A 230,686-nucleotide genomic window follows, 5' to 3' on the forward strand; every position below is an offset into this window, starting at 1 on the left:
GGATTGGCTGCCCTGTGCGTAACAAAGACAGGTGCTGCTGCATAATATCTAGATGATTGCAGTCAGGATGAAGAGCCGTAATTCCAATTTCTGCTCTTTGCTGACGATCATAACGATGGTAATCATCTGTGCAAATGAGCGTGACATTTTCTGGCCCTAATACCTGAGCAATTCCTTTAGTCAATGTTGTTTTTCCGGCGGCGCTGTCACCGACAATACCTAGAATTATTGGACGGCTCATCATCCCCCCTCTAATACGAGCAAGACTAGTGATAAATTTTGCAGATAATATTTCTCATTCTAGAAGGGAATGAGCTAAGTGAATCAAACAAAAACATTGTATGCAACATCTCTATACATATATTTTCTCTATATTTTGCTTACTACAAACATTTTTTGGTAATTGCTTTATCTTGACAAAATCGCTCTTTGGGATAATAGGCAATATATTACACAAATACTTACTATGACAGTTATCAGTTACTAGTGAACAGTCACAAAACATTTGATAACTGTTGACTGTTAACTGTTCACTGATTTAATGTCCACAGTCAAAGAAGTATTGCATATTAGCAATATTTGGCTGGCTTTGAGATATACCAGAGTAATAGAGCCGTATTTGGGATCACGACAGGGCAGGGTTATGGTGACGTTAAATATTTCCGATTTGGAACAAGTTGATAAGTTTCGTCATCTTCAGTTAACTTTGCGCGATCGCTGGAAAACTATCGAGCTATTTGACAATAGTGAGGCGGATATTATTATCATTCCCTCCTTGAGTATCGACCAGCGCGAACTCCGCAAAATAGAAGGCTGTGAACATTATGAAGAAAGATTGCTATTTTCTTTGATGCGTCTGCGAAATCCTCGCACTAGGCTAATTTATGTTACATCAATGCCTTTGCATCCCAGCATTATTGATTATTATCTACAACTGTTACCCGGAATCCCCTTTTCTCATGCCCGTAATCGCTTATTGCTCCTTTCTACTTACGATTCTTCCTTAAAACCTTTGAGCGAAAAGATTTTAGAACGTCCTCGCTTACTAGAACGGATTCGTCAAGCTGTAAGGCTAGAAAAATCATTTATGGCGTGTTACAACGCGACATTTTTGGAAGCAGAATTATCTTTAAAATTAAATGTCCCTTTGTATGCAGCCGCACCAGATTTACAAATTTTAGGGACAAAAAGTGGTAGTCGGCAAATATTTGCTGAAAGTGGAGTTCCTTATCCAGATGGTAGTGAAAGAATTTGGAATACCCCAGATTTAGCCCAAGCGGCTTGTGATTTGTGGGAACGTCAACCGACATTAAAACGCATGGTGGTGAAACTCAACGAAGGTATTTCTGGAGAAGGAAATGCCCTACTTGATCTTAGACCCATTATGAACGTAGCACCAAATCAAGCTTCTCATGCCGAAAGAATTACAGCAATAAGCGATCGCCTCTCCAGTTTGCGCTTTCAAGCTAAAAAAGAAACTTGGGAAAACTTTTCAGGGCGGATTCCTGAATTGGGGGCGATTGTAGAAGCATTTGTCGAAGGAGAAGTCAAGCGATCGCCCAGTGTCCAAGGACGCATTACACCGAATGGCGAAGTAGAAATTCTCTCAACCCATGACCAAATTCTCGGTGGCCCAGACGGTCAGATTTATCTGGGTTGCCGATTTCCCGCCGATGAAAGTTATCGATTGCAATTACAACAACTGGGGTTACAAGTCGGCAGAACCCTGGCAGAAAAGGGCGCATTAGAACGCTTTGGAGTCGATTTTATCGCCGTTGATCAAGGTAACGGTGATTGGGATATTCAGGCGATCGAAATTAACCTGCGTAAAGGTGGCACTACCCATCCTTTTATGACCTTAAAATTATTAACAACTGGTCGCTATGACCTCTCTACAGGGTTATTTTACAGTCAGCAAGGTCGTCCAAAATACTATATTGCCACCGACAACCTGCAAAAAGACCGCTATCGAGGATTACTGCCTAACGATTTGATGGATATCATCGCTCATCACAGGCTGCACTTTGATACTGGTAATGAAACAGGCACAGTATTTCATCTCATGGGTTGTTTGTCTCAGTTTGGTAAATTAGGATTAACCAGTATTGGTGATTCCCCGCAACAAGCAGAGGACATTTATAACAAAGTCGTCAAAGTTTTAGATGAAGAAAGCCACAGCGACAATGATAATTTTCCTTTGTTCTCCGATTACGTCTTTCCTATTGCTGGGGATGGATATAGTTATTAATAATTTATTTTTGTGCCTTAGTGTCTTCGTGGTAAGTAAAACTTCAACCACAAAGGCACTAAGACACCAAGTATTTATAGATTCCTACGATTATTTTTCTACTGGTAAAATATTTGGAGGAATTTCCCGAACTAGACGAAACGGGAATGCCGCAGTTGAAGCTAACTGAGCATAATCTGGTGTGAGAAAAACTGCATATTTTTCAGCTTCAGGAGTTAACTGTGCTGCCATTGCCAAAACTATCGCTTGAGTAAACTTACGAACATCAGCGGCTTGTTCGCCTACTATTTCACCACCACTAAAAGGTGTGTTGGGTTGTCCGGCCTGATCCAAAGTGGTACTAGGATCTTTGACACTCAAATGAGTACCCCCAACTATTCCAACTAGCCATTTGGGGGATGTAATTTTACTAAATGGTATAATTTGCTCAGTTAAGGCTGGGGTACTTTTATCTGCGGAAGCTGCCAATATTAAGGTAGGTACTTGCAACTTTGTCAAACCTGTTTCGCCAAAGATTAAAGAAGTTGTCGGACTAAAAGCGATCGCCTGTTTGATTCTATTATCTTGCAATTGATAACTGTTTTCTGGAAGTTCTTGGGCAACACACTGAATAGTTTCTCCCAGGCTTAAAACAGCCAAGTTACCTTGACAGCGCTGTTTGAGGTTTTTCAGTTGTAACTCGGCTCCCGCAACTGCTAAGGCTGTACCACCGCCAAAAGAATAGCCCAGAACCATCACATTGTTAGTTGCAAGTTTGCCTTGCAGTGGGTTGTTAGCCGTTTGATTGAGCTGTTCTAATTGATCAATCACAAAACTTACATCTTTGGGACGATCTAAAAACTCTTGGGGCTTCAAAAACCTAGTTTTACCTGCTGCTGCTAAGTTGATATTGGTTCCATCGCTGCCAGGATGTTCTAAAGCTACAAATATATAACCGTAAGATGCGAGATGTTCAGCTAAGTAGCGCAAATCAGTACGGTTTGATCCCAAGCCATGACTATATACAATTACAGGTTTGTCAATGGTTGCAGCAGTTGACCAATAAATATCAACAGGAATATTGCGATCGCGCTTTTGATCGTTCCATTGCAAGTTGAGTACTTGTACTGAAGCGGTTCCTGGCTGGGTAGGATCAAAAGGTAAAGAAATCTGCGGTTTTTTGGGGTCGAGTTGGGGTGAAATTGCTAACATAAACTGTTGAGTACGCCAAAAAGCCGTGTTCAAACTCTTGGCTACAGTCAACGCCTGTGGTAGATCAATTTTTAGGTATTGACTAGGATAGGCAGCAATAAAATTCAATACTGAAAGACCTTGTGGCGCAGTAGAACCTAATACCAATCCGGCTCTGAGTGCTTGTACTCCAGCTTGATCCTCTCTAACTACGGCACTAGAAAGATCGTTGAGAACCGTTGTGCCAATTTGGGTATTGAGTAACCGACTAATGGTAACAACATTAATTGGTAATTTCATTCTCAGTGCGTCCATGATGAAGCGGCGCTGTGGTTCAGATAATCTATTAGTGTAGGACGCTAAACTTGCAGGTAATTCTCCAGTTTCCGCCGCCTTTTGTAACTCAGTTAGGGAAATGGATTCTTCCAAAAGTCCAACACGCACAACAACCGTGTCGGCAGCTTGTACAGAGGTATTTGCCCCAAAAAACTGTGTCAGAGCGATCGCCCAAAATAGACCTGCAACTATTTTGAAACTTTTCCAGCTTTTTCCCATAAACTTTGTTATCAATTAATACTTCCGGGAATATAACTGATATTTGTATATTTAACCAATTACTCAAAACTTTTAAGCTCATCCCACCTCTAAAAGGGGATAGGATTTCGTGTCAGTGGTCAGTGGTTATTAGTCAGTGGTTATACCGTTTCACTTTAAAGTTGATACATTTGGGCAAGCAGAGGAGGCAGGGGGAGTAAGATGTGAAATAAAAAGGCGTGAAGAAAAAACTCACGCCTTTTTGTTATTACATTCCTTAAAGATAGATGTCATTTATTGCTATGTTATTCTTTACCAATTATCATCTTTATCTTTCTTGTGAGGCTCTCCTGTAAAAGGTTGTACGCCAGTATTAGGGTAAGCATCATCATTAGGCCCAAAAATCCGCATTGCAGCTTCAGAAATATACTGGGTGATGTTAGAAATGATTTTGGAAACAGCCATAATATTAGACTCCTTACTTTGAGCCACTATTAATCGTGATGTCTATACTTTAGTTCTAATCTTGATTGCATTGCTCAGATTCTCAACATATTGACAATCTATGCAAAGATTGTTTAGATATGTTTGCAATACTTTAGCTTGTCTATAAGTCAAACTTGCCTCTTCAATTGTAATTATAACTGAGCTATTGATTCAACATACACCCCTGCGGTAGGGCAGTCCGGTCTTAGAGTTTCCCCATAAGGAACTGCCATCATAGGTATTTGTATTTTTACCTACTACTTAGTGGTTTACCAACCCGATTTTGCGGTGTAGGTCGAGCTGGGGGATAGGGAAAGAATTTTCTCCCCCTGCTACCCCTGCTACCCCTGCTACCCCTGCTACCCCTGCCTCCCCTGCCTGCTTCCACCTGTCATTTTTGGGTTGACAGAGTACTAGTTAGTGCCTATCGGGACTAATTACGATGCCATCTAGTGCCATCACGGCTATCTATTAAAGTAATTCCTTGTGCTAGTAGTTCATCACGAATGCGATCGCCTTCGGCAAAATTCTTGGCTTGACGTGCTTGTTGCCTTTGTTGAATTTTTGTCTCAATTTCGGCATCGCTTAAACCTCCACTGGGAGAGGTTTCTAATTCTAGCTTGGCTTCTAAACCTAAGACTTCAGCCAAAGTGACAAGTGTTTGCCACTGTTTTTTTAATTCCTCTGCTGGTGTTGCAGTTTTTCCTTGATGAACTATAATGTTTCCTTCGCGGCGGAGTTCTTTGGCTAATTCAAACAACACAGTTAAACCACCAGGAAAATTAAAGTCATCATTTACAGATGCTTGAAAACGTTCTACGATTTCCGGGATTAGGGAAGCAGTTTCCATTTGCCAACCAAGTTTTTCACCGTATTCGTAACCAAAAAGTAAACCTTCCTTGAGAGTGTGCCAAGCATTTGTTTTATCAGCGATCGCTTCATCTGTAAAATCAATTGGTGTGCGATATTGTGCCATTAACACAAGTAACCGCACCGCCATTGGCTCAACTCCTCGATTTAGCAAGTCGCGAATGGTAGTAAAGTTGCCTAGAGATTTAGACATTTTTTCACCATCAACTTTGACCATGCCGTTATGCATCCAGTAAAGCGCTAGAGGTTTGCCGGTGACAGCTTCTGACTGAGCAATTTCATTTTCATGATGAGGGAAAATTAAGTCTTCACCGCCAGCATGGATATCAATAGTTTCGCCTAAGCGATCGCGCACCATCGCGGAGCATTCAATATGCCAACCTGGACGACCTTCACCCCAAGGTGATTTCCAAGCGGGTTCTCCCGGTCTGGCGGCTTTCCATAAAGCAAAATCAAAGGGGTCTTTCTTTTTTTGATATTCTGGATCTTTGACTTGTACGCGATCGCTTGCGCCGACTTGCAAATCTTCTAACTTACGTCTTGATAGCTTGCCGTACTCAGAAAATTGCCGCACTGCATAATAAACATCGCCGTCAGCAGGGTAAGCATAACCTTTGTGTTCCAACTCATGAATTAACCGCTGAATGCCGTTCATGGTGTGGGTAGCGCGGGGATATTCATCGGCTTCTTTGATTCCCAACCGTGCCATATCCTCAAAATATGCTTTGATAAAGCGATCGGCTACTTCTTCCATTGAAGAATGTTCTTGCCGCGATCGGTTGAGAATTTTGTCATCAATATCAGTAAAATTTTGGACATAACGAACTTCATAGCCGATAAATTGAAGATATCGACGCACTACATCCCAAACAATACAAGCTCTAGCATGACCCAAATGGCAAAAATCATATACCGTCACGCCGCAGTAATACATCTTAACCTTGCCTGGTTCGACTGTTGTAAACGGTTCCTGACGACGAGTGAGGGTATTGTAAAGAGTTAAGGTCATAACAGAGTAATTCTGAAATATAGAGAGATACGCAATAATAAAGTAAAGCAGCTGTGAAGACAGTCCAACATCCCTATGCTAGTACAGTATGGCGTAAATAAAGCCATCACTATCAACAGTTCAAAAGCCCAAATTATCATAAGTCTTTTGACTTCCAACGACCTGTGCTAGTGTTTTCTGGACTATCTGCGCTACCTTTTTACAGTGAACAGGTATCAAGTATCTTTGAACTGATAACTGATAACTGATTTCCCCCAACAGTGTCTACAAAATTGTTTCCTTTGATTTTTTGATAATAGCGCTATGCAATCAGCCATTACTCCCGAATCTCAAGCAATGGATGCGCCCAAACAAGGAATGCCAGTAACGATTATTACTGGATTTCTCGGTAGTGGCAAGACTACTTTACTTAATCATATTCTTAGTAACCAGCAAGGGCTAAAAACTGCTGTTTTAGTCAACGAATTTGGCGAAATAGGTATTGACAACGAGTTAATTGTTTCCACTGAAGAAAATATGGTGGAACTTAATAACGGTTGTATTTGTTGCACTATTAATACTGATTTAGTAGATGCTGTTTACAAAGTTTTAGAACGCCAAGAAAATCTCGATTATTTAGTCGTAGAAACCACAGGATTAGCTGATCCTTTACCTGTTGCCTTGACATTTCTCGGTACAGAATTACGAGATTTAACTCGTCTCGATTCAATTATCACTGTAGTAGACGCAGCCAATTACAGCTTAGATTTATTCAATTCCCAGGCAGCTCACAGCCAAATTTCCTACGGTGATATCATTTTGCTAAACAAGGCAGATTTAGTTGATGAAGCCGCTTTGACTGAGTTAGAAAGAAAAATTAGCGAAGTCAAAGAAGATGCGAGAATCATTCGCACCACGCGATCGCAAGTGCCATTGCCATTAATTCTCAGTGTAGGTCTGTTCGAGTCTGACAAGTATTTTGACACTGTTGATGAGCATGACCACCATGATCACGATCATCATGATCATGATCATGATCATTCAACATGCGGTCACGACCATCACGATCATGATCACCATGAACATCACCACCATTCTGATCACTTAGAAAATGATGGTTTTACCTCCATATCCTTCGAGAGTGACAAGCCTTTAGCCATCAGGAAGTTTCAATTTTTCTTAGATAATCAGCTGCCCTCCAATATTTTCCGCGCCAAGGGGATTATGTGGTTTGATGAAAGTCCCAAGCGTCATATTTTCCACTTGTGCGGTAAACGCTTTACCTTAGACGATGATGAGTGGAAAGGTAAACCAAAAAACCAGCTAGTGCTGATTGGTCAAAATCTAGATCGTGAAACTTTAATAACTCAGCTAGAAAATTGTGTTTGTCTACCTTCTACCAATCGAGGCAAAGGCTTTGGTAAATAATTGACATTCTCCATACACTTTAGAGGCTCAGATCCCCGACTTCTCAAAGAAGTCGGGGATCTTGTTGCTATTTCTTTGTGTTCTTAGTGCCTTTGTGGTTTAATTTTCCATTACTTCTGCGTAAGTCCTAAGTGCGATCGCTATCTAACTTTTCCAGCAACCATGCCAAAGCACCATCAACAGTTGTGACTTGCTCTCCTGGTGGTGTAGCTGGACGATTTACCATAACAACTTGTAATCCCAGTTCTCTAGCTGCAATAATTTTGGCGTAGGTGGCATTACCACCACTATTTTTGCTGACTATAGTATCAATGTTGTGGTGAATCAGAATTTCTCTTTCATTATCCAAAGCAAAGGGACCGCGATCGCACAATATCATTCCTGGCGGAATTACAGCATCAGCACTGGGAGGGTCAATCATCCGCATTAAAAACCAAATTTTTTCTAAGTCAGCAAAAGCACTAAGTTCTTGTCTACCGACTGTTAAAAATACGCGCTGTGCTTGGTTTTCTAAAGTAGCAGCAGCAACTTCACTATTTTCCACTTCAATCCAGCGATCGCCATTAACTTGTTGCCAAGGCGGGCGGATTAACATCAAATGAGGTATTCTCACTTCTCTAGCCGCTGCTATTGCATTCTCAGAAATTTGACTAGCAAAGGGATGAGTAGCGTCGATTAATAAGTCGATCTGCATCTGACGCAGATAGTTAACTAATCCAGTCACACCGCCAAAACCCCCAATACGGACATTACCGACCGGGATTGAGGGGTTATGGGTGCGTCCTGCAAGAGAAGCGATCGCCTCAATTCCGGGAATATTCACAACTTTGGCAGTCAATTCTGCGGCATCTTTAATACCACCAAGAATCAAAACGCGCATGACCATGTTTTCTCTGCGTTATCTGCTCGTAGATAGCTTTTTACCTTCTGCCTACTGGTCACTGAGCGTCTTGTACTGACTTGTGCTGAGCTAGCAGAAGTCAGTCAAAACACTTCCCCCTGCTCCCTGCTCCCCTGCCTTTTTCTACAAGGGTGGAATCTTTGCTAAAATTCCCTTTTTCAGCGGTTCAGGCCGCTCTGACCAAGGTAGCAAACCATCAGATTTAGCGTAGTATTGACCGGCACATTCGAGTACAGCAGCTGCACTGTCATCAACAGTTAAATCACCAAAAAGATAAGTTAATTTACCTTTAGCAGCAAAAGCAACAACGCAAGAACGGTTACAAGCACTCATGCATTCTACTTCTTGGATCGGAAATTGATCTTGCAAGTCCCAATTTTGTGCTAGGTGCTGAAGATGCTGTAATAGTTTTTGACCTCCACTTTCACCCAGACGTTTTCCATCTTGCCAAGTACTGGCACAGGTTTTGCACACAAATAAAGTGTGAGAGGCGACACCTAAAGAATTACTAAGGGAAATGTCAGCAGTAGCAGTCATTTATCTGTACCTCGCAGATGTATAGGACTGAGTAGTATATTTCGGCGGGCGTTCTGACTCAACTTAATTTAGGATTTTGAGTTAGCTAAAAATCTCAAATTAGTTCACAGTTGCGGGACAGTGCCGGATTTACACCGAACTTTCCCCCTTACCTCTGGTAGCTCAATACCACCAGAACCGAAACGTCCATCATAACACCAATATTTAGTGGTTCACGTTGTTCTAATCCGTCGCAGAAACTCGATGTTCAACTCTAGCTTCTCTCCTAGCCACAAAGAATTTTTTGTATGATCTGCGACATCATCACCCGTCTCAGGATGAACTAAGATATCTAATCCTTCCCGATTAAGCATTAACCACGGGACAATCTGACCAAATTGATCCAATGAAAATATAACTTGATACATTCCTTTGGGATGTGGACCAATTGGGTTGTCATGCCAGCGCCCAAGCTGTACGTCAAATTTAGCGTTCAGTTCTGATCGTACACGCGCAGCCTGTTCACGGCTAGCATTATCGTAGTAAATATGAGCGTGAAAAATAGTGATTGTAATAGTACTTTCTGCCATAACTCTCAGCTTTACGTGATTTTTTTAAACCGTTCTTTGGCTTCTTGAAATGCTTCTTGCATCACTAACTGAATTTTTTGAGGATCGGGTCTCTTACCACCCATTAAATCACCAAAGTAAACACAAGCCCCTTCACCTAAAGCCCAGGTGTAAGCAGCTGCCCAAGAAGCTGCTATAACACTGCCAAAACCAGGAATAAATTTAATTAATTCTCGTGCTACAGCTTGTGCTACAAATCCCCCTGCGATCGCACTGACAACTCCCCCAGCCTGAGATGGTGTTAATATTTGCCCGTACAGTTTTCCCAACAGTCCCACCATTGAGACTTGTAAGGCAGTTAGAACGGGCATTGTAGTAAAAGGTAATGGTACAGCGGCCAGTGTGGCTGCCATGATTGCAAATGGTAAAATATAACGCCGTCCGGCATCTCGGTAGAGGTTGCCTAATTGTTCACCTGCTGTTTCATCTAATAATTGATAAATTGCCCGTGCTTCTGCTTCTGGTAGTAGTTCAGCGAGAGTATCTCTCAATGCCTCTAAACCATAAAATACCGGATTATAGCCATCTTCTTCTAAAGTGAAGTCAATTAGGACAGAGCGATCGCATAGGTTTGAAAAAGCTTGCTTAATTGCTGTAAAAGCTCTATTTACTTCCTCATATTCTGGCGGATAGGCAGGATGATCAGCTGTACCTGGAGGATAAATTTCATGCAAGCAAGTCACTACCAAAAGACAGGGGATTTCGGGATATTTTTGACGTAATTCCTGGGTAATTTGCCGCAGCGTATCAGTGGCAAAATCATTAATTTTAACCGTCAGAATCAGGACTCTGGCACGGCGACTCGACTTTTGTAAATCGCCAACTAATTCTTGAATGATTGCTTGAGTATTTTGTTTAACATCTCCTAACCCCACCGTATCTGTAAAAATGAACAACGGCAGATCATCTGAAGGATAAGCATAACGCTGGGTGTGTTGTGTGTGGGGGCGAAATCCCTGACCGACAATTTCAGCAGAAACTCCGGTTAATCCCCGTACAATTGAACTTTTTCCCGCTTGGGGTTTGCCAATCAGCAGCGCCTCTGTGGTTGGTAGTTCGGCGCGGACTGTTGCTAAAATCTCTGCAACCTCAGTTTCGCTGACGCTAAACCATTGCACAACTGTCTGTGCTACTTGTTCAACGGGTAGCACTTGGATCAAATTTACCTTTGCTTGATTCCAAACACCAGCAATGCGGTTTTTCCAGGAATCATTAACTGATTTGGTTGCACCATCAGTTGGTTCACCGAACTGCTGAGAATCAGCTGATGGCAAGTCAGCATCATGTTGTTCAGTCATTGGCAACAGAAAGATTGTAACTACACCCTATCTGTCATTGTAGAGTGGTTCAGTCATCAGTAAACAGTGATGACTGGTAACTGTTCACTGTTAAAGCGATCGCCAAACCCTGACTAATCATTAATCTCCTACACTAGAGTAGAAGTAGTGGTTCTTAAGATCTGTGGAAGATTACTTAGTGAATGTTAATAAATGCCGAACTTCTGCTGCAATATCAACGCTGTAAGCGCCGATCTTTTTTAGATATTCATGATGACAAAAGTCAGCACGATGCCCCAAATGAGTTGTTGCTCAAACTACAACAAGATAAAAAGGCTCATCGTCAGGGAATTTTGGCAAATTTAACCTGTCAAAAACCAGATTATCCACGGGGGAACTGGGAAGCAGGGCAAGCAGCGACTTTGAAATTGATGCAGCAGGGAGTCGAGTACATCCATCAGGGAGTGCTGTTAGTTAGCAACGAGTTAGTAAATGAGGCCAGTGAATCCCTTAACTATAAAAAATATACTTTTCTTAGCCGTCCAGATTTACTTGTAAAACAGCCAGGAAAGTCTTGCTTTGGTGATTGGATGTACGTTCCGGCAAATATCGAAATGGGTAAGCGTCCCAAGCAAGAATATCAAGTCGTCATTGCATTTCACGCCCAAGTTTTGGCAACAGTACAAGGAGTAATACCCCAAACAGCTTGGTTGTTATTGCGTAATAAAAATCCTAACTATGCCGTGGATCTAACAAAATGGATACCACAGATGCAACATATTTTAAAGGAGTTTATTCAAGTTGTAGATTCACCAGCTGCACCAGAGGTATTTATCGCTCGGCAAAAGTGTAATCTTTGTCATTGGTACAATCAATGTTATGCGATCGCTCAATCGCAAGAACATCTCTCTTTATTACCAGGAGTCACACCAATCCGCTACACTCAACTCCAAGCTATATCCGTAAATACACTAGAATCTCTAGCTCATACCAATCCAATTATTCTAGAAAATCTCCTTGGTTTCGATGCCCAAGTAGCACCCAAGTTGGTAGTACAGGCTCAATCTGCATTGCAAAGACAGCCTTTGATCTTACCCAGTCCACCACCAATAGAAAATATTACATTTACGGCTCCAGTGGAGCTTTATTTTGATATTGAGGCACAGCCAGACTTAGATTTAAATTATCTTTTAGGCGTGTTGGTTGTCGATAAGCAAAATAACACTGAACAGTTTTACTCGTTTTTAGCAGAAAATTTAGCAGAAGAAGAGTTAGTATGGCAGCAATTTTTAGATTTGGTTTGGCAATATCCCCAAGCGCCAATTTACCATTTTTGCGTCTACGAATTTGATACAGTCAAACGATTAGCGAAACTTTATCACACTCCATATTCTTCAGTGCATCCGGTACTAAATCGGTTTGTTGACGTGTATGAACAATTAACCCAGAGTGTAGCATTACCTGTAGAAAGTTATGCCCTGAAAGCGATCGCCCGTTGGTTGGGTTTTGAATGGCATGATCAAGAAGCGAATGGTGCTAAGTGTATTTATTGGTATGACCAATGGTTAACAACAGGCGATCGCACTTTGCTAGAGTTAATCCAACGCTACAACGAAGACGACTGCCGCGCTACTCGCCACGTCAAAGATTGGCTTGTCAACTTTATTGAAAATGAATATAATTTGCGACTGGCTTAAGTAATTTCACAACTAAGATAGTGGCAAAAATGAAGCGATTAGTATAAAAATTTAACTAAGAAATGTTACCCAGCAAGAAAACTTAGGAAAGGACAGATGAAAAATCCCCGCGTTGTGATTGTCGGCGCTGGATTTGGTGGATTGCAAGCTGCCCAATCTTTAGCTAATTCTAAAGCAGATGTATTATTAATTGATCGCAATAACTATCACACTTTTGTACCACTGTTGTATCAAATTGCTACAGGACAATTGGAACCTGAGCATATTGCTTACCCCATTCGGAAGATTTTACGACGATGCTCTTGGAAACAGTCTAACCAAAAGCCTCAACTGCGGTTTTTGATGGCTGAAGTAGAACGAGTTGATTTTTCAGCGCAAATCGTTGAGACTGATTCTTGTGCCATTCCTTATGACTTTTTAGTGCTAGCGACTGGCAGCCAAACCCAATTTTGGGGGGTTCCCGGAGCAGCCGAACATGCTTTTGCAATGAAAACCTTAGAAGAGGCGGTAACATTACGCAACCAAATTATCTCTTGTTTAGAAAAAGCTGTGCAGATATCTGATCCATTACAACGCCAACAATTGCTGACATTTACCGTTGTCGGCGGTGGCCCGACGGGTATAGAAATGGCGGGTGCTTTGGTGGAAATGCTGCGCGGAAAATTGCGTCGGGATTATCCCACATTAGATTTAAGAGAAGTAAAACTAATTTTAGTGCAATCTGGCGATCGCTTATTAACTAATCTCCCTAAAAAATTAGGAATTTACACCCATAAGCGGTTACGTCAATTGGGAGTACAAATTTACTTGCAAACCAAAGTCAGCCAAGTTACTCCAAAATCTGTACATTTTCCAGATCAAATAATTCCCAGTGCAACCGTCATCTGGACAGCCGGATTAACAGCCAATTCTCCCGAAACATCTGAGGATTTATCCAGCGCCAAGAAAGGAAAATTAATTGTTCAGCCCACTCTACAATTACTAGAGCAACACAATGTTTATGCCATTGGGGATCTTGCCTATGTGGAAAACAACGGTAAACCATTAAATGGAGTTGCCCCAGAAGCATTACAGCAAGGTGTGGCTGTAGCAAGTAATATTAAACAGCAACTTCGAGGACAAGCGCCGCAGCCCTTTGATTATTTCAACAAAGGTAGATTAGCAATTATTGGCTGCTATTCTGGTGTTGGCAAAATTGGCGTATTGGCCTTTACAGGCTTTTTAGCTTGGCTGATGTGGCTAGGAGTCCACTTAGTTTATCTTCCTGGTTGGCGTAATCGCTTGCTAGTATTACTTACTTGGCTTTATACCTATTTATTAGGCGATCGCGCTGTGCGTTTGATTCTACCCCGTTAAAGGTGTTATAGCAGTTCCCACCCAATTACATAAGGTTGAAGTACATAACCTAGCCCCTAGCCCCTAGCCCCTAATCCCTAGCCCCTAGCCCCTAGCCCCTAATCCCTACTAACCCCAGCAATTACATATTTGGAGTTATAGTAATGAGTGATAATAGAAACTACATTGGTCTTAAACAGAAAGATATTGCGATCGCTTATTTGTTGCTGCGAATTTTAATTGGTGTCAACTATTTTAATCATGGATTTACTCGCATCTTCAACATCCCAGGATTTGTAGAAAATACAGTCAAGCAGTTAGAAAACTCTTATTTTCCAGAATTTCTAGTCAGAATTAACTCCTACTTAGTTCCCCCTGTAGAATTAATTGTGGGTGTATTAATTACAGTAGGGTTAGCAACTCGCAGCGCTCTGATTGCCACATTTATCTTGATGATCATTTTGAAGATGGGTGTGACATCAATACAAAACTGGGGCGCAGCTACTTCTATGCTGAGTTACGGTATTGTACTGTTTATTTTACTTGCTGCCAACAGCTTCAATATTTACTCACTTGATCATTTAAGAAACAACAGACAAAACTCTACAAATTCCACCACAAATCATGAACAAAGTATAAACAACTTTTTTGCCAACAAATTTTGGAGAAAACGTCGACGACAGCATCGTTTACCCACACATATTAATGGTGTAGCAAGACTAAAATAGCGCATGATGTGTAGGTTGGGTTGACGTAAGGAAACCCAACATTGATAAAAGTGTTGAGTCTCATTCTTCAACCCAACCTACATTTTTTTGCAACATTTTAGCTGAAATAAGTAGGTCGATGTCAATAATCAATCATCGTTGGGATAAAGCAGGGGGGAGAAAGAGTTTGAACCTTATTTACTTTTATTCACATAGTTTGATTTCACCGACTTACTTAGACATGAATGCAATGCGCCTTTGTCTAAACAAAGGCACTGATCATAATTTCCTTTTTCGGAATGTAATTAATGAAGCTAATTAAAAAAAACCTAAAATTTCCTAAAATTATTTATTTAGGTATTTTTATAATTGTAATTATCAGTCTATTTTTGATTAACTTATCTACAAGTGCTGTAGAAATCAGTGGAATAGAGTTCATCGGACAAGCCACCTTACCAAAAGGGTTATCTTTCCAAAAAACAGAAGTTGGGGGATTATCTGGAATTACCTACGATGCTAGAAATGATCTTTATTATGCTATCTCCGATGATCGAGGACAAAAAGCTAATGCTCGTTTTTATACCCTAAAAATTGACTTGAGCAAAGGTTCACTGAGAAATGGTGGTGTTGTACTTGTTGGTGTGACTACACTTTTAAACGATAATAGTCAAACTTTTACTGCTGGTAGCAGTGATACAGAAGGTATTACTTTAACTAAAAAAGATACTGTGTTTATTTCTTCTGAAGGTGACGTTGGACAATCAGTTAATCCTTTTATTAAAGAGTTTTCCCTCGCTTCTGGTAGGGTAATAACAACGCTACCCATCCCCAACAAGTTTTTGCCCAATCAAAATGGTCAACAGGGTGTTCGCAATAACTTAGCATTTGAAAGCTTAACTATTACACCAGATAATAAGCATCTATTTACGGCTACCGAAAATGCTTTAATTCAAGATGGCCTAGCAGCTAAAGCTAATCTTGGCAGTCCTTGCCGGATTTTACAATACAATCTACTCACCAATCAGCCTGAAAAAGAATTTCTGTACCAAACCGAACCAGTCGCACCACTGTTAAATTTAACTGGTAGGTTCGCTAGTGGATTACCGGATTTACTCGCTTTGGATAATCTAGGACACTTGCTTAGTATTGAGCGATCTTTTACTGGCTTGGGATTTGCTGTTTCTCTGTTTCAGGTTTCTTTAGAAGGATCTGATGATATCCAAGATATCAAGAGCCTTTTAGCAGTTGACTTTCAGAATATCAAACCAGTCAAGAAAAAACTGCTGCTAAATCTGAGAACCTTAGACGTTGCCTTAGATAATATTGAAGGTTTGACCTTTGGCTCTAAGTTACCTAATGGACAACGCTCATTAATCCTGATTAGTGATGATAATTTCAATTCCCTACAACGCACTCAGATTCTAGCTTTTAAACTTCAAATTGAAGCCCCAATCATCAAGTTTTTACGTAGTTTAATTCCTCATTTTTAGCACTTGTATATTTATTTATAAAAATCGTTTAAAAGCTCAGATACCCGACTTCTTTGAGAAGTCGGGTATCTTATTGTTCAGTGGATTTACTGCTCTATTCGATTAAGTAAATTCAGTCTATTGATGGATTCAGTGAATTTTCTCATACATTTGGCTTAAGTAATATGTTACATAATACTTAAGAAGTTTTTCATCATGTTTTGAAGTAATTTGATTAACAGCTGACAGCTTTTTATATTTTATGACTTGATAGATTTTTATTGGATAATAATTAAAAGTTACAAAAAAGTATCAAACCATTTTTTTTAATGTTTATAAAATATTTAATAGCGTAAAATTTCCAAGTATGTTAAAGCCAAAAACAGAAGTAGATATTTATATTGGAAAATTTTTAAACAATCGCTATTTAATCAAAGATTTGATTGGCAAAGGGGGAATGGGTAGGGTTTACCTAGCAGAAGATGCAGCTAAAGGTGGTACATTAGTTGCAGTGAAAATTCTGATGTTGAGTTTAGGAACTCAGCAAATATCCCAACGCTTTGCGAGAGAAGTTTTTATTGGCGCTCAATTGGGACGCAAAAGCAAAAATATTGTTCGGGTGTTAAGTTACGGCGTGGATGATAAAACTCCATTTTATGTTATGGAGTATCTTCTAGGAAAAAACCTTAAACAAATTCTTAAAATTCAGCCTTTAACAACAGCAAAGTTTTTGGATATTTGTCAACAAATTTGTTTAGGTTTACAGTGCGCCCATCAAGGAATTAGTCTCAAAGGAGAGATTTATCCCATTGTGCATCGGGATATTAAACCAGAAAATATATTCATGATTGAAGATGCCAACCAAGGCGAGATTGTCAAGATTCTCGATTTTGGTATTGCTAAATTTTTAACAGAACGCAGTGGCATGACACTGACTGATTCTTTTATCGGTAGTTTACCTTATTGTTCTCCCGAACACATGGAAGGACGTAAACTACTAGATGTGCGCTCTGATATTTACAGTTTAGGAGTGCTGATGTTTGAAATGCTTACAGGAAAACATCCATTTCAGACACAAAGTAACTCTTTTGGTACTTGGTATCAAGCTCATCGTTTTCAAATTCCACCGACATTTGAGGAAGTTAATTCTCAAATTCAAGTACCGCAAGAATTACAAAAGTTAGTGATGAAGTGTCTAGCGAAAGAAGTCAGCGATCGCCCGCAAAACATCAGCCAAATTTTAGAAAAATTAGAGCAGGTTAAACATCAATTTAATGATCATAGTTGGCAAGCTGCATCTTTGGTGCAACTAGTACCTGTAACTTCTGTATCCGAAAAAGAGTGTTTGCAGAAAACTTGGCCTAAAAATAAACCAATTGCTCCTATAGGTTTTCCCCATTTATTACATACCACTCAAGGCACTGTCGCAACTATTTGGGCAATGTTACCCCAAGAAGAGATTAGCAAATTTTTAAATAAAACTCATGGCACTGAATTTATTGCCAAAATGAATATCTACCCAATGCTATTGTGGGTAACAGTACTATGTGATGCCCAACTTTCACTGACACGTTGGCTATCTTATTTCTTAGATCTTAAAGATCAGAAAGGACAAAAAATAGTTCGTGTTTTAGCAGATACAGGTTATTATCATTTACTATTTTTTGCCTTAGAAGAACCGACTCGTTGTACCCATGTCATGACTTTAACATTCACAGCCAGCCAGCGCCAACAACTTGCAGATTACTTAACTATAAATCAAAAATCTAATGAATTAATTTCACCTGAACAAGCTAAAAATATTCTTAAAGCAGAGTACGAAAAAGTAAAATTAGAAATTCGGCAAAATTTAGCAATCGATTCCCAGAGCGAAAAGGCTGGCTTTAAAGAGTGGATGTCTAAAATATTTGAGAGATTTCTACAACTTTTAATACGTAATTAAAATAAAAATTATTTAATTAACTGTGTTGAAGTTTATTATTTTTGAAATGCGGCGAAAATAGAGGTTGTAAAAGTGAATCAAAGTGCATTTGTGTCACCACACAAAAAAGAATTGCTAGCTAATCGTTATCAACTTAAGCAGTTGATTGGGAGGGGTGGCATGGGTGAAGTTTTTTTAGCAGAGGATATTTTATTAGGAGGTACACCAGTTGCGATAAAATTTCTTTCCCAAACTTTTGTCAACCCCAAAATACAAAAAGATTTTGCCCGTGAAGCACGTACTAGTGCAGCTTTGAGTCAAAAAAGCCTACATATTGTGCGAGCGTATGATTACGGTGTAAGCGCAGAAGGTAAACCATTCTATGTAATGGAATATCTCAACGGCAGGAGTTTAAAAGATTTAATTCCCATACCTTTGCCTAGGTTTCTAACTCTCGCACGCCAGATTTGTTTAGGTTTGCAGTGCGCCCACCAAGGTATTAATATTGATGGCAAAATTTATCCTTTAGTTCATCGAGATATTAAACCAGCTAATATATTAGTTGTTCCTGATCAAATATTAGGTCAATTAGTCAAAATTCTTGATTTTGGGATTGCTAAATTTCTCAATTATGCAGTTACAGCTAGTACTAATAAAGGATTTAATGGAACTTTACCTTACTCTTCACCTGAACAACTAGAAGGAGAAGAATTAGATAGTCGATCTGATATTTATAGCTTAGGTGTAATGATGTTTGAGATGCTTACAGGTGTCAAACCCTGGAAACCAGAAACCGATTTATTTGGTGCTTGGTATAAAGCACATCACTTTGAAGTACCGAAAGCGATCGCAGAGGTTAATCCTCAACTCCAACTTCCTCAGCAAATCAATGATTTAATTATGAGTTGTTTGGCAAAAGCACCTAGCGATCGCCCCCAAAGCATGACCGCAATCTTACAAGTATTAAACAGTTTAGAAAAGCCAAGTTATGCCATTTTGCCTAATAGTTTATCCTCCAAAACTGCGCCGAATATTCCTTTAGGATCTGAATTACTTTTAGCAATAGAAAAAAAATGCGGCCAATTCGTATGGCCTCGAAATAAACCCATCCAAGAAATTGTTTTTCCTCAACTAATAGATACTCCCCAAGGTAATATAGCAGCACTATGGCTGATGTTGCCTAAACAAGAAATTCAAAAACGTGTCCTTTCTAAGCGTCACAACCAATTTATCTTTATTACATCCCCCTACCCAATGCTGTTATGGGTGACACTCCTCTACAATCGGGAACTAGAGCCTAGATGGTTACCTTGTTATCTAGATATGCAAAATCCTCAAAATCATCAATTGGTGTCTTCATTAGCAGAAAATGAACGCTATCCCTTGATTTGCTTTACTCTAGAAACACCTAATTCCTGCACCAATGTGATTAGCAGTTATGTTGATCCAACTCAGCGGCAAATGTTGAAAGTCTGGGTAGAACAAAGTAAGCAACTACCGCCTTCTTCTCAACTTCAGTTGAGCAAACAATTATTAAAACAGCAGTATCAACAAATGCAATCTCGTATACTGCGGCACTTGGCATCAATACCCGACAGAACATTGCAGGGCATAGGGGAGGCAGTGCGGTCTTGGGGTCTCCCCAAGTAGAGCAACTGCCGTCATGGGGCATAGGGCATGGGGCAGAATTATTAATGTTTAAAAAGTCTGTTTCTTTGTGGATGGAGTTTTTAATGATTTACTAGAAAACACTTGACAAAGAAGAAAAAAATAGGCATAATAACAAAGTTGCCAATTAAGGGACTGTAGTTCAATTGGTTAGAGCACCGCCCTGTCACGGCGGAAGTTGCGGGTTCGAGCCCCGTCAGTCCCGTTTAAAATACAAATAGCAATCAATAAGTATTGAGTTTTAGGCACTCTAATCATCTGACCATTTATTAGAGTCCGTAGTTTTTTAACTCTATATTTAATGCTTGTTATAAGCTACATTTATCATGCTTTGCGAAAGAGAGAATCAACTGTGACTGTTAGAGTCCGTATTGCACCTAGCCCGACTGGGAATTTACATATTGGTACAGCTAGAACTGCTGTATTTAACTGGTTATTTGCCCGCCACCACGGCGGGACATTTATTGTGCGAGTTGAAGACACAGACCTAGAGCGATCGCGTCCTGAATATACTGAAAATATCCTCACAGGTTTACGCTGGCTAGGCTTGAATTGGGATGAAGGGCCATTTTTCCAATCTCAACGCCTAGATTTATATCGAGCAGCCGTCGAAAAACTCTTAGAGCAAAAATTAGCTTATCGTTGTTACACTACTTCTGAAGAATTAGAAGTACTGCGAGAAACTCAAAAAGCCAAAGGGGAAGCTCCTCGCTACGATAACCGTCACCGTAACCTGACCCCAGAAGAAGAAGCAGCTTATCAAGCCGCAGGTCGTAGTTTCGTAATTCGCTTCAAAATTGCCGATGACCGAGAAATCGTCTGGAATGATTTAGTGCGGGGTAGTATGAGTTGGCAAGGCGGTGATTTGGGTGGTGATATGGTCATCGCTCGCGCCTCAGAAGATGGTATTGGTCAACCGCTATACAACTTTGTGGTTGTAGTGGATGACATAGATATGCAAATCACCCATGTTATCCGGGGAGAAGACCACATAGCCAATACTGCCAAGCAAATTTTGTTATATGAAGCTTTAGGAGCAAAAATACCAGATTTTGCTCATACACCGTTGATTTTGAATATGGAGGGACGCAAACTTTCTAAGCGGGATGGAGTCACTTCCATTTCTGAGTTTCAGCAAATGGGCTTTACTGCTGAAGGTTTGGTAAATTATATGACTTTACTGGGTTGGTCGCCTCCAGACTCCACTCAAGAAATATTTACTTTAGAAACAGCAGCAAAAGAGTTTACTTTTGAGCGTGTTAATAAAGCAGGGGCAAAATTTGACTGGGCAAAGCTGGATTGGTTAAATAGTCAGTATCTCCACAACATGCCGACGGATAAACTGACAGATTTACTTATACCTTATTGGCAGGCAGCTGGATATCAATTTGACAAAGGGCGAGAACGTCCTTGGTTAGAAGAGTTAGTAACTTTAATTAGCCAGAGTTTGACTCGTTTAGTAGATGCTGTAGCGATGAGCCAACTGTTTTTCACTGAGACAGTGGAATTTAGTGAAGAAGCTAGCCAACAACTAAAACAGGAAGGTTCTAGTGTTGTTCTGCAAGCAATTCTCACGGCTTTAGAAAATCAACCGCAACTATCAGAAGCGATCGCACAAGATATAATTAAGCAAGTGGTAAAAGAGCAAAAAGTTAAAAAGGGCTTAGCGATGCGATCGCTTAGAGCCGCTTTAACGGGAGATGTTCACGGCCCAGACCTCATCCAATCTTGGTTACTCCTCAATCAAATTAATTTAGACAACTTGCGTTTGACTAAAGCAATCACACTTAGCGGCGGGGATTGAAGGCAATAGTTCAATACAGTTCAGTTAAGAAAAAAACTAGGTTGGGGAGCCACTGCGTTGATGAGGCAGCGCGGTCTTGGGGGTTTCCCCCGTGAGCGACTGCCGAAAGGGTTTCCCACGTTGTAGCAAGTGGCGTTTAAGCACAGCGCAACCCAACCAGTCCATCAACAATGTTGGGTTTCCTAATGTCAACCCAACCTGCTATAGTCTTAGTTAAAGGTGACTCTGTAATGAATATTAATTAGCAACAGTTGTTGTTCAAATACTACATATTTCAGAATCATTTATAGATGAAGACCTTTTTGCCTGCAATTGTTGCCGAATATTTTTGTAGGCGGATGGATTTACTGGCATCATCACTTCTACAAGTTTCTGCCAACCTCTGCTGTGACTTTTTATCCCCATATCTTGTATAAGTTGTTCGAGGTGATGAAAGTTAAATGGGGATATGCATCCTCCACTACCCCGACCTTGCGACCAGTGAGTTTGCCACCAGTGAAATTCTGTCTCCATATCCTCGATTATTTCAGAGCGTGGAGGTAGAGCTAGATTGCCTTTAGCATATTCTGCTAACCACCAAGCTCCGACTTCAGAAGTTAATGGAGAAAAAAAACTAGAATTATAGCCGACAAAACCTAGCTGAGGAATATCAGGGTGAATAAGATTGCGGTAGAGATGAAAGTAGCCTTTGTCATCGATTAGCATTTGACGATACTTTTCTTCCAGAAAAGGAACGTCTTGGCGAAATCCTATACCGAAAACGACTATATCTGCTTGTAATCGCTCACCATTTGCTAATTCCACTCCGTTATTGCAAAACTTGGCAATTGTTGTCTTTCTAGATTGTAGTTTGCCAGTATTCAAATATTGATAAAAATTATCGGGTGCGATCGCTGTAGAACAATTTACCGATTGGGACATGGATTGATCAGGCAACATCCCACAATCATCAAGACCAAATTGCAAGCGTAAGATAATTTGGTTCATCTGCCAGAAAGCCCACACTAAGGGCTTGCCGATAGTATGTAACTTTAATTCTATGCCTTGAAGATTACGGTAAGGCAACCAAGCTTCTGTAAAGCGGGTTAAAAGAATGTACTTTAGATTGATTAAACCGAAGAAAAACTTCGGAACTTTCCACAAGGTATGACGGAAAACAAGGGTGCATTCTTTAGCTAAAGTAGCAGCAGAGGTGGCTATGTCAGTTGCAGATCTGCCAAAACCAACAACGATTACCCGCTTACCCTGGAGTTGGGAAATGTCGTTCAATTCGGTGGAATGTAATATCTGCCCTCCAGATGCGATAAAATCTTCCTTGCCAGGTAATGTATGCACTTTTGGGATATTAAACAGACCGTTACATACAAGGACGAAATCAAACTCGTATTGCTTTGGTTTATTATCATCCTGGGAGTTGATGCTAACTACCCATTTTGGTTGGATGTCAGTCTTCCTTTCAACCTGAATGACTTCTGTTTGGAATTGAATCTTCTCTAAAATGCCAAAGTTCTGCGCGTAAGATTCCAAGTAATTTCTTACCTGCTCTGCTGTAGGCCACTCTGGATAGGACGCAGGCATAGGATAATCAGAAAAAGCATAAGTATCACGGGGATTTTGAGTAGTTAGCCCTGTATAAGTCCGGGACTTTTCCCATACACCACCAAGTCCTTTCTGTTTCTCAAATACAGTTACTTCGTAACCTTCTTCAGTAAAGGTCTTAGCTCCGACTAAACCACTAATACCAGCCCCAATGATACAAATATGCTGAATCGTCATATAAATATGTAAAGGTTTATTACACTACTATTTGCAGAGATTCTTTTGAACCAGCCAAGTTATTTTCATTGGAATACGAGGAAACCAAGTTATTTGCATCGAGATACTCTGACTGTTCTTGAGACTTGATCACATGAGTCAAGTATTCATAATGTGAGGGCAAAGTAGCACTTAGATAATTAGCTCTTTCTTGAATTGCCATAAATGTGGCTTTGGCATTTTGGTCTTCAACATGCTCTAGAACAGGTAAGCTGCTTTCTGGCATGTAATTTAACCCCAGCAACATAACTGAATAAGAGTAAGATTCAAAACCGTGAAATTTCGGATTGATGTTTTTATTATTTGGCAGCCTATTTTTCCATAACTTGAATTTTTCACGTAGTTCTTCTGGAACTTTAATATTGTGCTTTGTTGCCTTCCAAAACTCTGTGTCTACTCTGTCACTGGCATAGTAATGGAGGATCAAGAAGTCCCGGACACCATCTATGCAATCGGCAATAACTTTGTTGTAACTGTTAATTATCTCTTCATTGGATGATTTATTGGGAAAATGATTAACTAATTCTTCGATCGCATGTTGAATGAAGAAGATTCCACTAGACTCTAGCGGTTCTACAAATCCACTAGAAAGACCAATTGCTACGCAGTTTTTCACCCATGAGTTGCGGTTACGTCCAACTTTCATCTTGATATGAGATGCTTTGCAATTATCACAAGCTTCTCCCAAATGCTCTCTAAATTCTTTTTCAGCCTCCTCTGGAGAAATAAATGCACTGGAGTAAACGTACCCTGAGCCACTTCTGCTATACAATGGCGTATTCCACACCCAACCATTGTTTAGTGCAGTTGCTGTTGTATAGGGTTTAATACCGTTTTTTTGCATATCGGTTGGTAACTGCATGGCGATCGCGCTGTCGCAAAGTAACGACTCTGCATAAGAAATAAATGGCTCACCCAAAACTTTATTAATCAACAGACCACGAAAACCAGTACAGTCTATAAAAATGTCGCCATTAATACTACCATGTTCTTTAGTATTGATGTGATCTATGTTTCCGTCTTCTGTTAGCTTTACATCTATCACATCATCAACAATTTGTTTTACACCCCTACACATTGCAAAATCTTTCATAAATTTTGCCAGCAGATTAGCATCAAAATGATAGGCATAAGGGTACTGAATCTTTAAATTATTAAGGATATTTTTCTTAGCAATATGTTGAGAGGAAAATTCATTTTGAACTTTCTCATCAAAAACCTGCCCATCCAGATATCTGGGAGATTTTTGATTGTCACATAGCCAGGGTATTAAAAAACAGGCATAATCGAATGGTTCTTGATTTTTCTTGATTTTCAGCCACCATTCAGAGATATCAAAACCATCTATTACTTCATATCTCTGAAAGGGATGATAAAAATGTTGTCTTTTAGCATTCCAGTCAACAAATTTAATCCCCATTTTATAGGTAGCATGACATTTGGGCATCCATTCATATTCTTGTAAACCCAGAAAATCAAAGAATAACTTGATAGTACTAAAAGTTGCCTCGCCAACTCCAATTGTTGTGATATTAGATGATTCAATCAAAGTAATATGAACATTTTTATCTAAAGCTTTGCTTAGATAAGCAGCAGTCATCCAACCAGCAGAACCACCACCAACGATTACAATATTCTTAATATATTCGTCGGACATATTATAAATTACTCCTATTTTTTAAAAGACGTGTTTTCTCAGTTGAATAAGTTAATTATCCAATTTTTAATGGATAATTAACTTTATGAGTATTGGCATAAACCAAAAGGTCATCTGTAAACTTTGTAAATACTGTAAATAGTTTGTCGACCAATTTAAAGGCTTCTTGTCGAGTTTGTTCTGGCAATGTAATGTCTTTGATAAATTGACCAATATCTGTTGATGAACCTGCCATGTGTCCAGTTTCCACAGCTAGATGAAAATCCGCAAAATATCTACATTCTTTTTGAGTAATTTCTTTAATTTCTTTACCAACTTTGGCAGCAGTTGAAAACATAACATTGCCAGTAGCTTCAGTGACTTCAATTACTATCAACTTCTGGATAGGAGTAGCTTGCAATGTATATCGATAAAGTTGATAGTTTAACCAACGAGCATTTTTGGTTTCTTCACTCCACAAAAATCTTAATGCATCACTAAATTTCATGGATTTGTCAACTTCTAAGTTTTTCAAATCTTCTAAAAACCATAACCAATGATGGTCATCTTCATAAGTATGTTTATTAATAAGTTTTTGAATAGGATCATCCGTTGGTTCTGCTCGTAAAAAATACTTATTTAGTTCCCCAAAACCCATCACGAAGGGAGCCGCGCAAGGTGACCAAGCTAATCTCTGCCTGGGATCTATGCTTTTGTTTTGCATAAAATCGAATAATGGCAATTGAGAAAACTCTTGTTTTTTGTTTTCAATTTGTATAAGTACATCTTTCATGTTTAGTAAGCCTATTTCAAAGGTTAGGTTTTGTCTGTAAATGTAGATAAAATCAGCAACAAAATTACTAAATAGTGCAAAGACTTCAGATAGTAAGAAATAAAATATTAGTTGCTGTCAAAATAGAGATCGCAAGATTTAAAGATAAATTAGATGTAATTTATCTGTTTTACTCATCAAGAGTTATTATCTACACTAATTCTTGTGAGAGCTTAAAACAAGCTGTTGGGGAAAGTTATTCTCTGCTCAATACAAAAAATAGATCATCATAGTAATGATTATTGGATGCGTTAAACAAATTTTCACAGCGATTTACTATCTAAATGCATAAATTTAAAAATCAGTTTTAAACTATTCAATCTAGAAAAAATTAGTTACTTCATCAAGAACATATAGGTTAAAAAGAACACAAAGCTCATAAATTAAAGGAGAACTAACTTTAATTAATTAAAGTTGTCAGTAGATTATCTTGAAAAACAATTTACTATTACATCACATTGAATACAGCACATATTTTCTACTTACCCTACTGTTAATGTGTTGCAAAATATAGTTAATTGTTTAAAGCTTGAAACTATACCATCATTGTTGTATTTTTTTCTTAAAAAAGATAACAGTAATTATCCGTGTTTATAAAACTTTAATTAATACACTTAAACTAATACTGAGTGACGAAAATTACATTTTTCACAGCATATTAAGTAGTTTATGCTATATTTTGTGAAGTAAATTATACCATTAAATATTTTTATTCTGACAAGCTTCTAGTTTTCGAGAAGGCTTCGCCAATGTGTCTACGCTGAGATTGATTAAGAGTCGGCAAAAAAGTCACAGAAAAACGCCTAGTAACACTAGTAGTTCACCAACCCAATATTGCCGTGTAGACCTAGCAGGGGGGCAGGGCGCAAGGGAGAGAATCTTTCCCCTCTGCTCCCTGCTAATAGCCCCGAAGCCTACCTCCACCTGTCATTTTTGATTTGACAGACCACTAGCTCCTAGTCCCTGAACTCAACAAGATGTACCTCACTAAAACGATAAGTGCTGTATCTTGCTTTTAACTTTTGATCAAAGGTAGTGTGACAGTAAATGTTGTACCGAAGCTAACTTCACTATTAACTGTAATCTTACCTCCGTATGCATCAACACACTTTTTGACTATTGCTAATCCCAAGCCAGTGCCTGGGGTTGTACCGACGTTTTCTGCCCGATGGAAAGGCTGAAAGAGTTGTTTTTGGTCGTTTTGAGGAATGCCAATGCCCCAATCTTGAATCTGAAATATGACTGAGTGTTCTTGAGCAATTAGCTGAAACTGAACTTGACCGCCAGGTAATGAATACTTAATCGCATTGCCGAGTAAATTACCTAATATGTGACGCAACAAACTTTCGTCCCATACAGCCTCGGTTAGTTCTCCAAAACTAGCGAAAACTAAAGTAAGATGCTTCTCTTTAACATTGAGTTGAGCTTCTTCAACCAATTGACGGCAGAATGCTTCTAAGTTTAAGGGACTAAATTGACACGAAAGTTTACCTGAATCAGCTCTACCAATCAGTGACACCTCATCTAACATTTGTGCCATATTTTTGATTGCCGAACGAATCATCTGTAAATGAGTATGTTTTTTCTCTTTAGTTAATTTATCGTCGTTGTTTTGTAGCAACCCAGCAGCCAAGAGAATAGTATTTAAAGGATTGCGGATGTCATGAGAGAGCATCGAAACAAATTCCGATTTAAATTGGTTAAGTTCATTGGCTTTTACCAGTTCCGCAGTTCGTTCATCAACTCGGCTTTGTAATGACTGATTAACAGTGCGTAATGTTTCTAAAACTTGCTTACGTTCAATTGCATAATGTACAGAACGAACTAAAACATCTGTATTCACCTGTCGTTTTACTAGATAATCTTGCGCCCCCTGTCGAACTGCTTCAATTGCCAGTTCTTCATCGTTGGTATTTGTAAGTACAACAATGGGGATGCTGGGAGCATTAATCATCAAAGGAGGCAAAGATGACAATCCTTGACTGTCAGGCAGAGTAAGATCTAACAGAATTACATCATAAGTATCTTTACGTATTTCTTGAAGAGCTTCTTGTAATCTTTTGACATGAACCAGTGTAAACTCTTTGGACTGGGCTTGCTTCAGAAACTCTTGCAACAGCCTAGCTTCAGCCAGATTGTCCTCAATTAACAAGATTTTTACTAAGTAGCTCGCAGTCATAATCTTCTGGTTTCACCTTTTGGTGTCCCTCTATCTTGAAAGTTAATAATTGGGCATGGGGCAGCACTTCGACTACGCCCTTCGGCTGCGCTCAGGCTAAACTCAGTAACCGGGGCAGAGTACAGGGTGCAGAGGGGAGTTAAGAAAATACCCTGAATTTGTACCTCATTTTCAATATTTCTCCCTGCTCCCTGCTCCCTGCTCCCCTGCTTCCCCTGCCTCCCCTACTTCATTGCGATGGTAATGTAACGATAGAAAGCCAGAAATCCTCAATTCCCTTGACAATTTGGAATAGCTGATTGAGGTTGCGAGATTTAGTGATGTAGCAGTTTACATGCAAGTCGTAGCTATGGAAAATGTCATCCTCGTTTTTTGAGGTTGTCAATACTACTACTGGAATGCGTTTGAGTACAGGGTCAGCTTTGATCTCGGCCAGCACCTCTCGACCATCCTTTTTGGGCAAGTTTAAGTCTAGCAAAATCAAGTCGGGGCGGGGTGCATCAGCATACTCGCCTTCTTGACGTAAAAAAGCCATAGCGTCTACGCCATCTCTAACTATCACCACTTGGTGAGGCACTAAGCTATTTTTTAAGGCTTCTTGAATTAAGCGGATATCGGCTTTATTATCCTCAACCAAAAATATTGTTTTGTGTTTTTCTTCCGTTTCTACGCTCACGCTCACGTCCTCCGACTGGAATCGTAAAGTAGAAGGTTGCGCCTTCATCTAGTTGTGACTCAACCCATATCCGACCCCGGTGACATTCAATAATCTTCTTGCATATCGCTAAGCCCATACCTGTACCGGGATACTCATCCCGTGTATGCAGACGTTGAAAGATGACGAAAATGCGATCGCTAAACTGGGGATCAATGCCAATACCATTATCTTTTACCCAGAACAACCATTCATCCTCTAGTCTTTCTGCTCCTATATGAATTTGTGGTGGTTGGTCACTACGGAACTTAATGGCGTTGGCAATTAGATTCTGAAATAGTTGCATTAGCTGTGTGCTACCAGCCATCACTGTCGGTAGAGCATCGTGGGTGATTGTAGCCCCAGTTTCTAAAATGCGTTGACGTAAATTACTGAGAGCGCGCTCTAAGGCTGTCTCTACTTCAGTTAGTTGAAAAGCGATCGCCTGAGTATCCACTTTTGAGTATACCAGTACGTCATCAATCAATGTCTGCATGAGGCTGACTCCCTCTACAGCATAAGTGATAAATTCATTAGCATCTTCATCAAGTTCTCCTTGATAGCGCATCTCCAATAACTGCACATAATTTGCTACTTGATTGAGTGGTTCTTGCAAATCATGGGAGGCGACGTAGGCAAACTTTTTCAGTTCGGCATTAGAACGTTCTAAATCTTGAGCTAACTGTGCCAATTCATCAGCTTGACGCAGCACAATATTCACAATAGCTTTGCGTAGTTCTAAGGCTGCTTTTACTTCTACATATTGCCAAGGTAAAGATGTGAGACGAACGGTTTCTTTCCACAGTTCAAATGATTTGCGCGGACACAAACGCACATTTCCTTCTGTTTGGCTTACTTCAAACGCTTTATGAGGATCACCACCCCAATTAACAGTTTGAATTACTTCCGGTCGAAACCACAAAACATAATTACGCCGAGAAATCGGAATCGCTAATAAACCGCTGGCAACATTCTTAAATCTTTCGGCATCCGGATAAACTTGTGGCAGAGAATCTGTGTAGAAAACTTCTTCATCAACGTTATTCTTGAGCCACTGAACTAAATAATTGAGGTCTTCTTCTTGAGGAGTTTCACCAATCACTGTACAATGGTCGCCAAAACATACAGCTGCTCCTTGAGCGCTGGTTAAATTGAGGAGATTTGGCTGGTGTTTAACTAAACCATCAATAAAGTTTTCTTCTTGAGACATATATTCAACCAAAAGTGATTGAATGTGTGTCAAACTCATGCGATAATCGTAGTTTTCTGTTTCTTCTCTGGCTGAGATTTCTGAAAATATGACTCGTCCCAAAAATTCACATGCTTTGCGTAACTCGTAGGAAACATATTTGGGTGATTGATGATGGCAAGCAATTAATCCCCAAAGTTTTTGGTCTTTAATTAACGAGATAGTCAACGAAGCACCTACACCCATATTGTGTAAGTATTCTGTATGACAAGAAGCAGCACTTCTAAGAATTGAGTTAGTTAAATCAACAGGGCGATCGCTAACCGGATTATTCGCAGGTAAAATTTGTACAGGTTCGGCGTAAGCATCCGGGATTAATCTAATCGAATTAGAAGCAAATAATTTTCTAGCTGGTTTGGGAATATCTGATTCGGGATAATGTAGTCCTAGATAGGGTTCTAGACTTGCTAGTTTTTCTTCTGCAACTACAGAACCATGCCCATCATCATCAAATTTATACAGCATCACCCGATCAAATCCCGTGACTTTTCGCACTTCTTGGACAATAATTTGACAAAAGTCACGCAGATTTGAGGTTTTTTCTAACTGATTAATGGAAGCTCTCGCTAGATGATAAAAGCTTAAAAAGGGAATATTTTCCCGTGAAATAGCTGGTTCTAATTCTAAAATCAAAAATCCTTCTGCATTCCGGTGAAAAACTGCGTCGAATACTACGTAATCATCACCTTTCTTTCTCACCCAAATTTTTGTAGGATTGATAAATTCCAGATTATCTTCTGATAATCCAACTTTAATTCTTTCAATTTGGAAGGGATCAAGTAAATCTTCAAGCTTTTTGTGCAACATATTTTCGGGATTGATACCGAAAACATTCCAGGTATTACTACTAATTTGTAAGATTTTTAATTCCGGCTCTTCTAAAACTAAAAGCACCCCGTGAGGCTGAATTTGTCTAAAAAGATGAATTGGAGCTTCTTTTAAGCTATTTACATTAATATCTGGCAATTGTAAATCTATTCTCATCATGATCCTCCATTATTTGGGAGCATCCAAAGTAGAGTATACGTCAGGTAGAAACACTACTTAGATGTTAAGTATATAAGAAGTATTTGCTTTTTGGGAATTGAGTCAAATGAAATGATGAAGGCTAAAAACTTACTTATTCTGTGTTTTTTAGCATTATGGCTCATTTATTATCTGCCATTTCTGTCAAATTCAGAATTATTTATAATTGGTAACTTTTAGTCCCTCAGTTAAATTTTGCAGTGTTGATCTTTAAGTTACTTGCGATTTACAGTTTAGCAGGCAGTAAAGCTGAATACAGACAAGAAATATAAAAAAATAAATGATTGAACAATGTATCGTACATGTACTTATGTGAAAAATAAATAATTTTTTTATCCAAGTTAGTATTTTGATGTAAAACTCAAGATTTTTTGTAAAAATACAGCATTTTGCAAGTAAATGAAGTACACCTCCAATACTGTTCGGTTAAGCATTTTTAACTTGAAATTGCGCTTTGGGTAAAGGGTAAAGGATGAAGAAATAAACCCTTTCCCCCATGCCCCATGCCCATTTTCATCTGGTATACGTAGTTGATGATGGCTACTTATGCAAATCAAATCCAAGAGTTAAACCACATCCGCAAAGGTTTATAACCTTCAGGAGTAAGGGGTAGACCTAAATAAACAGGCATCCAAAAAATAAACGCAGCCAAAATAATAAAAGTAATAGTGACACCTACTACCCGAACCTGCTGATAATAACTACGAAGACATTGATCAACAAACCAAGCGATCGCTAAAAATGCAAATATTACAGCCGTCATGTAATGGTAAATAAAAACGCACCTTGTTACCTTCATCCAAGGTACTAAATTAACGGCATAGTTGGACACTAAATATAAGGCAATCCATGTATCAATACCTAGCGTTTTATTGACGAATATACGCTTGTGCCGCATCGCATATATAATAATTTGTCCGATTAACAAACTCAATAAAAATATAATAGCTGTCAGACCAAACCACCACAAAAAAGGGTTGCCCATTGCATGGATATCATAAATCACTTTTCCAGCACCAGCAGGCAAAGGAGGCCCCAACACAGGTAGGGGATCGCTAAAACTTTGAGCCGTTTGATAATAATAAGCTATTGGTCGAGTCATCAAAGGCCATTTATACCAAGCAGCACAGTAAGGATGAACTTTGGCAGTATTACCACCTAGATTTTCGTGAAACGCCAATATTTGCTTATGTATTTCTATCAATCCATATTTAGGATTTAATTGTAAATGAGGAATCCAAATTAAACTGTAAACTGCAAGGGGAACAATTCCTAGAAAAAAGATAATTTGGATAATATTTAATTGGGTTAAATTTTGCAGCAAAGATGGCTGAGGAATTGGCATATTAGCAGGAAAATCATCTATAACATCTGTTGACTGCTTTATTATTTTAGCTATTCGTTGCCATATCAAACTGATACTCCAAACTAGATATATACCTAACAGAAAAAATAAACCATTCCACTTCGTAGCAACTGATGCCCCAAAAGCTATGCCAGCAAATATTAAGTAAAATGTTCTTTTTTGTCTGCGATTTGCCAATGCTAATAAGAACAATAACTGCCCTAATAAACCAAACAAAACTATATAAATATTAATCAAGGCATAGCGAGACTCGACAAGAAAGATGCCATCACAGGCTGTGAATAAGCCAGCAAGTAAAGCAAAACTGCGACGATAACTTAACTGATAAGCAATACCCGTCACAATTACAGGAATAAATGACCCACAAAAGGCATTCATCCAGCGATAACTCCAAGGCGATCGCAGCGAACCTGTTAGCCCATTTACCGTCTCATGCCAAAATGGAACATGACTACCTAGCCATATTCCGATTGCTATCATATATTTACCTAATGGTGGATGACCATCAAAAAATGGCACATGGGTAAGATAGTTATTACCAAATTTGGCATAATAAACTTCATCAAATACCAAAGTGTTAAATCTGTCTATTCCCCAAAACCGCAAGGCAAGTGAGAGTAGAAATATACCCGTAAGTCCAACTCGGAACCACTTTTTAGTCATCAGTCACTCTAAACCCTGTTAACACAAAAATTAGACCTATTACTCACGTTAATATGCATGTCGCCCACATTGATTGTGAAAATTTTGGGGTAAGAGCCAAATGTATAGTATGATAGCTGACTTCTGATTTCAAACATTTAAATAATATGACTTGGTTTTGTTTATCTATGAGACGGTGGAATAGGATTACACAATTCTTATCTTTATTTTGTTTATGTTTATTTTTAGTGATTAGCTGTGCGCCTCGTCCCCAAACAACTACCCCATCTAATTCTGGGAGTGGCACTACAGGCGATGGTCGTATTACTATCGGGACAACCCTGAAGCCGAGAACCCTTGATCCTGCTGATGCTTATGAATTAGCATCTTTGGGTTTAGTAATTAATTTAAGCGATCGCCTCTATTATTACGAACCAGGCAGTACGGAAATTAAGCCTCAATTAGCTACAGCATTACCTCAAGTCAGTGCGGATGGTTTAACTTATACAATTCCCTTACGCCAAGGAGTGGTTTTTCACGATGGAACTCCTTTCAACGCTGAAGCCATGACATTTAGCATCCAGCGTTTTATAGAAAATAAGGGTAAGCCTTCCTTCCTGCTGGCAGATACAGTGGCATCAGTGAAAGCCACAGGTGAAAACGAACTCACAATCAAGCTGAAAAAGCCCTTTGCAGCATTTCCCTCACTGTTAGCATTTTCTGGAGTGTGTGCAGTTTCACCTAAAGTTTACGAAATTGCACCGGGTAAATTTAAACCGAATACTTTTGTCGGGACTGGCCCATACAAGTTAGCCCAGTATGGTACAGATTCACTGCGATTTGATGTCTTTGACAAATACTGGGGAAACAAACCAGCCAACAAAGGTATTAACATCCAAATTCAAACTAGTCCGGTGAATTTATTTAATGCCTTTCGCACAGGTGCAGTAGATGTCGCTTACTTATCTTTGCAACCAGATCAAGTCCGTAGCTTAGAAGAAAGTGCGAAAAAAGGAAATTGGCAAGCCATTACTGCCCAAAGTAGCGTAGTTAGTTATTTGGTGTTGAACCGCAATCAGCAACCTTTAGATAAACCAGAAGTTAGACAAGCTGTTGCAGCCATAATTGACCGTCCATTAATTAATCAACGAGTTTTATATAATCAAGCTGATCCGCTTTACAGCATGATTCCCACTACCTTTGATGTTTCCCAGCCATTATTTAAGGATAAATATGGCGATGCTAAATTTGATCAAGCTAAACAATTATTAACTAGTGCTGGTTTCTCCAAAACAAACCCCGCAAAAGTTCAAGTTTGGTATCCTTCTAGTTCACCAACTCGCAGTTTAGCAGCACAGACACTTAAATCATTAGCTGATACCAAAATGGACGGGATACTGCAATTTGAAGTCATTACTGTAGAAGGGCCTACCTTTTTTAAAGACATCTCCAAGGGTTTATATCCAGCAGCTTTACTCGATTGGTATCCAGATTTTTTAGATCCAGATAACTATATTCAGCCGTTTTTAGCTTGTCAAAAAGGTTCAGCAGCTAAAGGATGCGAAGATGGTGGCAGTCAAACTCAAGGTTCGTTTTACTATAGCGAAACCATGAATCAGTTGATTGATCAAGAACGTAAAGAACAAAACCCCCAAGCGCGTCAAAAGATTTTCGCAGAAATTCAAACACAAGTTACTAATGATGTGCCTTACGTTCCCCTCTGGCAAAACAAAGATTATGTATTTGCTCAAAAAGGCATTAGCGATGTAAAACTTGATCCTACTCAAAACCTGATTTACAAAACAATCAAAAAGTAGTCAACTAAAAAGGGTAAGGCTGCGAGTGCGAGAAAGAAAATAAAGCCTTACCTATTTAACGCAATATGGATATTTGGATATTAATCACTAAAAGGAACAATTTAGCATCACTTGTATTAGAGCGATCGCTGCTGTTGCGGGTTATTCTTGATATAGGCTAGAAATTGATAACGACAGCGTAGATTTAGGCAATGAAAACTATCTTAAGTATCTCCTAAATCTCAAAAACTATAAAGACAAAAAATAATGGCATTACCAATTGCTACGTTATCACTGCTTGCGGCTTTAACAGTTGCGCCTGTACAAGAACCTACTGAGAAGCCACCATCTTCAATACCCATGATTGCCAATGTTTTACCAACCGACACACCATTAGTAGGTTTAGTGAATACAAAAAAAGCAACTTGGGCTACTTTAAGTCGCTTTCAGTTATTTCAAACAGCTTTTACAGCAGCAGCGCAATTTTTACCGCCCACTTTGCAGTTTGACTATGCCAAAGATATTGAATCTTGGTTAGGAGATCAAGTAGCAATTGTATTTATGCCAAAAGTGGAATCTACTACTGCTAGCATAGATGCTAATTTTCTCATGCTGGCTCCCGTCAAAAATGACACACGCTTGCAGTTATTGCTGGATCAACTTAAGAAAAATACACCACGGGTAAAAACACGGCAGTACAAGGGTATTACCATATTAGAACTGCCAGCCTCCCCAGTAGAATCACCTACAAACAAATTACCTACCACATCCCTAAAAAAACTGAAGTTGTCTGCTGCACCGGATTTGGTGAAGCCAAATTGGTTGACCAAAAAACGCGGGATTGCGATCGCTACTCTACCAGGATACGTTGTTACAGGCATCACAGCTCAACCAATTGAGCAGTTAATCGATGCCCAACAAAACAACGCCACTTTAGCTAAAAATTCTCAGTTTCAACAGACAATCCAGTATTCTCAATCAGGTCAGGTGCTGTTTACATTGTATGAAAATTTAGCTACATTTCTTCCCTTAATTAGTGACATCTCTAAAGATCCAAGTCTGCCGTTTCCTATATTGAGTGTTGACACTCTCAACCTGGAACAATTAAATAAATACGGCATTATCAATGGCTTTTTGACATTACAACCAGAAGGGCTGCGCTTTCAAATTAACGCTTACAACCAAACTTCCCAATCTAAACAAGGTAAAGTTAATCTCAAAAAAACTGAGACTATTTTAGATCGAATGCCTGGGGCTACTTACTCGGCTTTTACTGGTCAAAATCTCAGCTACCAATGGCAACAGATAGCTAAAGGGTTGGCCACAAAGGCACAACTTAAAGATATGCTCGAAACGTTGCGTAGTTTTGTTCGTAGCAGCACAGGACTAGATTTAGAACAAGATATCTTAGGTTGGATGGATGGGGAATATGGTTTTTTCTTATTTCCTACTAAAGGCGGATTGTTTAAATTAGTCGGCGCAAACTTTAATTTAGGGATCGGCTTGGCTGTACAAACAAGCGATCGCACTACCGCAGATACCACTTTTAAAAAGCTAGATCAGTTTGTCAAGTCGTTCTCCGGGGGAGGAGTGAAGGTCAATACTCACAATATCAAGGGTCACACTGTCACTAGTTGGGATGTGGGAGGAGATGCTTCACAAAGCTTATTGGCTTATAGTTGGGTAGATAATAATACTGCGATTGTGGCCACTGGATTCGGAGCGATCGCAGACTTAGTACCACAGCCATACATACTGCTACCTACAACTTATAATTTCACAACTGCTACTAATTCTTTACCTTATCCTAACCACGGATATTTCTATGTAAATATGGGGTCTTTATTGTCATGGGTTTATGGTTTCTTACCATCAATATTTAATGACCCTAGTTTTCAACCCTGGAAACAGACTATCGGCTCAGTGTACAGCATTAGTGCCACGACTTCTACAAGACCAGATCGAGAACAATTTGATATTTTGCTTGTTTTGGCTCCCACGAGAAAATAAGATCCAAGGTTAACTTAACCGTATCCAAATTTTTGGCATTGGTTTATCCCTGCGGGTTCCCCGTAAGGGGTGCGTTCCTGCCTTTTCTTTATTCTGTTGCTTGTTATTAAGTTCCGGGTGACATAAATAAGTCATCAAGCATAAGCCGGACAGTTTCTCTTGCTTCACGCTCAAGTTCGTCTTTTTCGTCCCACTGTTGATTGACAGTTAATGCCAATTTATCAAGATTAGCGTGATACCAATTCTATATGAAGATGCATATCTTTTAAGGGTAGGGGTTTAAAAATCAGGCAGTAGAGAGAGTGATTTGAGAAACATGGATTTGTAAAGTCAAGGTTAGCCAAGGCTGAGGTAAAAACCTACCATTCGGTAATGGCAGACGATTGAGAACAGCAGCCTTGATAACTAAAAATCCACGGGGAACCCCGCAACGGAATGACTTTTTTGTAACAAATTTTTCAAGAAAAAAAGCCAGTGTAATAAACTTTTTTTGACTGTTAATTTAAATTACTTGCTTTCTTAACTGCTTCCTTTAACTCTTCAAAGGTAATACTACCGTCTTGGTCTGAATCATACTGTACTAGTAACTCCTGGGGACTACTGGTATTTGTTTCTGATAAGATGACTGCACTTAAACCAGGACTTAAAAAAAGCTCATTAATGGAGACTTTGCCGTCTTGATCGCGATCTAAGTCATTAAAAAGAGATTGAAGCTCTTGCTCGGTTGCCATAAGTTTTGATCTGAATTAATCTTTCAAGTTAATATCTCAAAATCTTGACAAAGACGCAAGGACAGTTAAGTAAAATTTCATTACTTTTTTATACCTAGCAATGTTTTCTTCTTAAGAGGCTCTATCGCCCTGAATGGTTGCTTCAACATAAAGCGGAACTTCTCAAGTTTGTTCAATCTAAGCTTGGTTGTAGTGCTAAAAACATCAAGGTTATTACAACTGAATAAAAGTTAAATTTATGTCTGGTAATCCCTCTTCTGTTACTACGAGGAGAGAAAAATATTATTCCTAGCCTGAGTCTCAGATATCATCACAAATGTAGGCGATCGCATCCCAGCTTGATCATTTACATCCTTTTGTTGAAAAAAGACGTAAAAATAGGCGTTTCAGATTTTTTAATAGGTTTCATGGTTCGCAACAGTTGAGTGTTGAAAATCGCACAGAATAAATACGATACAGCAAATTTGCGGAAAATACGACTACTTTGGTAAGTTATGAATAAAAGTCCGGTTTTGGCAATTTCTCATTTAATGCCCAGTTACCGATATCTTTAACTTTATAATCTACTGGGTCATGCAGAGTGAAAGTGCGGAGATTGCGCCAGTAGCGGTCAAAGCCATATTTCGCACTCGTAGCGCGTGCGCCCATAACTTCAAAGATGCGATTGGTGACATCTAAACCGACTCTAGTCGCTGCAACTTTGGCAGTAGCGATATAAAGCGCACATTCCCCCCGTTGCTCGGCAGTGAGTGACCATTCTTTTTCCCAAGCCACTTGTAGTAATTCTCCCGCTTGGTCAGTCAAGCTCTTAGCTGCTTGGAGGTCAACCCACATATTACCATAGTGTTGGATAATATACGGGTCTTGGGTCGCATCCTCTACACCTGATGTCAGCCAGGGTTTTGTACTGGTTTTAGTATATAACTTAGCAGCCTCGAAAGCTCCCTCGGCAATTCCCAGGTAGATATTAGCAAGATTCAATTGAGTTAAACAGGCGCGGATAGTATCGAAAGGTTGACTTGGTTTGTCTCCAATACCTAGAATTTCATGACTATGTACCAATACATTATCAAAAGTAATGCTACCGCTGTCTGTTTGGCGTTGCCCCATATTATTCCAGTCATCATGAACGGTAATACCTTCTCTTAAGGTAGGAATTGCCAGAACGTTTAATTTACCAGTTGTTTGATTAGTGGCAGTGATTGGTAATATATCTGAGTCTTGAGAGCCTGAACAAAAACTTTTGCTCCCATTGAGACGGAAATGATTATTTTCTGGTGTAAGAGTTGTTCTGCGATCTAGGGGGTTGAGGGCATTGCACCAAAACCAATTATTACGGATGGTTTCTGAGTAATATCGCTGTTTCTGTTCTACTGAACCAAAAATATGAGGAATAACCACACCTAAATGGTGGTATGAGAAGATATGAGCAATGGAACTATCAACTTTGGCAAACTCGCGGGTAACTTTGAAAGTAACGATCCAAGTTTGCCCTAAACCGCCATACTCTTTAGGTATGATTAGTTTAAGTAAGTTGCTTTGGCGCAAGCGATCGCGTTCTTGTTTAGGTGTTCCGCCTTTGGTGTCGCGTGCTACCGCAGTCTGGGCAAATTCATCAGCTAAAGATTTAGCTAAAACAATGTAATCTTCAGATTCTCTGGTTTCGACTAATTGCATAAGTTTTTTCCTACTCAACCATGAGAATTATTATGCCAATCAGTTAGAGCAGTATTATCTGCTCCAACTTAGTCACTCAAATGCTTACAGCCAAGGATGACGCGGTGGATTAACACCATTCAAGTAGAAATTACCAACGGCATAGTATTTCCAGCGAACGGGGTCATGTAGAGTATGAGTCCGAGCATTGCGCCAGTGGCGGTCTAAGTTATATTGCCGTAAGGTAGACTTAGTACCAGCCAATTCAAACAGCTTGTTAGTTGTTAAAATCGCCGCTTCCGCAGCCAGTGCTTTTGCTTCTGCCACAGCAATAGAAGCTTCTGCCACACTACTATCAGTTGGCTTGGCGATCGCTCGATCAATATACTCACCCGAACGACGTAGCAGTGCTTCGGCTGCATGAACTTGGATAACTATGTTACCGACGTTGTAGATAGTTAGGGGATCTTCGTAACCATGTTCCAATTCAACATCAATCCAGGGACGAGTATAGTTGTGAACGTAGTGGATTGTCTCTCTCAAAGCTGCTTTCGCAATGCCGACATCTACTGCTGCTTGAATAATTTGGGCGATGGGGCCTTGGGTGGTTGGACGTTCAAAGGCTAAGAAGTGAGGAATCACACGCTCTTGGGACACTTGAACATTCTCAATAATAGTAGTGCCGCTAGCGGTGGTACGTTGCCCAAAACTGCTCCAATCGTCAATGACATTTAAGCCTGGTGTATCGCTTTCTACCAGAGCAATCACTGTTTTATCGTCATCATTACGAGCAATGACAGGAATCCAATCGGCTACCAATGCTCCGCTAGAATAGAATTTCCTGCCGTTGAGAACGTATCCATCTCCAGACTTTTCTAGGCGTGTCTGCACGTCGGTTACTGATTTAGTACCAATTTCAGAAAAGGCGTTACCAAATCGCTTACCTTGTAATACTAAGTCAAAGAAAAAACGTTTTTGTTCTTCCGTCCCATCCAACCGAATCGATTCCACAATATACCAATGATTTTGGGGAATTTGTCCCAAACTCGAATCAGCTTCGGAGATAATTTTAGTTACTTCTGCCAGGGTGGCATTCGATACAAAAGCACCGCCATACTCTTTGGGAACTGTAATTCCCCACAGCCCGCTTTGAGAATATTTATTCACCTCATCAACAGGTATCTTCCCTTCTCTGTCTCGTTCGGAATCTCCTTTGACAAATTCAGCAGCTAATTGATGGGCGATCGCGATCGCTTCAGTATCGTCAACAATTACATGAGCTTTTTGTTCGATACTAATTACAGATGTCATGTTTTACCTTCTTTTAATTGCAATTAAATTTCTAGTGATTGGTGCATTAACCAAATTAAGTAATATCCACATCCCAAATGATCTTGGAGAGTTTTGCCTGTATATTTTTGGCGGAATCAGCCGCGTTGTCGTAACTCAGGTTAAGGAAATATTGATGTTATGCAGTTACTAACTCTTCAGATGTGCGATGACGCGATTCAATCTCCCGCACCAAAGGAATTACCGTGCGACCAAAAGCTGGTAAATCATCGCTGTAATGTAAAAAGCCACCTAAAATCAAATCCACGCCAACTTCGTAGAATTGGCGAATGCGATCGGCAACTTGATCTGCTGTGCCAATCAAACCTGACTTAAAACCGTCGTTATATTGCACTAAGTCTTCAAAATTAGAGTTTGCCCACATTCCCTCTTTCTCACGAGTTGAAGTTCCGGCTTGTTTTACAGCTTCGCCAAAACCTGCAACAGCTTCTTTATCCGCTTGAGCAATAATCTCTCGCAGTACGTCATGAGCTTCTTTTTCAGTGTCTCGGACGATGATAAAGGCATTTAATCCAAACTTGACTTTACGCCCTTCCTCAGCCGCTAGAGCAGAAACTTCCTGAATTTGTTCGCGCACACCTTCGATGGTATTGCCATTCATGAAATACCAATCAGATACACGCGCTGCCATCCGTCGTGCAGCTTTAGAGTTACCACCTTGGAAGATTTCTGGATGGGGATTTTGATTAATTGGTTTGGGCTTCACCCAACCACCATTGATGCGGTAAAAGTCTCCCTTTAAGTGGAACTCTTCTTCTGTCCACATCCCTTTGAGTACGCGAATGAACTCCTCAGATCGGCGATAGCGTTCATCATGATCTAACCACGGTTCACCATAAATTGTGAATTCATTTTTAAACCATCCACTGACAACATTTAGAGCAAAGCGACCTTTAGAAATAAAATCAATTGTTGCACCCATCTTGGCAACTACACCTGGATGCCATAATCCTGGATGAACTGCGGCAATTAATTTCAGCCGTTCGGTTACAGGTGCCAAAGCTGCAACTGTAGTCAATGCCTCTAGTTGATACTCAGCACCGTAGCTGGCAATAAATCTAGCTTGTGCTAAGGCATAGTCAAAGCCTACCTGTTCGGCAGTTTGAGCGAGTTGGGCATTGTAATCGAATGTCCAATCTGTGCGTTGAGCAATTTTACTAACAACTAATCCACCACTGACATTGGGAATCCAATATGCAAACTTAATATCCACCACGATCTGCACCTCTTTTTATATTTATAGGACTTACGCAAAAATGACCAAAAAGCTTAATTTATCGAACCGCCAAGTCGCCAAGAGCGCCAAGAATTAGTAAAGAGTGCGTAAGTCCTATTAATGACTTAATTCGCATGAGCTAATTCTGGAGACTCTATCGGAGAATATTTCACCGCTTCGATCAATTCTTTGAGAGCATCGTTGAGCCTTTGCTCAATATCCTCATCAAGCTGCAAACTACCATCGGTTTCCAGTTGAATTTGTTTATCTACTCCATAAAAGCTGGCAAGTATGTGTCGTGCGCCTAACTCAGATAAGATCGGCTTCAGGGCATACTCAACCGCTAATAAATGAGCGATTGTCCCACCAGTGGCGATTGGTAGTATGACTTTTCCTGACAATGCTTTTTGCGGCAGCAAATCCAAAAAAGCTTTGAGTACGCCTGTGTAAGCAGCTTTGTAAATTGGGGTGGCAATTATTACACCATCAGCTTTTTCTAATAAGGCTTTTGGCTGTTCTAAAGCTGGGCTATCATATCGTCCAAAAACCAAGTCTTCAGCCGGAAAATCACGAACTGAAATAATGTCAACATCCAAGCCCTGTTGTTGTAAAAGCTTGGCGGCATATTCCAAAATGGCGTAGGTTCTAGATGGATGAGAAGGACTACCAGCGATCGCTAAAATATTAGTCATCTCAAAAACTCCTCGTATTAAGTGAAAGTAAATTTCTCTTGCTAGTAGCTCCCGGATTTAAAACTCGCTCATAAATGTGTTCGATAATGGCAGCACAGGCAGCATCGCCGCGATGACGAGGACGAGAAAGAGTAATTTCAAAATCCATTGCTACTTTTCCTGATTCAATCAGCACTACTCGATCTGCCAGGGCTACAGCTTCTTCTACATCGTGAGTAATCAGCAATGCCGTAAACTTTTGCTCCTGCCAAATATTAGAAATTAGCCGTTGCATTTCAATCCGGGTGAGAGCATCCAGCGCCCCTAATGGCTCGTCAAGCAAAAGTAAACGCGGCTGGCTTACCAAAGCTCTTGCTAAGGCTACTCGTTGGCGCTGTCCCCCTGAAAGAACAGCCGGCCATTCTTGGGCGCGGTCTGCCAACCCGACTTGCTCTAGCGCCCATTGCGCCTTTATTTGCCAGTTGTGACGCAAACCTAACCCAACATTTTCTAATACCCTTCGCCACATTAGTAATCGAGCATCTTGAAACATCACCCGTGCAGAGTGGTTAATCTGCCGCAAAGTTTCTCCGTTGATTAAAATACCCCCAGTAGTTGGAGGCTCCAAACCTGCCAACAAACGCAGTAAGGTACTTTTGCCACAACCGCTACGACCGACAACTGCGACAAATTCACCGGATGCAATCTCCAAATCTAAATTGTGTAAGACTTGCTGTTTGCCAAAGGTTTTACTCAAACCCCTTACCTGCAAACTTGCTCCTCTAATCTCTGGTCTCATTCTTTTTTACCTAAGCTATTTGATAGCTGGGATGCCATTGCAGTAACTTTTCTTCTAGCAATTTGGCACTTGTATCAGCAAGTTTACCTAGTAAGGCATAAACTAAAATGCTGAAAACGATGACATCTGTTTGCATAAATTCGCGGGCATTCATTGCCATGTAGCCAATCCCAGAATCCGCCGCGATCGTTTCTGCCACAATTAAAGTCAGCCACATAATTCCCAAAGCGTAGCGCAGACCAATTAAAATCGAGGGCATAGCTCCAGGTAAAATAATTTGCCAGAACTGTTCCCAAGGTTTTAGTCCGTAGACTTTGCCCATTTCTAACAATCCTTTGTCAACCGTATGGATGCCATGATAGGTATTCAAATAAATAGGAAACATTACCCCGATCGCAACTAAAAAGATTTTGGCTTCTTCCCCAATCCCAAACCAGACAATCACTAAAGGAATCATCGCTAAATGAGGAATATTCCGCAGCATTTGCATTGAGCTATCTAATAGCTTCTCTGCTACTGGAAAAATCCCATTTAGTAACCCCAAAATAAACCCAATTGAGCCACCAATTAGCAAACCTACAAAGGCGCGGATTGAACTGGTAATAATATGACGCAGCAGTTCGCCGGAACTTGCTAAAGTAATTGCAGCTTTAATTACTGCTGTTGGTGCTGGTAACACGCGCTCTGGAAGTAAACCAAACTGGACTAGTAACTGCCAAAGAATAATTAATAATGTTGGTACTATCCAAGGTATGGCTTGCTTCAGCCACAATTTAGGCAACTTTTTTCGCATAAAATTCAATCCACAGTTAATTGAGCTGTTTTTGATTTGGGGAAACTTTGATTTGCGACAATCTCACCAAAGGGACTGAGCATTACTTGCTGATTTGTTACAGGTAGATTCTGTAAAGGCAAACGCGGAAATAGGAGTTCGGCAACGCGATAGGCTTCTTCTAAGTGGGGATAGCCAGAGAGAATAAAAGTATCAATTCCGAGGTTGGTATATTCCAACATCCGCGCGACAACAGTGTCAGGATCTCCGACTAAAGCAGTTCCCGCACCGCCACGTACTAAACCAACTCCTGCCCACAGATTCGGACTAATTTCTAGTGCTTCTCGGCTGCCATTATGCAACTGCGTCATCCGCCGTTGTCCTTCAGAATCTAACCGGGCGTAAACCTTTTGAGCAGAAGAAATTGCCTCATCATCTACATAACTAATTAATTTTTCGGCAGCTTCCCAAGCTTGGCTTTGCGTCTCGCGGACAATTACGTGTAGGCGAATGCCAAACTTTAAAGTGCGTCCCTCGGCCGCGGCTAATCTGCGTACAGTGTCGATTTTCTCAGCTACTTGCTGCGGCGGTTCGCCCCAAGTTAGGTAAGAATCAACGTGCTTGGCAGCAATTTTTTGTGCGATCGCCGATGAACCCCCAAACCACAATGGCGGATAGGGCGCTTGTAGCGGAGGGAACAACAGTTTACCACCTTGAATATTGAAATATTTCCCATTAAAGTTAGTTTCTTCTCCAGATGCGATCGCCCGCCATACGGTTAAAAACTCATCTGTCAACTCATAGCGATTTTCATGACTCAGATGTACTCCATCTCCTGCTAACTCCACCGGATCGCCACCTGTAACTACATTTATCAATAAGCGTCCGTTAGATAAGCGATCGAAGGTTGCTGCCATTCGTGCCACTACTGTCGGCGACATTAAACCAGGACGAACTGCTACTAAAAAACGCATTTTTTGCGTAACTGAGGCAAGGGTCGAAGCTACCACCCAAGCATCCTCGCAAGAACGCCCTGTAGGTAACAAAGCCCCTGTATAACCAAGGTCATCTACCGCTTGGGCAATCTGCCGCAGATAAGGAAAATTCATCGCTCGTCCTCCGTTTGAAGTGCCGAGATAACGACTATCTCCATGAGTAGGAATAAACCAAAGTAGTTGCATTTATAATCTCCTGCTTGAATATCTTGCCTAAATCTACTTTTTCGGTACTTGTGCTACCTGTTTTACTTCTAATTGCTTAGGTAGCAGTCCTAATTTGAAGAACGTATCCGCTATTTGTTGCTGATATACCACAACTTCGCTCTGCATTGGTTGGACACCATAAGGACGACGCTGGGAAATTTCTACTAAACTCGGTACATCAATTCCTAACTGCGGCGACAGCAACTTTGCTACTTCTGTGGGATTCGCTTTAGCCCAATCATCTACCTTCTGGGTTTCTTCTAAAATTGCTTTAATGCGATCGCTATATTGATCGGCAAAGGGTTTAGCAGCTAAATAAAACTCCCGATTCGCCGCCAAATTCTCTGCATTCTTCAATACTCGCGCTCCTGTCGCCCGTTGCGCGGCGGTTAAAAATGGATCCCAAATTGCCCAAGCATCCACCCTTCCCTGTTCAAAAGCTGCTCGTGCCTCTGCTGGTGGCAGAAAAACTGGTTTAATATCGCTATACTTCAACCCGGCGGCGGCGATTGCCCGAACTAAAAAGAAATGCACGTTTGAAGCTTTATTGAGAGCGACCTTTTTGCCTTTCAACCCAGCTACGTCTTGAATTGGCGAATCTTTAGCGACTAAAATTGCTTCCCCTTTGGGATTGGGTGGCTCGTGAGCAATATATATCAAAGGTGCGCCCGCCGCTTGAGCAAAAATCGGTGGAGCTTCTCCTGTATGGCCGTAGTCAATACTACCTGCATTCAAAGCTTCTAGCAGTTGAGGCCCCGCAGGAAATTGAAGCCATTGTATGGTAATTCCTTCAGGTTTCAATCGTTGCTCTAAACTCCCCTGGGCTTTGAGAATGTTGAGTGTACCGTACTTTTGATAACCAATGCGAATTGTTTTGTTTTCAACGCTTTGATTAGAACTGATATTCGTAACCGGGCGATCGCTATGCAGATTTAGCGAATCCGTAGGTTTACAAGCACATACTACTACGCTCAAATATAGACTTGTAGTTAATAGCGTTGCCAATCTGGAAACAGATAAACAACGCGTCTTCGAGGTTTGTCTTTGCACAACAGGTTTGGTGCATCTTTGCTTTAGCCGATACTGGCGGTGGCTCAAACAATTTAGTAACCAGTGGTATCTATTTAACAAATTGGGCTTCCTCAAAAGAGCGTAATTTAAAGGCTAGTAAAAATGTATATGGCAATTTTAATCTACGGCAAACCAGTCGATTTACCGTATTTAGTAACATAACAGAGGAGTATGCCATAGATTTACTAAATAAAGCAAGACCTTCCCAAAAAAAACAACACTATTCCTAGCGATATAGTGTTGTTTTTAATTTGGATACCTTTGTGGGTCATTTTCGCTCCTACCCCCGGTGTATTTTTGACTGAGGTCAGATTTGCTCTTACCTGATTTTTTAGTCTTGATTTGCGATCGCAGGAGTTGAACTTGATCCGGTTTAACTCATTGAGTTGCTGGAGTTAAAGTATAAATATTGGTAGTTCCAGTACGTTCTTGTATTTGAATCATTCCTGTAGCCAGCAAAAGTTTGATGGCATTTTTGGCAGTTTTTTCTAGCCATGTAACAATGTTTAGACATCTTAGGAATGGATTCAAAACATCCGCTGACTTCTGCCCTTTTTTGTATGTGTGTATAAATTCTAAATTCTTCTGACTCAAGTGGATAATTATCTAAAAAAGCAGGAATGAAAGCCCCAAAATCTGAGCGTTTATTTAATTCATTCTCTGTTAAACTCATAGCGATAACACCCCCATTTAAATTTGCGTTTTTGCGGAAAATACGAGTAATTTAATAAGTAATGTATGAGGGAGCAGCCAAATTAGGTGATCGTCACAAAAATACCCCCAGAAAGTGGGGGCTTTTGATGTGGTTCATGTTCCTTAACGGACACAAAAAATAATTCTGGTTCGGTATAGGAATTTCTGTATATATTCCCATTTTACAATGAGCAAATCTTGATGTCTGAGGCGATAGCTAACTCTTCAAAATCGCTTCACTCAACTTGGACACCAAAGCGATTTATTGGTACAAATGTATTGTATGCAGAAAAAGTTGAAATATGTACCTTTTGTGGTTCCGTCGAGATTTGCGGCTAACTGATAACGAGATAGTCACACTAGCAACCGCTAACGGTGCAGCAGTCTTACCATTGTTCATTGTTGACCCTTGGTTTTATACCTGGGCTGATGTGGGAAAGGCAAGAGTCAGGTTTTTATTTGAGTCTTTAAAAAACTTGGACTACAACCTGCGAAATTTAGGTAGTCGGTTATACTTATTTGAAGGCAATTCCACAGACATTGTGCAACAGTTGACTAAACAGCTAATAGAGCAAGGATATCAGCCATCACTTTTGTTTAACCGCGACGTACAGGTAGAGTATGGAATTAGTCGAGACAAAAATGTAATCGATTTCTACAAAGAATTAAAACTTGATTACCACGTTGGATTAAATAACTTTCTACAATTATCAGAAAATCGCGTTCAATGGTATAACGAGTATTATAGTTACCAAAGACAACCCCAACATCAAACACCTCAAACTATCAATACACCGGATTTAAGCGTTAACCTACCGCAGTTAACTTTTGAAGAACTAAAACACAAATACCATAATTTTTGGGCAGTAGAAAAAGTTTACTTTCCAGGGGGAGAAACGCAAGCAATCTCCAAATTAGATTCATTTTTGAAGAGTAGATATCAAGGATATCACTGGAAACTGTCACGTCCAATGTTGTCACAAATGGGTGCAACATCACATTTGTCTTCTCATCTGACTTTTGGAACTATTTCTGTTCGTAATGTCTATCAAAAAATTAAAGCCAGAGCAGAAGAACTAAAAAATCAGCCCGCATCAGACTTCTCCTTAAAAGCATTTCGGGAGCGTTTGCGTTGGCATGATAGTTTTACACAGCGTCTTTACTTTCACCCAGAAATAGCTTACAAAAACCGTTACCCAGAATTTGATAGTTTGTACACACCAGAACCGCTATCATCTGCTAAACAAGAATTATTTCAGGCGTGGCAGCAAGGAATGACAGGTTTTCCACTAATTGATGCCAGTATGCGACAACTAAAAACAATGGGCTGGATGAATTTTCGGATGAGGGCGATGTGTGCCACATTCTTGACTATCAACTGTGGTATTTCGTGGCATCATGGAGCTAAACATTACATGAACTATTTAGTAGATGGCGACTTGGCAATTAATAATTGGCAGTGGCAAATGCAAGCAGGTGTAACTAATCCCTTGAGCGATACTTTTAGAATATATAATCCAAACAAAAATATTTCAGAGAAAGACCCAGACGGAAGTTTTATTTATCACTTTTAGAAAGCAACCTTGGACAACCTGTCCAAAATCTTTTTCAAGTCATATTAGCCATTATTCATAAATTTGAAGTACAGTAAAGCTAAGTCCAATATAGTATTTTTGCATTTGGAAAACGCTGCTGAATCTCTGCTTCAAAAAAGTGCTTCATGATTTTCATTGTGTTAGCATCATAAACATATTTAAATCCACCAAACTTATTACGCTTTAGTCGGCGTTTTTCCTCATCCATATCTAATTGGGAATATGGATACCAAGTCTGTAGAACTTCTTTTGACCCTGGTGTAAAGCGGTGGGAAATTAACTCAAAAGTGAGAGCGCAATTGAGATCAATGGCTTCGCTAATAGAGTCAAACAATCGACGATAATGTATTTGCCAATCATCTATAGGCATAATTGGCGCAATTACTAATCCAATTGGATAGCGGCTATCAGCTAATTGACGTAATGCCCCAAGACGTGAGATCACTGAGGCTGTACCGCCTTCAAATTTACCGGAAATCGGTGCAGCATTAACGCTCATCCGGCAACGAGTATGTCTATTGTGAGGTAAATCAAGTAAGCCATCTACTGCATCAAACTTGGATACCCAGCGCAAATGAGCATTGCTACGAGTAGCGAAGTAACGGATAGATTCAGCAAGGCTACCTGTTAAATGCTCAATCCCAAGTGGGTCAGTGTAACAACTAACCTCATAAGTTGTGAGTTGGTCAGGTCGCTCGTAATTGGTTAAGTTGTCTAAAATTTGCGGTAAATTAGCAAAAGTACGAATAACAGGTGGACCAGATAAACTACCTGCTAAGTAACAATATTGGCAATGGGCAGGACAACCCTCAGCAATATGAAATTGCCAATCAGCCGAGGGTCGTATAGGACTAAGTTTGAAGTGACTAGGCGGTGCAGTGACGACAGCAAGAGTACGTTTGGCAATATCATAAGTTTCGCGCTCATCTTCACCACGCAAGCTTCTTAAACGGTTACGTTGTAACTCAATAATCGGCAAGCCTAAAGCCTGAACGCGTTGCAAAATTTGTTGTCCCCAAGGCTCATCTAAAGCAGCCGGAGTAAACATGACTTGTTGAGGCATCCACAACTTTGTAGGGCGTGTTGTTAAGTCTGTTACTAGGAGATTGTCTTTGGTGATATGAGGCAAAATTTTTCTCCGTTAATTATCAAACTGATATCTGCAATTAATTTTTTAGTTTAGTGAATTAGTTGTGATAGCAAAATAAGTTGATTCTGCTGCTAAAATGATTGTTATTACTAACGGTATTAAATTCAAACTTATTTTGGCGCTTTTTATTTTCTCTAAAGTTCATTAAAAAGCTAATTTTTGCTAACTAATAACTATAGATTATTGATATAACTTTATTTTAAAACTATAGTTGAGAATTTTCTATTGGTTAATAGCGCGGATTTTACTAAATAGAAGGGTAGTGGTTTCCTGATACGTACATAAAGTAAAAGAAAAAATAAACAAGGTTAGAGTTGCTGAAAGGCGAAGTGATAAATACGATCATTGGTAAAGGATGTACAACACAGTTGGTAAAAACTGATTTCCTGGTTTTTTGTATTTTGCTTTGGTTTAATTTTCACTTTCCATGTGTAATTTAACTAAGTGTTTAATCAATCCCAAATTATTTAGTCTGCAATAATGGTTGCTCAAACCCTCATTCTTGCGTTCAAAAAATTTCACTTAGTCTGCAAACCCACACTTCACGCTTGATTTGCTTGTAGAACTCTGGACTGTTGGCTCGCTCTAAGAAATCTGTGATTGCGTATGATCGCAAAAACCAGATGATTATGCGATTACTTCATTGAGCTATCGCTGCACTCGTAATGACCAAGCCCCGTTGGGGCAGGGTGTGGGGTTGCGTGTCCGAGATAGCCCCAACCACCCTTGGGTCACAAGCCCCATCAGGGTAAGACGATTGCATTGGTCGGAGTCACAAGTCTTAACCAATACCGTCTTCACTACACCCCACACCCTTCTTTTTGACAAATTAAATGGTTTATGAGGGTTTCAAGCCTTATAGATAGTACTTGTGTGACACCGTAGTACTCACTGCTACTAGCTTACCGCGCTGCTTACAGCACCCTTGAGGGCTGCAATTCCCTGTTCAATGCTAGCCCAGATGCCCATGTCAGGTTCTTGACCGCCTATCTCTCGCGTTCCGACAAAGTAAAGAACGCCTTTAAGAATTTCTTGGTGAGCGCGATTTTCAAAATTCACTCGGTTGAGCGGTTCCATCAAATCTTGAAGGTCATCATTCAATGACTGGGCAACCTTGTGTAGAACCAGCCCGGTCATTGTCTGTTGATGCTTTAGCAACTCAAGCTGTAAGTACTTGTCATACAGAGTTAGCTCAGAGCCGCTCATCATTTGGCTTACCTTTTGGGCATGTTGTTGACTAATGTCGCGAGGTTCTGCTGCGTTGCCGTATCTAGAAATAGCAGCTTCAATGATGCCAAGATTTTCGCGATCACTGTTTATCATTCCTTCGAGCCGCTCGCAAATCGTATTGTCGTCCGTCTGTGCTATTAACTTTTGCTCACTTTCTAACAGAACGTTCTGAAACAGCTTTAGATCAGCAAGCTTAGTCGCTATATTTGTGACATCGGCCATATTATTAACTCCAGACTATAGGTTTTATCGGTTATGACAAGCTCTCCTCACTTTTTCCATATTCTCGTGAGGTTTTAGTAAGTCTGTCCCTCTTCAGAAAGATTTATTAGTCACTTGTTCTCTAGCTCCTGAATTAATACTTTAACCTTACGAACTGTATTGATTGCCACATCGGCTTTTTCAGCAGTCTAACGCAACGACAAACCCCCATTTAGTGCTGCAACTACTCGTTGAGATGAGGGCTTTGCTAAAAATTCCTCTACTGATTCACCAATTGAAGGTCGCCCAACGTGTTGCCCCCAGTTGTTAGCACGTTTCATACCTGTTTTGATTGCTTGCGATCGCATGAAGGCACGTTTATTTTCTGCAATAAGTTGTTCAATTTGGCTGGGTTCACCTGCTAGAACATCTACCTCAATTTTTGACAATCCCTTTGCTTGCATTCGGCGCAAATCACGCAGCACGGCGTTGTTGCATGAATAGGCAAAATGGTAAATTTTACCTATCGCCTATGTTCGCTCGCCGCTTAGCCCAACAATGAAGACGAAAGCCCAGTACAAAGTTAAGAATTGGAACGCCTATGATGCAGCACTAAAGCAACGAGGCAGTATAACATTCTGGGTGAATGAACAAGTCATCGAGCAGTGGCGCAATCAGCAAAAAACGGGGAGAAAGGGAGCATCAAATTACTATTGCGATGTGGCAATCGCGACAACGGGTACGATTCAAGCGGTGTTTCATTTACCTGGGCGGCAAGCAGAAGGATTTTTAGAATCGCTATTCATGCTTATGGAGGTTGAGCTAGCAGTGCCAGATCACTCTACCCTATGCCGTCGTTTAAGCAAGTTGTCGGTAGAACTGCCAGTCATTCCCAAAGAGAAAGCCATTCATGTAGTAGTGGATTCAACCGGGGTGAAAGTCTATGGTGAAGGGGAATGGAAAGTTCGTACACATGGGGTTGGTAAACGGCGGACATGGCGCAAATTACATTTAGGTGTTGATGAGAACAGTGGTGAAATTTTAGGTGCAGTGGTGACTACTAATGATGTGGCTGATTGTGAAGTGCTACCAGACATATGCTATTTTTTCAGTGTCGCGTTCTGCGGCGATCGCATTTTCTGCGGCTAAATCTATTTGCACTTTAACTGCATCGCTGATACGAATATATAAAGGGTCATTGGTGAATGGCACTAAAAAAAGCTATAAAGCTTACCATTGAAGGAGAACAAAAATTTCTGCACTGAAGTATGGATATTCGCGTACCAGAATGTGTTCGTCCACTGTTAGCTGATTATTTATTGTCAATCGCTCAAATTAATTCTCATCTTTTCAGCAGCTTTGATAACAAAAGGCTTTATCTGCTTGAATTACACCTCGTTGTCACCCCCTCACATCATGCGGTCTGCCAGCGATTTTGCAGCGATTGCGTTTAGGTCAGCTACTATTTGCTGCGGAAGTTGCAGCGCCGCAGCTTTGATATTCTCACGCAGATGTTCAACCGATGACGTGCCGGGAATCAGCAAGATGTTGGGGGAATGCTGAAGCAACCATGCCAGCGCTACTTGCATCGGTGTTGCGTCTAAAGATTTGGCGGTGCTTTCAAGCACAGAGGATTGTAGCGGCGTGAATCCACCCAGGGGGAAGAACGGCACATAAGCAATGCTCTGCTGTGCGAGATCGTCGATGAAAGCATCATCTTTGCGATGTGCTACGTTGTATTGGTTCTGCACACAGACAATTTCTGCGATTTTTTGCGCCTCTGCTAACTGTATAGGCGTGACATTGCTCAAACCGAGGTGACGAATTAATCCCTGCTTCTTAAGTTCGGCTAAGGTCGTTAGCGGCTCGACGAGAGAACCCTCAGATACTCCCTGAGTGTCACCCATCAAGCGGAGATTGACGACATCGATCGTATCGAGTCCAAGGTTACGCAGGTTATCGTGAATAGCCTCGGTCAGATCCTGCCGCGACATCGCCGGAATCCACGATCCATCTTCAGGACGACGCGCCCCGACCTTGGTTACAATCACTAAATCTTTCGGGTAAGGATGCAGTGCTTGTCGGATAATCTGATTCGTGATGTGAGGGCCGTAGAAGTCGCTGGTATCTATATGATTAATGCCGAGTGCGATCGCTTCGCGTAAAACAGCAATGGCTGCATCTACATCACATGGCGCACCCATTACATTTGAACCCGTCAGTTGCATAGCACCATAGCCTATGCGCTTTACTGTGATTGAGGTGTTCGGCAGCGTCAAAGAGCCGCCAAGGTTGGTTTGCTCAGACATATTGCGACTTTCTCTAAGAATTTTTTAGTGATTTACAGCGATTTTCAGGTAAATGAACCACACTATTTTTATCTCACGCAAAGACGCAAAGACGCAAAGGAAGAAAAGAAGAAACAAGACTGTGGTCTAAATACATGAAAACTGCTGTAATGAAGGTAATCCAGCATCATTATTCAATAGACTCTTATTCGCCGCTGACGCGCAACACGATTTTACCTAGATAATGCTGTTTCATCGCTGACTGCGCTTGCGCCGCTTCTTCCAGCGCAAACGTCTGCGCGATGTGAATTTGAAACTCACCCATGTCGATTAATCGGTTGAGTTCGTCTAACAACATCCGGTTAGCGAAGCCATTTGCCTGCTTGAGTTCCACACCTGAGGGTGCTTTAGGTTCGGGCATCACGCCATTAGGAAAGGAGACGATCCCGCCCTGACGCACTAAACTCAGCGTCGATTGAACGGTGTCGCCGCCCACTAGCACCAGTGCAGCATCAAAGCCATTAGGCGCAAAGGCACGGGCGCGTTGCACAACGTCGTCGCTGTGTCCGTCTACTGCTTCATCCGCCCCCAACTGTTTAACCAGAGCTACACCGTCTGCACCCGATGCGATCGCGAAAACGTTCGTGCCCATGCGTTTAGCTAGTTGTAGCGCAACGTGACCGACACCACCGCTTGCGCCCCACAGCATCAATTTAGTTTTGTCACTTATCTCCAGCGTCTGCAAATTACTGAGCGCCGTTATACCAGCAATGGGTAGCCCACCCGCCATCACCATATCGAGACTATCGGGCATCGGTGCAACCGTTTTTTCCGAGACAACGACGTACTGGGCATAGCTACCGCCTTTGTCGTTCATGAAGCTCTGAGCGTAAACGCGATCGCCAACACTAAAACGCTCAACGTCATCGCCAATCGCAATAATAGTGCCTGCACACTCGCCCCCTAATACACGCGGAAAGTAAACTTCGTTATACACCAGATTGCCTTCCCGCTCCATCTCATCCCAGATACCAACTCCGGCAATCTCGATGCGAATCAAAACTTCGCCTGTGTCCACCGTAGGCACAGGTAAGGTATGCAAAGTCAGCTTGTCAGCATGACCGAACTCGTCCACCGCCATTGCTTTCATTTGTTGGGGAGTATTTTGCATAAATAGGTTCTCCTGCTAATTGCTTGAGTTGTTATTGAGGGGTTCAAAAGCGTAAAACTGCTGACAAAGTTTGTTTGGACAGATTGCTATTTCCTCTAAGAAGTTTTTAATTGTTTCACAAAAGAAATAACGTTTTGCACCAGATGCTTTCATCCTACAAATTCGATCCAGCATTTCCAATGCCTAAAGCTCTTTAATTCTTGCCTAATTCTCTAGCATGGATAATTTGAAGACATTCTATAATCTTGTAGGGCATTGAATGAGTCGAGGCTTTACCATGACAGTCAAAATCCCCAATTCTGAGATAGTTGTAGATCGGTGCCAAGCGCTGGCGACATTAGTGGCGCGGCACACCGAACTCAATGGCAACCGGATCTATCCAACTGCGATCGCACCATTGAGCTTTTCGCGCTCGGATGCGTCCTCTGCCATCGTCTACCAGGATTATGAACCAGGTCTGGCCATTCTCGTTCAAGGCAAGAAAGACATGGTGTTAGGGAAGGAAATGTATGCCTATGAGGCAGGGCAATGTCTTGTTGTCTCAGTCGATCTTCCCCTCGGTAGATGTATTGTTGAGGCGACACCCAATCGACCGTATTTAGGATTAAAGCTGACCCTAGATCCAATGCAACTGTGTGAAATGGTTACTCAAATGAATCTCAGTTCAGCGAAGAAAGAGAACTCTGTCCGAGGCTTGTTTGTAAGTAACGCTGATGCCACGTTGCTTGACTGTGCCCTTCGCCTTACTAAGCTTTTAGATACACCACAAGATATTCCCATGCTGGCACCAATGATCGTTCGGGAACTTTACTACCGTCTACTGATGGGGGAACAAAGTGAAGCCGTGCGCCAAATTGCTACATCTGGTAGTAGTATGCAGCGAATCGCTTTAGCGATCAAACAGATCAAGTCTAAGTTTACTCAGCCTATGCGAGTTGAAGACTTAGCAAAGCAAGTGAGAATGTCTACTTCGTCGTTTCATCAGCACTTCAAGCAAGTGACCTCAATGAGTCCACTTCAATATCAAAAGCAGTTAAGACTCTCAGAAGCCCGTCGCCTGATGCTGACGGAAGGTTGCGATGCCACCTCTGCTGCCTATCAGGTCGGGTACGAAAGTCCCTCACAGTTCAGCCGGGAATATTCTCGTCTGTTTGGTGCGCCACCAATGCGAGACATCAAACGACTACAATCGGCTTGATGACCTTGCCCCATAAAGCATGACTGTTTCAGTCTAAATTTGATGCGCCATTGTCGGATTTCACCCAATCTCGATACCACTAGCTGCGTTACCTTTACCATTCCAGGAGTCTTTTGCAACTGAGCAAAAGTCACTTCGGCAGCACTTAAAAATTTAACTGCTGTATCCGTATTCCCATTGACCAATATATAATTTGCCAGATATCGTAAATCTTGCGTTGCCCGATCTTTGACAATTAATCGGTAGTTCATCTGTCACCTGAGCTACCCATGCTGTTCTGACCTAAAACAGTAGAACGCAAATTTTGCCAATATTCCGGCGTTACTTCCTGTCCTTCTCCATCAATACCTTCAAGCAAAAGTGCTTCTAACTCCGCTTGTGCTTTATTTTTTTGGTCTTGCTTTACCAAATCTAGAAAATATTCGCCAATGCTGCCATAAGCACCTGCTATCACTTGTGCTTCTACATAAACGCGCACCTCATCAGGTATATCAATACTGATATTCATCGGCGCTCCTGCATAACTACCCTCATCATTTTAGCTGACAGTTCTTATCCAACACCAGATTACAGCTAATCTCTTCTAATATTAGATGGGTTAACTCAAAATCGCTTGAATTTTTTGTGGAGAAAATCAATGACCATTTCAATGTACCAAGCTTCAATACCCGTATTTATTCGCGCACTGAATAACCTTGCAAATATTCTTGAAAAAGGTGCTGCTTATGCAGAAACTAAAAAAATAGATCCTTCTGTATTAATCAATAGTCGTCTATCCCCCGATATGCTTCCATTATCAAAACAAGTACAAATTGCCTCTGACATAGTAAATAGAGGTGCTGCACGACTAGCTATTGTAGAAGCACCCAAATTTGAGGACAATGAAACTACATTCGCTCAACTTATTGAACGTATTCACAAAACTATCTCTCAATTAAATACATTTAAACCTGAGCAAATTGACGGTTCAGAAGAAAAAGAAATTACCTTACAAATGCGTGACACTACTGCATCATTTCAAGGAATGCCATATCTTTTGTACTTTGTTTTACCAAACCTTTATTTCCATGTCACTACAGCTTATGACATTCTCAGACACTGCGGCGTAGAACTTGGTAAGCAAGACTTTCTTGGTCAGCCTTAACGAGAATATGTGACGAGGTGATGCTGAAGTTTGCTCAATTGGTGGCATCTGCGCCTGATTAGATGACGTGGATAGGGTGAAAATTTTGAGTTTTGAGAGCGAACGAATTTATCAATAATTCTTCTGTTGCTCATCTACAAAACACCACAGCCATTCTTCTCCTAATTCTGCGGAACTAATGACGGCATGTCCACTCTCTTCATAATGACGGCGTGCATGTTGATTTTTGGAAGAGTCGCAGCACAGCATCTGACCACAGGTTTGGCAAATACGCAGATGTACCCAGCGTTCGTTAAGCTGAATGCACTCCTGACACTGAAACACAGGATAGTTGGCTTTGTGAATCAAGTTTTCCAGAGTCACTTCATTGAGATGTTGACAAGTCATAAAATTTTGTTGTGAATGAATAGGTTATGAGTATAATACAAGTCTGTATCTTTACAGTTGTGGCGATAATCTACCCGCCCACCATAGGTGATCGCAGTCAGCGGTGTTTTCGCAAACAGTTTATCTGGGTTAATAACTGCCGTCTCAACCTGAATCACGGAATGATTTCGCGCAAGTCGGAACGAATTAACAATACTATGGTATCGAGCGCCGATTCATCCCACATTTATGCAACACCGACAATTTATATTATACCCAGCGACGCACTCGTGCCTTGTAGCACAGGTATTCATCGCCAAATTTGCGCTCCAAGTAAATCTCTTCGCGCTTAACGACTCCGATTTGCACAATGACTAAAAGGGGCAATAACAGCAGCAACGCCCAAAGCGCACTGAATAGCAAAGTGATACCCATATAAAGCAGCGTCAAAGACAAATAAATCGGGTTGCGGCTTAAACTGAAAACACCATCCGAAACAATCGCTGTTGTCGGTTGTGAAGGGTTAATTGCAGTACGCGCGCTATTCATCGCCCGAAAAGCTGAGATTGCGAACAATCCCGCGCAAATAATCGCCAACATTCCTAAAACTAATCCTACAGAGCGCGGCAGAAAATCGATAGGAAAAACAAAATCGAGTAATAATCCGATTAATAGCGTTCCAGTATAGAGTGCTGGTGGGAAAGCAATTATCCCAGGATTGTCCAATATCTGTTCCTTCATTGCGATTTACCTCTTTGTATTCCTTTTGAATTCGCGTTTAGACAAAGGCTGCTCGATGCTGTGATACAAAGTCCTCAGTTCAGTAAGGACTAATTAAGTGTATGTACATGTTCTTGAGAAAATTTTTAGGCTTGACGAAATAATGCAGTCGTTTGTATTAAATATTCGAGCGGAATGCTTAATCTTTGCTGTCCAAGGATTTCCTCAACCGTGCTTTGAGCCTGTTCCCACAGTAGAAAGGTTTTCGCAAGCACAACTTCTCCATCAGATGTCAAGCTAATCATACGAGTGCGCTGGTCTTTTCCTGGCTGAGATTTTAACTTTGAGGTTCCGGGTTAAAGTTGTGCGATCCATTACTAACATCTTTGCTAAGGAAGCTATCGTTCCCGATTTTGCCATCGCTACAGCCACAAGAATTGTGAATTGAGTAACAAGCAATCCACTAGGCTTGAGAATTTCATCAAAGTGTTGCGTGATCGCACGAGCAGCCCTTTGGAGATTGAAATAAGCACATATTGAAGCCACTTGATCTAATAGATCTGAGTTAATTAGCTTAATGTATTTATTCATCATTTAAGTGTATATGCACCTATCAATCATGTCAAGATTGTCTTAATCTTTACTGTGAGCCTGTTTTATCCCAATGTTGTCAGAGATAAATTTCCCTACATTATTCAAAAATCTAAAATAGAGATTCGCATTTTGTTTCTGCTTCTTAGCTTCTTAGTTACCTCCAAATAACGCTCTAAAGCCGCCAAAGTCGGCGAGGCTGTTGGTGTTGTTGATGGGGAGGGGAACCTTACCAGGGCAAACGCATCTAAAGTACTCTTAATCACGACCAAGATTAAGACCCAACGAAAAATCAGTATTTCTGGCTTAATTTATTTTCCAAGGCTCAAAGCGATGCCAAAGGCAAGCCGCAAAGCGTCTACGCTAAAATCTTTGTCAATAAGTAGAGATTAATGAGATTATTTTTGACTCTATTGAGAATAAACTAGTCTTATTGACATGATGCGGCCGCCCTGGGAGCCTTACTGGAATGGATATCTGGGAAAATGGCAGGCATGGGTTAACTTTGAGGACGGGTGTAAGTCGGTGGTGTGCGATTGGCTCTTTGCGGTGTAGTATTCTGGTTTGGTTCCTACACCAATCAAGTGTTCACAAGCGATTAATTCAAAGAATTTTGGAAACATATATAAAGGCTGTGATACCATGTCCGGTTAAAGACTTCTCATCAAGACCGCAGGGGGCAGGGAGCAGAGGGAGAAAGAGTTTTCAGGTTTTTGCACAGACGCGGGATTCATAACTAATAAGCCGGACATGATATGACATCATACTTAAGCCGTTTAAAATCATCGCCTTTACCACCTGACCCGCACTGACTTTTTCTCCTGGCTCTGAAGACAGTAAATTATTAATTATCTCTACTATCCCAATTGAATCTACTATGTCTCCTACTATTCCTAGATGGTCAATCTTCTGAAATTCAATTTTAGCTCTCATCAATTCTAGCCAATTTTCTCAATTATTAGTTCTTATGTACTAAATAGATCCGTTTCTTTCGGGTGTGACAGTAAGGGTGCGGAATGTGGGATGTAGAAATACAGGCAAAATCAGGCAAGAGTTCACACAATTTGAACAGGAGCTTACTATGAGCTACATTACCACAGGGGAGCGCATTGGCTACGAGCGAGGAAGAGAGGAAGGTGAGCAAAGTCTTGTGCTACGACAACTACAAAAACGGGTTGGGGATTTACCAGAAGATGTCCGGGTAAGTGTTCAAAATTTACCTCTAAACCAATTGGAGGAACTTGGTGAAGCATTATTAGACTTTACAGTTATTGAGGACTTATTTAATTGGTTAGCAGCCAATCAACCAGAGTAGGAAGTAGGAAGTTTGACTGATTATCACGTCGTGTTGAAGTAGGTGCAACACGCTATGAGATAATGCTCTTTTGCAGAAAATTTATGACTGCTCTTTATATTCAAGACGAAACCGAGTTCGATATGCTCCTTGAGTCCGAACCGTTATTTGTAGTAGATTGTACCGCTGCTTGGTGCGGCCCATGCAAACTTATTGCCCCTTTGATAGATAAACTGGCATCAGAGTACAGCACTCGTGCCAAAGTCTTCAAGCTAGACCTCGATGCCAACCAACCTGTTGCTAAACGATTTGGCATTCGTAGTATTCCCGCCGTCATGATCTTTAAGCAAGGCGAGTTAGCAGAAACGATGGTCGGTGTTAAACCTTATGAAGAATTTAGCAGTACTCTCGATAAACATTTGGCTTGATTATCGCAGATGGAACACAGTATTTCATCTACTACTTAGCTGTTGCAGTAATTTCGAGTCCCAAGTATGCCCAAAGGTTAAAACATGGAGTGAGTATGTGTGGTACAAGAACTACTTAGTACACTGACGAGTGATGAAAGGTGGGGTGTGATGGTGGAGTTTGAGGAAGTTTGCCCCGATGGATTTGCTCAGTTGGTGTCGGCTGCGCCTGATTGGGTGGCGTGGATGGGGTAATGTATCAAGCTTTTTGCTCGTGGTATTCAGAAATATGCTCATAAATTTCTTCAGGAAACTGTAAGTCCTTGTAGACATTACAAGCATCTGGGTCATCGGCATTTGGGCAAATGATAAAATCCTGCTGTGATTGCCATTCAAGAACGCGCTCTCGTCGCGGGGGATTATAATCTTTACCCTGCACTTGTAGATACATTGAACGCGCTTGTTCTTCGCTGAAGTCTTTGTCTTTGCGAAGATAGTCAATTAACTCAGATTCACTTAAAAAATGACGTGCCACCATTGCAAATACTAGCCTTCCGTAATGACCAATATTTTGACCTGCATCAAGAGAATCAAGCAGGTGTGCCATCATGTCATTTTTTCGTAATTCTTCAATTGCCATTTGTTGTCGGTTCCTTTGCTTTAATTGTCGAGACAAATCTAAATATATTCCTCTCCCTGTAATACCCATGTACTACTAAAATGACTTATCTCTAATGACTGAATACAAATATGCATTTAGAACGACTTTTCAACTCGACTTCATCGATATTTGCAGAATATAAACGCCAAGTCACGTGGCAATGCACGCCATGTAAACCAAACCTCTGGGGTACTCTCGCCAAAGTCTGTGACTTGGCGGCGACGGGGGATAGGAGTGCTGAGTGAGTGAGGTGACGCTCGATGACTCGCTACCGCTTCGCTAACAATACCCCCGAAGTCAGCAATTGTTTTAGTTATCGGGACTGGCTTATCAAAGGGGAATTAGTCACGCTTGCCCTCAGAACATGTTCCCTAAAATCCTTTATGAAACATTTGTAATCACTTTTAGGCACGTCTTGCTAAAAACATGGAACTATCTCCCCCATGCAATTTTATTTTTCCTTCCAATATATTTTCGTCTTTTAACTTTACCCATCTACTGCCAGAAGCGGGATCGCATTCGTCACTACCTTCCCATGTAAAATTTAATCTTGCATTGGCATCATCCTTTATGATTTCATAATCAATTTGTCCAGTTACTAAACCAAATTAAAACTCGCCAAAACCTTTCTCGTCTACTTCAATGTAAGCCTGAACTTCCATGTTAAAGTAAGATTCATCGCACATTTCATCTCGGAGATATGCCAAACTCCAGTAGGTTTCACAACTTTATAAATCTTTGTTTTGAATAGTATTTTTCGGATTTTTGAACGACTATTAAAAGTTCATTATTCAAAAACTGCGGCTTTTTCAATAATAAACCACTCATGATACAAGATTGCTAAGAAAAATTCTTCATTTTTCAGACGATCGCATACTGCCATAAATCCAGAAAAGAAGGGATCGTCTTCATAGGTAGTATCAGATAGAAAAATTGTTACAGAATTATTATCTGTACTCCAGATATAACGTAGTATATTGATATTGGAATGATGTGATTTATCTACAGGTAATAATATTGCATATCCTCCAACTTCTAAAAATTCTGGTTGTTCATATCTTAAAACCGATTCCCAACTTTCTGGCCCTTCGTGTTTCTCAATAATTCTATCCCATCTGACTAGCTTGATTTTTTCGAGAGTTTCTGTGGATAAATCTGATAATTTCATAGCTTTTACTACAATTAATAAGTTGTAATCATTGAGATACGGTGCTTGGCATCAATTGTCAAGAATATATTTAGATCAGAGCCTCAGATTATGCCTAATAATAGCAGTTGCATTTTACATCTTTTTATTAAATACAAACATAATGTAGCAATGAAAAAGGTTGAAGAACTCAACCTAAAAGTAGGTCATGGCATAGAAGGAGACGTTAATGCTAATCCCATCAGTCCTAGACAAGTCCTAGTTGTTAGATATGAAGATGGTGTAGACTTCGCAATTCCACCGGGAGAATTACGAGAAAATATTGTTGTAGCGGGGATAAAAACTGAAAATTTCACCCCTGGCTCTGTTATAACTTTTGATAATGGTGCTGCTATTCGTTTAACTTTTCGTTGTGAACCATGTAAACGGATATCTCATTTAGTTGATTCCTTGAAACATATTCAAGGTAAAAGAGGTATTTTAGGTGTAATTATCAAATCAGGTTCAGTCTATATTGGAAATAATGCTCAGATTCAAACTGATAAATTTCCAGCTTTATCTGAAAAACCTTATGAACGTTTTCTAAATTTTATAGTCAAAGTGCCTCAAGGGAAGGTAGTAACCTATAAAAAAATAATTGAAGCAATTGGAGTAGATAACAGCTATCTTAGAGCTATCCCCACATATCTCAAAAAAACATCAACTGATGATTATCCGATTCACAGAATATTAGATTCTCAAGGCTGTTTAATAAAATATGCTCCAGAGCAGAAGAATAAACTAGAAGCTGAAGGTATTGAAGTTTTAAACTGTTCAGACTTATTTAGTACTCAAAACAGATATTTTGTAAAAATTGACAAATATTTATATGAAGATAAAACACTGTATTTAAAATAAATATCATGATTGACCATGATCGCCTTTTCAAAGAATTACTGTCTACGTTTTTTATTGAGTTTCTTGATTTATTCTTGCCTCAAGTAGTTAACCAAATAGACCGCGATTCTATTCAATTTTTACCCCAGGATGTGTTTACAGATGTCACCTCTAGGGAAAAGAAGGAAATTGACTTGCTGGCTCAAGTGCGTTATTAAGGGCAGGAAACTTGTTTTTTAATTCACGTCGAAAATCAGTCTTATACTGAAACAGTATTTGCCAAACGAATGTTTAAATATTTTGCTCGGCTTCATGAGAAATATGATTTACCAATTTATCCAGTTGTAGTATTTTCTTTTGATGAACCACTGCGCCCTGAGCCTCAAATTTATCGCGTTAGTTTTCCTGATTTAAATGTACTGGAATTTCAGTTTGCTGCCATTCAATTAAATCGCTTAAGTTGGCGGGATTTTATCACTCAGCCTAATCCGGTTGCCGCTGCCTTAATGTCGAAAATGAATATTCCAAAGCTTGAACGTCCACAGGTAAAGGCGGAATGTTTGCGGCTGCTGGCAACGCTAAAACTAGATCCAGCCCGGATGCAATTGATTTCGGGATTTGTTGATACGTATTTGCGCCTGGATGATACCGAGAAACAGGTTTTTCAGGCAGCAATCAGTACAATGGGACTAGAGGAACAGGAGGAAATCATGGAGATCGTAACGAGCTGGCAACAAGAAGGCGCTCAGAAAGCCCATAGAGCGATCGCACGATCAAACTTATGTGACATACTGTTCTAGCATGTTTTTGTAATACCTTTAATATCGCTTCAGCGCGGTTGAGAGATTGGTATTCTTGCAACATGGGATTACGCCGACCTACTTATTTGTGAAATGTAAGTCAAATAAAAATCATCACATTTAGTAGTGCAACACTAACATCTAACATCCAAAAGCTAAAATTTACTATGGAGTTTGGAGTCTTTTTCGCTAAGGTTGGAACTTGATTGAGGTCGGTTTGTGCCAATTCGGTTTTACTCAAAGACTGGACAAGACTCAAACCCAGAGATTGACTAGATATAGTTTTGGTGTAAGCAGCGCTGAGATAGGAAGTATATTGTGACTTTCTTGCCGTGTAAGCTTGGAAGAAAGGTAAACTCAAAACGTTCATGTAGTAACGCGCTTGAGAAGCATCACCAACTACATCCGCAGGTAATGAGACTTGTTGGCTGCCTGGGTTACTATTGCCAATTGTGGAGAAGTGAGTTCCACCTACAAGCATCACAAGATATTTTGGGGAAGTGGCAAACCAAGAAAAAGGTAGAATTTGCTCATATAAAGCTGGTGCAACAGTATCATCACTACTACCAACAATCATCACAGGAGTTTTAATTTGGCTTAAACCAGCTTTGCCAAAAATTGAACTAGTAACTGGGTTAACTGCGATCGCGGCTTTTATTCTCTCATCTCGCAAGTTATACTGTTGACCAGACTTACTGTTTAATGCCAAAGCACTACATTGAAATAGTAAAGACATATTCCAACTTTTATTTAGTGTCTTTGGTTGACAGTCTTTTTTTAGTTGTGCAAAGTTAATCTTTGCACCAGCTAAAGCTAAAGCAGTATAGCCACCTAATGATTGGCCAAAAATTCCCACTTGTTGGAGATTTAACCGACCTTTAAATCGTGAATCAGACTTGTTAATCTTTTCTAGTTGATTCAATACATATTTGATATCCAAAGGTCGGTCTTCAAATTCCCTTGGTTTTACTACTTCGTTGGCGTGTCCATCTAATGATAATCGCAGTTGTTTCGCATCGCTACCAGGGTGATTGGGAACAACTACAGCCAACCCGTATGACGCTAGATGATTGGCTAAATATTGAAAGTTACTGCTATCTGAACCTAAACCATGAGAAACCACAATTACGGGTGCAGGACTTTGAACATTGGGAAGATAAACATCAGTCAACAAAAGCCGCTGGCGTGTCGAGTCGAAAAATTTTAATGTATATTTTTGCGACTTAAATTTTCCCTGACCCCGTAAATCTGGTAACTGAGTAAGAGGTTTTGTAATGGTATCAGCTTCTATATTAGACTTTTGAGTAACCGTAGCGATCGCTTGTTGAGTTTGGTTGATTACTTTTTCTAATTCCCCAGCGATAGCAAAGCTACGTGCTAAATCAACATGAATAATCTTAGTAGGATACTTACGCAACAGATTTAATAATGTTAAACCTTCTGGTTCAGCAGCAGCAGCAATTAGCGCTGACCGCAAAGCATAAAATCTTGGTTGTGGTTGACGAGATTTAGTTTTAATCGCTGTTGATAAACGACTTAACAGTGATTCTCCTTGAGGTGTATGGAGAAATTGAGAAGCTACCACCGGACTCACTTTGACAGGAGTAAGTAAAATTTGTTGTAATTCTTGAAATTGTTTTGGTGGCAAATATTGCTGATAAATTGCCAATTCGTCATCAATTACGCCGTTGTTAGCATAATTTTCTAAAGTAGTGGCTGAAATTGACAAATTTAAGGCCGAATAAGATGCATAAATTCGTTCTGCTGCCATTACAGAGTTAGTAATTCCAAATGTTGGCAGCAGCATTGAAAGAACCAGCAAGAGCGAATTTTTTCTCAGGGTGCTAGTCCATTTACTAAACAAACTATTCATCGCTCAACTGTTTCGGTGATCTTGTTTCACGAGGCGTTGGCTTTGGTAGTTATTCAGACACCCTAATTAACAGTGAACAGTTATCAATGATGTATTTGGATTGAAGTCTTAGACTGAATCAGTGAACAGTTAATAATTAACAGTGATGACTGATAACTGACTTAAGTCCTCGACTGAAACTGTGATAACTGATTTAATATTGTTCGTTGTTCGCCTCAAAAATTATGAATTATTTTGAGTTTTTTCTCTTGATTACTATGTGAAAATTTTCATCAGGTAGAGACACGTAGATAAACAAAGTATTCACTTAGTCAGAGATTAGCTTGCACTCACTATGAAATCATAACAAATGAAAAATTACCCTGCCTCAGTATTTTTTGTGTAGCTTTAAACGTACAATAGATAGACTTACTTTAGTATCAATTGAAACTGCTGCATCAATTGAATTAATTCGACTTTCCTAAGGCGATCGCTACTGAACCACCGACTACCAATAATGCTCCTAATACACCTATTAAGGTTATGTTTTCTGGAGGAATTAAAGAAGGTACAAATACTGATACTAATTCAACAGAAATTAAAGTAAAAACAGGAGCTAAAGCTAGCACTGCACTGACTCTCGATGCTTCCCAATGTTCTAATGATTCTGCAAAAGCGCCATAGGCAATTAAAGTATTAAAAGCACAAAATACTAACATTCCTAGATGTAAACTATTGAGCGTTAAAATAGATTCTACTTTGGCTAATGGAGTGAATAATAAAGCACATCCTCCGTAAATAATTAGCATGATATTAGCAGAAGACAAAGATTGTAATAATTGCTTTTGTGCCAAAGCATAAATAGCCCATGCAGCTGCTCCTAACACAACCAAACCACTACCAAAAAGATATGTATCGTGTGCTGTAATTAAGTTAGTCAGCTGGTCATGAAAAAATACCAAATAACCACAAGTAAGAACACTGACACCCAGCCATTGATAGAGTGTGTAACGTTCTTGAAAAATCACTAAACCACCTAAACCTAATAAAAGAGCAGCTAATTGAATGAGTACTTCAGCGTTAGCCGGTGATGTTAAAGCTAAACCTTGCATGAACAGGAAGTAGTTAGCTGCTAAAAATAAAGTAGCAATTGTCAACAGTTTCCCAGAGACAAAACGTAATTGTTCTAACTTTGGTAATTGACCGCGTACCCCTAAATATACTGCTAGCAATATAAATGATGCTAAAAAACGAAACCAAACGACGGTATAGACATCAAGTGCTTGCAGCGTTACCTTGAGTGCAATAGGTAAAATTCCCCATAAAAAGACGGTCAGCAGGGATAACGCTAGACCTAAACGCCAACGACCAGAGCTTTGATGTAGTGACATTTAGCGATCGTAACAAAAATTTGATTAGTAAGTCCTTTCTACTTTGCTGAACGCAAGTTCACCGGGCGCTATCTTGAGCTTTTCCTTGTTTTGCAGGCAAAGGAGAAATTCATCTAACTAAATATTTTTTTGTGAATAAAGAAATAATAACTTTCTGTACAGTTACTATTAGCTTAAAAACTTTATGTACAATCTAATATGTTTATTCAGTGTTTTTTATGACTGAAAAGCATGAAAATTATACTTTTAATAAGTGTGCTAGTACTTACTAGCTTACCCATTTGTTTATTGTTGACCTCAAAAAATCGATTTTTGCTCAAATTTTTGACAGTACAAAGCCAGCAGGCACTCTCAAGCCTAGCAGATAGATTCAAATTACCATCTTTTAAACTTCAAAAGTCTTATAAAACAACTTCATCGTCCACATCATCTGTTAAGGCTGTTGGAAAAGGTTTAACAAAACCTCAACGATTAGCATCAAGATTATCAAAATCAATCACAATTGCTGTGATCGTTTTGGTAGCAATCATAGCTGGAAACACTGTATCTGCTCAGGTGACAGGCACAGCAGCTCTAGCTTCCCTCAAGACCGTAGCTGTTCCAAAGCCTGATAACCTGGAAAACTTTATCAAAGATAAAGTAGCAACAATCAAGTTAGGAAAAGCTTTGTTCTGGGATATGCAAGTTGGTAGTGACGGTATGAACTCCTGTGCTACTTGCCACTTTCATGCTGGAGCCGATAACAGATCTAAAAATCAACTTGCTCCTGGACTTTTACGTATTAACGCAGATGGTACAGATAATCCAGATACGATTTTTGATTTAGGCGGTGCGCCTAACTACCAATTGAAGCCGGAAGATTTTCCCTTCCACAAACTGTCAAATTCCAATGATCCTTCAACTGTTGTATCTGACCGCAATGATGTTGCTTCTTCTCAAGGAGTTTTTAATAGCCAGTTTATTGATGTCATACCTGGCCAGGCGGAAGATAAAGTAAAACTTGTACCAGATTCAGTATTTAATGTAGGAGGTACAAATGTGCGGCGTGTTGAACCACGTAATACGCCAAGCATGATTAATGCGGTATTTAACTTCCGCAACTTCTGGGACGGAAGGGCGCAGAATATTTTTAATGGAGTAAATTCCTTCGGATTGAGAGACCCTAACGCTTCTGTGGTCAAAGCAGAAACTCCTAGTAAGTTAGAATTTGTCAAAGTTAGCCTCAATAACTCTTCTTTAGCTTCCCAGGCTGTTACTCCACCGCTGAGTTCTTTTGAGTCTTCTGCCGACGGTCGCACCTTTGAAGAAATTGGTGATAAATTTGGGTCAATTGACAAGAAATCCCACAGTGTTGCTAAGGGTAAGAAACTACCTCGAAAACTGGCAAAAAAATTACTTCCCCTCAGGCCGCTAGGGAAACAAGTTGTACATCCAGAGGACAGCGTTTTGGGTGTGTACAGTAGATTTCCTCAACCCGGACTGAAGAATAAAACCTACGACCAGCTAATTCAAGATGCTTTCAAACCAGAGTGGTGGAAGTCTAATCAACTTATCCAAGTTAATGCTGACGGTGTCAGGAGTTTCGTCAAAAAGCCTGACCGCAACTTGGAGACTAATGAATACACACTGATGGAATACAACTTCCCCCTTTTCTTTGGGCTGGCGGTTCAAATGTATGAGTCTACACTCATCGCTGACGACACACCCTTTGATCGCTTTATGGAAGGAAACACCACTGCTCTAACCCAGCAGCAACAAAAAGGCAAACAATTATTCGAGGGTAAAGCTCAATGCACTATTTGTCACAATGGGGCAGAACTCACGAGTGCTTCAGTTAGCGCTGCACAGCAGCAACGTATTGGGATTCTCAACATTCCTAATTTGAGAATCTTATTTGACAATGGTTTCTTTAATATTGGTGTGAGACCTACCTTAGAAGACATCGGTGTTAGTGGTAAAGATCCATTTGGTAATTCGCTTTCTGAGACACAACTGGCTCTACTGGGAACTTTTAAACAGCTTCTGGGGTCAGATCCCAATATTACAGTCACCTCCAATGACTTAATAGTTAAGGATGGCAGTTTCAAAACTCCCGGACTGCGTAATGTAGAACTCACTGCGCCTTACTTCCATAACGGTGGCTATTTGACTTTGCAGCAAGTGGTAAACTTCTATAACCGTGGTGGAGACTTCCGCCAGCAAAGTGCCCTCGCCCCACTGGGATTAACTGAAACTGAAAAAGACGACTTGGTAGCCTTTCTCAAAGGATTGACCGATGAGCGAGTCCGCTATGAAAAAGCGCCCTTCGATCATCCGCAACTTTTCGTTCCCAACGGACATCCGGGTAGCTCTACCTTTGTGACTAATGACAGTACAGGCAAAGCTACAGATAGCTTCGTAGAAATCCCGGCTGTCGGAAGAAGTGGTAGTAATGGTACGCCCAATTTCTTGGAAAATTATTAGTCTGTTAATACCAATACGGTTTGACGCTCTCCTCGCTTATAGTGCAATACGGTTCAGTTAGCGTTAAAAAACTGATTTGGTGTAGGTTGGATTGAGGAACGTAGACTTGAAGGGGCTTCTCGAAGAGTAACCCAACATCAAAGCCGCTTTGTTGGGTTTCGCTATCGCTCTACCCAACCTACAATTATCCTTCTGGTTGCATCAGAATTTGGTTAGTCATGGCGATCGCAATAAATCATCAAATATCAACTCCAGAATTAAATGACATCCACGATATACGGGCCATTGTGTACCAAAGCGTATGAGATTACTAAGCCCATTGGTGGAAAGTATCCAGACGTTCCCTACTACATTAAACATCTTTCTCAAGTCGGCGGCAGAATCCTGGAGGCAATGGTAGGGACGGGACGACTACTTATTCCATTACTAGAAGCTGGTCTCAATGTTGAAGGCGTTGATACTTCACCGGATATGCTAGCTAACTGTCGAAAGCATTGTACAGCTAGAGAGCTAAATCCCGTTCTCTATGAAGGTAGTGTAGAAAATCTTGACCTTCCTGGCAAGTTTAGGGCGATCGCAGTTTCCTTCGGCTCATTCATGTTGCTAGAACGAACTGCTGCTATTGCAGCGTTGCAAGCTTTTACTCGTCACTTGGAACCGCACGGACGTATTTATATTGACTTAGAACTACCTATCGAAGATTTTAAAACAGAAAATCTTGTTAAGCAGCGACCGCCAATTACTTGCCCTGATGGCTCAACAATCGTCTTGCAATCCACATCTGGTATAGACTGGCTCAATCAACTCAATACAACTGTGATTCGTTACGAGAAATGGAAGGATAGTAAACTCATCGCCACAGAGTTGCAATATTTAACCCTCCATTGGTTTGGGCGCGATGAATTTATTATGTGTTTGCAGGAAAACGGCTACAAAAACATCACCCTCTGCGCCAATTATACCGATGGGTTACAGCCGAATGGCACTAAGAAAACCTAAAAGGCTTGTGATTTAAGCATTCTGCAATTGTTTGCGTAATTCTTGCCGGGGTTTGGTCAATCTGGGGTAAGCTTTGGGGCGGCGTTTAATAACTCGTGGTTCAGTGCGTGCGGGACGGTCAGGAACTTCTTTGTGAACGATAATTTTTAGCAAAGTGCAATAAAGTCTAAGCCGTTTTTTAGAGTCAGCAACCTCGAATTTGGGAATAAAATTAATTAAATGATGGCGAGTACCTTGTAGCGATAAACGACTTGGAGGGGTATTATAAGTAGTCCCAGCCTGCCACATCAAGCTCCGAAGTAAATTGTAAGCAAGTAAATAAACATGAATTTCTTTGCGTACCATTGAAGGGGTTTTACATCGCAAAACATCCATACCTAGAGTAGTTTTCAAATGTCTTAAATCGAGTTCAACTTGCCACCGTTGATAGTAGATTTGAACTATTTTTAAGGTCGGATAAATTGCTTGATCTAATAAAGTAGTGATTAAACTGACTCTTGCAGTACGAAAACCAGGAATTACAATGTAGTAGTAAATTTCTCGTACAATTATTGAAGGAGGTAGAGCATCAAATTCGTCTTTACTCAACCATGAAGGGCATCTTTTAGGTTTATACCAAGTAACAAGCTTGTCACAGTCTCCAACGATTTTGCCTTTTCGCATGGTTGTTGTGCGAGATGAATGCTTACGAAATACGGCATCACAATCAAGTTGTTTAATAGCAAACATATCAGCGTAAGCGCAAAACGCTCTATCCCCTAAAAGCACATCATTTGGTTTGAGAAAACTGTACAACCTCCTTGCTAATTTAATATCATGGGTGTTCAGAACATCGATACATAATGCAATAGCGGCTCCTGTAGCTAAACTGAATATCACCCCAATTTTGGCAATTGGGAATCCACATCCAGGTTTCTGACTACTAGGTTGAGGGTATTCTTTTTGATTCTCTACAGTGTCCGGCATGGAGACAGTCGAGCCATCTATCACTTTCACATTCCGACCACACCATAAGTTTTCTTGTGTCACTTTCTCTTCTAAATTTTGTGCTGAATAATTGAAGAGTTTCTCCAATAATTTTTCTGGTAATCTCGACCTTGCTTGGCAGTATGCACTTGTATCTGTTGAGGGAACTTCTACCTCTGATTCTGCCAAATGTGCAATTATCTTACTCACAGCATTGTGGCAAGTTTTATCAGTATCTAAAACTTGAGATAAAAATGCCCACAACGTTATAAATGGGTCAAATAATCGCTTTTTGTATTTGATCTTTAAATCAGAGATTGTTTGCCTAATTGCAGATTCTGGCAATAATTCTTTAAAAGGTAGCCCTAAACTTTGATTCAATTTGTCCTTGAGGATTTGTACTCGTAGTGTCACAGTAGTAATTATCGTATTCGCTTGCTCGTCTCAAAAAAAGTATTTCACAGACGAGTAAGCTTTTTCTACCTACAAAAACTTTTTGGGCAACCCTACATCATCTCTCCTAGAGCGATCGCAGTAATCTATGCCATTACTCCGCTCCCTGGCATTAAAAGCTGTAATCCTTATCTCACATACCTTACAGCTTTTCTTAGTGCCATTCGGGTTACAGCCAACTTCCTACAAAGACACCCTATGTTTTTCCGCAGTTTTGGCGTAAAGTCTTTTATTGAATAATCTATATGACGTATCGCTCCTAACCTCGTGACACAAAAAGACGCGCTACTTGACAAGTAAAGTTAGGCAGTAACGGTGATGTGATCACATCATTCACTAACAACGGTGATGTGATCACATCATTCACTAACAACGTCGTCACCAGTTTTAACTGAGCATTGTCTCGCCGATAGACTTCAATCCTTTGAGCAATGCGATCAACAATCCAATACTCCTGCACTCCCTGAACCGAATACAATTTCAACTTAGCTAATCGATCGCGTTCTTCATTAGCTTTTCCCACAGATAGCACTTCCACTACTAGTTCTGGCGCTCCGCGAAAATGCCCCGCTTCATCTTGAATTTGTGCCAACCGTTCATAACTCACCCACACCACATCAGGAGCTACATTATCGGAGTCAGAAAAAATCAGTCCAGGCATAATGGATGGTTCTCCCAAACCACTATCTATCGACCAAGTGTTTAGCACTGAAAAGATACATCCAATTACGTGCTGATGTTTATGGTGGGGCGATCGCGTCACAAACAATTCTCCGTCAATAATTTCATAACGAATCCATTCGTTATCGGGTAAAGCTGCAATATCTTGAATTGTCCAACGAACACCGCCTGTAGTCTGGCTCATGACAGTTAAGGATGCAGAATGAGGATTAATATTTCTTTGTCATCTTCAATACCTTCGCCAAAAAAAGAGTATGAAGAGAGAGGGCGCTTTGTAGTAGAGTTGTTGTCTTCCCAAACGACAACTCAAAAGCTACAATTCGCCCATGTTGGACATCCTATCACTGTTACAATGCCTGCTACCGCAGATCAACGCTACGACGATGCGCCGAATGAACCAGATCATCATGGCCATGTTAGCAATGAGCGGCCGAGCCACCATGTTGGGAATTTCTCGTTGGACAGACATTGGTGGTAGTTATCGGACAATGTTGAGATTTTTTCATACAGTAATACCTTGGGCAACATTGTTTTGGCTGTTTTTTCGTAAACATTTATGGCGAAAGGATGAAGTATATTTGCTTGCCGGAGATGAAGTTGTAGTCAGCAAGTCGGGTAAACAGACTTATGGGTTGGATAGATTCTTCTCTAGCCTAGTAAACAAACCTATATCAGGGCTATCTTTCTTTGTCTTGTCGTTAGTAAGTGTTGAGCAAAGACAGTCATTTCCGATTCAAATAGAACAAGTAATCAAGAGTAATACTAAAACAAATATTCAGTTGTCAAGCGAAAAAATAAAAACCAAAGAAAAACGTGGACGTGGACGACCAAAAGGGAGTAAAAACAAAAATAAAACCGAAGTGATATTCACATCTGAACTATTGCTAATTAAAAAGATGATTAATTCACTATTCAAGTTAGTAGCTAATTTTATTCCCCTAACATACTTGGTAGTAGATGGTCATTTTGGTAACAACAACGCTTTACAGATGGCACGACAAGTGAACTTGCACATAATTTCCAAGTTGCGCCACGATTCAGCATTATATATCCCTTATGAAAATCCTGACTATCATAAACGCTCTCGTCGTAAATACGGTGACAAACTAGACTATAGTAATATACCTGACAAATATTTATCTAAAAGTAGCATTGAGGATGAGATTCAAAGTGATATTTATCAAGCCACTCTCCTTCACAAAGAATTTGCCCAAGCTCTAAATGTAGTGATTTTAGTCAAAACCAATCTTAAGACTAATGTTCGTAGCCATGTAGTTCTATTCTCCAGTGACCTGGAATTATCATTTGAAAAAATAATTGATTATTACAAACTCCGCTTTCAAATCGAGTTTAACTTCCGTGATGCAAAGCAGTTTTGGGGGTTGGAAGATTTTATGAATCTGAGGCAAACTGCGGTAACTAACGCTGCTAATTTCGCATTTTTTATGGTTAATTTATCTCATCATCTTCTCGCTGATTTTCGCCTCATTAATCCCGGCTCCGGCATTATTGACCTTAAGGCTCATTATCGTGGCTTTCGATATATCCATGAAATTTTAAAAATGCTTCCAGAAATCCCTGAGCCTATTTTATTAAACCAGATTTTTGCCAAGCTTACTTCTTTAGGACGCATTCATCCCGTTTCTACGGGCGTTGAACCCTCGTAATTTGGCAGAGGTATTGATCTTGTAACACATTTTCCTCACTACCAACTATAATTAAAGTATAGAAGCACATGGGTCCGTAACGGTTTCGACAGGTTGGCGAACGCTACTCTGTGATTCAGGTCGAGAGTGAGTCTCCTCTCGCAAATCAAAGGCTCAAAACAAAAGTAAATGCGAATAACATCGTAAAATTTGCTCGTCGGGAAGCTCTAGTAGCAGCCTAAAACGCCTCTTACAGGTTCGAGCGTCTCTAGTTTGACTCCGTTAAGGATTAGAGACCAACCCCCAACGGATGCTCTAACAAGCGTTCTCTGGTTGGCTTGTTAGCTAAGATTAAATCAGAGCATCCTACGTTCGGGATAATGAACGATTCCCGCCTTGAGGGTCAGATAGGCTAAACCTGTGAATGAGCGGGGGGTCAATACCCAATTTGGACAGCAGTTCGACTCTGCTCGGATCCACTTAAAAGATAGTTAACAAGTCCACTTGACATTTTGAGATGTAAGTGGACTTTGTTTTATGGCAATTCGTACCTCGACTTCGCTCGGCAACCTAGTTTGTAATTAAAAAAGCCAGATTTGAGCCTTGTAGCTGTTGCTTAGAACCAATGACACAAACCACAGCAATTACAGAAGCGATTACCACTCTATTGGATGCAGAAAATCGATTCGGTTTTGTGCGTGTTGAGGATGAGCAGTTTTTTTCGGAGTGGTATGAAGGATTACCTGAAATTACAGAAGAGGAAAAAGCTTCTGTGGATGTCCTGCGGCGTAGGTATCTCTATCATCGTGCTGGAGGTGATTTACTAGAAGGGACAGTCATGTTGTTACTAGTATCACCAATACTTGCACTCACTGGGTTTTACGATCCTCCTTTTAGGATCAAAGCTGAATCATCCGTGGAACTGATATTGAATGACGGTGAGGAGATACTACGCGGACGGATTGACGTTTTAGTGCTACAAGACCAGTTCTGGGTCATGGTGTTAGAGTCGAAAAAAACCACGCTTTCAGTTTGGTCAGCGGTACCGCAAGCCCTGGCTTACCTGATGGCTAACCCCAACCTGCATAAACCTGTGTTCGGTATGGTGACGAATGGGGATGATATTTTATTTGTGAAAGTAACACAAATAAATACGCCACAGTATGACCTATCAAGGGTCTTCGCTCCATTTGCATCTACCAGAGAACTGTACAGTGTTTTGCAAATTCTTAAGCGGATTGGTCAGGTAATCTCTTCTGTATTGTAAGCGATCGCTATTCCAAAATTTAGAACTATAATCTAATACCAGTTCTGTATGAAGGTGCGCCGAACTATATAAGAAACGAACCACAAAGGACACAAAGTACACAAAGAAGAAATCAGAAGCAAAGGAAATTTTGCGCAGCTTTACAAATAAATGGTATAAGGCAAAAAAGCACGGTCAAGAATTTCTTTGACAAACTGATAAACCTCTGGTTCATTTGACGCTCTTGGCCCAGCAACATTAAGGTTTACTATTCCAAAGTTTGAGATAAATAATTGAAGTTGACTGACAGGATTTATATCAGTTAATTGTTTACACACATGTATATATGGTTTTTGATATTTTTGAGCTGATTCAACAGTCAATAAAGTACCTGCAAAAATCTCTGGAGAAATGGAAAATATAACAGTTCCATCAGAGTCACGGACATTCCATTCAGTCCGCTGAGAATATTTAGATGATGGTGTTTCAGTTAATTTATAGCGTGCATTAATAATACCGTCTTCTGCTTTACGGCCTCTGGGACACCAACCTCCGTGATCAACTTGATGAACTATAGCCCAATCAAGAGCTGCGCGGTCTGCTCCTGTCTGACCACCAGAAATAATTTTTAAAGTGGAAGCTAACAACATTCTTGTCTACATCATTAAGTGCCACTTTATTTAACATGAAGTGGCACTCTAAACTACATCAGTTTGAGTTTTTAATCTTAACTAAACTGTATTGTGTTTTAGAGGGGTTTGCTATTAAACGATTGACAGCGAACTTAACTTTCCACTAAAGCCAGTAATTTCAATAATGGCATCTGTGGTGGCTGAAAATCCTTTGGTCGCATCATTGAGAGCTAAAAATGTGCGCTGTTCATTACCTGTACCTAAGCTAAATGTCGCCGCCCTATTTGCAGCAAACGTAGATTGGTTTAATAAAGTTTGGATTTCCGACTCAGTTAAAGTGTTGATTGTGCCAAGATTGGCAACTTTAGCGGCTGAAACTGCTTTTTTCCCATCGATGGTATCTAAACAGATATTAAAATCGGTAATTACATCAAAATTGGACAGTAAAGAATCCGTGAGATGCTGAAAAACAAATTTATCATGACCACCGCCACGGCCACCGACAAGGATATCAGCGCCAGCACCACCAATCAAGGTGTCATTACCATTCAGACCATAGAGTTGGTCATTACCAGCACCGCCAATGAGTTTATCGTTTCCTTTTGTGCCGTAAAGAGTTAAACCCTGTACTAAATCATCATTGATAGATTTAGATATGAGTTGACCTTTGTCATCATAACTGTAGCTGACAAGAGTATCATTGACTCCATCATGATTATTATCAATGTATTCAGAGATCAGGCGATCGCTAACATCGTAGATATATGTGGTGACTTCATCAACGATACTGTCATTATTATTATCAAAGTTTTTGGTTGTTAACTGACCATCGGTATTGTAGTTGTAATTTGCGATCGCATCTATGCTGCCGTCATTATTTTGGTCAATTTGTTCGGATGTTAGTTTACCATTAGCATCGTAAATGTATGTGGTGACTTCATCAACGATACTGTCATTATTATTATCAAAATTCTTGGTTATTAACTGACCATCGGTATTATAGCTGTAATTTGCGATCGCATCTATGCTGCCGTCATTATTTTGGTCAATTCGCTCAGATAGTAACTGACCATTGACATTATAAATGTAAGTTGTAACCCCAGCATCACTGTAGCTGGCACTAGTGCGTCCGTAGCTGTATTTTGTGATAGTTTCAGCCTCGCCGTTGCCGTCGTAATCATAGCTGATGGATGTCAGATTACTATAAGCATCAAAAGTATAATTAGTGATTCTCTCAGCTTGACCATCACCATTGTTGTCATAGCTTTCAGATGTCTTGTTACCTTTGGCATCGTAGGTATAGCTAACAACTTTATCAGCCTGACCATCACCATTGTTGTCAGTGGTTACAGATGTTAAGTTGCCATTAAGATCGTAAGTATAGCTAACAATTTTATCAGCTTGACCATCACCGTTATGATCATAACTTTCGGATGTCTTGTTACCTTTGGCATCGTAAGTATAGTTCGTGAGACTATCAATACTGCCATCACCATTACTATCAACGGCTATAGATGTTAGTTTTTCTTGAGCATTGTACGTATAAGTGCTGCTATAGTCAGCTTGACCGTCAGCATTGTAGTCAATACCTACATAAGTTAAATTACGAGCAGCGTTATAACTATAGGTATAGATTTTATCAACTATACCATCGCCATTGTTATCGTAGCTTTCAGATACGCGATCGCCATTGGCATCGTAGATATAAGTGTTGGTATTATTAGCTATACCATCGCCATTGTTATCATAGCTTTCTAAAATGAGATTGCCATTGGCATCGTAGGCATAAGTATTAATATTATTAGCTATGCCATCACCATCGTAGTCAAAACTTTCTGATGTCTTGTTACCGTTAGCATCGTAAGTGTAAGTATTGATGCGGTCAACAATTCCATCACCATTATCGTCAAAGCTTTCAGATGTTTTGTTACTGTTAACATCGTAAGTATAATTATTGATGCGGTCAATTGTGCCGTTGCGATCGTCATCAAAGCTTTCAGATGTGCGGTTGCTATTAATATCGTAGGTATAAGTATTAACTGAATCTGTTATACCATCGCCATTATTATCGTATTTTTCGGACGTGCGGTTGCTATTAGCATCATAGGTATAGGTAGTAACTGAATCTGTGATACCGTCACCATTATTATCGTATTTTTCAGATGTCAGATTGCCTTTGGCATCATAGCTATAGCTATAAATAAAATCAGGTGTGCCGTCATTATTATTGTCAACACTTTCGGATAACTTGTTGCCGTTGATGTCGTAACTTAAGGTGCTGATAGACTCAGCTACTCCATCACCATTGGAGTCATAAGCTATAAATGTTAGGTTGCCATTGGCATTATAAATATAAGTATTAATACTATCAGCTATGCCATCACTGTTAGTATCATAGCTTTCGGATGCTAAATTACCGTTAGCATCATAGCTATAGATTTTATTGCTATCAGCAATACCATCACCATCGTTATCAAAGCTTTCAGATATGCGATCATAGCGGTAAGTTATGACTGAATCTGTGATGCCATTATTATCATTGTCAATGTTTTCGGATATGAGTTTACCGTTGGCATCGTAGGTATAAGTTGTGGTAGATCTCAGTGAAGTCATAATCTTATATAAAAAGTTTAACCTATATGGCAACCATAACTACGTATTCCATATTTTGCAGGCGTGAATATACTTAAAATCCAATATTTAGTAGGCGCGTATAATTACGACCTTGCAATAAATTCAATTATTAAAATCATTTGTAGTTAAATATCATGAACCATAGAAAATTTATATTTTTTATTACGAAAGTCTTGTCATAAAAACAAGATGTGTATGATGAATTGAGGATTTTAAATTATGCTAATAAATATCAATTTTTTAAACGTAATACTTTCAACAGAATCAACTTTTTAAGGGATTGTTGAAGTTAAAAATAATGCTGAGAAAAAGCAATAATTGATACAACTTGAAATTTCCGAAATATCATCTTCATTACAACTTTAAAAATTGTTTACAGGCACAATGGGGGCAGAGAAACAATACTATTAATTTGCGCTCGGAGACGAAGAATGGTAGCGATCGCAGAAAATGTTCAGCATCGGCTAACTATACAGACTGTAGAAATTGCCCCTAACACAACGGCGATTCGTTCTCTCGACTGGGATCGCGATCGCTTCGATATCGAATTCGGACTGCAAAACGGTACGACTTACAATTCCTATTTAATTAGGGGCGAACAAACAGTTTTGATTGATACTTCTCACCAGAAGTTTCGTCAGCTGTATTTAGACACACTTAAAGGTCTGGTAAACCCCAAGACTATTGATTACATTATTGTCAGCCACACAGAGCCAGACCATAGCGGCTTAGTAGAAGATGTGCTTCAGTTAGCTCCTAGAGCGACTGTATTGGCTTCCAAAATTGCGCTTCAGTTTTTGGAAGGTTTGGTACACGATCCCTTCTCGAAGCGGATTGTCAAAAGTGGCGATCGCATCGATATTGGCAAGGGACACGAAATTGAATTTGTGAGTGCGCCTAACCTGCACTGGCCTGACACTATCTTTAGCTACGACCGCAAAACCCAAACTATCTTCACCTGTGATGCTTTTGGGATGCACTTCTGCGACGATCGCACCTTTGATGAAGACTTAGAGGCGATTGAAGCTGACTTTAGATTTTACTATGATTGTCTGATGGGGCCTAATGCTCGTTCTCTATTGAATGCCATGAAGAGAATGAGTGAACTTGGCAAGATTAACATTATCGCCAACGGTCACGGACCTTTGTTACATCATCATTTAGATGTGCTGACCGGGTGTTACGACAGTTGGAGTCAAAGACAAGCGAAAGCAGAAACCACCGTCGGCTTGTTCTATGTTTCCGAATACGGATACAGCGATCAGTTAGGTATGGCGATCGCTGAAGGCATCCAAAAAACTGGAGTTGCCATAGAGGTTATCGATCTTAGCACCGCCGGATTGCAAGAAATTCAAGAACTCGCAGGTAGAGCCGCTGGTCTAATTATTGGGATGCCCCCAACAACTGCTGTAGCAGCTCAGGCTGGTATCAGTTCCTTGTTATCAGTTGCTAAAGACAAGCAACTGGTGGGGCTATTTGAATGTTATGGCGGAGATGATGAACCCGTTGATACAATTCGCAGAAAATTTATTGACTTGGGTGTAAAAGAAGCCTTCCCAGCGATTCGGATTAAAGAAGTTCCTACCGCCAGTACATTCCAGTTGTGCCAAGAAGCAGGTACAGACTTAGGACAGTTGCTAGTGCGCGAACGCAACATCAAGCAGATCAAATCTCTTGATGTGAACATGGAAAAAGCCTTAGGACGGATTAGCAGCGGACTGTACATTGTCACCACCAAAAAAGGTGATGTGTCAAGTGCCATGTTAGCTTCTTGGGTATCGCAAGCAAGTTTGCAACCATTAGGATTTACAATTGCCGTCGCCAAAGACCGCGCCATTGATTCCTTGATGCAAGAAGGCGATCGCTTCGTCCTCAACGTCTTGGAAGAAGGAAATTATCAAGAACTCAAAAAACAATTCCTCAAGCGCTTACATCCTGGCGCTGACCGATTTGCTGGAGTCAAAACCCGAACCGCGAAAAACGGTTCCCCAATTCTGACAGACGCTTTGGCATACATGGAATGTGAAGTACAAAGCAGCATGGAGTGCAGCGACCACTGGATTGTCTACTGCACCGTTCAAGAAGGTCGTGTTTCTAAACCCGATGCATTAACAGCAGTTCGTCATCGCAAAGTAGGTAATTACTACTAATAGGGCATAAGAAAGAAGAATTGGGGCAGGGTGCGGGGTGCAAGGGGGATGAAGAAAAATTAGCTCTTTCTCCTTTTCCCCCTGCTCCCTGCCCCTCTGCCTCCCCTGCCTCCCCTACTTCTTCTCCCCGCCAGCATTTCACAACTTCCATGAGCTTTCTAAATTCCTTGACTGGCTTCATGCAATCGGCTAAAAACTGGGCAAAATCTACCCGGTTTTTCCATTTTTTTTCTACACTTCACCGAAAATCTATGACCGATTCCAAACCCCGTGACGTACAAGTTCTCCCCATTGCTACAAATACTAAAATCCTCAAAGCACGTAGTTGGTCACGTTTGCGGTTTGAAATTGAATACGCACTAGAAAGAGGTACTACCTCTAACTGCTATTTGATTGAAGGTGATAAAACTGCAATTATTGACCCGCCAGCGGAAAGCTTCACCGAAATTTATCTAGAGGCGTTGCAGCAGACTCTAAACTTGAAAAAGTTGGATTATGTGATCCTTGGTCATTTTAGTCCTAACCGTATTCCCACTCTCAAGGCAGTTCTCGAACTAGCGCCACACATTACCTTTGTCTGTTCTTTACCTAGCGCTGCACATTTACGTAACGCTTTCCCAGATAACACACCAGAAATTTTGGTGATGCGGGGGAAAGAAACTTTAGATTTAGGTAAGGGTCATGCTTTAAAATTCTTGCCTATTCCTAGTCCTCGTTGGCCAGAAGGACTTTGTACCTACGACCAACAAACCCAAATTCTTTATACAGATAAACTCTTCGGTAGTCATATCTGTAGTGATGAAGTTTTTGATGAGAACTGGGAATCATTTAAAGAAGACCAGCGCTATTATTACAATTGTCTGATGGCTCCTCAAGCGACCCATGTGGAAGCAGCTTTGGAGAAAATATCAGATTTCCAGGTGAGAATGTATGCTGTCGGTCACGGGCCTTTAGTACGCACTGGCTTAATCGAACTCACCAAAGCTTATGCAGAATGGAGTCGTTCTCAAAGAGATCGAGAAATTTCTGTGGCTCTACTTTATGCGTCAGCTTATGGCAATACAGCAACCCTGGCACAGGCGATGGGTTTGGGGCTAACCAAGGGAGGAGTCGCAGTCCATTCAATTAATTGCGAATTTGCTTCACCTGATGAAATCCGTACTGCTGTAGAACAGTCGGATGGTTTTGTAATTGGTTCTCCAACTATCGGTGGCCATGCACCTACTCCGATTCATACCGCTTTGGGTATCGTGTTAACCATTGGTGACAACAACAAACTAGCTGGGGTGTTTGGTTCCTACGGCTGGAGTGGTGAAGCGATAGACATGATTGAAGGTAAACTGCGGGATGCAGGACACCGCTTTGGATTTGAGAGTTTGAAAGTGAAGTTTAAGCCTGATGATGTTACTCTCAAATTCTGTGAAGAAGTCGGTACAGACTTTGCCCAAACACTGAGAAAAGCTAAAAAAGTGCGCGTACCCCAGCAATCTGCTACTCCTTTAGAACAAGCAGTGGGTAGGATTGTCGGTTCAGTATGCGTGATTACTGCCAAACAAGGAGATGTGTCTACCGGGATGTTAGGCGCTTGGGTATCACAAGCAACCTTTAACCCACCTGGTTTAACTATTGCGATCGCCAAAGATAGAGCAGTAGAATCTCTCATGTATCCAGGAGGTAAATTCGCTCTAAATATCCTGGCTGATGGTAATCATTTAGATTACATGAAGCATTTTCGCAAAAACTTTGCCCCAGGAGAAGATCGGTTTGCCAACTTTAGCACCACAGTTGCAGATAACGGCTGTACTGTAATCACCGATGCTTTAGCTTATGTAGAATGTTCGGTCAGCCAACGCATGGAATGTGGCGACCATTGGGTAGTATATGCAACTGTTGACAACGGTAAATTAATTCAACCTGATGCGGTTACTGCTATTAATCATCGCAAAACAGGTACTCATTACTAAACAATTGTAACGGCTTTTAGTTGAGTAAGTTACAGTTTTTACCTCTCTCTTTCTTTTGAAAAGAGAGAGGTTTTGAATTTTTCCCCTTCCTGTAGCTTTGATAGAGTTAGATTTTCGGCGTTGCATAAATGCGGGATGAATTAAAATTTTTGACCAAAGCAAAAGATTGATTCTTCGCGCCTTTGCGCCTACCCTGCGGGAAGCCGCTACCGTGTCTATGCACGAAACAAAATTCATCCCTTGATTCAGCAATACCAGATTTTCTATTAATCAAATAAGTCTGATATAGGACTCCTATTTGATTTTTGAACACGATTTAGTACATATCTATCCCTTCTTAACTGTTCCCTGTTTCCTGTTCCCTACCTACACAAATAAATTCACCGAATCAAACCGGATTACTATATCAGTTTCCGTATATCTGCGGATTTCTGATCATAAATATTTAATTAGGAACTTTTCACTTAAAGGTTAGTCTAGCGAGTTTGGCAGAAATATTTCAGTAAGATTCCGCAATTGCCACCAAGACAACTGAATAAGTAACATGTCATCTTTAACTAGAAAATCAGTATCTGGCAATTCTTATATAAAATGCCAACTACTGCTGCCACGCCTTCATATTAATTGTTCCTCCTATGACCGCACAAAACAACAAAATTAAATTTCCTATTTGGCAGTATCTAAACCAACCTTTGTTTAGTAATGATTCTCAATTAGAATTGAATCCTCGCCGCTTTGCCCAAGGCTGGCGGATTCAACTTCTTCAACGGTGTTGGACTAAAGAATGTGACGCTAAAGGACCTCAACAGCATTAGATTCTTATAAACACTGTTGCACTGAATACCAATTAATAAACTAAGCCTCGTCTCAAGAACGTGGCTTTTTGCCGTTTATTAATATATTGACGGTCATATTGTCAATAAAAATTAACTACTAAACATCATAGGAAACTAATTATACGTTACCTAAAGTCTAAGTAGAGACATAGCACTGTCTTTACTTGGGAGATAGACAGCGCAGATATTGCCTCGTAAACGGCAGTGTCATTATTACTACTAAAAACTGAGTAATCTAACTAATGTAACTATTAAAACATCTCTTTCGGAAGTTAAATTTCCGCAAACAAGTTAATCTAAGATCCCGTTGCTTTAAAAATTCCTGCTCGAAGGGGTATTGATCAGGGATATCCTCAGAGATATATTTGGCTTGTGCTTGGAGACGTATATGTCTTTTGTACCATTACATATTCATAGTGACTACAGTTTGCTTGATGGAGCAAGTCAGCTACCAGAGTTGGTAGATCAAGCGATCGCACTGGGTATCAAAGCGATCGCCCTTACCGATCATGGTGTCATGTATGGTGCTGTCGAATTAATTAAGATTTGCCGTAGTAAAAACATTAAGCCAATAATTGGCAACGAAATGTATATCATCAACGGTGATATTGAAAAACAAGAACGTCGTCCTAAATATCATCAAGTCGTCTTAGCTAAAAATACTAAAGGTTACAAAAATTTAGTTAAATTAACCACTATTTCTCATCTCCAAGGTGTACAAGGTAAAGGGATTTTTTCTCGTCCTTGTATCAATAAAGATTTACTCAAACAATATCATGAAGGTTTAATTGTTACAAGTGCTTGTTTGGGTGGTGAAATTCCTCAAGCAATTCTCAGCGGTAGACCCGATGCAGCGCGTAAAGTTGCCAAATGGTATAAAGAAGTATTTGGTGATGATTTTTATCTAGAAATTCAAGACCACGGCTCTCAAGAAGACCGAATTGTCAATGTAGAAATTGTCAAAATTGCGCGGGAATTAGAAATCAAATTTGTTGCTACTAACGATTCTCATTTTATTTCTTGCTTTGATGTTGAAGCACATGATGCTTTGTTATGTATTCAAACTGGCAAGCTCATTATTGAAGATAATCGGATGCGTTATAGCGGTACAGAATATCTGAAATCCGCCGAAGAAATGCAGTTATTATTTCGTGACCATTTGCCAGATGATGTCATAACTGAAGCTATAGCTACTACCGAAGAAGTTGCCGATAAAGTTGAGCCTTACCATATTATGGGCGAGCCTCAAATTCCTACTCCTCCTATTCCCTCTGGTCACACTCCCGATACTTATGCCGAAGAGGTAGCTTGGCAAGGACTTTTAGAACGATTAAATCGCAAATCCCGTACCGAAGTTGATCCAGTCTATAAAGAAAGATTGGAATATGAACTTAAAATGCTTCAGCAAATGGGTTTTTCTACATACTTCTTAGTTGTGTGGGACTATATCAAATTTGCTAGAGATAATAATATTCCTGTAGGTCCAGGACGTGGTTCAGCTGCTGGTTCTTTAGTTGCTTATGCAATGCGAATTACCAATATTGATCCAGTACATCATGGATTACTATTTGAACGTTTCTTGAATCCAGAACGGAAGTCCATGCCTGATATTGATACAGATTTCTGTATTGAAAAGCGAGATAAAGTTATTGAATATGTAACAGAAAAATACGGTAAAGATAGAGTCGCCCAAATCATTACTTTTAACCGTTTAACTTCTAAAGCTGTTTTAAAAGATGTTGCCAGAGTATTAAATATTCCCTACGGCGAAGCCGATAAAATGGCGAAATTAATTCCTGTAGTGAGGGGTAAACCGACTAAACTCAAGGTGATGATTTCTGATGCAACTCCAGAACCAGAGTTTAAAGAAAAATACGATAATAACCCTCATGTTCGTCATTGGCTTGATATGGCAATGCGAATCGAAGGAACTAACAAAACCTTTGGTGTTCATGCCGCAGGTGTGGTAATTTCTGCTGACCCATTAGATGAAATTGTGCCGCTACAAAGAAACAATGATGGTTCTGTAATTACCCAGTATTTCATGGAAGATTTGGAATCGATGGGTTTGTTGAAAATGGATTTTCTGGGTTTGCGGAACTTGACATTGATTCAAAAAACTATTGATTTGATTGAACAAACCAATGGCTATCGTATTGACCCAGATGAAATTACAGGTCAAGAAAGAAAAGCTCAGAAAATATTAGCTAAAGGTGAACATAGCACTTTACCAAAAGATGTACAGAAATCTTACGAACTTTTAGAAGCGGGTGAATTAGAAGGAATATTTCAATTAGAGTCTTCTGGAATGCGTCAAATAGTACGAGATTTGAAGCCTTCTAATATAGAAGATATTTCTTCAATTTTGGCACTTTACCGACCAGGCCCATTAGATGCAGGATTAATTCCTAAATTTATTAACCGTAAGCATGGACGGGAAACGATTGATTATCAAAGCCCTATTCTTGAACCAGTATTGAATGAAACCTACGGAATTATGGTTTATCAAGAGCAAATTATGAAAATTGCTCAAGATATGGCTGGATATTCTTTAGGACAAGCTGATTTGTTACGCCGTGCAATGGGTAAAAAGAAAGTTTCGGAGATGCAAAAACAGCGAGAAAAATTTGTTGATGGTGCAGCTAAAAATGGAGTCAAAAAACAAGTAGCTGATGAATTATTTGAGCAAATGTTAAAATTTGCTGAATATTGCTTAAGTTATGACACAGAAATATTGACTGTAGAATATGGCTTAATGCCTATTGGCAAGATTGTAGAAAAAAATATTAAATGCACTGTTTATAGTATTGATAGTAATGGTAATGTTTATACGCAACCAATAGCACAGTGGCATCATCGCGGTCAACAAGAAGTTTTTGAATATTGCTTAGAAGATGGTTCAACAATTCGGGCAACAAAAGACCATAAGTTTATGACTACTGATGGTCAGATGTTACCAATTGATGAAATTTTTAAACGGGGATTGGATTTGATGCAAGTTAAGGAGTTACCAAGATAAAATTATTGCTCATTTTGTGCTTCAAATAATATATTGTTTTACAATTTAGTATTATTTAGTCATAGCCAGATACAAAAACACCCTAGCTCTAGGCGTTAGCTAAAGCCAGGGAATGTCAGATTGCAGATACTGGAGAAAACAATCAATTTCGGTGATTATTAGTGTAGCGAACCCTAGTACCCGCCCAGAGCAACTTCTCTCGTAGCGTCTGATAGTATGAGTTGTTTTCTCGCAAAATAATAAACTTAGCCCGACAATCAGCCATTCGCACATCAACACGATGTCCAGGCCAAATTGAAGTAGCTAAGACCCCATCTGTCCATAGCTTAGTACTCAAATCGTAATCTCCCAGAGGCCAAATACTAACAACTACGCCAGGAGGCAAAACCAGAGGGCGACTAGAAAGACTCATGGGACAAATGGGAGTGATGGTAATCGCTTCCATACCATCGTGCATGATTGGGCCATTAGCAGAAACTGTGTAACCTGTAGAACCTGTAGGAGTGGAAATAATCAATCCATCTCCTACATATTGATCGACTACCTCACCGTCAATTTCCATCTCTAGAATTGAGGTTATCATGCGATCGGCAGAAGCAGGTTTGACACAAAATTCATTCAAACCCAAATAGCGTTCAGTCACTGGTTCTAAATTCGTACCATGCCCCTCATACACGGCTGCTTGTACCATCATTCGCCGCTGGATAGCATAGCGATCCTCAAACAGCCGATCCCAAACCTTCTCTGTGTCTTGAAATTCATCTACTGACTCGGTTAAAAAGCCCAGATGACCACCCACGTTCACTCCTAAAATGGGGATACCAGCTGGGGCTAAATGTCTGGCACTAGTTAGAACAGTACCATCACCACCAAGTACTAAAGCCAAATCGATGGGTTGACCAGCGGAAGCCAAAAACACCGGATAAGGGTTATCTTTAGGGCCACTAGGCCCCATCAAAACTTGGCAATTGCGATTTTCCAGTTGTTTGGCGCAGAGTTCTGCCCAGCGTTTACTTTGAGAATCTCGCGCCTTATAAGCAATGATTACCTGCTTGAGTTGCACACGCAATTACCATTTCAGGAGATTAAACTGCTCCATATCGACGGTATCACGGTTGCGATAAATGGCAAGCACGATCGCTAAACCTACCGCCGCCTCAGCAGCTGCCACGGTAATCACAAATACTGTGAAAACCTGACCCTTAATTAATGTTGAGTCAAGAAAGTTGGAAAATGCCATTAAATTCAGATTAACAGCATTGAGTAGTAACTCAATTGACATCAGCACCCGTACAGCGTTGCGGCTGGTAATTAAACCATAAATACCGATGCAGAACAAAGCTGCTGCAAGTAATAAAAAGTACTGGAGTTGCATGAATTTTTTGTCAGTTGTCAGTGGTCAGTTGTCAGTTGTCAGAAGGCAGTACTTCGACCCTTTGGCAAAGCTCAGGGCAACGCAAGCTACTTAGGTTACGCTCAGTGACTAGGAGGCAAAAAGAAAGACATAGTAGACATAATAAATATATTTTTCTCTAGTCCCTAGTCCCTAATTTATTCCCGACGAGAATCACCACGATGGGTATTAGGATCGCTGGATGCAGTTTTTATGCCTGTTGATACTAGTTCTCTGGGACGTTCTGGCAAAGTCAAAACGGTTTGTGACAATTCTGAAGTTGTTGATGGTTCTGGCAAATACTCACGACGCGCCAAAATAATCGCTCCTACCATTGCCATTAGCAACAAAATAGAAGCCAGTTCAAAAGGTAACAAAAAGTCGGTAAAGAAATGCTCACCAATCAAAATTACGGAACTTTCGCCAGCTACAGCAGAAGTTGAATATGCCCAAGGAGTCGCTAATACCATTACACTCAAAAGCGCAAATAATCCTAGACTGACAATGGCGGTGAGTATCTTCCTAACTCCAGCGCTAGGAAATGGTGCAAAATCCTGGCGTTTGTTTACCAACATAATGGCAAACAAAATCAGCACATTCACTGCCCCCACATAAATCAATACTTGTGCTGCTGCGACAAAGTCACCATTTAGCAATAAGTATATTCCTGCCATGCTGATGAATACGCCTCCTAGCATAAAAGCAGAATAAACGATGTTAGAAAACAGCACTACACCGATGGCTGCACCAATCATCATTACACCTAATATGCCAAACGAAACAAACTGTACTCCTTCGGCTAGATTCACTATTTTTTGTCCTTTGTTCAGTTATTAATTGTCAGCGATGCACTGAGCTTGTGGAAGTGTTGTTAGTTACTAATGACTAATGACTATTTTTCAGTTTGTTCCATAAGGTCTTCTGGATGCGAACCAGCGCGAGGCGCATCAGTAGGCAGATCATGTGGGTCCATAACACCCTTGGGTAAGTAAACTAATTCACGTAAGGGTGTAACCATTGGGTCATTTGTGACTTTGTAGGGTAGGCGACCAAGTGCTACGTTGTCATAGTTTAATTCGTGGCGATCGTAAGTGGAAAGCTCATACTCTTCTGTCATTGACAAACAGTTAGTTGGGCAAAATTCCACACAGTTACCACAAAAAATACAAACTCCAAAGTCAATGCTGTAGTGCTTAAGTTTTTTCTTTTTGTTAGCTTTCTCAAATTCCCAATCGACTACAGGCAGATTAATCGGACAAACCCGAACACAGACTTCACAGGAAATGCATTTATCAAACTCAAAATGAATCCTGCCACGAAACCGTTCGCTAGGAATCAGTTTTTCATAAGGATATTGCACAGTAACCGGACGTCGGCGCATGTGGTCGAAAGTGACAGATAGTCCCTCACCGATATAACGACCGGCTTGTACTGCTTCTTTGGCGTAATCACCAACTTGCTTTAAGAACTTTAGCATCGTGTTTTACTCTCTCTCTTCAGGTCATAAGAGTTAGGAGTGAGGAGTTAATAAAATACTCATAACTCATAACTCATAAGTCTCTATTAGCCACCAAAGGCGATGGGGAAGGCTAATTTCAGGGCTGCGGTTAATAAGAGATTAACCAAACCAACTGGTAGCAAAAACTTCCATCCTAAATCTAACAGTTGGTCAATCCGAACCCGTGGTACTGTCCAGCGTAATAAGATAGCGGTAAACACTAGAAAGTAGGCTTTGATTACAGTCATAACGATGCCCAAGGAGGCTGTGACTACCTGTAATACGGGATTTGCTTCACTAATTCCCAGCCAGCCAGCAATGATGTTGATAGGGATAGGAAAGTCCCAACCACCTAGGTATAAAACTGCTACGAGTAAAGCCGAAAGCACTAAGTTGACATAAGAACTGAGATAAAACAGTGCAAATTTCATTCCAGAATATTCAGTCTGATAACCTGCGACTATTTCTTCTTCTGCTTCAGGCAGGTCAAAAGGCATTCGTTCGCATTCAGCAAGGGCGGCTATCCAAAAGATGATGAAACCCACTGGTTGCCGCCAAATGTTCCAGCCGAGAATACCATAACCGGATTGCTGATTAACAATATCAACAGTGCTGAGGCTGTTAGACATCATCACGATCGCTAGTACACTCAGCGCTAGAGGAATTTCATAGCTAATTGATTGTGCTGCTGCCCGCAACCCTCCCAAGAGAGAGTATTTATTATTAGAGGCGTAGCCGGCCATCAACAACCCAATTGGCTGAATGCTAGACAAAGCAATCCATAAGAAGATACCTGTTCCCACATTTGTAATGACGATGTTCTGTCCAAAGGGAACAATCAAATAAGACAGAAATACTGGTAATACAACAATGATTGGGCCTAGAGTAAATAACCATTGGTCAGCTTTAGCTGGCACAATATCTTCTTTAAATACCAGTTTTAGACCATCTGCTACTGGAGCTAGTAAACCCAAAGGCCCAATAAATTCAGGGCCTATCCGCTGTTGTGCTGATGCCGAAATTTTTCGTTCTAGCCAAACACAAACCAGTACCCCCACTGTTGCTCCAATGAGCATTAGTATCATCGGCAAAGGCATCCAAATAGCTTTGGCTGTACCTGCTGGTAGTCCTAAATCCATTAAGGATTCGATAAAAGTTCCTTGGAGGTCAATTCCTGAGTTCATGTTTCTGCTCTTTAAGTCAACTGAAGTGTGAAATATGAAGTATAAAATTTCAGTTTGGACTAACGCCTTGCTACGCTAACATCCTTCAGCCTTCATGCTTTCACCCTGCCTGATTGAAGATGTTTTTGCAAATTCCCATGCCTAGTATATCGTTGGATGGTTTTTGGCTCTTGAAACTATAGGAGAACTTTTGCTTATGATAATGATTAAGATTTATGGAAAGTGGGCATAGGGAAGAAAAGGAATTGGGGCAGGGTGCGGGGTGTACGCCTTGGCTACTTCGACTACGCGGTAGTTGAGCGCAGTCGAAACTCAGTACAAGACGCTCAGCGACCGGGGGATGAAGAAAGTTACCCCTGCCTCCCCTTTCCTAGTCCCTAAGACTAACTCTTAGCCCAAAAAGGCAAGATAAAACTACCGCCTCCATTTTGACAACGGTTTTCTAATTTACTTGGTCACTGGAGGCTAAGATGACTGCTAGTTAACGTTGGTCAATGGGTCTATAAGGAATTTCGTGCTGACCATTATAAATTTGGGTAGGACGGAAAATCCTGTTTTCTGCTAGTTGTTCTTTCCAGTGGGCTAGCCAACCAGCAACACGGGCGATCGCAAATACGGGTGTAAACAAGTCTGTAGGAATCCCCATTTTCCTATACACCAAACCTGAGTAAAAGTCAACATTAGGATAAATCCCTTTGCCACTCAACTTTTCTGTGACCACTCGCTCTACTTCTTGGGCAATTTCGTAATATTTGTCTGTCCCAAACTTGGCAAACAACTGTTCTGCAAGGTTTTGTAAGATTGTGGCTCGTGGATCTTTGACTTTATAAACACGATGCCCAAAACCCATAATTTTGGCTTTGCGTTGGATAAGATCTTCTACATAAGGACGTACATTTTCTACAGAGCCAATTTCTTCTAACATCTGGATCACTTCTTCGTTGGCTCCGCCATGCAACGGGCCTCCTAAAGTTCCGACGGCGCTAGCAACCACGGCATAAGGATCAGTCAAGGTCGAAGCTGTCACCCTAGCACTGAAAGTAGAAGCATTCATTGTATGCTCGACATGAAGTATCAAGCAGATATCAAAAATTTTCGCCGCTAACGGATCAGGTTCTCGCTCATTGAGCATGTATAGGAAATTGGCAGAGTAGTCTAAGTCATCACGCGGCTTTACAGGGTCATTACCTTTTCGCATTAACTGGAATGCCGCTACCATCGTGGGAATAGTTGCTATTAGCCGCACCACAGAATCTCTAATGTAGGCAGGGTTATGTAAATCTCTGAGCGAATAAAACAACCCTAAAGCAGCAGCAGAGGCTTGTAGAGCATCCATTGGGTGACCGCTTTCTGGAAAGCACTTCATCATGTCCCGGATGCGATATTTGATTCGTCTGTGGTAGCGAACTTCATGCTCAAACGCTGCCAATTCTTCTTGACTTGGCAGTTCGCCCCAGATTAAGAGATAAGCAGTTTCCAGAAAGGTACTTTTTTCTGCTAATTCCTCAATCCGGATGCCACGATATTCTAGAATTCCCTTTTGCCCATCTACATGACTGATACTTGATTGGGCGGCGGGAATGCCTTCTAAACCAGGCTTGTATTCGCACACCATCATGGCAACACCATTTACTTTGTGAAATATCCGATCACGCTAACTTACCAGAAATTATTTTTGCCATAACAGTAGCCGATCTAACAACAATTTTTTGAGAAGAGTTGAAAACCTGTTACAGCAGGTACTTGGGTGGTGTCAACCAAAACATCTGACTACGACCCACAGGCGAACCTGTTTCTGGTAGTTTTACTCCGATCATACCTGCTTTTTTCAAGACAAAACTGTCTTTGGCTTCTCCCCAAAGGAGAATTTCTGCCCAATTGCTCAAACAAGGCTCATGGCCTACTAAGGCAAGTTGGGTATTTTGGGAATAATTTTTGGGTTCTAGCCAGTCAACCAGCCAACTAGAAATGTCACCATTAAAGGCCAAGTGGTGAGATTCTTCTAGTTGGCAACTAAGTTTAGCGGCTATGAGAATTTCAGCTGTTTGGCGGGCGCGGACTAAAGGACTGGTGAGAATTAAATCAAACTGTAAACCCAAATTTTTAATTCTCTGGGCAACTTTCTCTGTTTTTTGCCGACCTTCTGGGGTGAGACTTCGTTCTTCGTCCTTTATGTTATTCGTCTGTTCTTCGGCGATGCCATGACGAATTAAATATAGTTCCATATAGCGCAGAAGATTTATTGGTACATTGTTAAACCACTAGTGTACAGTTCGGCAAAAATATGTAAGTTAAATGTGGAACAGCTTATGACACCAAGTAATTACGAATTACGAATTACGAATTAGTAATTATTTGGTCATTGCTACCATAATTTTCTATACAAAAGAAAATTGGTATTAATAATTTTATCCTCCACCCTTAAAAAATGGTTCCGTCAAAACGTGTTTATTGGTTGTTGATATTTGGCATTGCGATCGCCTTGGTCATATCCCTATTTTTTAGCATTGCGGCAAGCATCGTCGTCACTGTGCTATTTGATTTTACTGTTTTGGGATTGATGGTTGTGGATGGTTGGCGATCGCAGTCTGGACGCGTACAAATTAGCCGTGAATTACCGCCACGATTGTCTATTGGGCGGGATAATTTGGTTGTGTTAACAATAAAATCAGCAAATGCCAATGCTGTAATTAAAATTCGAGATGACTATCCCCCAGAATTTGGCGTATCTACATCCACACTTAACGCCACTGTTCCTATGAATACCACCCAAGAGTTGAGATATACAGTTCAACCCAAACAGCGGGGAGAATTTGCTTGGGGGAATATTCAAATACGACAGTTAGGAACTTGGGGGTTAGCCTGGGACAATTGGCAGATTCCCCAAAGCCTGCACGTCAAAGTTTATCCAGATTTATTGGGGTTGCGATCGCTTTCAATTCGCTTGACACTGCAATCATCTGGTTCAATTCGCAAAATTCGCCAAACGGGTATCGGTACAGAGTTTGCAGAACTACGAAACTATCGTACTGGTGATGATTTACGGTTTATTGATTGGAAAGCTACAGCCCGCCGCGTCGGTGCTTACAGCAATACACCGCCATTGGTAAGGGTTCTAGAACCAGAACAAGAGCAAACATTACTGATTTTGCTTGATCAAGGACGGTTAATGACTGCTAAAGTGCAAGGTTTGCAGCGCTTTGACTGGGGATTGAATGCAACTTTATCTTTAGCTTTAGCAGGGTTGCATCGAGGCGATCGCGTCGGGGTAGGTGTATTTGATCGCCAGATGCATACATGGATTTCACCAGAACGAGGTCAATCTCAGTTGAGTCAGCTAATTGATCGCCTAACTCCTATTCAACCTGTGCTGCTGGAATCTGACTACTTAGGGGCTGTAACCAGTGTTGTGCAACGGCAAACTCGCCGGGCGCTGGTGGTACTCATTACAGACTTAGTTGATGTCACTGCTTCTACCGAACTATTGGCTGCACTCTCTTGTTTAGCACCTCGCTATCTACCGTTTTGCGTGACTCTTAGAGATCCTCAAGTTGATTATCTGGCACACCAATTCACCGAAAATGTTACAGATGCATACAGACGTGCAGTCGCTCTAGATTTATTAGCACAGCGGCAAGTTGCTTTTGCAAAGTTGAAACAAAAAGGCGTGTTAGTCCTTGATGCACCAGCAAATCAGATCACAGAGCAACTTGTTGAACGATATTTGCAACTCAAAGCCCGAAATCAACTATGAAAGGCAACAGGGAACAGGAAAAATCAGTGAATGGCTTCACTTACCGTTAGTTTCAGAAAACTCGATTTCATTTGATTGGTACAAGACTGTGGCGAGATTACCTTGTTCACACCCTAGCTGCAAGATCCCCGACTTTTTGAAGAAGTCGGGGATCTGACAACCTTATCTAATTTTCATTCGCGATCGCAACTAATTTATGATTTTGCGTGAGTTGCGAGTAACTGCTGGCGATTTTCGCGAAGATCAGCATGACTACGTTCTGTAGGATAAGGTACATTTTCACCCTTAACACCAGACCAAAGCACACGGTTAAATTTATCCGGATCAAGCTTATCTTCAACTTCAAAGTAGAAATCTTTGGTTGCTTGTGTCCACCACTGTTGATTATGCAAGGATGCAATAGCCGCAGCCTTTTTAGCATTGGAGTTTTTGCAAGCTGGTACAAGGTTGGGATCTACAGGTTCAGCGCACAAGTTACCAGGTATAACAGCTGTATAAGGGGTAAAGTCAGGTTCTCTAGTGAATGCATCCGACATTGGCTTGGCATTGGCATCATTCATGCCTAAGTAGCCGATTCCCAAGAAATCCTCCATTGTCCGTAGCACATTGACAGTGTTGTAGTTAGTGCTAATGAGGGTTTTCCGCTTGGTGTATGGCGAAATAATATAAGCTACCGAGCGATGACTGTCAACATGGTCGGGGCCGTTTTGGCAATCATCTTCTAACACAACAATCGCAGTCTCTTTCCACAAAGGAGACTTGGAGATTTTCTCTACCAACAAACCAACGGCATAATCGTTATCAGCCATTTGCAACTCGGCAGTATTTAAACCAGCTACAGCGTTGTCAAAGTTACCAAAATGGTCATGAGGTAGACGCACCATTATCAAGTTAGGTAATTCATTTCTGGCTAAATAGCTGTCAATATCGCGGGCAAACTCATTGTATAGGTAAATGTCTGAGTTCTTCTGATCGTATCCCCGGAAATAAATGTCAGTTTTATCTAGCAAGACAGTTTTTGCTGCTATAGCTTGAGGAATATTATCAGCAGCAGGAGTTGGAGAAATGGGAACGTAACGTGGGTTACTAGGATCGGGTTGTGTGGGATCTGCTTGGGAAGTACTGTAGTTACCATCAACAAAGAAACCGTAATTACGTACAGTTTTACCAGCACGTAGTACTGCATCCCAAAGATAGCCGCCGATCGCATCTGATTCTAGCTCACCATCGCCTGCGGGAGCATTTACATCTCTATTTCCAGGCAAAATCGCAGATTGACCGGAGGGATCTAAAACTCCTGTTACCCGTGTATTGAATTGAGAAGGGTTAGAAGATGTTTGTGGTAAAGCAATATTGATGTTACGGTTAGTACCTTCGTAGTCGTAAGTTAGACCGTTAAACCCAGCGTTGCCATAAAGTACTGACTGAGTTTTTTCAGTATAATCAGTAGTCCGTCCGTAAGTAGACCAGTTCCAGCCCACACCGCTGGACTCACCAGAATCGTAGAAGTTATCAAAAGTTACAAAGTCAAGGGCTAGCTTGTGATGGTTGGGTGAAATAGATTGTGGGAATAAAGTTAGGGCTGGATCGCCGTTCCCAACAGGTAAATCGCCTAGTACTTGGTCATAAGTGCGATTTTCTTTCAACACGTAAATAACGTGTTTAATCTTACTTTGTAAAAATCTCATTGTCCGGTCAGGACGGCGGTTAGCAAAACCGTTGTTTTTGTCTACTAACGCCGAAAGGCTAGTTAAAGTTCCACCCTTGGGAATGGGAATAATGGCAATTCCAGCTTTTTCTAAAGCCCAGTTGTACTCGTTTCTAAAAGTAGTGTTGCGTGCTTCTCCTGCCTCAGTCGTCCGGTTATTTGAAGGGTTAGGGCCAGAGTTGCTCTTAGCATTGACAACGTATAACTTTTGACCATCTCGACTAATACTAATAGAATTGGGATACCAACCAGTAGGGATACGTCCAGCCACCCGACCAGAACGTAAATCTACAACGGCAACGGCATTTTCACCGCCCAAAGTAACGTAAAGTGTACTTCCATCTGGATTCAGCGCTACAGAGTTAGGATTTGCTCCTTTATACTTGTCATTTGGTCGAGATAAAGAGATGGTTTGGACAACACTGTTGCTATTGGTATTAATGACGGAAATTGAGTCACTATTACCATTAGCTACATAAAGACGATTTTGATCAGGTGAGAGCAATATCTTATTTGGTTGACTTTCTACAGGTATGCGAACAATTTCCCCAGAAGTAATGCCAACAGCTAATACCTCGTTATCGCGCTGGCTGCTAATGAAGACTTTCCCTGCTGCACCGTTTTCTGTGCTTTTGAGGGCTACATCAAAAGGAAATTCCCCGGTTGCTACTTTATCACCCGGTTTAAAGAACTTAATTTCTTGGAGTATCTTGCGAGTAGCAGTATTGACAATTGATATTGAATCGTTCTCAAAATTGGCTGCTATTAAAGTTTTACCATCTTTACTTACGGCAAGACCTGCAACTACTGCGCCTGTGGCGGCAGTTTCAGCTGGTGTATCCTTTAACAAACCACCGTCATAGCTAGGAAAAGGCGCAGTTTGGTCAGAATTGTGACCTAACAGAATAAAAGGGGCATCTGGTAAGTACTGATTACCCTTGGATGCATAGATATAAACGCGATCATCAATCCCTCCTGAGACATAAAAGCGTCTACCATCTTTTGCCCAAGCCAAGCCATTGTAAGTGTTAGGAATATTAATCTGTTGCTTTTTAGTCAACTTACCATTGCTGACATCATAGACAAAAACCCATTCTGCTTTTGGAGTTGTTGTATCAGTGGGTTTACCTGTTAAAGGGTCTAGTACAGGATAAGTAAAAAGATCACCAGTATTTTCATCTCTGAAGTTTTGGTTGTAGCCACTGGTAAGTACTAACAGAGTTTTACCATCAGGGCTAAGGGCTGTAGTTACAGCTTCAGCGGCATCAGCATTATCATCTGTACGCAAATTAGTTGCTAAAGGTGCAAAGATCGAACCTGGTGCTGCTGCGGGTGTGATTATCTGACCTGTGGGTAGTAATGCCCCACCTTCAGGAAGTTCACCAACAGGAGTAGTAGCAAGCACAGCGCTGGTTAACTGAATACCACTTACTACGATCGCCACTGTTATCAGCAGACTGAGTAGAGGATATAGCTTACGCTTGAAATTTCGCATTTGCTGTTCTCAAACTGTTTGCTTACACAGCAGATATTCCTATTTTTTAGTTAAGAACAAGCTAAGACAAGGTTACTGAAAAATTCACATTGGAAGTCTGGTGTTGCACAAATGCGGGATGATTTTTATCACGCAGAGGCGCAGAGGCAAGACAGCACGATCTTCTCCCAAGGGGAGACAGTAGACCTCTTGCATAAATATCTTTTTGTCGGGCTACGCCCCGCTACGCTAACACGCAAAGACGCAGCGAAAAGTTGTCAGGAGGGTTTCCCTCCGTAACAAACTTTTCAAGACAAAGACGCAAAGAAGAAGCTAAGAATAAGGACTTTTGCAAGAAGTCTAGTGTACACACAAGTCATCTAAAACTGCCCCATTGACTGACAATGCGATTGTCTCGACTAACAATGCGATTGTATCGACTGACAACACCAATGTCTCGACTAACAATGCGATTGTATCGACTGACAATACCAATGTCTCGACTAACAATGCGATTGTATCGACTGACAATACCAATGTCTCGACTAACAATGCGATTGTATCGACTGACAATACCAATGTCTCGACTAACAATGCGATTGTACTGGCCTGCAAAAATTAACCCACCTTACGTTACACAGCAACTATAAAAGACTTGTATGTACACGGTAGCCCAAGGGGAGACGGGGGTTTTCCTCATGAGGGACTATGTGCAGAGAGAATAAGGAGTTTTAGATCTCAATATATAAATTTCATCCCTTGATTCTGCAATGCCGTTTTTACTGGTGTTAAAATTGGTAGGCGATCGCTTCAGGTGTAAGAGGTATTTGCCCTAGCAGATGCGATCATTTCTGCTCCAATTGCTTGACAAATTCCCCATGTTCTGGTGAATTTAACCCCAACTGCAAGACCTCCAATACCCGCGCCATCTGATTATTTAAAAGTGGTTCCACCGCCAACCACAAACCTGGAAATACTTGAGAGCGAATAATCTTATCTGTATCGGGAGATAGCAATTGATAGTCGCCATCGACGAGATAAAACCATTCAATTTGATTATCGTAAGATTGCCAGATTACGTACTCCAAAACCCCATTACGACGATAAACTTGCTTTTTGCTACCCCTATCAATTGCGGCACTACTTGCGGCAACTTCCACAATTAACTCAGGCGATCCTTCAATATAACCATCGCTACTTAATCGAGTCTGTCCACCTTTAGCAGGTTCAATCAATAGTACCGCATCCGGTTGGGGTTCATTATCTAAATCTAGTCTGACTGTCGGTTCAACACTTAAGTCAACACCAAAAGTCATGGCTTGATAAACTCCTAACCAGGTCATCACTCGACTGTGAGGTTTACCATGCTGTTCATGTCTTAAGGGAGATGCCACGTAAACGATTCCTTCGATCAGTTCTGCTTTTTTAATGTGAGACGCAGCCGCATAACGTCGCTCAAATTCAGGACGAGTCAGGCGATCGCCACTTGCAAGCGGAGGTAAATATTTTTGAGGCGAATTGGATTGTGTTTGGGGTGAGTATTCTCTAACCATTTGCCAATCCTCATGATTGTCTGATCATTAACTGTAGCAAACCTTTGGATGTCAAAGCTAAAGCTGACTGTAACTTACGCTACAAAAAAAGGTTATCAAGTTTGCGATCGCTTGCTTTAAAGTTCACATTTAGTCAGCAACGTCATACACATACAATCTAACTGACAATCTCTTCTGGTTTTTGCAACCCAACTCGCCAACGCAACAGTGCCGCAGCAGCAGCCATAAAACTACCCCAAGCTAAAGGCAACCAAATAATCGCCCAATTGCCTAATGGCCACTCCACTCTCAGTCCTTCACCCAACCAATAAATGCCAAATCCCATTAGTAGCATTGCTGCGACAAATTTCATCGGCTTGACAGGCACGCGATTCAGTGGAGTTCTAAACAGAAATGCAATCACGGCCAAAGCTACTGCTGCAAATGAAGCACCACTAATCGCATCTATCCATTGACCTCCAGCAGCACCTAAGGTAACAACTGCGATCGCTACTTCTACACTATCTAATAGCGCACCTTTGAATGTGGTAACTACAGCAAACCAATTCCAGCCAGATGAGTTGTCTTCTTTTGCTAGTTCTGCTTCTAGTCTGTCTTCTTTGTCACCTTTTTGTTTGGGAATACCGCCGTAGTACTTAATAATTGAGCGTGTCCACTTCTGCCCAAACAAAAGTAGTAAACTACCTGCAACAATCCTCAAAAGGTCTACGGGGATGAGCGTCAAACTTTTCCCTAAGAAAAGTGAGCCAATGATTGTTAAAGCAATGCCACTACCAGAACCAACTAGGGCGTTACGCCAACCTGCTAGCCTACCGACAACAAGCACTATGCCTAGAATTTCGACTAATTCAATTAAAGAACCTGCAAAACTGGCAAGAAAGATTTCCCAATTCATAAAATTAATACCTTTTTTTAGTTGTGGGCATTGGGCGTGGGGCATGGGGCATTGGGCATGGGGCATAGGGAAGAAAAGGAATTGGGGACAAGGAGAATTGGAGAATTGGGGAAAAAACTGTCTCCTTGTCTCCCCTGCTCCCTGCCCCTTGTCCTCTTTCTCCCTGCTTCTTTTTTGCTTTAAGTGTAGGGAAAAAATCTCAATGGCCCGATTACAGACAGCTTGACTCGTGTGCCGACGGACAGAGATATGGTCGATGGTGTCCGTGCATATAACTTTTTACCTGAAGCAGTTCGTAAGCAGTAGCGATATTCACTACCTAAAAATCGCCGTGTCTTAATCATTGCTGCACCATCCTTTACTGGTTGCAAAATTATGTCCTCTTCTGGGATCATCACATCCCCGTTGTCTGTATCAGTGTGAAGGCTATAAACGCTAACTTTAGAGTTGTAGCCGTTTTGGGAAGATAGGCTATGAATACCGTTGTTTGAATTTTGTTCTTTGATGGCAAAACATCCAATTTCTGTTTCCCACAGGTTTCCTCTACGTCTAGCTGGGAGAAAGTTAGCTTGGGTGACAAACTCGGCAACAAAACGAGAAGCTGGCTGATGATAAATTGCTTCTGGTGTTCCTAGTTGCTCTAATTTACCTTGTTGCATGACAGCAACTTGATCAGCGATCGCTAGGGCTTCTTGTTGGTCGTGGGTGACAAAAATTGCCGAAATTTGCTGAGTTTTAAGAATTTCTAAGACTTCTTCTCGCAAACTCAGTCGCACTTGGGCATCTAGATTACTTAGTGGTTCATCTAAAAGTAAGAGTTTGGGCTGGGGAGCTAAGGCACGAGCCAAGGCTACGCGCTGTTGCTGACCTCCAGATAATTCATGGGGATAGCGTTTTTCTAATCCCGATAGTCTGACCAAATCTAATAACTCTGCCACTCGTTGCTGGCGATCGCTCATTTTGGTAGATTGCAAACCAAAGGCAATATTCTCCCTTACAGATAAATGAGGAAATAAAGCATAATCTTGAAACAACATGCCAACATGTCGCTGTTCTGGTGGTATCCAAGTACTCTTATTCGCAACTACTCTGCCAGCAATTTCCACAGTTCCCGTTTGCGGAGATTCAAACCCGGCAATAATTCGCAGGAGCGTAGTTTTACCACACCCAGAAGGGCCCAGCAACCCCAGCACCTCTCCTGATGCTAGTGTCAAAGTTACCCCAGCAATTACTGGGACAGCTTTTGGGGAAAACTTGAGGGTGATATTCTCCAAGCGTAAAATTGCCGATGTTGTCATTGCTCTAAATCCTGTGTTTCCCTCGAAGTTTGCTTTAATGGACTTCCAGAGAATAAATTATCCAATTTACTCAGATTTTATTTTTCTTACTCCCCCTGCTCCCTGCTCCCTGCCCCCTGCTTCTATAACGATGGGATATTTTTTTAGTTAGAAGTCCCTAATCAACCTCCCTTTGCAGGCTACGCTGTGCTTCTATAGTCAGTCCTTTGTAGCGGCTTTGAGACAACACAAATAATGTGGCACTAATCGAAACCACCAACATTACAAGAGCCGCCGCCGCCGCGTCACTATAAGAAACACTCTCAGTCGCTTTCCAAATATGGGTAGCTAGGGTATTGAAACCAATGGGAGCTAATAGTAATGTCACTGGTAACTCTTTGATTGCTGTTAAAAACACTAATGCGCTTCCGCCTAATATCCCTGGACTGACCAACGGTAAGGTAATTTTGATCAAGGTTTGCCAAGGAGTTTTACCTAAACTTTGGGCAGATTCTTCTAAGTTGGGATTGACTTGAAGCAGTGAACTTCGCACAGTGCCTACAGACTGAGCGATAAATAATACCAAATAAGCAAATATCAGCATGGGTAAAGTCTGATACAACCAAGGTAGATAATTTGCTCCCCAAAATACGAGAGAAAAAGCAACTACAATTCCTGGTAAACCAAAGCCAATATAACTACAGCGCTCAATAGCAGTAGTGATACGACTAGGAAATCGTACTGCCAAGATAGCGATTGGTAAGGCAAAGAAAGTGGCTGCGATCGCCGCTAATCCAGCTGCTATTATTGAATCCCCAGCTAATTGCATCAATTGCGCTAAAGAAATAATTTCGTTTGTGCCTGTGACAATTAATCCTCGTACTAACCAGAACGAAGTTACACCGACGGGTAACAATAGACCCAAGCTAACTACAGTTAGACAAAACAATATTGCTGGCACTTGCCAAATACCGAGATCAATCAATGCTGGTGGAAGGTAAGACTTTGTGGCACGAGTGTAGTAAGCAGCCCGTGAACGTGCTTTATATTCCAACCACAATAGCAGCAATACTAAACTCACTAGCATTAAAGCCAGTGCCGCCGCTTGATGGCGATCAAATGTATATTTGTATTGCAAAAAAATCGCCCGCGTAAAGGTATCAAACCGCATCACTGAAGTTGTGCCAAAATCTTGCAAGGCATTCAGCGCTACGAGTAATCCCCCGGCAATGATTGATGGACGCAAAGCAGGTAAGGTAATGCGAAAAAAAGTCTGCCGCTGGCTATAACCTAAACTCCTAGAGACTTCTTCAATTGCTGGATCGATACCTTGCCATCCAGCTTGAATACTCAGCAGTAAATAAGGATAGGAAAACAAAGTCAATCCCAAAATTGCCCCAGTCCAGCCGTAGATTTCTGGTAACTCCTGCACTCCCAAGGGTTTTAACCAAAGTTGTAACAAGCTACCTTTGGGGCCAAAAGCAGCAATTAAGGCAAAACCACCTACATAGTCAGGCACTGCTAGAGGTAAGGTGGTAGCAACTAACCAAAATCGCCGCCAAGGTAGGTTTGTCCGTATGGTTAGAAATGCTAGCGGTAAGGCGATCGCAGTTGCTAATAAAGTACTAATTAAGGCTACGCCCACGCTATTGAGTAATACTGTGAGGTTACGAGGGCGAAATACCAAAGCTAATAACCTTTCCTCACCCACACCAGCCACCCGGATCACTAAGTAAGTCAAAGGCAGTGCGATCGCTATAGCTGTCAATCCAGCTGTAACAATGAGAAATAAAGGTGGATGATGAGTTTTTGTGCCTGTAACTTGCATTACTTCTGGTAAAGATTGGAAAGCAGGGTAAGCTGTTTTGTAGTAAGGACTTTAGTCCTTGCATTAAGCGCTAACTAAGAACCTAAGAAAATTAGCTTGATGGACTACTAGTGGTCTATTGCAAAAGTTTTGATAAGTTAATCAGCTTTTCAATTTCTCTTATTTCTCTCTTCCTTTGTGTACTTTGCGTACTTGGCGGTTCGTTATTTTACCACTAAAAATTAATGGGACAGACTACTAGTTAAACCAAACCAGCTTCTTGGAGTAATGAAAGTGTGCCTTTAAGATCTGAAAGTTGGCTCAAATCAAGCTGGGGAGACTTTAGCTGATCGAGTGGAACTTGCTTTTGGGATACTGGAATGCCTTTCACCAACGGATATTCGTAAAACTGCTGAGTGAGGTACTTCTGCACATTTGGACTGAGCATGTAGTCTACCAATTTTTCAGCATCACTTTTTTGATCAGTGGTATTTAGAACTGCTAAACCAGCTACGTTAATCAAAGATCCGGCATCACCGCGTGTATGGTGGATAGCTACAGGAAAATTAGGATCTTTGGTGGTAAACCGATAAAGGTAATAGTTATTCACTAATCCCAAAGCAACTTCTCCCCGACCCAAAGCCTCAACGATCGCACTATTGCTACTGTAAGCTTTAGCTTGATTGGCTTTCATTCCCTTCAACCACTCCAGGGTTTTTTGTTCGCCCTCTAGGAGTCGCATTGCGGTGACAAATGAGAGAAAAGAACCATTAGTAGGGGCCCAACCGACTTTACCTCGCCATTTGGGATCGCTTAGTTGCATTACACTCGTGGGGAGTTCGCTAGTTTTAACAAGTTTGGTGTTGTAGTCAATTACCCGTGCGCGTCCAGAAATGCCAACCCATTGTCCTGTAGAAGAGCGAAATTGTCCATCAACTTTGTTTAGTAGTTGGTTAGGGATAGTCAAGGTTCGCTTTTCTTGGGCTATCGCTCCCAAAGAACCAGCATCTTGAGCATAAAACAAATCTGCACGGCTATTTTTACCTTCTTCAATTAAGGCGATCGCTAATTCTGTAGAGTCACCATACCGCACTTCAATATTTATCCCCAAATCTTTCTGAGCTTTTTCAATCAGGGGTTTCATGATTTTCTCTTCTCGCCCTGAATAAATTGTCAGCGTTTTCGGGGTAGCTGCCACAGAAATTCCTATTCCTGTACTCAACAGCATACCAGCGATGATAAGTGAAATTCGCCGCACTCCAATTGACACCATTAAATTAACCTCCGATTTCAGATCAGGGCTGTAGATAAATATTCTGAAAGCTTTGGAAAGATTAACGGATATTTTAAATAAGGAGAGGTTACATCAAAGCATGAATTAGTTTAAGTTTAGGCAATCAACAGGTTAAGAGTTACCTTGTATTCTGAAAGAAGAACTTACGGTTTTTGCTGAGATTTTGATCAGCTAACTTTACGAATCTTTTACAATTACTTCGTATTTTCCCTTAATCCGCAAAGTTTTCATCAATATCTTTAATAACCTATCCGCAATCCTACGAATTTAGTTTAGTAGTTGGATATATAACTATGAAAATTAGCAGTATCCAACTTGATGAAGCGATCGCATCCGCATCTTGTCAAAGTTGCCATGATAGTCTTATTATCTTTTGGCAGTCTCGGTATTATCAGCGGTAGTTTTTTTCTCAAAAAAGCTTTCAGCAACACTAATGAGCCAGAATTAATCACTGATCCGGCAAGATACAGTGAAATTCGGCATCAACTGTGGTCTAATAATGACCAAATCAAATATTTTCCTGATCAAATTCCTACTGATACTAAAAGTGTTCGTATTGCTTACTCTCCAGGATTTTTACAAGGAGGTAGTTATTTCCAGGTTAGATTGAAACAGTCACCACAAAAGATTCAAAAATTACTTTCACAATACAGAAATATTGCTCTACATACATATAGAGGTGGTAGTACAAACGACCACGTTAATTTACCTAATGGTGTACCCACAACTTTCTTCTACACCAGCGACTCGCCTACGGAATCTTTTCCCCCTGGTTATGAAATCTTGGTATTAGATGCACAAGATCGAGGAACTCCCGGTTTCAAATGGAATCATGGCAATAGCCACGGCGTAGCCATTAATAATTTAACCTCAGAAATTGTCTATTGGGCTGAACAATGGTAGTAGCGCGACAAGGCTAAATTGAGAAACTTCCAATTAAAAAAATAATCAATCGTTGTGCAGGCAGGGGGGCAGGGGGCAGGGAGCAGGGGGAGAAAGAAAACTATCATCTAAATAAATTGGTTAATTTATTCTCTGCAAGTCCCTGATCCAAAAAATTTGTAGGTTGGGTTGAAGAATGAGACCTAATGTCCTGACTAGTGTTGGGTTTTGCTTCCCTATGAGACGCTACCCGTAGCTTGCTTCGACCTAAAAGTATCTCAAACTAAATAAACATTATTTATTTAACATCTTGCAAAGTTACTGCCAATTCATGCTGTAACAAGTTCTTTCCTTTCTTTTTGGCAAAATACATGAGATTATCTGCCCTTTCGATCATTTCATTGACTGAATCTGGAGGATCGCTAAAAGTAATAGCACCAATACTAAAAGTTACCGAAAAACCTTGTTGTTTCATAGAAGCTACCAAAACTCTTTGAACTCTATAAAGCACTACTTCTGCCGATTCATAGCTAGTGCGTGGTAGCAAAATGGCAAATTCATCACCACCAATTCTAGCAACTATATCAATTTTTCGGAGAGTATTTTTGGCAACATCAGCTACTAAACACAAAAGGCGATCGCCTACACTATGTCCGAACTGATCATTTATTTTTTTAAAGTCATCAATATCAATATAAGCAAGTGTTAAACTTTCTTGATGTCTTAAAGCTTGATTAATTTCACGTTTAGCTAGCTCTAGGAAAAACATCCTATTTATTAATCCTGTCAAAGCATCAGTTCTAGCTAATCTTTCGAGATTTTTTAATGTAGATTTAAGTTGTGATAATAAATAGTTAGTAAATAAGAAAAAAGCTAGATTTACAATTGTATTCCAGTAAGGTACAAAAAATACTGAAGAACAATTTAATGGTCTGGGATTGACTATTAACCATGTCACCGAACTGATAATAGATATTAATATTCCAATAAAATTACCACCTATCCATGTAGCAATACCAACAGGAAATAAATATAAAATTGACACAGACATATCTGATGGGATGTAGTGGTCAATTAAGCCCATGATGCCAATCAGACAGATACTTAGTAATATTGAGAACGATAGAGGTTTTGCGTCTAATTTTTTAATTAAATACATAAGTAAGTTAATGCAATAAAATCAAACTATGTAAAGAAAAGTAAATAAGGCTCAAACGCTTTCTCCCCCTGCCCCCTGCTTTGTTCCAACAATAATTATTTACACCGACCTACTTATATATTCCCTCGGTTTAACTGCACCATTACGTGCAATCCCTTGTGGGTATTGACTATAGTCTGTCGGATTAGGTTTCTTTTAACTATGTATTTTATACTTTACCAATGTTTAACTAAACTGAAAATATTTCTTGAGTACAGTTTATATACTTGTGAATTGCTGTATCAAAATATAGATGAAAATTTAGAGAATCAGATCCCCGACTTCTTAAAGAACTTGGAGATCTTGTTGTTCACGAATGATTTAGTAGTGCTATACATAGGTGTGGCTCTTCGTAGACATTGCCTCAAGGTTATAGATGCGTAATACCTGCATCGATACAAAAGCATTAATATATATTTTTAGACACTCACTTTTAAAAATGCTGGAATTATATTTACTATATTGTCGGCTATTTTGACACCAGCAAGTTGATGCATATATGCTACATTTAGCTGATGCGATATCTACGACGGGCTATGCCTACGCCTTCATTGATAGCAGATACAATCGAGTGAATTTGATGATTTTAGGAACATAGGCGATCGCTTGCTTAGTAAACATAATTATCCATTAGCAAAAGCTTAAAAACTACCTGCTTGTATTAGCAACTTGGGTTAGTAAAAATTCATTATCTGCACTTATAGCAGTTCCTAATTATATGAGGTACATAGCCACTAGTACCGCAAGGTGGAATTAAAAATTAAAAATGAATACAGCATAAGCTTTTCATCAATTTGGAATGGGTGGTTTATTTTTGCTGCACTGTACTAGCCCCCAGTCCCTGATCTTAACGAGATGTACCTTATTCAAACGAGAAGCGCTATATACACTAATCATGCAATGAAGAATCTGGCATAATCGTTTCCTGAAGATTCACATTAGTAAGGTTGGCTCCCCTAATATTAGCTCCTCTAAGATCAGCCCCTGCTAAGTTCGCTTTGCTGAGGTTAGTCCAACTCAAATTAGCACCTCTCAAGTCAGCTTGACTCAAGTTAGCCCGCGATAGGTATGCACCGCTGAGGTGAGCTTTACTGAGATTAGCTTTGTAAAGGTCAGTTTTGTAAAGGTAAGCCCCCATCAATTCTGCTTCGTGTAAGTTTGCGTCGCTGAGGTCAGCTGCGATCAAATTAGCTTCGATCAAGTTGGCAAAACAGAGGTTAGCCCGAATCAGCTTTGATGAACCTAAATCAGCATCTCTCAAGTTAGCATTTCTCAAGTCAGTTCCAATCAAATTAGTATTAGCAAAAGTAGCACTAATCAAATTCGCTTCACTTAAATCAGCACCTATCAGATTACTGTGACTCAAATCTACCTGTGTCAGTATTGCACCACTCAAGTTTGCGACACTGAGGTCTGGTTCAATATGAGGATTTTTCTTTCTCCACTCAATCCAGGTGGCTGCACCAGCTTTTAGTAAAGCCAGATGCTCTCGATTTGCCATTTTTTCTCCTTTAATGCTGACGACTAATCTGGGGATTTACCCGACCAGCTACACTTTCAATTGCTGTTAATGCTCCTGCCGCACCTGCGAGAATATCTCGTTCTTGTCCACCCAAGTAAAGTCGTCCAAAGCTACCTACAGCTTGAACCTCAAGGATGTTAATTAACGCCGCTTTCTCCGCTTCGTTGGCAGCCAATGCAGCATAAGCGGCAGGTTCAACTTCTAATACATATAGGGTTTGCCCTGCAAGTAGTAGCTGTCCCCGACGTGTGCGATTAATCAGTTGCGTTTGGTAAGCATCAATGTTGCGAATAATTTGGCTAGAAACCACACGGGGTTTGAGACCTTCATCTCTACGGACTCCTAGGGTTGCTAATATAGCTTGACCAGCAGATCGTGTTTCGCCTTGAGAGCTAGAATGAACTTCTAATAGACCATACAGCCGTTCAACTACCTGTACTCCCGGACGAACAGAAGCAGCTTTGAGCGCTACATCAGTAATTCGATTAATTTCAATACCAGGAGAGATTTCAATCCACAGTGATGTATCTCCTGGTAATGGTAAAAAACCTTGGGCTACTGTTCCCATATATGCTGCATGTTGAGGTTGCAGATTGTCGAGAAATACAAAACTGCGTAATTCTATGCCCAAGATTTTGCTCTCCAGTCATCAGGGTAAAAATATTTGTTGCAATATATGAGTTTACCTTTAAACTACCATAAGCCTAAATGCGGGACTTATTAAGCTCATCTCACCCCTGAAAGGGACGAAATTTCGTCCCAGTGATCAGTGGTCAATAGTCAGTTTTTTTTGCTACTTACCACACTTCGGCTAGCGGTAGTCGAAACTCAACTGCCGCGCAGCGCTGTACTGACTTGTACTGAGTTTAGCCTGAGCGTTGGTTGCTGAGTTTCGACTTCGCTCAACTGCCGCGCAGTCGAAGCAAGCCGAAGGGCGTAGCCGAAGTAGCCTGTCGAAGTGTCGAAATTCAGTGCATCGCTGACTACTGACATCTGACGGCGACGGGGCGGGCGATGGTTACTGAGCGACTTGTACTGAGTTTAGCCTGAGCGTTGGTTGCTGAGTTTCGACTTCGCTCAACTGCCGCGCAGTCGAAGCAAGCCGAAGTACTATTACGGACATTCCTCTCAGAAGTAGATTTTCCGTCGCCTTTTGATGAAGTAAACAGTAACTGATAACTGTTTAGTTAACCCTGGTTTAAATTTGCCACTGTATAATAATCCAGGCTTGTAATACTTAGAGCGATCGTGGCGAAAATAAAACTGCCAACGCCTATACTTCTATTTTTTCTATGCCTTACTCTATTGGGCGTGCGTTCATTTGGACAAACAACTATGAAATCATCGCCGCAACTGCTGACTGACCCATTTTTACAATTGCCAACAGCAACTTCAGTACAAGTAGTGTGGTTTACCGAATTTGCTGGTAATAAACATATAGTTACCTACGGAGAGAAACTTGATCAAACTTCTTGGGCAAGTACAACTAAACTCAGTCGTACACGCGAAGACCAGCAATCAAAAGTAGCAAATCAAACATATAAAGAGCCTGTAAAACGTGACATCTGGCGACACGAAGCAGAAGTGACTGGGTTAACTTCTGGGGTGCGGGTTCCTTATCGAGTCATGAGTGTGCGTGAAGATGGAGCTAATATTAGCAGTGATGTTTTTAGCCTTGCGCCCAGTCCCAAACTAGGTACACCATTAAAAATTTTACTCACCTCTGACCATCAGTTAAAGCCGATGACAGCGGCAAATCTGCAAAAAGTGGTGGAGACAGTAGGACGAGTTGATGGGGTGTGGTTCGCTGGTGATTTAATTAATGTTAGCGATCGCGCTTCGGAATGGTTTGATGATCATCGAGGCGGCGCGTTATTTCCTGGTTTACAAGGTCGTGCCAAATATGAAATGGAACATAATGGCATTAAGACAATCTACACTGGGGGTCAAATAATTCAACACGCTCCCATGTTTACGGCCATTGGTAATCATGAAGTGATGGGACGATTTGCAAGAAAGGACAGTTTGAACGATGAATTTGATGATACGATTCCCCGTGCGGTTGCTCAAAAATTGTATAGTGGTAAATCGCTTATAAATAATTCTTTTAATACCGTTACATACGAAGAAATTTTTACTCTACCCAAAAGTCAAGAGGGTGGCAAAAAATATTATGCAGTCAGCTTTGGTGATGTCCGTTTGGTAGTACTGTACATCACAAATATGTGGCGGAATCCTAACTTAGATCCGAAATATAAAGGTAGATACAGAGAAGCAGAAAAGGATTTACATAATCCTGAAAATTGGGGTTATGGACAGATTATTTATGAACCGATTACTAAAGGCAGCAAGCAGTACAATTGGCTAGAGACAGAACTCAACAGTCTAGAGTTTAAACAGGCAAAATACAAAGTCGTGATGTTTCATCATCCACCCCATACATTGGGTGATAACATCGTCCCTGCTTATACTGATCCAGTGCAGATAATTGAACGGGATGAAGAGCGCAAAATCAAAGCAGTACGTTACGAATATCCTAAGGATAAAGATTATATTATTTGCGATGTTGTACCTTTACTAGAAGCGGCTAATGTGCAACTCGTATTTTATGGGCATTCCCATTTGTGGAATCGCTTTATTAGTCCTAGCGGGATGCATTTTCTAGAAACATCTAATGTGGGCAATACTTATGGTGCTGCCTGGGGTAACAGAAAGCGAGATGTACCAGTTGGGTATAAAGAAGATTATGTGAAACTTGGCGATCCTAATGGATTGGAACCAGTAATGCCGACCATTGACTCTTTATTAAATAAAGATGATCAGGCAATGCCTTATATTGCCAGTAATAATATTACAGTTTTTAGCATTTTTGATACAGGTACAGGGATTATCAGTAGCTATCGTTTTGATACCCGTAAACCTGACTCAGAGGTTGTCAAGTTTGATCAATTTAAATTGAAATAGGATTTACATCTACTTGAATCGTTGAATATTACACTGATACTCTTAGTACTTAAAGATCCAAGTTGGGTTCGCTGCGCTTAAGCCAACCTACGCCTAATGCACTAAATTAAGCTTACCACGCCACTAAGAGCAATTTGCTTTTTTTCGTCGACTTACTTATTTGGATTTAGATTATCCCCAAAAATCAACGCTAAAATTAGTAGTGTCAGTATTTGCAATATTTAAAAAAATTATGATATCTGCTGACAAAAATTTTTTTCTTTTAACAATTCTACCCTTAGAAAATGGCGACAAGTTGACCCGTGATGAATTTGAACGGCGTTATCGTGCTATGCCTAATCTGAAAAAAGCAGAATTGATTGAAGGAGTTGTTTACGTGGCCTCCCCATTAAGAATCAAAAGTCATGGCGAACCCCATGCTTACATTATAGGTTGGTTGGCTACATACAAAGCAGCTACGCCAGGTGTGGGTTTGGCTGATAATACCACAGTCTTAATAGATGCTGATAATGAACTGCAACCAGACGCTTTATTGAGAATTGAGATAGATGGACAATCGCGCATTAATAAAAATGATTATGTAGAAGGAGCGCCAGAATTAATTGTAGAAATTGCTGCTTCTAGTGCTTCATACGATTTACATGAAAAACTGAAAGTTTATCGTCGTAATCAAGTCCAAGAATATTTAGTATGGCGAGTTTATGACCAGCAATTTGATTGGTTTAAATTAGATAAAGGTGACTATACACAACTTGAACCCTCTACAGATGATATAATTTGCTCTCAAGTTTATCCCGGTTTATGGTTAGCAAAATCTGCATTACTAGCAGGAGATTTAGCTACAGTGTTAGCCATTTTGCAAAATGGATTATCTACCCTAGAACATCAACATTTCGTGCAAAGATTAGCTAGATAATTTTCCAACAACTAATAGTTTGCCAATCTAGGGGAAAAATATTCTCAAACTCTTTTGTATTTACTCTCTTTTATACTTGTTCACTAACTCTAAACGCGATAATGCACTTGTAGCTGATTCTCGTACATAAGAGTCGGCAGATTCATCATTCACAATTGCTGTGAGTACATCTGCTCCTCTGCTGTCGCCGACGGTAGCAAGAGCATTGACGATGGTTACCGCCAAAGCCACATTATCTGTTGTTTCCAGAGATTCAAGTAAAATATCCAAGGCTGGGACACCAATCTCACCTAAAGCCATAACGCATCCAATGTTGACAATGGGATTAGGGTCATTGAGTCCAGTTTTTAATGCTTGCAAACCTTCAGCAGCGAAAGGAACATCTGGATGGTTAACGGCAATTTGAGCCAAAGCTTTGGCAGAACTGCCTCTAACAGTCACATTGTCACTGTTCAGCAAGGGATCAATTAAGGGAATAGTAGCATCTGGACCAATCACTCCCAATGCTTTAACAGCAGCCCGTCGATAAACAACATCTTCTTCACCCAGAATACTTATCAGTCGAGGAATGGTAGTTTCATCTTGAATTTCAGCTAGTTCTAGCATCGCCCGTTCCCGTAAGTTGGGGTTAGGATGTTTGAGTTGTTGAAAGAGTTCGTCTTGAGTCATTTTAAATTATGAATAATTGGGCATTGGGCATTGGGCATGGGGCATGAAGAAAAAGAGGAATTAGGGACAAGGAGAATTTAGATAATTGGGGAAAAAACTGTCTCCTTGTCTCCTTGTCTCCCCTGCCCCCTGCCCCCTGCTCCCTTTCCTCTTCTCTTCCCCTGCTTCTTTATTAGTCTCTAGCTTTTTCTCTAATCAACCAGTCTTGATCGTTAGCGGCAATTTCACGACTACTGGTATCGCCAAGTTTTTCTAATGCCATGAATGTCGCATATTTTAAATCCCAGATTTTGGTTTGTAGGGTTTTTTGCAGTTCGGGGATGGCGCGACGATCGCCTAGTTCACTGAGGGCGATCGCAGCAGCGGCGCGAGATTTCTGAAACTGCGGTTGAGGGTTGTGCAATGCTTCTATTAAAAGCTCATAAGCAGGGGCATGTTGAAGCCAGCCGAATAGCTTGATCACATGAAAATGTGCGCCATAATCGCTGTGAGCTTCTTCCGTGTATGTGGCAAAAAGGGCGGTGGGTGCTGTGTCTGCGTAATGTTCAAGAATAGTTTTAGTGGCTAAATAACAGCGCCCAAAGTCTGTTTCATACAACTCACGTATCAGAAATGGCAGGGTTGGTAGTTGATCGTAGCTGTGTACCAAATCTAAATCTTGAGGATGGTCGCGCAATGTTTGCTCTAAATAAGGTTGAATTTTAGTGTAGGCAAGCGCGCCTGTAGAAATACCAACTTCTGCTAGCATCCGAATTGCCCGTAACCGAAAGACAATAGATACCGGACACCGAGCAATATTAGGAATGGCATCGTAATATCTAGCATCGATCAAATCTTGGATCGATAACCGACGGGCAAATACATTTTGGTGTTGCAACAGCGCTACTACCCGATCCATCTGAGAATAGTCTCTAGTAAATCGGCAGACTGCGGAAATAGCTGCACTGGCTATAGGTGCGTCATCGGCATTGACGAATTTGCGAATCCTTTCTAATGCAGGTTGGTAATCTAACTTAGTCAAAGTATGGATAATTACTCGATATGTTTGCCCTGGTTTTTCCAGCAATTGGGCAACTTCTTCTAAGATATCTGAGTCTTGAGTACCAATTTCTGCGATCGCCCAAACGGCATTTTCCACGGTGTAGCAGTCTTCATCTGCTAAACAGGTGCGAATGACGCTTAAGGCTGGCTTTGCCTGTAGCCGTCCTAATATCTCCACTGACTTGCGCCGCACAATCCGGTTATCTAGCGAAGGGTCAGTTTGTTGCACCGCACGTATTAAGGCATTGATTGAACGCTCCGTTGGAAAGTTCACCAAATGAGAAGCCGCAATATAGCGTGAGTCATCTTCATCTATCTCCTCTTGAGGCGTATCTAAAAGGGTGATAGCTTCGTCTTCTGTCAAATTGAAGAGATTAAAAAAGCGTTTATCCATTAGTCTTAGTAGTCAATGACCAACCGCGATCGCAAATGATAATTTTTTACTGTTACAGATATAAAAGTATAGAACAGACATTTCTTAGTGTCTTAGTGCCTTGGTGGTAAAAATTATTTATAAACCACTAACACATAAAAACAAGCCCGAAAATTCTTTGCCAGTACTCAACCTTAAATTAGGTAAAGCAACACGCCAAGAACTCTCAGGCTTGTAGGATAAGATTCTTATCCTGTCACAAAATTACAATTCAACTATGATAGAGAGTTGATTGCGTAGTCGAGAAGAGCATTGTACTCAACCAATGCTTGAGCAGACATATCGCGAGGAGCGCAACCACGGTTACGAGCGAATCTCAAAGCTTCAACGTAAGGAGCAGTTGGCAAGTTCAAAGCACGATAAACTTCACGCTGACCAGCAATTCCCCACTCATCGAGAGGGCCTGTACCGCCAACAATCAAGCTGTACTGAATTAGGCGCATGTAGTGTTTGATGTCACGCGCACACTTGTCTTTGAAAACTTGGCTAGAATTAGCTTCACCGTCATTGTTCAAGTAAGGATACTTCTTGATAGAAGCATCGTAAGCTTCTTTAGCTACGTTATCGATGTTGCTAGCTAGTTTTTCAGCAGCTTCCATACGAGCTGTAGCGCGCTGAATACTACCTTGAACAGATTCTAGGTCAGAGGTGCTGGGGAAGCGACCGGCTGCATCAGCAGACGCGATCACGGTGGTAACAACTGATTTCATGCTTATATCTCCGAATGGATGTTATCAGAACGTTTCGGTAATCGTTTTGAATTTTGAGTTTTGAGCTTAAGTCTCTAACTCACTATTTCTGTTAAGGATTAGCTTAGAGCAGAAATAACGCGATCAAAGTAACTAGCTGCTTCAGATGTCAATCCAGAACAGTCGCCTTGGGTTGTAGTCATCTTGCGGAAACGCTTACCACCGTATTTTTCTGTGTTGGTCTCATTGATATGAGCCAAAGAGCTAATCTTCATGATTTGCACAGCACGTACAGTGGAGGTTGTAGGTACGCCTAGAGCAGCATAGGTTTCTTTCAAACCGTTCAAGCAACGATCATCCAATACGGAAGCATCACCAGAAAGTAGCGCATAGGTGATGTAACGTAAAACGATTTCACCATCGCGTAGGCAAGCAGCCATGCGGCGGTTAGGGTAGCAATTACCACCAGCTTGGATTAAACCTTGGTTTTCGCAGATCATTCCAGCTACAGCATCAGAAACGATACAGCTAGCGTTGCTGGCGATCGCATTTACAGCGTCCAAACGTTTGTTGCCTTCAGAAAGGAAACTTTTCAGGTTAGAAATATCGCTACCGCTGAGGACAGAAGTACTAGCATCTGCTGAGACTACGGCTCTAGAAAAAGCATCAAGCATTGAGCTCTCCTTGTTAGTAAATCAGGATGTCGCCTGTCGTTTGACTACGACGATATAGAACATAAAAGATGACGGGTGCTTGAGTCTCAGTTATGAGAAACAAAGCAACAATCCTTAACATATACAACACAACCCCCAATCGAAATAACTCTAATTGGGGGCAATATTACTAAATATTCAAACTTAAGGAAGAACTGCTTGAGGGTAGATTGCGCTTATTACTGAGAAGTAGGACTAAACTTGCTTGAGCAGATGCTTAATCACATTTTCTTTAATCATTAATTGCCGCAGTACTTCTAAAAGAAACGTTTGCGCTTGGTCTTGACTCAACCCCTTTACTTGTTCTTCATAAACCTTGAGGTTGAAACTTTGCTCTAAGCTCAGTTTTGTTGGCACATCCATAGTTGTCTACTCTCCTGCTTCTCGCAATATTGCCTCGTTCAATTTCCTGATACCATATTAACAAAAGTAACACATACTTGACAAGTGAACGTTTTTAGACGTTTCCGAATAATGTAGGGCATTGGGCATGGGACATAAGAAGCAGAGGGGCAGGGTGCGGGGAGCAAGGGGGATAAAGAAAAATTACCTCTTTCTCCCGAAGTTGCTCCACTTGGGGAGGCAGCCCGGTCTTGTTGTTCCAACAAAGAGGGACTGCCGAACCCGGAGGGGGAAACCCCAAGACCGCACTTCTCTCCTTTTCTCCCTGCTCCCTGCCTCCCCTACCTCCCCTGCCTCCTCTGCTTCCCCTGCTTGCCCAAATGTATCAACTTTAAAGTGAACGGTATTACCCTTTAACCTTTTCCCCTCTTGCTGCTCCGCTGCACCCTGCTCCTTTTCCTCTTTCTCCTTTTCTCCCTCATCCCCTTTACTCACAACTCAGTTTGGAGTTTTATGATGTAAAGGGTAGAGTTACTTAATTTTGAATACTAAGAAATATCACTGAATAGGAGTCAGATTTCTATCTATGGATGCAATGGAGTTCTTTCAACTTAGTACTGGCAAGTGGCGATCGCAAAGAACCACCCACCACCTCGCCTTTAAACGTTCAGAAAAGGGTGAATCTGAAATTCAGATAAAAGCTCTCGCAGCCGATGATCCACAAATAATTGAGATTTGCCAACTTCATCAATTTGATCCTAGTTTGGCGATCGGCGGAGCTTTTGTCACTTGGCACGGCTCGATGGGATGGGATAGAGACGAAGAAAACCACGAAGGTTCTACTGTGTTCTCATTAGTGCCAGATACTACTGATGGACGACAAGGAACACTATTAAGGGAACGAGGCTATGCCGAAATTGTCCCTGTAGCAGGTCGCTACCACATGGATGATGAAAACGGGTTAGTGTTAACAACTGAGTACGAAACCATGAGTTCCATTGAACGATTCTGGTTTGCTAGCCCTAGCCTACGGATGCGGACTAGCACTGTTAAGCGATTTGGAGGTTTTAGTACCGCTACATTCTGCACCGAATTTCGGATTGCAGACGCTGATGGTGTTCCCTCAAAGGAAGATGAGGCTGAACTCTCAAACTTAACCCCTGAGGAGATTCAGCAATCCGTTGAGCCGACAAAATCCTTATCCTTCTTTGGCTGGTAAATTGCTGATTACAACCAGTGCCGATCCTTTTACCCGTGGGTTAGATTACCTGTATGGCGCTCGTAGCTTGGCTTTAGATCCAGAGATGGTGGATGTAGTTTACGACTTAGACAAACGCATTCCCATCTGTAACTGGATTGCCAATCATATAGATGCGGTTAACGCCGAACTCAACGCCTGTCTCCAGGCGTGTCATGACTGTTTTCATCCCTGGCAGCAGCGTACAGTTCAAATCTTTGCGGCTCCCTTGGCGCAGTCTTTTGGGATTGATGGTCTTTGTAATCTTAAAACGAACCCAATTACTATTTTGATTGATGTAGGACGAGTAATACCAGAAGACTGGTTAGCACTGGTTATACACGAATATGCTCATGCTCATGCAGGTTTTCCTGGTCATCACCAAGAGTTTGCTAAATCTTTATCGCACTTGTGTTTAGGACTAGCGATCGCACCTCCCTCTTATCAACCTAGTATGGAAGCTAGCTTACGGTCTTATCCCTACTGTCACCCAACCCAAGATCCCTTGGCGTTTTGGCAAGGATGAAGGGTAGAGACCCTGACTGTCTTATTGGTATATAACCACTAATTTGAAAGCTTGAATCCTACTAAAATCGTTAGTAAATAAGCTTATATATACTGATTAGACAGTCAGGGTTCACAAGCCTTGATATAAGTTTTAATTTCTCTCGTAATTTGTCATAATTGCTTCAAGAATTTTTACATAAAAAGCACGTCCCTGGGCATAAACATCTGGGAAACGAGAGAGATGTTTAGTGGTTTCATAAAGTATTGGACTGATCCACTGAATTGCTTCAAGTGCATTGTCATATTCTTCTCTTAGATTGCTTTTATTCCATACAGGATTGTGGTGAAAGATTTGATTTCGTAATTGATTTATTGAGGTGAATGTTCTAGATAGTGTGCTTCTAGTGCGTCGGCTCTTTGGAAGATGAGGTAAGAACTCTTTATCCTTAAATAATCTTGGATACAGCTTATCTTTGCCCTCATATCTAGCGTATGATAGAGATACCCAAAAACCAAGATTCAGCTCTGATATTAAATTTCCCGTCGATATACTTTGGTTTTTTTTGTTTAGGCTTTTAATAGCAGTTTTGACAGATTGTATTCCTTCAGGTTGTAATATTTGTGAGTCTATTTTATCCAACCAATCTTCGTAAAATAATCGTGATATTGCCTGGTGCAAATTATTTCTTAAAGCAATTTCAAAGCTATGAAGAACAGGATAAAAAGCTTCACATAGCCCAATATTCCATAAATAGGTAGATAGTAAGTCTAATTCTTTATCCGATGAGGAGCTTCTATATGCCTCAAGTCTCTTTGGAGATATTGCTCGTTGAAAACGTAAAAACTTGTAACTAGGTCGCTTTGGCTTCATCTTTGTTATAATGCAGATGAGAGTCCCTGGTAACTCCTCTCCTAGTTTCGCCTAGTGATGAGCCAAGGGTAAGAAAAATGACAATTTCCAATTGTACCTCAAAATCAAAAACATCGGTCTTCCGCCGATACTGCGTTAATGCAGATAGATTGGGGATAATGCAGTGGTTTTTTCCACTGCATTTCTCATATTATGTCTCTTTTTATACACAGGCATCATGATTCATATCTGTTCCAAGCGGTTTAACACTGCGTTGCAGCGGACGGACGGAAGCTGCTGGTGTGGATTTTGAGGTTATCTGCCGCCGCTGCACTTCACCATTCGACTGTTTAATTTATCGGCTAGAGCATAACCTAAAAATTAACTGTGAGATAAGGTAATTCAACTCACATCTGAATTTAGCAATTCAAGTTCGACAGCAGTGATTTTGATGATTATTTAAGCAGCCGCAGTGTTTTCTTCCAAATGAGCGATCCAGCAGTGCCTGGAATTAACACTGTAGTGCCATTCCCCCATGCCTCAGAGATGAAACTCAAATTAACTTATGTAACGCTTCATTAAACTAAATCGAATGAAAGTACCTCTTAACCGTATGATTGTGATTAATTATCTAAAATATTTGTAAGGAAAGGGAGTTTTTTCGGCGTGGCAATTCCTCTTTTAGAGTATTCCCCATCCTCTCAGAATCAGCGTGTTGTCGGGTACGAAGTTCCAGGGGAAGAACGACCCCGTGTCTACTCTACAGAAAACCTGCTTTCCACTACTGAACTGGACGAGTTGATTGAAGCAGCATATCGTCAGATTTTCTTTCATGCATTTGCTGCGGATCGTGAACGTTTTCTAGAGTCCCAACTTCGCAGTGGTCAAATCACTGTTAGAGACTTTGTTCGTGGCTTGTTGCTGTCTAATACCTATAAGCGTAGTTTCTACGATCTCAATAGTAACTATCGCTTTGTAGAGCAGACAGTACAGCGAGTACTGGGTCGTGATGTTTACGATAATCGCGAAAAACTTGCTTGGTCTATTGTCGTTGCGACAAAAGGCCTCAAAGGTTTTGTCGATGATTTACTTAACAGCGATGAATACCTAGAAGCCTTCGGGTATGACACCCTTCCCTACCAACGCCGTCGAGTTCTACCTGGACGGACTGAGGGTGAAAGACCTTTCAACATCAAGTCTCCGCGCTACGATGAATACTATCGTGGCAAGTTAGGCTTCCCGCAGGTTGTATGGCAAACCATTGTTCGCAGCTACGTCCCTCAAGACAAGCAGCCTAAAGCAGGTAATCCATCTCAGTTCCTCGATATGGCACAGAGTATCAACCCACGAGTTAACCAGCCTCAACAGATTTCAGCGCTAAATATTGATATCGCGCAATCTGTACCTTATCGCAAGATCTCCGGAGTTAGCTAGGTAATCCCTATTAATTCACTGGTAAAACTCAAAATTTGGAGCTTGGAAGTGAGAAGTCTATGATTTCCCACCTCCAAGCTCCAACTGTGTTGTTAATACTATGATTGGAGTTGCTCAAGCAGTCTCTTCACTCTTGGGGTGAAACCCTAGCTCTATCAATGCTTTGCGAATTTTGGCTTTGGAAGGGCGGTTTGTAGGGGGAGTTAATCCCATCTCTCTAGCAGTCTCAAACATTTCCCTCATGAGCATATCCAGAGAGTTGTCATTGGCATCTTCTGGGAGCTTTTCGATCCTTCCTTCGTAAGCCAGTGTATAAAGCTCTAGATGATGCTTACCCATTACTCTAGCCAGTTTCCTTAGGGTTTCAGGCGTAGGACAGGTTCCCTTAAAACAGGCTCCTCTCAGCCTAGGTTGAGGAATCCCAGACAACTCCGCTAGACGGTTCATGCTGATACCCTCATCTTCTAAATGTTGAAGAATTAACCTTCCCAAAGGTGAGCAATCTTCAGATTTTATTTGCAACCTTGCTGGCATTTTTCAGTATCAAAGAGATACAGATATATCTAGGATAAGCTGTCGAATATTTAATTTACAATAACAGAAATATCTTTGTGATTTACAGCAATTTTCAGGTACGTAGACTATTTGTGCTTAAAACTTACGCAAAATTCACATAATGACGTAATTATGTTGGCGTTAGTCTTCTGTTTCAGAAACGCTACCGCGAACCCGGAGGGTACGATAGTGACGTAATCTCCTAAAACTTTGCGATCGCTTCCCTACACAGAGCCTGTTGCAAGCAAAGCGTCGCAATGACAAATTTTGCTTGCGTCATATCATGTCCGCGTAATTAGTCATAATTCCCGCATCTATGAAAAAAGCATGAAACCCTGTTTCCCCCTGCTCCCTGCCCCCTGCCCCCTGCGGTCTTAATGACAAGTATTTAACCGGACACGATATAACCCTCTTCTGTCACTTTCCGGGTATTCTAAATAAAAGAATTAAAAGAAAAAACTCTCTTCAGGTAAGCAGAGCAATGGATGTAGAATTACAAATCCTGAAACATTTGTCGAGAGATGCCCACCCAACAGTTGCGCTCATAGATGAATATTGTGCAGAGTATAAAGACCTGTTCAAAGAGGTAAGAAATTATGAATGCTTTAAATATTTACATTTGGGGATAATATCAACGATAAAAAGAAAATCGTTACCAGAAATAGCTAAAGTAGTAAGTATAAACTCTGCTCAGTCATTACATCATTTTATAGCCTATTCAGATTGGTCAGTAAAGAAATTAAAGAGCCGAAGATTAAATAAATTAAAGAGAGCGTTAAACGATCAGGCGATAACCGTAGTAATAGATGAAACAGGAGACAGGAAAAAAGGTAAAAAGACAGATTATGTGGCTAGACAATATTTAGGGAGCGTAGGAAAAATAGATAATGGAATAGTGACAGTCAATGCTTATGGAGTTTATGACAATATAACATTTCCCTTAAGTTTCAAAGTATTCAAACCAAAGGGGACTTTAAAAGAAGGAGATAAATATAAAACTAAAATAGAATTAGCGTCAGAAATTATTACAGAATTAATTAGTGAAGGCTTTAATATTGAGTTGGTACTGGCGGATAGTTTATATGGTGAGAGTAGCGAATTCATCAGAAAATTGAATGAATATGAATTAGCTTATGTTGTGGCAATAAGAAATAATCACGGAGTCTGGCTACCAGCCAACCAGAGCGTTAGAGCGAATAAGTGGTGTAAATTTAAAAGAACATTTAGCAATCAAAAATCAGAGACTAGATATATTCGAGAAATAATTTATGGAAAAAAAAGAACCATAACTTATTGGGAAATAACTACTGACCCAGAAACCATGCCGGAAAATTCTACTTCTTTCGTGATGACAAATCTTCAAGGTAACTTGAAGAAGATTTTAGGCGACTTATATGGATTAAGAACCTGGGTTGAATATGGTTTTCGGCAGTGTAAACAGGAACTGGGCTGGACAGATTACAGGTTTACAAATTTCCAACATATTCAGAGATGGTGGGAGATTATTTTTTGTGTCTACACAATGATTAGTTTAAGTTCTCCACCTTTCTTATCCTTAAATCAAGCTCCTCAAATTGAAACAGAGGTACAAAACAGTGTTTGTATTGATTGTGTAGATTTTTCTAATCATAAACAATGGAATCATGATTATGGATGGAAGAATACTTTAAATAATCTTCGCTTAATTGTTCAACCTCTCTTATTATTTTGGTTGATTTATCCCTGGCTAGATGTTTTTCCCAATTCCGATTTATTGCTTGGATTTAATCACCTAATTTGTACAATGAACCAATTTAAACCTTTTTTCTCTTCTGGATAATTTCAGTTATTTACTACTTGCTTATTTCGGAAAGTGACAGAAGAGGGATAAGTCCTGTTGCTGATTGAGCTTATTTATCACTCCAAAATAGCTCTGCACGCTCTTGAGATGTTTCAAGAGCTTTTTTAGGAGATTCACCTAATAGCGTTGCTTCGATCGCTCTGCCCAGACTATCAGATAAGCGGTTATATTTAGTAATTATTGGTCGAGCGCGTGCCGTAGGTATTTGCTCTAAAAACACTTTTAAAACTGGTTGTTGCTTGATGAATTGTTGATAAGTGTCACTTTCAGCAGCTTTGATGTTTACTGGCAAAAAACCCGTTCCTAAACTCCACTCTGTTTGAAATTGTTGACTCAAAACATACTCTAAAAACTTGAGTGCTGCTTGCTCTCTTTTGGGTGTAGTCTTCATTAAATAAATGTTTCCACCAGCGGTTACCGTAGATTGTTCGACATTTCCAGGTATAGGAAACACATCGTAATCAACATCAGACTTTATAATGTATGTCCAAGGGCCAGTAATCTGCATAGCCACTCGACCTGCAAGAAAACTATCTTCCTCATAACCTCGTTCTGGAGCAGAAAGCATGGCTGAACCATCTTTTAAGAAGTCTTGCCAATATTGCAATGCTGCGATCGCTCCTTTGTCCATTAAATTCGGCTGATTATTGCTTAATATATCTCCACCAGCATTAAATAAAAAAGGAAACCAACAAAAAACAGTCCATTCTCCCTTACCGAAAGGTAGCAATATTCCATATTGTTCGGGGCGGCGATCGCCATCACGGTCTATAGTTAGTTTTTTCGCAGCTTCTCGCAATTCTGACCACGTTTTGGGTATTTGTGTAATACCTGCTGCTTGAAACAGCTTTGGTCTATAGAAAATACCAAGATTGCCAGTATAAAGAGGAATTGACCAAATATGATTGTTAAACGTCAATTCGTCAAAAAGGTTAGGGAAGATTTCTGACTTAATTGGTAATTGATCCAGCCAATCTTCTAAAGGTTCAATGGCTCCTAATTCTACAAACTGTCCAGTGATTTGAGGGTAAAAAGCCAAAAGATCTGGAGGTACATTACCAACAACTGCTGTTAAAACTTTAGGCAATTGTTGGTCAAGCTGACCTGCATAGATAGATTCTACATAAATATCGGGATGGCTTTGATTGAATTTATCTATCAGTTTTTGAAAAACATCCCGATTTGCAGGGGGATTAATTCCCTGCCAGAGTGTTAAATGAATAACTCCATCGTCTTTTTCTGATGTTACTTGACAGCCAGATAAAAAGAGTAGGCATGAACTCAGGAGTAAACCTAAAAGTAAAATACGCCCAACATAGCGAAACCAACTTGTGATTTGGGATAGAAAAACAATAATATCCATGCCCCTAAAAATGTTGTTGGTCAATCACAAACTACTAGTACAGTACAGCAGAAATAAACCAACTATTTCAAACACCTAAAAACCTTGTCAAAAGTGAATAGGACTTACGCAAGAACTCTCTGAAATCCTCTTAACTTTGTGTCCTGCCCTGCGGGAAGCCGCAAAGCATCTATGTGTCTTTGTGGTTAGTTTTTCCATGATTTTGCGTAAGTCCTAGTGAATTACGAATTACGTTAGCGTAGCGGGACGTAGCCCATTACGAATTACGAATTACACATAGCGGTACTCTTAAAATCCCATTGCTGCGGCTACTGCTTTGATTTCTGCCTCAATACCCTGTTGAAATTGACTTTCACTGTACTTAATAGCTGTGTCTGGGTCTTTGAGACCATTGCCAGTCAGGACACAAACTACGGTTGCTCCTGTGGGTATTTGGTCTTTAATTTGTAATAATCCGGCGACAGAAGCAGCACTAGCAGGTTCACAAAAAACACCTTCAGATGATGCTAAAAGCCGATAAGCATCTAGAATTTCTGTGTCAGTCACAGCATGAAAATTGCCCTGACTGGCTGATTGGGCGGCGATCGCTTTTTCCCAACTAGCGGGGTTGCCAATACGAATCGCTGTCGCTACAGTTTCAGGATGGGCTACTGGTTTGCCATTCACAATCGGGGCTGCACCTGCTGCTTGGAATCCCATCATTTTGGGTAGGCGATCGCATTTACCTAATTGATGATATTGACAAAATCCCATCCAATATGCTGTGATGTTTCCCGCATTACCTACTGGGATACACAACCAATCTGGAGCGTTACCCAAAGCATCAACTATTTCAAAGGCTCCAGTTTTCTGTCCTTCTAAGCGGTAAGGATTAACCGAGTTCACCAAAGTTATGGGATAGCTTTGAGCCATCTCGCAGACAATTTCTAATGCTCGGTCAAAATTACCTTTAATTGCCAGTACCTCTGCGCCATATAACAAGGCTTGGGCTAACTTACCTAGGGCTACATATCCATCGGGAATCAAGACAAAAGCACTCATGCCTCCACGTTTAGCATAAGCGGCTGCGGCTGCCGAGGTGTTGCCTGTGCTAGCACAAATTACTGCTTTTGCCCCAGCTTCCTTTGCTTTAGAAATCGCCATCGTCATCCCCCGATCTTTGAAGCTACCAGTGGGGTTAAGACCATCGTATTTCACAAACACACTTACTTGTCTGCCAATGCGTTCTGCGATCGCTGGCACTGGAATTAAAGGAGTGTTACCCTCTAACAGAGTCACAACAGGCGTTTTTTCACTAACAGGCAAGTACTCACGATAGGCTTCTATCAGCCCTGGCCAGGGTTGGCGATAAGATTTAGCAGCAGACAAGCTCACAGTCACAGTGTTTAAAAGTTTTTCACTAAGGATTGGGGATTAGGGAAGAGTAAAAAAGTAACTTTCTGATTTTCTGTTCCCATTTTGCATACTCTTCATTTCAGAAGAATATTATCTCTTTGATTGCAGGTGTCTTAACTTGCAGGTTTTATTTTGTGTAAAATGTCAGTTTATCATAATCCTTAAACAGAACTGACTTTCACCAACAGGAGGTTATAAATGGAACATAAACAACATAATCGCAGTCACTTATGACAACACCCGTAACCTATTAGAGTAAATGATTGAAAGTATACAATCATTTAACGAGTCTTAAACTTGCATTAGTATAATGTTTACTAACGGTGTGAGTTGAGTTATAGATTAATAGAGCGATGCCTACTTATTCATCTAGTGTTTGTGAACGCTACTCCCAGACTATCTGGGTCAGTGAATTAACCAAGTCTGGTTATCAAGACGATCAGCAAGTTAAGCTGAAACACCTGCAAGCAGAGGTAGACTCTTTGTTGCAGCAATTACAAAACCTCAAAGAGCAACGCCTAGCTGCCATCAACGAAGAAAAGAAGTAAAATTTTTTTCACAGCGATCGCCAGGACTGTTACAGTCTAAATTTTAGTAGGGGGCTACTATTCAAAACGCTGGTTTTTGTTTGACCATCGTTGAAAACTGTAACAATTAGCATGTTTTATCAGCAAGCTTGGCGATCGCTATACTTATAAAAAATCAGTTTATTCCCTGAATTTAGATACTGTTGGTTAAGTCAATACGATTCATTTAAGAAAAAAGTAGGTTGGGTTTCCTAACGTCAACCTACCTACTTTAGTCTTAAGTTTTAGCCTTATCTGAACCGTATTGCTGTATGAGCGAGTTTTTGTATTGTCGCAACTTGTAGTTACAGCTAGTCGCCTAATAGTGACTACAGTTCACAACTTAATTCGCCAGCTTTCTGCGTAAAGCGGTGATTTTCGCGGTAGTCTACCGGACAATCGATGACAGCAGGTACATCTTGAGCTAATGCTTCTTTAAGTATAGGTATTAAATCAGTCGCAGATTCGACACGATAGCCTTTTAGACCCATGCTTTCAGCTAATTTGACGAAATCAGGATTGCCAAAATGTACAAAGGATGAATTTCCCTTACCAAATTGATTTTCTTGTTTCCATTCAATTAAACCGTAGCCGCCATCATTGAAAATCAAGGTGACAAAGGGAGTACCAACACGCAAAGCAGTTTCTAATTCTTGGCAATTCATCATAAAACCGCCATCGCCAGTTACAGCGACGACTTTACGGTTAGGATAAACGAGTTTTGCTGCTAAAGCCCCAGGAATCGCAATACCCATTGCAGCAAAGCCGTTAGAAATAATGCAAGTATTGGGACTATGGCAATGATAATGACGGGCAATCCACATTTTATGAGCGCCCACATCAGAAATCACAATATCATCTGGTCCCATGACCTGCCGCAAGTCATAAATTAACTTTTGTGGCTTAATGGGAAAGCCATCATCATGAGCGTGTTCTTCGTAATTAGCACGAATGTTGGCTCTTAAGCTGATTGCATAAGGATCAGGTTTAGCATGGCGGTCTGCTAATTTTAAGATTTCATAGAGGGAATCAGAAATATCTCCCACTACTTCTGCATAGGGAATATAACTACTATCAATTTCTGCTGGACTTAACCCAATATGCACTATAGGAATTTTGCCGTCGGGATTCCATTTTTTCGGGGAAAATTCAATTAAATCATAGCCAATAGCGATTACTAAATCTGTATTATCAAAACCACAAGTAATAAAGTCTTTTTGCTGTAACCCTACTGACCACAAAGCTAATTGATGAGTGTAGGGAATTACACCTTTGCCCATAAAAGTATTGGCAATAGGAATATTCATTTGGGTGGCAAATTGCGTTACCGCATCACTAGCTTCAGCGCGAATTGCTCCATTTCCTACTAAGATTAATGGGTTAATTGCCTGAGAAATTGCCGCTGATGCTGCCCGAATACTAGCAAAAGATGCGTATGTTTTTTCGCTATTATCCTTACGTAAAGGTTTGCCTTCTACGGGCATAGCAGCAATATTTTCTGGTAAATCGATGTGTACTGCACCTGGTTTTTCGCTTTGCGATCGCTTGAATGCTTTTCGCACAACTTCTGGTGTAATACTTGGTCTAACAATTTGTTTATTCCACTTAGTCACAGGAGCAAACATCGCTACCAAATCTAAATATTGGTGAGATTCGATGTGCATTCGATCTGTTCCCACCTGTCCAGTAATCGCCACTAAAGGCGCACCATCCAAGTTAGCATCCGCAACCCCAGTCATCAAATTCGTAGCTCCAGGCCCAAGAGTCGAAAGACACACTCCGGCTTTGCCTGTAAGACGACCGTAAACATCCGCCATGAATGCTGCACCCTGTTCATGACGAGTAGTAATAAATTGAATCGAAGAATGTTTTAGTGCTTCTAAAACGTGCAAATTTTCTTCGCCAGGGAGTCCAAATACATATTGCACCCCTTCATTTTCCAAACACTGTACTAGTAGATCTGCTGTATTCATTTGATTTTCTCACTAGCGATAACTAGGGACTAGGGACTAGGGATTAGGGGGAGCAGAGGGCAGTGAACAGTTAACAGCGAAAACTGATAACTGGTAACTGATAACTGTCTATTCCCCATGCCCAATGCCCAATGCCCCATGCCCAATGCCCAATTACTTCACCCACACAGTTTTAACATTGACAAATTCATGTATACCCTGAATACTTAACTCTCTGCCGTATCCAGAACGTTTAATGCCACCAAAGGGTAATCGGGGATCGGATTTAACCATGCCGTTGATAAATACTGCACCTGCTTCAATTTCTTCAACTAGGCGATCGCGTTCTTGGTTATTGGTTGTCCAAGCACTTGCACCCAAGCCAAAGGGTGTAGCATTAGCGAGTTTAATCGCAGCATCAATATCCGCAACTCGAAATAACAGCGCCACTGGGCCAAAAAACTCCTCTTGAGCAATGGCACTCTCAGGGGGAATATCTGTGATGATGGTTGCGGGATAAAAGTTCCCAGAACGCTCTTTTAAAGGATGTCCACCTGTGAGGACTTTACCCCCACTAGTTACCGCAGATTGCACTTGCTGGTCTAAATCCTGAAGAATATCGGGGGTTGCTAGTGGGCCTAAATCAGTATCTGGTTGCATGGGATCGCCAACTTTCAGTGCCAGAAATTTATCTAAAAGTAATTTTTCAAATTGATCGGCGATCGCCTCTTCGACAATAAAACGTTTCGCTGCTATACAAGATTGCCCGTTATTCAACATCCTTGCTGTAGTAGCTGTGACAACTGCTGCTTCTAAGTCAGCACTTGCTAACACAATAAAAGGGTCACTTCCTCCCAATTCCAGAACGGTTTTTTTGATTTGTTTACCAGCAGCAGCAGCTAAAGAAGCACCGGCTGGTTCACTTCCCGTTAAGGTGGCTGCTTTAACTCGGTCGTCAGTCATTAAATTGGCAACTTTGGCAGCACCAATTAACAAAGTTTGAAATCCACCTTGAGGAAAACCTGCCCGTCGGATAATGTCTTCAATTGCCAAAGCGCACTGCGGCACATTAGAAGCATGTTTGAGTAAACCAACATTTCCTGCCATTAATGCAGGCGCAGCAAAACGAAAAACTTGCCAAAAGGGAAAATTCCACGGCATGACTGCGAGAATGACACCTAATGGTTGATAACAGACAAAACTATGACTGGCATCTGTATTTACACTGACATCAGCTAGGAAGCCAGCAGCGTGTTCGGCATAATAACGACAAACGAGCGCACATTTTTCTACTTCTGACACTGCCGCTTTCAACGGCTTGCCCATTTCCAAAGTCATTATTTGGGCAAAGTTTGCTTTTTCTTGCTCTAAAATGTCAGCGGCTTTTTGCAGCCATTGCGATCGCTCAGAAAAACTAGTCTTGCGGTACTGTTCAAAAGTTTTACCAGCTAAATCTAGTTTAGCGGCAATTTCTGTATCATTGAGTGGCTCAAAAGTTTTGAGCGTCTCCCCAGTGGCGGGATTAATGGTGGCGATAGCCATTGCCCTGACCTCCCGTTAAAAAATAGCTTGAAGTAGCTCCTTAGTGTTACACACATTAATTTTGGAAGCTACCATCCAAATTTTAGTCTTTTGGACAAGGCTTGGTTATGTTTTTGTCACGATTAATTGCTGAAGTTTGTAAATTCAGACACCATAGAATCAGAGCAGGGGAGGCAGGGGAGCAAGAATCCTCATTCCTCAATCGGATCGCATCGAATCTCAATCATAAAGCCATCGGGATCGTAAAAGTATACACCTTTACCAGTAGGGCGGGTGACTGGCCCATGAGCGATCGCAATTTGATTGTCTCTAATGACTGCTACTGCTTGCTCAAATAACTGTGGATCTATATCAAAAGCTAGATGATATGCTCTAGTAAAGCTTTTTTCTGGATTTGGATCTGGTGGTGTTAAATCAGGTGTCCCAAATAAGTCTAAAATTGTCCCATCAGGAGTAATAAAATTAGCTACCTTCCCTGCTGCGACCAGTTCAACCAAAGTTGCAGGTACTTCATCGCCAGAAAGTTCATGCAAACCCAAAATAGTACCATAAAAATAGCGTGAAGCTTGCATGTCTTGGACGTTAATAGCAATGTGATGTACCTTACGCAGGTTTCCTGGTGCAAGAAAATTGTTTATTGAGGTGGTGCTAGATAGCATGGCTAAATAAAATTTACCTACATGGGTGGTAGTTAAACTTTAGAGAAAAGTTTATTATTGATAATAAAAATCTAACATGTCTTTTGATTATTCTTTAGACTTTCAAAATATTGATTTCCGTCAACATCCTGAACTTTATCGTATTGGCAAAGGTGAGCAGGGTGTACTTTTGGTAGAACCATACAAATCAGAAATCTTACCTCATTGGCGATTCAAAACTCCTGATATCGCTAAAGAATCTAGTGAACAAATCTATAGTTTATTTCTGGAATATTTAGCACAAGATGATTTTGTTGGTGCAGATATGGCAAGGAAATTTATTCAAATGGGTTATACTCGCTCCCGTCGTTATGCTAATCATAAAAGTGGCAGAAAATATAAAAAAACTTCTTCAGAAACAGGTGATAAAAAAGAAATTCTACCATACGAAGTAGACCATATAAAAGCCGAATCAGCAGCAATATTTAAAGCAAAATGGATACAAGCTAAAACAAATGAAAAATATCTCCAGCTTTTAGCTAAACATAAACAATTGTATGAAAAATAACAGTTCAGGAACAACAAGATCCCCGACTTCTTTGAGAAGTCGGGGATCTTAGCCTCTTAATTTTTAATAGATTAGTAGGGAGTATTAAAAGCTTCCCAAGCGGCTTTAGCAGCCCTTTGAAAGCGATCGCCAAAATCTGTAATTTCTTTCATTAACAAATGCCAATTTCTCTCGGTTTCGTTTTGCATTACAGCCCAAGAGTGTTCTAAGCGATCGCGCTCAATGAGTTTTTCTCTTTCAATTGCTTCTCTGGCTTGACGCACAGCATTTAAATAAGTTTCACGAGTTAAAGTACCTGCTGACTCTGCCTCAGTTTGGGCGCGTCTTTTAAGCGCTTCAATTAAGGCTTTGGTTTCGCGTTTAACTTCATCTGTTTCGCCAGCCATTTCGGTTTCTACCATTTCGTTGGTTTGAGAACTGATTTCTACTACTACTACGGGTTCAATATTGTGATCAGTCATAGTTAAAACTTCCTGCAATTACAAAATTTTCTATTGGATCTGCACCTTTGGTTGATCTATTAAATATTTAGTAAGCTGTTGTCGGTAATTGTTGTTCTAACTTCAATAATTCTTCAATTCTAACTTCGGTAGGAGGGTGACTAGAGAACAAGTTACCCATAAATTGTCCAGAGATGGGATGAATAATTAATAAGGGTTCAAAGGCCGGGTTAGCATTCAAAGGCATTTGTCGCGCTGTCGCTTCTAGTCTTTGCAAAGCCCTAGCTAAAGCGCGGGGATTACCAGTTAATTTAGCAGCACCAGCATCAGCAGAAAATTCCCGTGTGCGCGAGATTGCTAACTGAATCACTGTAGCGGCTAATGGTGCGAGAATTACTGTTAACAATACTCCTAAAGGATTTCCACCTCTATTGTTATCTCGTGATCCTGCACCACCAAACCACAAACTATAACTCAGCATTTGTGCCAAAAAGGAAACAGCACCTGCAACTGTAGCAGCAACAGCTTGGGTTAAGGTGTCACGATTAATAATGTGGGTGAGTTCATGAGCAATAACGCCTTCTAGTTCATCCTCTGGCAAAATATTTAAAATGCCTTCGGTGACTGCAACAGCCGCGTGTTCTGGATCGCGCCCTGTGGCAAAAGCGTTAGCATTTTGACTAGGAACAATATAAATTCCTGGCATAGGAATATTAGCGCGATCGCTCAATCTCTGCACGATGCGATAAAGTCCCGGCGCTTGTGCTTGAGTCACAGGTTGAGCGCGGTAAACTCCTAAGGCAATCTTATCTGATTGATACCAAGAAAATAGATTGGTTACTGCTGCTAAACCAATTCCTATAACCAAGCCACCAGTTCCACCTATTACCCAGTAACTAATGGCAATCAAAAGACCACTCAGCGCAGCTAACAAAGCAGCTGTTTTCAATTGATTTGTCATATTTTCGCTCTCCTACTAATTAACAGTAAACAGTTATCAGTTAACAGTTAACAGTGGTAATTAATTTAATTGTATATAACTAAACTAAAATGCATGGTGCAGAAAACATGTAATCTCAAGTACGGTTTCCCCACTCTATTTGTAAGAATACAATTGATTTTAGTTTTAGAGATACTTTGATATTTAAAGATCCAAACCTCCCTCAGCAATTTTGAGGAAGGTTTGAAAGGAAATCTTGTTGAGTGGAGATAACTTATGCCGGGTTAGGTTGATATCTATTTTGCAGTAGTTTGATCACCGCAGCTTTTTCTAAAATTCCCACTAGAACACCATTGTCACGAATTACAGGCAGGGCAGATAACTTTTGTTGTTCGAGTAGTTGCACTACTTCTAATAAAGGTTGGTCTGATTTTACTGTAGTCGATTGAGCGATCGCTCGCATAACTTCTCGAACTGGAGTTTCTGACCACATTGTGGGAGAAATATTTCGCAAATCATCAACAGCGATCGCACCTACTAATTGTCCATCATCATCTGTGACTAAGAAACGTCGCCAGTCTTTGCCACTGGTAATTTGAGCATCAGCAAACTCTCTCAGGCTGATGTTTGCAGATACAATTGGACTGTTGAGTGTTACAGCATCTGCTGCTGTCAAACCTGTAAGTTGTTCTTGGACTCTGGCATATTGAGCTGCATTGCCAGCGTTTTGCAACAGAAAGAAACCAATTAACAAGTTCCAAAAGTTAGCGAAGCTACCAAAAAATAGTAGCGGTAGTAAGCCAGAAGCGATCGCTACCCAACCAAATATTTGTCCAACTCGACTAGCAAAAGTCACACCTTTATAAGGATTTCCTGTAATTTTCCAGACAATGGCTTTGAGGATATTACCGCCATCTAAAGGTAAGCCAGGAATCAAATTAAATAGTGCTAAGGCCAAGTTTACAGCAGCTAAAACACCAAGTATTGCAGCTAAGGGGCCTGATGCAGCACTAGCGATACCAATCCCTGTAACGATTCCGCTAAGTAATAAACTAACTAAAGGCCCAGCGATCGCTACCCAAAACGCTTCTGCTGGGGTTTTCGATTCTTTTTCTAAACTTGCTAAACCGCCAAATATAAATAATGTGATCGATTTTACATCAATTCCTTGGCGAATCGCGACAAAGCTATGTCCTAATTCATGGGCGACGACAGAGGCAAACAATAACAACGCTGTCATCAATCCCAGTAGCAAAGTTACTCCCCCAGCTAATTGAGGAAATTGTGCCGCCAGTCCACTGCTATAAGTCCAAGCTACTAAGCCCAGAACTAAAAACCACGATGGATGGATATAGAAGGGAATCCCGAAGAGATTACCAACGCGAATTGTGCCATTCATGTCGTACACCTTTAATTTCATTTGCGAGAGTTTTGCATTTACCTCTCTCTCTATGTTCTTATTGTAACGGAGTGTTAAGGGATTTTAATCTTTGTCATGGTCGTAGTCTCCGTCCGCTAAGGTACGGTTATTGATACTAATTTGGGTTCTATTGTAGTAGTTCAAGGTTGATGAGATTGCTTCCTTCCACTTTGTTCTAGTCGCAATGACGGAAGGAATACCATATTTGACTGCAACTTGGTATGAGAATAGAATACAGGCTTAAAAAACCATAAAGTGAGTCAGGAAGTTAAAACCGACTCACTCATTTTTCTCAAGATTGAGAGTTATTCTAGAGAATTAAAAGTTAAAGTAACTTTCACTCTCAAAAATTAGGATTTGCTTTCAGCTGGATTTGCAATATATTTAAACGTTGGCTCCGAGTTCCAAGGGCCGCGTTCATCTTTACCGTTACCGTTTGTAGATAAGTTGTAGTAAATATCTACAGTTTCATCTGGTTGAATATTGCCAAATAGCGGGTCGGTTAATTTACCCAGTGAATCTAGAGCCTTCATAAACATCTGGGTGTGAGAAATTTCTCTAGTTAATAGATGAACTAAAGTCTCTTTAGTTTTTTGGTCGGCTGCTAGTTTAATTAACGATTCGTAAGTCTGACGAGCGCCAGCTTCGGCTGCAATGTTAGCTCTCAAATCACGCACTACATCGCCGCCTTCATTCAAATAATTCGCTGACCAAGCACTACCCTGACTGTCTAGAAAATGAGGACCCATTCCTCGCACAGCAAACAAAGTACTCTTATAAGCATCTGTTTGATCCACATTTTTAGTGTGAGCTTCAATCAACTTACCAACCATTTCTAAGTGGCCAAACTCCTCAATGGCTATATCTTGGAGCATGTCTTTAATGCCAGGATTTTCGATATGAAATGATTGTACCCAATACTGAAGAGCCGCTGATAACTCTCCAGTCGCTCCACCAAATTGCTCAAGTAGTAATTGAGCAAAACGAGGATCTGCATCACCTACATCCACGACATGAATTGGCTCTTTCTTATGGAAAAACATACAATCTCACTTCAATTATTTTCAACACAATATTGGGTTATGGGATTTAATAAAATCTCAAACATCTCCCATTTAATTAACCCAAATTTTTATGCAACACTTTTAAGATACTTTTGAGTAGAAGTAGTAGAAGTATCAGTGCGCTATTTTCAAAAATTGGCTCTCACCAATATAAATAAAAGCCTTTTAGCTTTTTATTACTTACAAACTTTGCTCAAGACAAAAAGAAAAGATAGTTGGGGTATAGTATCTAGTAGATGCTTTCCCTGTTTAACACAGCTACTAGACATCACTTTTTATTAAAGAAATTAGGCGTTGCTGCTTCTAGACAGTAATCCCCATAGAAAGATAGCAATCATTGCACCAATAATAGCCACGACTAAACCACCAATACTTAAACTAGCAGCTGTTAGTTGCAATGTACCCGTCTGTAGTAATGTAAATACGCTACCACCAATGAAAGCACCTACAATACCTAGGATCATTGTGGATAAAATTCCACCACCTTGTCTTCCTGGATAGATAGCTTTACCAATCGCACCAGCTAAAAGTCCCAAAATTATCCAAGCAATAATATTCATACAGTTTCCTCAAAAATTTATTTTGCTTTCATCTGTATCCACAATACCAATACTTCTTAGCAATTCTTTCTACCAGATGAGAGAGATATGAAAACCAAAAGGTAGATAAAATGTTGAGGTTAATTAGAAATTTGAATTTTAGCATATTTACAAGCTGAAAATAAAAATTTATGTCTATATTAAATCTGTATTTAATGTCTTTTACTTTTTATTAATAGATTAAAATTTATGTTTTATGGCTAAAAAAGTTCGTAGTAAAAACTTTAGTCCTAATTGTTTTAAGCATTAAAGTCTTAATTTTGAACTTTGAGAACTAACTTGACAAATTAATAGTTGTCAACCTGGACTTAAATCGCACGGGAAAATTGTTTATCCCGATTTTGATTATGCATATCAAATACTACAGCAATATTTCTAACTAACAGCCTACCTATATCTGTAATTTGGATATGGTTACTTGAGGTACTAACGAGTCCATCGGCTTCTAATGGCTTTAACCCTTCTATTTCGTGAGTAAAATAATCATCAAAATTAATCTGATATTTATCCTCTATCTCTTGCTTGTATAGATGAAAATGAGACATTATACACATAATCACGTCACGTCGGATCATGTCATCTTGGGTCAAGTTGATGCTTTTACTAATGGGTAAAATAGCTCCAGCGATCGCCTGATAGTAATCTTTTAACTGCTTGTGGTTTTGGAAATAAGCGTCATTTAACATACTGATCGATGAAACACCAAACCCCAAAAGTTCTGTACCAGCGTGGGTAGTGTAGCCCTGAAAGTTACGCTGGAGAGTGCGATCGCGTTGGGCGATCGCCAGTTCATCGTTAGGTTTGGCAAAATGATCCATACCAATAAATACATACTGACTATTGGTCAATTCCTCAATAGTCATTTTCAGAATTTCTAACTTTTCTTGCGGTTGAGGCAATGCTTCTTGAGGAATATTTTTTTGTGCTGGCTTTAGCCACGGTACATAAGCAAAGTTAAAAACAACTATGCGGTTAGGATCTAATTGAATTGTCTTTTTCACTGTCTCCTGAAATGTCTGGAGATTTTGATATGGTAAACCATAGATGAGATCTACATTTACACTGTCAAACTTAGCTGCTTTAACCCAACTCATTACATCAAACAGCATTTCTTCTGGTTGTACGCGATTCACAGCTACTTGTACTTCGCGATTAAAATCTTGGATACCAAAACTAATGCGGTTAAACCCAATTTCTCTGAGAAAGAAAATATAGTTTTTATCAACATAACGAGGATTTATCTCAATTGAGATTTCTGCTTGTGGATCAACATTAAAGTAGCGATTGATGTTTTTCCATAAAAATTGTACTTGGTCAAGATCTAAGTAATTAGGTGTACCGCCACCCCAATGAATTTGCAGCACTTTTCTCTCTGAATCAATCAAGCTTGCCATATTCTTGATTTCTTCAACCAAGTACTCTAGATAAGGTTCAGCAATACTCTTGTTATTAGAAATTACCGTATTACAACCGCAGAAGTAACAAGCACTCTGACAAAAAGGAATATGGAAATATAAAGATAATGGAGATTTTCTGTGATTTGAGGCAGCGATCGCAGCTTGAAAATCAGTGATACTAAACCCTTCTTTTAACTCTGTAGCAGGCGGGTAACTAGTGTATCTGGGTGCAGGAGTATCATACTTTTCGATCATATCTAGATCAAATTTGACACTAGGTAGTAGAAAAACCATCAAAACCTCTTGGTAGTTGGTTGTATAGGTAATAGCAAAAAAACTACTTTCATCTTTTTGTCTTTGTGGTTAAAAATACTTTTTGCACCACCAAGACACTCAAAAAAATAGGGTTACTGCTGTTTAGTTTAAAGATCAGCAGCAATCCATGATGTGTTGATTTCAACCAAACAGCATTATTTGCAAAAAATTAATTTACTGTAGCGATTTCGATACCAACCAATTTTCACTTTATTGTTCATCCTTTACACTTCATACTTCTGAGAATCTGTATCATTACTATCCAGCAAGTAACACTGCCGATACAAAATCCAGTCATTTTTATTTTTCTCTCACAGAATCATTTAACTATCAATCTTCGTATAGTTATAAAGCTATTAATATTTCTTTATATTTTTCAGTTAAGATCCAGGCTTTGCAAATCTAGGTTACTAGGTTATCTATGCCAATTTTCTTTTCAAGAATTTAACTGATATGCCACAAAAGCGCTTTCTGCTTTTATAGATATAAAACGATACAAGCAAGTTTCATGGTTAAGTCTCTCGAAACCTCTCATACCGTTTCACTTTAAAGTTGATACATTTGGGCAAGCAGGGGGAGCAGGGGGAGCAGGGGAGGCAAGGGAGGAAAGAGGGTTATTATTTAATTCTTCTCTCCCCCTGCCTGAGAACAGCCTACCTCAACCAAACGGTATTGACATTGAACTTACTAACAATGAGTCAAAATAACTGTAGTATCTAGTTGAAAAATAGCTTAACAAATTTCTGTAAAACTACATCAATAAAATATGCCCAATATAAAAATTTTATATGCCTAACTAAATTTACCATAGGATAATTGGTAAACCTGCAATAAAAGATGCAATACTTGTCCAAAGAGTGAATCTCTCCAGATTTCCTTCATCTAAAGCAAGACTCATTTGCTTAATTGCTGATAATAGCGCGGCTAACAGTAGTATAAGAAATGCCAAATATTTCCAAGCAATCATACTTTGCCCTATTTTACTGTCAAGGTAAACATAATAGGTTTTTAACAGGCTATACCATGTTTTTCTGTTATCTATTTAGCATTTAAAGATATCAGTTTTGATCGACAACTAAATCGGCGTTTTAGTGAAGTTGAGACTTCGCTAGCTAGGCAAATCTGAGAATTGTCGTACTTGTGTACCACAAAATATTTTTTTACTAAAAGTACCAAATAAATTTAAAATAATTTTTATAATAAGTGTTATTTCTAAACTTATGCCAATTTATAACAAATTAATTGAAATTCGCACTCAACCGGGGATTAATATTCATAACATTACATCTCATATTAAAGATTTTATAGCAGCTAGTACCATTCAAAATGGTCAAGTTCTAGTATTTTCTCGTCATACAACAACTGCACTGGTTATTAATGAAGATGAAGTTAGACTACTAGAAGATATTAAAGTATTCTTGCGAAAATTAGCTCCCGAATCAGACCGTTATTTACATAATGATTTGCATTTAAGAGTTGTACCAGAAGATGAGCCTATAAATGCTCATTCTCACTTAATGGCAATGATGCTGACTACTAGCGAAGTTATTCCTATTATGGATGGAAAACTAGGTTTAGGAACTTGGCAATCAGTATTATTTTTTGAGTTGGATGGCCCTCGTCAAAGAACTGTATGTTTACAAATTTCTGGGAATTAATAATATCGAGCTTACAGGCAATTTATTTGTGGCTAAGATTGTTAAAAATGGTATGACAAGCGTTCGTCAATATCTAATGCTGCTAAAGGATTTTCTGTGTCTATCCAGGAAACTTGGGCTTCTAATTTGTCACAACACTCGCGTACTAAACGTAAGCCTGCATCTAATGAAAGTTGAGTTGTAGTAGGAGTCAACTCTTGTAATATTTCAGCTTCTATCGTCTGATAGTGATCTAATTGTTGGCTTAGTGTTGCTAAAAAATTTGCTCCTTCATTAGCATCTGCGGTGTCCGTGGGCGTAGCCATCGCAAACTGTAAAATGGAATCGACGTAAGCCTTAACTTTGGGATTTTTAACTCCCTCTGTAACTGAGGTATAAAGTAACTCACCATTTAAATATGCAAAATCTGGTACATAAAGGCGATCGCCTCTTAATTCAAATATCTGCATTCCTTTAGCTGGTCTAACTGTTAACTTCTCACGCCTGACTCGATTCGCCGCATTTTCCAGCAGTACAATTACAGCCAAAGTCACCGATGGATAGTTACTATCTATACATCTAATTTCAACTGTGCCGAGTTTATTGAGTCTAATTGGATTCCAGGCTGACTTGAGTAAACTTCCTCCTGCTTCTAAGAACAGGTGAGATTCAATTCCGGCTTTTTCCATCGCTTGCAGCCAGGCATAATACCGAGCAAATTGCTGCTCAACTAAACCTTCTATACTCTCGGCATAAGGCATGAGTCCACCGACAGGCTGTAAATTAGTATAAACTCCTTCCCAGCCAAAGGTTTCGCTACCTCGATAACGAATTGTGTGTGCAGCTAGGCCGATCGCTTGTCCTTCATAAAAAGGACATGCCCGCGTCAGAGAAATGAGTGCTGAGTCGCAAGCTGTAGCTAAATTGTAGATATTTAGTAGTTCTTCTCGCTCGGCTGATGTGGAGTTATAAGAGACTGCCACACGAGGATCAATTACTCCAGGTGAGACTTCTAAATGTAAATGTGTACCCGTGCATTTCCCGGCGTGCAAAAACTTCTCATAGCCAACAGTCCGCGCTTGGATATGATAATTAGAGCGATCGCGCATGACTGGCATGATATGCAGAGGGTAGCTAGACAGAGGATAAAGGCGTAAACTCATCTGTCGTGCTACAGAAAGCGCTAATTTGAGATTTTTGAGATATTCTCTTGCTAGTTCTGTAACAGTGTAGGCTGGCGGTGTATTAATTTCAACTATACTTTTGACAAACTCCGGCACAAAGTAACTTGGGTTTAAACCTTGTGCTTGTGCCATTAAATGACAACCCTGTAAAAACTCATCAGCGCGATCGCTGAGATGACCAGTCTCATCTACTAAAAAAAACTCTTGCTCAAGACCGATACGACGCTTGAATACATCCATGTCGCCAATAAATGCTCTAGCTTTGATCGTCAGAATAAACTGATAGGGGTAACATACCCCTAATACTATTTACAAAAATTTTTGCTCCCAAGAACATTAACTATAAAAGTGAGCATCTATACTCTTTCTCCCCCTGCTTCCCCTGCCTCCCCTGCTCCCCCTACCCTTGAAAGGCTCCCCCTGTCATTTCCAAGTTGACAGACCACTAGTACTTATTCCTTGGTGTTGATAATATTTATGAGCTGCCATCGCCATTGCCAAAAATCCCCACAGAATCATGCCAGCAATACTCAGCATTCCGCTACTGATAATTAGCTGGGCGCAAGAAGTAATACCAATAGCACGGGCAGCACTGACAAAACTATCAAAACGAGCTTCAGTGCATCTAGTTACGCTAATTAAAATTAATATTAATCCACCCATATATGGAATCGCTCCAAACCAGCCCAGGGTGAAAAACATGTCTAAAATGCCACTGTCAACTACAAATACTTCGATTTGACCAGTTTTTTCGTTTACTTTCCAAGTATTGCCTAAACCGCTACCCAAACCACTAGTTAAAGCTAGACTAAGATTTCGGTCATAGTTTCCCGATCTATCTTTAAAGCTACTATCGTCTTGTAAATTAGAAAAACTTTCTAAACGCTCGGCTACAACTCCAGAAATTGGCTCAATAGTTGTCAATGGAACGACACACATAGCCATTACCAAAATTATAGTAATTAAACGCATTTGTAAACGTGTCTTCACCGACACAAAAATCATCAGTACTCCAAATAACCAGCCCCCCCAATTAGTCCGGGCTTGGGTAAGTAAAAATGATAAATAACCAACTGCTGAGGCGGGAAAAGTTAACAATCCTTGGCTACTAGTAAACATTAATAAAAGACCAGTTTGCAGCACAGCTGCATAAGGGCCGACAGAGTGCATAGTACTCCAAACGCGCATCCCAAAGGGTTCGGGATCTCCAGAACTAGTAAACAATTTTGATTCTATTAGCCAAAAACGATCCCACTCAGGAGCGACTACAAATTGGTAGACACCATAAGCTCCTGTCAGTAATACACACCAAAAAAATACGCGTTGCATATTCTGGCGATAGCTGGGATAATCTCGCCAGTTCATATATAAATGAAAAGCAAAAATAATCGGACTAAGCCAGTCCAAAAGACCACGGGCTACGGGTAGAGGGGCGTTGAAAATCAGTCCTATAAGAAAACTATAAAATACGCCTAAAGCAGCCAAAATAAAAGGTAGACCTCCCTGACGAGAAGCATTAGGAAAGTAGCGTAAGAAGGTCGCAATGCTCACAAAAGAGACTAAATAAGGTGCTACTAAAATTTGACGGGTAGGGTCCCAACCGACACGATAATCTATTAAACGAGCAACTAGGGCTGATAAAAACCACATCCACCAGTTAAAGCCGATGTAAAGGATGGGATGACGCAAGTATAAAAATATGGCTACTACTAAAGCAGCTGCGGGATAAATGATACGCAGCATGGCCGCAGCACCTGCAAAATAGCAAGCGATCGCCAGTAATATAAAGCCAAGAATAACTATCCAACCTTGTAGCGATCGCTCTCGCGGTGAAAAGTGGGCTTTTAAAAAACTATTAAAAAGTATCTGCTGAGAAATCACTATGGTATATGCCTTATAAAAAAGAGAACAGGGAAGAGGCAGGGGGAGCAGGGGAGGCAGGGGAAGCAGGGGAAGCAGGGGAAGCAGGGGAGCAGGGAGCAGGGGGAAAAAGAGTTTTCAGGTTTTTGCACAGATGCGGGATTCATAACTAATAAGCCGGACATGAATAATTTAAAAAATCAGTGGCGGATTCAAGCCCCTACATCGATATATGGGGTTCTCCCCCTGGCTCCTGCTCCCTGCCCCTTGTCCTCTTCACTGACTTCTGTTTTTTAAATTGTTGATATGTCTGCCATCCTTGCCAACGTCCTTGCCAAGATGCCAAACATTTTTTAGTTGCGAGTTGTCCTTGGCTGGGTAAAAATCTCAGCCCTTGTACTAAACCAAAACTATCCCTGGTTCCTACTAATACAGCCCAGAGCAAAAATATAACCTGACGTAGAGGTGGCAAATGTTCTAGTAAAGCGAGAGTTTCATTATGAACTAAATTAATAAAAGCAATTTGATTAAAATTGTGACGCTGATCTTCATCAAAACGTTGGGCTGGATAGTGATCTACAGCAATGCTGGGATCATAAACAAGCTGCCAACCTGCTCGTTTGAGAGCAAAAGTAAATGCCATTTCAAAGTGAACTTGCGCTCCTGTGCCCCGCATTCGCTCATCAAAGCGTAATTGTCCGATATTTAGACCGGGTTTCGCTAAAGCCTGGGTACGAAAACTCATGTTCACACCTTTGAGAACATCGACTTTTCGGGGTTCTCCTACTCCTAAGTGATGGTTGCCAATCACACGTCCAAACCATTGCAATTTACCAACTACTTGACAAGAGCCATTTTCTAACTTGTTGTTTTGGTAGATCCAATCGCGTCCACCTACTCCACCAATGCAACTATCCAAATTAAAATAAGCATTAATTTTTTCTAACCAATCAGGATGAGGTGCAGCATCATCATCGGTAATCGAAACAATATCTCCTTCCACTGCTGCTAGTCCAGCGTTGAGGGCAGCGACAACTCCCGGTTGTGTCACCTTAATAGTATGCAGTGGCAAATTGTCTGAGTTGAATTGGTTGAGAAATTGCCAAGTTTCAGTATCTGTATCTCGAACAACCACTATCACCTGATCAACTAATTTGGTTTGCACCTGTAGCGCCGCAAGGCAGCGTGATAGATCTAGAGGACGGCGATAGGTGGGGATGAGAACTGTGTTCCTCATGCTTAATTAACTCCTCGAATAGATCTATATAAGTTTGTGCCATAGTTGTCCAGCTATGTTGTTGCGCGACTAAACGAGCTGCTTTACCCATTTGCTGCATTAATAAACAATCGCTTACTAATGACAACAACGCCTTTGCTAAAGCATCAGCATTGTCTGAGTCGGATAAAACAATGCCACATTCTGGTGTCACTAACTCTGCACCTCCTGTAGTGGTGGCAGTAATCACGGGTAATCCCGAAGCTAGGGCTTCTAGTAAAACCAATGTGCAAGCTTCGTAACGCGAAGGAAAGACAAACAAATCTGCTGCCCGCATAATCTCGGCAATATCACGGCGATATCCTAAAAAATGCACGCGTTCGCTTAAGCCTAGGGAGGCTGCTAACTCTGGGAAGGGGCTACCTTCGGTACTACCCACCACTGCCAAATGTAAATCGGGAACTTTTGCCAAGGCATGTAGTACTGTATCTAAGTTCTTCCTGGGTGTGCGGATATCTCCGGCAAATAAAGCTAAAGTTACATCTTTCGGTAGATTTAATTTTTGGCGATCGCTTGTGCCTGGGGTAAATTCTTGTGTATCAACGCCATTGACAATCACGCGAATGCAAGAACGAGGTACGCCGATGTTGACTAATTCCTCAGCTACTTTCTGGGATACCGCGACAATTACTCTTGCTTTTTGGAAAGCTTGTTTTTCCCAACGAGCATTTAAAGCTGTATATATCCACTGGTAAAAACCGTAAAAATCACGGCGGAGGCGGGAAATATGAGCAGGCGATCGTAGCCAAGAACTGTGAACAAAATGTACAGCGTTGACATCAGCTGCTGCTGGAGTAATTGCTCCGTTGACTTTGACTAAATCAAATTCAGAGCGATGTTGATGCAACCAATTGGCACTTTTTTGAGCAAATATGTAATTACGAATAAATTCAGTAGGATAGCTTTGAACTGGAATTTTGATCCAATTTACTTGACTATTTTGCTCTAATTCTGCTGTAACTTCACTCGCTATTAATGTCAGATGATGACCGCGACGAATGGCTTCTTGAGCAACTTCATAGTTGACTCTACCTTGACCATCGCCTTTTTTTACTTTATGGGTAACAATACAAAGTTTCACACATCACCTACCTTTAATAGATTAGGGTTGAATGCTACGCAAGTCAGTTATCAGTTGTCAGTTGTTAGTTGTTAGGTGTAGGTTGGGTTGAGCAAAGCAAAACCCAACACTAGCCAGAATGTTGGGTCTCATTCTTCGACCCAACCTACTAACTACTAACTGTTGCCTGTTGCCCGTTCCCTGTTCCCTTTTATATATTTTTTGATACTCCCAAAAATTGATTGGCTAAGAGTTGTGGTGTAAAACTGATAGTCAATGCGACTAAAGTTCGTAAATTAAACTTTTGTTGACTTAATGCTTGCCAAAGATAAGGGCGGGCTGCTGTTATTTGTTTATTACGTAGCAAACCAATTGCTAAAGTTGTATGAGCCTCCAAGTATTTTTGCTGAAAATATGATCTAAATTGTCTTAAACGTAGATCTTCAGCAAAGATTTGGTAGCAAAACATTTCGCTTTGAGCTTTGCGGATTTTTGCTTGAGCATTGCGACTACCACTGAGCATGGTATCAGTTTGTTCATGATTGCGATAACGCGTCAATCTTTCAGGATGATAGTAAGCACCACGACCAGATATACAACAAAGATAGGCTAAATATAAATCCCACATGCCACCAACTTCTGAAGGAATACTATGCCAATCAATAAAATCATTGCGAATTACACAAGCAGCAGCGGTAGGTATGCTTTTATCAACTAAGCCAATTTTGTAAAAGTTTTGATAAATTCCTTGGGCAAGTTGATCTCGCTTGTAAGCTCGTGTATTTTCTTCAGTTGCAGCCTGATTAATTTTGCTCTTTGTATCGATAATATAGTGGTCACAAAAAGCTAAAACTAATCCAGAATTTGCTTCTAAATGTGGTACAAGCTTGGCTAAAAAGTCCTCGTTCCATATATCATCATCATGGAGGCTAGCAAGGTATTTACCCTGTGCCATATTAAAGGCGGACATCTGATTTGCAAGCATCCCAATGTTTTGCTGTTGTCGCCAAAACTTAATGCGTGGATCTTGAAAAGATTCGACAATTGCTTGAGGATTTTCCGGACTACAATTATCAGAAACAATAATTTCAATATTTTGATAAGTTTGTTGAACAGCGCTAGCGATCGCTTGCTTAAGATACTCTGGTCTATTATAAGTAGGTATGATAACGCTGACTAAAGGCTCTAATAATTGTACGTTGTTTGGCACGGATTTTACTAATTCTACTTTGAGGTTGATTTACACTTTACTTACAGTTTTTACTTGGGAAGTATCAGTTACTTTTTGTTGAGAAATTGTCTCTAAAAAACGTCGTGCTGTCGGTACAGGACTATAGTTTTCTAGCGCCCAAATTCTGCCTTGAATAGCAACTCTTTTCAGAATTTCTGGGTCATCAGCTATTTTATCTATAGAAGCTTGGACATTGTCTAAATCTATACCAATATAGTGTTGCCAATTTTGCGGCATTACAGGTAAAGAAATGCCATATTTTTCAAAATCTATATGAAAGGTGGCACATCCAGCCGCTAATGATTCCCAAAATCGCCAACTATCCCATTGCACAATTGTTTTAGTTTTTAATCTCAGACGGCTTAAAAGATGTTTGCCGCTACGATTAATTAAGTTACCTGGATTCTGAGGCCAAGCAGGAACAAAAAATCCACCAAAACAAGCACAAGCCATTGAATTTTGGAGACGTTGATAATAAGTTGGGTAGTGACGACCGCCAGTTTGTAACCATTGTAGATAATGATATGAATCTTCTGAAATATTATGAGGATTATCTACACTATTATCAATTTGTAGTATTTTGCTAATTTGAGGCATAAATGAACTACAACTAATATTTCTGACTGGATGACCAGTCCTCCAATGTCGAAAATTAATCAGTATTTGTCTTTTTCTTTGTTGAAAACTTGGTACTGCATTCACTTGTTGTAATATACGGTTACTCAGACCAAAAGACCAAGGATAAAAGTTATGACCATAATTTAGCTTTTTATTAAAATGATTTCTAAATATAAAATCAAATTGCCTAAACTCTGGTTTGTCAATGTATGTTTTATCACTGTCATCTCCATCTAAATATACAGTTTTGTATTGACGTTGAGCATGAAATAATCTAGTTGGTAAAGGCTCTTTTATATTAAACCAATTATTGGTTAATACTACGATAGAACAATCATCAGCAGTAATGTCTGGGCGGTGATTAAACAGATATTCTTCTTTTTCAGGTGACTCTTGCCAGTAGTTTATATTTGAGAAAAAAGGTATTCCTAGTTCTCGAAAACCTTCTGCCAAACAAATTAATAAATGTTGGAATTTGTCTCCTGTGGGAATCCCCTTTCTGGGGTCACAATAAAAATATATTGTGTCTTTAAAACTATTAATCATATTTTTGAATTTAGTGTTTATTGACGCTACGCGGATCAGTTACTACTGACAACTGACCACTGACTACTAACCACTGACTACTGACCACTGGCAAGACTCTATGCTCTTGTGGTTTTTATGATGAAAATCAGCGATAGTTTGGGCATAAATCTTTTTCAGTCGTTGGACGTGAATATCAATAGTAAATTCTTGCTGAAACCAAGCTTGAGCTTGTTCACCCATCAATTGGCTTTTTTGATAGTTTGTAGCTAATTCATTGATAGCAGCAGCTAATTTTTGAATACTATTTAATGGAACTAGAATACCTGTTTTGCCATTTCGCACATGTTCAGGAATGCCACCAACAGCGCTAGCAATGATTGGTCGATAGTGAGTGTATGCTTCTAGAGTCACAAGACCAGCAGGTTCAGGCCAAAGGCTAGGAAACACCACCGCTAAGCATTGTTGATAAAGTGCAGCTAATTTGTCACGATCGCACCAACCATGCCAAGTAATGCGATCGCTTAACCCCATCTGATGTGCTAATTTTTCCATATTGGGTTTACCCCAACCATCACCAGCAATATCAAGATGAATTTGTGGATCAGTTTTTGCTAAGGCTTTAATTAGCCATTCAATGCCTTTGTAAGGAACAATCCGACCAGCAAATAAAATTCGCTGATTTTGATGAATTTCTCGACTTAGAGGTGCAGTAGCGCTTGTAGCTGGTTGAACGCCACAGCGCAGTGTAATTACACGTTCTGGTGATAGACCACTACTAATGATTTGCTGACGCACATAATCACTATTAGCAATCACCGGAATTTGCAGTTTTTTGAGTGTCTCTAAAGAATGATCAGCATTCTCCCAATTTTGTAGAATATTTTGGGGGCGGCGACTTCCACAGCCATCTATTAAATGTCCCCAAGCACATCCTAGAGGATTCATCGGGCGATCGCAAAGTCTACCACGATCTGCTAAATACTTTGTACCACTAGGACAGTAAATAGAGTGATTATGCAGAGTAAATACTACCGGACACTCTGACCGTAAATCCATTAACATCTCTAAATCATGCACATGAAGCAACTTAAACTGACTTTGATCTACATTTTTCAAATCAGTGATTACACCATTGCTTACACCTGAAAGTCGTGACTGTACCAAGGAAGCTACATAAGTTTCAATACCACCACCTCCTGTAATGTCAGCTTGAGAGCAGTGATAGATCATTTTTGTATCAACTACTGAATTATTCATTGTTTAACTTGTGTTTGACTTTAGTTATAGAAGTATTCAAGTTAGTTAAGATTTACCTACACTCAACCAAAACTTATGTCTAACATCGCTGACATAATGTCTTAAACTGATTTCTTTTTTTGCAAGTTTATCTAAATAAATAAACTGATCTTCGACACTAAGAACATATTTTTGAGAACAGAGAGGTTTACCATGATTGTGATGAATTGTCAAATGTACAATTGTTTGTTCTGTAAAATAAATCGCAGGTTCTTGAAGATTTGCCAAACGTTCAATAGCAAAACTCCAATCTAGTTCCTGCTTAAATAAAATAAATCCCCCATTAACTGGATTCAACTTTTCAGAATTGTGGTAAATCAGCCGTTCATCCAAAGAGCTAGAACAATCAGGTAAATAACGAGAATATTGATCATCTGAACTACTTACACCAATTAAGTCAAGCCCACCGGGAAAAAACAAAATATCTGAGTCTGTATAGATAGTTGCACCATTCACAGGAATTGACATTAATGCAGCTAATTTTTTACCCATTGGATGTAACTGGGCATAATCCCAAACGCATTGAGGTAAATCCGTTCTCAGAATTTTTGTTAAAGGTATCACCTCAACACAAGGATGAATGCGACGCAATAAACTAGAGCTAAATTCAGTGTAGCTACCATCAGAGATAACAGTGAATGTTTGGGGAATACCAACATGACGAATAAATGAGCGAATACTGGCAACTTGTTCTGGTAAGTCACGCTCACAAGATAACGCGTAGACACTTATCGGTACTTTTTGAGTTACTTTGAGGGGAAAACTAACTATTTGATTCAGCGCTGCTTTATATAGATGACGATGAGCTTTTCCTTGAATTTTGGCGGTATGATAACCTACATTTACCATTGATTTTTCCTCAAAAACTATTAATAATTAAGCCTCGTTGAACAGATAATTTGTAATTATTAACGATTACAATTACGAATTACTTTGACCCATTTCGTATTGCATTTGGTGATATTTCCAAAGCTTGCCTTGCAATTCCAGTAGTTCTTGATAATTGCCCTGTTCTACGATCCGACCTTGTTCTAGGACTACAACTTTATCTGCTTTGGCAATGGTAGAAAGACGGTGAGCGATCGCAATTACTGTTCGACCGACAGCCAGTTTTTCTAAAGATTCTTGAATTAGACGCTCGGTTACAGAATCTAAGGCGCTGGTGGCTTCGTCTAAAATTAGAATTTCTGGGTCACGTAGCAAAGCACGAGCGATCGCTATTCGCTGGCGTTGTCCTCCAGATAACCGTACACCCCGATCTCCCAGTTGCGTATTAAAGCCTTCGGGCATTTGTTGAATAAATTCCAAGGCATTGGCTAATCGCGCCGCTTCTCGAATTGATGACCCATGTGCGCTTGGTGTGCCGTAAGCAATATTATTCCAGACGGAAGTGTTGAAAATAAATGTATCTTGACTAACAACAGCAATTTTGCGTCGCAGTGAGTTGATTTCAAAGTTCCGGACATCAACTCCATCAATTAAAACGTTACCTTCTATCGGGTCGTAAAAGCGAGGAATTAAATCTATTAATGTACTTTTTCCTGCACCAGTTGCTCCGACTAATGCCGTCGTCTTACCATTTTCAATGCTGAGGGTAATATTATTTAAAACCAAATTATTGGCATTGTAACCAAAATCTACAGAGACTATATCAACTGAATGCTTTAATCCAGTAAATTGCAATTTGCCGTTTTGTAAATAATGTTTGTTGTCAGTTCTCACTAATTCTTTAATATTATCTGCTGCTCCTTGTAGTGTACTCAAATGCGCTCTAGTACCATTGATATCTTGAACGATTGGCACAACTCTAAACAATACAAAAAAGAAAGTCAATAAAGAAGCTACTTGTAATGTTCCATTGACTACAAAAACAGTAAAGGCAAAAACAATCATCCCGATGAGAATTGTACTTGCGATCGCTTCAGCTAGAGGTCTAACTAACGCCCACGTTAATACAACATTAGTGGAAGTGCTAACTACTTTATTACTAGCATTATAAAAACGCTGCCGTTCAAAGTCTTGAGTCGCAAATGCTTGTACTGTTCTGATGCTGTTAATAAATTCTATTGCTGTTGAGGTAAAGTGGCCATTAGCAATGGAAGTAGTAAAACTCGTTTCTCTAGCTCTAGCATTTAACGTTGATAATCCCACTCCTACAAGGGTAAATAATAGCAAAGAAGCGATTGAAAGCTGCCACGATAGCAAAAACATCGAAATAAAATAGACTGTGGCTGTCATGGCTCTAGTCATCAAAAATGCTGTGCCGCTGAACCACTGTTTAATTCTTTCAATTTCTGTAGTAATTGTATTAATCAGTTCACCAGAACGAGTTTGCACAAAGTAGCTAAGTGGTAGTCCTTGCAACTGTTCAAAAATTTGCTTACGTAGGCGATCGGCTAAATGCAGTTGAGTTATTTCTGTATATACCTGGGCTAAATAATTGAAACCAGCCCGCATCCAAGTACTCAATAAAATCAGAATGGATATGCGATACAATCGATTAATTGCTGAAGTATTAGCAGCTAACACTAAAGTATCAAACCATTCAACTCCTATGCGAATTGGTGCAGCATCAGGATTTGTTAAACTTTGTAAAAATGAAAGTAAAAAACCGATACTAAAACCTTCAAATGTGGCTGCTAAAAATGAAAATATTAACGCTAAAATAGTGACTTTTCGGAAGTGTTTAAACTCACGCAATATTAAGTAGTTTTTTTGCCAAAAGCTAGTAGCCTTAAACTGATTACGGAGTGGTTGAGTAAATTGGAAAATCATGGGCATTTTTTAACAGACTTTAGGTGATTCAGGCAAATAGCTACGGGGTAATTAGGTGGCGCAAATAAAGTTAACTAGTACTGCTGTGCGTAATGACGCTCCTGCGTCACTACCGCTGCGCTAACGTAATTCGTAATTACAAATTTGTATTAGGATAGTCGTTTGTCATTGATCAATACAAATAACCAGTGACAAATGACGACCCTCACAAAAACAACACAATACCTTGGTGGTAGATTATAGTGTTGGGCTATCTAAATGCAACAGATTAGAATCTGTCTGTACATCCCATGAACTTGTAATTACTGGTAGTTTGTTGAGTTGTTTTTGTCCGACTAAGCCAAGATATATTGCATCTTCTAAAGTCCAACAATGAGAGTTTAACAAACTCATTTCACCCCGTAGCACATTGAATAACTGAGGCAGATTGTCCAAACCATATTTACGCATCCAACGCCCTAGGATTGCTCCTTTATGCTTTGCTGTTGTGTCAAACTTGATGGCTCTAAAGAGTCTACCTCGTTCGCCTACATGCCACTCACGGGAGAAAATTGACCTTGGCGATTTCATTCGCATCAGTATCATCAATCCTAGAATTATTGGACTTGTTAACAACAACAATACAGACGCTAAAATCCCATCAATTAATCGTTGCAGCCACATTAAAGATTTGCTACTTTGTTTAGGCAGTTTCTTACCTGAAGGTATGCGGAGAAATATTGGTTTATGAGCTTGTTCACATGCCTCAGCCCAAAACCGCAACCAAGTTTCACCAAGTTTTGGGTTTATGCTGACTAAGGTTATAGGTGAATGTTTTAAACATTCTATTAATAATTGCTCGTTATCTACAGAAGGTAAATATAGTTGATTTGCTTGAGTTGTGGACTTCACTAATAACTGACCCCGTCGCCATTGGAGAATGCAATATGGAGAGCGATGGTCTTGGGGTTGTTGGGGCGCTTTATAATTCTGTATAGTGCGAATTATTGAAACTGTCATATTTCTTGAGATTTATACAATAGTAAGTTGCTGAGTTGATATCAAAGGCTATTAATGCCAAAGACTCTGATCCGATTTTTGTTTGGTTTCCAAAGATATTTTGTCAAGTTACTGAAGTGGCAACTATACATCTTGGGATTTTTTCGACTTGACAAAAATACTGATTAGCGGTTATGAACTTGTTACATCAGAACGAATGAAAGTTATTTTTCTCTTTGTGTCTTGGTGCGGGCAGTCCGTTCAAGTCGGGAAACCCGCCCACACGGCTGCCCTCGTCTCTTTGGTTCAAGATTTTTTCACCACTAAGACACAAAGACACAAAATTTTTTCAAGTCCGATGGCTAGCAATTAACCTTTATGAAAAACTTGTGGGGAGAACCAATCCACTCTTGTTGTTTAGCTATTTAGGATAAGTTTCAATATCTAGGATATAAGACTCTGTAGAACTGACTATATGCTTCAATGGATTCTTTATTTACTCTTTAAAGAGCTGTGGCTTTTACCAGCTAATTATAAAGGTCTCGTAAACATACTTAATTATAAATGATGATCACGCGATTAATTTTAACCATAAAAAAGTTTAATTATTACAATTCAATTTAATACTTGTTTCTGGAAAATTATCCTGTTCAAATCAAACGCAACTATGTATTTTATTTAACTAAAAATCCTAATTTTCCAAAGATTCTCTCTCTATAGATTGTTGCCGGAAAATTCCTGTATAAAATATCTGTGCGATCGCACCTGCTAAAATGCGATCGCACAACTTGGCATTGCTAATTTTTTGCCCTATGCCCTCATTACCTACTTTTCCACCGCTTGTTGCAGGGCAAGTTGATATTGCTTTTGAGGATATGGTACGTAAGTGCTACTGGAGTTGGAAACTCCGTTGGCTACAACCCCAATCAAATTTAACTTACTAAGCATAGCTGTAGCTTGGGCAAGCTGGGTACGAGTCACTATGCCAATGCTGGCGACCATGACTACACTCCGACAAGATGAGGCTGTGAGCATAGCATCTACCAAACCCAAAACAGGAGAGGCATCGATGAGTACTAAATCATAGTTCTCTTCAAATGTTGCCATTAATTGCATCATGCGTGGAGAACTCAAAAGATTTGCTGGGTCAGCAGGTCTAGGCCCGGCGGTCAAAATATCAATGTAGGCTGAACCATAAGATTGAATCCCCACTTGATTGGGCAGGGTGATATCGCTTGCCAACAATGTTGAAAGTCCTTGCTCGTTAGGCAGATTCAGCTGTTCATGTAGACTCGGTTCGCGTAAATTGGCATCAATCAATAGTACTCGTTTGTGTAAACGCGCCGCACTCATCGCTAAACCTAATGCCAAAGCTGACTTACCATCATCGGTTAAAGCCGAGGTAATCATCAAAGATTTCAAGCTGGCGACAGAGTTGAGTAACTCAATATTTTTGTAAATCAGATCCAACGATTCCCAACGCGGCGAGGATTGTAATACCTCGACTGTCCAGGGGGCTAATACTTCTGGCTTACCAAAAGGCAATTGAATCACTGATTCTTTGGTTTTAGCAGGTGGCAGTTTGGGAGTTGTACCCAACAAAGGTAAGGCAAACTGCTTCTCCAATTCAGCAGTAGTGTGAACAGAATCATCAGATGCTTCGCGAATGAAAGCAGCAACGCCTCCCAACATTAACCCAACGACTGCGCCTAATAAAAGATTCTGTTGGAGATTCGGCCCCATCTTTGCACCTTTTTGAGGTTCTTCTACAACTTCCCAATTAAATCCACCCTTGGCCAGTTCTTGACGTAATTGCTGTTCTGCTCTCAATAGTTGCTCTAACCGTTCACGGCTAAATTGTAACTGTGGCAGGATGCGGTTGTAGTAAGCCAACAAAGGGGGAAAGCGTTTGATTTCAAAACGTAGCTGATTTTCTTTTTGGGCTAGAGTTTGATCGCGCGCACCTAAAGCCACTATGGTTGTTTGGGTCTCCACCAACTGGCCAGCCAGATTCAGGTCGATTTCACCGAACTGTCCTTGTTCTAAAAGAGGCATTTTAGAAGCGAATACACCCGCAGACTGGATACCTAAAGTCCTACCTACCTCTTGTTGCAATAACTCCTTCTGACTTTGGAGTTGTTCTCTGAGCTTTTCTACACTCGGAGTTGCATCTGTAAAACGTAAGCGTTCTTGAGCTAGTGCTAATTCTGTTTTTTGAATTTCGTTAAGTAAGCCTTGGTAGCGAGTCGATTGACTCAGACGAGAAGCAACCAAAGCATTTTTTGGAGAACGATTAAGTTGTTCTTGCAAAGATTTCTGGCGTGCTAAAGCTTCTTCGTATAGAGAACGAGTATTACGGCGCTCTTGCTCAATATTGTTCAAAGCATCTTCAAGGGCTTTAGCTTGTGACACCGGGTCGATTAAATTCTGGTTTCTGCGGAACCGTTGGAGGTTAGTCTCAGAGGCATTAACTTCTTCACTAGCCTTACTTAACTGTTCTCTGATTACTTGCAGACCTTTTTGTAGACGTGAATCTTGTTGCTGCTTGTTATAGTCCACATAAACTTGACGAATGGCAGCCAGAACCTTTTGAGTCTTTTCTGGATCTCCATCGCTATAGTCTACTTGGAAAATTTTTGTAGCGACATCATCTTGTTTTGTTCTTAACTGATTTAAGACCAAAGTATTTTTAATATCGGTCACAGTCATATCAGGATAGTCAGATTTCAGGAGATCAACAGCTTTTTGAATCAATCCTGAACTCTGCATCAGGTTAAGTTGAGTTGCAGTATCTATTTGAATATCAGGCTCTGTAAACTGATTTTCTATACCAACTCCTTCTTGTTTGCCTTGATAGTTAGGTTCTACTAGCAACTGCATTGAGCTTCTGTAGGTAGGTTTAGTTCTAACAGTCACAAAAGCGGCGATCGCAATTGAAGCAATAAATGCTGCTAAAAACCAAGGAAATCTCCGCACGAACACTGAAAACATTTGCCCATAGCTTGGCTCTGGATCAGAAACGGGATTTATATGAGGATTTAGACTAGTTTGAACCACGTTTATTATCCTTTAATTGATTAATTTACACTAGAAGGTTGATTAATAACTTGCTCAACCTTATTAAAAAAAACTGGTTCCGAAAAATTGTTTACTGCATGATTACGAATATTTTCATAATTCCAATTGATTTGTCCGGAATGTAGTAATGCAGCTTGCAAAGATTCGGGTGTTTGTCTTTTAAAAAACACACCTGTCTGACCATGTATTTGAGTATCTAATACTCCACCTGCTCCGTAAGCAATGACTGGTGTACCACTAGCATTTGCTTCTACTGGTACTAATCCATAGTCTTCTAAAGCTGCGACAATAATCGATTTTGCTTTAGAAAACAAATCTTTGCGCTGGCGATCGCTTACATGTCCTAAAAATTCAATATTATTTAATGCTTTAGATTTTAAACGTGCTTTTTCAGGGCCATCACCTGAGATTAATAATCGCCAACCCAACCAATTAAAAGCCTCAACTATAATATCAAGACGTTTATAACTAATCATTCTGGCTGAGGCCAGATAATATTCATCTTTTTGATCTGAAAAAACAAAGTTACTGGTATCAATTGGATAATTAACTACAATTGCTTGTTTGCCATAAACGCTTTGAATCCGACGAGCCACAACACTAGAATTGGCAATGTAAAGGTCAGGTTCCTGAGCATATTTCAGGTCTACATTTCTCATCATTTGAAAAACGTGTTCAATTAAAGGAGCAAAATATCTATAGTCTCCGTACTCCTTTAAATAAGTTTCTGTATCCCACAAGAAACGAGTTACATTATGGCAAAAGCAAACATGTCTTGCATCTGAGCGTTTGCGTACTGCTTTGGCGAAGCTGGTACTACTGCTAACAATCAAATCGTAGTCTTGCAAGTCTAGCGCCCTAAAAGCAGGAAAATAAAAGGGAGCCATCAATCTAAAATACTTAACTGCGCCGGGAATTTTTTGCAAGTAAGTTGTTTTGACTATGCGCTCACCCATCTCAATAGTTTTTTGCGGATCGTATAAAGAAGTGAAAACATCCGCTTGGGGGTAACGCTTACAAAGCAGCTCAAATACGCGCTCTGCTCCACCGCGCTGGGTTAAGTAATCATGGACTAGAGCAATTTTCATAAGCTTTAACCACAGTTTATCTAAATTTTGTGTGAACACTTCCCAGCAAGTTGCAATCAACAACTTAAGTGTTCAGTTAAGAATTACTTGTCCAAAATAATTCTGATAAATATTTGTACTTGTTATGTTTATGCCTGAATGATGAGATGTCAGTAGGGTGCGTTACGCCACAGGCTAACGCACCATCCTAGATTTGCGGTGCGTTAGGACTAACATCCATAATGCACCCTACTTACTACTACTTGCTACTAACCAACTGTTGCCAATATTTTGGCTGGGACAAAATAAGCGTTTTGCTCAGCTCGTAGTTGGTCGCAAAGTCTACCTTCAGGTAACTCTACATCATCGTAAGTTAGGACTTGATCTTGAGGAATATCTCGTTTGAGACGACAACCTTCAGCTAAACCCATTGGTAAAAGTTGTTGTTCTTGAACGATGGGAGAATTTTCACATTGACCATAAGTCATGTAATAACCGATACCATCAAGGGTTTCTCCGGCTTTGAGGTCTATTTTGGCTGTGGTGACTACATCTACTAACGGACCAGCTAGGGGAGATAAAACAGCATCACCGAATAAGACGGCACGAGCAACAGATAGTGGAACTTCAAAATGACAAAGATGATAAGGAGTATAAAAGCTGTAAAGAGGGCCTTCACCTAATTTGTACAAGTTGAGGTAATGACGTTGCTTGGGGTCGTCGTGAGTAGCATAGACAAATACACCGGGGCCTGGTTTTGCGCCTACTACATAATCGACAATGCCGCCTAGTTGCTGGAGTTGTTCGACATCATACATTTGGGTCATCTCATCGACATGACCGTTGAAGTCGTATCCTAACATACCTCTTTTGGCAACTTGCATCCCTGTGGCATTAGCAACGATCGCCTGCTCGAAGGAAATTTTTGTCCCGTCGGCAAAACTAGTTACCATGTGAGCTTTTTGACCCCAACGCTTGGCAAATGCTTCTTGAGTCGTAGGATTACGATAGGGGTCTTGGAGTCCTTTAATGTTACCGCACAACAACGGAGTCAGACCAATGCTTTTGACAAATCGGTAAAGATTCATTTCCACCCCTGGCTGATCGCCATCACAGGCGCTGAGAATCACGCCAGCTTTGTCGGCATAGACTTTGAGGATAGGACCAATTGTGCCGTCAAGTTCGGCATTCATCATAATTACATGTTTGCGATGAGCGATCGCTTCCATGACAACATGAGCGCCAAATTCGACTGCGCCTGTAACTTCAATAATTGCCTCTATGCCTGCGGCTTGGCACAATAACATAGCATCTTCGGTGACTGCATATTTATCGTTAGCGATCGCATCTTCTAATTCACTGCGGGTGGAGACGATTTGTATATCTTCAATTCCCGCCTCCATATAAGCTTTTTTGGCTGCATCTATCTGACGGTTGAAGATTGCAACTAATTCCATCCCCGGAACAGAATTGATGATTTGATTGGCAATACCTCTACCCATAAAACCAGCACCAATCATCCCGACTTTAATGGGATTACCTGCGGCGGCGCGTGCTTGTAAGGCGCGATCAATAATAATCATTGTTAATTCCTTTATTTACCAGTTGTCAGTTGTCAGTTGTCAGTGGTCAGTGGTCAGTTGTCAATGGTCAGCTGCTACTTAATTCGTTTAATTTATTTAGGATAAATGACCTTGTTGTTAGTTATTAATTGTCAATTGTCAGTTGCTACTGACAACTAACTACTGACCACTGACATTTTATTAAACAGTTACTTCTAAAGGGTCAGGACTACCAATAGGCATCGTTTCCAACAAAGGCCAATTTAAATCTTTCTCGGAAATCACCGTTACTTCTAGAGGCCATTCAATATTAAAAAATGGATCGTCGTAGCGTAGACCTCGTTCATATCCTGGTGTGTAAAATTCACCCACTTGATACACTACTTCAGTTTCATCTGTGAGTGTTTGATAGCCATGAGCGAACATTTCGGGAACATATAAAGCGCGACGATTGGCTGCGGTTAGTTCTACACCAATATGTGATAAAAAAGTAGGCGATTCTGGACGCATATCAATAATTACGTCATAGATAGCACCTTTAGTACAGCGAATTAATTTTGTTTCTGCTGCTGGGGCAAGTTGATAATGCATTCCCCGCAATGTGCCTTTTTTGTAGTTAAAAGACAAGTTACATTGAGCAACTATTGGTTTTAATCCGTGTGCTGCAAATTCTTGAGCGCAGAAAGCACGGGCAAAAAAGCCACGGTGGTCTGACTTTTCTTCTAAATCAATGATGAATGCGTCTTGGAGTTCTGTAGTAGTAAAAATCATGATTAAACTCTGGTAAATGTTAACTACATAAATAAAATTATTTATGCAAAATTGTGCAATCAGCTTGATAAGGTTTCTAACTCTGGTCTTGGATATGTATTATCCCAATATTGGTTGCATAAATCTGGCTTTTTCGGCGGATTGGCAGTATATGCAAAAAATAAAGTTGCTCTTTCTTGTGTGCGGATCGTTCCATGATGCAAAGCAATTTTCGGGTCTACTATAATTACTGTACCTGCTTCACCTGGACAGGATTTCCAAGCAGATTCGGGAATAATTTTTTTTAGTTCTTCATCTGTAATGCCAACGTAACCTGCCTGCCAAAGTTTATAGTAAATGCGATAATAATTCAAACTCCATAGGGAAGTTAAAGATATTGGTAAATATTCAAAAGGTCCATGTTTTTTTTCTACATCTGTCAAATAGATGATAATTTTAATCATCCGTCGATCTTCAGAATCTTTATGCCATAGCAACGTGCCAAACTGTTGCTCATTAGGAAAATCTTTGCGTAAATGTACGCCGTGAAAAATAATGGGAAGACCAATATATTTTTCGATGATATTGAGTAACCTTGGTTCATTTCCCCAGTTAGAAAATTCTGGTAAATCTGTGACTTGATAAATATGTGGCAATTTTTGGTTAAAATTGTCGTGATTTACCTTGGTCATTATGGATAATTGTTTCAATGCAGCTTGAAGTAATTCTGGAGTAGAATTTAAACCTAAATCTGCTAGTGTTGTAATATGAACACCCGATTTTTTGAGATTGTCTAAAATCAAGCGATCGCCTGACTCCAAAACAGGTAGTTTTTTGGCATGATGCCAAAGTTTTTTTCTATAAACTAACTCAGAATTGAGTGCCGATAGTTTGCCTGTAATAGTTTTTAGCATGGCATGGCTACCTTGTTTTAATTATCGATTTACTATGAGGCGATCGCTTATGATAGTTAGTTCGCAATTCTTGTGCAGATGGCTCACTATTATCAAAGATTTGAAACTCTTTAAAAGCCACAATATCAAAAGCCGAAATACTGACTAAAGTCAAAAAAGGAACTAATGTTTTGATGGCAGAAACAGGCCATCTTCTCAAAGCACCTAAAAAGACTTTTATGCTAACTTCTTTAGAGTTGTGTAAAAGCATTTGCCTACAAAACTGCTTAGAATATCCGGCTTCTTCAAGTTTCAAAATAACTTCAGGGATGTGTTTGTATTGCATTAACAGTGCAGATTTAGGCTCTTTTTGCCAATAACTCACACCAACAATACATTCTAGATAAGTTTCCTTAGTGACAATTACATCACCATTGGCAGCACAATAACCAGCTAAATATGCCAATGATATCCAATTGTTGGCAGCGTCTGGCCAAGATTGTAGAGCGCGTTTTACTAAGTCAGTACGATAAACAGTAGCAGTCAGAAAAATCACAGCACCAACACTTTTAGCAAAACAGTGTTCAAATATAGTTTTACCATCACTACTAGCATCTTCAATATCGGCATCAAACCAGCGATTACCAGTTATTGTTGGTGGATGTACTGGTTCACCAGTAATTTTATTTCTCCCAGAGAAGTTGAGAAATAATAATGATAATTCTTCATTTTCTTTGAGCTTATTAATTACATAATTAACGGCTCTATCTTGAATAGGATCATCATCTCCAATTGTCCAAACATATTTTGTAGTTGCGGAATTTAGGCAGTACATAATATTTCTCATTACGCCTAAATTTTCCGGATTTCTATTAGTTTTAAAAGAGATATCGCTCAGGTGTTGTTGCCACTTACTGATTACTTCTTGAGTATGATCAGTAGAACAATTATCAGAAATTAAAATTTCGCAATCCAATTCAAAACCTTTGATAGCTTGAGCCAGCCATGCCAACTGTTTATCAAGTAACTCAGCACGATTATAAGTAGGTATGGCAATGGTCAACAATTTGTTCATTTTTAAACCAACAGCTTGTTAAGTAACTAAACAGAATTAATTACACACCTTGTTTATCTGTTCTCTGTTCACTTCTATGAGATGCTTCTTCCGAGTCAAAGTTTTTTGACTCGGAAGAAAGAACCAAATAAATTCGAGACTGCTAATCAGATAACTAAATTACTTTTTCTTCCAAAAAAAATCTTGGTCAATTTGCTCAGTCCGAATTAGATACTCTAGCTGTTTTAACCGTGTGAAACCTCTAAATAAGAAAGTATCCTCAGTCATATCAATTTGATTGAATAACTCAAATAGCTGTTGAGCGCCAAGTTGAGCATTCCAATCACACTTGAATCCAGGTAAGATAGTGTTGATTTTCTCGAAGGATACTCGATAGCTGCGATTGTCTGCACCGTTATCACCAAAAGACAATTTACAACCAGGGAAACTATTGGCAATAATTTCGGCAATTTCTTTCACCCGATAGTTATTCGCCGTATCTCCGACATTGAAGATTTGGTTGTGAACAATGTCACGGGGTGCTTCAATCGCACACACGATTGCTTTACAAATATCTAATGCATGGACTAAGGGTCGCCAAGGCGTACCATCACTGGTCATTGCGATTTCTTTAGTAGTCCATGCCAACCCTGCCAAGTTGTTTAACACAATATCAAACCGCATCCTGGGGGAAGCGCCAAAAGCAGTAGCATTCCGCATAAAGGTAGGAGAGAAATCATCATCAGCTAAGAGTTTGACATCTCGTTCTACTAAAGTTTTACAGTCTGCGTAAGCTGTTTGGGGATTAATTGGAGATGTTTCTGTGACATCGCCTTCAGTCGCAACACCATAGACACTGCACGAAGACATATATATAAAGCGCCGCACACCCATTGCTTTAGCTAGGTTTGCCAGACGCACTGAACCTAGATGATTAATTTCATAAGTGATATTAGGTGCTAATTGTCCGGTGGGGTCGTTGGAGAGTTCCGCCATGTGTACTACAGCTTCTACACCAGCCAACTCTTCAGGAGCAATATGGCGGATATCTTTATTAAGAGTTTTAGCTGTCACTTCAGTACCGTTGTACAGCCAACCAACTTTATAAAAACCAGTATCTACGCCGATAACTTCGTGTCCTCGTGCGATTAATAAAGGAGGTAATAATGAACCTAAATAGCCTTCTGTGCCAGTGACTAAGATTTTCATGCTTGTAAATTTTTGTGTGGCGATTAGTATCAGTCATCAGTTATCAGCCATCAATCAAAAGACACTTGATAACTGTTCACTGTTCACTGTTTACTGTTTAATGATTTCGTTGACCAATTACCTTAGCAGGTACACCAACTGCTATGGAGTAAGGAGGAATATTTTTATTGACAACTGCTCCTGCGCCAATGACACTACCGCGACCAATAGTGACACCATCTATGACTGTAACTCCATGACCCAGCCAACAATCATCCTCGATGACAATCCCTTTTCTAGTAACTCCTTGGTCAGCAATTGTCCGCAACGGATCTGCAAAAATGTGACCGTTACCATAGATGCCAGAATGAGCTGCAATCAGACAATTCTTGCCGATTTTGATGTTACCGTAACCAGTAATACAGGTATATAAACCGATGTATGTACCTTCACCAATTTCAATACAAGAATTTTGGAGTGTACCTAAATCGACACCACGTTCTAAAGTTACTCCAGAACCGAGAGAAATCCGATTGTTGGCTTCACCAAGTGTATTCAGCCGCACACCACTACAAATTTTGACTCTATCTCCGATTTCGATGCCAGCAGTACCGTAAAGTTTGACATCGGTTTCGATGCAAACAAATTTGCCGAACTGAGCAAAAATCTGTGGATAAAAGAGTTTTCTTAAGTGGACTCCTAAAGCAATTGTTGGTAGATATCCTAATAGTGTAGTTACAAAGACTTCTTTTAGGCGTGCCAATTTGGCAGGAATCATTAATAAATCACGATTCCATTTACCTGCTACGCTATTCATAGTATTTATTTTCAGCAGTAATGCTATGTATACGCTACGCGGGTCAGTTGTTAGTTGTCAGTTGTCAGTTGTCAGCGATGCACTGAGTTTCGACACTTCGACAGGCTCAGTGCGGCGCTGCGCGGTAATCGAAGTGTTGTCAGTTGTTAGTTGTTAGTTGTTTTTGATCTGGTTTAATACCCTATTTCTTTGTGGTTGGGGGGTAATTTTAAAACATTTTTACCACTGACCACTGACTACTGACCACTAACCACTGACAAAATTCTATCCCCTGTCCCCTGCTGTAATTACTACAGTCTCAAGATGTGACTGGTGAGGAATTTGAGCAACAATTGCTGTACCAATTTCTAAGGAAGAGGTAGCAGCTGGAGAAGGAGCATTGCAAACATGGATAGAATTTTGACCAGGAACGATCAAAAAATCGTCTACCAAAGAGCCATCGTTCTTTAAAGCTTGAGCGCGAACTCCTGCATGGGTGGGTACTAAATCTTGCGCTTGGACTTCGGGAATTAGTTTTTGCAAACTTCTGGTGAAGGCTGCTTTACTAAAAGAACGAATAATTTCTTGAATGCCTTCGTCAGCATGTTTTGCAGCTAGTTTCCAAAAACCGGGATAGGTGATGACTTCGGCAAGATCTCCTAAATTAAAGTCGGTTTTTTTGTAACCTTCGCGTTTGAAGCTAAGAACGGCGTTTGGTCCTGCATGAACGCTGTTGTCAATCATCCGGGTAAAGTGGACACCCAAAAAAGGGAAATCTGGGTTGGGAACCGGATAAATGAGAGTTTTCACCAAATAACGTTTTTCTGGGGTGAGTTCGTAGTATTCTCCCCGGAAGGGAACGATTTTCGCTTGGGGTTCTGCCCTACCTAATTTAGCAACGCGATCGCTATGCAATCCGGCACAATTGATCACAAAGCGAGTTTCAAAGCTGCCATTGTTTGTTTCTAATACCTGATTTTGACCGCTAGGAGAAATTTTTAGCACCTTTGTATTCAGGCGTAATTCTCCTCCTTGTTGTTGAATTAATTCAGCGTATTTGAGACAAACTTGCTTATAATTAACAATGCCAGTTGAAAAAACCCTAATTCCACCTACACACCTGACATGAGGTTCAATTTCTTTAACTGCTTCTGGGCTAATTTTTTGAACCTTAATACCATTCTCTAAACCGCGTTTATAAAGGTTTTCTAGACGTGGTAGTTCTTGTTCTTCAGTTGCCACAATTACTTTGCCGCAAACTTCATGGTCAATACCATGTTCTTGGCAAAATTCTACCATTGAGCGACTACCGTCACGGCAGAATTTAGCTTTAAAACTCCCTGGTTTATAGTAAATACCAGAGTGAATTACTCCGCTATTGTTGCCGGTTTGGTGAAATGCCCACTGGTTTTCTTTTTCTAATACTAAAATGCGGGCATGAGGATAGCGTTTACCCAAAGCTAGCCCTGTAGATAGTCCGACGATTCCTCCACCGACAATAGCAAAATCAAACATTGGTATTATTACACTTGAAATTACAAAAAAGTTAAAAATTAAGAATTATATTTAATTCATAACTTTCTTTCTACCATACTTTCCAAGGGGCGCGATCGCTTTTCCAGAGATCTTCTAAATAGTTTTTATCTCGTAAAGTATCCATAGGTTGCCAAAAGCCTTGATGTTTAAACGCCGATAACTGTTCCATATCAGCTAGCTTTTCTAATGGTTCTTTCTCCCAAACTGTGGAGTCATCAGCAATTAAGTTGATTACTTCTGGTTCCAAGACAAAATAACCACCATTAATCCAAGCGCCATCACCTTCAGGTTTTTCTCGAAAGCTGTGGATTTTTGTTTGTTCTTGTCCTAAAGAAATTGCCCCAAATCTTCCTGCTGGTTGAACTGCTGTCAGTGTTGCTAAAGACTTTTGTTCTTTATGAAAGTTAATTAACTCTGTGATATTGACATCACTCACACCATCACCATAAGTAAAGCAAAAGGTGTCATTGCCAACATGCTCCCAAACACGTTTTAAACGTCCACCTGTCAGGGTGTGATCACCTGTATTGACTAAGGTGACACGCCAGGGTTCGGCATATCCAGAATGCACATTCATTTGGTTAAATCGCATATCAAATGTGACATCTGACATGTGTAAAAAGTAGTTAGCAAAGTACTCTTTAATGATGTACCCTTTGTAACCGCAACAGATAATGAAGTCATTAATGCCGTGGGCAGAATAAATTTTCATTATGTGCCATAAAACTGGCTTACCGCCAATTTCAACCATCGGCTTTGGTCTGATACTAGTTTCTTCACTGAGGCGTGTACCAAGACCTCCAGCCAAAATCACCGCTTTCATGCAATTACCTCGGAGATTTGCAGGGAATTATTATTTTGAATCAATCGGGATGAAGAGGATGCACATGGATGAGCGAAAACTCAGTTTTAAATGTAGTTTTCTTCGTACATAATCTAACGGAAATTTTGAGCAGTTTTATAAAGTATAGGTAAATAAAAATCTGGGATGTGTAAAAGCTTTATGAATATCTCTAAAATGTCAAATTGCCTAAATTTAATAAATCAAAATGTTACCTAAAAAACAAATAGGATTAGCTGGTGCTAACCCTATTTAAGAATACTTTCTACAATTTAAAGCAACAAACTACCAGTAATAAACTAGTGGCAAAGTTTACTAGTTTGTAACTAATTGGTTTCTTTACTGTTCCAGATGTTAGAGTTGGGGAATAAAGCACTACATCTGGTTTCTACCATTACACACATACTACTAAGTGCTTGTTGGTAATTTTCTGTATCCTTTTGTTCCAGAGAAAGCTTGGCAGCTAATTGTAAATCTTCGATGGCTTTGCGATTATTTTGGTCTGATTCACTACCGCCATATTGCGAAAGTTCATAACGAAGCATACCGCGTTTGAGATAAACTTTAGCCAATTTATCATTGAGCAGTAATGCTTGGTCAAAGTCATTGATCGCTTTTTGGTATTCTTGAGCGTAATCGCTGCTATATTGAGCCATTTGATAGCGTACAGAGCCACGCTGAAAATAAGCTTCGACTTTGGCTGAATTGAGGTCAAGTGCCTGAGTAAAATCAGCAACTGCTAGTTTGTAATCTTTTAAAGATTCGCTGCTGTATTTAGCCATTTGCGATCGCACAACACCTCTTCTGATATAAGCTTCTGCTTCTTGATTGTTCAAGTACAGAGCTTTATTAAAGTCAGCGATCGCTTGTTTATATTCTCGATCAGGATCGTTACTATAATCAGCCAGCATGTAACGAGAATTACCTCGATTCACATAAGCTTTGACTTCTTGGGGATTGATTTGCAAAGCTTGGTTATAGTCTGCAAGCGCACCTTCATAATCTTTGAGGTTATAGCGAGCATTGCCGCGATTAACATAAGCTTTGGAATTTGTCGGCTCTTGTTTGATGGCTTGGCTAAAATTTTCTACTGCTTGGTCATAGTCGCGTATTTGGTAAGCTGCATGTCCCTGTTTATAATAATCAGCAAAGCTGAGAGTAGGAGTTTTAACCTTGGGACGAGCAATCAAGGTTTGTTGGGTGTATGCATTTTGAGAAACAAATGGACGAGTAAATTTAACCATTACGTCCAAATAGCCCAACAACCCAAAACCTAGCAAGCAAAAAATCGCCGGGTAAACCTTCGCTTTGTGAGAACGTTTGTAAGGAGCATAATTAGCGGTATTTCCTCTTTGCCAATAATTCCAGTGGTGCAACGGCATGACTGGTTGTGGCAAACGCGCAGGCTGGGGAACGTAACGCCTTTTTGGGACTCTGCGCGGCTTGAGATGTTCTCTATTGGCGATCGCTTGTGGCGATGGGAATGGATCGCGTCCACCTAATCGGACGGTACGTTCACACCAAGGACAAGTGTTTAGGTGGTTGTTATAGCGATGTTGAGGATTGGTGGTGCAAGTAATTAGACTATCTTCTGCTTCTGCTAATGCCGACAGCCAATTTTGAGCGCTAGGACGCAGTTGGGTATCGCTGTGACCATCTTCAAAACAACGCAAAAACAATTCTTGCAACTTAGGATGGAGAATTTCCCAAGCTGGGGCAATGGGAGTAGGGAGGTAAGGAACTTGCCGCTTACGACTGTAAGTAAAATGCCCCGCTGCAATTCGGGCTTCGTAAGGCGGTGGCTCAGGAATACCTTGAAATATTCCTGAAAATGGGTGTGTACCTTCCATGAGAAGTTGAAATACCAGTACCCCTAAACCAAACAAGTCGTGAGCAATTTCGCGATCGTGTTGAGCAAAAATTTTGTTTTGCAGTTCTGGTGGGGTAAACTCTGGTTTACCCACTGGACAACGATAAACAACACTGTTGTCTAAGTCACGTACTTGAAAGGAGTCTGTGTCTACTAAGGTTACAAGTGCTGTGTCACTAACCAAGATATTGGACTCGTTGACATCACCAACACAATAGCCACTGCTATGCAAAGCTGCAAAAGCGGCTGCTAAATTGCGAGCCGTGCGGAGTAGGTATTGATAATTGAATAAAGGGCAATGTTGGCGGCGAGTTCTGGGGTTGTAAAAATCGATGACAGGACGCATCCCGCGAATCCGCGGCATGAGAAAGCCGATAATGCGATCGCTATTATTATCAGCAAACTCATCGCTAATATCTGCCGCCCGGAGTAAATCGAGAGGCCAAGCAATAGAAATATGCCCCAAGCTAGCCGTAGGATTTTCTGGCGGATTAGCCAGCATTGCCTGGAGTTTATAGGCGTGGGCAACGGTGGGCTTGTGATAAATTTTTGCTACTAGCTCACTATCTGAGGGCAGAGCATAAATACAAGCTTCACCGCCACGACCTAAACTGACGCTGAGGTTGATGATTTCTGGGTTGGGAAGACAACGTAGTACCTGCATGATAAAATCACGGTTAACGGGGGTTATTTAAAATACCAAACTTGCAAAATCCTGGCTCATGTGTTGTTGAAGGCAGCAATAATTAGTGTTAAATCATCATCAGTACGTTGCGTAATTCGCTCAGAACCTAGAAATCTGACTAATTGCTCTTTGGCAGCTGTCTTATCCTCAGCATTCTTGACAAAGTCAAATAAAGGAAAAAAGAATGGTTTGTGAGGTTCACCAACAACCATATTTAAAGCCAACATTTGTAGCCCATCTGTGAGGAGTGCAACATTAACTATAGTTTCACGCCACAATCTCATCTGGGCTGTATCTAAAGCACCTGGTGAAGTCAAAAAAGTTGTTTCATTGATATATTCACCATTGTCAGGCAAGGTGAGTGCTAGTAAGTTGCCTTGATTATCTTTGGCGACTGCCAAACCATCACCTATTTGCACCGCTGCGGCCATTTCTGGTGTAGCGATCGCAATAATTAAGGTAGTTGCTAAATCTTGGGGCTGTTGTCTAACGGCTGCGGCTTCATCTTCCACAGCTTTTTTAGCGGCTAATAAGGCCTCATTTAACAGCGTTTGGACAAGCTGATCATCAGCGAGGGAGTCTCTGGTGATTTGTCTGATTGAGAGGCTTTCTATTGCTGCTTCTACAGCCACCATTGCTCCCACTTTTCCCTGACTAGCAGAACCCGCACCATCCGCAGCCGCCGCCACCAACACATTGCCAGGCAATAACTGCCAGTGGTGGGCATCTTGACACAGCTGCTTATTTTTGATGTGGCTAGTACCACATATAGATGCGGCGACTACCCGCCAATGAGTGATCAATTTTGATGTTTTCATAGAGTAGGTGTTTTCTATCAGCTAGCTGTGTGCATATTAAGCTGCGATTAAAGGCACAATTTAGATAGTTCCCCAGCCAATGGGCGGTAGTGCTACCTGTTCGTCTACTTGCGAATGGGAAACAGCTGACATACTAGCTGAGAGCCAAACAAACATCTCAATAAAATTAAGTCCTTTGAGCTTTAGTGGAGTACGCACAGCTATTTGATTTAAGCGCACCATATTAGCGTTTTCTACACCTACTGAGAAGAAAGCTACACGTTTATTGGTTTCATCTCCTTGTAAGCGCTGCGCTGCTTGCTCTACTACTTGGTCTAGTTCGCCTTGTGGTTCTCCATCAGTAATCATGAATACCCAAGGCCGATAGTAAGCAATACCATTAGCACGATACAGAGATTTGCGCTCTTGAACCATGTCCAACGCCTTATGGATTCCCGACCCCATAGTCGTTAGTCCCTGTGCTGTCAAAATTGGCGGATTGAATTGATCGGCAGTCACGAAGTCTTGTACAACATTCACATGACTGTCAAACGTGACGATCGCCACTTCTACCCGCCTAGCTGCTAAGGAATTTTTTACCAGTTCATCTTTCAAACTCAGCAAGCCCTGATTTAAAGCTTCTATCGCCTCTCCTTGCATGGAACCAGATGTGTCTAGCAACAACACACAAGGACAACGTGGTTCTGGGTTTTCAGCAAACTCCACTACTTCATCAAGACTTAAAGTATCGTGCATAACTTTTTGTGTTATGTTATAGTCCAAAGCTTTATTTTCCTTTGTTCAAAGTATATAGTTTAATTTCCGGAGTCTACGAGACTAAAGGTAGATGTTTGACGGTAGTTAGTCCCAATCTTTATTAAATAGATTGTTTTTACCAAATTATTTACAAGATTTAAGATAATCTTCATCATGGTCTAGTTAAGGAATCTATCAGGGATCAACATTGTTTGATTAGTAAATCTACTAACATTTATTATAGACAAAATACGAATTGTATTATAATAATACGCAGATTCACTGACCTAAAACTTTAAAGATTCTGTGTAGAAAGTTTGTTTTTTTATAAAAGAAACCGATTTAATTGCAATTAACTTTGTCAGCATGACAATTCTACCTGTGTAACTAAAACTTAAAATTAAAATTGCATGGTAAATGTTAGTCCCAGGAGGATTTTGCTAAAAAACGTAACAAACTAGTAACGTTGCATAAATACTCACCAAAGACAAAAAATTAACTACGTAATCGCTTCTGTAAAAGGATTTCAGACATTTTTGATGGTGGTTTATTTTTGCCTGACTATACTAATTAGATTTTTAATATATGTACATATTATCCAAATAGTAATAATTTTTTTTTAGAGAAATATTAAAACTAATAAAATGTCGCATGACCATACTTATTTTTCGGATAACTTTTTCAGAAAACTCCTAAACATGAAGAATTTCGGTACATTTACAGTACTACATCCTCAGAGTTTATTACGACAGTTATCTAATAGCTCTGAAACTACTTGTCTGCAAGCCTTTAGCAATTCTGTAACTTGGACGATTTATCTAGAGCAAGGAACAATAACTTATGCCACCCATTCAGTAGAGCCTTTTGATCGATTAGAACGCCATCTGCGTCGCTTCAGCCAACAAATTCCCCAGTTGACTAGTGAAACTCGTGTGCAATTGCGCTTGATATTTGAAACTGACTCACAAAGTCAGTTCATAAAAGATCACAGCGTTCAAGATAGCCAACCTCCTGATTATCAAGCTATTTACTGGTTAATTGAGCAAGGACATTTAGATGCTGCACAAGCTACGATGCTCATTCAAGAATTGGTTAAAGATGTGATGGAATCATTTCTATTAATCAAAACAGGTACTTATAAATTAAGTGATTCTCAACAAAAAGTACTAAAAATTTGCAGACTAGATATAGAAAAAATTATTGACCGCTGTCAAATACAATTACAGCGTTGGCAGTCTTTCTTACCCCAAATTTCTTCTCCCTATCAGCGTCCGTACCTGTTACTTAATAGCAAAAATTCTCTAGACATTCAGCCAAATTTAACTGCCTGGATGAAAGGTTTTAGTCTACGTCATCTTGCCATAATTATGAATCAAGATGAAATCCAACTGGCTAAAAATTTATATCCTTACATTCTCCAAGGAGGGATTATTCTACATGAACCAGACCCACCTTTTGATAAATTACCCAAGATTTTGCTGGAATCGTCATCATTTCCTCAATATACAACAGTATTCTTTAACAAAGAATTTGCTGACACAGAAGTAGTAGAAGTAAATAGCAATATCACTCCAATTAACGTTGAGCTTCCTGTCGAAAACATAGCCACTGTAGAGGAACTATCACAGGTGTCTGCTCCTTTAACAGAAAATCTTCAGGAATTACCAATACCAGATAACATAAATTCTCCAACGCAAAGAGTAACGGCTGCTACTGTAACCACTAAAAAGACTTATAAAATCGTTTCTGTAGATGATAGCCCAACAATTCTTAAAGAAATTAGTCGTTTTTTAGAAAGTGAAAATTTTACTGTAGTCGCCATTGACGATCCACTCAAAGCTGTGATGTCAATTATTAGGCATAAACCCGATTTGATTTTGTTGGATCTGAATATGGCAGGGATTGATGGATATGAATTGTGTCGAGTTATACGTAATAATTCAATGTTTAAATATACTCCGATTATTTTTGTCACAGGATATAAAGGAATAGTTGATAAAGTAAAAGCTAGATTAGTTGGTGCATCTGGGTATTTAACTAAACCTTTTAGTCGTGCAGAATTACTTAAAATCGTTTTTATGCATTTGACATAATTACGTATAAATTTACGAATTACGAATTATAAAGGTATTTGCTGGGTAACGCTAACTCTGTACTCAGCCTACAATTATTCTTTTATCTGCATACGATTTTGTGCAACAATATTCACATGGAGACTAATATAGAAATCGTTAACAGTTTAATTCAAGAAGCCCTGGAACTGGGCGGTCATATCAGTAGACGTGCTGTGATTGAAGAGGCTTTAAAAGAGTATGTGCAGCGTCGAAAGCAATTGAAAGTTTTAGAGCTATTCGGCACAATTGAATACGAAGATAATGATGACCATCAGCAACAGCGCCAGAGAGAATGAAAGTTATTGTTGATACCTCGGTCTGGTCTTTGGCTCTGAGAAGCGATCAAAAAGTTAGTAACTCACACTATGTTGCATTGTTTCGAGAACTAATTACAGATAATCGAGTTATTTTGCTGGGTGCTATTCGCCAAGAGATACTGTCGGGGATTCGTCAGCCTCACCAATACAATCAACTAAAAAATTATCTCAGCGGCTTTCCCCATTTGGAATTAGATATTAAAGATTATGAGGTTGCTGCTGAGTTTTATAATACTTGCCGACATCAGGGTATCAAAGGTGCAAACACAGATTTTCTAATTTGTGCCGCAGCCGTTCGTAGAAATTACAGTATTTTGAGTACAAACAAAGATTTTGAGAATTTTAGTCAGTATATTTCGATAAGTTTGGTTAATGCGTGAACAATAAGATTCCCGACTTCTTAAAGAAGTCGGGAATCTAAGTCTATAGTTTGCATAGATAATTATTGATAGATATTTGAAAAAATTGTATTTATACAATTTAGGCATCATATAAAGCTAATTATTATCATAGAAAACTTTCTATGCATTAGGAATATTCTTTAATTTAATTGGCTATCATAAACTTTTACTTATACCATCAATATAATATTTATTTAAGAATTAGTAGCTCAGAGTTAACCAATTTGACTTTAAAACCTGTAAACTAAATTTCAACGAATTAATCGAACTCCAAATAACGTCTTAAAGCCCAACTAATTTAAGCAATCTATTTACTTTTCAATTAGTCACATTAGCCTTTTACAAATGGTAATTGGCTGGATTTGATTTGTTTAAATGTAGCTCGAAGTCATTCTGGGGTTGCCACAAGCAGAATTATATTCTACTTGCGTGAATTTTCATGCTTAATAAAAAATCACATCTGAGGAGATATTATGTCAGATTTTTTTAATCAAATTTCTCGCCGTAAATTTATTTTGACAGCTGGAGCATCTACGGGTGCTGTATTTCTTAAAGGCTGTTTAGGAAATCCTCCAGAAAACCTTAGTAGTGGTGGTAGTACGCAGTCTGCGCCAACTGCTCAACCTGTTGCCAATATTAGCCCTGAACAAAAACCAGAAACTACAAAAGTCCAGTTAGGATATATCCCAATTGTAGAAGCTGCACCATTAATTATTGCTAAAGAAAAAGGCTTTTTTGCGAAGTATGGCATGACCGATGTGGAGTTAGCAAAACAAGCTTCTTGGGGTGCAGCTAGAGATAATGTAGAAATTGGTGCTGCCGGTGGTGGGATTGATGGTGGTCAATGGCAAATGCCAATGCCACATTTGATTACTGAAGGTTTGATTACTAAAGGTAATAAACCAATTCCCATGTATGTATTATGTCAGTTAATTACACATGGAAATGGAATTGCGATCGCCAACAAACATCAAGGTAGCGGTATCGGCTTAAAATTAGCTAGTGCTAAGTCTTTATTCTCCAAACTCAAAGCTTCACCCACACCCTTTACCGCCGCCCAAACATTCCCCGCCGTTAACCAAGATTTTTGGATTCGCTACTGGTTAGCAGCCGGTGGTATCGACCCTGATACAGAAGTGAAATTGCTGACAGTTCCATCAGCACAAACCGTCGCCAACATGAAAACGGGAACAATGGATGCCTTTAGTACTGGCGACCCCTGGCCTTTCCGCATCGTTAAAGACAAAATCGGCTTCATGGCTGCATTAACAGCAGAGATTTGGAAGAATCACCCCGAAGAATATTTAGCTATGAGGGCTGACTGGGTTGATAAAAACCCCAAAGCTACGAAAGCACTGTTAAAAGGCATTATGGAAGCTCAACAATGGTGCGATAACTTTGATAATCGCAAAGAAATGTCAGAAATTGTGGCACAAAGAGCTTATTTTAACGTACCAGTTGATGTTTTGCTTGACCCATACATGGGTAAATACGACATGGGTGAAGGTCGTCAAATTGATGATAAATCAATGGCAGCTTTGTATTGGAAAGATGAAAAAGGTAACGTTTCTTATCCTTATAAAAGTCATGATTTATGGTTCATCACTGAAAGCGTGCGCTGGGGATTTTTGCCTAAAGATTATATTGTGAATAATGCTGCTAAGGCTAGAGCATTAATCGATAAAGTTAACCGCGAAGATATTTGGAAAGAAGCTGCAAAAGAAGCCGGAATTGCTGCCGGTGATATTCCGACAAATACATCTCGTGGCGTAGAAGAATTTTTTGATGGGGTAAAATTTGACCCCGAAAACCCAGAAGCATATCTGAAGAGTCTGCAAATCAAGAAAGTTAGTGTTTAGTCAAGAGTCAAGAGTCATTTGTTAATTCTATCGACAAACACCAAGCATCCAAAATCCAACACCAAATACCAAGAGGAGATAACAGTTTATGACACTCGCGCAACGCAGGTCAGCTAGCCCTAAATTAGATAACAATTTCATATCTCGATTGCAAAAACAGTTTCCTAATATTATCCCGCCAATAATTGCGATCGCAATTTTTCTAGTTATCTGGCAATTATTTTCTTGGACTCCTGGCGCAACTTTACCAGGGCCAGTTAAGGTTATACAAGATACTTGGGTTTTGATCTTGTATCCCTTTTATGACAAAGGCGGCATTGATAAAGGACTCTTTTGGCAGATTTGGGCTAGTTTGCAACGGGTAGCTATTGGTTACTCTTTGGCTGCTGTAGTTGGTATTGCTTTAGGCATTGTCATTGGTATTAATAAAACCATGTCTAAGGCTTTAGATCCTTTATTTCAGTTATTGCGAACAGTACCGCCCTTAGCTTGGGTTCCTATTTCCTTAGCAGCATTGCGCCAAAATGAACCTGCTGCTTTGTTTGTAATTTTTATTACTGCAATCTGGCCGATTTTAATTAACACGGCTGTAGGTGTCAAAGAAATTCCCCAAGACTATAACAACGTCGCCAAAGTGCTGCAACTTTCCAAAAAAGACTATTTCTTAAATATTCTTATTCCTGCTGCCTTACCCTACATTTTTACAGGTTTGAGAATTGCGATTGGTTTAGCTTGGTTAGCAATTATCGCCGCCGAAATTGTGATGTCAGGTATTGTCGGTATTGGTTTCTTCATCTGGGATGCTTACCAAAACAATTACATCAGCGAAATTATCTTGGCATTAGTTTACATCGGTGCAGTGGGTTTGTTACTAGATAAACTCATGGCTTGGATTCAAAACCTGATTTTACCAACAGAACAAAAGTAGTTAACAGTTATCAGTTATCAATTACAGCAAATTTCATTTGAATCAAGTACATTTCCCTAGCCCCTAGTCTCTAGTCCCTCTCTTTTTCAAATCGAGAAACGCTGTAACTGATAACTATTCAATGGTAAACATAGATTTATTTCGATGATTAATAAACAATAAAATTTACTAATCAATAGCCTCAGAAATTGGCATTTTACTAATTTAAACTTTCGCGTAAATATAAGAGATAAGAACACGCCCTGCACATAATATATTTTTGGATAAAACTAATGGTCGCACTCACACAGCTTAATCAAGTTATACCTAACCCAGGACGTTTGACAGTTGAAACTGTAGAAATTGCTCCACAAACAACTGCTATTCGTTGCCTCGATTGGGATAGAGAACGTTTTGATGTTGAGTTTGGTTTACGGAATGGAACCACTTATAATTCTTTTTTAATTCAGGGTGAAAAAGTTGCCTTAGTTGATACTTCTCACCGCAAGTTTGAACAGTTATATCTGGAAATAATTACAGGATTAATTGATTTAAATAAGATAGACTACTTGATTGTTAGTCACACTGAACCAGACCATAGTGGTTTAATTAAAGACATTTTGCAATTAGCTCCTTCTATTACCGTTGTTGGTGCTAAGGTAGCTATAAAATTTTTAGAAGATATGGTTCACCAGCCTTTTAAATCAAGGCTGGTAAAAAGTGGAGAACGCCTAGATTTAGGCAACGGTCACGAATTAGAATTTATTTCTGCACCTAACTTACATTGGCCAGATACAATCTTCACCTATGACCATAAAACCACTATTCTTTACACCTGTGATGTGTTTGGAATGCATTACTGTGACGATCACACTTATGATGAGAATTTCACCGTAATAGAAGAAGATTTTGCATATTATTATGAGTGCCTAATGGGGCCGAATGCGCGGTCTGTGTTGGCAGCTTTAAAGCGGATTGAAAAATTAGCAATAAAAACAGTTGCGACAGGACATGGACCTTTATTACAACATCATATTTCCGAATGGATTGAACGCTATCAAAATTGGAGTTTAGAGCAAACTAAAACAGAGACATTAGTGGCTTTATTTTATGTTGAAGATTACGGTTATAGCGAGAATTTAGTCAGAGCGATCGCTCATGGTAGTGCAAAAACAGATGTAGCTATAGAATTAGTAGATCTTAATAGCGCCGAACCTCAAGAAGTCCGAGAATTAGTTACCCAAGCCGCTGGTTTAGTGATTGGGATGCCTCCTCAATCTTCAGCTGTAGCTCAAACTGCTTTAAATACTATCTTGGCTGCGGCTCACAATAAGCAAGCAATTGGTTTATTAGAGTCGGGAGGAGGAGAAGACGAACCTGTTTATCCCTTACGTAATAAATTTCAAGAACTAGGATTAACTGAAGCTTTTCCTCCTATTTTAGTTAAGGAATCTCCCAGCAAAGTTACAGAACAACTTTGTGATGAAGCGGGTACAGATTTAGGGCAATGGTTAAACCGCGATCGCACAATTAAACAAATCAAATCCATTAATAACGAATTAGAAAAATCCTTAGGGCGGATTAGCACAGGACTATATATTATTACCGCCAAAAAAGGAGACGTTCAAAGTGCAATGCTAGCTTCTTGGGTGACGCAAGCGAGTCTTAACCCCTTAGGAATAGCGATCGCAGTTGCCAAAGACAGAGCCATAGAATCATTAATGCACGTAGGCGATCGCTTTGTTTTAAATGTTTTAGAAGAAGGCAAATATCAAGGATTAATGAAACATTTCCTCAAGCGTTTTGCTCCTGGTGCAGACCGCTTTGCTGGAGTCAAAACATATCCTGCTGCCACCAACGAGTCTCCGATTTTAGCTGAAGCTTTGGCTTATATGGAGTGCGAAATCACTAGTCGCATGGACTGTGGCGATCATTGGGTAGTTTATAGCACTGTCCAAACCGGAAGAGTTGCCGAAGTAAATGCCCTAACCGCAGTCCATCACCGCAAAATTGGCAATCATTATTAAATTGGGCATTGGGCATGGGGCATGGGGCATGGGGCATGAGTGATTAATTATTATTTGTGTTCTCCCCTGCCCCGATCACTGAGCGTAGTCTAAGTGCTCCCCCTGCCTCTCCTGCTCCCTAATCCCTAGTCCCTAACCCATAGTTATTCATGCGTAATTATACTGGAAATACCTCAGAATCTATGTATGAAATAAACCGGGGGCGCGTCGTGCGAACCTTGGAATTTATTCAAGATGTGATTGTTATTTGTTTGTGTATCGGTTTATTTAGTTTCATGGTGCTTCAAGTGAGAGATATGTTTCTCTCCCTGCTGCCACCGCTGGATTTTAATGCTGTTACGGCCGATATTCTCTTTTTACTGATTTTAGTTGAGTTATTTCGACTGCTGATTATTTACCTCCAAGAACATCGAGTATCCATTGGAGTAGCTGTAGAAGTTTCAATCGTTTCCGCGTTGCGAGAAGTCATTGTTAAAGGTGTTCTAGAAACAAGTTGGAGTCAAGTTTTAGCAACTTGCGCCTTTTTATTAGTGCTAGGAGTACTATTAATCCTGCGAGTTTGGCTACCCCCCACCTTTGACGGCATTGATCCAGAACAGGCAATAACTAAGCGCTATAAAAATCGAGTCAAATCAGAACTAGTCGAAGCTAATGGGCAATTAGGTAATAGGGATTAGGGGCTAGGGGCTAGGAACTAGGGACTAGAGATTAGAAAGCAGAGGGGCAGTGAACAATGAACAGTTAACAATTAACAATGAAAACTGATAACTGTCTATTCCCCATGCCCCATGCCCCATGCCCCATGCCCAATACATAAATAGAGGTTACTATGTCTACTAATACTTTAACTACCAATCGTCAAAGAGATGTCCAGGTTGCTGAAATTGGTAGAGATACATTAATTCTGCGATCGCGGACTTGGGAGCGACTAAAATTTGAGGTGGAGTATTCCCGTCAAAAGGGAACTACAGCCAATTCTTATCTGATTCAAGCTGATAACAAAGCTTTAATTGACCCCCCTGGTGAATCTTTTACGGAAATTTATCTCCAGGAACTAGCACAACATCTGGATTTCTCCACCTTAGATTACATTGTTCTCGGTCATGTCAACCCCAATCGGAGAGCGACTTTGCAAGTATTGCTCTCTCAAGTTCCGCAAGTTACCTTAATTTGTTCTCGCCCTGCGGCTAATGCGCTGAAAACTGCTTTTCCTGAATGGGAGTCACGTATTCAAGCTGTGCGCTCAGAGGATACTTTAGATTTAGGACAAGGGCATCATTTAACATTTGTGAATGTACCTACTCCCCGTTGGCCAGATGGACTTTGTACTTATGATTTTGCGACAAAGATTCTCTATACAGATAAATTTTTGGGCGCTCATATTTGCGAAGATACTCTGTTTGATGAAGACTGGAAAAGATTAGATGCAGAACGTCGTTACTATTTTGACTGTCTCCATGCGTCCCAAGCCAAACAAGTCGAAGTTGCCTTAGATAAGTTTTCGGTTTTCCCAGCAAAATTTTATGCCCCTGGACATGGGCCAGTTGTGCGTTATAGCCTCAGCCGATTTACTTATGATTACCGTCAATGGTGTCAAGGGCAAAAATCTCAAGAGTTAAGTGTGGCGTTGCTTTATGCTTCTGCTTATGGGAATACAGCAGTTTTGGCAAATGCGATCGCTCAAGGTTTAATTGAAAATAAAGTCAATGTCGTATCCATTAACTGTGAATTAGCAGATACTGCCGAAATTACCCGCATTGTAGAAGCAAGCGATGGATTGATTATTGGTTCACCCACTTTAGGCGGACATGCACCTACTCAAATTCAAACTGCTTTAGGAATTATTATTTCCACAGCCGCTAAAACCAAATTAGCAGGGGTGTTTGGTTCCTACGGCTGGAGTGGAGAAGCCATTGATTTGCTAGAAAACAAGCTCAAAGATGCCAACTATCGTTTAGGATTTGAATCAATTCGAGTTCGTTTTACTCCTACACATGAAATTCTGCAACAATGTCAACAAGCAGGTGCAGAATTTGCTCAAAACTTGAAGAAAACCAAAAAACTAAGAACTCCGCGCCAAGTTGTTACAGAAACCCATGTAGATCGTACCGAACAAGCAGTAGGGCGGATTATTGGTTCCTTATGTGTAGTGACAACTCGCGATCGAGACACCCACAAAGGCGTTTTAACTTCTTGGGTATCTCAAGCCACCTTTAACCCTCCAGGAATCATGATTGCGATCGCTGATGAACAGAACGCAGATTTAATGCGTCATCCCGGCGATCAATTTGTGCTGAATATTCTCAAAGAAGGTAGAAATGTCCGCCGTTATTTTTCTCGTCAAAGTACTTTAGGAGATAATCCATTTATTAATCTTTCTACCAAAACCGCTGTTAATAATTGTCTGATTTTGACTGAGGCATTGTCCTATTTAGAATGCACAGTAAAAAATCAAATCAAATGCGGTGACAGATGGTTAATTTATGCCGTAGTTGATAACGGTGAAGTCTTAGAAAATGAAGGTTTAGCCGCCCTCGAACACCGGAAATCCGGCAGCTATTTTTGATAGGGCATGGGGCATGGGGCATAATTACTCATCTCCTCATTTTTTACAATTTTCTAACCAAATTATCAATACCAAATTACTATGTCTACATTTGTTGCTGTCGATCAAATTGAAAAGGTTTTTAACTTAACAGGTGGTGGTCAATATATCGCCCTAAAAGGAATTGATCTACAAATTAAAAAAGGCGAATTTGTTTCACTAATTGGTCACTCTGGTTGCGGTAAATCTACTTTATTAAATATGATTGCAGGTCTAGATTTACCAACAGAAGGTATTGTCACCTTAGAAGGACAAAGAATCATCAAACCAGGTCCCGATAGGATGGTAGTGTTTCAAAATTATTCACTATTACCTTGGCGGACAGTTAGAGAAAACATTGCTTTGGCTGTAGATTCAGCCATGAAAGGTTTACCTGCCGCTGAACGTAAAGCCATTGTCGATAAACATATAGATATGGTGGGTTTGCGTCCCCATGCTGACAAACAGCCGGGAATGTTATCAGGTGGACAAAAACAGCGAGTTGCGATCGCTCGTGCTTTAGCGATTCGTCCCAAGTTACTATTATTAGATGAACCATTTGGGGCGTTGGATGCACTCACACGCGGTAATTTGCAAGAACAGCTCATGCAAATCTGCGAAGAAAACCAAGTTACCGCCGTTATGGTGACACACGATGTAGACGAAGCGGTGCTGTTATCTGACAGAATCGTCATGCTAACCAACGGCCCAGAATCTAAAATTGGTGACATTCTCGAAGTCGATATTCCCAGACCCCGTAAGCGCATGGAAGTTGTAGAACATCCCAGCTACTACAGCTTGCGGAGTGAGATGATTTACTTTCTCAACCAACAAAAACGGATTAAGAAAATTCGGGCGCGGAAAACCGCCGATATTGCCCGTCATGGCTTAGAAAAAATTAACTTAGAAATTGGCTTTTTACCCCTTACAGCTTGCGCCCCCCTAGCCATCGCTAAAGAAAAAGGCTTCTTTACCAAACATGGTTTAGATGAAGTTAACTTAGTCCGTGAGAGTAGCTGGCGGGGTATAGAAGATGGCATCACTAATGGTTATTTAGATGCGGCTCAAATGCCTTCCGGGATGCCAATGTGGCTGACTTTGGGAGGACATAATAACCAACCTTTGCCAGTTGTCACCGCCTTGACTATGACTCGCAACGGTAACGCCATCACCTTAGCCAAACGTTTTTACGACCAAGGCGTACAAACATTATCAGACTTCAGAAATTATCTACTGCGTACACGCGACCAACGGCACATAATGGGGGTAGTGCATCCCGCATCTATGCACAATTTGCTACTGCGTTACTGGCTAGCCGCCGGCGGAATTGACCCCGATGGCGATGTGGACATGAAGACGATTCCTCCAGCGCAGATGGTAGCCGACTTGCAAAATGGCAGTATTGATGGTTACTGTGTCGGTGAACCGTGGAACTATCGCGCCGCCGTTGAAGGTGTTGGCTTTACCATCGCCACCGACTTAGAAGTTTGGCTAGGACATCCCGGTAAAGTTTTGGGTGTGCGAGAAGATTGGGCGCAGAGATATCCTAATACCCACATTGCCTTAACTAAAGCATTGTTAGAAGCTTGCCAATACTGTGCTAATCCCGAAAATACCCTAGAAATTCGGCAAATTTTAGCAGGACGAGAATATGTCAGCACAGATGTAGAATACATCCAACTCGAAGACCCCAATAGTTTAGTTTGTGACTTAGACCATCCACTGCGAGATTACGCCCATCACCAGTTTTATTCTGAGTCTGCCATTAATCGCCCCAGCCGCACCGAACAAATTTGGATCATGAGTCAATTGGCACGTTGGGGTGATACTCCCTTCCCTAGAAACTGGGTAGAAGTTGTCGAAAGAGTCAGCCAAGTACGTGTTTTCAGCACCGCCGCCCGTGAACTAGGTTTAGATATCAGCTACACTCGCCAACCCATTCAGCTATTTGATGGTACACCCTTTAACGCCGATGACCCCATAGCCTATCTCAATAGTTTAGATATTAAACGCGACTTCTCCATTGCCGAAGTCATCCTCGATGCGCCAAGAAAAAAAGTTGCGTAATCAAAAAAGAAGCAGGGGGCAGGGAGCAGGGAGCAGGGGCGAAATACCAATCCCCAATCCCCAGTCCCCAATCCCCAATCCCTTACTATAATTAAATCCCCATGCAAAACCGCAACTCAACAATTACCGACATCGCCAGAAACCCGCTAGCAAATGCAAGCAGCGGCAGACCTTTTCTAGAAATTCAAGACGTTACCAAAGTCTACCCAACAAAGAAAGGCCCCTTCACCGTACTAGACGGCGTTAACCTCAACGTAGAACAAGGTGAATTTATTTGTGTCATTGGTCACTCTGGTTGTGGCAAATCAACCCTGCTAAACATGGTGTCAGGTTTTAACTTTCCCACCTCCGGGCAAGTATTACTCGAAGGTCAACCCATCACCAAGCCAGGCCCAGACAGGATGGTTGTTTTTCAAAACTATGCCCTGCTTCCTTGGCGGACTGCTTTTGAAAATATCTACTTAGCTGTTAACTCCGTTTACCCTAATAAAATGGAAGCAGAGAAAAGGTCGATTGTCCGCGAACATTTGGCAATGGTAGGACTAGCTGACGCGATGGAAAAGAAACCCATGCAAATGTCTGGTGGGATGAGACAGCGAGTTTCTATTGCCCGTGCGTTGGCAATTCGTCCTAAGGTCTTAATTTTAGATGAACCTTTTGGGGCGTTAGATGCAATTACCAAAGAAGAATTACAAGAAGAACTGCTAAAAATTTGGAACGAAAACCGCTGTACAGTGCTGATGATTACCCACGACATCGATGAGGCGCTATTTTTAGCCGACAAATTAGTAATGATGACCAACGGCCCCCACGCTAAAATCGGCGAAGTCATGGAAATTCCTTTTTCTCGTCCACGCGATCGCGCCCGGATCATGGAAGATCCACAATACTATAAACTGCGTAATTATGCCTTAGATTTTCTCTTTAACCGCTTTGCCCATGATGATGTTGGTTAATGGGGCATGGGGCATGGGGTATGGGGCATAGGTTAATGTCTTCCATCCCCCCTTCCTTATGCCTACGGTGTACATACAAGTCATCTAAAACTGCCCCATTAACTAACAATGGGATTGTATCGACTGACAATACCAATGTCTCGACTAATACCGTTTCTTTGTGAAGCTGCGCTAAACTCTCTTAAACTCTTATCTTGGCGTACTTGGCGTACTTGGCGGTTCGTTTTTGATTTCTTAGAGTACTACAAGTAAAAAAATGCCCAATTGTCATTGCGAGCGAAGCGAAGCAATCGCAAAGACTGGGATTGCTTCGCTTCGCTCGCAATGACGGGTTTCGGATCATTTATTTTTTGGAACACTCTTATACTAAGTCTGAGATAATTGGGCGCATCTTCATACAGAATTGGTATAACAATGGGATTGTATTGACTGACAGTACCGATGTCTCGACTAACAATGCGATTGTATCGACTGACAATACAAATGTCTCGACTAACAATGCGATTGTATCGACTAACAATACCAATGTCTCGACTAACAATGGGATTGTATCGACTAACAATACCAATGTCTCGACTAACAATACCAATGTCTCGACTAACAATGCGATTGTACTGGCCTGCAAAAATTAACCCACCTGACGTTACACAGCAACTCTAAAAGACTTGTGTGTACACGGTAGCTTCCTTATGCAGGGCTGTTTCATAGAAAGCGGCGAGAAACTTCATTCCTGTATGGGTGGTTAAATCAGTTATCAGTTAACGGTAAACAGTGATAATTGATAACTTCTTCCCAATGCCCCATACTTCGGCTACGCTCAGTACAAGTGCCCTATTCCCTATGCCCAAAAACTCCACCCACTAGTGGGTGGAGTTTTTTATCTATAATCTTGACTTTGAATATCTCGCAGGCGGGCAGCATCACGCATCCCATAATCAGCACGAGTAAAGCGATTTAGCTGAGACTCATAGAACTCTCGATTAGCTTGTAAATGCTGCGGATCTTCATCATCTAAAGGATGTAAAAGTACAGTTCTTAAAGCTTGAATGACAGCAGAAGTAACATTGTACATTGACCGTTGGAAACTAACACCCAACTGAATCAACATATCATCTTGACCACGACAATGTTTGCTGTAGTAATCAACAAGATATTGAGGCAAAAAATGCAGCATATCTTGCATTAATAATGTGGGTGGAATACCAGCCGTACCTACGGGAAACACATCAGCATAAAGAATGCCATAGTGGAAGTCTTTTTGATCTACAGGTACTTGACTTGCTTGAGCATTATAAGACTTTGTACCTCTAAAGGGAGCAGTACGGTAAAAAACTGCTTCTACATAAGGTAAAGCTGCTTCGTGTAGCCAAGTAAAACCTTTGGATTTGGGAACGATTTCGTAGCATTCCCCACGAATATAAACATGATGGTAAATTGGACGTTCTGCAACTGCAAATATACCATTAACTAAAAAATTCATGGCATCTGGGACACCTTTGAATCCACCTTCATCATAGATATCCGACATTTCAAAGAACACGGGAGCCATGACTTCCCAGAATAAGCCGAGATTAGAGTAATAAGACATCTGGCGGCACTGTTCTAAAAACATGTCTGGGAACAGTTGATAAAGTCCCAACATTAATGGATTGCCTCTAAAGTAAGCTTTGATTGCTCTATCAGCATTGGCTTTATATTCTTCAGTGTCTAAGTAAGGGTCAAATTTCCCACCCATACCTCTATGCCAAAGCATTGCTCGCATACAAGCTTCGGCAAATTCCATATTAATGCGATCGTGAAACCAGTGATGTAATAATTTGGGCATTTTGAAGGTTTCACCTTTCTTCATAAATGCCAAAAGTTCGGGGTGGGCTGTTGCTTGACCACGCCAAACTCGTAAATCAGCATCATCGCCAGCATAATGATTATGGCGATTTAAATACTCTTGGGGTAAGAAGTATTTAAAGAAGGGAAAAGGATCTAAAAATACTTGTTCGGCAATATAAAGTAAGTCGCGCCAGTAAAAATCCATCGGCACAGCATAGGCTTTATATAAACCGATGATTTGCATCAGGTTTTCTGGAGTATCGGGTAACATTGAACCACCTGCTTCGAGGCGATGAATAACTTCGGCAAATTCATGCTCGGAAGGTGGTAGCTTTGTATCAGCTTTTTCTGGAGTTTGTACCATTTTGATTCCTTAAGATTTTTTATTTCACGCAAAGGCGCAAAGGCGCAAAGGTTAAGAGTTTTTTATTTTGAATTTTTCAAGTTCATACCTCGATTCAGCAACGCCAGATTTTTAAATTTCAGTACATAAAATTTCGGCGTTACTGATTGGTTTAGCAACGCCAGAAATATTATTTCAAAGTTGCTTGAGAGATTACGGTTTTATCGGCAGGGAGAATTGTGGCTACCATTGCTGTAGTTGTGGATTCACTCCAACGTACTAACCAAGTGGGTTGTACTCCCAAAAAGATGATTAGTAATGCCAAAATTAAAGCGGGTATTTTTTCAGACCATATCACTTGGGGATAGTAGGCTATATTTTCCAGTTTGCCAAAGCAGGTGCGGTTGAGGAGAATCACAAAATAAACTGCGGTTAAACCTGACGAGACTACACATAATAGTGTTGGTAAGGGAAAGACGGAGAAACTGCCTTGAAATACAATAAATTCGGCAATGAATCCTGTTAAGCCGGGAATACCGGCGCTAGCCATACCACTGAGAACTAATAAGGCGCTAACTAAGGGTAAACCTCGGATGGGACTCATTAAGCCGTTAAGTTTATCTAATTCGCGGGTTCCAACTTTCGCTTCTACGACTCCCACTAAATGAAAGAGAATTGCTAGGATGATGCCGTGGCTGAACATTTGGGCGACAGCACCAACTAACGATAAAGAAGTACTAGCAGCAGCAGCTAACAAGACATAGCCCATGTGACCAATCGAACTGTATGCTACCATGCGCTTGATATCTTTTTGAGCGATCGCAATTACTGCTCCATATATAGTGCTAATTGCTCCCCAAATTGCTAATGTCGGTGCAATAATGCTCCAAGTGTCGGGAAACATCCCCATACCAAATCGCAATAATCCATAAGTTCCCAATTTGGCTAGTACGCCACCGAGAAGAATGGCAATTGGTGCTGAAGCCTCTACATAAGCATCTGGCAACCAAGTATGGAAAGGAATGAGAGGAATTTTAATGCCAAAACCTATGACTACTCCTACCAGTAAAAGTAGTTGTTTTGCTGTGGAAAGGTTTTCAGTAGAGACTGCATCAAAAGCAAAATCAGTCGAACCAGTTAGCCACACCATACCTAAAAATGTGGCTAAAATTAAGGCTCCCGAAACGGCAGTATAAATTAAAAACTTGATGCCTGCATAGGCTCGTTTTTCTCCTCCCCAAATGGAAATTAGTAAATAAAAGGGAATTAATTCTAGTTCATAAAACAAGAAAAACAACAACAAGTTTTCTGCCAAAAAAGCACCAGCAACGCCACCACTTACTAACAAAACCATCGAATAGAAAAGCTTGGGGCGTTCAGTTTGTTTGCTACTGCTATAAATAGCAATCCAAGTGAGGAGGCTATTTAATACCAACATCAAAATTGATAATCCATCAGCCCCAAGTTGATAATTTAAACCCAGGGTTTCATTCCAAGGAAGATATTCTTGAAATTGCATCCCTGGATTGGTGATATCAAATTTCAACAGGATGAAAATATTCCACAGAAGAACTAGAAAAGATACTGTCAGGGCTACTAAACGAACGCGATTTGCAGGGATGGCGTTACCAGGCCAAAACCCGATAACAGCCGCAGCTAAAATTGGTATCCAGATTAAAACACTCAGCATATTAATTAGTTATTGGGCATGGGGCATGGGGCATCCCTTCGGCTGCGCTCAGGGCAAGTGGGAATGGGGCGTGGGGCGTGGGGTATGGGGTTAAAACATCAAGTCTAAAAGCTGTATTCCCCAGAATGGCCAAGTTACCCACATTCCTAAAATGCCTACTCCAAAAAGTATGGTGAAGGCATAAAATTGGGTTTGTCCAGAAGTACTGTATTTTAAACCTTCACCTCCTAATAATGAAAACAAACCAACGAAGTTAACGATGCCATCAACTACGAAACGGTCAACCATATCGGCGAGTTTAGAAATTTGGGCAACGCCGAAAATGATGGTCATCCGATAGAGTTTTGGAGTGTAAAAGTCGTAGGCTATCAAATCTTGTAAACCTTTCCAAGGCAGACGAATTGGTTTAGGAATATTGCCTAAGTAAATTACACCACTGATGCTGCAACCGAAAATGCTCGACCAAATTAAAAGTAGGGCAATATCTTTATTTAAAGTTGTCCAATTGGGTAATAATGATAAGCTTTGTAATATTAAAGGCAAGTGGAAAACAAAGCCTAATAATATTACCATTGGTAAAACCATTGGCCAGTGAACTTCAGGCGATCGCTCACTCATTTGTTTGGGTTTACCACCAAAAATTAAACCAAATTCTCTGGTTAAACTAAAGGCTGTTAAACCATTAACAGCTATAACTACTCCCACCAATAAAGGTTGAACTCCCCACAGTGCGTCTGCTAATTTGAACAATGCCCAAAAGCTACCTAATGGTGGAAAACCAATTAATCCTAATGTCCCAACGATGAAAGCTAACCCAGAAATTGGGCGACGTGTCCATAGTCCACCTAGTTGGGTTACGTCTTGGGTAATGCTATTCCAAATAACTCCCCCGGTACTCATGACTAATAGTGCTGATGCTAAGGCGTGGGTGAGTACTAATAACAGTGCTACTTCGTCTTGTTGCACTCCTACAGCAATGAACACTAAACCCATGTAGGAACTGACAGAATAAGATAAACAGCGTTTAACGTCAACCTGGGCGATCGCAATTAAGGAACCACCTACGGCTGTTACCGCACCAATGGCAACTAAAAATGAAGAAACAAACGGTGAGAGAGTTAAAATAGGTTGCAGTTTAATTAATATCCAAGCACCACTAGCAACTACTACCGAGTTCCGCAAAACTGTACTAGGAACAGGCCCTTCCATTGCTTCATCTAACCATAGATGCAAGGGAAATTGAGCGCATTTGCCCATTGGCCCGGCCACTAAAGCTATACCTACCAATGTAATTACTGTAGGATCGACCTTAGCAGTAATCGCCCATTGGGCTAGTTCTGGATAATTCCAAGTTCCCGTTAGAGGCCACAATGCTAGTACCCCCATCAATAAAAATAAGTCTCCTACCCGTTTGGTTAAAAAAGCATCTCTAGCACCGGAGACTACTAAAGGTTGACTAAACCATAAACCAACTAACAAGTAAGTACCTAAAGTCAGAATTTCCAAAATTACATAGCTGAAAAACAAGTTGTTACACAAAGCTAGGGCGCACAATCCAGTTTCAAATAATCCTAATAAAGAATAAAAGCGTCCCCAGCCCCAATCCATTTCCATGTAACCAACTGCATAAATCTGGGCTAGTAAATTCAACCCAGTAATCACTACCATTGCACCAACACTCACTGAAGAAATTTCTATAGCAATGGTGAGGTTTAAACCAGCAGTAGATAGCCAAGGAATAAATACTTCTTGGGATGGATGATTCCAAGTCGCTTGTAAGGCGATCGCACTATGAACTAACGCCAAAAATGTCATGATTAAGTTTAGATAACCCGCCGGTCTTGGCCCGGTTTTGCGAATTAATCCCGGCGACCAAGGAATAGCCAACAAGCCACCCATTAACGCATAGCACGGAACTAGCCAAACAGTCTCAAGTAGAAACTGAGCCATTTACCTACCTCTAGATTGACAATAAAATTTAGGCAGTTTTGCCTGAAATTGCGTTGATCCCAGCTAAACCAGCTATTTTAGATAACGCAAGTTTATATTTGCTTAATGTTTGATTAAAAATAGCTTACCGTTATATTTACTAAAAGGGAATTACTTTTATAAATAAATCTCAGATATTTACTCTAATTAATTCTTATATAGAAAAGGATTAAAGTTATAAATAGTAATGATTATATTTTATCTATCAACTATTAAAACTTACGCAAGAACTCCTGAACTCCTATTCTCTGCGTCCTCAGCGTTCTCTGCGGTTAGATTTTCCGTTATCTGTGTGTAAGCCCTGAATGAACTTTCTTAAAGATTCATCAAGAAACAGATAAATTTTTTCTATTGACAGAAATAACAAGAAATGATAAATCATGTATCCTTATAAAATTATTTAAATTAGCAGGATGGAAAAACATTACTGTTTCATATACCTTATAGTTTTAGCTGTATCTGGATAGTCGCTAAATACGCCATCAATGCCTAAGCTGAAAAATAGTTGATATTCTCCTTGAGGATTTCCTTGAAAATCTAGTGGTAAAAAGCAATCTTCATTGCGAAAAGTCCAGGCATGAACTAGCAAACCAGCTGCATGAGCATTTTTAACTATAGATGTAGGCGATCGCAACTTCCCATTACTATCTCTAGGAATAAGCAAGTTTTTATTAATACCAATCGCTTGTGCATATTCAGCAATTTCTCTCAAACCTGATGCTGTTGCTAAGTCTGCGTATGTGCGAATATCGTTGCTTACCACAAAATCTTCAGGTTTGCCAGTAGCGTTGAGCAATTGCACCAAAGGTAAATCGGTTTTGGTAGATAAATATTGCAAATTACTGACTTCAAAAGACTGGATAAAAACGGGTATATCACTATTAGCAGTCAAAGTTGCCAAAAGAGGATCTTCTAATGATAGCCCTATAGATTGAAAGTAAGTCGGGTGTTTAGTTTCCGGATAAATACCGATTGTACGATTCATCTGGACGCTTTTAGCTTTGGTCAAATCAATGATTTCTTGCAGTGTAGGAATTGTAAATAATCCATCGTAGATAGTATTTTGGGGTCGGATTTGAGGGATTCGCTCTTTAGTTCGTAGAGTTTTGATTTCTGCAAGGGTAAAGTCTTCAGTAAACCAGCCAATTTTTTCTTCTCCGTCAATAAGTTTAGTAGTTTGACGATCAGTAAACTCTGTGTGGCTAGCAACATCAGTAGTTTCCGAAATTTCGTTTTCATGGCGGGCAATTAAAACACCATCTTTGGTTGCAACTAAATCTGGTTCAATATAGTCAGCGCCGAGAGCGATCGCTAATTCATAAGCAGCCAAAGTATGCTCTGGACGGTAGCCGCTAGCGCCTCGATGAGCAATTATAATTGGGGCATTGGGCATGGGGTATTTGTACTGAGCGAAGTCGAAGTATTGGGCATGGGGCGTAGTTTTTTATTTTAGTTGGATATCAGACATCCTTAATAATTGGAAGTTGAAAGCAGAAAAATATTAAATAATGTATATTTACTTACTTTAGTTTCAACAGTTAAAATAAAATATTGCATTTAAATTTAGCTAATGACAAATAATAATATCGAGATTGCTTTTAGCTTTGATACAACCGGAAGCATGTATCCTTGCTTGACCCAAGTACGGCGAAAAATTAAAAATACTGTTACTAGATTAATAGATGAAATTCCCTTAATTCGCATTGGTATTATCGCACATGGAGACTATTGTGACGCAGGTTCGACTTATGTCACTAAAATATTTAACTTATCTGGTGATGTTGATGCTATTTGTGATTTTGTGCAAAATGTAGAACCCACTGGAGGTGGAGATGCGCCAGAATGTTATGAATTAGTATTACATGAATCTCAATCTCTATCTTGGTCAAAGTCAGCATCAAAATCACTGGTTTTGATTGGTGATGATATTCCCCATCCTCCAGCACACAATCCTCAAAAACTGAATTGGCGCAAAGAATTAGATAAATTAACCGATGCAGAAATTACAGTTTACGGAGTTCAAGCACTTAATCGCTCTCATGCAATTCCTTTTTATCAAGAACTAGCTGAAAAGTCTGGTGGTTTTCATATTAATTTAGACCAATTTTCATATATTACTGATTTATTTTTAGCAGTTTGTTATCAACAATCTTCTAGTGAACAGTTACAAGCTTATGAACAAGAAGTAATCGATCAAGGACGCATGAGTCGTGGTTTAAATAAAATCTTTAACACCATGATGAACCGAGCAGAAACATCTTATTACGAATCGGCTGATTTACGGGCAGTTTCTCCGGGACGTTTTCAAGTTTTAGAGGTTGAGCAAGACATTTCCATTAAAGCTTTAGTTTTGGAAAATGGTTTAAGTTTCAAAGTTGGGCGAGGTTTCTACGAATTTACGAAAACGGAAACCATTCAAGCTCATAAAGAAATTATTTTAATGGATCGGGTAACTGGTGATTTATTTGCCGGAGGTGCAGCACGGGAAATGTTAGGTCTACCAATGGATGCCACAATTCGCATTAAACCGAGTAACTTAGAAAAATATGTTGTGTTTGTCCAAAGTACCTCTGCTAATCGTAAACTGATTGGTAAAACCCGATTTTTATATGAAGTCGAAGACTGGGATCGTTAAGCAACTGCTTTTAATATTAGCAATGCTGCTGTCTAGAAATTTGCTCTTTTAGTAGTTGCATTGCTTGTTTTAGAAAATTACGTTGCCACTTTTGCTCAAAACCGTGGCGAGTTTCGACATCACGTAAAGTTCGCCAAAACTGAAGTAAATTAAAAATCACTTATTCGTCGTCTTCTGAATCTTCAAAAATACTTTGGATGTCTCTTGCACCATGTAGAACACGTATGACTTCAATGTCTTGGTTTATAGAACGGTAGAAAATTAGGTAATTCCCTACTGGAAAACTTCGTAGATTTGACGCTAAGGAATCACGCTTTTTTCCCATACCTGGGTTTGATGCCAGCATTTTGAGTTGGCTATCAATTTTTTGTAGAAATTGATCTGCTTTTTCAAAGCTGTCATTAGCAATAAAATTCTAAATATCCAATAAATCAGCTTGCGCTAACGGTTTTTTAAGAATTAAAGCCATTATGCAGACTCTCTCTGCTGCCGTTGTTGTTTTGCCAATTCGATGATTTCATCTATGTTAAAAGGTGTGGATTCTCCACTATCAATTCCTTGCTGTATCTCCCGACGCAACTCTGCAAGGCGTATTGCTTTGAAGGCATCCTGCTCCTTGAGAAGCCGTAAACCTTCACGGATAACTTCAGAAGCAGAAGTATACATACCGCTTTCAACTTTAGATTGCACCCATTTTTCTAATTCTGGGGTTAAAGAAACGTTCATCTGCTACCTCTAGATCAGTTGATAGCAATAATCTTACTGGTAATAACAAAAAATATCCCAAAATGTCCAAATTTGTTATTACTCTTTTATATATCCGTTGTCCAATACTTGATATAAGTTGAACTTTACTAATTACTTCCATCGATTTCTGGACAAAATTCGTTGTTATACAAGACTCGGATCATTTCTCGTCCAGAATATTTAAACAACACATCAAATTCAGGCATTGCATAAATGCGGGATGAATTAAAATTTTTGACCAAAGCAAAAGATTGATTCTTCGCGCCTTTGCGCCTACCCTGCGGGAAGCCGCTACCGCGTCTATGCGCGAAACAAAATTCATCACTTGATTCAGCAATGTCCAAATTTACTATTGGGCATTCTCAAATTTTCAGGAACGAGATAGGTTTGGATTGGTTCTGTTAGCACTAACCCATGCCCAGGAAAGAGAATAACGGTAATTTCACCACCACGCAGGCATCCTAAAACTCTTGCTGGGACACGCACATAAAAGGACGAACTGTTTTCTATATGATGCATATCAAGATTCTGTAGTAAGTAAGTCGGTGCAATAAAATCAAACTGTGTAAAGAAAAGTAAATAGCGCTCAAACTCTTTCTCCCCCTGCTCCCTGCCCCCTGCCCCCTGCTTGAATCCAACAATAATTATTTACGCCGACCTACTTATGAGCTAGTAAGTAAGCGCAAATATTCATTATTGGTTTTAGCGCTACTACAAACCAAATACAGAGACTTTACTTTTCGTTACATAGTTTGGTCTTGTCTGGTTCACTTAACTTAATGCGGTACAACTATTATCAGCTGACTTTTTTACTGCCATGACTGCAATTACCATCAACTTTAATAATGTCGTTAAATTGAACGTCGACCAATTTTACCAACTGTGTCGGGATAATCCCGATGTCAAATTTGAACGTAATCAGTTAGGGGAAATAATTATTATGCCACCCACGGGAGGAGAAACAGGAAAATGTAATGCATCAATGATTGCGGATTTTGTAATTTGGAACCGTCAAACAAAACTCGCAGAGGTATTCGACTCATCCACCTGCTTTAAACTCCCTAACGGTTCCGACCGTTCCCCCGATGTATCTTGGATAAAACTAGAGAGGTGGAACGTCCTCAAACCAGAACAGCGCGAAAAATTCCCACCCATTGCCCCAGATTTTGTTTTAGAATTGATGTCCTCGTCGGATAGCTTGAGTGAAACGCAAGCCAAAATGCAAGAATATGTGAATGCAGGTGTAAAACTGGGTTGGTTAATTGATAGAAAAACTCGCCGTGTGGAAATTTATCGACAAGGGCAACCAAAAGAGATATTAGAGTTTCCCACAAGCTTATGTGGAGAAGATATATTACCAGGGTTTGTTTTGGACTTACAGATAATATGGAATTAATTGCCTAGTTTTTAATAAAAGTATCAATCACTACCAAGTATTTTTATAAGTCTCATGACACAGATTAAGTCCGAAATAAAACAAATAGAAGAACTACGCCAACTGTTACAACAAGCCAGCTATGCATATTACGTTTTAGATGCGCCAATTATGGAAGATGCAGTGTACGATCGCCTGTATCGGGAATTGCAACAAATGGAAATTGAGCATCCAGAATTAGTCAGACTTGATAGTCCTACCCAGCGCGTGGGTGAGAAACCAGCAATACATTTTACCTCGGTACGACACAACATCCCACTTTATAGTCTAGAGAATGCCTTTGATATTGATGAATTGCAAAGTTGGGAGCAACGCTGGCGGCGACAAACACCCACAACAGATGCTGTAGAATATGTATCTGAGCTAAAAATTGATGGTTCTGCGATCGCTCTTACCTACGAAAATGGCATTCTAGTTAGGGGCGCAACTAGGGGTGATGGAATCATGGGTGAAGATATTACCCAAAATGTGCGGACAATTCGCTCAATTCCGTTGCGCTTGAATTTAGGTGATTTAGAAAACTTGGAAAAGGTAGAAGTCCGAGGCGAGGCGTTTTTACCGTTGGATGTGTTTAGACAAATCAACGAGGAAAGGCAAAAAGCAGGTGAACAGTTGTTTGCTAATCCTCGCAATGCGGCGGCTGGTACACTCAGACAATTAGATTCGCGCATTGTAGCCAAGCGGCGATTAGATTTTTTTGCCTACACACTACACATCTCTGGTATGGATGATGCCAGTATTGCTAATACCCAGTGGGAAGCGTTGGAGTTATTGGAAAAGATGGGTTTTCGGGTCAACCCAAACCATAAGCTATGTGCTTCACTAGCTGAAGTGGCGGAATATTATCAATACTGGGATACGGAACGGCTGAATCTACCCTACATGACCGATGGGGTAGTAGTAAAGCTAAATTCTTTTAAATTACAAGAACAGTTAGGATTTACCCAAAAATTCCCTCGCTGGGCGGTGGCGTTGAAATACCCAGCCGAAGAAGCGCCTACCCGCGTCGAAAATATTGCTGTCAATGTCGGTAGAACAGGGGCGTTGACACCTTTAGCGCAAATGCGTCCAGTACAATTAGCAGGAACGACAGTTTCTCGTGCTACTTTACACAATAGCGATCGCGTCGCTCAATTAGATATCCGCATTGGTGATACTGTAATTGTTCGTAAAGCTGGGGAAATTATCCCAGAAGTGACCAGGGTATTAACAGAACTGCGTCCCCCTGATAGTCAACCCTTTGTAATGCCCACCCATTGCCCAGTCTGCAATCAACCAGTGGTGCGAGAGTCAGATGAAGCAGTAACTCGCTGTGTAAATGCTTCTTGTCCAGCTATTCTCAAAGGAGAAATAGAACATTGGGTCAGCCGTGATGCTTTAGATATTAAAGGCGTAGGCGAAAAGCTGGTGCATCAACTTGTTGATAAAAACTTAGTGCATTCTGTGGCTGATTTGTATGATTTGACAGCAGACCAATTATGTGCATTAGAAAGAATGGGGAAAAAATCAGCAGAGAAATTAATAGATGCGATCGCTCAATCAAAAAACCAGCCCTGGTCAAGAGTATTGTATGGTTTAGGCATCCGTCATGTTGGTAGTGTGAATGCCCAATTATTGACCCAGAAGTATCCCACAGTAGACCAATTAGTGACAGCAAAACAATCAGATATTGCAGATATTTACGGTATTGGTGCAGAAATTGCTCAATCTGTATACCAATGGTTTCGCATTAATGCCAATCAAACCTTAGTTCAGCGTTTGCAACTAACAGGGTTACAATTTGTTGCCACAGAAGACACAACAGTTAGTAATAGTAATCAAAAGTTTGCGGGTAAGACTTTTGTGATTACAGGTACATTGCCAACCTTAAAGCGAGATGAGGCTAAGGCATTAATTCAAAAAGCTGGTGGTAAAGTAACTGATTCAGTCAGTAAAAAAACCGATTATTTAGTGGTAGGAGCAGATGCAGGTTCTAAGTTAGAAAAAGCGCAGACTTTAGGAATTAATCAGTTAAATGAAACCCAGTTATTAGAAATATTAGAAGACTCACAAAACTAAAATTCTATTTCAGCCCCAGCATAAAAAGCAAAAAACCAATGGAGTAAGACTTCATGCCCCATGCACCATGCCCCATGCCCTTTGTACACAGGCTTATTTACACCCTACCATTTGCAGTTAACAGGCAAACTTGAAGCTACAGAAACAGCGCTGGTAGCAGCTACACAAATATTTGCAAGTGTCTCCCCTTGGATGGCTAATTTCTTTTAAAGACAAAGTTAAGTTGAACTTTATTTTTTGTAAAAATTTGCTTGGGGAATAAAAGAAAAGCGTGTCAGCACATCATCGATAAATGTAAACCTAGTAGAAGCATCTGTATTGAGCGTAGCGTACACGAAATCAACAACTTTCTGCTCCTTAAACACTGAAGGCTGTACAAAAGTAGGCTGACCATAAATTGATATTACCTGTTGTGGATTCATCCCAATGCGAATGCGTTGATAAGCAGGGCCAGTTTTTGGTGTGGCTGGTTCTGCTGGCAATATAACTGCCATAATTTTGACAGGAGTTTCCAACCCAACATTCATACCTTCTACGCGACTATCCGTGAGAACTATGTTTACTGGTAGCTGACCTTCTTTGACAAAGGCAAGTCGCTCAAGCTTATAAATAGAGATGTCATTGCGCTGTTCAGAGAAAGGCTGTCCCATCAATTTCAACACTTCTTGACGGCTCATCCCAATTTTAATTACCTGAGCAAAAGGAGGAATATTATTGGTAGTTATGGTTTTGAGTTCACTAGTAACACCCGACAGATAACCATCAATCATCGATATTTTGGTGATGATTGGTTCTTGGCGATAATTTAGGATTTCAATTTTCAAATCTGAGTTAGGGAACACCTTAATATCAGTTGGTTTTCCCATCACCTTTTCAACCTCAGCTTGAGTCATCCCTTCATGTAACAAGCTAGATTTAAGCGGTTGACGTTTAATTTTAATATCGTTGCGGATTTTCGGCAAAAAAGATGGTTTATTATTGCTTTGGGATTCAGTCTGAACTTGATTTTGGTTAGAAGTAGGAGCTTGAGCCATTAAAGGTGTAGCTGTGGCTGTGAAACTGAATGCTACAAAGCACAAATGAACCCACAGTTTTATAGGGATGATCTTTTGTAATTGCATAATAATAAATGATTGAACCAGAAAAAAGTGTAATTACTCTCAACGGATCAGTAAAACTGTTGCATATAAGTAGGTCGGCGTAAATAATTATTGTTGGATTCAAGCAGGGGGCAGGGGGCAGGGAGCAGGGGGAGAAGGAGTTTGAGCGCTATTTACTTTTCTTTACACAGTTTGGTTTTATTGCACCGACTTACTTACAATTAAAAAGGGAACAGGGAAATCCCCTACTTTTACAGCGTTTTTCAGATGAATAGACCACAGTGAGTAAACCAACCCCAAGCATCGTCGGATGAAATTCAATACTTTTGGGTTAAAGATTATAGCGGTTTTCTTATGAATGAAATACACCACTTTAGCCCCTAGCCTCTAGTTCCTAGCCTCTTTTATTTCTGGAGTGTATTCCATGCAACCGAGAAGCGTTATAAGTATGGGGATTTGTACAAGGACGCATTGAAACTTCTGTGCGGAGGGGCATCTCGTGCAAGGTTTTCTTGCTGTTCCCTGTTCCCTGTTCCCTATTCCCTGCCCGAAGGGCTTAGAAGAATTTATTTACTTGAAGGAGCAGAATCCACTTGATTTAACGGAGCGATAGGAGCAGAGTTATTTACATTACCCGTGTTAGGTGCTGGATCTGGGTCAGAGAAAGTAGCTGGAGCATTTCTTTCGGTTCCAGTTGGGTTAACAGGTGTACCCGGAACTGGGCCAAGTTGTGTGGTACTAGCTGCTGGGATATTGATTAATGGATCTGGTGGATTTTTGACAACCGGGGCAGTCGTAAATTGTCCGTTTGGTCTGATAGGTACTAAAATAATCCTTTGCCTGCCTGGTTGACTTGGGTCTGAACTCAGTTGTGGCCCTACATTAATGGTAGTTCTCTTTTGTACAAGGGTAGTAGTTGGCGTACCGTTAGAGTTAAACGACGGTGGACGGCTGTATACAGCAGGAGCCGTATTACCACCAAGTGGAGAGCCATCTTCTCTATAACCCCTGACTACTGCACTGCCAACTGTATACCCCAAAGCTTCGCCAGCTACTGAATCAGAGTAGTAGTGTACACCCCCTTGCCTCCGTGCTAGAGACGATTCTCTGCCTAAAGCAACGAAGTTCTCCACTGGTTCTTCAGGAAAACAAGCAGGGCCAACAGCCATAAATACACCAGCAGAGGTGGAATGACCAGAAGGGTAAGCAGGATGGTAAGGCGTAGGTAGTCTGGGATTGTCAGCTTGAAAAGCGTAATTAGTTACCTGATCAGGACGAGGACGCAGATACATAAACTTGTTGTACCATGCAGCTAGAAGACCAGAATAGATACCTTCGTTAAGCATGGCGCTACAGCGCGCCGCTAAAGGTGGACTATATTGATAAAGTTGAACTAAATGGTCAAAATAGTAATTATAGTTTGAGGCAGGTGGGTCAAAGTTCCAGCGAGTGATGATTTTGATAACTTCGGGATTGTTACGGGTAGCCGCCAATTGGTTCAATTCTCTCAATTCATCTGCTGTTTGGGCAGATGTATTTGAGGGTGGTGGGGGAATAATAAATGTGTCAAATCTTCTCACCGGATTCTGGGGTATTTTCCAGTTGGGAGCAGTAGGAGCAACAATTTGTGAATCGTCTAAGACTGGTGGAAACTGCGGATTTGAGAAAGTATCTCTGGGATTGAAGCGTACACTATCAGGTTGATTTGGAACCTGAGCATTAGCAATTGGAATAGTAGCTAAGGCAAGCAGACATGTAGCAGCAGCACTGTTGATAAAAAACGAAGTCTTCATTATTTATTGCCAGCTTGTGGAAAATACTACGTATATCTTGCGGAACCTTAATGATAATATCAATCTATTAACAGCTTGTATATAAGTTTGTCCATACTCTATCATTGGTTTATTCAGCTGATATCAGTTTAGTTACTAGCAGAACTCAATGGTGCAGAAATAACACTGACTGGTAGCAGCTACACAAATATTTGCAGATGTGTTGCCTCGGATGGCTGATTTCTTTTGAGGACGAGTTTCAATTTATAGACTAAGATCCCCGACTTGTTTGAGAAGTCGGGGATCTTATTGTTCAATGATTTAACCACCTAATATTATTAGCTTATTCTTTAAAAGAAACCAAATAAAGCTCTGAAGATTCCCAATAAACCACCTAGAGGATTAACTATAGCACCTACACTATCACCAGTTTTAGCTAAACCTGAACGGCTGACCACTAAAACATCATTGTTGCGAAGTATGGGATTTGTTTGTTCGTTAATACCTTGAGAGAAATCCACTTTTACTTCACGTTTGGTAACAGAACCATCTGGGTTGAGCCGAATCAAATCGACTGTAGACCTACTAGCTCTAGCATCATTGAATCCGCCAGCCGCCAGCAATGCCTGATTCAAAGAGCTGTTAGGCTTGATTTCTAAAGCTCCTGGGTTTTTGACCTCACCAACTACACCAACTTGAATAGCATTAGGAGACAAAGTAGTGGTAGCTAATTGAGTAGCTTCTGCTGCATTTACCTCGGTTGCAGTCGGAATAACAATAGTATCCCCATCTTGGACAATTATGTCTTGATTGACATCACCACTTTGTAACAACTGCCAAAGATTAATATCTACCGTTTGTTCTGTGCCAGTTCTTGTAGGTCTGCGGAGCTTGAGATTACGAACATCGGCTTGTGATGTAATGCCTCCAGCTAGTTGAATTGCCCGCGTTACAGTTGGCAGACCACCTCCTGTGGCTGTAGCTGTACCTGACTGCCCTTCTGCACCACCACCCGACCCGACAAGATATGAACCAGGACGATTAACTTCACCGATGATTGCTACTGTACGGGGTGTGGTTTGACTGGCTGCAAAGTTAGCTGCAAATAAATTGCGTGCTTCTGCTACGTCGAAGTTAGTGGCAGTTGGTACAATAATCGTGTCTCCATCTCTTAAGGTAATATCTTGTGTTGTATCACCTGTTTGGATAATATTTTTTAAATTGATAGTAACAACTTGCTCAGAAGAGCGGCCTGTTTTACGCTTTAATTTAACTTCAGATACATCTGCTGCTAAGGTAACTCCCTGAGCTGTTGTCAGTGCAGCTAGTACAGTTGGATATTGTACGCCTGGATTATTCCCTGCGCCTCCACTTAAACTGAGAGTGTAAGCTCCAGGACGTGTCACCTCTCCAGCAACCAAAATATTGATAGGACGAGGCGATAAAAGGTTGACAGAAATTAAAGGACGCTTGAGAAAGCGTGAGTATCTTCTAGCAATTTCGTCGGCAGCTTGTTCTGTTGTTAATCCTAAAACAGGTACGCTGCCAATTAAAGGTAAATTTATTGCTCCACCTGGAGGAACTTGATACTCACCTGTATATTCTGGTACTTCAAATACGTTCACACGAATAAGATCACCGCCTCCTAATAAGTAACTTGTATCTATTGAGGTTTGATAATTTGGTGATACTGGTTGTGGAGTAGGAAATACTGGTTGTCCCTGAGCTAGGCTCGCAGATGGAGTCGCGACATTAAAAGCTGTTAATAAAGCCATACCCACAACTGGTTGGGTAAGAAATTTTAGTAAATTTTTGTTAAGCATATTTACCTGAGACTCTGAGACTACGATTGGTAAAGTACTGTCTAAACATTTTTATTTTGACTATACTTAAGTATGCAAGTTCCCCAACATTCTTATTTTCCTAGAAAACTTTGATTTTCCGGAGGCATATTGTTGATTAAGTTTGAATTTTTAGTAAAGTTAACTTAAAGTTTATCTAACCTGATATAGCATTTGTTTTTGTTTAATGTGTCACATTAGTTACCTTTAATATTGTTTATAATTACACAAACAAATAGTAACTAGAAAGACTATGTTCTATATGTAAATATCCACAAAATATCACACAAATAAATGAAATCAACATTTGAAATGATGATTTATCACCTCATATTTTGAAAAAGTATACATTCATTTGTATTACATCAAAATATTTAATACAAAAGTTAATCTGAATTACTTCATGACATAGCGGTTTTATTATGAATGAAATAAACCACCCATTCAAAATTGATAAAAAGCTTATGCCGTACTCATTTTTAATTTTTAATTCCGCTTTGCGGTACTAGCCCCTTTTTTCCCTTACAGGAGTGTATTACAAACAACCGAAAAGCACTATAAGATCGACTTAAATATTTTATATTTTAGTTTTTCTGAATATTTAGTATTTATAAATACGTCGTATTAAATGTTTCACAAAAATAAAAAGTGAGATCGGGAATTAACTTTATTTAAACTCCAATTTTCTATTTTCTATGGCTGGACAGGCGTTTTAGATGGTTTTTGGTGAATTTGACGGATAAAACTATTGAGGAGCAAGATTTTAGCTAAGTGAGTTATTTTGCTGGTGTATTTTTTGGATAAAAAATTCTTCTAAAGAGTAATGAGACAAATTCATAGAAATTATTTGTCCTCCCATCAAGCGGAGACTGGCAAGAAAATCATAGCAGTCTTGTTGTAGTATACCTTGCCAAGTACCATCAGGTGCAAACGTTAGACTAGGTATCCATTTTTGCAGAATTTCCCAGTCACCACCTTGACCTTTGACTTGATATGTATCCCCTTTACCTAATAATTCATCAAGAGAACCGATGCAAATTAATACGCCTTGAGAGAGGATGGCAACGCGATCGCAAATTTGCTCTACCTCACTCAGAACATGGCTGTTGAAGAAAATCGTCTTACCTGCGGCTTTTAGAGATAGAATAATTTCGCGCATTTGGTAACGCCCTAAAGGATCGAGACCAGACATTGGTTCATCTAGAAAGATCAATTCTGGATCATTAATTAGTGCCTGTGCCATAGCAACACGCTGTAGCATACCTTTAGAATAGCGCCGCATCTGTTTTTTACGAGCATCAGCGACAGATAAACCCACTAATTCTAGTAGTTGAGGAATGCGTTGGCGTTGTAAGCTTTGAGGAATTTGAAATAGACCTGCGGCTAGCTGCAAAAATTCCCAGCCAGTGAGATACTCATACAAGTAAGGATTTTCGCTGAGATAGCCAATGTATTGTTTGATGTGGCGATCGCCTAGCGGTTTACCAAACAGCAATCCTCGTCCACCTGTAGGGCGAATAATCCCCAATAACAATTTTAAAAGGGTTGTTTTACCAGCACCATTAGGCCCTAGTAAACCAAAAGTTTCTCCCTTATAAACTGTCAAAGAACAGCTTTTAAGGGATACCACTTTTTGATTCAACCAAAAGCCTGTGCGATAGACCTTTCGCAATTCAGAAGTCAGGACTACTGGCGGCGTGTCTATAGTCTGCGGGTGAGAATTAAGGTTGTCTACAACAGACTTCATCTGGGTTCAGTTACCAAAATTAATATTTAACTGCTGGACACCTAATGGTTTGACAAATGCGATCGCCACTAGGTTTGTCAATTATGGCAAACATAGTTGCTAATTGGCACTCTTAATATCACCTTTACCACGTAATTTTGACTATATTTACAAAACGCCCTTAGAACTAGGAATCATACCAGCACGGCGGGGATCAATTTCCACCGCCATTCGCGTTGCTCTGGCAAAAGCTTTAAATGTTGCTTCAATAATATGGTGGGAGTTAATGCCATCAAGTTGCCGAATGTGTAAAGTCATTTGACTATGGTTTACCAGCGCGACAAAAAATTCCCGCACTAATTGGGTGTCATAAGTTCCTACTCGTTGGGTAGGAATTTCTAAACCATAGCTGAGATGAGGGCGACCAGAAAAGTCTAGTACTACTTGAACTAAAGCTTCATCCAACGGTGCAAGAAAATTTCCAAAACGGACAATACCTTTTCTATGGCCTAATGCTTGAGTGAAAGCTTGCCCTAAGGTGATGCCTACATCTTCATTGGTATGATGGTCATCAATTTCCCAGTCTCCTGTAGCTCTGACATCCAAGTCAATGAGACCGTGGGAAGCAATTTGATGCAACATGTGATCTAAAAATGGAATACCTGTAGCTGCTGTACAAGTTCCTGTACCATCTAGGTTAACAGTAACTTGGACATCAGTTTCACCAGTAGTGCGGTGAACAGAGGCAATCCGAGAAGTTTGAGTAATTTGGCGTTCAGTTGTTTGCATAATTAATGAGGCATGGGGCATGGGGCATAAGAAAGAGGCAGAAGGGCAGGGTGCGGGGTGCAGAGGGGAATGAAGAAGAGGAATTGGGGCAGGGTGCGGGGTGCAGAGGAGATGAAGAGGAATTACCTCTTTCTCCCGAAGTTGCTCCACTTGGGGAGGCAGCCCTGTCTTGTTGTTCCAACAAAGAGGAGCCAGCGCGGTCATGGGGGTTTCCCCCAGGAGCGACTGGCGTTGGACTGCCGAACCCGGAGGGGGAGACCCCAAGACCGCACTTCTCTCCCTGTCTCCCTGCTCCCTGCTCCCTTGCCTCTTCCTCTGCCCAAATCGTATTACATTCCCATGATTTCATATCCTGCATCTACATACAGGACTTGTCCTGTAATGCCACTGGCTAAGTCACTAGCTAAGAAAGCAGCAGTATTGCCTACTTCTTGCTGAGTTACGGTGCGTCGTAGGGGTGATACTTCTTCTACATGATGAATCATATCCAAAATGCCGCCTACCGCTGAAGATGCCAAAGTCCGAATTGGGCCGGCAGAAATGGCATTCACCCGAATATTCTGTGACCCCAACTCAGCAGCTAAATAACGTACACTTGCTTCTAAACCTGCTTTAGCGACTCCCATAACATTGTAGTTAGGAACTGCTCTTACACCGCCCAAATAGGTTAGGGTGATGATGCTACCTCCCTGGGTCATCAACGGTTTAGCTGCACCACTTAACTGTACTAATGAGTAGGTGCTAATTTCTAAAGCGGTGTTGAAGCCAGAACGAGAGGTTTGGCTAAAACCTCCACTCAAATCATCTTTGCTAGCAAAGGCAAGACAGTGAATGAGAATATCTAGCTTGCCCCACTTATCTTGGATAGTTTCAAAGGTAGACTGAATTTGTTGATCATTTTGAACATTACAGGGAAGAAATAAGCTGGGGTTAAGAGGTTCAACTAATTCTGCAACTTTTTTCTCCATTTTGCCCTTGTCATCTGGCAGGTAGGTAATACCTAGATTTGCTCCTGCTTTGTGCAGTTGCTGAGCAATCCCCCAGGCGATTGACCGGTTATTGGCAATACCCGTAACCAAGGCGTTCTTTCCAGTTAGATTAAGCATAAAAATTGTCAATGCAAGCAATCACTAGGAGCATACTAGAATCTGATACCGACTTGCCATCAAAGATCACAATTGAGGCATCAAAAAAATCGAGAGGAACAAAGAGGAGGAGTAGAGAAAAAAAGTTGCTTCTTTATCTGTTTTTACTTTCTCATTTCCTAAATGCTATTTCTCAATTCAACTTGATATGAGCCAAGTTTATTTATGTTTTGCATATAATTTGCAAAAATAATTATTAGTAAGTGTGTTTTCTGCAAAAAAAATTCTAGATATTCCTTAAGATATCGTGAATTTTTCCACAAAAAACCTGATGACTACAACTGTGGAAGTACTTATAACAACTACTAGCTAAAAATATGAAAAATTATGTATCATTATGAACAAATAACTATCAAGTTTTGGGTTTGAGTATAGGAACGAACAGAAAGGTTGACGGTGCTTTATTAATTTTTCAGGTGTATTCTTAGGTAATCAGTTTTTGTTTTTCCGGCATTGGGTAGGGGAAGGGAGATGATCGTGACACAAGATAAAGCCCTAGCAAATGTTTTTCGTCAGATGGCGACCGGAGCGTTTCCGCCGGTTGTGGAAACTTTTGAACGCAACAAAACGATCTTTTTTCCTGGCGATCCTGCCGAACGAGTTTATTTCCTTCTCAAGGGTGCTGTTAAACTTTCCAGGGTGTACGAGGCAGGAGAAGAAATAACGGTAGCATTGCTGCGGGAAAATAGCGTTTTTGGTGTGTTGTCATTATTGACAGGAAACAAGTCAGATCGGTTTTACCATGCGGTGGCATTTACCCCTGTGGAATTACTATCGGCACCGATTGAACAGGTGGAGCAAGCACTCAAAGAAAATCCAGAATTATCGATGTTAATGCTGCGGGGTTTATCTTCGCGGATCTTACAAACAGAGATGATGATTGAAACTTTAGCTCACCGAGATATGGGATCGAGGCTAGTGAGTTTTCTATTAATTCTCTGCCGTGATTTTGGTGTACCTTGTGCTGATGGGATCACAATTGATCTGAAATTATCTCATCAGGCGATCGCTGAGGCCATTGGTTCAACTCGCGTTACCGTCACCAGATTACTGGGTGACTTACGAGAAAAAAAGATGATTTCTATCCACAAAAAGAAGATTACTGTGCATAAACCTGTTACCTTAAGTAGACAGTTCACTTAAAAGCAATTGGAATAATGGGAGTTGGTCTGTGTTGTGTTTTTAAAAGAAACCACCCAAATAGCTGGAATCAAACCTCAAATCTTGAGTAATTTCAGCTATTGCCAATCTCCCCCTCCTCCACAGATAATGATTGAAAGTAGTAGGCTGTATCTGGAAGCATTTCGGTAGCTGAAGATGACCACCGGGTACATCCTCATAGCAGCAATTTTAATTTTGGGAGGCGTAATTGCCACCGTTGGCGATCGCATTGGCACTAGAGTTGGCAAAGCGCGTCTCTCATTATTCAACCTCCGTCCTAAAAATACGGCTGTATTGGTAACTATTCTGACTGGTGGTTTAATTTCGGCATCAACTCTAGGGATTTTATTCGCTGCCGATGAAGGATTACGCAAGGGCGTATTTGAATTAGAAGATATTCAAAAAGACCTCAGAAACAAGCGGGAACAACTCAAAACTGCGGAAACCCAAAAAAGCCAAGTAGAAAGTGAGCTAAACCAGGCAAGGAAGGAAAAAACACAGGCACAGCAAGACTTACAAGTAATTAATAAGTCTTTACAAGCAGCTAACGCTAAACAACGGCAAACGCAAGCTCAACTCAACCGTACCATTAGTCAACAAGCCCAAACCCAAACTCAACTTCAACGAACTCAAAGCCAGTTGGGTAAAGTGGCAACTCAGTACCAACAAGCTATCACAGAACTGCAAAGTGTTGACGATCAAAGAAAAGCTCTACAGGCAGCAGTTGAACAATTAAAAACAGAACGTGAAAGACTTTACGCCGAAGCTAAAAAAGCGATTGATCAAGCCAAAACAGCTATTGAAAAACGCGATCGCGAACTTGCCAACCGAAAGGTAGCGATTGAATTACGCGATCAAAAAATTACTCAACTAGATCAACTGATTCAAAAACGTAATCAAGAAATTACTTCACGAGAGCAAGTGATTGCTAAACGTGAATCTCGCCTCAAAGAATTAGAAAGACAACAAGATTATTTAGAGCAAGAAGTAGCGAGGCTGGAAAAATATTACCAGTCATATCGAGATTTGCGTTTAGGTAAATTGGCGTTAGTTCGTGGTCAAGTTTTGGCCGCAGCTGTCATTCAAGTTAACCAAGCTGCTGCTGCTCGTCAGGCGGTGACACAACTTTTACAAGAAGCCAACCGAAATGCCAATATTGAATTAACTGAACCTGGCGCAAATCCTGCAAATATAGAGACATTGCGGATTACTCAAGAGAGAATTGAGCAACTGATCAAGCAAATTAATGATGGTCGAGAATATGTAGTGCGAGTTTTCTCCGCTGGCAATTACGTTAGAGGAGAAAAACAAATAGAATTTTTTGCCGATGCAGCGCGAAATCAATTGGTTTTTTCTAAAGGTGAGGTATTGGCTTCCACTACTGCTGACCCCAAAGCCATGACATCTTATCAGATGCGGCAAAGATTGGATTTGTTGATTTCTGCTTCCCAATTTCGCGCCCGTAATGCTGGAATTGTAGAAAATGTCCAAATAGATGGTACTTTTCTACGCTTTGTTGCTCAACTCAAGCAGTACAATCAACCATTAGAGATTAAAGCGATCGCGGCAGAAGACACTTACACAGCCGGGCCTTTGAGAGTGAAATTAGTAGTAATTTCCAACGGTCAAGTTATTTTAAGTACTTAAAAAACAAGATTAATATAAAGAAAACTTATTTAATATGGCTTTTAGTGAATTTTCACCAACACAACCAGTCATTTTGGGTTTTGATCCAGGTAAAGATAAGTGTGGTTTAGCAGTTATCGGACTAGATCGGCAATTATACTATCACCAAGTTGTACCTGCGAAAGAAGCGATCGCTACCATTGAGACATTACGCCAGAGGTTTCCTGTCTCGCTGTTAGTAATGGGTGATCAAACTACAGCTAAACGGTGGAAACAGCAACTTTATCAAGAATTAGCAGAGCCGCTAAATATCATTTTAGTCAATGAACGCTACAGCACTTTAGAAGCACGCGATCGCTATTGGCAGATGTATCCTCCTCAGGGACTAACAAAACTATTGCCAAAGGGGATGCGACAGCCACCACGACCGATAGATGATATTGTTGCCATCCTTTTGATTGAAAGATATTTAAATCGCCTCACCGAATCAGCAATGAAGAGTGAAGGGTAAGAACTTACGTCATGAATCCATAACTTATAACTTTTAATTCTTAAAGTTCTGCTCGAATAGTAAAAGCATAGTCTCCTCCAGGTTCTAATTGGTAATCTTGTTGCTCTAAGAAGCGACCGAGGGGTTCTTTAATTAAGGCACGACCTTGAGAAGGTTTGACAGACAATTTTCCTTGGCGGAAGTGCCATTGGAAATGCCACTCAAAGTCACCCGCGCTGACTTCGCCCTCAAGGAAGCCGTGTTGCCAGGATTGGCGAATGATTCTGACATGGGCGATGGTTTCTGGCAGGCGTTTCGCACTCACAATGCTTTATGATGTCAAGTGTGGAATAAAAGCTAACTATGTAGCCTACTTCTTTTATTTACCAAACATAGCTTAAATAGACAAACTGACAAAGTGAGTATTTGTAGTTGAGGATTTTTACTTCAAACGGCTGAATTTACGGCTAGGCGAAAAAATCCTGACTTGCTGAATCATAGGATGATTTCGCCCAATTCAGAAGGAATTATCAATGGTTTCAAGCGCCGATTCATCCCGCATGTATGCAACGGCAAAATCCTTATTTTTTCCTGTGTTATGGGTGTTTATTTAAAATTATAGTCATCCGCGATCGCATAACCCAACCCAGAATACACGATTTATTTGATGGTTGTTGACAAAAGCGATTTAGTGCAAAAAAGCGTGATAAGAGAAATAAGCTTATGATAATCGCAGAAATTGAAAGTCAGATACGTTATGTCACCAACGTAGATGGAGAAACAACAGACGTACTTGTCCCTGTAGAACTTTGCCAACAGCTTATGAGTTCTATAAATTCTGATAACATCAGTGGTTTAGCTTGGATTGATGAACAAGAGCCAAAAGCACAAATATTAGCCGAACTGCAAGAGTCTGTGCGACAAGCAGCAGTAGGACAAACTTTTCCAGTTTCAGAGCTGTGGGACGATATCTAAACCTAGATTTATTTGATCAAATGTTAGAATCATGATGCATAACTAACGCTACGCTACAAAATAAAAGGATTAACAGGATTTTTGTGATTATTCAAGGATATAAAGAGTCAATATTTGCTTTGGCAAAATTAAGAATTTCGATAGCTCTTTGAATAATCTGATCGGCATCAGCTTGTGTAATATTAGGATCAATATTGTAGTCACCGCGTAAACGAGTTCTTTCTGCATCAATTAGATAACGATGAAATTTACGAGGAACTCGCTGTGGACGTGCAAATCTTTCTCCAAAAGCAGCAATTACAGCTGAATGTTTAGAATAAGCAAGTCCTTCACCTTCTAAAAAAGCAGTAGCAATATAAAACATTGCGTAATAGCCACGAGATGCTGCAAATTCAGCAAAACCTTTTTGGTTAAGTTCTTCCGCTGCTTGTAAACTTCTCTCGGCTTTTTCTAGGAGTCTTTGTCGTTCAAGGGTCATATTACTAACCCATCTTGTCTGATATTACGGAAGAAACCACTATTATAATTTTCGAGTTGAGCGCGGGTAACAAACGCACAACTAATTAAAACATTATATTCTAAACATAAATCTGCAATACTTTGACTGATTTTTTCGCTTTCTTGAGAATAGCTAAAAACATCTTTTAATACAATTAAAATATCAATATCTGAGTCTGGTTGTGCTGTTCCTCTGGCTTGTGAACCAAATAAAATTAGTTTGTCTAACTGTTCTCCATAAAGTTGTTTTAAGTTTTCGCGTATCCGGGTTAAGACTGTTGAAATTGGTTGATTTAGCATAGTTTAAAATAAACAATTACTTTTATTTTATATCTATATAAATTTAAAAAAGATCGCACACAGAGAAAGAGCGATCGCAAACCATGTCTAGACTATCACTCACGATGGTATATCATTTATCTACTGTGTAATCTGTCTCCCATAGCAATAACTTCATGCCTTTCTCCGATTTCACTAATCCTTACCAAAATCCGGCTAACATACCATAGAAGTATCGCCAGGACATAAATATACGGAAGTTATTTAAAGCTGATGGTTCTTATGTGCGTCCAGCAGAAGACCCTGTGACAATGTGGGCGCTTCAGATTTTAGTAGAAGAGTAAGGTAAGAGGGAAGAGGATTTTACGTGTTTCTTCCATTCATAAGAGTGAGGCATCGCTTGTCAGAAGCTTTCAAAGATTGGCTCTAACTTAGTGTTAGCCAGCTTCATCACTAAGCATCTTAATCCCTCTTTAATCACTATAGGGAGAGAAAAATACTACCCCCAACCTGAACCTTAGACAAAATCATTAATTGAGCGATCGCATTCTAGTTTTCTCATTTAAGCTTACTTGTTGAGAAATTACCAAATAACAGGGTTTAGGGATTATAATCTCCCCGTAGTAACAGAAGAGGGTTAATAATATGTTTTGCAAGTTGTTTGTTGATTTCTCTATGTCTAGGAACGGCTTGAGAAATTTTTGTGATTGGATTCTGATACCAATCATGTTTGCCACCATGACGAACGAAGATACAACCCATTTCTTCAAGCTTACTGATTAAATCTCTTCGTTTCATGAAACTTCAAGTTCTGCAACTCTGCGAATATTTTGGATATTTCCACTTGTTAATTCACTGTAAATATCGAGTAGATTTTTTTTTAGCTCCTCTTCAGTTTCACCCTGAGTCCAATAGTCAGGATATTCTTCGAGATAACCTAACCACATATCATCATCTTGCCAGTAAATGTATTTTTTCTTAATCATTCGCCTATTCGCTGCCTTTTTTGAATTAGGGAATTTAAGCCACTAATGCTTAGATTATCGATTCGTTAGATTACCTTACATATCTTAACTTCAGTCAAAAAAAAGAGTCTAAATTAGACTCTCAAAATTAAAAAATTTAAGGGCGGACAGCTACCCACCCCAATTAAGATTAGGTAACACCAAAAACAATCACTAAGCCCAAAACAGCCCCAAATACAATTAAGGCGTAGAATTGAGTGCGACCGTTTTCTAGATATTTCAGACCTTCACCACTCACAAGGATAAAAAAGCCTGTAAGGTTAACTGCACCATCGACAACACGAAAGTCAACTTCCATCACTTGTCTAAAGATGCGACGCAAGCCGACGACAAAGACACGATGGTAAATGTCATCAAAATACCACTTATTTAGGGATAGCTCATAAAGTGGTTTGATTTGAGATGCGATGTCTACGACAAGCCGCTCCGCCTCTACGCCTGACCCAACCGAAACATTGCTAAAAATGTATGATGCTGCTCAGTTATTCTTAATAAAGAAGCATCATACATCCCTCAAAGTACACCGCAAATGCAAATTACTATTGAGATACCCGATGACATTGCCAATCAACTCGCTAATACCCCTGACCAACTTTCTCGCCGCGCCTTAGAATCGCTGGTGGTTGAAGCTTATCGCCATCGGCAAATTTCTACTGCTCAAGTTCAACGTCTGTTAAATTTTTCTTCTCGACTGGCTACCGATGCTTTTCTTAAAGCCTATGAAGCTTACCTACCCTATACCGTAGCTGAATTAGAGCAAGACTTACAAGCTATTGACCAAGCAATTACTCAGCAATGATAGTTGTTTGCGATACTTCTCCTTTGTGCTATCTCATCTTGATTGATTGTGTTGAAATTCTGCCTCAACTTCTCGGTCGCATCACCATCCCCAATGCTGTCTGCACAGAACTTCTTGCCGAAGGTTCTTACATCAAAGTTCAAAACTGGATTGCCCAACCTCCAAGCTGGTTAGAGATTCAAACTAACACGCCTCTATTACCCAACTTATCTAGCAAACTTGGTATAGGTGAGCAAGAAACCATTTCTCTGGCTGTCCAACTCAACGCAGCCCTAATTATCTTAGATGATATGGATGCTCGACAAGCAGCGATCGCACAAGGTCTCAATGTCACAGGCTTACTCGGTGTTCTTTATCGTGCAGGAACTCGAAATATAATTAATTTTCCTAACGCCATTTCTAAATTGCAATTAACCACCTTTCGTGCATCTTCTGCCCTCATCCAAAGTTTTTTAGATCGTTATTACCAAGAACAAGGTTAATTTTGCCACTCTTGCTCTACCAATGGATGAAATACAATTCTTGTCATTGTAAAACTGTATATTTAATTACTAGACTATCAGTCAAAAAAAAAGAGTCTAAATTAGACTCTCAAAATTAAAAAATTTAAGGGCGGACAGCTGCCCACCCCTATTAAAATTAGGTAACACCAAAAACAATCACTAAGCCCAAAACAGCCCCAAAGACAATCAAGGCATAGAATTGAGCGCGACCATTTTCTAGGTATTTCAGACCTTCACCACTCACAAGGGTAAAAAAGCCTGTAAGGTTAACTGCACCATCGACAACACGGAAGTCAACTTCCATGACTTGTCTAGCGATGCGACGCAAGCCGACGACAAAGACGCGATGGTAAATGTCATCAAAGTACCACTTGTTTAGTGACAACTCATAAAGTGGTTTGATTTGAGATGCGATCGCAGCTGGATCAATTTTACGCTGCAAATACATCAACGAAGCCAAGGTAATCCCAATTAAGGAAATACCTACAGAAGCCCCCGCCATCACATAAAATTCTGTCGGGTTAAATTCGGCGGCTTTTTCTAGAACTTCAGTTAGAGTTTCACTAGGAGGAAAAATAAATTCCTCGAAATAATTAGCGTAGGGTGTGCCTGTTAAACCAATCAAAATTGAAGGCACAGCCAACAGTGCCAACGGTAGGGTCATTGTCCACGGTGATTCGTGAGGAGAATCGCTATGATGCCCGTGGGAGTCATGGTTCTCATGATGACCACCAGTAGCAGCCAATTCACCATGTTTCATTGCCCCAGGGCCAAAATTCGGGGCTAATTCTGCTGATTCTGATTCCAGGATAATTGTCGCGGCAGCCTTTTTGAGCTTGTCCTTGATTTTCTCGTCATTACCCCGGAATTTGCCTTCAAATGTCATGAAGTACATTCTAAACATGTAGAAAGCAGTAATCCCAGCAGTTAGCCAGCCAATCAACCACAAAAGCGGATTAATTTCAAAAGCCTGCCCCAGAATTTCATCTTTTGACCAGAACCCAGCAAAAGGTGGCACACCAGAAATTGCCAAGCAACCAATCAAAAAAGTAATTCCGGTGATGGGCATATACTTTCGCAATCCCCCCATCAACCGCATATCTTGGGCTAAGGCAGGGTCGTGACCAACAACTCCTTCCATACCGTGAATTACAGAACCGGAACCTAAGAACAGCATCGCCTTGAAATAGGCGTGGGTCATGAGGTGAAATAATCCAGCACTGTATGAGCCTAGTCCCATTGCCATCACCATGTAACCTAATTGAGAGATGGTGGAGTATGCTAGACCCTTTTTGATGTCATTTTGGGTAATTGCAATGCTTGCCCCCAAAAATGCCGTAAATGCCCCAGTAAAGGCAATTACGCTCATTGCTGCGGGAACGTGTTCAAAAACTGGGTACATCCGGGCAATGAGGAACACACCTGCTGCCACCATTGTTGCTGCGTGGATCAGGGCAGAAATGGGTGTGGGGCCTTCCATTGCGTCTGGTAGCCAGACGTGTAAGGGGAATTGAGCGGATTTAGCAACTGGGCCAAGGAAAACTAAAATCGCCAAGAGGACAGCTAAAAAATTGCTTACAGAACCTGTTTCTACAAGTTGCGCGAGGCGATCGCCCATCACGTTAAAATCAAAGCTTCCTGTTGCCCAGAATAGCCCCAGAATGCCGAGTAGCAGACCAAAGTCACCCACCCTGTTGGTTACAAATGCTTTTTGACAGGCATCTGCTGCTGCCTTGCGATCGTACCAAAAGCCAACCAGCAAGTAGGAACACATGCCAACTAGTTCCCAGAATATGTAAACCTGCACTAAGTTAGGGCTAACTACTAGACCCAACATTGAAGAACCAAACAAGCTGAGATAGGCGTAAAACCTGACATATCCTGGGTCATGAGCCATGTAGCCATCAGTGTAGATCATGACTAATAAAGCTACCGTTGTCACAATCACCAGCATTAAGGCTGTGATGTGGTCAATAGTGTAGCCCATTCTCAGGTGAAAATTACCCGCTGCTGCCCATTCTAAGGTGTGGAGATAAGCTGGGTGTCCTTGAATTTGACTCCACAGCAAAGCCAACGACAACGCCATCGCTGCTCCCATCAAGGAGATGATAACTACAGCGTTGAGTTGCCGCAGGCGGTTTGTCACCTGATTTACCGAAATTAATCCTAGGCCGACCAGCATTGCTCCTACTAGAGGCAATACTGGAATCAACCAAGCATATTCATAGATTACTTCCATCACTGACGCTTATTTTTAGAATTCTTGACTAAGTTAGGACAGTGCTGCGGACGGTTTTTGCCGCAGGCAACTATCCAAGGCGTAACTGTTAATAATTGTGACACACACCCTTGAGGATAAAATACCCCACCCAATGAGCTTTGGGTGGGGTAATTAAGCATGGTTTTATATTTGCTGCCCACTACACGGAATCTAATTACCAAGTCATAGAGTCAAGAGTTATTACTTTTACTTTTTAACTATTGACTTTTAACTAACTTCATGCTGAACGATATTCTAAATCCGCTGTGTTGGAGTTATTGTATATTTTAGAACGGTTGATGTAGGTAAGTTTTATTTCTTCTAAAGCCAGACGCAAATCTTCTCTACCACGAAACCCTTCTAAGCGACGTTGAACTATGCCACTGTCAACCAACAGTAAAGTTGGTAATGATTTTAGTCGATAAGTATTAGCAAGTTTGAAATTATCATCAGCGTTAACCCCAACTAATTTAATTTGCTCACCACATTGAGCTTTAAATTGCAACAACAGGGGGTGGATAATGCGACATAAGCCACACCAAGGTGCTTCAAAATTTACTAAAACAGGAACTGGAGATTCTAAAACTTCTTGAGTAAATGTCCGCTCACTAACCGACAACACCATGACGCCTCTAAGAATTATAGGGTTTTAATATTCAACTAGCTATCAGCAAGAGAAGTTTGCAAGTAGGTCAGCGCCTATAGAAGCTTCAGAGCAAAGACTATTATGCAACTCTTACAAGATTGATTTGGGTTTTGTCAAAAAAGCCGATATGACTTTCTTGGCGGCTGCTTTGTTTTTTCTGCTCCTGACTACAATTGCTAGAGAGAAAATTTAGACTGCTGTGCCATTTACTCTCTAGCTCAGGCAATTGGTCAGCGAGATACAAGTATGGAAACAATAAACTGACTGAGCGCACCCCCACTAACAGCTGTTTCAATTCATCCTACATTAGATTTGGTGGCAATTGAGAGGCAGAAATTTTCATTTGGTGAGTCTTTTCTCTTGTTAGTGGGGATCGCCTTGAATTACCATCTTACCTTACTAGTTGCCACAAGCAACAGAGGATGTGCCCACCAAAGTAAAACTATAAAAACGGCAATTCCTAAATAAGCAGGGCGGATAAATTCCTGCCATTTGATAGATTGACGACCGTCAATAATTGCTTGAAAGGGAATTGTTGATGTGCGCTGTTGAACTATTTTAAAGGCTTCTCCATAGCGGTGGGCTAAACGACGATCGCCATGCCAAACCCCAAACAAGTGATGTAACACTAATCCCATAGAAGTTACCAAGGTAAAGCTAGTACCTAACCATAAGGTATGAGCAATACACCACATAATTTGCCCCACCATCTGAGGATGACGAGTAATACGAATAATCCCTGTTTCGTAGAGGTGGACTTGGGGCTTTTGAATGGCAGCAATTTCTAGTAGATTGAAGGTGGCAGGATACAAAAATAAAAAAGAAATTGCTGATAATACCCAAACGAATGCCTGCACTCCCGGTACACCCTGCACTTGCCAAAGTTGCAAGCCATCATAACGATGATTAAAAAAGTAAATTATTAATACCACAGCCAACGGTAAACTGACTAATGCAAAGAAAATGCGATAAAGCCTTGGTCCTATGTGCTTTTCTGCCCAAGGACGCAAGGCAGCTCCGCCACTGTGGGCGATCGCAAAAGCTAATAGTAACCCCAGCATGACAAAATGACTGAGAGTAAACCAAGGATTCAGCATCATAATACATGGGTGAAGTAATTTAAATAAAACTTAACTTAGTACAACCAATACCACAAAGTATTCAAAAGGAGAATTTAGTCAAAATGTTGTGGTACGGTCTTTTTCAAGTCAAACCTCCGAGTTTAAAATGCAACGAATCACGCCACACAAGAAAGTTGTGAACTTGATTTGTTGCCAAAGTTGCTCCTTTCAAAGTTTGTGGGTTGAGCCTTATGTCTGACCTTCCTTTCACTTTAGATCAGTTACGTATTCTCAAAGCGATCGCCGCAGAAGGAAGCTTCAAGCGCGCCGCTGATAGCCTTTACGTTTCCCAACCTGCTGTAAGTTTACAAGTTCAAAATCTCGAACGGCAGTTGGATGTCCCTTTATTCGACCGTGGAGGACGACGCGCACAGTTAACCGAAGCCGGGCATTTACTTTTAAGCTACGGTGAAAAAATTCTCAGTCTGTGTCAAGAAACCTGCCGGGCGATCGAAGATTTACAAAATCTCCAAGGCGGTACTTTGATTGTCGGCGCTTCTCAAACCACCGGGACTTATCTTTTGCCCAAAATGATCGGCATGTTCCGGCAAAAATACCCAGATGTGGCAGTACAATTGCATGTCCACTCAACTCGAAGGACTGCTTGGAGCGTGTCTAATGGACAAGTTGATCTAGCGATTATTGGTGGCGAAATTCCCGGTGAATTAGCAGAATCTTTAGAAATCCTTCCCTATGCTGAGGACGAATTAGCTCTGATTTTGCCCGTTTTTCATCCCTTTGCCAAACTGGAAACAATCCAAAAAGAAGACCTTTATAAACTACAATTCATTGCTTTAGATTCTCAATCAACTATTCGCAAAGTCATTGATCAGGTGCTAACACGTTCTGAAATTGATACAAGGCGTTTTAAATTTGAGATGGAGCTAAATTCCATAGAAGCAATAAAAAATGCTGTACAATCTGGTTTAGGGGCTGCCTTTGTTTCTACTTCGGCGATCGCTAAAGAATTACAAATGGGTGTATTGCATTGCACACCTATTGAAGGTGTTGTTGTCAAGCGAACGTTGTGGCTGATTTTTAATCCTAATCGCTACAGATCTAAGGCAGCAGAAGCCTTCAGCCAAGAAATTTTACCCCAGTTTGCTACTCCTGGATGGAATCACGAAGCGTTAACATTATCGCAAAAGAAGCTAGTAGTAAACACTTTGGATGTAGCGACATCCACTTCTTCTGACGCGGGCTAACGTCGACAATCAGTAGTTGTGAAATCAGTTATCAGTTATCACATTTTCAGTCGTGGATTTAGCCCCGACTGAAGCCTACCACTTGTGAGAAGTCGGGAACTTAAACCCAAAATAAATACACTACTGATAACTGTTCACTGTTTACTGTTAAATAACTGTTGACTTTTGACAACTGACTAAAGACTAAATTGAAAGCAAACAAGTTGCTATTAAAATACAGCTAAAAATCTCAAAATATTAAATATTTTAATATAGCGATCGCCAAGTAGTTTAAAAGATAACCTGATTATAAAAGTTAGACCCGAAAGGGCTTTCAAGCCTATTTATTGTTTTCTGCAATATATAGCATTACTAGTACAACACGGCAGAATCATATAGATTGGAAAAAATCTATGATAAACCTATAAAACCTGGGTATAAAGCTAATTAAGCTACGCGCAGCGGTACTAGTCATAGAAAAATCATTTACTAAAACATCTTGGATGGTCAAACTTTCAGTTTACAAGTGGAATTTTGTTTCCACGACCATCCAAGTAATGTCAAAATTAGCTGATATTGCTGGTAGCATCTAGTACGCTTCTGCTCTAGAAGTTGTTTCTCAATGTTCAATTTAGCCTTTGTAATTGAAATGAACACAAGGGCAAAAACCCTTTGTCTTCCTTTGTGAATGTCCTGATAAACATAACAGATTGAACATTGAAATTTTTCAATCAAAGAAGCTACCCCATTACATCCAACCTGTTTGTGGTGGTCAAACAGATTGGTCAGACTGAGCAGCAAGCGTATGTTGCTGGTAACGACTTACTGCTTATTGACCGGGGGTAGGAACTGATGACTTAAGCTGGTGTCTCAAAATTCGCTGATACTTACGGTGACAAATATAGCGACAGTTCCCACAGTAGATGCCTATAAGGCATGGCTGCTTTTGTTGAAAGATGGGAAATACGCTTTAGCTGACTCGATTAATCGACTCTGCTGGCAAGCAAATAAGATTATCCCCTTGGGTGAGAATTAAACCGCGTTGACGCAACTTGCCCATTAAGCGGGTGACAGTAACGCGAGTCGAACCAATAGCGCTACCAATTTGAGCATGGGTAAGAGGAAAGGGTAAACAATAACCGCGAATCACATCGGGGTCTGTTTCACTCATGGACGGCTCTCCATATTCCTCAATCAACAATGTGAGAAATCCTAAGAGTCGGTCAATTGTACGCCTTTGTCCCAAGGCACTCAACCACAGCAATTTACGCTGGTGCTGATACCTAAAGGCATCCATAACTTCACGACGGAAGTGAGGCCAGTTGTCTAAATCATGCCAGTACATCCACAACACAGCAGTTTGGTCTACATGAGCGTATGACTGGAGCGTGAATGGTGACTGAGCAACAATTTCAAATGGTTGTCCGGCTCCTACAAAACCCAAAAAAGCTTCTTCTGGGGTTCTGTTAATTCGTCGAGACGTTAGCTGACTGGCAGTAGCGCTCACTTGGGCGGTTCCTACCATGCGGATTGCACCCCTTTGCACCAAATACAGCAATCCAGGTCTAGCTGGAATGCGTTCATCTTTGCTAAAGGTGCGGCAGCGGTAGTGTTCTTGAGCCCAATCAAGAATTCGTTGCCAAGTCAAAAAAGGCCGTGATGCCTCAGAAAAAGAAGATGGAGATTGCATAGGTAACAAAGAGCGTTCGGCTGAAGACAAAGACGTTATAAAAAGTGCAAGGAGTGTCTTTGTGTTGGCGGTTTAGGCTTAACGCCCAACAGCGCCAGCCATCCAAAGAGCAGAAAGCAATATTGCTCTCTACTTTTTGTTATACTTCCTACTGTACAATGATGGTAGTAAAGTTTACTCTTTATTCATCAAATATTTATCAAATTTTATGCAGTTCTCATTTTTCTTCATCTAGATTAATCTTATATCTAAAGACAGATGACAGAAAATCCGGAAAAAAAGGTTTTAATTTATTTATTCATAACTACGTGCATTGTAACTCACTAGTAAGCAAATACACTTCAATTAAACAGCTAATATATAGTCAAATGATAAATGCTCATAGCATTTATACTTATAATCACAAAATTAAACGCACACATAACAAAAAAATTCCTCTGCATAAAGGTAGAGATAATGAAAAAATTTTATATGTCTCAGGTATTGCTTTGCAGGTATCAAAATCTCATAATTCACAACCTATGGAGGTAGCCAATAGTATTGTTTCTTATTTATCAAAGACCTGTGATGGTATTTTTAGTATCCGAATTGTTCCTCCAGGTTGGATTCATTTAGAAGTAAGTCCGCCTTTTACCGCGTCTTGGTTACAAAATATTGCAATGGGTAGTTTAGAAGAAGGAGGAAAAGCAGAGGAAGCCAACAAAGAAAGCATCAATTCTGTTTCCTCCCATGTTTTTCAGACAAACTCCCAATGCCCCATGACGGCAGTTGCTACAAGTCGGCAGAGCGGCCCAACGCACTGCCTCCCCCATGCCCAAATCCATAATCTTGACCACTTGTTTACAATTCAACATGCCCATGCACGTTGCTGTTCGCTAGTGCTGCTAGCTCATCGAGAAGGATTAATTAAACTTAGAGAACCACTACCAGATACTAGCCCAGCTTTTTGGAGTGTAATTTTCCCAGAGCAAATACCTTGGCTAAATTGTGATGGCAAACTTTGTTTGAATCATCCAGATGAAAGTCGTTTAATTACCGAGTTAGTGCAAGTGGTAGATGCTTTCGAGTGTAAGGATGTCGGTAGTTGGGAAAAAGCAGGGCTAAATTTGAGTCAAGCATGGGAAAACTTTTGGTGCAAATGTCGCTTTTGGGGTGAAGTAAAAACTTTATCTCCAGAACTAGCTCAGGCTAGAGTGGGATTGTTAATGACTACTCAGTCTGTATTAAGATTTTTGCTGGTCGAAAAGTTGGGAGTTTTAGCTCTGATGGAGTTATGAGTAAAGAAAAACTATAGAATTTTTAATTAGCATAAAATTCAGTTATCAGTTATCACTGTCAACTGTCAAAAAACGGTTATGCGATTTTGTCTTGAATGGGCTTGCCATTTCTCAACAGTGTTTTCAGGCACAAAATAAAAACTTCATATAAGATCTATTGACTCATGTAATCACCTCGGTTATATTTACAGGTGTGTGAGGAGCGAACCAGCAAGAGCACCGAGACGAAACACGGCCAGTCGTCGGTGCTCTTTCTGATTTCATCTAGTTTTGTAGAGGGCAGATATAAACAATTGCCCTTATGACAATAAAAATTTTTTGATCGCAGTTGCGGCTCCATCTTCTTCAACTTTAGGAGCTACCCACTGGGCGATCGCTTTGACTGCTGCTGGCGCATTGCCCATAGCTACACCAATGCCAGCATATTCTAGCATTTCTAGATCATTGAAGTTATCACCAATAGTCATAACGTTGGTGCTTGCTAATCCCAATAATTCTTCAGCTAAATAACGTACAGCAGTTCCTTTGTTCACAGAGGCGTTAGTCGCTTCAAAGAAAGTGGCAACGGATGTTGTCAGATAAAGTTCAGCTGGTGTATATTGACGGCGCAAATTTCCCAGTAAATCATTAATCACTTCTGTATCATTGCACAAAGCTAAAACCTTAGTTGGTTCATTATGCAGAACTTGACGCAAATCGCCTACAGGAATTGGAGTAATACCAGAACGTTGTGCATAAATTTGGGTTTCTCTAGTTAACTCTCGCACATACAACTGGTCATTGATATAGAAGTGAACAGATAAAAGCGATCGCAGTTGTGGCTGTTCAAAATAATCTAGTAGCTTGTAGGCAATTTCTCTAGAAACCGCTAAATGCCGATGAATTTTTTGGTCGGTTGGATCTTGAATCCAGGCTCCTTGGTAAGCCATTAATGGTAGAACAGAGCTAATTTCTTGGTGGAAGCGTAAGGCTGAACGATACATCCGACCAGTGGCAATTGCTACTTGAATGCCTCGTGTTTGCACTGCTGCGATCGCTTGTTTGACAGGTTCGCTTAAGGTGTTAGACTCTCCAGAAATTGTCCCGTCTATGTCTAGAACCAGTAATTTAATGTCTTTTGCAGCTATAGCCTGATTAGCGGCAGATGCTTGTTGCATAAATTCCCCAGATTTGAACGCCCAGTAATACCGTTTTACTTTAAAGTTGATACATTTGAAGCAGGGGAGGCAGGGGAGTAAGAAAAGGAATTTGTATTAGTAATTTCGTGAAATGGTATAACTCCATAATTAATAGCTAATTACCAATTGACTGGTAAACCCAACTGGTCTAAAGTGTCTCCTTCTTCTAAAAGTGGTTGAATCTCGCCATCGATGGGAATGCGGCCACCAGAAAGTACCAAAGCTCGTTGAGTCACTTTTCCTAACCACTGTAATTCATGGGAGGCAATTAACATTACCTGCACAGGCAGCTTTAACAACACTTGCGCTAAGTGTCGCCGCCATGCGGGATCAAGACCATTAGTCGGCTCATCTAAAATTAGAATTGTAGGCTCTAAGGCTAAAATTGCTGCTAGGGCAGCTAATCTTCTTTGTCCACCAGAAAGTTCATGAGCCGAACGGTTGGCGTAAGCTTCTAAGCCAAAGTCGGCTAATAATTGCCGCGCTTGATCAATTGCTACTGCTGGTGATACACCGTAATTGCGTGGGCCAAAGGTAATATCTTCTAATATGGTGGGCATAAATAGTTGGTCGTTGGCATCTTGAAAGCCAAAGCCGATGTCACGACGCACTTGGGGCAGAGTTTGAGGTGCTACTTGGATGTTATTAATCCAAATTTTGCCTGATTGTGGTTGTTTTATGCCAATCAGATTTTCTAACAAGGTACTTTTACCAGACCCGGTTGCTCCCATTAATGCTACGCGATCGCCTGGATTTAAGGTAAAAGAAATATCTTGCAATACTGGTTTCTGCCGGGGATAAGCATATACCAAGTTCTGGACTTTGACTACAGCAGCTTGGGGATCACAAGTTGAATGTTGGGAGTTAAATGTTAAAGATTTCAAGATGCACAACTCAAAAATTTACAATTTTCTTGCCGTTAACTGTTAACGGAACTTTGAAGGTAAGAAGTTAAGGTTAAACAAATAGCGATCGCTCCTGCGGCTAACAGGGCAAAACGCTCTTTTGGTCTTAAGGTCGAATCTACTGGCAGTTTTCCGTTGTAACCACGAATTATCATTGCTGCATAGACTCGTTCGGCTCTGTCTAGGCTGCGGAGGTATAAGGCTCCAATCATCGCAGCACTGGCGTAGCGCAACCATCCGGCTGCACCATTTAAACCACGCAATTGAGCGCTGCGCTGCATTCTTGTGACTTCTGCTAGCAAAATTTCTAGGTACTGTCCAGCTAATAATAAATTTTCTTTGATGGGTGCTGGCACGGGTAAGCTTTTGAGGGCAATACCGAAACTGTGGGGAGGTAAAGTTAACAAAAAACTATTCATCACAATCAGACATACCAAAGAACGAAACAGCAAAAAACTGGCTCGTTCCCATCCCAAGGGCAATGCTAGTAATGAGAGGAAAATTAATTCAGCACCTAACAATCCTCCCAAATGGCGAATATGTACACGTAAAATTATTGCCCAGACAAAGGCGATCGCAGCATAAACAGCTAGCCAAGGCCAAGCATCATACTTGAGTAAAGCTGCTCCTATAACAATCACTAGAGATAGATGCAAGCGTAACGGCAAAGCAATTTTAAGCATTCTTTGGTTTCACCACCTTGGCAATTCCAAAGGCAACACCAAAGCAAACCGCAGCCCCTACTAAACCAGCAATACTCGTACCGATTGGCCCTAAGCCCTCAATACCATAGTCGGCTAAGGGTGTAGGTACAATTACCCGGACTTTGCTAGCCAAGTCAATGAAGCCTGAGTCTTCAGCAACTTTTTCTAAACCATCAGGCCATGCTGAGGCGAATAATGACAATACACCAGCAACTAAGAAAATGCTGATCACGGGTACTGACCAACCTTTGAACTGCTGCTGTTCTCCTGGTAATAAATCTGGTCGTGCTGTAGCTAAGTAAGTTAGTACACCTCCGGTAATTAGGCCTTCGCCAATACCAATCAGAATATGCACACCAGTCATGGCTGGTAAAACTATAGTTACAGGTGCAGTACCAGAAAGAGCTAGTTCAATAGCACAAGCTACAGCTGCTACTACGACACTCACAGCAGCGGCAATTCCAGCAGCTAAAGGTAAGCGTCCTTTAGACCCACCAAATAACCGTTGTAAGGTTTGGGTTAACAGCCATCCCACCCAAACACCAATCACTCCCATATTGAAAATATTCGCTCCTAAAGCTGTAATGCCACCATCGGCGAATAACACAGCTTGAATGATTAAAACCGTAGCAATGCACAACGTCCCTGCCCAAGGACTACCTAAGATGATCGCTGCTAAGGTTCCCCCCAACAAGTGACCGCTAGTACCTCCGGCTACAGGGAAGTTAATCATTTGGGCGGCAAAAATAAAGGCAGTGGTCAAGCCCAGTACAGGAGCGCGACGGATACCAAAAGCTGCTTGCGATCGCTTACAGGCAAAAAATAGCGCAGTTGCACTCGCCAAACCAGTAGCCACTGCGATTGGTGGAGAAACAAAACCATCTGGAATATGCATGATGTCCCCTATCTTGAATGTGTTGGCTCACACAATTTGAATAATGTAACTACGGCATTAAATTAATAGGAAACAAAATTTCTATCCCTTTTTCAATGCCCTCTTGGGGGATTTTATAGTGTTACTTAGGACAGATTTGCAATAAAATATGCGTCAAATAATATACTTATTTAGTAAAATATTAATTTTTGTTAAGTCTATGTTTACTATAGCACTAAACCTTAGTTAAATCTTTTGATTTACAAGGATTTTTTTAGCTAGTCAGGGAATTAAATAGACGCTTATCTATTTAATTTCTGTTTTTAATCAATAAAAGTCCCAATAATTTTTGAGTAACTCTAAAAATAAAAAAGTGTCTGTTCTAGTACTCTTTGGTTAAAAAGTCTGGAATAATTTTTGGTTTTAAATTATCTTCTAGGGCGATCGCTTTGACTCTTGATGAAGATGCATAAAGAGAACTCCATCGTCTGCGGTAGGGTCAAAATAATGTGCAGTTTCACAGAGAATTGGTATAAGTTTTTTTTGTTGACAAATACGTTGAAGCATTGTTGACAATAATTGCTAATTCAGGTAGTATCCAAAATAATTGCGAAACTTTAGCAATTTTCTCTGCCGCAAAACTGTTAATCACATCATGCCCAAGCAATTTCTTTTAGGGAAAGAAGACCTTTTGAGTCGCCGTCAACTGCTGAAATTGGGATTAACAGGTGCTGGCGTAGCTGGTGCAGCAGTGCTTTGGCAAACTTTGAATTTACAAACTCGCTCCAGGGTAAGAATACCACCTGTTGAGATGGCAGCATCTGAGGGCGTTGCTAACCCAATGAAAATGCTGAGAAATTTTGATTATGGAACAGTGAAGCAAGAAAATGGCCGTACCATCCGAGAATTTGAGTTAACCGCTGGTACTTCCGTCATTCAGCTTAACAGTGCTGTATCTTACAACATTTGGGATTTAAACGGTAGTATACCAGGGCCAACCCTACGGGCTAAACAAGGCGATCGCGTGCGGGTATTATTTTTAAATGAGGCGGGACATTCTCATTCTCTACATTTTCATGGTGTTCATCCCGCCGAAATGGATGGTGTCCGTCCAGTCAAAAATGGTAATGCCACAATTTATGAATTTGATGCTGAACCCTATGGCGTTCACCTATACCATTGCCATATTTCACCAGTTACGCGTCATATTGCTAAGGGATTGTACGGGATGTTTATCGTCGATCCTCCCACGCCGCGTCCTCCCGCTGATGAGATTGTATTAATAATGGCTGGCTATGACGTGAATGACGATAGTCGTAATGAATATTACGCCTTTAATGGATTGCCTCACCATTTCATAGATAATCCTATCCGTATTTACCAAAATCAGTTGATTCGGCTGTATGTCCTCAACATTATTGAATACGATCCGGCAGTGACATTTCATCTCCACGCCAACTTTTTTGATGTTTATCGTTCTGGGATGACGATGACTCCCAGCGAGAAAACCGATGTAATTACAATGGGTGTAGCCGAAAGACACATCTTGGAATTTGCTTTTCGCTATCCAGGTAAGTATATGTTTCATCCTCATCAAGATGCGATCGCCGAAAACGGTTGCATGGGACAATTTGAAGTTGTTGCTGCTAGTAAATCTCAAAATCCTTCGGAAAATTTCTGAGTATTCTTTAAAACTTAAATTCCATAGACAGCAAGATTTATCAGTCTTGCCAGTGTTGTGATGGCTGGATGACTTTGATCATTTCATTTTTAGTAAAAATTAGCAACTAGTTGATAAAAAGTAGCATTATATGCAAAAGTTAAATCTATGACATTCTGTCAAATCCAACTGCTGCTGGTAGTTGGAAAGGTTTTAATTACTACCTTCTAAAATATCCCCCAAAATAAAAATGATTAAATTTCGTTATGTCTGTCTAAGCGTCGCCACTGCTGCCATAGTTACTTTAAGCGGATGTAATAATGCACCACAAGCCGAAAACCCATCTGCACCGGCAGCTAATTCCACTGCACAGGTGACTGAAACCGCCACTCATAGCAGTCATAGCGGTAAAGCAAAAATTAATATTAATAATGCTATCTTGTCAGAGTTGGATAAGTTTGAAGCTAAATTAGGTGTACCAGCTTTATCAAACAAAATTCAAGCCAGTCGTCCCTACGCCAGTCCAGAAGATTTAGTGACTAAAAAAGTCATAAATCAAGAACAGTTTGACCAGATCAAAGATATGGTAACTGTGCAAGAAGTGGTGTTAACAGGCGAAGCCAAAGATGTTGATTACATGACAAAATTGGGGTTGATGAAAGGACATCTTTTGGTAGCACAAGAACTTTTAGATAAAAATCTGCCAAAACAAGCTGAACCTCATATTGGACACCCAGTTGAAGAAATTTATGTAGATGTAGAAGATCAATTAAATGAGCGCAAAGTTAAAGAATTTAAGACAACTTTGATTAGCTTAGAAGATTTGGTAAAATCTAATCCTAAGAACGCCAAAGTTAAAACTGATCTTACCTCTTCAGTGCAAGCCGTTGATGGAGCGATCGCAACTCTACCCCAAGATCAACGCTCCAAGCCGGGATTTGTGTTACAAGTAATGAATGAATTATTGGATGCAGCTAATTCAGAATATGGGGCTGCGATCGCAAATGGTAAAATTACCGCAGCGATTGAATATCAAGACTCTCGTGGCTTTGTAAATTACGCCAACGAATTATATCAAGGAATTTCTAGCCAAGTAGCTCAAGTAAATCCTGAAGCACATAAAGCAATTGAGACAAGTCTCACTGAACTTACAAAAGTTTGGCCTAGCGTTATTCCACCCGCTAAACCAGTGCAAACTCCCAGTGAGGTTACTAAGCTGGTGACAACCATTGAGCAAAACTCTCAAAAAGTAATTAATCAATCTAGCACTCAAGCCCAACGATAAGCTGTTAAACTTTTGATTTGTACATTGAGGCAAGCAGGGGAGCAGCACTTCGGCTACGCTCAGTGGCCGGGTGCAGGGGGCAGGGGAGAAGGATTAATGAGTTTTTCCCCAAAATCAAAAGTATGTAAGCTAAATGTGGAACAGCTTAGTACTCTGAACTTAATGGGAAGCTTAGATTAAGAAGATTAAAATGAATGTAAGTGAGGTAATAGTTGGGAGTTACGAAGTGAAGAGTGTAGATAATCTGAGCTTTGAATAACTGTAAGAAGTATACCTCCTAACTCATTACCCATGACGCTCCATTTGTAACTTGAATTAACAACTAATGCAAGAGCTTGACCAGAATAAAACCATCGGTCTACTGAACGCCATTATGGAATTTGAACTAGCGGGGGTAGTGCGTTACACACATTACTCCTTGATGGTAACTGGCCCAAATCGGATTCCAATTGTAGATTTTTTTAAAGCCCAGGCTAGTGAATCTTTACTTCATGCTCAACAAGTAGGAGAAATTTTGACGGGCTTAGATGGGCATCCCTCGCTCAAAATCGCTCAAATGGAAGAAACTTATCAACATACAGTCAAGGATATTTTGGCAGAAAGCTTATCTCATGAAAAGAAGGCACTTGATTTGTATAAAAGTCTGCTAGAAACTGTCAGTAATGCTAGCATTTATCTCGAAGAATTTGCTCGTGGCATGATTGGACAAGAAGAGATGCATAATCTCGAATTGAAAAAGATGTTACGCGATTTTAGCTAATAGTTAAAAGTCACTAGTCGTTTGTCAGAAATGACAAATGACTATTGACTAATGACACAAGACAAAGGATTATTGATGGATTTTAGTGTTGCTCTACCTACTTTTGTAATTACACTCCGAGAAGGAGTCGAGGCTGCCCTTGTGGTGGGGATTGTACTGGCCTTGCTAAAAAAAGCTAAACAATCCCGACTCAACATTTGGGTATACGCTGGTGTCGGCGTTGGTATTGCTGTTAGTGCGCTGATTGGTGTGCTATTTGGTTGGGGGATTCAAGCTTTAGGGGCGCTTAATCCTCAATACACCTCTGTAGTTGAACCCATGCTAGAAGGTGTGTTTAGTGTGTTAGCGATCGCTATGCTCAGCTGGATGCTAATCTGGATGACTAGACAAGCTAAATTTATGAAAGCGCAAGTTGAGGGCGCAGTTACAGAAGCATTAACACAAAATTCCCATGCTGGCTGGGGCATTTTTAGTTTAATTTTAATTGCTGTTGTCCGCGAAGGCTTTGAGACTGTTCTATTTGTCTCTGCTAATTTTCAACAGGGATTAATACCTGCTTTGGGTGCTATTGGTGGTTTAGCAGCAGCAGCCGGTATTGGGGTACTGTTGTTTAAATGGGGCATTAAAATTAATATCCGCCAGTTTTTCCAAGTAATGGGCGTTTTATTAGTGTTGATTGTCGCCGGCTTGGTAGTTTCTGGCTTGAAAAATTTTGATGAAGCCGCGAATAACCTTGCTCTTAGCAGCCGTGCTTCTGAAAGTCTTTGTTTCTATTATGAACGCTTTACCAAAGTCCATTCTTGTATTTTGGGGCCGATGGTTTGGGATACTTCTAATATTTTGCCTGATGGACAATTTCCGGGAATTGTTCTTAAAGCTTTGTTTGGTTATCGAGATAATCTTTATGTAGTGCAAGCAGTTGGCTACGTTGTGTTTTTATTAATTGTTGGGGGGCTATATTTCCGTAGTTTAAATGGTAGTTCTTCTCAAGCTAAAAAGGAGGTTTCTGTAACTCAAAAACCAGTTAGTTCTGCCAAAGATTAAGGGTTAAAACTTTTTAAACACAAAGAAGCGCAAAGGTTTTTTGAAGTTCTATTTTTGGTTATTTGTCAAGAATAAATCTTGCTTAAGTTGCTGACAAGCTTTTTCTATGGCATCTATACTACCAGGATTTACCAATCCATAATAATCAAAGGTGTAGACTCTATTATTTTTAGTAGCTTGTAATTTTTGCCAAAAAGCCTCTTTTTTAAAGGATGCTAAAACAGTTTTTTCCGAACCACCTTGTGGAGGGTTGACTACAATAATTACTTCTGGATTTGCTTGCAAAACTTTCTCAGCCGAAAGTGTCACATACCCACCAATGGGACTATTACCTTGTAATTCTGCTGCTACATTTTTCGCCTGAAATTTTGTTAGTAAATCTCCAGCCCAACTGTTTTTATTCGGTGCTAAAATTGGTTGACGACTAACTAGTACAAGAGTTGACAGGTTTTGGGTTGGCTTGTCTGGTAAAAAAGTTTGGTAGCGGTTTAATAAAGGCTGAGGGTCAGCATCAATTAAATGAGCCAGCTTTTTAGTCAGTTCTTCTAAAGATTCCCAATTTTTCACTTGAGTTAAAAAACTATCAATGCCTAGTTGCTGGAGTCTTTGAACTGCTGGGTTAGAAAAACCTTCTGCACCAATTACTAAATCTGGTTTGAGAGCAACAATTTTTTCTAAATTAGGAGGACTTTGCCCTTCACTCACACGAGGAATACTTTGAAATCTAGGATCATTATTAAATAAGTTGCTACCAGTAATACCTACTAGCTTTGATTTATCAAGTTGATAAATAATGTCTGTAGTCAGAGAGGAAAGAGTAACAATTCTTTTGGCAAATTGTTGAGATTTACTATTAGGTGTTTCTGTAGTTGCTGAAACTTGTGCTTGTGGCTGTTGAGTAGTTGCAGTAGCACAAGCTATTAAAAATAGGCTTAATGAGATTGCTAGAGCAAGTAATATCCAACGACGATACATAGTAAAATTCCTGAATAACCATAAATAGAACCTAAGAGCAAATTTAGCACCACACTTAAAGTTAGCAAATATATTTATATAATAATCAGGTTTGATTTGGTGAATCACTCGTAGAGGCAGGTAATATCATGTTCGGTAAAAGGCTTATCATTAAGACCGCAGGGGGGCAGGGAGCAGGGAGCAGGGGGAAAGAGATTTTTAATATTTTTGCATAGATGCCCGGAATCATAACTAATTAAGCGAACATGATGTAACAGGCAACAGGGAAAAGACAATAGGAATAGACTGAGTTTTGTTCACAAATCAAATCAGAGTCCTATGTATACAAATTCTTTACTACCTCTATGAAACGTGAATACTGAAAAAGGCGAGTAGGCACATCAGTCACACTCCCATTAGGAAAATATGACAGCGCTACTCGCCATAATCTATACAAGGTTTATTGAGAAAAGCTATACCTCAATATATAGTAATAGTGCGATAAACTATTGTTTGTTAGATAACAAATATGCTTTTTTCTAGAGAAGTATTTTATCAAGAGTCACTGAGTAAAACCATTTTTCAAAGCGATCGCCTAATGCTGAAAGAGAAAATTCTGTTTCTGCTTGGTGACGACAGGTATAGCGGTTAATTTCATCCAAACGAGCGATCGCATTAACTAAACCAGTAACACTATCAGGTTCTACTAAAAAGCCAGTTTTGCTATCTTGGATAATTTCTACTGGACCACCCCGACGATAACAAATCACTGGCACTCCACAAGCCAAACTTTCAATTGCGACATTTCCAAATGCTTCTATCCAATGAGGTGTCATTAATGATGCTTTACACTCTCGTACTACTTGCTGCATTTGATTTGTCGATAAAAATCCTAGATATTCCCAAGGTGCATTGGGATAATCTTGACAAATTTTTTGCCAGTATAAATCATCTTGGATTTTCCCCATAATTTTCAGGGGAATGTTTGTAATCTGCGATGCTGCTACTGCATCTTCTAAACCTTTTTCTGGGGCAATTCTACCTACCCAAGCTAATTGGTGTTTTGGTTGAGTGCAAAAATTATATAACGATAAATCAATACCATTACTGAGTATGGGACACTGTTGCTTAAGCGCGAAAGTTTCCGCTTGTGTTTGAGTATGAAAGCCAATCGTACCAGGAAACTGACTTGCTATTTGTTTAATAATTGCGTCTAAAGCGTTACTCAGTGACCCCATGCTGACTAAGTGGGCGATGGGACAGTCAAAAAAAGGTGTGAGATAAAATGGCAACCAATCGTAAGCAAAGTTCACAATCAAGTCATAATTATTTTGGACTTGACGAGCATAATCCCACATATTCGCCAGCACAGAGTTTTCTGGCATGTTGATGGGGGCTGTGCGTGACTGACTTTGAGCAATGATTTGTAAATTACCAGGAATCTGTACTAAGGGCAGATTATTTCCAGTAGAATCGGCAGGAGCCACGATTTGCAGTTGATGACCCCGCCTGATCATTTCTTGTGCTACATTATACAAGCTCAATTCCACGCCGCCTCCGAGTCCACTACCAAGGTGTCCCACAGGAGTAGAAATAAAAAGTAATTTTAAAAGTTTCGTAGAAGTACTCATCTGCAAGGAGTAGTATGAACAATTGGGTAGATACTTTTGACTAGCAAGCGATCGCTTGGGAAACTCAGAATAATGGCCAACTTAGATTATCCTAATTTTGACAATTTTGACACTCCTAAAAATATTATGAGCAAAGGATTGAAATCTAGCGTATTGTTACTTGCTGTGATAGGAAATCTGGCATGGTCATTGACCGCTAAAGCAAATCTCAACGGCAAACTTACAGTAGAAATTGATGGATTGAGAAACAAAGTAGGGCAAGTCTGCACCAGTATATTTGCTAGTAGTCAAGGATTTCCTAATAACCGTGATCGCATCTTACAAAGGCAATGTACTAAAATTAACGATACTTCCTTGAAAGTTACCTTTGATAACTTAAAAGCAGGTAATTACGCCGTTGCTGTGATGCACGATCAAAATAGTGACCTTAATCTCAATCGTAATGATCTAGGAATGCCTATCGAAGGCTTCGGATTTTCTAGAAATCCAGAAGTTCGCACGAGTGCGCCCAAGTTTAGCGATGCTGCTATTTTGGTAGCAGGGCCAAACACTAATATCCAAATTCAATTGAAATATTTTTAGTACTTTACGAAGGCAAATTTTCTACGCGCAAAACATCAAATTTCAGCAAATACATCACAGTACGAAGTAATTCTGTAGAAGAAAGATTTGGATGTTGATTGAGAATTGTCTCAATTGAGACTGCACCATGTTGGGCGATCGCAGTTAAAATTTCATCTATAGTAGAATTTGTGCTTCTTCTGTCTGTACCAAAATTAGTCATCCAGTTTTGCCTAAGTTGCTGTAAATTTTCTGGTGTAGCCATACTACCTAGTCCTAAAATTAAATCTGGAGTTGGCTTTATTGGGGTGTAATGGGCAAACAATCTAAAAGGATCATCACATAAAGGTACAGGCGGACTATTTCGTAGTACTGGTGCAGACATGGTTGCAGTATTGCGAATGGTGGCTAACTCCTGCCACAATTCTTCATAAGCTGCAATTACAACTTGCCAATCATAAGTTTGCCTAGCACGTTGTCGTCCGTTTTCTCCTAAGCGCCTTATCATTTCAGGATTAGCAATTAACTTTATTAACGCTGTTGATGCTGCATCAATATCAACAGCAATTACCATTGATGAATGAGCAATATAAGAACTGTAATTTAAGTTATCACTCAAATATGCAGAGCCTAAATCCAATCCAGACCCAAGCGGAGGCATCATAGTCGGAATCCGTAAACCATCAACTTCATGACGCACAGATTCTTGATAACCATCCCAATCTGAGACAATTACAGGTAAACCAGCCGCCATCGCTTCAATAGGCGTTAGTCCAAAAGTTTCTTGAATATTATCTACTAAAGAAAGAAAAATATCGGCAATAGACCAGATTCCTGAACGAATTTCTGGTTTGCGTCCATCAACAAAAATACAATTAACTGATGGACAAAATATTTGAGTACTTTCTTTAAAACTAACTTCTTCTCTTTGATCTTCAAACCAGCCAGCTTGCACAAAATGAATTTTAGCTTTAGTTGCTTGTGCTGCTTTTTCCAAAGCCAAATACATTGGTATAGGATGTGCTTTGGCATAAAAGCACAATCTGCCTACGAATAGCACAACAATGTCATCTTCAGAGATATTTAGTATTTGACGCAGACTTTTTCTGATATTTGGAGTATTATCGCCTTGATCAAAAGCGTCACAATCAACACCCAAAGGAATAATTGGTAATTGAATATTAATATGAGGTTTAGCGCCTATACGTTGAGCTAAATATTCAGCCCAAGTATCAAGCAGACGTTCAATCGCAGTCTTAACTGCCACAGAAGTACAAATCAAAGCATCCCACGGCTGA

At 40.4% G+C, this 230,686-nt stretch carries 199 protein-coding genes, 1 tRNA gene, 1 other RNA gene, 5 pseudogenes and 1 riboswitch (2 of these 207 cut by a window edge); of the genes and pseudogenes, 69 read left to right on the forward strand and 137 right to left on the reverse strand.

Annotation, left to right across the window (positions count from 1 at the left end):
- Nucleotides 1-241: the 5' portion of a phosphoribulokinase gene (locus tag QI031_RS11840; RefSeq protein WP_281486003.1), read on the reverse strand. The gene continues 698 nt to the left of window position 1, outside the view; the window shows 241 of its 939 coding nt (coding positions 1-241); its start codon is at nucleotides 239-241; the stop codon falls past the left edge of the window.
- Nucleotides 242-643: 402 nt separating this feature from the next.
- On the opposite strand from QI031_RS11840, the gene QI031_RS11845 reads away from it, so the two are divergent.
- Entirely contained in the window at nucleotides 644-2,248 is a 1,605-nt protein-coding gene (locus tag QI031_RS11845; RefSeq protein WP_281486004.1) for a peptide ligase PGM1-related protein, read from the forward strand.
- Nucleotides 2,249-2,338: 90 nt separating this feature from the next.
- On the opposite strand, the gene QI031_RS11850 is transcribed toward QI031_RS11845, so the two are convergent.
- The 3 genes from QI031_RS11850 to cysS all read right to left on the reverse strand — a co-directional run bounded on the left by QI031_RS11850 (nucleotide 2,339) and on the right by cysS (nucleotide 6,317).
- A complete protein-coding gene (locus QI031_RS11850; RefSeq protein ID WP_281485347.1) occupies nucleotides 2,339-3,973 on the reverse strand; it encodes an alpha/beta hydrolase in 1,635 nt (544 codons plus the stop codon).
- Nucleotides 3,974-4,264: 291 nt separating this feature from the next.
- Nucleotides 4,265-4,417 carry a hypothetical protein gene (locus QI031_RS11855; protein ID WP_281485348.1) on the reverse strand — a complete coding sequence of 51 codons (153 nt, stop codon included), beginning with the start codon at nucleotides 4,415-4,417 and terminating at the stop codon, nucleotides 4,265-4,267.
- Nucleotides 4,418-4,871: 454 nt separating this feature from the next.
- The gene (gene cysS / locus QI031_RS11860; protein WP_281485349.1) at nucleotides 4,872-6,317 is read right to left on the reverse strand and encodes a cysteine--tRNA ligase; all 1,446 of its coding nucleotides are present in this window, start codon (nucleotides 6,315-6,317) and stop codon (nucleotides 4,872-4,874) included.
- A gap of 303 nt (nucleotides 6,318-6,620) precedes the next feature.
- Between cysS and QI031_RS11865 the strand changes: the two genes are divergently transcribed.
- Nucleotides 6,621-7,724 carry a CobW family GTP-binding protein gene (locus QI031_RS11865; protein WP_281485350.1) on the forward strand — a complete coding sequence of 368 codons (1,104 nt, stop codon included), beginning with the start codon at nucleotides 6,621-6,623 and terminating at the stop codon, nucleotides 7,722-7,724.
- Nucleotides 7,725-7,851: 127 nt separating this feature from the next.
- Here QI031_RS11865 and QI031_RS11870 read toward each other — a convergent pair whose 3' ends face one another.
- The 4 genes from QI031_RS11870 to QI031_RS11885 all read right to left on the reverse strand — a co-directional run bounded on the left by QI031_RS11870 (nucleotide 7,852) and on the right by QI031_RS11885 (nucleotide 11,068).
- The gene (locus tag QI031_RS11870; protein ID WP_281485351.1) at nucleotides 7,852-8,604 is read right to left on the reverse strand and encodes a cobalt-precorrin-6A reductase; all 753 of its coding nucleotides are present in this window, start codon (nucleotides 8,602-8,604) and stop codon (nucleotides 7,852-7,854) included.
- Between the two features lie 144 nt (nucleotides 8,605-8,748).
- Entirely contained in the window at nucleotides 8,749-9,162 is a 414-nt protein-coding gene (locus QI031_RS11875; RefSeq protein ID WP_281485352.1) for a DUF1636 domain-containing protein, read from the reverse strand.
- A 26-nt stretch (nucleotides 9,163-9,188) separates the two neighbouring features.
- Nucleotides 9,189-9,359: riboswitch (cobalamin riboswitch) on the reverse strand.
- Nucleotides 9,360-9,374: 15 nt separating this feature from the next.
- Nucleotides 9,375-9,731, reverse strand: coding sequence for a DOPA 4,5-dioxygenase family protein (locus QI031_RS11880; protein WP_281485353.1), 357 nt, complete (start codon nucleotides 9,729-9,731; stop codon nucleotides 9,375-9,377).
- An 11-nt stretch (nucleotides 9,732-9,742) separates the two neighbouring features.
- Complete coding sequence (locus QI031_RS11885; protein ID WP_281485354.1) at nucleotides 9,743-11,068, reverse strand: YcjF family protein; 1,326 nt, start codon at nucleotides 11,066-11,068, stop codon at nucleotides 9,743-9,745.
- A gap of 182 nt (nucleotides 11,069-11,250) precedes the next feature.
- Between QI031_RS11885 and QI031_RS11890 the strand changes: the two genes are divergently transcribed.
- From QI031_RS11890 to gltX, 8 genes are all read left to right on the forward strand, one after another.
- On the forward strand, nucleotides 11,251-12,744 hold the full coding sequence (locus tag QI031_RS11890) for a TM0106 family RecB-like putative nuclease (RefSeq protein WP_281485355.1): 1,494 nt from the start codon (nucleotides 11,251-11,253) through the stop codon (nucleotides 12,742-12,744).
- 96 nt (nucleotides 12,745-12,840) lie between these two features.
- A complete protein-coding gene (locus QI031_RS11895) occupies nucleotides 12,841-14,100 on the forward strand; it encodes an NAD(P)/FAD-dependent oxidoreductase (RefSeq protein ID WP_281485356.1) in 1,260 nt (419 codons plus the stop codon).
- Nucleotides 14,101-14,243: 143 nt separating this feature from the next.
- Complete coding sequence (locus QI031_RS11900; protein WP_281485357.1) at nucleotides 14,244-14,807, forward strand: DoxX family protein; 564 nt, start codon at nucleotides 14,244-14,246, stop codon at nucleotides 14,805-14,807.
- Nucleotides 14,808-15,094: 287 nt separating this feature from the next.
- Nucleotides 15,095-16,276, forward strand: coding sequence for an esterase-like activity of phytase family protein (locus QI031_RS11905; RefSeq protein WP_281485358.1), 1,182 nt, complete (start codon nucleotides 15,095-15,097; stop codon nucleotides 16,274-16,276).
- Nucleotides 16,277-16,622: 346 nt separating this feature from the next.
- Complete coding sequence (locus tag QI031_RS11910; protein WP_281485359.1) at nucleotides 16,623-18,197, forward strand: serine/threonine protein kinase; 1,575 nt, start codon at nucleotides 16,623-16,625, stop codon at nucleotides 18,195-18,197.
- Between the two features lie 72 nt (nucleotides 18,198-18,269).
- On the forward strand, nucleotides 18,270-19,826 hold the full coding sequence (locus tag QI031_RS11915; protein ID WP_281485360.1) for a serine/threonine protein kinase: 1,557 nt from the start codon (nucleotides 18,270-18,272) through the stop codon (nucleotides 19,824-19,826).
- A 149-nt stretch (nucleotides 19,827-19,975) separates the two neighbouring features.
- Nucleotides 19,976-20,049, forward strand: a tRNA-Asp gene (locus QI031_RS11920).
- A gap of 147 nt (nucleotides 20,050-20,196) precedes the next feature.
- A complete protein-coding gene (gene gltX / locus QI031_RS11925; protein WP_281485361.1) occupies nucleotides 20,197-21,648 on the forward strand; it encodes a glutamate--tRNA ligase in 1,452 nt (483 codons plus the stop codon).
- 258 nt (nucleotides 21,649-21,906) lie between these two features.
- On the opposite strand, the gene QI031_RS11930 is transcribed toward gltX, so the two are convergent.
- From QI031_RS11930 to QI031_RS11960, 7 genes are all read right to left on the reverse strand, one after another.
- A complete protein-coding gene (locus QI031_RS11930; protein ID WP_281485362.1) occupies nucleotides 21,907-23,424 on the reverse strand; it encodes a flavin-containing monooxygenase in 1,518 nt (505 codons plus the stop codon).
- Nucleotides 23,425-23,443: 19 nt separating this feature from the next.
- On the reverse strand, nucleotides 23,444-25,120 hold the full coding sequence (locus tag QI031_RS11935; RefSeq protein WP_281485363.1) for a tryptophan halogenase family protein: 1,677 nt from the start codon (nucleotides 25,118-25,120) through the stop codon (nucleotides 23,444-23,446).
- 55 nt (nucleotides 25,121-25,175) lie between these two features.
- Nucleotides 25,176-25,892, reverse strand: coding sequence for a hypothetical protein (locus QI031_RS11940; RefSeq protein ID WP_281485364.1), 717 nt, complete (start codon nucleotides 25,890-25,892; stop codon nucleotides 25,176-25,178).
- A 1,054-nt stretch (nucleotides 25,893-26,946) separates the two neighbouring features.
- Nucleotides 26,947-28,110, reverse strand: a complete 1,164-nt coding sequence (locus QI031_RS11945; RefSeq protein WP_281485365.1) for a hybrid sensor histidine kinase/response regulator — start codon at nucleotides 28,108-28,110, stop codon at nucleotides 26,947-26,949.
- A gap of 229 nt (nucleotides 28,111-28,339) precedes the next feature.
- Nucleotides 28,340-28,786, reverse strand: coding sequence for a response regulator (locus QI031_RS11950; RefSeq protein WP_281485366.1), 447 nt, complete (start codon nucleotides 28,784-28,786; stop codon nucleotides 28,340-28,342).
- On the reverse strand, nucleotides 28,740-31,037 hold the full coding sequence (locus tag QI031_RS11955) for a sensor histidine kinase (protein ID WP_281486005.1): 2,298 nt from the start codon (nucleotides 31,035-31,037) through the stop codon (nucleotides 28,740-28,742). Before QI031_RS11955 ends, QI031_RS11950 begins: the two co-directional genes overlap by 47 nt.
- A 595-nt stretch (nucleotides 31,038-31,632) precedes the next feature.
- Entirely contained in the window at nucleotides 31,633-33,108 is a 1,476-nt protein-coding gene (locus tag QI031_RS11960; RefSeq protein ID WP_281485367.1) for a dolichyl-phosphate-mannose--protein mannosyltransferase, read from the reverse strand.
- A 146-nt stretch (nucleotides 33,109-33,254) separates the two neighbouring features.
- On the opposite strand from QI031_RS11960, the gene QI031_RS11965 reads away from it, so the two are divergent.
- Both QI031_RS11965 and QI031_RS11970 read left to right on the forward strand, forming a co-directional pair.
- Complete coding sequence (locus tag QI031_RS11965; RefSeq protein ID WP_281485368.1) at nucleotides 33,255-34,904, forward strand: ABC transporter substrate-binding protein; 1,650 nt, start codon at nucleotides 33,255-33,257, stop codon at nucleotides 34,902-34,904.
- Between the two features lie 246 nt (nucleotides 34,905-35,150).
- Entirely contained in the window at nucleotides 35,151-36,893 is a 1,743-nt protein-coding gene (locus QI031_RS11970) for a DUF3352 domain-containing protein (protein WP_281485369.1), read from the forward strand.
- A 497-nt stretch (nucleotides 36,894-37,390) separates the two neighbouring features.
- Here the strand turns inward: QI031_RS11970 and QI031_RS11975 are convergent, their stop codons facing one another.
- The 10 genes from QI031_RS11975 to QI031_RS12020 all read right to left on the reverse strand — a co-directional run bounded on the left by QI031_RS11975 (nucleotide 37,391) and on the right by QI031_RS12020 (nucleotide 46,892).
- Nucleotides 37,391-37,624, reverse strand: coding sequence for an EF-hand domain-containing protein (locus tag QI031_RS11975; protein WP_281485370.1), 234 nt, complete (start codon nucleotides 37,622-37,624; stop codon nucleotides 37,391-37,393).
- Between the two features lie 492 nt (nucleotides 37,625-38,116).
- A complete protein-coding gene (locus QI031_RS11980) occupies nucleotides 38,117-39,301 on the reverse strand; it encodes an acyl-CoA dehydrogenase family protein (RefSeq protein ID WP_281485371.1) in 1,185 nt (394 codons plus the stop codon).
- A gap of 84 nt (nucleotides 39,302-39,385) precedes the next feature.
- Nucleotides 39,386-40,591, reverse strand: coding sequence for an SfnB family sulfur acquisition oxidoreductase (locus QI031_RS11985; protein WP_281485372.1), 1,206 nt, complete (start codon nucleotides 40,589-40,591; stop codon nucleotides 39,386-39,388).
- A gap of 157 nt (nucleotides 40,592-40,748) precedes the next feature.
- Nucleotides 40,749-41,846 (reverse strand): dimethylsulfone monooxygenase SfnG, encoded by a 1,098-nt coding sequence (gene sfnG / locus QI031_RS11990; RefSeq protein WP_281485373.1) that lies wholly within the window; start codon nucleotides 41,844-41,846, stop codon nucleotides 40,749-40,751.
- A 125-nt stretch (nucleotides 41,847-41,971) separates the two neighbouring features.
- Nucleotides 41,972-42,538 carry an NADPH-dependent FMN reductase gene (gene ssuE, locus QI031_RS11995; protein WP_281485374.1) on the reverse strand — a complete coding sequence of 189 codons (567 nt, stop codon included), beginning with the start codon at nucleotides 42,536-42,538 and terminating at the stop codon, nucleotides 41,972-41,974.
- A gap of 1 nt (nucleotide 42,539) precedes the next feature.
- Nucleotides 42,540-43,316 (reverse strand): ATP-binding cassette domain-containing protein, encoded by a 777-nt coding sequence (locus QI031_RS12000; protein WP_281485375.1) that lies wholly within the window; start codon nucleotides 43,314-43,316, stop codon nucleotides 42,540-42,542.
- A gap of 10 nt (nucleotides 43,317-43,326) precedes the next feature.
- Nucleotides 43,327-44,109, reverse strand: a complete 783-nt coding sequence (ssuC, locus tag QI031_RS12005) for an aliphatic sulfonate ABC transporter permease SsuC (RefSeq protein ID WP_281485376.1) — start codon at nucleotides 44,107-44,109, stop codon at nucleotides 43,327-43,329.
- A 5-nt stretch (nucleotides 44,110-44,114) separates the two neighbouring features.
- Nucleotides 44,115-45,269, reverse strand: coding sequence for an FMNH2-dependent alkanesulfonate monooxygenase (gene ssuD / locus QI031_RS12010; RefSeq protein ID WP_281485377.1), 1,155 nt, complete (start codon nucleotides 45,267-45,269; stop codon nucleotides 44,115-44,117).
- Between the two features lie 33 nt (nucleotides 45,270-45,302).
- Nucleotides 45,303-46,265 (reverse strand): sulfonate ABC transporter substrate-binding protein, encoded by a 963-nt coding sequence (locus QI031_RS12015; protein ID WP_281485378.1) that lies wholly within the window; start codon nucleotides 46,263-46,265, stop codon nucleotides 45,303-45,305.
- A 474-nt stretch (nucleotides 46,266-46,739) separates the two neighbouring features.
- Nucleotides 46,740-46,892, reverse strand: coding sequence for a hypothetical protein (locus QI031_RS12020; protein ID WP_281485379.1), 153 nt, complete (start codon nucleotides 46,890-46,892; stop codon nucleotides 46,740-46,742).
- Between the two features lie 464 nt (nucleotides 46,893-47,356).
- Here QI031_RS12020 and QI031_RS12025 point away from each other — a divergent pair, with 464 nt between their 5' ends.
- Complete coding sequence (locus tag QI031_RS12025; RefSeq protein ID WP_281485380.1) at nucleotides 47,357-48,628, forward strand: FAD-binding domain-containing protein; 1,272 nt, start codon at nucleotides 47,357-47,359, stop codon at nucleotides 48,626-48,628.
- A 79-nt stretch (nucleotides 48,629-48,707) separates the two neighbouring features.
- On the opposite strand, the gene QI031_RS12030 is transcribed toward QI031_RS12025, so the two are convergent.
- The 3 genes from QI031_RS12030 to QI031_RS12040 all read right to left on the reverse strand — a co-directional run bounded on the left by QI031_RS12030 (nucleotide 48,708) and on the right by QI031_RS12040 (nucleotide 51,715).
- Nucleotides 48,708-49,712: a spore photoproduct lyase family protein gene (locus QI031_RS12030; RefSeq protein ID WP_281486006.1), complete on the reverse strand. Its 1,005-nt coding sequence runs from the start codon at nucleotides 49,710-49,712 to the stop codon at nucleotides 48,708-48,710.
- A 984-nt stretch (nucleotides 49,713-50,696) separates the two neighbouring features.
- Nucleotides 50,697-51,251 carry a hemerythrin HHE cation-binding protein gene (locus tag QI031_RS12035; RefSeq protein WP_281485381.1) on the reverse strand — a complete coding sequence of 185 codons (555 nt, stop codon included), beginning with the start codon at nucleotides 51,249-51,251 and terminating at the stop codon, nucleotides 50,697-50,699.
- Nucleotides 51,252-51,439: 188 nt separating this feature from the next.
- Nucleotides 51,440-51,715: a hypothetical protein gene (locus QI031_RS12040; RefSeq protein WP_281485382.1), complete on the reverse strand. Its 276-nt coding sequence runs from the start codon at nucleotides 51,713-51,715 to the stop codon at nucleotides 51,440-51,442.
- Nucleotides 51,716-51,788: 73 nt separating this feature from the next.
- Between QI031_RS12040 and QI031_RS12045 the strand changes: the two are divergent.
- A pseudogene (locus QI031_RS12045) lies at nucleotides 51,789-52,328 on the forward strand (IS5 family transposase); the annotation flags it as partial.
- On the opposite strand, the gene QI031_RS12050 reads toward QI031_RS12045, so the two are convergent.
- The 4 genes from QI031_RS12050 to QI031_RS12065 all read right to left on the reverse strand — a co-directional run bounded on the left by QI031_RS12050 (nucleotide 52,317) and on the right by QI031_RS12065 (nucleotide 55,164).
- Nucleotides 52,317-52,442, reverse strand: coding sequence for an element excision factor XisH family protein (locus QI031_RS12050; RefSeq protein WP_343217855.1), 126 nt, complete (start codon nucleotides 52,440-52,442; stop codon nucleotides 52,317-52,319). The pseudogene QI031_RS12045 and the gene QI031_RS12050 sit on opposite strands and share 12 nt — an antisense overlap.
- A gap of 197 nt (nucleotides 52,443-52,639) precedes the next feature.
- Complete coding sequence (locus QI031_RS12055) at nucleotides 52,640-53,539, reverse strand: aldo/keto reductase family oxidoreductase (RefSeq protein ID WP_281485383.1); 900 nt, start codon at nucleotides 53,537-53,539, stop codon at nucleotides 52,640-52,642.
- A gap of 184 nt (nucleotides 53,540-53,723) precedes the next feature.
- Nucleotides 53,724-54,689 carry a quinone oxidoreductase family protein gene (locus tag QI031_RS12060; RefSeq protein WP_281485384.1) on the reverse strand — a complete coding sequence of 322 codons (966 nt, stop codon included), beginning with the start codon at nucleotides 54,687-54,689 and terminating at the stop codon, nucleotides 53,724-53,726.
- A 337-nt stretch (nucleotides 54,690-55,026) separates the two neighbouring features.
- Nucleotides 55,027-55,164, reverse strand: coding sequence for a hypothetical protein (locus QI031_RS12065; protein WP_281486187.1), 138 nt, complete (start codon nucleotides 55,162-55,164; stop codon nucleotides 55,027-55,029).
- On the opposite strand from QI031_RS12065, the gene QI031_RS12070 reads away from it, so the two are divergent.
- A complete protein-coding gene (locus QI031_RS12070; RefSeq protein ID WP_281486007.1) occupies nucleotides 55,120-55,887 on the forward strand; it encodes an AraC family transcriptional regulator in 768 nt (255 codons plus the stop codon). The genes QI031_RS12065 and QI031_RS12070 overlap by 45 nt on opposite strands.
- A 247-nt stretch (nucleotides 55,888-56,134) precedes the next feature.
- On the opposite strand, the gene QI031_RS12080 is transcribed toward QI031_RS12070, so the two are convergent.
- The gene (locus QI031_RS12080; RefSeq protein WP_281485386.1) at nucleotides 56,135-56,395 is read right to left on the reverse strand and encodes a ribbon-helix-helix domain-containing protein; all 261 of its coding nucleotides are present in this window, start codon (nucleotides 56,393-56,395) and stop codon (nucleotides 56,135-56,137) included.
- A 129-nt stretch (nucleotides 56,396-56,524) separates the two neighbouring features.
- Here QI031_RS12080 and QI031_RS12085 point away from each other — a divergent pair, with 129 nt between their 5' ends.
- Complete coding sequence (locus QI031_RS12085; protein WP_281485387.1) at nucleotides 56,525-57,031, forward strand: DUF1993 domain-containing protein; 507 nt, start codon at nucleotides 56,525-56,527, stop codon at nucleotides 57,029-57,031.
- 111 nt (nucleotides 57,032-57,142) lie between these two features.
- On the opposite strand, the gene QI031_RS12090 is transcribed toward QI031_RS12085, so the two are convergent.
- From QI031_RS12090 to QI031_RS12110, 5 genes and pseudogenes are all read right to left on the reverse strand, one after another.
- On the reverse strand, nucleotides 57,143-57,418 hold the full coding sequence (locus QI031_RS12090; protein ID WP_281485388.1) for a UBP-type zinc finger domain-containing protein: 276 nt from the start codon (nucleotides 57,416-57,418) through the stop codon (nucleotides 57,143-57,145).
- Nucleotides 57,419-57,667: 249 nt separating this feature from the next.
- Nucleotides 57,668-58,138, reverse strand: coding sequence for a methyltransferase family protein (locus tag QI031_RS12095; protein WP_281485389.1), 471 nt, complete (start codon nucleotides 58,136-58,138; stop codon nucleotides 57,668-57,670).
- Between the two features lie 276 nt (nucleotides 58,139-58,414).
- Nucleotides 58,415-58,711, reverse strand: coding sequence for a MarR family winged helix-turn-helix transcriptional regulator (locus QI031_RS12100; RefSeq protein WP_281485390.1), 297 nt, complete (start codon nucleotides 58,709-58,711; stop codon nucleotides 58,415-58,417).
- Nucleotides 58,712-59,262: 551 nt separating this feature from the next.
- Nucleotides 59,263-59,352 (reverse strand): annotated as a pseudogene (locus tag QI031_RS31720) (DUF4277 domain-containing protein); the annotation flags it as partial.
- A gap of 61 nt (nucleotides 59,353-59,413) precedes the next feature.
- Complete coding sequence (locus QI031_RS12110; protein ID WP_484832738.1) at nucleotides 59,414-59,641, reverse strand: DUF4277 domain-containing protein; 228 nt, start codon at nucleotides 59,639-59,641, stop codon at nucleotides 59,414-59,416.
- A 115-nt stretch (nucleotides 59,642-59,756) separates the two neighbouring features.
- Between QI031_RS12110 and QI031_RS12115 the strand changes: the two are divergent.
- The 3 genes and pseudogenes from QI031_RS12115 to QI031_RS12125 all read left to right on the forward strand — a co-directional run.
- A pseudogene (locus tag QI031_RS12115) lies at nucleotides 59,757-60,023 on the forward strand (DUF4351 domain-containing protein); the annotation flags it as partial.
- An 83-nt stretch (nucleotides 60,024-60,106) separates the two neighbouring features.
- Nucleotides 60,107-60,430, forward strand: coding sequence for a thioredoxin (trxA, locus tag QI031_RS12120; RefSeq protein WP_281485392.1), 324 nt, complete (start codon nucleotides 60,107-60,109; stop codon nucleotides 60,428-60,430).
- Nucleotides 60,431-60,529: 99 nt separating this feature from the next.
- Entirely contained in the window at nucleotides 60,530-60,664 is a 135-nt protein-coding gene (locus QI031_RS12125; RefSeq protein ID WP_281485393.1) for a hypothetical protein, read from the forward strand.
- Between the two features lie 4 nt (nucleotides 60,665-60,668).
- Here the strand turns inward: QI031_RS12125 and QI031_RS12130 are convergent, their stop codons facing one another.
- Both QI031_RS12130 and QI031_RS12135 read right to left on the reverse strand, forming a co-directional pair.
- Nucleotides 60,669-61,085: a hypothetical protein gene (locus tag QI031_RS12130; protein WP_281485394.1), complete on the reverse strand. Its 417-nt coding sequence runs from the start codon at nucleotides 61,083-61,085 to the stop codon at nucleotides 60,669-60,671.
- A gap of 772 nt (nucleotides 61,086-61,857) precedes the next feature.
- Entirely contained in the window at nucleotides 61,858-62,238 is a 381-nt protein-coding gene (locus QI031_RS12135; RefSeq protein WP_281485395.1) for a hypothetical protein, read from the reverse strand.
- A gap of 45 nt (nucleotides 62,239-62,283) precedes the next feature.
- On the opposite strand from QI031_RS12135, the gene QI031_RS12140 reads away from it, so the two are divergent.
- The 3 genes from QI031_RS12140 (at nucleotide 62,284) to QI031_RS12150 (ending at nucleotide 63,893) form a co-directional block, all read left to right on the forward strand.
- Nucleotides 62,284-63,114, forward strand: coding sequence for an MGMT family protein (locus tag QI031_RS12140; protein WP_281485396.1), 831 nt, complete (start codon nucleotides 62,284-62,286; stop codon nucleotides 63,112-63,114).
- A gap of 5 nt (nucleotides 63,115-63,119) precedes the next feature.
- Nucleotides 63,120-63,311, forward strand: coding sequence for a hypothetical protein (locus tag QI031_RS12145; RefSeq protein WP_281485397.1), 192 nt, complete (start codon nucleotides 63,120-63,122; stop codon nucleotides 63,309-63,311).
- Between the two features lie 69 nt (nucleotides 63,312-63,380).
- Complete coding sequence (locus tag QI031_RS12150) at nucleotides 63,381-63,893, forward strand: RpnC/YadD family protein (RefSeq protein WP_343217856.1); 513 nt, start codon at nucleotides 63,381-63,383, stop codon at nucleotides 63,891-63,893.
- A gap of 100 nt (nucleotides 63,894-63,993) precedes the next feature.
- On the opposite strand, the gene QI031_RS12155 is transcribed toward QI031_RS12150, so the two are convergent.
- Together QI031_RS12155 and QI031_RS12160 are read right to left on the reverse strand one after the other, a co-directional pair.
- On the reverse strand, nucleotides 63,994-65,766 hold the full coding sequence (locus QI031_RS12155; protein ID WP_281485398.1) for an alpha/beta hydrolase: 1,773 nt from the start codon (nucleotides 65,764-65,766) through the stop codon (nucleotides 63,994-63,996).
- Between the two features lie 446 nt (nucleotides 65,767-66,212).
- Nucleotides 66,213-67,136 (reverse strand): DMT family transporter, encoded by a 924-nt coding sequence (locus tag QI031_RS12160; protein WP_281485399.1) that lies wholly within the window; start codon nucleotides 67,134-67,136, stop codon nucleotides 66,213-66,215.
- A gap of 231 nt (nucleotides 67,137-67,367) precedes the next feature.
- On the opposite strand from QI031_RS12160, the gene QI031_RS12165 reads away from it, so the two are divergent.
- On the forward strand, nucleotides 67,368-69,599 hold the full coding sequence (locus QI031_RS12165) for a cytochrome-c peroxidase (protein ID WP_281485400.1): 2,232 nt from the start codon (nucleotides 67,368-67,370) through the stop codon (nucleotides 69,597-69,599).
- A gap of 261 nt (nucleotides 69,600-69,860) precedes the next feature.
- Nucleotides 69,861-70,598: a class I SAM-dependent methyltransferase gene (locus QI031_RS12170; RefSeq protein WP_281485401.1), complete on the forward strand. Its 738-nt coding sequence runs from the start codon at nucleotides 69,861-69,863 to the stop codon at nucleotides 70,596-70,598.
- Between the two features lie 12 nt (nucleotides 70,599-70,610).
- Here QI031_RS12170 and QI031_RS12175 read toward each other — a convergent pair whose 3' ends face one another.
- Together QI031_RS12175 and QI031_RS12180 are read right to left on the reverse strand one after the other, a co-directional pair.
- The gene (locus QI031_RS12175; protein WP_281483121.1) at nucleotides 70,611-71,978 is read right to left on the reverse strand and encodes an IS4 family transposase; all 1,368 of its coding nucleotides are present in this window, start codon (nucleotides 71,976-71,978) and stop codon (nucleotides 70,611-70,613) included.
- Nucleotides 71,979-72,276: 298 nt separating this feature from the next.
- The gene (locus tag QI031_RS12180; RefSeq protein WP_281485402.1) at nucleotides 72,277-72,882 is read right to left on the reverse strand and encodes a Uma2 family endonuclease; all 606 of its coding nucleotides are present in this window, start codon (nucleotides 72,880-72,882) and stop codon (nucleotides 72,277-72,279) included.
- A 142-nt stretch (nucleotides 72,883-73,024) separates the two neighbouring features.
- Here QI031_RS12180 and QI031_RS12185 point away from each other — a divergent pair, with 142 nt between their 5' ends.
- The 3 genes from QI031_RS12185 to QI031_RS12195 all read left to right on the forward strand — a co-directional run bounded on the left by QI031_RS12185 (nucleotide 73,025) and on the right by QI031_RS12195 (nucleotide 75,611).
- Nucleotides 73,025-74,365, forward strand: coding sequence for a transposase (locus QI031_RS12185; RefSeq protein WP_281481729.1), 1,341 nt, complete (start codon nucleotides 73,025-73,027; stop codon nucleotides 74,363-74,365).
- Nucleotides 74,366-74,435: 70 nt separating this feature from the next.
- Nucleotides 74,436-74,826, forward strand: a transfer-messenger RNA (tmRNA) gene (ssrA, locus tag QI031_RS12190).
- A gap of 143 nt (nucleotides 74,827-74,969) precedes the next feature.
- Entirely contained in the window at nucleotides 74,970-75,611 is a 642-nt protein-coding gene (locus tag QI031_RS12195; protein WP_281485403.1) for a type I restriction endonuclease, read from the forward strand.
- Between the two features lie 140 nt (nucleotides 75,612-75,751).
- Here QI031_RS12195 and QI031_RS12200 read toward each other — a convergent pair whose 3' ends face one another.
- Nucleotides 75,752-76,240: a putative molybdenum carrier protein gene (locus tag QI031_RS12200; protein WP_281485404.1), complete on the reverse strand. Its 489-nt coding sequence runs from the start codon at nucleotides 76,238-76,240 to the stop codon at nucleotides 75,752-75,754.
- A gap of 114 nt (nucleotides 76,241-76,354) precedes the next feature.
- Nucleotides 76,355-78,835 carry a bluetail domain-containing putative surface protein gene (locus tag QI031_RS12205; protein ID WP_281485405.1) on the reverse strand — a complete coding sequence of 827 codons (2,481 nt, stop codon included), beginning with the start codon at nucleotides 78,833-78,835 and terminating at the stop codon, nucleotides 76,355-76,357.
- Nucleotides 78,836-79,287: 452 nt separating this feature from the next.
- Between QI031_RS12205 and QI031_RS12210 the strand changes: the two genes are divergently transcribed.
- From QI031_RS12210 to QI031_RS12225, 4 genes are all read left to right on the forward strand, one after another.
- Nucleotides 79,288-81,006 (forward strand): diflavin flavoprotein, encoded by a 1,719-nt coding sequence (locus QI031_RS12210; RefSeq protein WP_281485406.1) that lies wholly within the window; start codon nucleotides 79,288-79,290, stop codon nucleotides 81,004-81,006.
- A 251-nt stretch (nucleotides 81,007-81,257) separates the two neighbouring features.
- Nucleotides 81,258-82,970: a diflavin flavoprotein gene (locus QI031_RS12215; protein WP_281485407.1), complete on the forward strand. Its 1,713-nt coding sequence runs from the start codon at nucleotides 81,258-81,260 to the stop codon at nucleotides 82,968-82,970.
- Between the two features lie 635 nt (nucleotides 82,971-83,605).
- Nucleotides 83,606-83,785: a hypothetical protein gene (locus QI031_RS12220; RefSeq protein WP_281485408.1), complete on the forward strand. Its 180-nt coding sequence runs from the start codon at nucleotides 83,606-83,608 to the stop codon at nucleotides 83,783-83,785.
- Between the two features lie 409 nt (nucleotides 83,786-84,194).
- Nucleotides 84,195-86,825, forward strand: coding sequence for a DNA polymerase III subunit alpha (locus QI031_RS12225; protein ID WP_281485409.1), 2,631 nt, complete (start codon nucleotides 84,195-84,197; stop codon nucleotides 86,823-86,825).
- A gap of 142 nt (nucleotides 86,826-86,967) precedes the next feature.
- Here the strand turns inward: QI031_RS12225 and QI031_RS12230 are convergent, their stop codons facing one another.
- From QI031_RS12230 to sixA, 7 genes are all read right to left on the reverse strand, one after another.
- A complete protein-coding gene (locus QI031_RS12230; RefSeq protein WP_281485410.1) occupies nucleotides 86,968-87,888 on the reverse strand; it encodes an NAD(+) kinase in 921 nt (306 codons plus the stop codon).
- Nucleotides 87,889-87,894: 6 nt separating this feature from the next.
- Nucleotides 87,895-88,200: an NADH-quinone oxidoreductase subunit NuoK gene (gene nuoK / locus QI031_RS12235; RefSeq protein ID WP_006199065.1), complete on the reverse strand. Its 306-nt coding sequence runs from the start codon at nucleotides 88,198-88,200 to the stop codon at nucleotides 87,895-87,897.
- Nucleotides 88,201-88,376: 176 nt separating this feature from the next.
- Nucleotides 88,377-89,027, reverse strand: a complete 651-nt coding sequence (locus tag QI031_RS12240) for an NADH-quinone oxidoreductase subunit J (RefSeq protein ID WP_281485411.1) — start codon at nucleotides 89,025-89,027, stop codon at nucleotides 88,377-88,379.
- Nucleotides 89,028-89,110: 83 nt separating this feature from the next.
- Nucleotides 89,111-89,695 carry an NAD(P)H-quinone oxidoreductase subunit I gene (ndhI, locus tag QI031_RS12245; RefSeq protein WP_281485412.1) on the reverse strand — a complete coding sequence of 195 codons (585 nt, stop codon included), beginning with the start codon at nucleotides 89,693-89,695 and terminating at the stop codon, nucleotides 89,111-89,113.
- Nucleotides 89,696-89,781: 86 nt separating this feature from the next.
- Nucleotides 89,782-90,900: an NADH-quinone oxidoreductase subunit NuoH gene (gene nuoH / locus QI031_RS12250; RefSeq protein WP_281485413.1), complete on the reverse strand. Its 1,119-nt coding sequence runs from the start codon at nucleotides 90,898-90,900 to the stop codon at nucleotides 89,782-89,784.
- Nucleotides 90,901-91,381: 481 nt separating this feature from the next.
- Nucleotides 91,382-92,518, reverse strand: coding sequence for a citrate synthase (locus QI031_RS12255; RefSeq protein WP_281485414.1), 1,137 nt, complete (start codon nucleotides 92,516-92,518; stop codon nucleotides 91,382-91,384).
- 112 nt (nucleotides 92,519-92,630) lie between these two features.
- Nucleotides 92,631-93,125, reverse strand: coding sequence for a phosphohistidine phosphatase SixA (sixA, locus tag QI031_RS12260; RefSeq protein WP_281485415.1), 495 nt, complete (start codon nucleotides 93,123-93,125; stop codon nucleotides 92,631-92,633).
- Between the two features lie 203 nt (nucleotides 93,126-93,328).
- Between sixA and QI031_RS12265 the strand changes: the two genes are divergently transcribed.
- On the forward strand, nucleotides 93,329-94,654 hold the full coding sequence (locus QI031_RS12265) for a DUF58 domain-containing protein (RefSeq protein ID WP_281485416.1): 1,326 nt from the start codon (nucleotides 93,329-93,331) through the stop codon (nucleotides 94,652-94,654).
- A 194-nt stretch (nucleotides 94,655-94,848) separates the two neighbouring features.
- Here the strand turns inward: QI031_RS12265 and QI031_RS12270 are convergent, their stop codons facing one another.
- From QI031_RS12270 to QI031_RS12300, 7 genes are all read right to left on the reverse strand, one after another.
- On the reverse strand, nucleotides 94,849-97,857 hold the full coding sequence (locus QI031_RS12270; protein ID WP_281485417.1) for a bifunctional YncE family protein/alkaline phosphatase family protein: 3,009 nt from the start codon (nucleotides 97,855-97,857) through the stop codon (nucleotides 94,849-94,851).
- A gap of 339 nt (nucleotides 97,858-98,196) precedes the next feature.
- Nucleotides 98,197-98,451, reverse strand: coding sequence for a hypothetical protein (locus tag QI031_RS12275; protein WP_281485418.1), 255 nt, complete (start codon nucleotides 98,449-98,451; stop codon nucleotides 98,197-98,199).
- A 230-nt stretch (nucleotides 98,452-98,681) separates the two neighbouring features.
- Nucleotides 98,682-99,389, reverse strand: a complete 708-nt coding sequence (locus QI031_RS12280) for a Uma2 family endonuclease (protein ID WP_281485419.1) — start codon at nucleotides 99,387-99,389, stop codon at nucleotides 98,682-98,684.
- A gap of 157 nt (nucleotides 99,390-99,546) precedes the next feature.
- Nucleotides 99,547-100,284, reverse strand: coding sequence for a COG4280 domain-containing protein (locus tag QI031_RS12285; RefSeq protein WP_281485420.1), 738 nt, complete (start codon nucleotides 100,282-100,284; stop codon nucleotides 99,547-99,549).
- A gap of 179 nt (nucleotides 100,285-100,463) precedes the next feature.
- Nucleotides 100,464-101,582, reverse strand: a complete 1,119-nt coding sequence (locus QI031_RS12290; protein WP_281485421.1) for an ABC transporter ATP-binding protein — start codon at nucleotides 101,580-101,582, stop codon at nucleotides 100,464-100,466.
- A gap of 157 nt (nucleotides 101,583-101,739) precedes the next feature.
- Entirely contained in the window at nucleotides 101,740-103,389 is a 1,650-nt protein-coding gene (locus QI031_RS12295; RefSeq protein WP_281485422.1) for an ABC transporter permease, read from the reverse strand.
- Between the two features lie 241 nt (nucleotides 103,390-103,630).
- A complete protein-coding gene (locus QI031_RS12300) occupies nucleotides 103,631-104,641 on the reverse strand; it encodes an iron ABC transporter substrate-binding protein (protein ID WP_281485423.1) in 1,011 nt (336 codons plus the stop codon).
- A gap of 339 nt (nucleotides 104,642-104,980) precedes the next feature.
- On the opposite strand from QI031_RS12300, the gene QI031_RS12305 reads away from it, so the two are divergent.
- Nucleotides 104,981-105,565, forward strand: a complete 585-nt coding sequence (locus QI031_RS12305; protein ID WP_281485424.1) for a hypothetical protein — start codon at nucleotides 104,981-104,983, stop codon at nucleotides 105,563-105,565.
- A 277-nt stretch (nucleotides 105,566-105,842) separates the two neighbouring features.
- Here the strand turns inward: QI031_RS12305 and QI031_RS12310 are convergent, their stop codons facing one another.
- From QI031_RS12310 to ccmP, 3 genes are all read right to left on the reverse strand, one after another.
- Nucleotides 105,843-106,703, reverse strand: coding sequence for a GGDEF domain-containing protein (locus QI031_RS12310; RefSeq protein ID WP_281485425.1), 861 nt, complete (start codon nucleotides 106,701-106,703; stop codon nucleotides 105,843-105,845).
- 928 nt (nucleotides 106,704-107,631) lie between these two features.
- Nucleotides 107,632-108,243 (reverse strand): pentapeptide repeat-containing protein, encoded by a 612-nt coding sequence (locus tag QI031_RS12315; RefSeq protein ID WP_281485426.1) that lies wholly within the window; start codon nucleotides 108,241-108,243, stop codon nucleotides 107,632-107,634.
- Between the two features lie 10 nt (nucleotides 108,244-108,253).
- On the reverse strand, nucleotides 108,254-108,895 hold the full coding sequence (ccmP, locus tag QI031_RS12320; protein ID WP_281485427.1) for a beta-carboxysome protein CcmP: 642 nt from the start codon (nucleotides 108,893-108,895) through the stop codon (nucleotides 108,254-108,256).
- Nucleotides 108,896-109,599: 704 nt separating this feature from the next.
- Between ccmP and QI031_RS12325 the strand changes: the two genes are divergently transcribed.
- The gene (locus QI031_RS12325) at nucleotides 109,600-111,228 is read left to right on the forward strand and encodes a purple acid phosphatase family protein (protein WP_281485428.1); all 1,629 of its coding nucleotides are present in this window, start codon (nucleotides 109,600-109,602) and stop codon (nucleotides 111,226-111,228) included.
- Between the two features lie 232 nt (nucleotides 111,229-111,460).
- On the forward strand, nucleotides 111,461-112,144 hold the full coding sequence (locus tag QI031_RS12330; RefSeq protein ID WP_281485429.1) for a Uma2 family endonuclease: 684 nt from the start codon (nucleotides 111,461-111,463) through the stop codon (nucleotides 112,142-112,144).
- A gap of 60 nt (nucleotides 112,145-112,204) precedes the next feature.
- Here QI031_RS12330 and QI031_RS12335 read toward each other — a convergent pair whose 3' ends face one another.
- From QI031_RS12335 to QI031_RS12355, 5 genes are all read right to left on the reverse strand, one after another.
- Complete coding sequence (locus QI031_RS12335) at nucleotides 112,205-112,813, reverse strand: HEAT repeat domain-containing protein (RefSeq protein ID WP_281485430.1); 609 nt, start codon at nucleotides 112,811-112,813, stop codon at nucleotides 112,205-112,207.
- A gap of 172 nt (nucleotides 112,814-112,985) precedes the next feature.
- Nucleotides 112,986-114,248, reverse strand: a complete 1,263-nt coding sequence (gene cpeY, locus QI031_RS12340; RefSeq protein WP_281485431.1) for a C-phycoerythrin alpha-cysteine-82 phycoerythrobilin lyase CpeY — start codon at nucleotides 114,246-114,248, stop codon at nucleotides 112,986-112,988.
- 254 nt (nucleotides 114,249-114,502) lie between these two features.
- Nucleotides 114,503-114,997 (reverse strand): C-phycoerythrin subunit alpha, encoded by a 495-nt coding sequence (cpeA, locus tag QI031_RS12345; RefSeq protein WP_281485432.1) that lies wholly within the window; start codon nucleotides 114,995-114,997, stop codon nucleotides 114,503-114,505.
- A gap of 98 nt (nucleotides 114,998-115,095) precedes the next feature.
- Complete coding sequence (cpeB, locus tag QI031_RS12350; RefSeq protein ID WP_281485433.1) at nucleotides 115,096-115,650, reverse strand: phycoerythrin subunit beta; 555 nt, start codon at nucleotides 115,648-115,650, stop codon at nucleotides 115,096-115,098.
- Nucleotides 115,651-115,884: 234 nt separating this feature from the next.
- Complete coding sequence (locus QI031_RS12355) at nucleotides 115,885-116,052, reverse strand: NblA/ycf18 family protein (RefSeq protein WP_281485434.1); 168 nt, start codon at nucleotides 116,050-116,052, stop codon at nucleotides 115,885-115,887.
- Between the two features lie 565 nt (nucleotides 116,053-116,617).
- Here QI031_RS12355 and QI031_RS12360 point away from each other — a divergent pair.
- Nucleotides 116,618-117,250, forward strand: a complete 633-nt coding sequence (locus tag QI031_RS12360) for a phycobiliprotein lyase (protein WP_281485435.1) — start codon at nucleotides 116,618-116,620, stop codon at nucleotides 117,248-117,250.
- The gene (locus tag QI031_RS12365) at nucleotides 117,213-117,794 is read left to right on the forward strand and encodes a hypothetical protein (protein ID WP_281485436.1); all 582 of its coding nucleotides are present in this window, start codon (nucleotides 117,213-117,215) and stop codon (nucleotides 117,792-117,794) included. Before QI031_RS12360 ends, QI031_RS12365 begins: the two co-directional genes overlap by 38 nt.
- A 132-nt stretch (nucleotides 117,795-117,926) precedes the next feature.
- On the opposite strand, the gene QI031_RS12370 is transcribed toward QI031_RS12365, so the two are convergent.
- On the reverse strand, nucleotides 117,927-118,646 hold the full coding sequence (locus tag QI031_RS12370; protein WP_281485437.1) for an Abi family protein: 720 nt from the start codon (nucleotides 118,644-118,646) through the stop codon (nucleotides 117,927-117,929).
- Nucleotides 118,647-119,291: 645 nt separating this feature from the next.
- Between QI031_RS12370 and QI031_RS12375 the strand changes: the two genes are divergently transcribed.
- The gene (locus QI031_RS12375) at nucleotides 119,292-120,059 is read left to right on the forward strand and encodes a phycobilisome rod-core linker polypeptide (protein WP_281485438.1); all 768 of its coding nucleotides are present in this window, start codon (nucleotides 119,292-119,294) and stop codon (nucleotides 120,057-120,059) included.
- 114 nt (nucleotides 120,060-120,173) lie between these two features.
- On the opposite strand, the gene QI031_RS12380 is transcribed toward QI031_RS12375, so the two are convergent.
- Nucleotides 120,174-120,593, reverse strand: coding sequence for a helix-turn-helix domain-containing protein (locus QI031_RS12380; protein WP_281485439.1), 420 nt, complete (start codon nucleotides 120,591-120,593; stop codon nucleotides 120,174-120,176).
- A 502-nt stretch (nucleotides 120,594-121,095) separates the two neighbouring features.
- Between QI031_RS12380 and QI031_RS12385 the strand changes: the two genes are divergently transcribed.
- Nucleotides 121,096-122,433, forward strand: coding sequence for an IS701 family transposase (locus tag QI031_RS12385; protein WP_281481473.1), 1,338 nt, complete (start codon nucleotides 121,096-121,098; stop codon nucleotides 122,431-122,433).
- Nucleotides 122,434-122,503: 70 nt separating this feature from the next.
- On the opposite strand, the gene QI031_RS12390 is transcribed toward QI031_RS12385, so the two are convergent.
- On the reverse strand, nucleotides 122,504-123,817 hold the full coding sequence (locus QI031_RS12390) for an ABC transporter substrate-binding protein (RefSeq protein ID WP_281485440.1): 1,314 nt from the start codon (nucleotides 123,815-123,817) through the stop codon (nucleotides 122,504-122,506).
- A 288-nt stretch (nucleotides 123,818-124,105) separates the two neighbouring features.
- On the reverse strand, nucleotides 124,106-125,197 hold the full coding sequence (gene thrC / locus QI031_RS12395) for a threonine synthase (RefSeq protein WP_281485441.1): 1,092 nt from the start codon (nucleotides 125,195-125,197) through the stop codon (nucleotides 124,106-124,108).
- Nucleotides 125,198-125,565: 368 nt separating this feature from the next.
- On the opposite strand from thrC, the gene QI031_RS12400 reads away from it, so the two are divergent.
- A complete protein-coding gene (locus tag QI031_RS12400; RefSeq protein WP_281485442.1) occupies nucleotides 125,566-125,760 on the forward strand; it encodes a hypothetical protein in 195 nt (64 codons plus the stop codon).
- Nucleotides 125,761-126,107: 347 nt separating this feature from the next.
- On the opposite strand, the gene QI031_RS12405 is transcribed toward QI031_RS12400, so the two are convergent.
- The 3 genes from QI031_RS12405 to QI031_RS12415 form a co-directional block, all read right to left on the reverse strand.
- Nucleotides 126,108-127,751, reverse strand: coding sequence for an acetolactate synthase large subunit (locus tag QI031_RS12405; protein ID WP_281485443.1), 1,644 nt, complete (start codon nucleotides 127,749-127,751; stop codon nucleotides 126,108-126,110).
- Between the two features lie 153 nt (nucleotides 127,752-127,904).
- Entirely contained in the window at nucleotides 127,905-129,272 is a 1,368-nt protein-coding gene (locus tag QI031_RS12410; protein ID WP_281485444.1) for an NAD-dependent succinate-semialdehyde dehydrogenase, read from the reverse strand.
- Nucleotides 129,273-129,463: 191 nt separating this feature from the next.
- Nucleotides 129,464-129,931 (reverse strand): VOC family protein, encoded by a 468-nt coding sequence (locus QI031_RS12415; RefSeq protein WP_281485445.1) that lies wholly within the window; start codon nucleotides 129,929-129,931, stop codon nucleotides 129,464-129,466.
- A 76-nt stretch (nucleotides 129,932-130,007) separates the two neighbouring features.
- Between QI031_RS12415 and QI031_RS12420 the strand changes: the two genes are divergently transcribed.
- Nucleotides 130,008-130,478: a DUF4385 domain-containing protein gene (locus QI031_RS12420; protein WP_281485446.1), complete on the forward strand. Its 471-nt coding sequence runs from the start codon at nucleotides 130,008-130,010 to the stop codon at nucleotides 130,476-130,478.
- Nucleotides 130,479-130,549: 71 nt separating this feature from the next.
- On the opposite strand, the gene QI031_RS12425 is transcribed toward QI031_RS12420, so the two are convergent.
- From QI031_RS12425 to QI031_RS12455, 7 genes are all read right to left on the reverse strand, one after another.
- Nucleotides 130,550-130,939 (reverse strand): hypothetical protein, encoded by a 390-nt coding sequence (locus QI031_RS12425; RefSeq protein WP_281485447.1) that lies wholly within the window; start codon nucleotides 130,937-130,939, stop codon nucleotides 130,550-130,552.
- 67 nt (nucleotides 130,940-131,006) lie between these two features.
- The gene (locus QI031_RS12430; RefSeq protein ID WP_281485448.1) at nucleotides 131,007-131,879 is read right to left on the reverse strand and encodes a zinc metalloprotease HtpX; all 873 of its coding nucleotides are present in this window, start codon (nucleotides 131,877-131,879) and stop codon (nucleotides 131,007-131,009) included.
- 253 nt (nucleotides 131,880-132,132) lie between these two features.
- Entirely contained in the window at nucleotides 132,133-133,257 is a 1,125-nt protein-coding gene (locus QI031_RS12435; RefSeq protein WP_281486008.1) for a site-2 protease family protein, read from the reverse strand.
- Between the two features lie 371 nt (nucleotides 133,258-133,628).
- Complete coding sequence (locus QI031_RS12440; RefSeq protein WP_281485449.1) at nucleotides 133,629-134,321, reverse strand: manganese catalase family protein; 693 nt, start codon at nucleotides 134,319-134,321, stop codon at nucleotides 133,629-133,631.
- Between the two features lie 308 nt (nucleotides 134,322-134,629).
- Nucleotides 134,630-134,902, reverse strand: coding sequence for a GlsB/YeaQ/YmgE family stress response membrane protein (locus tag QI031_RS12445; protein WP_281485450.1), 273 nt, complete (start codon nucleotides 134,900-134,902; stop codon nucleotides 134,630-134,632).
- Between the two features lie 347 nt (nucleotides 134,903-135,249).
- Complete coding sequence (hemN, locus tag QI031_RS12450) at nucleotides 135,250-136,632, reverse strand: oxygen-independent coproporphyrinogen III oxidase (protein WP_281485451.1); 1,383 nt, start codon at nucleotides 136,630-136,632, stop codon at nucleotides 135,250-135,252.
- Between the two features lie 823 nt (nucleotides 136,633-137,455).
- Nucleotides 137,456-137,620 carry a hypothetical protein gene (locus QI031_RS12455; protein WP_281485452.1) on the reverse strand — a complete coding sequence of 55 codons (165 nt, stop codon included), beginning with the start codon at nucleotides 137,618-137,620 and terminating at the stop codon, nucleotides 137,456-137,458.
- 253 nt (nucleotides 137,621-137,873) lie between these two features.
- Between QI031_RS12455 and QI031_RS12460 the strand changes: the two genes are divergently transcribed.
- Nucleotides 137,874-138,311 (forward strand): secondary thiamine-phosphate synthase enzyme YjbQ, encoded by a 438-nt coding sequence (locus QI031_RS12460; protein WP_281485453.1) that lies wholly within the window; start codon nucleotides 137,874-137,876, stop codon nucleotides 138,309-138,311.
- Nucleotides 138,312-138,352: 41 nt separating this feature from the next.
- On the opposite strand, the gene QI031_RS12465 is transcribed toward QI031_RS12460, so the two are convergent.
- The 23 genes from QI031_RS12465 to QI031_RS12575 form a co-directional block, all read right to left on the reverse strand.
- Entirely contained in the window at nucleotides 138,353-139,714 is a 1,362-nt protein-coding gene (locus QI031_RS12465; RefSeq protein WP_281485454.1) for a glutamate-cysteine ligase family protein, read from the reverse strand.
- A 183-nt stretch (nucleotides 139,715-139,897) separates the two neighbouring features.
- Nucleotides 139,898-141,355 carry an O-antigen ligase domain-containing protein gene (locus QI031_RS12470; protein WP_281485455.1) on the reverse strand — a complete coding sequence of 486 codons (1,458 nt, stop codon included), beginning with the start codon at nucleotides 141,353-141,355 and terminating at the stop codon, nucleotides 139,898-139,900.
- Between the two features lie 199 nt (nucleotides 141,356-141,554).
- Nucleotides 141,555-142,571 (reverse strand): glycosyltransferase family 2 protein, encoded by a 1,017-nt coding sequence (locus tag QI031_RS12475; RefSeq protein WP_281485456.1) that lies wholly within the window; start codon nucleotides 142,569-142,571, stop codon nucleotides 141,555-141,557.
- A complete protein-coding gene (locus tag QI031_RS12480; protein ID WP_281485457.1) occupies nucleotides 142,480-143,691 on the reverse strand; it encodes a glycosyltransferase family 4 protein in 1,212 nt (403 codons plus the stop codon). Before QI031_RS12480 ends, QI031_RS12475 begins: the two co-directional genes overlap by 92 nt.
- 190 nt (nucleotides 143,692-143,881) lie before the next feature.
- The gene (locus tag QI031_RS12485; RefSeq protein WP_281485458.1) at nucleotides 143,882-144,880 is read right to left on the reverse strand and encodes a glycosyltransferase family 2 protein; all 999 of its coding nucleotides are present in this window, start codon (nucleotides 144,878-144,880) and stop codon (nucleotides 143,882-143,884) included.
- A gap of 30 nt (nucleotides 144,881-144,910) precedes the next feature.
- The gene (locus QI031_RS12490) at nucleotides 144,911-146,065 is read right to left on the reverse strand and encodes a glycosyltransferase family 1 protein (RefSeq protein WP_281485459.1); all 1,155 of its coding nucleotides are present in this window, start codon (nucleotides 146,063-146,065) and stop codon (nucleotides 144,911-144,913) included.
- A gap of 66 nt (nucleotides 146,066-146,131) precedes the next feature.
- Nucleotides 146,132-147,304: a glycosyltransferase family 4 protein gene (locus tag QI031_RS12495; protein WP_281485460.1), complete on the reverse strand. Its 1,173-nt coding sequence runs from the start codon at nucleotides 147,302-147,304 to the stop codon at nucleotides 146,132-146,134.
- Nucleotides 147,305-147,349: 45 nt separating this feature from the next.
- The gene (locus QI031_RS12500; protein ID WP_281485461.1) at nucleotides 147,350-148,192 is read right to left on the reverse strand and encodes a hypothetical protein; all 843 of its coding nucleotides are present in this window, start codon (nucleotides 148,190-148,192) and stop codon (nucleotides 147,350-147,352) included.
- A 72-nt stretch (nucleotides 148,193-148,264) separates the two neighbouring features.
- Complete coding sequence (hepA, locus tag QI031_RS12505) at nucleotides 148,265-150,118, reverse strand: heterocyst formation ABC transporter subunit HepA (RefSeq protein ID WP_281485462.1); 1,854 nt, start codon at nucleotides 150,116-150,118, stop codon at nucleotides 148,265-148,267.
- Nucleotides 150,119-150,355: 237 nt separating this feature from the next.
- Nucleotides 150,356-151,117, reverse strand: coding sequence for a heterocyst development glycosyltransferase HepC (gene hepC, locus QI031_RS12510; protein ID WP_281485463.1), 762 nt, complete (start codon nucleotides 151,115-151,117; stop codon nucleotides 150,356-150,358).
- An 804-nt stretch (nucleotides 151,118-151,921) separates the two neighbouring features.
- Complete coding sequence (locus QI031_RS12515; protein ID WP_281485464.1) at nucleotides 151,922-154,153, reverse strand: GumC family protein; 2,232 nt, start codon at nucleotides 154,151-154,153, stop codon at nucleotides 151,922-151,924.
- Between the two features lie 20 nt (nucleotides 154,154-154,173).
- The gene (locus tag QI031_RS12520; protein ID WP_281485465.1) at nucleotides 154,174-155,262 is read right to left on the reverse strand and encodes a glycosyltransferase; all 1,089 of its coding nucleotides are present in this window, start codon (nucleotides 155,260-155,262) and stop codon (nucleotides 154,174-154,176) included.
- 248 nt (nucleotides 155,263-155,510) lie between these two features.
- Nucleotides 155,511-156,824, reverse strand: coding sequence for an NAD(P)H-dependent oxidoreductase (locus QI031_RS12525; RefSeq protein WP_281485466.1), 1,314 nt, complete (start codon nucleotides 156,822-156,824; stop codon nucleotides 155,511-155,513).
- A 180-nt stretch (nucleotides 156,825-157,004) separates the two neighbouring features.
- The gene (gene rfbC / locus QI031_RS12530; RefSeq protein WP_281485467.1) at nucleotides 157,005-157,574 is read right to left on the reverse strand and encodes a dTDP-4-dehydrorhamnose 3,5-epimerase; all 570 of its coding nucleotides are present in this window, start codon (nucleotides 157,572-157,574) and stop codon (nucleotides 157,005-157,007) included.
- 59 nt (nucleotides 157,575-157,633) lie between these two features.
- Nucleotides 157,634-158,467, reverse strand: a complete 834-nt coding sequence (locus QI031_RS12535; RefSeq protein WP_281485468.1) for a phytanoyl-CoA dioxygenase family protein — start codon at nucleotides 158,465-158,467, stop codon at nucleotides 157,634-157,636.
- A gap of 7 nt (nucleotides 158,468-158,474) precedes the next feature.
- Entirely contained in the window at nucleotides 158,475-159,521 is a 1,047-nt protein-coding gene (locus tag QI031_RS12540; protein ID WP_281485469.1) for a glycosyltransferase family 2 protein, read from the reverse strand.
- A 159-nt stretch (nucleotides 159,522-159,680) separates the two neighbouring features.
- Nucleotides 159,681-160,709 (reverse strand): NAD-dependent epimerase/dehydratase family protein, encoded by a 1,029-nt coding sequence (locus QI031_RS12545; protein WP_281485470.1) that lies wholly within the window; start codon nucleotides 160,707-160,709, stop codon nucleotides 159,681-159,683.
- 97 nt (nucleotides 160,710-160,806) lie between these two features.
- Complete coding sequence (locus tag QI031_RS12550; protein WP_281485471.1) at nucleotides 160,807-161,505, reverse strand: acyltransferase; 699 nt, start codon at nucleotides 161,503-161,505, stop codon at nucleotides 160,807-160,809.
- A gap of 264 nt (nucleotides 161,506-161,769) precedes the next feature.
- Nucleotides 161,770-162,999, reverse strand: a complete 1,230-nt coding sequence (gene lhgO, locus QI031_RS12555) for an L-2-hydroxyglutarate oxidase (RefSeq protein ID WP_281485472.1) — start codon at nucleotides 162,997-162,999, stop codon at nucleotides 161,770-161,772.
- Between the two features lie 70 nt (nucleotides 163,000-163,069).
- Entirely contained in the window at nucleotides 163,070-163,843 is a 774-nt protein-coding gene (rfbF, locus tag QI031_RS12560; protein WP_281485473.1) for a glucose-1-phosphate cytidylyltransferase, read from the reverse strand.
- Nucleotides 163,844-164,187: 344 nt separating this feature from the next.
- The gene (locus tag QI031_RS12565; RefSeq protein WP_281485474.1) at nucleotides 164,188-166,395 is read right to left on the reverse strand and encodes a tetratricopeptide repeat protein; all 2,208 of its coding nucleotides are present in this window, start codon (nucleotides 166,393-166,395) and stop codon (nucleotides 164,188-164,190) included.
- A 56-nt stretch (nucleotides 166,396-166,451) separates the two neighbouring features.
- Complete coding sequence (locus QI031_RS12570) at nucleotides 166,452-167,234, reverse strand: PP2C family serine/threonine-protein phosphatase (protein WP_281485475.1); 783 nt, start codon at nucleotides 167,232-167,234, stop codon at nucleotides 166,452-166,454.
- Between the two features lie 60 nt (nucleotides 167,235-167,294).
- A complete protein-coding gene (locus tag QI031_RS12575; protein ID WP_281485476.1) occupies nucleotides 167,295-167,969 on the reverse strand; it encodes a vWA domain-containing protein in 675 nt (224 codons plus the stop codon).
- Nucleotides 167,970-168,667: 698 nt separating this feature from the next.
- Here QI031_RS12575 and QI031_RS12580 point away from each other — a divergent pair.
- The 10 genes from QI031_RS12580 (at nucleotide 168,668) to QI031_RS12625 (ending at nucleotide 181,201) form a co-directional block, all read left to right on the forward strand.
- Entirely contained in the window at nucleotides 168,668-170,062 is a 1,395-nt protein-coding gene (locus QI031_RS12580) for a response regulator (RefSeq protein WP_281485477.1), read from the forward strand.
- A gap of 116 nt (nucleotides 170,063-170,178) precedes the next feature.
- Complete coding sequence (locus QI031_RS12585; protein WP_281485478.1) at nucleotides 170,179-170,379, forward strand: type II toxin-antitoxin system VapB family antitoxin; 201 nt, start codon at nucleotides 170,179-170,181, stop codon at nucleotides 170,377-170,379.
- Nucleotides 170,376-170,780: a type II toxin-antitoxin system VapC family toxin gene (gene vapC / locus QI031_RS12590; RefSeq protein ID WP_281485479.1), complete on the forward strand. Its 405-nt coding sequence runs from the start codon at nucleotides 170,376-170,378 to the stop codon at nucleotides 170,778-170,780. The genes QI031_RS12585 and vapC overlap by 4 nt, the downstream gene beginning before the upstream one ends.
- Nucleotides 170,781-171,274: 494 nt before the next feature.
- Nucleotides 171,275-172,660: a CmpA/NrtA family ABC transporter substrate-binding protein gene (locus tag QI031_RS12595; protein WP_281485480.1), complete on the forward strand. Its 1,386-nt coding sequence runs from the start codon at nucleotides 171,275-171,277 to the stop codon at nucleotides 172,658-172,660.
- Nucleotides 172,661-172,748: 88 nt separating this feature from the next.
- Nucleotides 172,749-173,588, forward strand: a complete 840-nt coding sequence (ntrB, locus tag QI031_RS12600; RefSeq protein WP_281485481.1) for a nitrate ABC transporter permease — start codon at nucleotides 172,749-172,751, stop codon at nucleotides 173,586-173,588.
- A gap of 272 nt (nucleotides 173,589-173,860) precedes the next feature.
- On the forward strand, nucleotides 173,861-175,594 hold the full coding sequence (locus tag QI031_RS12605) for a diflavin flavoprotein (protein ID WP_281485482.1): 1,734 nt from the start codon (nucleotides 173,861-173,863) through the stop codon (nucleotides 175,592-175,594).
- Nucleotides 175,595-175,743: 149 nt separating this feature from the next.
- Nucleotides 175,744-176,271 (forward strand): phosphate-starvation-inducible PsiE family protein, encoded by a 528-nt coding sequence (locus tag QI031_RS12610; RefSeq protein WP_281485483.1) that lies wholly within the window; start codon nucleotides 175,744-175,746, stop codon nucleotides 176,269-176,271.
- A 152-nt stretch (nucleotides 176,272-176,423) separates the two neighbouring features.
- A complete protein-coding gene (locus QI031_RS12615) occupies nucleotides 176,424-178,160 on the forward strand; it encodes a diflavin flavoprotein (RefSeq protein ID WP_281485484.1) in 1,737 nt (578 codons plus the stop codon).
- A gap of 81 nt (nucleotides 178,161-178,241) precedes the next feature.
- Nucleotides 178,242-180,245 (forward strand): ABC transporter ATP-binding/substrate-binding protein, encoded by a 2,004-nt coding sequence (locus QI031_RS12620; RefSeq protein ID WP_281485485.1) that lies wholly within the window; start codon nucleotides 178,242-178,244, stop codon nucleotides 180,243-180,245.
- 101 nt (nucleotides 180,246-180,346) lie between these two features.
- Nucleotides 180,347-181,201 (forward strand): nitrate ABC transporter ATP-binding protein, encoded by an 855-nt coding sequence (locus QI031_RS12625; protein ID WP_281485486.1) that lies wholly within the window; start codon nucleotides 180,347-180,349, stop codon nucleotides 181,199-181,201.
- Between the two features lie 361 nt (nucleotides 181,202-181,562).
- On the opposite strand, the gene QI031_RS12630 is transcribed toward QI031_RS12625, so the two are convergent.
- The 5 genes from QI031_RS12630 to QI031_RS12650 all read right to left on the reverse strand — a co-directional run bounded on the left by QI031_RS12630 (nucleotide 181,563) and on the right by QI031_RS12650 (nucleotide 188,443).
- Nucleotides 181,563-181,826: a hypothetical protein gene (locus QI031_RS12630; protein ID WP_281485487.1), complete on the reverse strand. Its 264-nt coding sequence runs from the start codon at nucleotides 181,824-181,826 to the stop codon at nucleotides 181,563-181,565.
- Between the two features lie 252 nt (nucleotides 181,827-182,078).
- Entirely contained in the window at nucleotides 182,079-183,392 is a 1,314-nt protein-coding gene (locus QI031_RS12635; protein ID WP_281485488.1) for a CO2 hydration protein, read from the reverse strand.
- A gap of 169 nt (nucleotides 183,393-183,561) precedes the next feature.
- Complete coding sequence (locus QI031_RS12640) at nucleotides 183,562-185,061, reverse strand: NADH-quinone oxidoreductase subunit M (protein ID WP_281485489.1); 1,500 nt, start codon at nucleotides 185,059-185,061, stop codon at nucleotides 183,562-183,564.
- Between the two features lie 90 nt (nucleotides 185,062-185,151).
- Complete coding sequence (locus QI031_RS12645; RefSeq protein ID WP_281485490.1) at nucleotides 185,152-187,011, reverse strand: NAD(P)H-quinone oxidoreductase subunit F; 1,860 nt, start codon at nucleotides 187,009-187,011, stop codon at nucleotides 185,152-185,154.
- Between the two features lie 463 nt (nucleotides 187,012-187,474).
- The gene (locus QI031_RS12650; RefSeq protein ID WP_281485491.1) at nucleotides 187,475-188,443 is read right to left on the reverse strand and encodes a glycerophosphodiester phosphodiesterase; all 969 of its coding nucleotides are present in this window, start codon (nucleotides 188,441-188,443) and stop codon (nucleotides 187,475-187,477) included.
- A 177-nt stretch (nucleotides 188,444-188,620) separates the two neighbouring features.
- Between QI031_RS12650 and QI031_RS12655 the strand changes: the two genes are divergently transcribed.
- Nucleotides 188,621-189,685, forward strand: coding sequence for a vWA domain-containing protein (locus QI031_RS12655; RefSeq protein WP_281485492.1), 1,065 nt, complete (start codon nucleotides 188,621-188,623; stop codon nucleotides 189,683-189,685).
- Between the two features lie 16 nt (nucleotides 189,686-189,701).
- On the opposite strand, the gene QI031_RS12660 is transcribed toward QI031_RS12655, so the two are convergent.
- From QI031_RS12660 to QI031_RS12675, 4 genes are all read right to left on the reverse strand, one after another.
- Nucleotides 189,702-189,845, reverse strand: a complete 144-nt coding sequence (locus tag QI031_RS12660) for a hypothetical protein (RefSeq protein WP_281485493.1) — start codon at nucleotides 189,843-189,845, stop codon at nucleotides 189,702-189,704.
- Nucleotides 189,846-190,094: a type II toxin-antitoxin system RelE/ParE family toxin gene (locus QI031_RS12665; RefSeq protein WP_281486009.1), complete on the reverse strand. Its 249-nt coding sequence runs from the start codon at nucleotides 190,092-190,094 to the stop codon at nucleotides 189,846-189,848.
- A gap of 59 nt (nucleotides 190,095-190,153) precedes the next feature.
- The gene (locus tag QI031_RS12670; protein ID WP_281485494.1) at nucleotides 190,154-190,411 is read right to left on the reverse strand and encodes a type II toxin-antitoxin system ParD family antitoxin; all 258 of its coding nucleotides are present in this window, start codon (nucleotides 190,409-190,411) and stop codon (nucleotides 190,154-190,156) included.
- 351 nt (nucleotides 190,412-190,762) lie between these two features.
- A complete protein-coding gene (locus tag QI031_RS12675) occupies nucleotides 190,763-190,951 on the reverse strand; it encodes a hypothetical protein (RefSeq protein WP_281485495.1) in 189 nt (62 codons plus the stop codon).
- 298 nt (nucleotides 190,952-191,249) lie between these two features.
- Here QI031_RS12675 and QI031_RS12680 point away from each other — a divergent pair, with 298 nt between their 5' ends.
- The 3 genes and pseudogenes from QI031_RS12680 to QI031_RS12690 form a co-directional block, all read left to right on the forward strand.
- Nucleotides 191,250-191,828 (forward strand): Uma2 family endonuclease, encoded by a 579-nt coding sequence (locus QI031_RS12680; protein WP_281485496.1) that lies wholly within the window; start codon nucleotides 191,250-191,252, stop codon nucleotides 191,826-191,828.
- Nucleotides 191,829-191,882: 54 nt separating this feature from the next.
- Entirely contained in the window at nucleotides 191,883-193,925 is a 2,043-nt protein-coding gene (ligA, locus tag QI031_RS12685) for an NAD-dependent DNA ligase LigA (RefSeq protein ID WP_281485497.1), read from the forward strand.
- A gap of 78 nt (nucleotides 193,926-194,003) precedes the next feature.
- A pseudogene (locus tag QI031_RS12690) lies at nucleotides 194,004-194,135 on the forward strand (sterol carrier protein domain-containing protein); the annotation flags it as partial.
- A gap of 20 nt (nucleotides 194,136-194,155) precedes the next feature.
- Here the strand turns inward: QI031_RS12690 and QI031_RS12695 are convergent.
- The 6 genes from QI031_RS12695 to fabI form a co-directional block, all read right to left on the reverse strand.
- On the reverse strand, nucleotides 194,156-195,046 hold the full coding sequence (locus tag QI031_RS12695) for a hypothetical protein (RefSeq protein ID WP_281485498.1): 891 nt from the start codon (nucleotides 195,044-195,046) through the stop codon (nucleotides 194,156-194,158).
- A 545-nt stretch (nucleotides 195,047-195,591) separates the two neighbouring features.
- Nucleotides 195,592-196,818 (reverse strand): vanadium-dependent haloperoxidase, encoded by a 1,227-nt coding sequence (locus tag QI031_RS12700; protein WP_281485499.1) that lies wholly within the window; start codon nucleotides 196,816-196,818, stop codon nucleotides 195,592-195,594.
- Nucleotides 196,819-197,147: 329 nt separating this feature from the next.
- The gene (locus QI031_RS12705) at nucleotides 197,148-198,620 is read right to left on the reverse strand and encodes a polysaccharide biosynthesis/export family protein (protein WP_281485500.1); all 1,473 of its coding nucleotides are present in this window, start codon (nucleotides 198,618-198,620) and stop codon (nucleotides 197,148-197,150) included.
- Between the two features lie 781 nt (nucleotides 198,621-199,401).
- Nucleotides 199,402-200,385 (reverse strand): ABC transporter ATP-binding protein, encoded by a 984-nt coding sequence (locus QI031_RS12710; RefSeq protein WP_281485501.1) that lies wholly within the window; start codon nucleotides 200,383-200,385, stop codon nucleotides 199,402-199,404.
- 147 nt (nucleotides 200,386-200,532) lie between these two features.
- Nucleotides 200,533-201,153 (reverse strand): imidazoleglycerol-phosphate dehydratase HisB, encoded by a 621-nt coding sequence (hisB, locus tag QI031_RS12715; RefSeq protein ID WP_281485502.1) that lies wholly within the window; start codon nucleotides 201,151-201,153, stop codon nucleotides 200,533-200,535.
- Between the two features lie 329 nt (nucleotides 201,154-201,482).
- The gene (gene fabI / locus QI031_RS12720) at nucleotides 201,483-202,259 is read right to left on the reverse strand and encodes an enoyl-ACP reductase FabI (protein ID WP_281485503.1); all 777 of its coding nucleotides are present in this window, start codon (nucleotides 202,257-202,259) and stop codon (nucleotides 201,483-201,485) included.
- A gap of 510 nt (nucleotides 202,260-202,769) precedes the next feature.
- Between fabI and ntcA the strand changes: the two genes are divergently transcribed.
- The 3 genes from ntcA to QI031_RS12735 all read left to right on the forward strand — a co-directional run bounded on the left by ntcA (nucleotide 202,770) and on the right by QI031_RS12735 (nucleotide 205,596).
- Complete coding sequence (ntcA, locus tag QI031_RS12725) at nucleotides 202,770-203,441, forward strand: global nitrogen regulator NtcA (protein ID WP_010998529.1); 672 nt, start codon at nucleotides 202,770-202,772, stop codon at nucleotides 203,439-203,441.
- Nucleotides 203,442-203,615: 174 nt separating this feature from the next.
- The gene (locus QI031_RS12730; protein WP_281485504.1) at nucleotides 203,616-205,106 is read left to right on the forward strand and encodes a DUF3084 domain-containing protein; all 1,491 of its coding nucleotides are present in this window, start codon (nucleotides 203,616-203,618) and stop codon (nucleotides 205,104-205,106) included.
- A 34-nt stretch (nucleotides 205,107-205,140) separates the two neighbouring features.
- The gene (locus QI031_RS12735) at nucleotides 205,141-205,596 is read left to right on the forward strand and encodes a pre-16S rRNA-processing nuclease YqgF (RefSeq protein WP_281485505.1); all 456 of its coding nucleotides are present in this window, start codon (nucleotides 205,141-205,143) and stop codon (nucleotides 205,594-205,596) included.
- Between the two features lie 40 nt (nucleotides 205,597-205,636).
- Here QI031_RS12735 and QI031_RS12740 read toward each other — a convergent pair whose 3' ends face one another.
- Nucleotides 205,637-205,900 carry a DUF3146 family protein gene (locus tag QI031_RS12740; protein WP_281485506.1) on the reverse strand — a complete coding sequence of 88 codons (264 nt, stop codon included), beginning with the start codon at nucleotides 205,898-205,900 and terminating at the stop codon, nucleotides 205,637-205,639.
- A 398-nt stretch (nucleotides 205,901-206,298) separates the two neighbouring features.
- Here QI031_RS12740 and QI031_RS12745 point away from each other — a divergent pair, with 398 nt between their 5' ends.
- The gene (locus QI031_RS12745) at nucleotides 206,299-206,550 is read left to right on the forward strand and encodes a hypothetical protein (protein WP_281485507.1); all 252 of its coding nucleotides are present in this window, start codon (nucleotides 206,299-206,301) and stop codon (nucleotides 206,548-206,550) included.
- Between the two features lie 91 nt (nucleotides 206,551-206,641).
- Here QI031_RS12745 and QI031_RS12750 read toward each other — a convergent pair whose 3' ends face one another.
- From QI031_RS12750 to QI031_RS12770, 5 genes and pseudogenes are all read right to left on the reverse strand, one after another.
- A complete protein-coding gene (locus tag QI031_RS12750) occupies nucleotides 206,642-207,028 on the reverse strand; it encodes a HEPN domain-containing protein (protein WP_281485508.1) in 387 nt (128 codons plus the stop codon).
- Entirely contained in the window at nucleotides 207,025-207,348 is a 324-nt protein-coding gene (locus QI031_RS12755; RefSeq protein ID WP_281485509.1) for a nucleotidyltransferase domain-containing protein, read from the reverse strand. Before QI031_RS12755 ends, QI031_RS12750 begins: the two co-directional genes overlap by 4 nt.
- Before the next feature lie 579 nt (nucleotides 207,349-207,927).
- A complete protein-coding gene (locus QI031_RS12760; RefSeq protein WP_281485510.1) occupies nucleotides 207,928-208,125 on the reverse strand; it encodes a type II toxin-antitoxin system HicA family toxin in 198 nt (65 codons plus the stop codon).
- Nucleotides 208,122-208,313: a type II toxin-antitoxin system HicB family antitoxin gene (locus QI031_RS12765; RefSeq protein WP_281485511.1), complete on the reverse strand. Its 192-nt coding sequence runs from the start codon at nucleotides 208,311-208,313 to the stop codon at nucleotides 208,122-208,124. The genes QI031_RS12760 and QI031_RS12765 overlap by 4 nt, the downstream gene beginning before the upstream one ends.
- Nucleotides 208,314-208,482: 169 nt before the next feature.
- Nucleotides 208,483-208,761: pseudogene (locus tag QI031_RS12770) on the reverse strand (NAD(P)H-quinone oxidoreductase subunit 5); the annotation flags it as partial.
- A gap of 120 nt (nucleotides 208,762-208,881) precedes the next feature.
- On the opposite strand from QI031_RS12770, the gene QI031_RS12775 reads away from it, so the two are divergent.
- Together QI031_RS12775 and QI031_RS12780 are read left to right on the forward strand one after the other, a co-directional pair.
- Complete coding sequence (locus tag QI031_RS12775; RefSeq protein ID WP_281485512.1) at nucleotides 208,882-209,151, forward strand: UPF0175 family protein; 270 nt, start codon at nucleotides 208,882-208,884, stop codon at nucleotides 209,149-209,151.
- Nucleotides 209,148-209,633: a PIN domain-containing protein gene (locus QI031_RS12780; protein ID WP_281485513.1), complete on the forward strand. Its 486-nt coding sequence runs from the start codon at nucleotides 209,148-209,150 to the stop codon at nucleotides 209,631-209,633. Before QI031_RS12775 ends, QI031_RS12780 begins: the two co-directional genes overlap by 4 nt.
- Nucleotides 209,634-209,790: 157 nt before the next feature.
- On the opposite strand, the gene QI031_RS12785 is transcribed toward QI031_RS12780, so the two are convergent.
- The 3 genes from QI031_RS12785 to QI031_RS12795 form a co-directional block, all read right to left on the reverse strand.
- Nucleotides 209,791-211,893 carry an NAD(P)H-quinone oxidoreductase subunit 5 gene (locus QI031_RS12785; RefSeq protein ID WP_281485514.1) on the reverse strand — a complete coding sequence of 701 codons (2,103 nt, stop codon included), beginning with the start codon at nucleotides 211,891-211,893 and terminating at the stop codon, nucleotides 209,791-209,793.
- Between the two features lie 259 nt (nucleotides 211,894-212,152).
- The gene (locus QI031_RS12790; RefSeq protein ID WP_281485515.1) at nucleotides 212,153-212,539 is read right to left on the reverse strand and encodes a thioredoxin family protein; all 387 of its coding nucleotides are present in this window, start codon (nucleotides 212,537-212,539) and stop codon (nucleotides 212,153-212,155) included.
- Between the two features lie 404 nt (nucleotides 212,540-212,943).
- On the reverse strand, nucleotides 212,944-213,660 hold the full coding sequence (locus QI031_RS12795) for an NnrU family protein (protein WP_281485516.1): 717 nt from the start codon (nucleotides 213,658-213,660) through the stop codon (nucleotides 212,944-212,946).
- A 212-nt stretch (nucleotides 213,661-213,872) separates the two neighbouring features.
- Between QI031_RS12795 and QI031_RS12800 the strand changes: the two genes are divergently transcribed.
- A complete protein-coding gene (locus QI031_RS12800) occupies nucleotides 213,873-214,886 on the forward strand; it encodes a LysR family transcriptional regulator (protein WP_281485517.1) in 1,014 nt (337 codons plus the stop codon).
- A 949-nt stretch (nucleotides 214,887-215,835) separates the two neighbouring features.
- Here QI031_RS12800 and QI031_RS12805 read toward each other — a convergent pair.
- A complete protein-coding gene (locus QI031_RS12805; RefSeq protein WP_174763102.1) occupies nucleotides 215,836-216,555 on the reverse strand; it encodes a Crp/Fnr family transcriptional regulator in 720 nt (239 codons plus the stop codon).
- A gap of 368 nt (nucleotides 216,556-216,923) precedes the next feature.
- Here QI031_RS12805 and QI031_RS12810 point away from each other — a divergent pair, with 368 nt between their 5' ends.
- A complete protein-coding gene (locus QI031_RS12810; RefSeq protein WP_281485518.1) occupies nucleotides 216,924-217,832 on the forward strand; it encodes a glutamate acetyltransferase in 909 nt (302 codons plus the stop codon).
- Between the two features lie 299 nt (nucleotides 217,833-218,131).
- Here QI031_RS12810 and QI031_RS12815 read toward each other — a convergent pair whose 3' ends face one another.
- From QI031_RS12815 to QI031_RS12830, 4 genes are all read right to left on the reverse strand, one after another.
- A complete protein-coding gene (locus QI031_RS12815) occupies nucleotides 218,132-218,989 on the reverse strand; it encodes a Cof-type HAD-IIB family hydrolase (RefSeq protein WP_281485519.1) in 858 nt (285 codons plus the stop codon).
- Between the two features lie 140 nt (nucleotides 218,990-219,129).
- Nucleotides 219,130-219,894, reverse strand: coding sequence for an energy-coupling factor ABC transporter ATP-binding protein (locus QI031_RS12820; RefSeq protein ID WP_281485520.1), 765 nt, complete (start codon nucleotides 219,892-219,894; stop codon nucleotides 219,130-219,132).
- 35 nt (nucleotides 219,895-219,929) lie between these two features.
- Nucleotides 219,930-220,598, reverse strand: a complete 669-nt coding sequence (locus tag QI031_RS12825) for an energy-coupling factor transporter transmembrane component T family protein (protein ID WP_281485521.1) — start codon at nucleotides 220,596-220,598, stop codon at nucleotides 219,930-219,932.
- Nucleotides 220,591-221,514: an energy-coupling factor ABC transporter permease gene (locus tag QI031_RS12830; protein ID WP_281485522.1), complete on the reverse strand. Its 924-nt coding sequence runs from the start codon at nucleotides 221,512-221,514 to the stop codon at nucleotides 220,591-220,593. The genes QI031_RS12825 and QI031_RS12830 overlap by 8 nt, the downstream gene beginning before the upstream one ends.
- Nucleotides 221,515-222,148: 634 nt before the next feature.
- On the opposite strand from QI031_RS12830, the gene QI031_RS12835 reads away from it, so the two are divergent.
- The 4 genes from QI031_RS12835 to QI031_RS12850 all read left to right on the forward strand — a co-directional run bounded on the left by QI031_RS12835 (nucleotide 222,149) and on the right by QI031_RS12850 (nucleotide 226,242).
- A complete protein-coding gene (locus tag QI031_RS12835; protein ID WP_281485523.1) occupies nucleotides 222,149-223,174 on the forward strand; it encodes a multicopper oxidase domain-containing protein in 1,026 nt (341 codons plus the stop codon).
- A 229-nt stretch (nucleotides 223,175-223,403) separates the two neighbouring features.
- Nucleotides 223,404-224,438: a ComEA family DNA-binding protein gene (locus tag QI031_RS12840; protein WP_281485524.1), complete on the forward strand. Its 1,035-nt coding sequence runs from the start codon at nucleotides 223,404-223,406 to the stop codon at nucleotides 224,436-224,438.
- Nucleotides 224,439-224,763: 325 nt separating this feature from the next.
- Nucleotides 224,764-225,198 (forward strand): ferritin-like domain-containing protein, encoded by a 435-nt coding sequence (locus QI031_RS12845; protein WP_281485525.1) that lies wholly within the window; start codon nucleotides 224,764-224,766, stop codon nucleotides 225,196-225,198.
- Between the two features lie 75 nt (nucleotides 225,199-225,273).
- Nucleotides 225,274-226,242 carry an FTR1 family iron permease gene (locus tag QI031_RS12850; protein WP_281486010.1) on the forward strand — a complete coding sequence of 323 codons (969 nt, stop codon included), beginning with the start codon at nucleotides 225,274-225,276 and terminating at the stop codon, nucleotides 226,240-226,242.
- Between the two features lie 48 nt (nucleotides 226,243-226,290).
- On the opposite strand, the gene QI031_RS12855 is transcribed toward QI031_RS12850, so the two are convergent.
- Together QI031_RS12855 and QI031_RS12860 are read right to left on the reverse strand one after the other, a co-directional pair.
- Complete coding sequence (locus tag QI031_RS12855; RefSeq protein ID WP_281485526.1) at nucleotides 226,291-227,217, reverse strand: ABC transporter substrate-binding protein; 927 nt, start codon at nucleotides 227,215-227,217, stop codon at nucleotides 226,291-226,293.
- A 518-nt stretch (nucleotides 227,218-227,735) separates the two neighbouring features.
- Nucleotides 227,736-228,827, reverse strand: coding sequence for a glycosyltransferase family 4 protein (locus QI031_RS12860; RefSeq protein WP_281485527.1), 1,092 nt, complete (start codon nucleotides 228,825-228,827; stop codon nucleotides 227,736-227,738).
- A gap of 126 nt (nucleotides 228,828-228,953) precedes the next feature.
- On the opposite strand from QI031_RS12860, the gene QI031_RS12865 reads away from it, so the two are divergent.
- Nucleotides 228,954-229,409 carry a DUF2141 domain-containing protein gene (locus QI031_RS12865; RefSeq protein WP_281486011.1) on the forward strand — a complete coding sequence of 152 codons (456 nt, stop codon included), beginning with the start codon at nucleotides 228,954-228,956 and terminating at the stop codon, nucleotides 229,407-229,409.
- 4 nt (nucleotides 229,410-229,413) lie between these two features.
- Here QI031_RS12865 and QI031_RS12870 read toward each other — a convergent pair whose 3' ends face one another.
- Nucleotides 229,414-230,686: the 3' portion of a glycosyltransferase family 4 protein gene (locus tag QI031_RS12870; RefSeq protein ID WP_281485528.1), read on the reverse strand. It continues 407 nt past the right edge of the window; the window shows 1,273 of its 1,680 coding nt (coding positions 408-1,680); its start codon lies off the right edge, out of view; it ends in the stop codon at nucleotides 229,414-229,416.

Source organism: Halotia branconii CENA392 (assembly GCF_029953635.1).
GTDB classification, from domain to species: Bacteria; Cyanobacteriota; Cyanobacteriia; order Cyanobacteriales; family Nostocaceae; genus Halotia; species Halotia branconii.

Coding starts and splice junctions, on each gene's coding strand:
- QI031_RS11845 (WP_281486004.1), top strand. CDS start 644: ATGGTGACGTTAAATATTTCCGATTTGGAACAAGTTGATAAGTTTCGT.
- QI031_RS11850 (WP_281485347.1), bottom strand. CDS start 3,973: ATGGGAAAAAGCTGGAAAAGTTTCAAAATAGTTGCAGGTCTATTTTGG.
- QI031_RS11855 (WP_281485348.1), bottom strand. CDS start 4,417: ATGGCTGTTTCCAAAATCATTTCTAACATCACCCAGTATATTTCTGAA.
- cysS (WP_281485349.1), bottom strand. CDS start 6,317: ATGACCTTAACTCTTTACAATACCCTCACTCGTCGTCAGGAACCGTTT.
- QI031_RS11865 (WP_281485350.1), top strand. CDS start 6,621: ATGCAATCAGCCATTACTCCCGAATCTCAAGCAATGGATGCGCCCAAA.
- QI031_RS11870 (WP_281485351.1), bottom strand. CDS start 8,604: ATGCGCGTTTTGATTCTTGGTGGTATTAAAGATGCCGCAGAATTGACT.
- QI031_RS11875 (WP_281485352.1), bottom strand. CDS start 9,162: ATGACTGCTACTGCTGACATTTCCCTTAGTAATTCTTTAGGTGTCGCC.
- QI031_RS11880 (WP_281485353.1), bottom strand. CDS start 9,731: ATGGCAGAAAGTACTATTACAATCACTATTTTTCACGCTCATATTTAC.
- QI031_RS11885 (WP_281485354.1), bottom strand. CDS start 11,068: ATGACTGAACAACATGATGCTGACTTGCCATCAGCTGATTCTCAGCAG.
- QI031_RS11890 (WP_281485355.1), top strand. CDS start 11,251: ATGTTAATAAATGCCGAACTTCTGCTGCAATATCAACGCTGTAAGCGC.
- QI031_RS11895 (WP_281485356.1), top strand. CDS start 12,841: ATGAAAAATCCCCGCGTTGTGATTGTCGGCGCTGGATTTGGTGGATTG.
- QI031_RS11900 (WP_281485357.1), top strand. CDS start 14,244: ATGAGTGATAATAGAAACTACATTGGTCTTAAACAGAAAGATATTGCG.
- QI031_RS11905 (WP_281485358.1), top strand. CDS start 15,095: ATGAAGCTAATTAAAAAAAACCTAAAATTTCCTAAAATTATTTATTTA.
- QI031_RS11910 (WP_281485359.1), top strand. CDS start 16,623: ATGTTAAAGCCAAAAACAGAAGTAGATATTTATATTGGAAAATTTTTA.
- QI031_RS11930 (WP_281485362.1), bottom strand. CDS start 23,424: ATGACGATTCAGCATATTTGTATCATTGGGGCTGGTATTAGTGGTTTA.
- QI031_RS11935 (WP_281485363.1), bottom strand. CDS start 25,120: ATGTCCGACGAATATATTAAGAATATTGTAATCGTTGGTGGTGGTTCT.
- QI031_RS11940 (WP_281485364.1), bottom strand. CDS start 25,892: ATGAAAGATGTACTTATACAAATTGAAAACAAAAAACAAGAGTTTTCT.
- QI031_RS11945 (WP_281485365.1), bottom strand. CDS start 28,110: ATGACTGCGAGCTACTTAGTAAAAATCTTGTTAATTGAGGACAATCTG.
- QI031_RS11955 (WP_281486005.1), bottom strand. CDS start 31,037: ATGAGAATAGATTTACAATTGCCAGATATTAATGTAAATAGCTTAAAA.
- QI031_RS11960 (WP_281485367.1), bottom strand. CDS start 33,108: ATGACTAAAAAGTGGTTCCGAGTTGGACTTACGGGTATATTTCTACTC.
- QI031_RS11965 (WP_281485368.1), top strand. CDS start 33,255: ATGACTTGGTTTTGTTTATCTATGAGACGGTGGAATAGGATTACACAA.
- QI031_RS11970 (WP_281485369.1), top strand. CDS start 35,151: ATGGCATTACCAATTGCTACGTTATCACTGCTTGCGGCTTTAACAGTT.
- QI031_RS11975 (WP_281485370.1), bottom strand. CDS start 37,624: ATGGCAACCGAGCAAGAGCTTCAATCTCTTTTTAATGACTTAGATCGC.
- QI031_RS11980 (WP_281485371.1), bottom strand. CDS start 39,301: ATGCAATTAGTCGAAACCAGAGAATCTGAAGATTACATTGTTTTAGCT.
- QI031_RS11985 (WP_281485372.1), bottom strand. CDS start 40,591: ATGACATCTGTAATTAGTATCGAACAAAAAGCTCATGTAATTGTTGAC.
- ssuE (WP_281485374.1), bottom strand. CDS start 42,538: ATGACTAATATTTTAGCGATCGCTGGTAGTCCTTCTCATCCATCTAGA.
- QI031_RS12000 (WP_281485375.1), bottom strand. CDS start 43,316: ATGAGACCAGAGATTAGAGGAGCAAGTTTGCAGGTAAGGGGTTTGAGT.
- ssuC (WP_281485376.1), bottom strand. CDS start 44,109: ATGCGAAAAAAGTTGCCTAAATTGTGGCTGAAGCAAGCCATACCTTGG.
- ssuD (WP_281485377.1), bottom strand. CDS start 45,269: ATGCAACTACTTTGGTTTATTCCTACTCATGGAGATAGTCGTTATCTC.
- QI031_RS12025 (WP_281485380.1), top strand. CDS start 47,357: ATGTACCTTTTGTGGTTCCGTCGAGATTTGCGGCTAACTGATAACGAG.
- QI031_RS12030 (WP_281486006.1), bottom strand. CDS start 49,712: ATGCCTCAACAAGTCATGTTTACTCCGGCTGCTTTAGATGAGCCTTGG.
- QI031_RS12035 (WP_281485381.1), bottom strand. CDS start 51,251: ATGGCCGATGTCACAAATATAGCGACTAAGCTTGCTGATCTAAAGCTG.
- QI031_RS12055 (WP_281485383.1), bottom strand. CDS start 53,539: ATGTCTGAGCAAACCAACCTTGGCGGCTCTTTGACGCTGCCGAACACC.
- QI031_RS12060 (WP_281485384.1), bottom strand. CDS start 54,689: ATGCAAAATACTCCCCAACAAATGAAAGCAATGGCGGTGGACGAGTTC.
- QI031_RS12080 (WP_281485386.1), bottom strand. CDS start 56,395: ATGAATATCAGTATTGATATACCTGATGAGGTGCGCGTTTATGTAGAA.
- QI031_RS12085 (WP_281485387.1), top strand. CDS start 56,525: ATGACCATTTCAATGTACCAAGCTTCAATACCCGTATTTATTCGCGCA.
- QI031_RS12090 (WP_281485388.1), bottom strand. CDS start 57,418: ATGACTTGTCAACATCTCAATGAAGTGACTCTGGAAAACTTGATTCAC.
- QI031_RS12095 (WP_281485389.1), bottom strand. CDS start 58,138: ATGAAGGAACAGATATTGGACAATCCTGGGATAATTGCTTTCCCACCA.
- QI031_RS12100 (WP_281485390.1), bottom strand. CDS start 58,711: ATGATGAATAAATACATTAAGCTAATTAACTCAGATCTATTAGATCAA.
- QI031_RS12110 (WP_484832738.1), bottom strand. CDS start 59,641: ATGAGAGCTAAAATTGAATTTCAGAAGATTGACCATCTAGGAATAGTA.
- trxA (WP_281485392.1), top strand. CDS start 60,107: ATGACTGCTCTTTATATTCAAGACGAAACCGAGTTCGATATGCTCCTT.
- QI031_RS12135 (WP_281485395.1), bottom strand. CDS start 62,238: ATGAAATTATCAGATTTATCCACAGAAACTCTCGAAAAAATCAAGCTA.
- QI031_RS12145 (WP_281485397.1), top strand. CDS start 63,120: ATGATTGACCATGATCGCCTTTTCAAAGAATTACTGTCTACGTTTTTT.
- QI031_RS12150 (WP_343217856.1), top strand. CDS start 63,381: ATGTTTAAATATTTTGCTCGGCTTCATGAGAAATATGATTTACCAATT.
- QI031_RS12155 (WP_281485398.1), bottom strand. CDS start 65,766: ATGAATAGTTTGTTTAGTAAATGGACTAGCACCCTGAGAAAAAATTCG.
- QI031_RS12160 (WP_281485399.1), bottom strand. CDS start 67,136: ATGTCACTACATCAAAGCTCTGGTCGTTGGCGTTTAGGTCTAGCGTTA.
- QI031_RS12165 (WP_281485400.1), top strand. CDS start 67,368: ATGAAAATTATACTTTTAATAAGTGTGCTAGTACTTACTAGCTTACCC.
- QI031_RS12170 (WP_281485401.1), top strand. CDS start 69,861: ATGACATCCACGATATACGGGCCATTGTGTACCAAAGCGTATGAGATT.
- QI031_RS12180 (WP_281485402.1), bottom strand. CDS start 72,882: ATGAGCCAGACTACAGGCGGTGTTCGTTGGACAATTCAAGATATTGCA.
- QI031_RS12185 (WP_281481729.1), top strand. CDS start 73,025: ATGTTGGACATCCTATCACTGTTACAATGCCTGCTACCGCAGATCAAC.
- QI031_RS12195 (WP_281485403.1), top strand. CDS start 74,970: ATGACACAAACCACAGCAATTACAGAAGCGATTACCACTCTATTGGAT.
- QI031_RS12200 (WP_281485404.1), bottom strand. CDS start 76,240: ATGTTGTTAGCTTCCACTTTAAAAATTATTTCTGGTGGTCAGACAGGA.
- QI031_RS12205 (WP_281485405.1), bottom strand. CDS start 78,835: ATGACTTCACTGAGATCTACCACAACTTATACCTACGATGCCAACGGT.
- QI031_RS12210 (WP_281485406.1), top strand. CDS start 79,288: ATGGTAGCGATCGCAGAAAATGTTCAGCATCGGCTAACTATACAGACT.
- QI031_RS12215 (WP_281485407.1), top strand. CDS start 81,258: ATGACCGATTCCAAACCCCGTGACGTACAAGTTCTCCCCATTGCTACA.
- QI031_RS12220 (WP_281485408.1), top strand. CDS start 83,606: ATGACCGCACAAAACAACAAAATTAAATTTCCTATTTGGCAGTATCTA.
- QI031_RS12225 (WP_281485409.1), top strand. CDS start 84,195: ATGTCTTTTGTACCATTACATATTCATAGTGACTACAGTTTGCTTGAT.
- nuoK (WP_006199065.1), bottom strand. CDS start 88,200: ATGCAACTCCAGTACTTTTTATTACTTGCAGCAGCTTTGTTCTGCATC.
- ndhI (WP_281485412.1), bottom strand. CDS start 89,695: ATGCTAAAGTTCTTAAAGCAAGTTGGTGATTACGCCAAAGAAGCAGTA.
- nuoH (WP_281485413.1), bottom strand. CDS start 90,900: ATGAACTCAGGAATTGACCTCCAAGGAACTTTTATCGAATCCTTAATG.
- QI031_RS12255 (WP_281485414.1), bottom strand. CDS start 92,518: ATGATGGTGTGCGAATACAAGCCTGGTTTAGAAGGCATTCCCGCCGCC.
- sixA (WP_281485415.1), bottom strand. CDS start 93,125: ATGGAACTATATTTAATTCGTCATGGCATCGCCGAAGAACAGACGAAT.
- QI031_RS12265 (WP_281485416.1), top strand. CDS start 93,329: ATGGTTCCGTCAAAACGTGTTTATTGGTTGTTGATATTTGGCATTGCG.
- QI031_RS12270 (WP_281485417.1), bottom strand. CDS start 97,857: ATGCGAAATTTCAAGCGTAAGCTATATCCTCTACTCAGTCTGCTGATA.
- QI031_RS12280 (WP_281485419.1), bottom strand. CDS start 99,389: ATGGTTAGAGAATACTCACCCCAAACACAATCCAATTCGCCTCAAAAA.
- QI031_RS12285 (WP_281485420.1), bottom strand. CDS start 100,284: ATGAATTGGGAAATCTTTCTTGCCAGTTTTGCAGGTTCTTTAATTGAA.
- QI031_RS12290 (WP_281485421.1), bottom strand. CDS start 101,582: ATGACAACATCGGCAATTTTACGCTTGGAGAATATCACCCTCAAGTTT.
- QI031_RS12295 (WP_281485422.1), bottom strand. CDS start 103,389: ATGCAAGTTACAGGCACAAAAACTCATCATCCACCTTTATTTCTCATT.
- QI031_RS12300 (WP_281485423.1), bottom strand. CDS start 104,641: ATGGTGTCAATTGGAGTGCGGCGAATTTCACTTATCATCGCTGGTATG.
- QI031_RS12305 (WP_281485424.1), top strand. CDS start 104,981: ATGAAGCGATCGCATCCGCATCTTGTCAAAGTTGCCATGATAGTCTTA.
- QI031_RS12310 (WP_281485425.1), bottom strand. CDS start 106,703: ATGTATTTAATTAAAAAATTAGACGCAAAACCTCTATCGTTCTCAATA.
- QI031_RS12315 (WP_281485426.1), bottom strand. CDS start 108,243: ATGGCAAATCGAGAGCATCTGGCTTTACTAAAAGCTGGTGCAGCCACC.
- QI031_RS12325 (WP_281485428.1), top strand. CDS start 109,600: ATGAAATCATCGCCGCAACTGCTGACTGACCCATTTTTACAATTGCCA.
- QI031_RS12330 (WP_281485429.1), top strand. CDS start 111,461: ATGATATCTGCTGACAAAAATTTTTTTCTTTTAACAATTCTACCCTTA.
- QI031_RS12335 (WP_281485430.1), bottom strand. CDS start 112,813: ATGACTCAAGACGAACTCTTTCAACAACTCAAACATCCTAACCCCAAC.
- cpeY (WP_281485431.1), bottom strand. CDS start 114,248: ATGGATAAACGCTTTTTTAATCTCTTCAATTTGACAGAAGACGAAGCT.
- cpeA (WP_281485432.1), bottom strand. CDS start 114,997: ATGAAATCAGTTGTTACCACCGTGATCGCGTCTGCTGATGCAGCCGGT.
- cpeB (WP_281485433.1), bottom strand. CDS start 115,650: ATGCTTGATGCTTTTTCTAGAGCCGTAGTCTCAGCAGATGCTAGTACT.
- QI031_RS12355 (WP_281485434.1), bottom strand. CDS start 116,052: ATGGATGTGCCAACAAAACTGAGCTTAGAGCAAAGTTTCAACCTCAAG.
- QI031_RS12360 (WP_281485435.1), top strand. CDS start 116,618: ATGGATGCAATGGAGTTCTTTCAACTTAGTACTGGCAAGTGGCGATCG.
- QI031_RS12370 (WP_281485437.1), bottom strand. CDS start 118,646: ATGAAGCCAAAGCGACCTAGTTACAAGTTTTTACGTTTTCAACGAGCA.
- QI031_RS12380 (WP_281485439.1), bottom strand. CDS start 120,593: ATGCCAGCAAGGTTGCAAATAAAATCTGAAGATTGCTCACCTTTGGGA.
- QI031_RS12385 (WP_281481473.1), top strand. CDS start 121,096: ATGGATGTAGAATTACAAATCCTGAAACATTTGTCGAGAGATGCCCAC.
- QI031_RS12390 (WP_281485440.1), bottom strand. CDS start 123,817: ATGGATATTATTGTTTTTCTATCCCAAATCACAAGTTGGTTTCGCTAT.
- QI031_RS12400 (WP_281485442.1), top strand. CDS start 125,566: ATGCCTACTTATTCATCTAGTGTTTGTGAACGCTACTCCCAGACTATC.
- QI031_RS12405 (WP_281485443.1), bottom strand. CDS start 127,751: ATGAATACAGCAGATCTACTAGTACAGTGTTTGGAAAATGAAGGGGTG.
- QI031_RS12410 (WP_281485444.1), bottom strand. CDS start 129,272: ATGGCTATCGCCACCATTAATCCCGCCACTGGGGAGACGCTCAAAACT.
- QI031_RS12415 (WP_281485445.1), bottom strand. CDS start 129,931: ATGCTATCTAGCACCACCTCAATAAACAATTTTCTTGCACCAGGAAAC.
- QI031_RS12420 (WP_281485446.1), top strand. CDS start 130,008: ATGTCTTTTGATTATTCTTTAGACTTTCAAAATATTGATTTCCGTCAA.
- QI031_RS12425 (WP_281485447.1), bottom strand. CDS start 130,939: ATGACTGATCACAATATTGAACCCGTAGTAGTAGTAGAAATCAGTTCT.
- QI031_RS12430 (WP_281485448.1), bottom strand. CDS start 131,879: ATGACAAATCAATTGAAAACAGCTGCTTTGTTAGCTGCGCTGAGTGGT.
- QI031_RS12435 (WP_281486008.1), bottom strand. CDS start 133,257: ATGAATGGCACAATTCGCGTTGGTAATCTCTTCGGGATTCCCTTCTAT.
- QI031_RS12440 (WP_281485449.1), bottom strand. CDS start 134,321: ATGTTTTTCCATAAGAAAGAGCCAATTCATGTCGTGGATGTAGGTGAT.
- QI031_RS12445 (WP_281485450.1), bottom strand. CDS start 134,902: ATGAATATTATTGCTTGGATAATTTTGGGACTTTTAGCTGGTGCGATT.
- hemN (WP_281485451.1), bottom strand. CDS start 136,632: ATGGTTTTTCTACTACCTAGTGTCAAATTTGATCTAGATATGATCGAA.
- QI031_RS12455 (WP_281485452.1), bottom strand. CDS start 137,620: ATGATTGCTTGGAAATATTTGGCATTTCTTATACTACTGTTAGCCGCG.
- QI031_RS12460 (WP_281485453.1), top strand. CDS start 137,874: ATGCCAATTTATAACAAATTAATTGAAATTCGCACTCAACCGGGGATT.
- QI031_RS12465 (WP_281485454.1), bottom strand. CDS start 139,714: ATGGATGTATTCAAGCGTCGTATCGGTCTTGAGCAAGAGTTTTTTTTA.
- QI031_RS12475 (WP_281485456.1), bottom strand. CDS start 142,571: ATGAGGAACACAGTTCTCATCCCCACCTATCGCCGTCCTCTAGATCTA.
- QI031_RS12490 (WP_281485459.1), bottom strand. CDS start 146,065: ATGATTAATAGTTTTAAAGACACAATATATTTTTATTGTGACCCCAGA.
- QI031_RS12495 (WP_281485460.1), bottom strand. CDS start 147,304: ATGAATAATTCAGTAGTTGATACAAAAATGATCTATCACTGCTCTCAA.
- QI031_RS12500 (WP_281485461.1), bottom strand. CDS start 148,192: ATGGTAAATGTAGGTTATCATACCGCCAAAATTCAAGGAAAAGCTCAT.
- hepA (WP_281485462.1), bottom strand. CDS start 150,118: ATGATTTTCCAATTTACTCAACCACTCCGTAATCAGTTTAAGGCTACT.
- hepC (WP_281485463.1), bottom strand. CDS start 151,117: ATGACAGTTTCAATAATTCGCACTATACAGAATTATAAAGCGCCCCAA.
- QI031_RS12520 (WP_281485465.1), bottom strand. CDS start 155,262: ATGAAAATTGCTCTAGTCCATGATTACTTAACCCAGCGCGGTGGAGCA.
- QI031_RS12525 (WP_281485466.1), bottom strand. CDS start 156,824: ATGATTATTATTGATCGCGCCTTACAAGCACGCGCCGCCGCAGGTAAT.
- rfbC (WP_281485467.1), bottom strand. CDS start 157,574: ATGATTTTTACTACTACAGAACTCCAAGACGCATTCATCATTGATTTA.
- QI031_RS12535 (WP_281485468.1), bottom strand. CDS start 158,467: ATGCTAAAAACTATTACAGGCAAACTATCGGCACTCAATTCTGAGTTA.
- QI031_RS12540 (WP_281485469.1), bottom strand. CDS start 159,521: ATGAACAAATTGTTGACCATTGCCATACCTACTTATAATCGTGCTGAG.
- QI031_RS12545 (WP_281485470.1), bottom strand. CDS start 160,709: ATGAAAATCTTAGTCACTGGCACAGAAGGCTATTTAGGTTCATTATTA.
- QI031_RS12550 (WP_281485471.1), bottom strand. CDS start 161,505: ATGAATAGCGTAGCAGGTAAATGGAATCGTGATTTATTAATGATTCCT.
- lhgO (WP_281485472.1), bottom strand. CDS start 162,999: ATGTTTGATTTTGCTATTGTCGGTGGAGGAATCGTCGGACTATCTACA.
- rfbF (WP_281485473.1), bottom strand. CDS start 163,843: ATGAAAGCGGTGATTTTGGCTGGAGGTCTTGGTACACGCCTCAGTGAA.
- QI031_RS12565 (WP_281485474.1), bottom strand. CDS start 166,395: ATGCAGGTACTACGTTGTCTTCCCAACCCAGAAATCATCAACCTCAGC.
- QI031_RS12570 (WP_281485475.1), bottom strand. CDS start 167,234: ATGAAAACATCAAAATTGATCACTCATTGGCGGGTAGTCGCCGCATCT.
- QI031_RS12575 (WP_281485476.1), bottom strand. CDS start 167,969: ATGCACGATACTTTAAGTCTTGATGAAGTAGTGGAGTTTGCTGAAAAC.
- QI031_RS12580 (WP_281485477.1), top strand. CDS start 168,668: ATGAAGAATTTCGGTACATTTACAGTACTACATCCTCAGAGTTTATTA.
- QI031_RS12585 (WP_281485478.1), top strand. CDS start 170,179: ATGGAGACTAATATAGAAATCGTTAACAGTTTAATTCAAGAAGCCCTG.
- vapC (WP_281485479.1), top strand. CDS start 170,376: ATGAAAGTTATTGTTGATACCTCGGTCTGGTCTTTGGCTCTGAGAAGC.
- QI031_RS12595 (WP_281485480.1), top strand. CDS start 171,275: ATGTCAGATTTTTTTAATCAAATTTCTCGCCGTAAATTTATTTTGACA.
- ntrB (WP_281485481.1), top strand. CDS start 172,749: ATGACACTCGCGCAACGCAGGTCAGCTAGCCCTAAATTAGATAACAAT.
- QI031_RS12605 (WP_281485482.1), top strand. CDS start 173,861: ATGGTCGCACTCACACAGCTTAATCAAGTTATACCTAACCCAGGACGT.
- QI031_RS12610 (WP_281485483.1), top strand. CDS start 175,744: ATGCGTAATTATACTGGAAATACCTCAGAATCTATGTATGAAATAAAC.
- QI031_RS12615 (WP_281485484.1), top strand. CDS start 176,424: ATGTCTACTAATACTTTAACTACCAATCGTCAAAGAGATGTCCAGGTT.
- QI031_RS12620 (WP_281485485.1), top strand. CDS start 178,242: ATGTCTACATTTGTTGCTGTCGATCAAATTGAAAAGGTTTTTAACTTA.
- QI031_RS12625 (WP_281485486.1), top strand. CDS start 180,347: ATGCAAAACCGCAACTCAACAATTACCGACATCGCCAGAAACCCGCTA.
- QI031_RS12635 (WP_281485488.1), bottom strand. CDS start 183,392: ATGGTACAAACTCCAGAAAAAGCTGATACAAAGCTACCACCTTCCGAG.
- QI031_RS12640 (WP_281485489.1), bottom strand. CDS start 185,061: ATGCTGAGTGTTTTAATCTGGATACCAATTTTAGCTGCGGCTGTTATC.
- QI031_RS12645 (WP_281485490.1), bottom strand. CDS start 187,011: ATGGCTCAGTTTCTACTTGAGACTGTTTGGCTAGTTCCGTGCTATGCG.
- QI031_RS12650 (WP_281485491.1), bottom strand. CDS start 188,443: ATGCCCAATGCCCCAATTATAATTGCTCATCGAGGCGCTAGCGGCTAC.
- QI031_RS12655 (WP_281485492.1), top strand. CDS start 188,621: ATGACAAATAATAATATCGAGATTGCTTTTAGCTTTGATACAACCGGA.
- QI031_RS12670 (WP_281485494.1), bottom strand. CDS start 190,411: ATGAACGTTTCTTTAACCCCAGAATTAGAAAAATGGGTGCAATCTAAA.
- QI031_RS12675 (WP_281485495.1), bottom strand. CDS start 190,951: ATGCATCATATAGAAAACAGTTCGTCCTTTTATGTGCGTGTCCCAGCA.
- QI031_RS12680 (WP_281485496.1), top strand. CDS start 191,250: ATGACTGCAATTACCATCAACTTTAATAATGTCGTTAAATTGAACGTC.
- ligA (WP_281485497.1), top strand. CDS start 191,883: ATGACACAGATTAAGTCCGAAATAAAACAAATAGAAGAACTACGCCAA.
- QI031_RS12695 (WP_281485498.1), bottom strand. CDS start 195,046: ATGCAATTACAAAAGATCATCCCTATAAAACTGTGGGTTCATTTGTGC.
- QI031_RS12700 (WP_281485499.1), bottom strand. CDS start 196,818: ATGAAGACTTCGTTTTTTATCAACAGTGCTGCTGCTACATGTCTGCTT.
- QI031_RS12705 (WP_281485500.1), bottom strand. CDS start 198,620: ATGCTTAACAAAAATTTACTAAAATTTCTTACCCAACCAGTTGTGGGT.
- QI031_RS12710 (WP_281485501.1), bottom strand. CDS start 200,385: ATGAAGTCTGTTGTAGACAACCTTAATTCTCACCCGCAGACTATAGAC.
- hisB (WP_281485502.1), bottom strand. CDS start 201,153: ATGCAAACAACTGAACGCCAAATTACTCAAACTTCTCGGATTGCCTCT.
- fabI (WP_281485503.1), bottom strand. CDS start 202,259: ATGCTTAATCTAACTGGAAAGAACGCCTTGGTTACGGGTATTGCCAAT.
- ntcA (WP_010998529.1), top strand. CDS start 202,770: ATGATCGTGACACAAGATAAAGCCCTAGCAAATGTTTTTCGTCAGATG.
- QI031_RS12730 (WP_281485504.1), top strand. CDS start 203,616: ATGACCACCGGGTACATCCTCATAGCAGCAATTTTAATTTTGGGAGGC.
- QI031_RS12735 (WP_281485505.1), top strand. CDS start 205,141: ATGGCTTTTAGTGAATTTTCACCAACACAACCAGTCATTTTGGGTTTT.
- QI031_RS12745 (WP_281485507.1), top strand. CDS start 206,299: ATGATAATCGCAGAAATTGAAAGTCAGATACGTTATGTCACCAACGTA.
- QI031_RS12750 (WP_281485508.1), bottom strand. CDS start 207,028: ATGACCCTTGAACGACAAAGACTCCTAGAAAAAGCCGAGAGAAGTTTA.
- QI031_RS12755 (WP_281485509.1), bottom strand. CDS start 207,348: ATGCTAAATCAACCAATTTCAACAGTCTTAACCCGGATACGCGAAAAC.
- QI031_RS12760 (WP_281485510.1), bottom strand. CDS start 208,125: ATGAAACGAAGAGATTTAATCAGTAAGCTTGAAGAAATGGGTTGTATC.
- QI031_RS12765 (WP_281485511.1), bottom strand. CDS start 208,313: ATGATTAAGAAAAAATACATTTACTGGCAAGATGATGATATGTGGTTA.
- QI031_RS12775 (WP_281485512.1), top strand. CDS start 208,882: ATGCAAATTACTATTGAGATACCCGATGACATTGCCAATCAACTCGCT.
- QI031_RS12780 (WP_281485513.1), top strand. CDS start 209,148: ATGATAGTTGTTTGCGATACTTCTCCTTTGTGCTATCTCATCTTGATT.
- QI031_RS12785 (WP_281485514.1), bottom strand. CDS start 211,893: ATGGAAGTAATCTATGAATATGCTTGGTTGATTCCAGTATTGCCTCTA.
- QI031_RS12790 (WP_281485515.1), bottom strand. CDS start 212,539: ATGGTGTTGTCGGTTAGTGAGCGGACATTTACTCAAGAAGTTTTAGAA.
- QI031_RS12795 (WP_281485516.1), bottom strand. CDS start 213,660: ATGATGCTGAATCCTTGGTTTACTCTCAGTCATTTTGTCATGCTGGGG.
- QI031_RS12800 (WP_281485517.1), top strand. CDS start 213,873: ATGTCTGACCTTCCTTTCACTTTAGATCAGTTACGTATTCTCAAAGCG.
- QI031_RS12805 (WP_174763102.1), bottom strand. CDS start 216,555: ATGCAATCTCCATCTTCTTTTTCTGAGGCATCACGGCCTTTTTTGACT.
- QI031_RS12810 (WP_281485518.1), top strand. CDS start 216,924: ATGATAAATGCTCATAGCATTTATACTTATAATCACAAAATTAAACGC.
- QI031_RS12815 (WP_281485519.1), bottom strand. CDS start 218,989: ATGCAACAAGCATCTGCCGCTAATCAGGCTATAGCTGCAAAAGACATT.
- QI031_RS12825 (WP_281485521.1), bottom strand. CDS start 220,598: ATGCTTAAAATTGCTTTGCCGTTACGCTTGCATCTATCTCTAGTGATT.
- QI031_RS12830 (WP_281485522.1), bottom strand. CDS start 221,514: ATGCATATTCCAGATGGTTTTGTTTCTCCACCAATCGCAGTGGCTACT.
- QI031_RS12835 (WP_281485523.1), top strand. CDS start 222,149: ATGCCCAAGCAATTTCTTTTAGGGAAAGAAGACCTTTTGAGTCGCCGT.
- QI031_RS12840 (WP_281485524.1), top strand. CDS start 223,404: ATGATTAAATTTCGTTATGTCTGTCTAAGCGTCGCCACTGCTGCCATA.
- QI031_RS12845 (WP_281485525.1), top strand. CDS start 224,764: ATGCAAGAGCTTGACCAGAATAAAACCATCGGTCTACTGAACGCCATT.
- QI031_RS12850 (WP_281486010.1), top strand. CDS start 225,274: ATGGATTTTAGTGTTGCTCTACCTACTTTTGTAATTACACTCCGAGAA.
- QI031_RS12855 (WP_281485526.1), bottom strand. CDS start 227,217: ATGTATCGTCGTTGGATATTACTTGCTCTAGCAATCTCATTAAGCCTA.
- QI031_RS12860 (WP_281485527.1), bottom strand. CDS start 228,827: ATGAGTACTTCTACGAAACTTTTAAAATTACTTTTTATTTCTACTCCT.
- QI031_RS12865 (WP_281486011.1), top strand. CDS start 228,954: ATGAGCAAAGGATTGAAATCTAGCGTATTGTTACTTGCTGTGATAGGA.